Consider the following 225,497-nt stretch of genomic DNA (forward strand, 5'->3'; position numbering starts at 1 on the left):
TGGCGATCTGCAACATCGAGGACAAACGAGCCCGCGAGCGGGCCAAGGAACGCGGGAAGCCCGCCGCGCAGCGCAAGGCCAAGCCCCGCCTGGTCGAGGGCCAGGTCGTGACCAACTGGAAGCAGGCCCTGGGCCAGCTCGCGATCGCCTACCCCGACCGCATCAACCCCTACCTGTAAGCGAAATCAACAACAAGGGATCGATCACTTACACAGAAATCTTGACAAGCTCACTGGCCGCGACGCAATCCCGCTCCACCACTCTGCGAGACCTGATCCAGATCGCCGAGGAGGGCACCGACGACCTCGCCCGCCGCGGCGGCCAACCCCGGCAACGCAGCCTCGACGCGGTATTGGCCTGGAGCCTGGACTGCTTGCCCCCACCGCGTCGCGCCTCACTGCTGGCGCTCTCCATCCTGCCCGGCCGCTTCGACCTCGAGATGGCCATCACCATTCTCGACGCCGTCGACGGTTGTGAAACCCACGCCGTTCGCCACCTGGCACAAGCCAGTCTGATCGACCTCGACGGCGAGAGCTACCGGATCCTCGACACCATCCGCCACGCTGCCCGGCGCCACCTGGCCAACGACCCCGACCTCGCGGCCGCCGCCCGACTCGGCCTCCGCGCCTGGGCACAACAACTGGCAGCCGCCCTGTACCGGGAGCAGCGGCGATTCGACGACATCCCACTCGACCGGGTCCTGGCACTGGAGACGGCGCTCGAGCAGGCCATGGACGACGGCGCGAGCGGGCTCGGAAAGGTGTGGGAGCTGGTGAGCCTGATTGCCCACTGTGGAGAGCCCAGCGTCCGCATAGTTGATCTCGCGAACCGGCTCATGTCCGGGCCCCTTCCAGCCGATGCAGATGACGACTTGGGCTTCGCCGGTGCCATCAACCTCCTCCTTCACGTCGGCGCTGTCGCGGTGGCGGACGATCGGCTAGAGGCCATCTGCGCCGCTGCCGACGGACATGGTGTGAGTCCCGGCTCCGGCTATCTGCACTTCAACCTCGCGTTCCACTACGGTCGGCGGGGCGATCTGCGCGCCGCCCGCAGGCACGCTGATGCTTACCTGCCGTTCGCTGCCAGTCCCGCTGCCGACGCCACCGACAGACGGATGGTCCATCATCTGCACGGCATGATCGCTCAAGCGGCCGGGGAGCCCGAGGAGGCCCTACGCCACGCCGAGCGGGCCCTCATCGATGCACGGGAATCGGACAGCAACATGGACTTCGACGTCGCTTTGGTAACCGTGGCAGAGGTTCTGCTCGATCTGAGCCGACCGGAAGAAGCGTTGCCACTCGCCCTAGAAGCTCTTCGCATGATCGTCCCGCCCGGCCCGTTGCGGCGTTTCAAACTCGCTCAAGTAGCGCGGGCGCATGCACAGCTCGGGAACACCGAAGCCGCGCATGCAACCGCCCGCGAGGTCGAAGCCGAGCTGCTCGCCTCGGGCCGCCCTCGTGAGCGAATCCAAGCCGAGCTCGCGGAGCTGCGCCGCAAAGTGCCCGCCCTGGCGGCGGCGCCCGCAACCCAGACCGAGGCCTGAGGCCACCAGTCCGATTGGCCCAGAACGGCACGGTCGGACGCAATTGCCGCCCTCGGGCTCGCGGAGCTGCACGCTACTGGCACCCCTCGGTGCGGGTACCACTGCCGGGAGTCGCGTCCGTCAGGTCAACCAAGAGCCTCAGTCAGGCGTCGTACGACCAGTGGCTCCATGAGGGGCTTGATGCGGCTGTTCCTGGCGATCGTGATCGTTGCCTGCCTGACAGGTGCGCGGCCTCAGGGGCGAAGGAGAGACGATGCGACGAGACACGATCGCCCTGCTGAGCACGGCCGCCGTCGTACCACTCCTTGCGGCCTGCGGGTCCAACGGCGGCGACGTGACCAGCGACCCTGCGGCCAGCGAGACCACCATCACGCAGAGGTCCACCTCGGGCGCCTCGGGCACCACCTGGCCCGCGGACAACTACTACCGCGGTCCCCGTCAATTCACCCCGGAGAACGGCGGCGACGTCGACGACGTCTACGTCGTCGGTACGTTCGAGGGCTACACCCAAGTGCTCGACGGGATCGATGGCGCCCCCGCACCGTTCCGAGTCTTCGCGCTCACCAATCCCTCGCGGCTGGTGGTCGACGTCGTCGACGAAAGCGCTGACTGACCCTGCTGGCTCCACGAGTGCGATCATCGCCGCATGGGGTCCTGCGGGTCGCTCGTGACGGCACTGGTGGTGTGCGTGGCAGTCCTGCCCACGGCCTGCAGCGCGCCGTCCTCCACACCTGGACCCGACGCCGGGCCGAGCGGCGCAGTATCGAGCGCGTCCACGCCAACGGCCGAGCCCGCGTCGCCGGGGTGGGCGTCGGAGGTGACCGCGCGGACCCGTCAAGTCATCCGGACGGTGTCCAGTGATCGCTGGTGCGCGCGGATCTACTGCACCGCCACGCAGGCATGGGAACGACGTCGAGGCACCTGGGTGATGGTGCGGGAGTTCGGGTCCACGATCGGGCCCCGTGGCTGGGGCAAGCGGCGCCAGGACGACGGCCGCACCCCTGTCGGGGTGTACCGGATCAAGGTCACCTTCTCGACGACGCCCGGAAACCCCGGCAGGATGCCCTGGCGCCGCCGGCTGCCCACCTCGACCGTCACCGACGAGGTCGGCCCGCTCTACAACACCTGGATCGAGGAGCCCGGACGCACCGACGGTGACCGCCCGTCCATGCGGTGGGGTTTCGTCGTCGACTACAACCGCGTCCGGCTGCGCCCTGGCGTGGGGCCCGCCCCCGTGCCGGACGCAGGCAGCGGGATCTTCTACCACACCTCGCGGCCGCGCCATCGGTGGGAGCCGAGCGAGGGGTGCACCCGGCTGGAGGATCCGAGCGACATGCGCTGGCTGCTGAAGTGGTTGCGGCCAGAAGCCCGTCCCCGCGTGGTCCAGAACCTCTGAGCCCATCAACTCCCGAGCATTCCCGACAAGACCGGGAAAGTCTCCCGTGCGAACGGGAGACGCTGCCCATGCGCCGGCGACCAGGACGGTCAACCCTGACTGAGGGGAGGAAACCACGCGGACAACCGTTCGCAGGAGCAAGAGGAGTACGCCATGCGCAGCACCCAACGACTCAGCCGACGCGTCCTCGCGGCCGTCCTCGGCGCCCTGTCCGTCAGCGCGATCCTGGTCCCGGGGTCGGCAGCGCCGGCAGCGGCGGAGCCGACAACACCGCCGCCGTTCTGTGCCGGGGCCAAGGACCTGGCCGTCGACGTCACGCAGGACGTCCGAGACCAGCCGCTGCTGCCGGCCAGGGACGGTCACATGTGGGCGCGCTTCAACTACACCCAGCACCTGCGGATCTGGCAGGTCGGTGACCGCCAGTACTGCGTCCGCAAGGACTACGAGGGGACCTGGGAGAGCGTCGCCGGCCTCAGCCCGGGCCTCACCGGCACCATCCCCGATGGGCTGACCGGGACGTTCCACGGCTCCGAGTACTGGCAGTGGACGGGCAGGCTCGCCCCCGTCGCCCCGACCACGGGTCATCTCGGCGAGGTCGACGCCGACTGCACCGACATTGACGTGTGCGCCGACGACAGCTACCTCATCGTCACGAAGTACTACTTCTCCCAAGGCACCCAGCACTGCGTGACAGTGCGCGCGAACATCGAGGTCGACGGAGGTGAGCACGGCCACCTCAGCCTCACCTACAACCGAGGTCGCAAGGTCAGCGGCACCGGCGACATCACCAGCTGAGCCTGGTTGCCTCCCTCCGCTCGGCTCACCCGCCGGTGGGAGAGACCTGCAGTGCCACCCACGCGTCGACCCGCACCTGCGGGTCGTCGAGGGAGGCGCCGAGCAGCGACTCGAGGTGCTCGACCCGGTTGCGCACCGTGTTGCGGTGCACGCCGAGCTCGGCGGCCGTCTCCCCGCGGGACCCGTGGTGCCGGAGGAACGCGGCGAGCGTCTCGAGGAGTACGGCGTCGTCGGCGAGCGGGGCGAGGAACGAGCGGGCGAAAGCGGCGGCGCGGTCGGCGCCGAGCAGGCCGACGACGCCGGTGTCGGCGAGGTCGTCCCAGCTGCGGACCGGGGTCGCCCGGCTGGCCGCGGCGAGGGCGTGCCCGGCGGTCTCCTGGCTGGTCGAGCTCTCCTCGACGGGTACGGCGCGGCCGACGCCCACCTGGAACCCGCGGTCGGCGAGCTGCTGGGCGAGCCCTGCGGCGGACCGGCCGCTGCTGACGACGGTGAGCTCGCCGTCCAGTACAGCGGCGAGGAGCCGCTCGTCCTCGAGCATCACGAGCGCGTCCTCGACGACTTCGGCGGCGCCCCGCGCGCGGAGCAGCCGGACCTCGCGAGGGAGCCGCGGCCCGGTGCCGGCGGCGGTGCTCGCCGCCCCTAGCACGATCCGAGCCGTGCGGACGTCGTCGGCGAGGAGCAGCTCGACCGCGCGGGCGCGGAGCTCGCGGTCGGTCGTCCGGCGCTCGCGTCGCCGCTCCATGCCCAGGCCGAGCAAGGAAACGGCGGTCGTGATCGCGACCCGGTCGACGTCGCTCGCCCGACCGGGGACGAGGACGGCGAGCCACGCCTCGGGCCGCGACCGCACGCCCAGCGGCCGGACGACGGTCGTGCCGGACGGGCCGGATGAGCTGGCCGCCGCACGGAGGCCCTGCCGGTGGATCCGCTCGACCTCGGTGCGCACGACGGCGAGGTCCAGGTCGTCGACCCGGGGGCCGAACGGGCCGACCACGGGCACGCCGTCCCGGGTCACGGTCGCCGCCGCGCCGTCGACGAGCGCGCCGAGGCGTCGTACGACGGCCGCGGCGTCCTCGACCTCGAGCGCGGCCTGGGTCAGGATCCGCTGTGCGTCCATCGACCGGCGCGCGACGTTCTCGCGCTCGGCGTCGAGCAGGCCGGCGGTCGCGCGTGAGATCCCCACGAAGGTCGTCGGGCGCGGGACCTCGAACAGGTTGAGGCCGACCTCGCGGCAGGCGCGCACCAGCAGCTTCGGCGGCTGCTCGTGGGTCAGGCCCACGGCGAGCCCGAGCCCGGCCACACCGGCACCGGCGAGGCGCTCGACGTACCGATGCCACTCCGAGCGCCAGCCCTTCGTCTCCAGCCCGGTCATGAGCAGCACCTCGCCGCCCTCGAGGTAGGGCGTCGGGTCGACCAGCTCGCTCGTCGCCACCCACCGGATCTCGGCGTCCGCGGTGGCCAGGTGGACCGCCACGAGCGCGAGGTCCCGCTCGGCGAGCAGGTCCGCCATCGTCACCATGGGGGCAGTCTCGCACAAGCGAGGAAGACAGATTGTGCAGAGCCGACATGGCGTCGCCGACCCGCGACTCCTACCGTCGAAGGATCCAGCACCGCCGGACAGGAGCACGCCATGACCGCCACCACGACCGACCTCGAGACCGCCGCGCCCGCCGTGGGCGGACCGCAGCTCCCGCAGGAGCGCCGCCTCGTGACCGAGATCCCCGGTCCGCGGTCGCGCGAGCTCGCCGCGCGCAAGGACGCAGCGGTCAGCAGCGCCGTGGGCACGATGCTGCCGATCTACACGGTGGCCGCCGGGGGCGGCGTGGTCGTCGACGTCGACGGCAACTCGCTCATCGACCTCGGCTCGGGCATCGCGGTGACCACCGTGGGCAACAGCAACCCCCGGGTGGCGGAGGCGGTCGCCGCGCAGGCCGCGGCCTTCACCCACACCTGCTTCATGGTGACGCCGTACGACGGCTACGTCCGGGTCGCCGAGGCCCTCAACCGACTGACCCCCGGCGACCACGAGAAGCGCACCGCGCTCTTCAACTCCGGCGCCGAGGCGGTCGAGAACGCCGTCAAGATCGCCCGGTCCCACACCGGCCGCCAGGCCGTCGTGGCGTTCGACCACGGCTACCACGGCCGCACCAACCTCACGATGGCGCTGACCGCGAAGAACATGCCCTACAAGCACGGCTTCGGCCCGTTCGCGCCCGAGGTCTACCGCGCCCCGATGTCCTACCCGTTCCGCGACGGCGTCGACGGGGTCGACGGCCCGGCCGCCGCCCGCCGGGCCATCGACGTCATCGAGAAGCAGGTCGGCGCCACCAACCTGGCCGCCGTGGTGATCGAGCCGATCCAGGGTGAGGGCGGCTTCGTCGTACCGGCTCCGGGGTTCCTCCCCGCCCTCGCCGAGTGGTGCCGCGCCAACGGAGTCGTCTTCGTCGCCGACGAGGTGCAGACCGGATTCGCCCGCACCGGCGACCTCTTCGCCTGCGACGACGAGGGCGTCGTGCCCGACCTGATCGTCACCGCCAAGGGCATCGCCGGCGGCCTCCCGCTCGCCGCCGTCACCGGCCGCGCCGAGATCATGGACGCCCCGCACGCCGGCGGCCTCGGTGGGACGTACGGCGGCAACCCGCTCGCCTGCGCCGCAGCGCTGGCCGTGATCGAGACCATCGAGACCGACGGCCTGGTCGACCGCGCCCGGCAGATCGGCGCCATGATGACCGAGCGGCTCGGCGCGCTCCAGGCGCGCGACCCGCGGGTCGGCGACCTTCGGGGCCGCGGCGCGATGATCGCCGTCGAGCTGGTCGAGCCCGGCACCACCGAGCCGGACGCCGCCCTCGCGCAGCGCGTCGCCGCCGCCGCGCACGCGCAGGGCCTGGTGGTGCTCACCTGCGGCACCTGGGGCAACGTGCTGCGGTTCCTGCCGCCCCTCTCCATCCCCGACCACCTGCTGACCGAGGCGCTCGACGTCCTCGACGGCATCTTCGAGACGAGCTGACGATGACCGAAACCATCGACCTGCAGGACCAGATCGCCGGGCTCGACCCCAAGCACGGCATCCACGTGGACGGCCGCGGCATCGGTGCCACACAGACCTTCGCCGTGCAGGACCCGGCGACGCTCGACGTGATCGCCGAGGTCGCCGACGCCGGGCCGGCCGAGGCGACCGCCGCGGTCGACGCCGCCGCCCGCGCGCTGCCCGCCTGGGCCGCGGAGACCCCGCGTGCTCGCGCCGAGGTGCTGCGCCGCGCGTTCGACGCGCTCGTCGCCGAGACCGACCTGCTCGCGGCGCTCATCGTCGCCGAGAACGGCAAGTCCCAGGCCGACGCCCGGGCCGAGGTCGCCTACGCGGCGGAGTTCTTCCGCTGGTACTCCGAGGAGGCCGTCCGCAGCGAGGGTGACTACGCCGTCGCGCCCGCCAGCGGCACCCGCACCCTGGTCACGCACCGGCCGGTCGGGGTGGCCGCCCTGGTCACGCCGTGGAACTTCCCGGCTGCGATGGCGACCCGCAAGATCGCCCCGGCGCTGGCGGCGGGCTGCACCGTCGTGCTCAAGCCCGCAGCCGAGACGCCGCTGACCGCGATCGCGATCACCCGGATCCTCAAGGACGCAGGCGTGCCGGACGGCGTCGTCAACCTGGTCCCGACGACCGACGCCCCCGGCGTGGTCACCACCTGGCTCGAGGACGCCCGGGTCCGCAAGGTCTCCTTCACCGGCTCGACCGGCGTCGGCCGCGCCCTCCTCCACCAGGCGGCGGACCGGGTCCTCAATGCGAGCATGGAGCTCGGCGGCGACGCGGCGTTCGTCGTCACCGCCGACGCCGATGTCGAGGCAGCCGTCGCCGGCGCGATGATCGCGAAGTTCCGCGGTGGCGGGCAGGCCTGCACCGCGGCCAACCGGTTCTACGTGCACGCCGATGTGGCCGAGGAATTCGTCCAGCTGTTCGGCGCCGCGGTCGAGGCGCTCCAGGTCGGCCCCGGCGCCGACGAGAAGTCGCAGATCGGGCCCCTCATCAGCGCCCGGGCCGTCGACGGCGTCCGCGCGCTGGTCGACGAGGCGGTCGCCGCGGGCGCCACCGTCGCCCACCAGGGCGGCACGCCCGACGAGGGCTGGTTCTTCCCGCCGACGGTGCTCACCGACGTCGCCCCGGACTCGCCGATCCTCGGCCAGGAGATCTTCGGCCCGGTCGCGCCGATCGTCGTCTGGGACGACGAGGAGCAGATGCTTCACCAGGTCAACGACACCGAGTTCGGGCTGGCGTCGTACGTCTATGCCGGCCGGCTCCAGGACGCGCTCAAGATCGCCGAGCGGATCGACGCCGGCATGGTCGGCATCAACCGCGGCATCGTCTCGGACCCGGCGGCCCCGTTCGGCGGCTTCAAGCAGAGCGGCCTCGGCCGCGAGGGCGCCCGGGACGGGATCCGCGAGTTCCAGGAGACCCAGTACTACAGCGTGGACTGGTCGTGACTGCCCGCAAGCGGGTCGTCGTCGTCGGGGGCGGGTACGCCGGCCTCACCGCCGCGCGGCGGATGCTCAAGCGTGGCCGCGACCTCGAGGTCACGGTGGTCAACCCCCACGGCTACATGACCTACCAGCCGCTGCTGCCCGAGGTCGCCGCCGGCACGGTCCAGCCGAGCCACGTGGTCGTCCCCCTCCGCTCGGCGGTGCCGGGCGCCCGGGTGCTCAGCGCGGCGCTGACGTCGATGGACCCCGAAGCGAAGGTCGCGGTCGCGACGGCCGCCGACGGCACCGCACACCGGTTGGAGTACGACGAGCTGGTGCTCGCCGTCGGAGCGGTCACCCGGATCCTCCCCGTGCCCGGCCTCGTCGAGCACGCGATCGGGTTCCGGACCGTCGAGGAGGCGCTCCACCTCGGCAACCGGGTGCTCGCCCGGATCGAGCTCGCCGCGTCCTCCACGTCGCCGGAGGTCCGGCGCCGCGCGCTGACCTTCGTGGTCGTCGGCGCGGGCTATGCCGGCGTCGAGGCCCTCGCCGAGCTGCAGGACATGGCGCGCCGGACGCTCCACCGCTACCCCGGCCTGTCGATCGAGGACACCCGCTGGGTGCTCGTCGAGGCGGGGCCGCGGATCCTCGGCCAGCTGCCCGAACGGCTCGCGACGTACGCCGCCGCCAACCTCATCGGGCGCGGCGTCGAGGTGCGGACCGCGACCACGGTCAGCGAGGTCGAACCCGACCGCGTCACCCTCGGCACCGGCGAGGTGATCCCCGCCGACACCGTCGTCTGGACCGCCGGCGTCGTCGCCAACCCGGTCCTGCGGCGGCTCGGCCTCCCGTGCGACCCGGCCGGCCGGGTTGTCACCGACGCGTCCCTGCGCGTCCTCCCGGGCGTGTGGGCGCTCGGCGACTGCGCCGCCGTACCCGACCTCGTCACCGGCGGCCTGTGCCCGCCGACGGCGCAGCACGCCGTCCGCCAGGCCGTGCGGGTCGCGGACAACATCCGCGGCCGGGAGCGGGAGTACCGCCACCGCGACGCCGGCGCGGTCGCCTCCCTCGGCCTGCGCAAGGGCGTCGCCGAGCTGTACGGCGTGCCGCTGCGCGGCGTGCTCGCCTGGTGGGTGCACCGGCTCTACCACGGCAGTCGGCTGCCTTGCGCCCGTCGTCGGCTGCTCGTGAACCTGGTCTGGCTGCTGGGCTCCCGCGGCCGCGACCCGGTCGCCCTGCACGCGCTCGAGTCGCCGCGCACCCCGCTCCGAGAGGCGCACGCCGCCCAGCGCGCGAGCTGAGCGGAGGCGAGCGCGTGACCAGGCTGCCCACCCGTTCGCCCTGGTTCCGCGTGGAGCGGGTCACGGACGACCTCATCCGGATCGACGAACCCCACGTCCACGAGCTGCTGCGCGCGAACATCTGGCAGGTGCGGGGCCGGGAGCGCGACCTCGTGGTCGATGCCGGCCTGGGGGTCGCGTCGTTGCGTGGGCACGTCCCTGCCCTCTTCGAGAGGGATCCGGTCCTGGTCCTCACCCATCGCCACCTCGACCACGTCGGATCCGCCCACGAGTTCGGCGACCGCCGGATGCATCCGGCGACGGAGGTCGACGGGACTCCGGCCAGCCTGCGCGGGCCCGAGGTCGCGGCGCTGCTCGGCCTGGAGTGGCCCGACGCGCCGGACCTGCTCATCAACGGCGTGCCGTCGGAGACCTTCGAGGTCGACGACTACGCGATCCCGCCGGCTCCGGCGACCGCCGTCCTTAGCGACGGCGACACGATCGACCTCGGCGACCGCCAGCTCCGCGTCCTGCATCTCCCGGGCCACACGCCCGGCTGCCTCTGCCTGTTCGACGAGCACAGCGGCGCGCTCTTCAGCGGCGACGTCGTGTACGACGACGTGCTGCTCGACGAGCTGCCGGAGTCGGATATCCCGGCCTACTTCGACAGCATGCGCCGGCTCCGGTCGCTGCCCGTCGAGGTCGTCTATCCGGGCCATGGCGACCCGTTCGACGGCGACCGGCTCGGCGAGCTGGTCGACGCCTATGTGGCGGCGCGGTCGCGGAACCGCTCTTCGTAAAAGGTGGCTCTGGTGACCTATCCGTGGGTCGGGCTCGGGTTGGTGTCGGCGGCCGCGCGGTAGCCGACCGTCTCCCACGGAAATCGGTGTGCTCCCACGGACCTCGGTGTGCTTGCGGGGTGCTGTGACCAGTCAGAGCGGCGAGGTGGTGGACCTATCGCCGAGGGAGTGCCCTTTGCCTCTGACTAACCGGGCGGTCGTCGCCAGCCTTTCGGTCGCCACCACCCGCGACCCGTCACCGGTACGCGCCAGCTCCGCTGGATGACCCACGGATAGGTCACACAAGAGCCAAAAAAGTCGTGTGACCCCCTTCACAGGGCGCGCCATCCATGCCTAATCTGAACCCGACTTTGAACGCCATTCAAAAAATGGAGGAGCCGACATGGCCCACCACACCCGCCTCGCTGCGACGGCCGTCGCCGCCGCCCTGACCGCGAGCCTGCTGGCCGCGTGCGCCGGGAGCGACGCCAGCAACGGCTCCGGCGAGCCCGTCGCCGGCGGCACCCTCAACGTGCTCCGCGCGAACCCGTTCGAGGGGTTCGAGGGCGACAAGCAGACCCTCAACTCGTCGTACCAGATCTCGCAGGCCGTCATCGAGCCGCTGATCCGGATCGGCGAGGACGGCGAGTCGCTCGCGCCCGGGCTGGCGTCCTCCTGGAGGTACACGAAGGGCGGCACCCGGCTCGCGATCGAGCTGGACCCCGACGCCAACTTCAGCGACGGCTCTCCCGTCACCGCCGACGACGTCGCGTTCTCCATCGAGACCTGGAAGGCCGGGCCCAATTACGGCGCCTCGTTCGGCAGCATCGAGGAGATCGAGGTCGTCGACGAGAAGTCGCTCGTCCTCCACCTCTCGGTGCCCGACACCGCGCTCGTCGCCTTCCTCGCCTGGGGCAACGCCGGCGTGATGCCGGAGGACTTCGGCGGCCGCTCGGCCGAGGAGTACTACCAGGACCCGATCGGCGCCGGCGCCTTCACCGTCGACAGCTGGAGCGCCAACGGCGAGGTCGTCCTCGAGAAGAACGACGACTACTACCTGGAGGATCGCCCGTACGTCGACGAGGTCGTCAGCACGTTCGCGAGCGACCCGAACTCGGTGACCCTGCAGCTGCAGTCCGGAGAGGCCGACATGGCCGACGAGATCCTGCCCGTGACCGCGGCGACGCTGCCCGAGGGCTTCGCCTTCCAGGGTCCGGAGCACCTCACGCCAGTGCTGGTCATGAACACGAAGGAGGCCGCGCTCGCCGACGCCGACGTCCGCCGGGCGATCGGCTACGCCATCGACTACGAGGCGATCGCCGACGGCGCGCTCAAGGCCTACGGGTCGGCGCCCGAGGGCAGCCTGCCGACGAACCTCGAGAACTGGGCTCCGCCGAGCGAGCCGTACTTCAGCCGCGACCTCGACCGCGCCGAGGAGCTGCTCGCGGGCGCCGAGGCACCCGACGAGCTCGACCTGATCTACCCGAACGACGCCAGCTCCAGCGTGATGGCGCAGGTGATCCAGGAGAACCTCGGCGAGATCGGGATCGAGGTCGAGCTGACGTCGGCCGACGCCGGTACGGCGTACGGCGCGATGTCCTCCGGTGACTTCGACCTGGTGATCTTCTCCAACAACGCGATCACGACGGACGCGTCCGACCCGGCCTGGTACATCGTCGCGACGAACACCATGTTCAGCGGCTACCTGACCGACGAGGCGATCTCGATCCTGACCGACTACGCGTCGACGTCCGACCCGGCCGCGAAGGAGGCGGCGATCACCGAGCTCCAGGACCTGTGGAGCACGGAGGCGCCGTACATCGCGCTCGCGCACACTCCCGCCCTCGAGGGCATCCGGGACGTCGTCCACGACGCGCACGTGACCCCGTGGGGCGTCTACTACTTCGACACGATCTGGAAGAGCCAGTGAGCAGCGGCCGCTTCGCCTTCGTCCTCCGGCGGCTGCTCAGCCTCGCGCCGCTGCTGCTGGGGATCCTGCTCCTGGCGATGCTGCTGCTGAGCCTGGCACCGGGAGATCCCGCCCGGCAGGTCGCGGGGCCGCGGGCGCCGCAGTCGGAGGTCGACGCCGTCGCCACCGAGCTCGGCCTCGACCGCCCGGTCTGGGAGCGCTACGTCCGGTACGTCGGACAGGTGCTCGGCGGCGACCTCGGGACCTCGTTCAAGACCGGCCAGGCGGTCGGCGGCCAGGTCGTCGAGCAGCTGCCGATCACCCTGTCGGTGGCCGCGCTCGGCGTGCTGTTCGCGCTCCTCGTGACGGTCCCGCTGGCAGTCGCCGCGGCTCGCCGCCCCGACGGCCTCATGGACCACCTGATCCGGCTCCTCGCCGTCTTCGGCATCGGGCTGCCGACGTTCTGGGTGGCGATCATGGCGATCCGTATGGTCGCCCTGCCCACCGGCTGGTTCCCCGTCGCCGGCACCGGAGAGGGAACCGGGGACTTCCTCCGGGCGCTGGTGCTGCCGTCGAGCGTCGTCGCGGTCAGCATCCTGGCCCCGATGGTGCGCAGCCTCCGAGCCACGATGATGGAGCTCGAGGACGCCGAGTTCGTGCTGGCCGCGCGGACCCTGGGCTTCGGCGGCTTGTCCCTGCTGCGCCAGTTCCAGCTTCGCAACGCGGTTCCGTCGCTGATCACGGTGACCGCCGCCCAGGCCGGCTACGCCCTGTTCGGGACGGTCGTCGTCGAGGTCGCGTTCGGTCTGCCCGGGCTCGGCCAGGGCCTGGTCGTCGCTTCGAGCACCCAGGACTTCCCGCTCGTGCAGGGCTACGTGATCGTCTTCGCGGTCCTCGTCGTCCTGCTCTACCTCGTCTCCGACATCGTCAACGCCGTCGTCGACCCTCGCGTGAGGATCACCGCATGAGCATCATCAGCAGCACCGCCAGTCCGCTAGGAGCGATCGCCGGCGCCACGGAGCCCACGCGGCCGCGCGGTCGCTGGAGCGGCCGGATCAAGCTCGTCGTCGGCCTGCTGATCGTCGGGACGTACGTCGTGCTCGCGCTCCTGGCCCCGTGGCTGACGTCGCACGACCCCACGGACCAGGACATCCTCAACGCGCTCCAGCCGCCCTCGCCCGAGCACCCCCTCGGCACCGACGAAGCGGGGCGCGACGAGCTGGCACGCCTGCTCTACGGGGCCCGGATCGACCTGCCGATCGCGTTCCTGGTGACCGTCCTGCCGTGCCTGCTCGGCACCGCGCTCGGTGTCGTGTGCGGCTACCTCGGTGGCTGGTTCGACGCCATGGTGATGCGGGTCAGCGACCTGCTCCAGGCGTTCCCGACCTACATCCTGATGATCGTGCTGGTCTTCAGCCTCGGGCACGGCGTCCGCTCGCTGCTCATCGCGTTCACCGTGGTCGGCTGGGTGGTCTACGCCCGGCTGGTCCGCACGGAGGTGCTGCGCATCCGCGAGGCCGGCTACATCACGGCGGCGGTGACGGCGGGCTTCCGGACGCCACGGATCATCGTCCGGCACGTCCTGCCCAACACGCTCCGGCAGACGCTGATCTACCTCACCTCCGACCTGGTGTTCGCGGTGACGGCATTGGCCGCGTTCTCGTTCCTGGGCTTCGGCATCCAGCAGCCGACGCCGGAGTGGGGTGCGATGACCGCCGCCGCGCAGCCCTACATGACCACCAACATGTCCCTCACCGTGCTGCCCGGTCTGGTGATCACCGTGCTCGCGCTCGGCTTCGCCCTCCTCGGTGACGGGCTTCAGGACAGGAGGGGCGCGCGATGAGCACGGACGACCTGACACCCACGGCTGTGTTGTCGGTGGAGGACCTGACCCTGCTCCGCGACGATGGCGTGACGCTCGTCGAGGACCTGTCGTTCGAGCTGTCGGCAGGTGCCACGCTCGGCATCGTCGGCGAGTCGGGGAGCGGCAAGAGCCTGACCCTGCGCTCGGTGATGCGGATCCTCCCCGAGTGCGTCGAGCGCCGCGGCGCGATCCGCTGCGAGGCGCGCACGGCGATGATCTTCCAGGAGCCCGCGACGGCGCTCAACCCGACCATGCGGGTCGGTGACCTGGTCGCCCGGACCTGGCGACGCCACCACCCCGGCTGCTCCGCCAAAGAGGCGCGCGCCGCTGCGGCCGACCTCTTCGAACGGGTCGGGATCGACGACGCCGTACGACGGCTGCGCGCGTGGCCGCACGAGCTCTCCGGCGGCATGCGCCAGCGGGTGATGATCGCCGCGGCACTGGCGACCGACCCCGACGTGCTCCTCTGCGACGAGCCGACCACGGCCCTGGACGTGCGGGTGCAGGCGCAGATCCTGCAGCTGCTGCGCGACCTGGTCGCCGAACGCGGCATGGCGATGGTGTTCGTGAGCCACGACCTCGCCGTCGTCGCCAGCGTGTGCTCGCAGATCATGGTCATGCGCAACGGCCGGCTCGTCGAGGCCGGCCCGCTCGACCACGTCCTCGCCGCGCCCGAGGCGCAGTACACCCGCGACCTGCTGGCAGCGAACCTCGCCCGCCGCCTCGCCGACCGAGAAGGAGTCCTCCGATGAGCCCCCTGCTCGAGATCGACCACGTCACCGTCACGTTCGGGGGCCCGAGCCTGCTCGACCGCGTGCTGCGCCGCGAGGCGGCGCCGCTGGTGGCCGTCGACGACGTCAGCCTGTCGGTTCCAGCCGGGGGAGCGGTCGGGATCGTCGGGGAGTCCGGCTCCGGGAAGTCCACGCTGATGCGCACCGTGCTCGGCCTGCACGCTCCCGACGCGGGCGAGATCCGCTTCCGCGGCGCGCCGCTTCGTCCGAAGCGGGACCTCGCGACCCGCCGCGCCATGCAGATGGTCTTCCAGGACCCTGGCACCACCCTCAACCCGGCGCTGACCGTCGGCGCGACCCTCGAGGAGCTGCTCCGGGTGCACCAGGTGGTCCCCGCGGCGCAGGTCGACAGCCGGGTGAAGCAGCTGCTCGACCTGGTCCACCTGCCCAGCGCGGTCCGCGAGGCCCGGCCGGCGCGGCTCTCCGGTGGCCAGAAGCAACGGGTGGCGATCGCGCGGGCGCTCGCCCTCGAGCCGGAGCTGATCGTCGCCGACGAGGCCACCAGCGCGCTCGACGTCGTCGTCCAGGCGTCGGTCCTCGACCTGCTCGCGGAGCTCCGCAGCACCACCCAGGTGACCCTCGTGTGCATCAGCCACGACCTCGACCTGGTGCGCTACCTGTGCGACACCGCCGTCGTGATGCGCCGCGGCCGGGTCGTCGAGCAGGGCGACGTGGGCGCGCTGTTCGCCGTACCGAGCGACCCCTACACCGCCGAGCTGATCGCCGCCGCGCCCTCGCTGGCCCGCACAACAGAACAGGACCTCGTATGACGACCAAGCGTCAATCGCGCCGTGCCGAGATCGCGAGGGCCGCGATCCGGCCCCTCAGCGCGCAAGGCGTCAACAACGTGCGCCTCTCCGACCTCGGCGAGAGCCTGGGGATGACCGGCGCGCACCTCCTCTACTACTTCGAGAGCAAGAACGACCTGTTCATGACCGCGCTGCGGATCGTCGAGCAGGACCTCCGCGACCACGTGCTGCGGGCGTTCGACGGCATGGAGTCCGCCCGCGAGCGCTGGGAGTGGGTGCTCGACACCGGCGCCCCCGCCGGCCTCGACGACAGCGGCCTGCTGATGTGGCTGGAGGCCTGGGCCGGTGCCGTCCACGAGAAGGACGTGCTCGAGCTGATCTCCGAGCTGGAGACCGAGTGGCAGGGCCTGCTCCGCGACACCTTGACGTACGGCGTCGACCGCGGCGAGCTGCCCGACGACATCGACCTCGACCTGATCGTGGAGGGCGTCTCCGCGCTGCTCGACGGCCTGACCATCCGCGTGGTCGTCGGCTACCGGCCGGTCGACCACGAGGTCGCGATGCGGATCGTCCGGCAGTTCGTCGGCCCGCTGCTGCCCTGGCGCGACGGCGGTGCGAAGTGAGTACGACGCCGCAGTGGCGGATGCCGGCCGAGAGCGAGCCGCACGAGCGTGCCTGGATGGCATGGCCGTCGGCGTCGTACACCCTCGGTGAGTCGGCCTCCGAGGCCGAGGAGGCCTGGGTCGCCTGGGCCGCGGTGGCCAACGCGATCTCCGAGCACGAGCCGATCAGCGTGCTGGTCGACCCCTCCGGCCGGGACCAGGCCCGGAGGCGGCTGTCGAGCGCGGTCGAGCAGGTCGACGCCCGGCTGGACGACGCCTGGTACCGCGACATCGGGCCCACCTTCGTCGTCGGCGCCGACCCCAGCAACCAGCACCGGCTCGGCGCGGTCAACTGGGTCTTCAACGGCTGGGGCCAGCAGGAGTGGGCCACCTGGGAGCACGACGCCCGGGCCAGCGGGGTCGCGACCGAGCACAGCGGCGCCGTACGGATCGACTCCCCGATGGTCAACGAGGGGGGCGGCATCCACACCGACGGGCTCGGCACGTTCCTCGTCACCGAGACCGTGCAGCTCGACCCGGACCGCAACCCGGGCTGGACCAAGGCCGACGTCGAGGCCGAGCTGGTTCGCACGGTCGGCGCCCGCAAGGTGATCTGGCTGCCCCGCGGCCTGACCCGGGACTCGGAGCGGTTCGGCACCCGCGGGCACGTCGACATCATCGCGACGTTCACCGAGCCCGGCCGGCTGCTCGTCCACGACCAGCGCGACGGGAGCCACCCGGACGTCGCCGTGACCGCCGAGGTCGTGGACCTGCTGTCGCGCGAGACCGACGCCGACGGCCGCCCGCTCGAGGTGGTCCGGCTGCCGGCTCCCAAGACCCTCGTCGACGACGCGGGCTGGGTCGACTACAGCTACGTCAACCACTTCGTGCTCAACGGCGCCGTGGTGGCGTGCTCGTTCGACGACCCGGTCGACGCCGAGGCCCGCGACGTGATCGCCGACGCCTACCCGGGCCGGTCGATCGTCACCGTAGACGCCCGGGCGCTCTTCGCCCGTGGCGGCGGCGTCCACTGCATCACCCAGCAACAGCCGGCGGTCCCAAGCCCCACCAGCAATCCAGGAGGTACCCCATGAAGACCCTCGTCGCCGACTCCCAGCCATCCCTGGCGCGGGTCACCGATCCCGACCGCACGCCCCTCACCGCCGGGCTCGTCCAGACCCGCTGGCACGACGACCCGGACGAGCACGTGGCCGTGCTCGAGGACGGCGTCCGCTCGGCTGCCGACGCCGGCGCCGAGGTCGTGTTCCTGCCGGAGCTCACCCTGCTGCGCTATCCCGCCGACGTCCGCGCCGGCGATCGCCCGGTCGAGCAGGCGGAGCCGCTCGAGGACGGCCCGACCTTCGCGCTCGCGGCCCGCGCGGCCAAGGAGAACGGCGTCTTCGTGCACGCCTCGCTCTACGAGCGGGAGGAGCCTGAGGACACTGACACGGACACAGACACCGACGACGGGCGCGGCTACAACACGGCGATCATGGTGTCGCCCGACGGTGAGCTGGTCGGGCGCACCCGCAAGCTGCACATCCCGATCTCCGCCGGCTACTACGAGGACACCTACTTCCGTCCCGGGCCGGCCGCGTCGCCGTACCCGGTGATCGACCTGCCCCTGCCGTCGGCGCCCAGGATCGGCCTGCCGACCTGCTGGGACGAGTGGTTCCCCGAGGTCGCCCGTGCCTACTCGCTGGGCGGTGCCGAGGTGCTCGCCTACCCGACGGCGATCGGCTCCGAGCCGGACCACCCGGACTTCGACACCCAGCCGCTGTGGCGGCACGTCATCGTCGGCAACGGCATCACCAGCGGGCTCTTCATGGTCGTCCCCAACCGCTGGGGGAGCGAGGGCGTGATCACGTTCTACGGGTCGTCGTTCATCAGCGACCCCTACGGCCGGGTGCTCGTCGAGGCGCCACGCGAGGGTGACGTCGCCCTCGTCGCCACCCTCGACCTCGCCCAGCGCCGCGACTGGCTCGACCTGTTCCCGTTCCTCACGACCCGCCGGCCCGACACCTACGACGCCCTCGTCCGACCCGTTCAGCCCTGACCCACCTTGAAGGAGGAGCAGTGACCACCCCCACCCCGCCCTACGCCCTGGTCCGCCCGCCCGCGGCGACCCTGGCCGACGGCATCGTCACGTTCATCGAGCGCGAGCCCGTCGACGTCGAGCGCGCCCGCGAGCAGTGGCGCGGCTACGTCGCCGCGCTGGAGGCCGCCGGCTGGCCGACGGTCGAGGTCGAGGGCGACGACACGCTCCCGGACTCGGTCTTCGTCGAGGACGCCGTCGTCATGTTCGGCGACCTCGCCGTCATCACCAACCCCCGGCAGCCCGCCCGCAACCCCGAGACCGCCGGGGCGGAGAAGAAGGTCCGCGAGTTCGGCCTCGAGACCACGACGATCACCGACGGCCACCTGGACGGCGGCGACGTGCTCAAGGTCGGCCGGCAGGTCTACGTCGGCCTCACCGGTACGACGGACGCCGACGCCGTTGCCCAGCTGGCCGCGATCCTGGAGCCGCGCGGCTGGACCGTCACCGTCGTGCCCGTGACCAAGGCGCTCCACCTCAAGAGCGCGATCACCGCGCTGCCCGACCGCACGGTCATCGGCTACGGGCCGGTCGTCGACGACCCGTCCCTCTTCCCCTCGTACCTCGAGGTGCCCGAGGAGCCGGGCGCGCACGTCGTGGTGCTCGACGACCACACGGTGCTGATGAGCTCGCGGGCGCCGAGGTCGGCCGAGATGTTCCGGGCGCGGGGCCTCGACGTGGTGACCGTCGACATCGCGGAGTACGAGAAGCTCGAGGGCTGCGTCACCTGCCTCAGCGTGAGGGTCCGGCCATGAGCCGCCTCTTCGTAGCGCGGCAGGTCCACACCCTCGACCCCGCCGTTCCGGCTGCGACCGGCGTCCTCGTCGAGGGCGGACGCGTGGTCGCCGTCGGTGCCGCCTCCGACCTGCTCGACGCCACGCGCGACGTCGTCGACCTCGGCGACGCCGTGGTGACGCCCGGGCTCGTCGACGGGCACGCCCACCCGGTCGCGGGCCTCGAGCTCACGGACGGCGTCGACCTCACCGACGCGCTCGACCTCGACGCCGTACGGGCACTCCTGGCGGAGCAGCGCGACCGGCTGGAGCCCGGCGCCTGGCTCAAGGGCTGGGGCCTCAACCCGGTCGTGTTCGGTGGCCGGGCGCCGACCGCCGCCGACCTCGGGCCGGCGTTCACGGGGATCCCCGGCTACGTCCAGATCTACGACGGGCACGCGTCGATCGCGTCCCACGAGGCGCTGGCGCTGGCCGGCATCGACGGTCCCATCACGTTCGCCTCGAGCTCGCGGGTCGACCTCGACGCTGAGGGCCGGCCGACCGGCTACCTGATCGAGGCCGACGCCTGCGAGGTCCTCGAGAAGGTGATCACGCCGCTGACCATCGCCGAGCAGGTCGACCGGCTCCGCGCGCTGCTGGGCGGCATGGCGGCGGTCGGCTACACCGGGCTGCACGCGATGGACTTCCGCGACCCGGCGCTCGAGCTGGTCACCCTGCTCGAGCAGGATGGCGAGCTGCCGCTGCGGATGGGCTTCAACCCGATGCTGATGCCGGAGGACGCCGGCCCGGACGCCGTACTCGCCCTGCAGGGCCGGCACGGCCGGCGGTGGCGGGTCGAGGGCGTCAAGCTGATGGTCGACGGCACGATCGACCACGGCACCGGCTGGCTGGAGTACGCCGACACGCACGGCGAGGGCCTCGACGCGCTGTGGCGGGACTTCGACCGGTTCCGCGATGCGGTGACCACCCTGCACCGCGCCGGCGTGAACTGCGCCGTGCACGCGATCGGCGACCGCGGCGTGCGTCAGGTCTTGGAGCTCTTCGTCGCCCTCCGGGAGGAGCACGGTCCGCTCGCCCGGCACCGGATCGAGCACATCGAGACGATCCCCGACGACGTGGTGAAGATGTTCGGGACGGGTGCCGCGGCCGCCAGCATGCAGCCGCTGCACTGCACGTGCTTCAACAACGCCGACCGCTCGGACTCCTGGTCCCAGCGGCTCGGCGACGGCCGGGTCGACAACGGCTTCCGGTGGAGCGACATCCGCTCGGTCGGCGGCGTGATGGCGCTCGGCTCGGACTGGCCGATCGCGCCGTACGACCCGCGCTGGATCATGGCCGACGCCCGGCTGCGGCGCCGGTTCGACCGTCCCGAGGCGGAGCCGATCCACCCGGAGCAGGCGCTCGACGCGCGCCAGGTGCTCGAGGGCTTCACCAGCCATGCGGCGCTCGCCTCGGGCGAGGAGGACCACCGCGGCCGGATCGCTCCTGGCTTCGACGCCGACTTCACGATCTTCGGCGCCGACCCGCTCGAGATCGACCCGGAGGCACTGGCGACGGTCGAGGTCCGCGGCACGGTCGTGGCGGGGGAGCAGATCGTCGGCTGACCGGGGATGATGAGGGGATGGACAGCTCCGCTGTTGGCTCCGACGCAGCCGCCGAGGCCGATCCGCCGCACGTCGGTGGCCATCCCGACGAGCCCCACGACGAGAGCTTCAACGACCGGCTGAACTGGCTGCGGGCCGGCGTGCTCGGCGCCAACGACGGGATCGTGTCGGTGGCCGGGGTCGTGCTCGGTGTCGCCGGCGCGACCACCGACCGGACCGCGATCATGATCGCCGGTGTGGCTGGCCTCGTGGCCGGCGCGATGAGCATGGCGGCGGGCGAGTACGTCTCGGTCAGCACCCAGCGCGACTCCGAGGAGGCGCTGCTGGCCAAGGAGCGGCGCGAGCTGAGGGAGGATCCCGACGACGAGCTGGCCGAGCTGGCCGGGCTCTACGTCGAGAAGGGGCTCGACGCCGACCTCGCGCTCCAGGTCGCCCGGCAGCTCACCGAGAAGGACGCCCTCGGGGCTCACGCCGAGGTGGAGCTCGGCATCGACCCCGACGACCTGACCAGCCCCTGGAACGCGGCGCTCGCCTCGATGGTGGCGTTCACGATCGGCGCCCTGCTGCCGCTGCTGACGATCCTGCTCGTGACCCCCGACCTCCGGGTGGCGGTCACCATCGGCGCGGTGACGGCCGCGCTCGCCCTCACCGGGTGGGCCAGTGCCCGCTTCGGCTACGGCTCCGTCCGGCGCGCGGTGCTGCGCAACATGCTCGGCGGACTGCTCGCGATGGTGGTCACCCACCTGATCGGCCAGGCCCTCGGGACCCAAGTCTGATGGGGGTCTGATGGGCACCCGACTCTTCGCGGCGATCGTGCCGCCGGCGGACGCCGTCGAGCACCTCGACACGTTCCTGGAGCCGCGCCGGGAGGCTTCACGCCAGGATTCCGGTCTGAGGTGGACCCTGGCCGAGCAGCTCCACCTCACCCTGGCCTTCATGCCGAGCGTCCCCGACCACCTCGTCGACGAGTACGGCGACCGGCTCGCCGACCGGCTGGCCCCGACCCCGGTCCCCGTGCTCCGCCTGGCCGGCCCGGTCGTGTTCCCGAACGCGGCCGCGACCCGGGTGCTCGCGGTCAGCGCGGTGCCCGAGAGCGAGGGGGCGGACGTCGTACTCCAACGGATGGCGGGGCGCGCCCGCAACGCCGCCGTCACCGTCGGCGCCGAGGTCGACGGCCAGCGGTTCCGGCCGCACCTGACGATCGCGCGGCTGCGCCGGCCCGCCGACACCACCAACTGGGTGCGGCTGCTGGAGACCTACACCGGCCCCGAGTGGCCGGTCCTCGAGGTCGCCGTCATCGCCTCCCACCTCGGGCAGGGACCGGGCGGCCGCCCCCGCTACGAGACCATCGCCACGATCCCCCTCGGCCAGTAACCCCCGAGTCGGCGCGTCTTCGGTCTGGTACGACGCCGAGTCGGCGCGTCTTCGATCTAGTACGACGCCGAGTCGGCGCGTTCTGAGAAGCGCCGACTCGCGGCCGCAGGAACCCGAAGACGCGCCGACTCGCGGCCGCAGCAACCCGAAGACGCGCCGACTCGCGGAACTGAGCGCGGCTGGGCCACACTGGCCGCGCCATGCTGCTCCTCGTCCTCGACCTGCTCGGGATCGCCGTGTTCGCCGTGTCCGGCGCGCTGGTCGCGGTCCGGCAGCGCCTCGACATCATCGGGGTGCTGGTGCTCGCGACGGTCACCGGCCTCGGGGGTGGCTGGATCCGCGACGTGCTGATCGGCGACACGCCGCCGGCCTCGCTGGAGGACTGGCGCTACCTGCTGGTCCCGGTCGCGGCCGGTCTGCTGGCGTTCTGGTTCCACCCGGCGATCGAGCGGATGGACCGGCTGGTGATCGTCTTCGACGCGTTCGGGCTCGGCCTGTTCGGGGTGGCGGGGGCGCTCAAGGCCGCCGAGCACGGCCTGGGCCCGATCCCGGCCGCGATCCTCGGCATGGTCACCTGCATCGGCGGCGGTCTGCTCCGCGACGTCCTCGCGGGCCAGGTGCCGGTCGTGCTGTCGAGCGGCGAGCTCTACGCGATCCCGGCTCTGGCCGGGTCCGCCGTCGCCGCCATCGGCTTCGAGCTCGGCGCGCCGACCGCCGCGGTCGCCCTGCCCGCGGCGGCCCTCATCACCGGCTGGCGCCTGCTCGCGATCAGCCGAGGCTGGCGGGCGCCGGTGCCGGGCGTGCGACGTACCTGATCGTCCTACCTGTCGGTCAGTCCGGCAGGTTGTGGATGATCTCGTCGACCTTGACCTTGGCGTCGCCGAAGAGCATCCGGCTGTTGTCGCGGAAGAACAGCGGGTTCTGGACGCCGGCGTAGCCGGTGGCCATCGAGCGCTTGAAGACGATCACCTCGGAGGCGTTCCAGACCTCGAGGACCGGCATGCCGGCGATCGGGCTGGTCGGGTCCTCCGCGGCGGCCGGGTTGACGGTGTCGTTGGCGCCGATGACGAGGACGACGTCGGTGCTGGGGAAGTCGTCGTTGATCTCGTCCATCTCGAGCACGATGTCGTAGGGGACCTTGGCCTCGGCCAGCAGCACGTTCATGTGGCCGGGCAGCCGCCCGGCGACCGGGTGGATGCCGAACCGTACGTCGACGCCCCGCTCCCGCAGCTTCGCGGTGAGCTCGGCGACCGGGTACTGCGCCTGGGCCACGGCCATGCCGTAGCCGGGCGTGATGATGACCGAGCGGGCGTCGGCCAGCAGGTCGGCGGCGTCGACGGACTGGATCTCCTTGTGCTCGCCGTAGTCCGTGTCGCCCGACGAGGGCGCCTCGATGCCGAAGCCGCCCGCGATGACCGAGATGAACGAGCGGTTCATCGCCTGGCACATGATGTAGCTCAGGTAGGCACCCGAGGAGCCGACGAGCGCACCGGTGACGATGAGCAGGTCGTTCTCGAGCAGGAAGCCGGACGCGGCCGCGGCCCATCCCGAGTAGCTGTTGAGCATCGACACCACGACCGGCATGTCGCCGCCGCCGATGGACGCGACCAGGTGCCAGCCCAGGGCGAGGGCGACGAGCGTGACCAGGACCAGCAGCCACAGCTGGGGGTCGATGACGAACCACACGGTCAGGCCCGCGAACGCTGCGAGCGCGCCGAGGTTGATGTAGTTCTTGCCCGGCAGCACCAGCGGTGCGGACTTCATCCGCGCGGAGAGCTTGAGGAACGCCACGATCGAGCCGGTGAAGGTCACTGCACCGATGAAGACGCCGATGAAGACCTCGGCGCTGTGGACGCCGAGCAGGTCCTGCGCGGCGAGCACGTCGGCGTGGTGGCTGCCGGGGTCGTCCTCGACCTCGAGGTAGCCGTTCCAGCCGACGAGTACGGCGGCCAGACCCACGAAGCTGTGCAGCAGCGCGATCAGCTCGGGCATGCCGGTCATCTCGACCACGCGGGAGCGCCAGAGGCCGATGACGGCACCGATGGCCATCGCTGCGACCAGCAGCACGATCGGCAGCACGTCCATCTCGTCGTCGAGCGCGACCGTGATGGTGGCGACGAGGGCGATGGCCATGCCGAAGATGCCGAAGGTGTTGCCCACCTTGGCCGTCTCGTGGTGCGACAGGCCGGCGAGGGCGAGGATGAAGAGCAGAGCGGCGACGATGTAGGCCGCGGTCGACGCGGTCCCGATCGAGACCAGCATCGGCGAGATCAGCTGGGTCAGGAGAGGCGAGGTCATCTAGGTCAGTCCCTTGCTATCTGGCCGTCACGACCGGGTGAACAGTCCGAGCATGCGGCGGGTCACCGCAAAGCCACCGAACACGTTGATGCTGGCGAGCAGCGTCGCGACGAACGCGATCAGCATGATCGGCGTGCTTTCCTCGCCGAGCTGCAGGAGCGCGCCGACCACGATGATCCCGGAGATCGCGTTGGTCACCGACATCAGCGGCGTGTGCAGCGCGTGGTGCACGTTGCCGATGACGTAGTAGCCGATCACGATCGCCAGCGCGAAGACCGTGAGCCGCTCCTGGAGCGGCGGCGGGGAGATCGAGATCAGCCCGAAGAGCACGAGCGCCGCGATGCCGACGATCGTCATCCGGCCGCGCGCGGTGAGCTTGGCCTTCTCCTCCTTCATCCCCGCGGGATGGGTGTCCACGACCTTCGGGGTCGCCGAGACCTGGACCGCGGGCGGCGGCCACATCGACTCGCCGTCGCGGACGACGGTGATGCCGCGCTGGACGACGTCGTCCATGTCCAGCGTGAGCATGCCGTCCTTCTCGGGCGTCAGCAGCTTCATCAGGTTGACGATGTTGGTGCCGTAGAGCTGAGAGGTCTGCGCCGGCAGCCGGCCGGCGAGGTCCGTGTAGCCGAGGATCGTCACGCCGTGCTCGGTCACCACCCGCTGGTCGGCCTCGGTGCCGGCGCAGTTGCCGCCGTTGGCCGCGGCCATGTCCACGATCACGGCGCCGGGCTTCATGCCGGCCACGGTGTCCTCGTGGATCAGCTTCGGCGCCGGGCGACCGGGGATCAGCGCGGTGGTGATGACGATGTCGGCGTTGCGCGCCTCCTCGTCGTACATCCCGGCGGTGGCCGCCTCCTGCTCCGCGGTCATCTCCCTGGCGTAGCCGTCGGTGCTGACCTCGCTCTCGAAGTCGACCTCGACGAACTGGCCGCCCAGTGACTCGACCTGCTCGGCCACCTCGGGCCGTACGTCGAACACCCGCACGATCGCGCCCATGGCGCTCGCGGCACCGACCGCTGCCAGGCCGGCGACGCCGGCTCCCACCACGAACACCCGGGCGGGCGGCATCTTGCCGGCGGCGGTGACCTGGCCGGTGAACATCCGGCCGAACTCGTGGGCGGCCTCGACGACGGCGCGGTAGCCCGCGACGTTGGCCATCGACGACAGCACGTCCATCGACTGGGCCCGCGAGATCCGCGGGACGGCGTCCATCGCGAGGGCGGTCACGCCCTGGGCGACGAGCTGCTCGACCAGCTCCGGGCTCCGCGCGGGGGCCATCATCGAGATGATCGTCGCGCCGGCCCGCAGCCGGCCGATCTCGTCGGCGGTCGGGGCGTTGACCTTGACCACGACGTCGGCGGCCCAGACGTCGTCGGCACTGCCGACCGTCACGCCGGCCTCCGCGAAGGCCTCGTCGGCCTGGTCCGCGTGGGCGCCCGCACCCGACTCGACGACGACGTCGTAACCGAGCCCTTGGAGCTGGTTGGCGGTCTTCGCGGTCGCCGCGACGAGCGTCTCGCCTGTCTTCGACTCGCGGGGGATTCCGATCAGCATCACTGCCTCGCTTCCGGCTGGGGTTCCGGGGATCCAGCGCAGGTCAACCTACAAGGCCCGGGCCCCGGGCACGGAGGGTTGTCCGGAAACCAGCCGAATGGCGGATGCCGGGCAGCCGTCGCTGTGACCGCCGCCACAGATTCTCGGGCTGCAACAGCGTGCAACCCTCGCCGACTGCCGGCGCGCGGCGCTCTCATGAGGCACCCGCTCCGGGCATCTGCCGGAGCCCGAGGAAAGCGGCCGCACCATGTCCCGCACGCTGAACCGATCAAGCTGGTGGACCTTCGGGATCCTCAATGTCGTCGTGGTCCTCGCGATCACCTTCGCCGGCTGGTACCTGCTCGCAGATCCATCGACGAGCCCGCTCGACGTCTACCCGCTGCCCTTCAACGCCGCTCTCTTCTGGGCCCTGCTGTTCGTCGTGTGGTCCGGCTTCAACCTGGAGCTCTTCGGGTTCGCCTCGCTCCCACAACCCCGGCGCGGCCTGACGGTCGCCGCCGCGGCGATCGTATTCGGGATCGCGATGACCTGGCTGCTCTCCGAGGGCCTCGGCGCCGTCAATCCCGACTTCGCTGCCGCGCGGGAAGGCGGCCTCGGCTACTTCACCGGTGCCCTCTTCGTGCTCTTCGGCTTCTCGACCTACGTGATGGCGGTCGTCAACTGGGACCACTGGCCGTGGCGCGACCTCGGCCTCGGCCAGCCGCAGGTCGGTTGGAGCGAGATCGCGTTCCTCATGCTGCCGACGATCCTGCTCTACGTGGTCCTGGGGCTGCCGACGCTCTCGCTGGCCTCGCCACCCGGGTCGGCGCTCCTGGACCTCGACACCCTCCTGGGTTGGTACTACTCGCTGGTCGTCGCGATCGTGCTCACCGGGGTGCTCTGGGAGAACTGGCCGTGGCGCCTCGCCGGCTCCCGCGCCCGGACCGCGGCGGCCTCCGTGGTCGGCACCCTCGTGCTCGGGACAGCCCTCTACTTCGCGCTCCTCGCCACCAGCAAGGCGCTGCTGGGCGGCGAGAACACGCGGCTCCTCGGGGACGCGATCCACCAGTTCCCGGCGCAGCTGGGGGTCTGCTGGGTCGCCTGGATGATCGTGTGGGCCAACGCCTTCGGCAACAAGCCGACCCACCTCGGAGGTCCGGTCAACCTGCTGGTCCGCGGTCTCGCCACCTTCGGCCTCGCCGCGGCGACGTTCGTCGCCTACTACTTCCTCGCCGCGGAGCACCTGCTGCACGAACCGCCGGTCGTCGGCCCGATCGCCGGCAACGCGCTCGGGTTCATGGACTGGTTCGCACTGGTCGCGCTGCTCTACATCGTCGGCTTCGAGTCCTTCGGCCTGCCGAAGCCCGCTGAGGCCACGAAGGCGGCCGAACCGGTCGCCGACCCTGCCGTCCACCCCTGACAACCCCACGAGAACGGACAAGCGAATGAAGGCAGCACGATTCCACGGTCGCGGCGACATCCGGATCGACGACGTCCCCGAGCCGGCGACGCGCCCGGGCACGGTGAAGGTCGAGGTCGAGTGGTGCGGCATCTGCGGCACCGACCTGCACGAGTACCTCGACGGGCCGATCTTCGCTCCCACGGCCGACGAACCGCATCCCCTCACCGGCGAGAGCGTCCCGATCACGCTGGGCCACGAGTTCGCCGGCTCGGTCGTCGAGCTGGGCGCGGGTGTCACCGACCTCCGGGTCGGTGACCGCGTGGTCGTCGAGCCCTACCTGGTCTGCGGTCGCTGCGACGCCTGCACCCAGGGGCGGTACAACGTGTGCGCCAGCCTCGGCTTCATCGGATTGAGCGGCGCCGGCGGTGGCTTCAGCCAGTACGTCGTCGCCGAGCGCCGATGGATCCACCCGCTCGGCGAGCTCGCGACCGACGTCGGCGCGCTCGTCGAGCCGCTGGCCGTCGCCTATCACGCGGTGCGGCTCGCGCACACCAAACCGGGAGACACTGCCCTGGTGTTCGGCGCCGGGCCGATCGGCCTGGTCACCACCGCGGCGCTGCGGGCCGTCGGCGTCGAGCAGGTCCTGGTGGTGGAGCCGGCAGCTGTGCGCAAGCAGAAGGCACCGGGAGCGGGGGCGGACCACGTCATCGATCCCACCCAGGCCGACGTGGTGGACGCGGTCATGGAGCTCACTTCCGGACGCGGAGCCGATGTGTCCTTCGAGTGTGCCGGCATCGACGCCGTACTGGCGTCCGCGATCCGTGCGACCCGGGTCGGCGGCACCGTCGTCAACGTCGCCATCTGGGGCCACGAGGCGTCCGTCGCGATGAACGACCTCGTGTTCCGCGAGGTCAACGTCGTCGGGAGCCTCGCCTACTGCGACGACCATCCCGCCACCATCCGCATGATCCAGGAGGGCAAGGTCGAGCCGCACCAGTTCATCACCGGCCGGATCGGCGTCGACGACATCGTGAAGCAGGGCTTCGAAGAGCTGATCGACAACAAGGAGGAGAACGTCAAGATCCTGGTGACCCCGACCTGATCCGCTGCTCAGCCGACGAGGCTCGAGCAGCTGCTCCGTCAGCCCACCACGCCGTACAGCCGGTCACCGGCGTCGCCCAGGCCGGGGACGATGTAGCCCTTCTCGTTGAGGCGCTCGTCCATGGCCGCGGTGACGACCGTGACGGGGACGTCGAGCCCGGTGAGCTCCTGCTCCAGCCGGGCGCAGCCCTCGGGTGCGGCGAGCAGGCACACGGCCGTGATGTGGTCGGCGCCGCGGTCGGTGAGGAACCGGATCGCCGCCGCCAGCGTGCCTCCCGTCGCAAGCATCGGGTCCAGCACGTAGCACTGGCGACCGCTGAGGTCGTCGGGCAGGCGCTCGGCGTACGTCGACGCCTCGAGCGTCTCCTCGTTGCGCACCATGCCCAGGAAGCCCACCTCGGCGGTGGGCAGCAGCCGCATCATCCCGTCGAGCATGCCGAGGCCGGCCCGCAGGATCGGTACGACGAGCGGGCGGGGTGCGGCGAGCTTGGTGCCGGTCGTCGGGGCGACCGGGGTGACGATGTCGCACGCCTCGACCCGGACGTCGCGCGTCGCCTCGTAGGCGAGCAGCGTGACCAGCTCGTCGGCGAGGCTCCGGAACGTCGGTGAGGCGGTCGTCTCGTCGCGGAGAACGGTCAGCTTGTGGGCCACCAGCGGGTGGTCGACGACGAGGGTGCGCATGGCCTGAACCCTAGGCCCAGACCTCATGCTCTGGCCTGATGCCGCGGTTGGTGTCACCCTTGTGACGTGACCGCGTCGGATGCTGTCGACTTCGCCCTGGCCGCCTACCGCGAGGAAGGCGTGTGGCAGGTCGCCGAGCTGACCCACGACCATGTGGAGGATGTGGAGACACTCGCCTCCGCCCTGCGTCGCTTCCCGGGCGACCACGGCGCGGTCGGACTGGTCGCGATCGACGAGGACTTCTTCGTCGTCGTGCGGGTCGCCGGCCAGAACACCCGGGTCCTCCTCTCCGACGTGACCGCGGCCGCGGAGTGGGAGCTGGCCGCGTCGGCGGTGGAGTTCCTGCACCTGCCGATGCCCGAGGACGAGGACGAGCCGGAGGCCGCCGGCGACCTCGACCTGCTCGGCGACCTCGGCTTGCACGCGATGGACCTCGCGGTGCTGCTCGACGACTACGACCTCTACCCCGACGAGCTGCTCTCCGACGTGGCCCGGCGGCTCGGGTTCGGCGAGCTCTTCGACGACGCGATCGGTCTCACCTCGGCGTGACCGCGTCCGACGCATGGCGGCAGCCGATGCTCGCCGCCCTGGCGGAGGCGCGCGCCGCCCTGGCGACGAGCGACGTCCCGATCGGCGCCGTCGTCGTCGACGCCGCCGGGTTCGTGGTCGGCACCGGGCGCAACGTGCGCGAGGCGGATGCCGACCCGACGGGGCACGCCGAGCTGGTCGCGCTCCGGGCCGCCGCCCGCGACCGGGGGGAGTGGCGGCTCGACGGGTGCACCCTCGTCGTGACGCTCGAGCCGTGCACGATGTGCGCCGGCGCCGCCGTGCTCTCCCGCGTGGACCGGGTCGTCTTCGGTGCCTGGGACCCGAAGGCCGGCGCGGTCGGCTCGCTCTGGGACGTGGTCCGCGACCGCCGCCTCAACCACCGGCCCGAGGTCGTGGCGGGCGTGCTCGCGGAAGAGTCGGCGGCGCTGCTCGAGGAGTTCTTCGCCGGCCAGCGATGAGTACGGCGCCGCGGGCTGGTCTCGTCGGCATGGACACGATCGACTTCGCCCCTGCCACCACGACCCTCCGGGAGCTGGTGGCGTGCGTGACCGACGAGCAGCTGACCGCGCCGACGCCGTGCACCGACTACACCGTCGGCGACCTGGTCGACCACATCGGCGGGCTGGCGGCGGCGTTCGCGGGCGCCGCCCGGAAGGAGCCGGTGCCGGGGTCGGAGCAGGGCGGCAGCGGAGACGCCTCCCGGCTCGAGCCCGGCTGGCGCGAGCGGATCGACCGCAGCCTGGCCGACCTGGCCGAGGCGTGGCGCGACCCGGCGGCGTACGAGGGGGACACCCAGGCCGGCGGGGTCCACCTGCCCGGCGCGATCGCGGCCTCCGTCGCGCTCAACGAGGTCGTCGTCCACGGGTGGGACCTGGCGACCGGGCTCGGGCGGCCGTTCACCGCCCGCGACGAGGACGTCGCGGCCTGCATGGCGTTCGCCGAGCCGTTCTCCACGCCGGAGAGCGCGGCCGACCGTGGCGACGCGTTCGGGCCGGTCGTGCCGGTGCCGGACGACGCGCCCGCCCTGGAGCGGCTGCTCGGGATGATGGGCCGCAAGCCCTGACGACTGCCCGCGGCGGTCCGGAGGACTGCCTCCCCAGCCCTAGCATGTCGCCATGACGGAGCCACTCCCGCGCGGCGCGGCAGCGCGGAACCCCAGCATGGCTGACGTGGCGCAGCGTGCCGGCGTCTCGCACCAGACCGTCTCGCGGGTCCTGAACGACTCGCCGCTCGTCAAGGACGCCACCAGGGAGCGGGTCCTGGCAGCGATCCAGGAGCTCGGCTACCGCCGCAACAACGCAGCGCGGATGCTCGCCACCAACCGGTCGGGCCGGATCGGCATGATCTCGGCCCATCTCGCCCTCCACGGCCCGAGCATGATCGCCGCAGCGGTCCAGGCTGCCGGCCACGAGGCCGGCTACCAGGTCTCCGTCATCGGCCTGCTCGAGATCTCCGAGGTCTCCCTCCGGGACGCGGTCGAGCGGCTGCTGGACCAAGCCGTGGAGGCGATCGTCGTCGCTGTCGCGCACCGCGACGCGGTCCACCTGGTGCGCGGCCTCTCGCTGCCGATCCCGGTGGTCCTGGTCCAGGGGGTGCGACCCGGCGAGCCGATGGCCGCGGGCATCGACCAGCACGCGGGGGCGTTGCTCGCGACCGAGCACCTGCTGGACCTCGGGCACCGCGGCGTCGCCCACGTCAGCGGGCCGCTCGACTGGATCGAGGCCACGCAGCGTCGCCTCGGCTGGCGCGAGGCGCACGAGGCCCGCGACCTGCTGCCGGGTCCCGAGGTCGAGGGGGACTGGTCGGCCGCCAGCGGGTACGACGCCGGCCTGCGCATCGGGCACCACGACGAGGTCACGGCCGTGTTCGTCGCCAACGACGCGATGGCGCTCGGCGTGCTCAGGGCGCTGCACGAGTGCGGGCGCCGGGTGCCCGAGGACGTCAGCGTGGTGGGGTTCGACAACGTGCCCGAGGCGGCGTACTACTGGCCCGCCCTCTCCTCGGTGGACCAGCAGTTCTCCGACCTCGGTCGGCAGGCGGTGGACCTGACCGTTCGCGCGTTGGCGGGCGAGGACGAGCCGGAGGCCGCGCTGCTCCGGCCCGAGCTCGTCGTCCGGGCCTCGAGCGCCGCGCCGCGCCGCTGATCGGTGCTGCGATGTTAACGTTCACAACGTGCTCACCCACGCTGGAGTCCTGGTCGTCGGCGAGGCTCCCGGCCCGGAGCTGCACGTGCTGCCCCTCGGCGCCACGGTCCACCGGATCCTCGTCACCGGCGGCGACGGCGTCCGCCGGGACGTCTGCCTCGGCCTTCCTGGTCCGGCCGAGCAGCTCGCGTCGACCGACTACATCGGCGGCACGATCGGCCGCTACGCGAACCGGATCGCCGGCGGCCGGTTCGTGCTCGACGGCGAGGACGTCCCGGTAGCGACGCACGATCGCGGCAACCATCTCCACGGAGGCCCGGACGGGTTCGACCGCAGGACGTGGGACGTGGTCGCACACGACGCCGGTCGCGTTCGACTGCGGCTGGTGAGCCCGGACGGGGACCAGGGGTTCCCCGGCGAGCTGACGGCGGAGGCGCAGTTCTCGGTGACGGCCGACGCCGTCGAGCTGGAGCTCTCGGCGGTGACGACCCGGCCGACGGTGGTGAACCTGACCAGCCACGCCTACTTCAACCTCGCGGGTCCGGGCGTCATCGACGACCACCTGCTGGAGGTGCCGGCCGCTCGCTACACCCCGGTCGACGAGACCGGCATCCCGCTCGGTGACCACGCGCCCGTCGCCGGGACGCCCTTCGACCTGCGGGAGCCGACCCGCATCGGCGACGTCGTACGCGCGGCGCACCCGCAGCTCGTCCGGGCGCGCGGCGTCGACCACAACTTCGTCGTCGACGGCGCCGGCTGGCGTCGGATGGCGGCGCTCGTCGCGCCGCGGACGGCGACCCGGATGGAGGTCTGGTCGGACCAGCCGGGCCTGCAGGTCTACACCGGCAACTTCCTCGACGGCGCGACGACGTCACGCGGCGGCGGGCTGCTCCGCCAGGGCGACGGCATCGCGCTCGAGCCGCAGCTGGCTCCGGACTCCCCCAACCGTGCCGGCTGGCCGTCGGCGGTGCTCCGCCCGGGGGAGACCTACCGGGCGCGGATGGCCTGGCAATTTCATGCCTCGGGCTGAGACCCTCAGAGTGAACGTTCACATTTTCTTCGCCGGGGTCTTGACGCGACCGAATGTTAGCGCTCACACTCACTGCTCAGTGACACTCGTCACAGGGCCGCGACGCCCGAGGATGTGGAGGAAAATCGTGGTGAAGAAGACTTTGACCGCCGCCAGTGCGCTCCTCGTGGGCGTGACTGCGCTGGCCGGGTGCGGGGACTCCGATGCGAGCGGCGGGGACGGCAAGATCGTGATGGGGTTCGCCCAGGTCGGTGCCGAGAGCGGCTGGCGGACGGCGAACACCGAGTCGATCAAGCAGTCGGCGGAGGACGCGGGCTTCGAGCTCAAGTTCTCGGACGCGCAGGGCAAGCAGGAGAACCAGATCAAGGCGATCCGGTCCTTCATCCAGCAGAAGGTGGACGTGATCGCGTTCAGCCCGGTCGTCGAGACCGGCTGGGACGCCGTCCTGCAGGAGGCCAAGCGCGCCGGCATCCCGGTGATCCTCACCGACCGGGCCGTCGACAGCGAGGACACGTCGCTCTACGAGACCTTCCTCGGCTCGGACTTCGTGCTCGAGGGCGAGAAGGCCGGCGAGTGGCTGGTCGAGAACGCTGCCGAGTCCGACGTCGACGGGGACGGCGACATCAACGTCGTCCAGCTCGAGGGTACGACGGGCGCGGCTCCTGCGATCGACCGTGCGGAGGGCTTCGCCAGCGCCATCGAGGCGGACCCGTCGATCGAGGTCACCGCGTCCCAGACCGGCGACTTCACCCGTGACGGCGGCAAGCAGGTCATGGAGTCGTTCCTGAACTCCGAGGACGGGATCGACGTCGTGTTCGCGCACAACGACGACATGGGGCTCGGTGCGATCGAGGCGATCGAGGCCGCCGGTCTCGAGCCCGGCGTCGATGTCAAGATCATCACCGTCGACGCCGTGCGCGACGGGATGGCAGCGCTCGCCGAGGGCAAGATCAACTTCATCGTCGAGTGCAACCCGCTGCTCGGTGACCAGCTGATGGACCTGGCAGAGCAGGTCCTCGACGGCGAGGAGGTCCCCGAGCGCGTCGTGACCGAGGAGACCACCTTCACCCAGGAGCAGGCCGCAGAGGTCCTTCCCGACCGGAAGTACTGACCGCCGCCACGGGAGTCGCCGTCCGCGGCGACATACCCCCGAAGCGCCGCGCGCCCGGCGTCACCCTCGCCGGGCGCGCGGACCCACCCAGGAGGATCGATGACCCACACCCAGGAGCGCGGGGTGACCGAGCTGCCGAACGACCGACGACCGGTGGTCGAGATGCGTGACGTCTCGATCGCGTTCGGCAACGTGCAGGCGCTCGACCGGGTGTCGATGCGGCTCCTCCCGGGCGAGATCCACGCGCTGATGGGGGAGAACGGCGCCGGCAAGTCGACCCTGATCAAGGCGCTGACCGGAGTCTACTCGATCGACACCGGCCGGATCGTCGTCGGCGGCGAGGAGCACGAGTTCGCGACGCCGGCCGCGGCGCAGGCCGCCGGGATCAGCACGGTCTACCAGGAGGTCAACCTGGTCCCGAACCTGACCGTCGCCGAGAACATGCTGCTCGGCCGCGAGCCGCGCCGCTTCGGCGGCATCAACATGGGCGCGATGAACCGCCGCGCCCGCGCGACGCTCGAGCGGCTCGGCCTGGACATCAACCCCGGCTCGCTGCTCGGTCATCATCCGATCGCGGTCCAGCAGCTGGTGGCGATCGCGCGCGCCGTCGATGTCGACGCGCGGGTCGTGATCCTGGACGAGCCCACCTCGAGCCTCGACGCCGAAGAGGTCCAGAAGCTGTTCGACGTGATGCGCCGGCTCCGTGAGCACGGGGTCGCGGTCCTCTTCGTCTCCCACTTCCTCGACCAGGTCTACGAGATCGCCGACCGGATGACCATTCTCCGCAACGGCCGCCTCGTCGAGGAGCGGATGGTCGCGGAGACCAGCCAGCTCGAGCTGGTCCGGTTGATGATCGGTCGCGAGCTGGAGGTCCTGGACCGGCTGGACCGCGACCACGGTCGAGCCGCGCCGAACAGCGCGACCCCCGTCCTCACGGCCGTCGGGCTGGGCCGGAAGGGGTCACTGGAAGCAACCGACCTGACCCTCTTCGAGGGCGAGGTCGTCGGCATCGCCGGTCTCCTCGGCTCGGGACGCACCGAGCTCGCCCGGCTGCTCTTCGGCGCCGACACCGCCGACCACGGAGGCCTCGAGGTGCGGAGCACCCGCCGCCGACTGCGCAGTCCCCGGCACGCCATCGACCGCAAGATCGCGTTCTCCAGCGAGGACCGGAAGGCCGAAGGAGTGATCGGCGACCTCACCGTGGCCGACAACATGCTGCTCGCGCTGCAGGCGTCACGCGGGTGGCTGCGGCCGATCCCGTCGGCGACGAGGGCCAAGCTCGTGCGCGAGTACATCCAGGCCCTGGACATCCGGCCGACCGACCCGAACGCGCTGATGCGCAACCTCTCCGGCGGCAACCAGCAGAAGGTGCTGCTCGCCCGGTGGCTGATCACCGAGCCCGACGTACTCATCCTCGACGAGCCGACGCGCGGCATCGACATCGGCGCCAAGGCCCAGATCCAGACGATGGTCGCCGACCTTGCCGCCAAGGGGATGTCGGTGCTGTTCATCTCCGCGGAGCTCGAGGAGGTCCTGCGGCTGAGCCACCGGGTCGTGGTCATGCGCGACCGGCGCAAGATCCGGGAGCTCGCCAACGAAGACGTGAGCGTCGGCGACCTCCTGGAGATCATCGCGGGCGAGACCCGCCAGACCGAGCTGGAGGGACCGGCATGACGGACACTCTCGACCGGGCCCCGGCCCCCGAGGAGCAGGCCCCGCGACCCGGTCCGGTCTCACGGCTGCTCGGACACCAGCTGCTGTGGCCTGTCGTGGCCATCGTCGTGATGCTGGTCATCGACGTCATCGCCGTCCCGTCGTTCCTCGACCTGCGCGTCCAGGACGGGCACCTCTACGGCAACCCCGTCGACATCGTGCGCAACAGCGCGCCGGTCATGCTCGTGGCTCTCGGCATGACGCTGGTCATCGCTACCCGCGGGATCGACCTGTCCGTCGGTGCCGTGGCTGCCATCGCCGCGGCCGTGGCGTGCACGCGGATCGTCGAGTCCGCCGACGAGGGCGCCGCGTCCGCCGCGATCCTCGCGTGCACGACCGCCCTGGCGGCCTGCGTCCTGCTCGGCGTGTGGAACGGGTTCCTGGTCTCGGTCGTCGGCATCCAGCCGATCATCGCGACGCTGGTGCTGATGGTCGCCGGACGGGGCCTGGCGATGCTGGTCACCGACGGCCAGATCACGACGCCGAGCAACGACGCGTTCAGCGGACTCGCCACCGGTTTCGTCCTCGGGCTCCCGATCGCCTTCCTCATCGCGCTCGGCATGGTCGTGCTGACGGCCGTGCTGACCCGCCGGACCGCCCTGGGCATGCTGATCGAGGCGGTCGGCATCAATCCCGACGCCAGCAGGCTGGCAGGGGTCCGGGCCCGCACGATCACCTGGACGGTCTACGTCTTCGCCGCGGTCTGCGCCGGCATGGCCGGTCTGATCATCGCGGCCAACACCAACTCCGTGAACGCCAACAGCCTCGGCCTGTGGATCGAGCTGGACGCGATCCTGGCGGTGGTCATCGGAGGCACGGCGCTGACCGGGGGCCGGTTCTCCCTCGCCGGCACGGTCGTCGGTGCGCTCCTGATCTCCACGCTCGTCCGCACGATCCCCAGCATCGGGATCCCGTCGGAGGCCAACTACCTGTTCAAGGCGTTCGTCGTGATCCTCGTCTGCCTGCTCCAGTCACCCCGAGCCCGCGCCGCCCTCCGCGTCCGCGGGCGTCGCGCCGCATCGTCGAAGGCGGTCGCAGCATGAGCGCCACGACCGTTCCGAACCCCACGACGTGGGACCGCGTGCGCACCTACTCGCCCGCGAGCCGCTATCTCCCCGTGGTCGCGACCTTCGCGCTGTTCATCGGCATGTTCGGCTTCGGCGGCATCAGCTACCAGGGATTCTTCGACTGGCAGGTGTTCCTGAGCCTGCTGCTCGACAACTCCTTCCTCATCGTGCTCGCCGTCGGCATGACCTTCGTGATCCTGAGCGGCGGCATCGACCTGTCCGTGGGTTCGGTGGTCGCGCTGTCCACGATGATCGCCGCGAAGACGATGGAGATGGGCTGGTCGCCGTACCTCTCGATGGCGACCGTGCTGCTCGTCGGCACCCTGCTGGGCACGCTCATGGGGGTGCTGGTCCACTACCTCGACATCGAGCCGTTCATCGCGACGCTGGCAGGTCTCTTCCTCGCCCGCGGGCTCACCTACCTGATCAGTAAGAACTCGATCCCGATCACCGACGAGACCTTCGTCGAGCTGGCCTTCGCCTCGATCACGCTCCCCGGCGGGTACTACACCACCTGGACCGTCGTCATCGCGCTCGCGACGGTGGTCGTCGCGGCGTACGTCCTGGCCAGGACCCGGTTCGGCCGCACGGTGTACGCCGTCGGCGGCAACGAGGCATCGGCGATGCTGATGGGCCTCCGGGTCGCGGTGGTGAAGGTCGGCGTCTACGCGATCAGCGGCTTCTGCGCCGCGCTCGGCGGGCTGCTCTTCGCTCTCTACACGCTGTCGGGCTACAGCCTGCACGCAGTCGGCATGGAGCTCGACGCGATCGCCGCCGTGGTCATCGGCGGGACGCTCCTCACCGGTGGCCGCGGGTTCGTGGTCGGCTCGCTGCTCGGCGTGCTCGTGCTCGGCACGATCCAGACCTTCATCTCGTTCGACGGCACGCTCAACTCCTGGTGGACCCGCATCGCGATCGGCGTGCTGCTGCTGGTCTTCGTGGTCGTCCAGCGGCTGATGACCAGGCGGCAGTCGTGACAGAGCTGCGCCGGACGCCGGTGATGGCCGACGTCGCGCGGCTCGCGGGCGTCTCCCACCAGACGGTCTCCCGGGTCGTCAACGGGCAGACCAACCTGCGGCCCGCGACCCGGGAGCGGGTCCTGGAGGCCATCCGCCAGCTGGGGTACCGGCCCAACACCGCAGCGCGGAGCCTGGTCAGCGGTCGGTCCGGGACGATCGGCGTGATCGGCTCCAAGAGCGGGTTCTGGGGTCCCAGCACGGTCCACCGCACCATCCAGGCGGCGGGCCGGGAAGCCGGCTACTTCGTGACCTCGGCCAACCTGCAGAGCCTGACCCGGGCCGAGTTCACCGACGCGATGAACCACCTGCGCGACCAGCACGTCGAGGGGATCGTCCTCATCGCCGCGACCGACGACGCCGTCGAGGCGGCCCGGACGCAGGTCGACCAGGGCGTGCCGGTCGTGGTCGTCGAGGGCGACGAGGCGACGGCGTCCTGGACGGTCGGCGTCGACCAGGTCGCCGGCGCCGAGCTCGGCACCCGCCACCTCATCGAGCTCGGTCACCAGGACGTGCTCCACCTCGCCGGACCGACCTCGTGGACCGAGGCCCGGGCGCGGCTGCGCGGCTACCGGAACGCGATGTACAGCGCCGGCCTGCGACCCTCGCGCCACCTCGAGGGCGACTGGTCGGCACGCAGCGGCTACGAGGCGGGCCAGCGGATCGCCGCCCGCGACGACGTCACCGCCGTCTTCTGCGCGAACGACCAGATGGCGCTCGGCCTGCTGCTGTCCCTGTCCGAGGCGGGGCGCTCGGTGCCGGAGGACATCAGCGTCGTCGGCTTCGACGACATCCCCGAGGCGGCGTACCTGATCCCACCGCTCACCACCGTCCGCCAGGACTTCACCGCCGTCGGCCACCGCGCGATCGAGATCCTCCGCGCCGCGATCGCCGGCGAACCCACCCCAGAGCGGTTGATCAGCCCCGAGCTGGTCGTCCGGTCAACCACTGTCCCACCGCGAGAAGGAGCCCCGTCCTGATGGAGGAGCAGTACGTCGTCGGCGTCGACTTCGGCACGCTGTCGGGCCGGGCCGTGGTGGTGAGGGTGCACGACGGCGCCGAGCTCGGCTCGGCCGTCCACCCCTACCGCCACGGCGTCGTCGAGGACCGGTTGCCGCGGTCCGGCAGGCAGCTGCCGCCGGAGTGGGCGCTCCAGGTGCCCGACGACTACCGCGACGTGCTGCGGATCGCGGTGCCCGCCGCCGTCGCCGCTGCCGGCGTCGATCCCGCGCACGTGATCGGGGTCGCGACCGACTTCACGGCCTGCACGATGGTCCCGACCCTGGCCGACGGCACGCCCCTGTGCGAGCTCGACGACCTGCGCGACCGGCCGCACGCCTACGTGAAGCTGTGGAAGCACCACGCCGCCCAGCCGCACGCCGACCGGATCAACGCCCTCGCAGCCGAGCGAGCCGAGTCGTGGCTGCCGCGGTACGGCGGGCTGATCTCCTCGGAGTGGGAGCTCGCCAAGGGACTCGAGCTGTTCGAGGAGGACCGCGAGGTCTACGACCGGATGCAGCGGTGGGTGGAGGCTGCCGACTGGACCGTGTGGCAGCTGTGCGGCAGCTACGTCCGCAACGCCTGCACGGCGGGCTACAAGGGGGTCCTCCAGGACGGCGCCTACCCGTCGGTGGAGTTCCTCGAGGCGCTGGCGCCCGGGTTCGGCGGCTTCGTGGCGGACAAGCTCGACCAGCCGATCGGACAGCTCGGCGACGTTGCGGGCGGCCTCACCGCCGAGGCGGCCTCATGGACCGGGCTGCCGGAGGGGATCGCGGTCGCCGTCGGAAACGTCGACGCGCACGTGACCGCCCCCGCCGCGCAGGCGGTCGGCCCCGGTCAGATGGTCGCCATCATGGGCACCTCCACCTGCCACGTCATGAGCGCCGAGGTGCTGCGCGAGGTCCCCGGCATGTGCGGGGTGGTCGACGGCGGGATCGTGGCCGGCGCCTGGGGCTACGAGGCCGGGCAGAGCGGGGTGGGCGACATCTTCGGGTGGTTCACCGAGACGTCGGTGCCGCCGTCGTACGTCGCCGCGGCGGCCGCCGCGGGCGAGGACGTCCACCAGCACCTGACCCGGCTCGCGGCCGCTCAGGAGGTCGGCGAGCACGGCCTGGTCGCCCTCGACTGGCACAGCGGCAACCGGTCGGTGCTGGTCGACCACGAGCTCTCGGGCCTGGTCGTGGGGCTGACGCTGGCGACCCGGCCGGAGGACGTCTACCGGGCCCTGCTCGAAGCCACCGCGTTCGGCACCCGGGTGATCGTGGAGACGTTCCGCGACAGCGGGGTCCCGGTCGAGGAGCTCGTCGTCGCGGGTGGGCTGGCCAAGAACGAGCTGCTCATGCAGGTCTACGCCGACGTGACCCGGATGCCGCTCTCGGTGATCGACTCGCAGCAGGGACCGGCCCTCGGGTCGGCGATCCACGCAGCCGTTGCCGCCGGCGCCTACCCGGACGTGCCCACCGCGGCGAAGTCCATGGGCAAGGTGCGGCGCGGGGTCTACCAGCCCGACGAGTCACGAGCACTGGCGTACGACGAGCTGTACGCCGTCTACCTCTCCCTGCACGACCACTTCGGCCGGGCCACGACCACCATGCGCGGCCTGAAGGCGATCCGCCGCCGCGCCGTCGCGCGCCGGCTCGACGCGACGGGAGGGAGTGCGTCGTGACCGTCGTCAGCGATGTGCGGGAGACCATCGCCGCCCTGAGGCGCGAGGTCTGCGCCCTGCACGAGCAGCTCACCCGCTACCAGCTCGTCGTCTGGACCGCGGGCAACGTGTCCGCCCGGGTCCCCGGCCACGACCTGCTGGTGATCAAGCCGAGCGGGGTCGACTACGACGCGCTCACCGCCGAGAGCATGGTGGTGTGCGACCTGCACGGCCGGGTCGTCGAGGGCGAGCACGCTCCGTCGTCCGACACCGAGGCGCAGGCCTACGTCTACCGGCACCTCGCCGGCGTCGGCGGCGTGGTGCACACGCACTCGCCGTACTCCGTCGCCTGGGCCGCCCGCGGGGAGCCCATCCCGTGCGTGACGACGATGTGCGCCGACGAGTTCGGCGGGGAGATCCCGATCGGCCCGTTCGCCGTCATCGGCGACGACTCCATCGGCCGCGGCATCGTCGACACGCTCCGCCACAGCCGGTCGCCCGCGGTGCTGATGCGCAACCACGGCGTCTTCACCGTCGGCCCCACCGCCAAGGCGGCGGTGAAGGCGGCCGTGATGTGCGAGGACGTCGCCCGCTCGGTGCACCTCGCCCGCCAGCTCGGCGAGCCGGTGCCGATCGAGCAGCACCACGTCGACGCCCTCTACGACCGATACCAGAACGTCTACGGCCAGCGCTGAAAGGGACCCATGTCTGACAACTCGCCCGAGGTGTGGTTCCTGACCGGGAGCCAGTCGCTCTACGGACCGGAGACGCTCGACCAGGTCGCCGCTCAGTCGCAGGACATCGCGGCCCGGCTCGCTGCCTCCGGCGACCTGCCGGTCGACGTCGTCTGGAAGCCGGTGCTGCTCGACGCCGACGCGATCCACCGCCAGATCCTCGAGGCCAACAGCGCGCCCGAGTGCGTCGGCGTGATCGCGTGGATGCACACCTTCTCGCCGGCGAAGATGTGGATCGCGGGGCTCGACGCCCTGCAGCAGCCGCTGCTCCACCTCCACACCCAGGCGGGCATGGAGCTGCCGTGGTCGACCATCGACATGGACTTCATGAACCTCAACCAGGCCGCCCACGGCGACCGCGAGTTCGGCTACATCCAGGCCCGGCTCGGGATCGCGCGGAAGACCGTCGCCGGCCACGTCAACAGCCCCGTCGTGCGACAGCGGATCGCCGACTGGTGCCGGGCGGCGCTCGGCCGGGCCGACCTGCGCGGCCTGCGGCTGGCGCGGTTCGGCGACAACATGCGCGACGTCGCCGTCACGGAGGGCGACAAGGTGGAGGCCCAGCTGCGGTTCGGCGTCTCGGTCAACACGTACGGCGTCAACGACCTGGTCGCCGTCGTCGACGACATCGGCGAGGAGGAGATCGACAAGCTCGTCGCCGAGTACGCCGACCTCTTCCGGGTCGTCCCGGAGCTCCTGCCCGGCGGCGAGCGGCACGACGCCCTCCGCTACGGCGCCCGGATCGAGGCGGGGCTGGGGACCTTCCTCGAGGACGGCGGGTTCCACGCGTTCACCACGAACTTCGAGGACCTCGGCGGGCTGCGCCAGCTGCCGGGGCTCGCCGTCCAGCGGCTGATGGCCGACGGCTACGGGTTCGGCGGCGAGGGCGACTGGAAGACGTCGGTGCTGCTGCGGGCGACGAAGGTGATGGCCGCCGGGCTGCCGGGCGGCACGTCCTTCATGGAGGACTACACATACCACCTGGTCCCCGGCGAGGAGAAGATCCTCGGCGCGCACATGCTCGAGGTCTGCCCGTCGATCACGAGCAGCAGGCCGTCGCTGGAGATCCACCCGCTCGCGATCGGCGGCCGCGAGGACCCGGTGCGGCTGCGCTTCACCGCGGACCCGGGCGCGGGCGTGGTCGCCGGGCTGTCGGACCTGGGGGACCGGTTCCGGCTCACGGTCAACGAGGTCGACCTGGTCGAGCCCGACGCGCCTCTCCCCGAGCTTCCGGTGGCGTGTGCGGTGTGGGAGCCCCGGCCGACCCTGGCGACGTCGGCCGAGGCCTGGCTGATGGCCGGCGCGCCCCACCACACCGTGCTGTCGACCGCCGTCGGGGTCGACGTGCTCAGCGACTTCGCCGAGATGACCGCGACCGAGATCGCGGTCATCGACGCCGACACCAGGCCGCGCACGTTCCAGCGCGAGCTCCGCTGGAGCGCGGCCTACCACCGGCTCGCCGGGGGGATCTGAACGACGTGGAGCAGCGCACCCTCGGGCGGACCGGCCGCGACGTCTCGGTGATCGGGCTCGGCACCTGGCAGCTCGGCGCCGACTGGGGCGAGGTCACCGAGGAGGCGGCGCGGACAGTGCTGGAGGCCTCGGCGGAGGCGGGCGTCACGTTCTACGACACCGCCGACGTCTATGGGGACGGCCGGAGCGAGCAGATCCTGCGCCGGTTCCTCGCCGATCATGCGGACGCGGGTCTCACCGTGGCCACCAAGATGGGCCGACGGATGGAGCAGGTGCCCGCCAACTACCGGCCCGACCACTTCCGCGCATGGATCGACCGTTCGCGACGCAACCTCGGCATGGACCAGCTCCACCTGGTGCAGCTGCACTGTCCGCCGTCCGCGGTGATCGACGACGACGCGACCTACGACGCCCTGGACGCGCTGGTCGAGGAGGGCTCGATCGCGGCGTACGGCGTCAGCGTCGAGACCGTCGGCCAGGCGTTGAGCGCGATCGCCCGGCCGCAGGTCGCCTCCGTCCAGGTCATCCTCAACGCATTCCGCCTGAAGCCGCTCGAGCAGGTCCTCCCCTCCGCAGCCGAGGCCGGCGTCGGCATCATCGCCCGGGTGCCGCTGGCCTCTGGTCTCCTGTCCGGCAGGTACGACCGCACGACGACTTTCGCAGCGGACGACCATCGCAGCTACAACCGCGACGGCAGCGCCTTCGACGTGGGAGAGACGTTCTCCGGCGTCGACTTCGAGACCGGGATCGCTGCCGCCGACGAGTTCGCCGGTCTGGTGCGCGCGCACCTGCCTGCCGAGGTCACCACCGCCCAGGCCGCCCTGGCCTGGGTCGCCCAGCAGCCCGGCGTCAGCACGGTGATCCCCGGTGCTCGCAACCCCGCGCAGGCGCGGTCGAACGCCGCCGCTGCAGGGGTCGGACCGCTCCCCGAGGGGCTCCGCGACGGCGTCCGCCGGATCTATGAGGAGCGGATCCGCGCGTCGGTCCACGACCGCTGGTAGGAGTCAGACCACTGCGTCGTCCATCAGTCGCGAACGGATGAGGAACCGCACGCCGTACGGCGCCTCGAGCGAGAAGCCCGCGCCACGTCCCTCGACGACGTCGATGGTGAGGTGGGTGTGCGACCAGTACGCGAACTGCGACCGCGACATCCACACCGGCACGGGCCGCTCGAGGCCGATGTCGAGGTCGCCGAGGTGGATGTCCGCGTCGCCGAGCAGGAAGTCGCCTTCCGGGTAGCACATCGGCGAGGACCCGTCGCAGCAGCCGCCGGACTGGTGGAACATGACCGGGCCGACTGCGCCGACGAGGCGGCGGAGCAGTTCCGCCGCCTCGTCGGAGACCGCGACCCGGGAGGGTGAGTGGGTCATCGGCTCAGAAGAACCCGAGCGCGTTGGCGTCGTACGACACCAGCAGGTTCTTGGTCTGCTGGTAGTGGTCGAGCATCATCTTGTGGTTCTCGCGTCCGATGCCGGACTGCTTGTAGCCGCCGAAGGCCGCCGCCGCGGGGTAGGCGTGGTAGCAGTTGGTCCAGACCCGGCCGGCCTGGATCTCCTTGCCCGCGCGGAACGCCTGCGAGCCGTCGCGCGACCAGACGCCGGCGCCGAGGCCGTAGAGCGTGTCGTTGGCGATCTTGAGCGCGTCCGCCTCGTCGTCGAAGCCGGTGAGGGAGACCACCGGGCCGAAGATCTCCTCCTGGAAGATCCGCATCGAGTTGTCGCCCTCGAAGATGGTCGGGGTGACGTAGTAGCCCTCGGCGAGGTCGCCCTCGAGGACGTTGCGCTCGCCGCCGGTGAGCAGCTTCGCTCCCTCGCGGGTGCCGATGTCGATGTAGGACAGGATCTTCTGCAGCTGGTCGTTGGAGGCCTGCGCACCGATCATCGTGGTGTCGTCGAGCGGGTTGCCCTGCTTGATCTGCTCGGTCCGCCGCACCGCGTCGTGGACGAAGTCGGAGTAGATGCTGCGCTGGACGAGCGCGCGACTCGGGCAGGTGCAGACCTCGCCCTGGTTGAGGGCGAACATCGCGAAGCCCTCGAGCGCCTTGTCGTAGAACGCGTCGCGCTCCTGCGCCACGGACTCGAAGAAGATGTTCGGGCTCTTGCCGCCGAGCTCGAGGGTGACCGGGATGATGTTCTGGCTGGCGTACTGCATGATCAGCCGGCCGGTCGTCGTCTCACCGGTGAACGCGACCTTCGCGATCCGGCTGCTCGAGGCGAGCGGCTTGCCGGCCTCGACGCCGAACCCGTTGACGACGTTGAGCACGCCGGCCGGCAGCAGGTCGCCGACCAGCTCGATCAGCTTGAGGATCGACCACGGGGTCTGCTCCGCAGGCTTGAGCACGACGCAGTTGCCCGCCGCGAGCGCAGGCGCGAGCTTCCACACGGCCATCAGGATCGGGAAGTTCCACGGGATGATCTGGCCGACGACGCCGAGCGGCTCGTGGAAGTGGTAGGCGACGGTGTTCGCGTCGATCTCGCCGATCGAGCCCTCCTGGGCGCGGAGCGCTCCCGCGAAGTAGCGGAAGTGGTCGACAGCGAGAGGCAGGTCCGCGGCGAGGGTCTCGCGGACCGGCTTGCCGTTCTCCCAGGTCTCCGCGACCGCGAGCTCCGGGAGGTGCTGCTCCATCCGGTCGGCGATCTTGTTGAGGATGTTGGCGCGTTCCGTGGCCGACGTCTTGCCCCACGTGGGGAAGGCGGCGTGGGCGGCGTCCAGGGCGGCGTCGATGTCCTCGGCGGTGCCGCGGGCGATCTCGGTGAAGGGCTTGCCGTTCACCGGCGAGATGTTCGCGAAGTAGTCGCCCTTGACCGGGTCGACCCACTCGCCGCCGATGTAGTGGCCGTAGCGGCTGTCGACGGAGACGAGCGAGTCCGGCTGGCCGGGTGCTGCGTAGACGGTCATGAGGTGCTCCCTAGAGATGGCGGGTGTGACGGTCACCACACGTTAGGAAGCAGCACGTTGCGCGGACGTTGCGCTGCCGATGCGCCGTCGAGCTAGCCGAGCTCGCGGTCGAGGCGGGCGATCTGACCGTCGACCAGGGCGCGCATGGGTGAGGCGGCGGACACCACCATTCGCTGGGACTGCCACATCTCGTAGTCGTCGCGCCCCCAGCCGGACCGGGTCCACGCCGACATCAGGTCGGGGGCGCCGGACCGCAGCAGGGCGTGGCGCAGGGAGGACTCGAGCTCTTCCCGGATCCGTACGACGCCCGGCGCGGTCGAGCGCGGCAGCACCGGTCCGTCGTACCCCCTCATCGCGGAGCGGAGGTCTCCGGCCGCGAGCTGCGCGCCGACGGCGAGCCAGTCACCTGTGACCGGAGCGGTCAGTCGGTAGGGCCGGGACGCGAGCAGGTCGTCGCCGAGCAGGCCGCGGAGCCGGTTCAGCTCGGCGCGGAGGGTCGAGGACCCGCCGTCCTCCTCGTAGAGGAGCACCGCGAGCTCGTCACCGCTCAGCCCGGTCGGCGCCGCGGCGAGCAGCGCGACGATCTCGCTGTGGCGGCGCGACAGCCGGAACTGCCCGAGCCGGTCGCGGCCGTCGGCGATGCGCACCAGGGCCTCGTTGCGGCCGAGCAGCTCGAGCACGACCTGCAGCCCCGAGGCCTGCGGCGGGGCGTCCGGACGCGGCAGGTGGCGGGCGAGCTCGGCCTCGGCGAGCCGGGCGGCGGCCCGCACCATCGCCATCGTCTGGGGTACGACGAGCTCGTCGCCACCGGTCACGTCGAGCACGCCGAGCAGCTGGCTGGTGCCGGGGTCGTGGATCGGCGTCGCGGCGCAGCTCCACGAGCGGACGCTCGAGCGGAAGTGCTCGTCGCGGGTCACGGTGGCCTCGCGCCCGGTCGCCAGGGCGAGGCCGGGCGCGTTGGTGCCGGCGACGCGCTCGTCCCAGTTGCTGCCCTCGACGAAGCCGATCCGCTCCGCCTGGCGCCGGGACTCCGAGCTCCCGCAGATCCAGAGCAGGTTGCCGTCGGCGTCGGCGAGCGCCATCACCGCGCCGCACGCCCGCACCTCGCGCCCGAGCACGTCGTCGAGCAGCGGGTAGATCCGCGCCAGCGGGTGCGCCTCCCGCCGGCCGCGGAGGTCCGAGTCGTCGAGCGCGATCGGGGCGTCCTGCTGCCCGATGTCGACGCCGGCGGCGGCCGAGCGCTCCCAGGACGCCACGACCTCGGCCCGCATCGGGGCCAGGCGCGGATCCTCGGTCATGATCCCAGTAGACATCGGCGTCCCACAGACGTGCATCGTTTCGGGTGACGACCGTCGCTCGCCAGACGTTGCAACCACGTTGCATCCGGCCCGGTGCTCGATTTCAACGACACCTTCCCCCTCCGGTAACCTTCCCCGCGGTGGCGTGTCCGAGCGGCCGAAGGTGCATCACTCGAAATGATGTGTGGGGCAACCCACCGTGGGTTCAAATCCCACCGCCACCGCCACGGGAAGCTGGGATTTTCTCCAGTTCCCGAAACCCCGTCCAGGGTTCACCTGGGCGGGGTTTCTCGTTCCGTGGCCGGGTCGGCCGGCTCTACAGGTGGCCGTCGGGGTGGATGCTGCGGGTCTCGGCGCGCTGGTAGCGGCGCGGCAGCCAGTCGGCCGGGTAGATCTTGGGCAGCGCCTTCGCGATGGCCAGGACGACGTACATGACGGTGTTGACCGCGACGAACGCCCCCAGCGCGGCGTAGAGGTGGGAGTGCAGGAACGACTCCGGGAGCAGGATCCCGAGCGGGGACAGGAAGGCGGTCATGTCACGACCCCGTCCCTATGCTGCGCTGTGGCTGGACCACGTGGCCCCACGAGGCGCCCCGGCCGGCCCAGATGTCGAGGACGCCCTTGACGTAGACGACGTCGAGGAACATCGCGTACAGCAGCTCGGGCAGGAGCAGGGCCGCGAGCAGCCGCGCGCGCCAGCCGCCGTCCCAGACGCTCACGATCCGCTCGAGCGTGAACAGGCCGCCCAGGCCGAGCCAGAAGGGGAACCACACCCAGCTGTCGAACGACACGGCCATGAGCACCATCAAAGGTCAGGTACGTCGCCAGCGCGATGACGCCGTACCCGATGCCGAGCTGCTGCGCCCAGTAGCGGAGGGTCTGCGGCCGGAACCCGTAGGCGCCGAGGTTCTCCAGTGCGCCGCGTTGCCAGCGGAGCCGCTGCACCCACAGGCTCCGCCAGGTCGGCATCAGCTCGGTCACCACCGTGCATTCGGAGGGTGAGATCACGAGCGCGCCGAGGGTCTTCAGCGCCAGGGTGATCTCGTTGTCCTCGGTCAGCACCTCGGTGTCGTAGACGTCGCCGGGCACGCCGGGAAGCGTCGAGTCGCGCTCCTCCGCGACCCAGCGCAGCGCCCGCGACCGGAACACGGTCGCCGTTCCGGTCAGGACGAACACCCGCCCGCGCCGCCGGCGCAGGTCACGGGCGTACCGCGTGTACTCGTTGCGCTGGAACTGGCCGAGCAGGCCATGGCCCTCCTCGCCGTGGAAGAGGCCACCGATCGCCATCAGCGCCCGGTCGTCGCTCATCCTGCGGACCGCGGACTCGAGGAACCCGTCGTCGAGCACCGTGTCGGCGTCCATCACCATCACCAGGTCGTTGTCGCCCAGCAGCGGCAGGAGGCCGTAGAGGACCTGGTTGAGAGCACCCGCCTTCTTCCGGTAGTTGCCGATGGTCTCGAAGACCTCGATCCCGAGGCTCCGGGCGATGTCGGCCGTACCGTCCGTGCAGTTGTCCGCCACGACGATCACCCGCTCGGGACGGTGGGACTGCTCGAGCAGGGAGACCAGGGTGGCTCTCAGGCCGCGCTCCTCGTTGTGGGCGGGGATGAGGACCGTGAGGGTGACCGGACCGGCGTAGACACCGCGGGTCGCTGCCATCACGAGCTTCGGCGCGAGCGGCCGGGACAGGTGATCGGCACTGCGCCGGTCCCGGGTGGAGACCCGCCGCTCGAGCACCGCGACGCCGGCCGCGAGGACCAGGGCGAGGACCGCAGCCAGGGCGATCATCCGGGCGGACGGCACGGCGGTGTCGTAGAACACGTCCCACGCACCGACGACGGCGCGCGACGGCCGGGTGTCGACCACGTCGGTGGTCCATGACAGCGACCCCCACAGCAGCGCGGCGCCGAGCGCCGCGGTGCCGAGGATCAGCAGTCCGACCGCACGTTGCAAATCCCTCATCCTCATCCCCTCCGGGTCGAACGTAGGGGTGGCGGGCGGCGGCTCGCGCCGATTTCCGGCCCGAATAGTCCGATCGAGCCAGCAGATCGGGCCGATAGGCCCCCTTCCGGGACGTTCCGCTGCATCGCCGCAGCGCTGTTCCTACGCTGGGTCCTCCGAAGGAGGCAGGGATGCAGGCGGAGGACGCCGCGAGGTTCGACCACGAGGAACGGCTGAGGCTGGTCATCGAGGCGGTTCCGAACGCCATGATCATGGTCAACGACCGGGGCCGGATCGTGCTCGTGAACTCCGAGGCGGAGCGGGCGTTCGGGTACAGCCGCGCCGAGCTGTTGTCGATGCGCGTCGAGCAGCTCCTGCCCCACCAGTTCCGAAGGTCGCACGAGGGCTATCGCGCGGAGTTCTTCGCCACCCCGGACCGGCGTGGCATGGGGCTCGGTCGCGAGCTCTTCGGCCTCCGCAAGGACGGCACCGAGATGCCGATCGAGATCGGCCTCAACCCGATCACCATGGGCGACGAGCAGTTCGTGCTCGCGGCCGTCATCGACATCACCGAGCGGCTCCGGGGACAGGCAGCGGCAGACGCAGCTCGCGACCACCAGCTCCGTCGGTCGATCCTCGACACGATTCCCTTCAGCATCATCGCCACCGATGCCGGTGGCCGGATCCTCACCGCCAACCCGGCCGCGTTGTCGCTGCTCGGCTACCGGTCGGAGGAGCTGATCGGGTCGTGGCTCACCAAGATCGACGCCGAGCCGCGGGAACGGTCCGCGGACGGCTCGCCGTCGTTCGCCGATGCGGTCGGCGCCGAGGTCGAGTGGACGTACCGACGCAAGGACGGGCGCCTGATCCCCGTCAACGAGGCCGTCGTGGACCTCCGTGGTGACGATGCCGGCCAGACCGGGTTCCTGTTGGTCGCGTACGACATCACCAAGCGCATCGAGGGCCGGGCGCGGGTGCAGTTCATGGCCAACCACGACGCGCTGACGAGCCTGCCCAACCGGGCCATGCTGATGAGGCACCTGGACGAGACGATCGCCAAGGCTGCGGGCAATGGCACCGGGGTGGCGCTGCTGCTCCTCGACCTGGACCACTTCAAGCGGGTCAACGACTCGCTCGGTCACCACGTCGGCGACGAGCTGCTCCTCGAGGTGTCGGAACGGCTGCTGGGGTGGATCCGGAGAGGCGACCTCGTCGCTCGCCTCGGCGGCGATGAGTTCGTGGTCGTGTTCGGCGGGATCGGCGCGCGCGACGACGTGACCGAGAGGCTCGACGAGCTGCAGACCGCGCTCGGCCCGGTGGTGGTGCAGGGGTACGAGCTGGTGGTGACGGCGAGCACCGGAGGCGCGGTCTACCCGCACGACGGGACCACCGCGTCCCAGCTCCTCAAGCACGCGGATGTGGCGATGTACCGGGCCAAGGCCGCGGGCCGCAACAACGCCCAGTGGTTCGAGCCGACCATGCTGGAGGACATCAACGACAAGCTCTCGCTGTCCGCCCGGCTGCGGCAGGCGCTCGTGGCCCGTGAGCTGTCGACGGTGTACCAGCCGCAGATCGACCTCCGGACCGGGATGCTCGTCGGGTTCGAGGCTCTCGCCCGGTGGTGGGCCCCTGACATCGGCTCGGTCTCGCCCGAGCGGTTCATCCCGGTGGCCGAGGACAGTGGCCTGATCCAGGAGCTCGGGGGCTGGGTGCTGAGGAAGGCCTGCGCCGACATCGCCGAGCTGCAGCACGAGCTCGGCAGAACGCTGCGCCTGGCCGTGAACGTCTCTCCCCGCCAGCTGCGGGGCACCTCCTGGCTCGACGAGGTCCTGGCTGCGCTCGCCGAGTCGGGTCTCGAACCGGGCCAGCTCGAGCTGGAGATCACCGAGGGCCTCCTCATCGACGACCACGGTGACGCGGTGGACCTGCTCGACCGGATGCGCGACCACGGCGTACGGATCGTGGTCGACGACTTCGGGCGCGGCTACTCCAGCCTCGCCTACCTGACCCGCTTCCCGATCGACAAGATCAAGATCGACAAGTCCTTCGTCCACCAGATCGAGTCCGTCGACGCCGGTGCCGCCATCGTCGACGCGATCATCGTGATGGCGCACGCCCTGGGCCTGGCCGTCGTCGCCGAAGGGGTCGAGACGACGGAGCAGCGCCGCTACCTGAGCGCGCGTGAATGTGACGAGGTGCAGGGATATCTGTACAGCCACGGCCTACCGCGGGACGAGGTGGCGGCTGCGGTCCGCAGGATCGAGGCCGGCGAGGACGTCGGGGTCTCCTAGGCCGGCGCGAGGGCGACCTGGCGCACGGTCTCCGCGATGTTCATGCTCATGCCCTTCTCGACGTAGCGGAGCGCGCCCGCGGCCACCGCTCGGTCGGCCATCATGGCGTCGTCGAAGCCGGACAGCACGATCACCCTGGCGCGGGGGGCGGCCTGCTGGATCCCCGCCAGCGCGGTGAGGCCGTCGAGCCGCGGCAGGGCGAGGTCGAGCACGACGACGTCCGGCTGCAGCGCGGCCGTTCGTTCCACTGCTTCGACTCCGTCGGCGGCCTCGCCGACCACCTGATGGCCGCCGGCCTCGATCTGCGCGCACAACAGCTCGCGCACCTGGGCGTGGTCGTCGACGACGAGGACCCGCACCGGCCGTTCCCGGGTCTGCGCGGCCGGTCGCTCGGGGAGCGCCGAGTCCAACGAGGAAGGCGTGCTGCGCATCAGGTCACCGGGTACCAGCGGGGTGCCGTCCGGGTTGACGAGCAGGTTGTTCATCATGGTGCGGGCGGCACTCAGCACCATCTCGAGGTTCGCGGCGGCGCCGGCGCGGTCGCCGGTCTCCATGCACATGACGGCAACGGTCAGGCCCTGCACCAGGTTGTCGTTGATCTCGAGGGACTGCCGGCGGCGCACCTGGGCCTCCCGGAGGTTGGCGACCAGCTCCTCCCGCGCCCGCTCGGCAAGCATCCGCTCGGTGATGTCGAGGCACGTTCCGCGCATCCGCACGGGCGTGCCCTGGTCGTCGGTGATGACCTCGCCGTTCGACGAGAGGTAGCGCACCTCGCCGTCCGGCCGGACGATGCGCTCGACCATCTGGTAGCCGCCGCCGGTCTGGTAGGCGCGCTGGTGGATCTGCTCGATACGCTCCCGGTCCTCGGGGTGGACCATCGAAAGGAAGCGAGCGTACGTCGGGTTGAACGACTGTGGCTCGTACCCGTAGATCCGGTAGAGCTGGTCGGACCAGGAGTTGGTGTCGCTCGCGATCTCCCAGTCGTAGTCGCCCATCGACGCCAGCTGTTGGGCGCTGTCCACGCGGGCCCGGAGATCCGCCAGGGCCGCCTCCGCCTGCTCGAGCGCCGCCGTGAGCGACTCCTCATCGCGGTGGTTCATGTCAGTGCCTTTCGGTGCTGGCGAGGACGGGGATCGCCGCTCGCGTCGTCGTGATGGGTTCGGAGGACGGGGACTGCCACGGCGGAAGCCGGAACTCGACGGCGATGCCGGGGCCGGAGCGGCGGGACCGAGCGGTGATGTCGCCGCCGTGGCGCTCGACGATGCGGCGGCAGATGCTGAGGCCGAGCCCGGTGCCCGGGTAGGCGTCGCCGTGCGCCCGGGTGAACTCGTCGAAGATCGCGTCGTGGCTTCCGACCGGCAGGCCGATCCCGCGGTCGGCGACGGACACCCACACCATGCCGTCCCAGTGGCAGCGGCCGGTCACCTCGACCTGCGGCCGCTCCCCCGGGGCGACGTACTTGAGCGCGTTGCCGATGAGGTTGTCGAGCAGGCCCCGCAACAGGGGCGCGTCACCGGCGACCGGCGGGATGGCCTCCACCCGGATGACGTCCGCCTGACCTCGGGACTCAGCGATCTCGACCGCCAGCACGGCCAGGTCGACCCGCCCCTCGGCCACCTTGCCGTCGCGAGCGATGGCGTCGGCCAGCAGGCCGGCCACGAGGTGGCGCATCTGCCCGGTGGATGCCTGGATCCGTCGCAACATCTCGAGCTCTCGGGCCCGCTGCGCCGAGTTCTGCGGCGTCGCCGCGAGCTGCGTGTCCAGCAGCCCGGCCCAGCCGTCGATGACCATCAACGGCTGTTGGAGGTCATGGGCCGCTCGTCGGGCAAACGCCTCCAGGTCGCGTTGGCGCTGGGCGAGCTCGGCGCTCAGGCCGATGCTCTGCTGTCGTCCGGAGGAGAGGAACAGGCCGATCATGATGGTCATGCCGGCGAACAGCTGGGCCAGCAGCGCGTTGCCGGTCGCCGAGTCCGCCTCCGTGAACAGCCCGTGGCCGGTCAGGGTGAGCCAGATGATCGCGAGCCCGCCGAGGACCGCATGCAAGGACACGACGAGCGGTGGGAACCGCAGGCCCGCCCAGACCGTGATCGCGGGGAGGAGGAAGGCGAACGGGAGACCCGTGCCGTAGTCGAGTCCGGCGATGCTCACCGTCGCAGCGATCGCGGTGAGGGCCTCGAGCGCCCGGCTGCCGGACGGCGTCTTGGGGCTGGGTCGGTTGGTCAGCCGGTGGACGAGCAGCAGGCCGGTCGTGCCCACGGCGAGCACTCCGCACACGTTGCGGCCCCACCACGTCAGCGCCGAGGCGGGGGAGAACGTCGCGCCCGCCAGCTCAAGCCCGGCGAAGCCGAGCAGGGTCCCGAGAAGGCAGCCGAGTGCGGCGGCGCCGAGGAACCGCAGGAGACTGCCGGGTGTCTCGAGGGGCGGCCGGCCGCCACGGCGCCCGAGCTCGGGGCACCAGCGCCGCACCAGGAACACGACGAGTGCGACCTGGGCGAGGTTGGCCGCGATGGGCACCGCGATCAGGTCTGCCGGCCCGGAGCGGGTGGCAACGTTGACGGCGAGCGTCGCGGCGGTGACCAGGACCGCGCTGACGACCGCGGTCGTACGGCGGGTGAGGGTCAGGAACCACAGCACCGCCACGCCCGTCGCGGGCCAGACCAGCGACATCGAGCGGTCGTCGACCGCTGTGGCCCGGCCGATCAGCGCAGCTGCGACGTACAACGCCGTCGCGACCGCGATCCCCAACACCGTGTGCTGGCGCACCTTCTCCATCTCGTTCCCCTCCTCGACCGAAGGTAGGGCGATCGAGACGCCCGGGGAGCCGGAATCGACTGCGATTAGTCACTCCGGGTGAGCAAGTCGAACCGAACGGCTCGTTCATGGCGTCGGTCTCTCCGGCGCCATCAGGCAACCTCACCTGCTCCCGCGCGTCTTCACCTGTACGGACAAGGACGCAGGGTGAAGGAGACAGCGTCATGGGACGAGCACGACAGGTAGGAATGGGCGCGGTGATCGCGCTCGGGCTGGGACTGGCAGCGCCGGCGTGGGCGGCCGACGAGCCGACGCAGGGTGACGACCTCATCGAAGGGACGCACCAGCGGGACCGGATCGACGCCCTGGGCGGCGACGACAGGATCTACGGCTACCGCGGCGACGACGAGCTCCGCGGCGGGCCGGGGGATGACAAGGTCATGGGCGGCCGCGGCAGCGACCTGCTCCTCGGTGGGGACGGTCGCGACTCGATCGTGGGTGGTCCCCGGGGCGACTCCCTCTACGGGCACGCCGGGGCCGACGTCCTCCGGGCCGGGGCGTACTACGACATCATCGTGCCCGGCAACGGCCCCGACGAGGTCCACGCCGGTCCGGACGATGACGAGATCTACGTCTCCAACGACGGCCAGCCGGACGTGATCTTCTGCGACGGAGGATTCGACTGGGTCGAGATCAGCCTCCGGTGGCACCAGCGCCGCGACCCGCTCGACCGGTACGTCGACTGCGAGTCGGTCTACGTCGACCGCGACGGCGTGCCGAGCTGACGGTTGCGGACGTCAGAAGTCAGTTGTCCCGGATCCGGTCCAGGTAGCCCTGGCGTGCGGCGGTGTCCACGTCGTCCAGGAAGACGTCGTCGGCGCCGAGCTTGGCGGCGAGGCCCTCGGCGACGCGACGTGGGACGAACTTCATCGCCGTAACCATCCCGCCGGCGACCTTGGTCACGCGCACGAACGGCTTCGGCTTGGCGATCAGCTCGGCGGTGGCGCGGGCGATCTCCTCCGGCTCGGCGTTGCGGATTCCCTTGGCGCCTTCCGTGCCCGCCACCAGCTCGGTGTTGGTGAACGTCGGCCGCACGGTGGAGACCCGGATCCCGGTCTTGCGGTACTCGAGCCGCACCGCCTCGGTGAACCCGATCACCGCGTGCTTGGTGCCGCAGTACGTCGCCAGCCCCGGTACGGCGAGCTCGCCCGCCAGGGACGCGGTGTTGATGATGTGGCCGCGGTCGCGCGGCAGCATCCGCTCGAGCGCCTGCTTCGTGCCGTAGATGACGCCGAGGAGGTTGATCTCGACCTGGCGCCGGGTGACCGCGTCCTGCTCCTCGTGGGTGTGGCCGGTCGGCATGATGCCGGCGTTGTTGACCAGGACGTCGAGCTCGCCGACCTCGGACTCGACGAGGTCGAGGAACGCACGGAACGACGAGGGATCGGTGACGTCGAGGCGGGCGTAGGTCTCGATGCCGAGCTCGAGCGCTGCCTCCTTGAGCCGGACCTCGTCGATGTCGCCGATCGCGACCCGACAGCCCTGGTCGAGCAGCTCCCGGGCGGTCGCATAGCCGATGCCGCGGGCGCCGCCGGTGATCGCGACGACCTTGCCGGCGAGGTCGCTCATCAGCTGCTGATCTTCCGGCCCAGCCCGAGCCGCTGCTTGAGCCCGCGCCCGGACACGGCGCGCAGCACCACGTTGGCGATCGCCGTACGGCGGTTCGAGTAGGGGTACCAGGCCAGCTCGTTGGCCATGGTCGGGATCCGTGGGGCAGTCACCGCCTGGACCTTGCAGTACTTGTGCATCCCGTACTTGCCGCCCAGCCGGGCGCCGACGCCCGACTCCTTCCAGCCGTTGTGGGGGAGTCCGGCGGCAAACAGGTTGCTGAACGCGTCGTTGATGTTGACCGCACCGGCGTCGAGCCGGCGGGCGACCTGCTGGCCGCGCGCGACGTCGCCGGTCCAGACCGTGGCCGAGAGGCCGTACGGCGAGTCGTTGGCCATGCGCACGGCCTCGTCCTCGTCGGCCACCTTCATCACCGGGATGGTCGGGCCGAACGTCTCCTCGGTGATGCAGGTCATCGAGTGGTCGACATCGACCAGCACGGTCGGGGCGAAGAAGTTGCCCTTCGCGCCACGCTTTCCGCCGGTGAGGACGCGCGCGCCGGCCGCGACCGCCTCGTTCACGTGGCGCTCGGCGATGGCGACCTGGTTGGCGGTCACCATGGCGCCGACGTCGTTGCCCTTCGCGACGCCCTGCGAGAGACCCTGCACCTTCGCCGTGAGCCGCTCGACGAACTCGTCGTAGACCGGCTCCTCGACGTACACGCGCTCGATGGAGATGCAGACCTGGCCGGAGTTGAACAGGCCGCCCCAGGCGATGCCGTTGACGGTGCGGTCGAGGTCGGCGTCGGCGAGCACGATCGCGGGGTCCTTGCCGCCGAGTTCGAGGCTGTAGGGCTTGAGCAGCTCCGCGCAGCGGACGCCGATCTTGCGGCCGGTCGCGGTGGAGCCGGTGAACTGCACGTAGTCGGCCGCGTCGACGACGGCAGCGCCGGTCTCGCCGAGCCCGGTGACGTTGGCGATCACCGCGGGTGCGCCCATCTCGTGCCAGCCCTCGATCATCCGGCCGCAGGCCAGCGGGGTCTCCTCCGACGACTTCGACAAGATGGCGCAGCCGGCCGCGAGTGCGGGCGCGGCATCCATCAGGAAGAGCGTGATCGGGAAGTTCCACGGGGTGATCAGGCCGACCACCGGGTGCGGTGAGAACACCTTGGTGAGCTTCTTCGGCATGCTCAGGGGGCCGGTCGGCTTGACCTTCTCGTCGGCCATGTACTCCGCGGCGTGGTCGGCGTAGTAGCTGATGAACTCGCACGACGCCATCACCTCGAGGGCAGCGTCGTTGCGGACCTTGCCGGTCTCCGAGATGAGCAGGTCGATGAGCTCCTCGGAGTGGCCGAGGATCCAGTCGCGCCAACGCCGAAGCCACTGGGCACGGCCGTCCGGGCCGAGCTTCTCCCAGCCGACCTGGGCCATCCGCAGCTCGGCGGCCGCCGCGTTGACCGCGGTGGCGTCAGTGACCGGGACAGTGCCGACGAGACTCCCGTCGGCGGGGTTGCGGACCTCGAGTACGGCGGGGGTGGTGTCGACGCTCACGAGCGGCTCCTTGTGGTGCACCGGGCTGGATCATCTCCGATGGTGCTCGATGCAGCCGAGGCGGTGGAAGGGTGGATCCGGCCAAGAGCAACGTCATCGACTGTGCATGGCGCACAATCGGCAGATGGACGAGCACGAAGCAGCCGTGGCGGCGTGGATCCGGTCGTTCGCCGTCGAGACCCTGGCGTCGGACGAGACCGACCGGGTGGTGCGGCTGCTCAACGAGCAGATCGCCGAGCAGGTCGCCGTGATCGGCCGCGACCCCGACCTGCGGGCCGCCCTCGACGCGAGCACCCGCGCCCAGCTGCGGTCCTTCGTGACCCACCTGGTCAATCCCGGCGAGCTCCGGCCGCCGGAGGAGGCCTTCGTCCTGGCGCGCGAGTTCGCCGCGCGCGGCGTCGAGATGGCCTCGCTCCTCGAGGTCTACCGCTCCGGGCAGCAGGCGGCGCTGGCCTACGTGACCGCCGTGGCCCGGGACGCCGACCTGAATCCGGAGCTGGTCTCCGGCGCGCTGATCACGGTGTGGAGCCAGGCGATCGAGTGGTTCTCCCACTCGGTCGAGCAGCTGATCGGGGCGTACGGCGAGGAGCGCGAGCGCTGGCTGCGCAGCGCCCTCACCCGGCGGACCCAGCTGGTGGCGACGATCCTCGCCGGCGACCGGGTGGACGTCGGCGAGGCGGAGCGCGCCCTCGGCCACTCGCTCCGGCGGCAGCAGACCGCGGTGGTGCTGTGGGAGGAGGCGCCGCGGGCCGAGGGTGACCCGGTCGCGCGGCTGGAGGCCGAGGCCGTCCGGCTCGCCGCTCGGTTCGGGGCGGCGCGACCGCTCGTCGTACCGTCCGGTCCGGCCGAGGTCTGGGCGTGGCTGGCCAGCGACCTGCCGCCGGACGCCGATGACGTGCGCGCGGCCGAGGTGCCCGCGGGGGTCCGGGTCGCCGTCGGCGTGACCGCTCCCGGGCTGGACGGCTTCCGCGACTCGCACCGCGAGGCCGTGGCCGCGCGCGACCTCGCGGACGTGCTGCCCGCGTCGCTCGTCGCCTACGCCGACGTCGAGGTCGTCTCCCTCCTGTCCCGGGACCGGGCGGCCGTGGCCGCGTTCGTACGACGCGAGCTCGGTGCCCTGGGCGCGGACGACGACGCGGCGGCCCGGCTCCGTGAGACCGTCCTCGCCTACCTCGAGGCCGGCATGGACGGCGCGGCCGCGCGGCTGGCGATCCACCGCAACACGGTCCGCTACCGGCTGCGCCAGGCCGAGGACCTGCTCGGCCGGCCGGTCACCGAGCGGCGGCGGGAGCTGGAGCTGGCGCTGTTGTGCGCGTCCGCCCGGGTGTGACCCAGGTCGTCCGTGGCCTGGGTCACATTCGCTCGATGACAAAGCAAGCGACCCTGTAAACATCTACCGTGTACAACCTGTACAGCTAACTTTGGGCAGCGTTGCCCGTGAGGCGGTAAGTGGATGCTGGCGTACGAGCGGTTCGGAACTGGTGAGCCCCTGGTCCTGGTCCACGGGATCAGTCACCGGCGGCAGGCCTGGTACCCGGTGGCGGAGCAGCTTGCCGAGCAGCGCGAGGTGATCCTGTTCGACCTCCCCGGCCACGGTGAGTCCCCGGACCTGGTCCGCGACGGCCGGCCGGTCAAGGACGTCCTCCAGCAGGAGCTCATCGCGCTCCTCAGCGAGCTCGACCTCGACCGCCCGCACATCGCCGGCAACTCGCTCGGCGGCCGGATCGCCCTCGAGGCGGCGGTCGACGGGCTGGTCAGCAGCGCGACCGGGCTCTCCCCGGCCGGGTTCTGGAAGGGCAACCTCGACTTCGCCTACATCCGCGCCCACTTCGCCGTACTCCTCGCCGCTGCGCGGCTGACCCAGCCGCTGGCGCCGTCGCTCGCCCGGTCCGGCGTGGCGCGCAAGCTGATGCTCGGGTCGCTGATGACCCACGGCGAGAACCTCGACCGCGACCGCGTCGTCGGCGACCTCAACAGCATGATCGCCGCGCGGCACGCGCTGAAGACGATCATCGCCGGTGGCTACCCGTTCGACGGTGAGCTCCCGGCCGACATCCCGGTCACGATCGCCTGGGGCACCAAGGACCGGCTGCTGCTGCCCTACCAGGCCGAGCGCGCTCGCAGGCAGCTTCCCAACGCCGAGCACCTCTGGCTCGAGGGCAGCGGCCACGTGCCGATGTCCGACGACGTCGAGGGCGTCGTCGACGTACTGCTGCGCGGCTCCTCGCAGGGCCTGCGGTCCAGCGTCGCCGACGTTGCCTGATCGGAGATCAGACATGACCGACACCCATGACTTCGACGTGCTCATCGTCGGCGCCGGCCTGTCCGGCATCGGCGCCGCGTGCCACCTGGTGCGCGAGAAGACGGGCAAGTCGTTCGCGATCCTCGAGCGCCGCGCGGCCGTCGGCGGCACCTGGGACCTCTTCACCTACCCGGGCATCCGCTCCGACTCGGACATGCTCACGTTCGGCTTCAACTTCCGGCCCTGGAACGACACCTTGGTGCTGGCCGACGGCCCGAGCATCAAGCAGTACGTCGCCGAGACGGCCGAGGAGTACGGCGTCGCCGACCACATCCGGTTCGGCCGGCGGGTCGTCCGTGCGAGCTGGTCCTCCGCGGCTGGCTGCTGGACGGTCGAGGTCGACTCGCAGCAACCGGGCGGTGCGCGCGAGACCTACACCAGCCGGTTCCTGATCGGCGCCACCGGCTACTACAACTACGACGAGGGCCACCGCCCGGTCTTCCCCGGCGAGGAGACCTTTCGAGCAGCGGGCGGGCAGGTCGTGCACCCGCAGTTCTGGCCCGAGGACCTCGACTACGCCGGCAAGCGCATCGTCATCATCGGCAGCGGCGCGACCGCGATCACCCTGGTGCCGGCGATGGCGACCGGCGACGGCGCGGCCGGTCACGTCACGATGCTGCAGCGCTCGCCCACCTACATCATGCCGGTGCCCGAGACCGACCCCGTGGCCTCGCCGCTGGCCAGGCTCCGGGTGCCTCCCGGGGTGATCTACCGGAGCGGTCGGCTGCGCAACATCGTCCTCCAGCAGGCGGTCTACAAGCTGTGCCGCGCGCAACCGGCGCTCGCCCGCCGGGTGCTCCTCGCCGCCGTCCGGGCCCAGGTCGGGAAGCACGTCGACATGCGGCACTTCACGCCGTCGTACAACCCGTGGGACGAGCGGCTCTGCGTCGTGCCCAACGGCGACCTGTTCCGCGTGCTGCGGCGCGGCGAGGCGTCGATCGCGACCGACCACATCGACACCTTCACCGAGACCGGCATCCGCTTGAGGTCCGGCGAGGAGCTGCCGGCCGACATCGTCGTCAGCGCCACCGGCCTGCAGATCCAGCTCGCCGGCGGCGCGGAGCTGGAGGTCGACGGCGTGCCGGTCGAGACCCGCGAGCGGATGCTCTACAAGGGCGTCCTGATGGACGGTGTCCCGAACTCGATGTTCGTCATCGGCTACACCAACGCCTCCTGGACGCTGAAGGCCGACCTCGCCAGCGAGTACTTCTGCCGGCTCATCAAGCACATGGACGCGCACGGTCACGACCAGGTGCTCCCCGTCGCCGACGACGCCGACCGCTCGGACGTCTCGGTGATGGGTGACTCGATGCGCTCGGGCTACATCCAGCGCGGCGACGCCGTGATGCCGCGCCAGGGCAAGCGGATGCCGTGGCAGATCCGCAACGACTACTTCCGCGACGCACCGGTGCTGCGCCGCGGCGCCATCGAGGACCCCGTCCTCCGGTTCAGCGCCACCCCCGCCACCGTCGACGAGCAGACCGCGGCCCCGGCCGCGGCTGTCTGAGAGGAGTCCTTTTCATGTCTGCTGTGCAGAGCTACGAGGAGAAGCTGGCCACCCTGAGCGAGGGCTCGGTCCGGCTGTCCTTCAACGCGTTCAAGGACATCCCGTGGGACGACCCGGCGTACGCCATCGTCCCCGACGACGAGCGGTGGATCCTGCCGACCGTCGACCCGTTGGGTGGTCACGAGTGGTACCGCTCGCTGCCACGCGATCGCCAGATCGAGATCGGCATGGCCCGGATGGCCAACATCTGCAAGGTCGGCTGGCAGTTCGAGAACGTGCTGATCAAGGGCGTCATGGAGTACCTCATGGACGTGCCCAACGGCTCCCCGGAGTTCCGGTACCTCATGCACGAGGTGACCGAGGAGACCCACCACATCCAGATGTTCCAGGAGTTCGTCAACCGCACGGGCGCCGACATCCCCGGCGCGGCCGGCTGGTTCCGGGTGGTCCAGTCCGTGCTGCCGGTCTTCGGCCGGCTGCTCCCCGAGATCTTCTTCACCGGCATCCTCGCCGGCGAGGAGCCGATCGACCACCTGCAGAAGGCGATCCTGCGCACCGGCGGCGACCTGCACCGCTCATCGTGCGGATCATGCAGATCCACGTGGCCGAGGAGGCGCGGCACATCTCCTTCGCCCACGAGTTCCTCGCCCGCAAGGCGCCGACGCTCAACCCGGTCCGCAAGGCGCTGCTGTCCGTCGCCTACCCGATCGTGATGCGGGTCCTGTGCGACGTCATCGCCACGCCCACGAACCAGTTCATCAAGCAGTACGACATCCCCAAGGAGGTCATCAAGGACCTCTACTGGGACGCCCCGGAGTCGGAGAAGCTGCTGCGCGACCTGTTCGCCGACGTCCGCGTCCTCGCCCACGAGGCCGGCCTGATGAACCGCGTCTCGACGGTGCTGTGGAAGCGGCTCCGCATCGACGGCCGCCCGGCCCGCTACCGCAGCGAGCCGGCGCCGAAGGCCGCCTAGGACCACCGTGCCGTACGTCGTCACCCAGTCCTGTTGCAGTGACGCCGCCTGCGTCCTCGCCTGCCCGGTCAACGCCATCCACCCGGCGCCCGGTGAGCCCGGCTTCGCCGAGGCGGAGATGCTGTACGTCGACCCCGTCACCTGCGTCGACTGCGGCGCCTGTGCCACGGCCTGTCCCGTCGACGCGTTGCAGCCGCACACGAAGCTGACCGACCAGCAGCTGCCGTTCGTCGAGATCAACGCCGGCTACTACCGGGACCACCCGCACGCGGACCGGACCCCGCTCGCCCTCGTCCCGAAGCACCGCGCCTCGCGCACCGAGGGGCTGCGGGTGGCCGTTGTCGGAGCCGGCCCGGCCGGCATGTACGCCGCCGACGAGCTGCTCAAGCTCCCCGGCGTCGAGGTCGACGTCTTCGACCGGCTGCCGACGCCGCACGGCCTCGCCCGGTACGGCGTCGCCCCCGACCACCCGAAGACGAAGCAGGTCATCGAGCTGTTCTCGCAGATCGAGAGGGAGCCGGGCTTCCGCTACCGGCTCAACGTCGAGGCGGGCACCGATGTGAGCGTCGACGAGCTGCGGTCGTCGTACCACGCGGTCATCTACGCCGTCGGCGCGGCGACCGACCGCCGGCTCGGGGTGCCCGGCGAAGACCTGCCCGGCAGTGTCTCGGCGACCGTGCTCGTCGCCTGGTACAACGGCCATCCCGACGCCGACGACAACGACTACCCGCTCGCGAGCGAGCGCGCGGTGGTGGTCGGCAACGGCAACGTCGCGCTCGACGTCGCCCGGATCCTCACCAGCGACCCTGACCGGCTCGCCACGACCGACATCTCCGACCGCGCCCTGCTGGCGCTGCGCGACAGCTCGATCCGCGAGGTCGTGCTGCTCGGCCGCCGTGGTCCCGCCGACGCGGCGTTCACGCTGCCAGAGCTGATCGGCCTGTCGAACCTCGACGACATCGACGTCGCGGTCGAGGGTGAGGTCGCGGTGACGTCCGCCAAGACCCAGATCCTCGCCGAGCTCGCCGCCCGCACCCCCGCCCCCGGCCGCCGTCGGATCGTGCTCCGCTTCCACGCCGCTCCGGTGCGGATGCTGGGTGACGATCAGGTCGAGGGGATCGAGGTGGTCCGCACGGAGGTCGTCGACGGCCGTGCCGTGCCGACCGGCGAGACCGAGCAGATCGAGGCCGGCCTGGTGCTCCGCGCGATCGGCTACCGGGCGCGCCCGGTGTCGGGCCTGCCGTTCGACGAGGACCGCGCGCTGGTCCCCAACGATGGCGGCCGGGTCGAGCCTGGTCTGTACGTCGGCGGCTGGATCAAGCGCGGCGCCACCGGCTTCCTCGGCACCAACAAGTCGTGCTCCAAGGAGACCGTCGACCGGCTGCTCGACGACCTGGACGCCGGGCTGCTGACGGCGCCGACGTCCGTCGTACCGCCGTTCGAGTACGAGCTGGACCACCGCGGCTGGCTCGCGATCGACCGGGCCGAGCGTGCTCTCGGAGAGGTGGCCGGGCGGCCGCGGGTGAAGCTGACGGACCGCCCTGCCCTGCGTGAGGCCGCCGTACCGGCCGTCCGTCGCAACGCGGGACGGGCCCGGGTCAGAGCAGGGCGCTGACGCGGGTCCGGCGGGTGAGCCGGATCCCGAGGCCGGTGGCCTGGCTCTGCAGGACCGCCCAGACCGACTCGGTGAGCAGCTCGGCGAGCACGTCGACCGGCGCGCGGTCGGCGGGGTTGCTGTGGACCCACCGGTTGACGGCACCGTCGATCAGGCCGACGACGCCGTAGGCCACCGGATCGGTGAGGGCCGCGTCGACGCCTGCCCGCGCGGCCGCCTCCCGGAGCAGCTGGTTGACGTGCTGGGCGACGGCCGACCGGCTGCCGGTGGCGGACCGGGAACCTTCCGCCGCGCGGGTGATCGCGCCGGTGCCGAGGAAGTGGTGGAGGAGCGGGTGGGCGGCCACCCATTCCACGTACGTCGTCACGGCGTCGGTCAGCGCGGAGTGGGCGGTCGAGCCCGGGTCGAGCTTCGGAAGCGCCACCGCCACCAGCCGCGTGAAGATCTCGGCCCTGAGCTGCGCCTCGAGGTCGTCCCGGTCGCGGAAGATCCGATAGACCACCGACCTCGGCACGCCCGCGGCGTGGGCGATGTCGCGCACGGACACTCCGTGGCCGACCTCGTCGACCAGGTCGACCGCGGCCGCGAGGATCCGCTCGCGCCGCTCCGCCGTGTGCTCGTCCCAACGCGTCGCGCGGCCGTCGAGCAGCTGCTCGTCGGTCGAGGTCGGGACGGAGGCCATCGCACCAAGATAGCCGCTCGGACCCCTTGACTGGACACCTTGTCCAACATAGTTTTCCGGACATCAGAGTTCCTTGGACATCTTGTCCAAGGTAGGTCCCGCAACGGTCGGAGGCAGCAGTCGTGAGTGGCAAGGTGTTCGTCGTCGGAGTCGGCATGACGAAGTTCGAGAAGCCCGGCTCCCGGGAGTGGGACTACCCCGACATGGCCCGCGAAGCGGGCACCAAGGCGCTCGAGGACGCCGGCATCGACTACCGCGAGATCGAGCAGGCGTACGTCGGCTACGTCTACGGCGAGTCGACCTCGGGGCAGCGCGCCCTCTACGAGCTCGGCATGACCGGCCTGCCGATCGTCAACGTCAACAACAACTGCTCCACCGGCTCGACGGCGCTGTTCCTGGCGGCCCAGGCCGTGCGCAGCGGCAGCGCCGCCTGCGCCCTCGCACTCGGCTTCGAGAAGATGCAGCCCGGCTCGCTCGGGTCCACGTTCGACGACCGTGAGCAGCCGATGCTGCGCCACCTGCTGGCCCTCGCCGAGCTCCAGGAGTTCGCGCTGCCGCCGGCGCCGTACATGTTCGGCGCCGCCGGCAAGGAGCACATGGAGCGCTACGGCACCACCGCCAAGCAGTTCGCGAGGATCGGCGTGAAGAACCACCGGCACTCGGTCAACAACCCCTACGCGCAGTTCCAGGACGAGTACACGCTCGAGGAGGTCCTGGCCGCGAAGACGATCTACGGCCCGCTGACCAAGCTGCAGTGCTCGCCGACCTCCGACGGGTCGGCCGCGGTCATCCTCGCCGGCGAGGACTTCGTGGACCGCCACGGCCTCGGCGACCAGGCCGTCGAGCTGGTCGGCCAGGCCATGGTCACCGACATGAACAGCACCTTCGACGACAAGTCCGCGATCTCGCTGGTCGGCGCCGACATGACCCGCAAGGCCGCCGAGAAGGTCTACGTGCAGGCCGGGATCACCGCCGACGACGTCGACGTCATCGAGCTGCACGACTGCTTCTCGACCAACGAGCTCCTCACCTACGAGGCGCTCGGCCTCTGTGGCGAGGGCGAGGGCGGCAAGCTCGTCGACAACGACGAGACGACGTACGGCGGCCGCTGGGTCGTCAACCCGTCCGGCGGCCTGATCTCGAAGGGCCACCCGCTCGGCGCCACCGGTCTCGCCCAGTGCAGCGAGCTCACCTGGCAGCTGCGCGGCACGGCCGACGCCCGGCAGGTCGCCTCGGCCGCCACCAAGGACGGCGTCGCGCTCCAGCACAACATCGGCCTCGGCGGCGCGGTCGTCGTCTCGGCCTACCGCCCCGCCAACCGTTGACCTTCCGTCCCACCACCAACACCTCAGGAGAACCCGTGGCTACCGTTTCCGTGTCCAAGCACATCAACACCTCGGTCGAGAAGGGCTGGGCGAAGCTGCTCGACCTGCCCACCTGGGAGGAGTGGCTGACGCTCCACGTCAGCTGGAAGGGCGACCTCCCGACCACGGTCGAGGAGGGCACCCGGCTGACCGAGGTCGTGTCCGTCATGGGCATGGCCAACAAGATCGAGTGGACCGTCGAGGAGCTCGACGAGCAGAGTCGGGTCAAGATCTCCGGCCAGGGCATGGCGGCCGTGAAGGTCTCGATCGACTTCAGCATCAAACCCGACGGCGAGGGCTCCGAGGTCGCGATCGAGGCGTCCTTCACCGGCGCCATGATCGTCGGCCCGATCGGCCTGGCGGTCGGCAAGGCCGCCCAGAAGGACATCGACGAGTCCCTCGAGAAGTTCGCCGCGCTGGTCGGCTGACCGGCCGCGGAGGAGACACCGCCATGACCCTCACCCCGGTGGAGTTCGACGCCGCGCCGCTCGGCGCCTGGACCGACGAGGAGCGCTTCGACGTCACCGCCGAGCGGATCGCCGAGTACGCCGCAGCGACCAACGACCCGATCGAGCGGCACCTCAGTGGTGCCGTCGCGCCCCCGGTCTTCGCGGTCGTGCCGGTGTTCTTCTCGATGGCCCCGGCTGCCCTGTCCGTCGCCCCCGTGGAGCTGCTGATGAAGCTGGTCCACGGGGAGCAGGACTTCCACTTCCACCGGCCGATCGTGCCCGGCGACCAGCTGGTGGTCCGGGCCAGGCCGATCGGCTTCGCCAGTCTCCGCACCGGCTCGACGGTCACCATCCATGCCGAGACCCGGAGCGCGGACGGAGAGCCGGTCAACGACCAGTACCTCACCGCGTTCTTCCGCGGCGTGACGGCCGGCGCCACCGTCGGCGACCAGGCGCCCGGCCACCAGTACGACGCGGCGCTGCGCGCCGAGGCGCCGGTCGCGAAGGTGACCCAGCACGTCGACGCCGACCAGACCTTCCGCTACTCGCCGGCGTCGGGCGACCCGATGCCGATCCACCTCGACGACGAGATCGCGCGGATGGCCGGACTGCCGGGCATCATCAACCACGGCCTCTGCACGATGGCCTTCACCTCCTGGGCGGCGCTCACCGAGCTCGCCGACGGCGAGGTCGAGCGGCTGCGCCGGTTCGCGGTCCGGTTCGCCAAGCCGGTCCTGCCCGACCAGGACATCGCCACCACGTTCTGGGCCGACGGGGCGTCGACGTACCACTTCGAGACCACCGTCGGCGACGACGCCGTCATCCGCGACGGCCTCGCCGTCATCATCGACTGAAGGAGCACGACCCATGGGAAGCCTGGACGGACGCCTGCAGGGACGAACGGCGATCATCACCGGTGCCGGTCGCGGCATCGGGCGGGAGCACGCCCTCCTCTTCGCCCGCGAGGGCGCCAAGGTCGTCGTCAACGACCTCGGCGGCGCCAACGACGGCACCGGCTCCGACGCCGGCCCCGCGCAGGAGGTCGTCGACGAGATCGTCGCCGCCGGCGGTGAGGCCGTCGCCAACACCGACAACGTCGCGAGCTGGGACGGCGCCGGTCGCCTCGTCCAGCAGGCAGTCGACACCTTTGGCGGGCTCGACGTGCTCGTCAACAACGCCGGCATCCTCCGCGACGCGTTCCTCCCGAACATGGAGGAGAGCCAGTGGGACGCGGTGATCGCGGTCCACCTCAAGGGTCACGCCGCGCCGCTTCACCACGCGGCGGCGTACTGGAAGGCGCAGACCAAGGCCGGCGCCACCGTCGACGCAGCGGTGATCAACACGGCTTCGGCGTCGGGCACGTTCATGCCGAACGCCGGCCAGGCCAACTACGGCGCGGCCAAGGCCGGCATCGCCGCGCTGACGCTGGTCGCCGCCGACGAGCTGGAGCGGTACGGCGTCCGTGTCAACGCGATCGCGCCGATCGCCCGCACCCGCCTCACGCTGGCGACCCCCGGCATGGGGGCGCTCTTCGCGGCCGAGGTGCCGGAGGGCGAGTTCGACGCGTTCGCCCCGGCCAACATCTCGCCGCTGGTCGCCTACCTCGCCGGCGCCGACTGCAAGCTGACCGGCAAGGTCTACGCCGTCCAGGGCGGTGGGATCTCCGAGCTGGCCGGCTGGCACGACGTCAGCACCATCGAGACCGACGGGCCGTGGACCGTCGACATCCTCCGCGACCGGCTCGGCTGAGGCGCGCGATGACCCGGACGCCGTACGACCTCGGCATCGGCCTGACCGACGAGCACACCGCGCTCGCGGACGCGGTCCGCTCGTTCGCGGAGAGCGCCATCACGACCGACCTGGTCCGCAAGGACATCGACGCCCGCAGCGCCGACAGGCGCCCCGCGTTCTGGCCGGCGCTCGTCGAGCAGGACCTGCTCGGCCTCCACGTGCCCGAGCAGTACGGCGGCGCCGGGGGCGGTCTGCTGACCCTCGCCGTCGCGCTCGAGGCGCTGGGCCGGACGGCCGCGCCGGGCCCGTTCGTCCCGACCGTGCTCGCCGCGGCGTTCCTGTCCGCCGCGGACTGCAAGGCCGCCATCGACCTGCTGCCCGGTCTCCAGGCCGGCACCCTGACGGCCGCTGTCGCCCTGACGCTGCCCGCGGACCCGGCCGACGCAGCTGCGAGCCAGGAGGTGACCGGCACCTACGACGCCGTCCTCGGTGCCGAGCACGCCGACGTCGTCCTGCTGCCCGTGCTGCTCGACGGCGAGGTCCGCTGGGTGGCCGTCGACGCCGCGGACCTGGCGATCAAGGCGCAGGACAGCATCGACGTCGTTCGGGGCTCCGCTCGCGTGGTGGCCGACGGAGTCACCCTGTCCGCCGACCGGGTGCTGGGCACGCTCGACGCGACCCGGGCCCGGTCCATCGCGACCGTCGTGCTCGGCGCCGAGGCGGTCGGCGTCATCTCGTGGTGCGTGAGCACCGCGGCCGAGTACGCCAAGACCCGCGTCCAGTTCGGCCGTCCGATCGGCCAGTTCCAGGGCGTGAAGCACAAGTGCGCGCGGATGGCGATCGCGCTGGAGCAGGCGCGGGCGGTGATCTGGGACGCCGCGAGCGCGCTCGACAAGAGCGATGCGACGGCCGACTTCGCAGCCGACGTCGCCGCGCTCGTCGTACCCGAGGCGGCCGTCGAGGTCGCCCAGGACTGCATCCAGGTCCACGGCGGCATCGGGTTCACCTGGGAGCACGACGCGCACCTCTACTACCGGCGGGCGCTCTCGCTGCGCGCCCTCTTCGGCTCGCGCGAGGAGCGGTCGGCACGGGTCGCCGACCAGGCCATGACCGGCGTGGGCCGGGCGCTCGAGCTGGAGCTGCCCGACGAGGCCGAGGCGATCCGGGAGTCGGTCCGGGCCGAGCTCGCCGGGCTGCAGGGCCTCGACGAGGAGGAGCTGATGACCCGGCTCGGCGACGGGGGCTGGGTGCAGCCGCACCTGCCCACGCCGTACGGGCGCGGCGCCGGTCCGCTCGAGCAGATCGTGATCTCCCAGGAGCTGGCCGCCGCCGGCATCACGCTCCCGCAGCTGCTGATGGGTGGCTGGGCGGTGCAGGCGCTCGTCGGCTACGGCACCGAGCAGCAGAAGCAGGACCTGGTCGTCCCCCACGCTGCGCGGGCAGGTCGTGTGGTGCCAGCTGTTCAGCGAGCCGGGCGCCGGCTCGGACCTCGCGTCGATCTCGACCAAGGCGGTCAGGGTCGAGGGCGGGTGGCGGGTCACCGGCCAGAAGGTGTGGACGACGGTCGCCCAGTTCTCCGACTGGGCGATGCTGATCGCACGCACCGACACCGAGAAGCCGAAGCACGAGGGCATCACCTACTTCGTCCTGGACATGAAGTCCCCGGGCGTGGCGGTGCGGCCGCTGCGGGAGATGACCGGGTCCGCGCTCTTCAACGAGGTCTTCCTCGACGACGTGTTCATCCCCGACGAGCTGGTCGTCGGCGAGGTCGACGGGGGCTGGAAGGTCGCCCGGGCGACGCTCGCCGGCGAGCGGGTCGCGCTGAGCCAGAAGATGGACGCCTACGCCAGCGACAAGGACCTGCTCCGGTTCGCGAGGAGCCGCGAGCTGACACCGGTCGGCCGCCACGAGCTCGGCGTGCTGGTCGCCGAGAGCCAGGCCATCGACCTGATCAGCGCCCGGATCGTGCTCAAGCAGCTGTCCGGCGCCGACGTCAGCACCACCTCCAGCGTCGGCAAGCTGCTGGGCATGGGGATGGGCCAGAAGATCGCCGAGTACGTCGTCGCCCAGCTCGGCGCCGCGGGTGTCGTCAGCATCCCCGGGCAGCCCTCGGACCACGCGATGGAGCAGCTGATCGCCGGGCGCGCGACGACGATCTACGGCGGCACCACCGAGGTCCAGCTCAACGTGATCGGCGAGCGGATGCTCGGTCTTCCCCGGGACGCTGTCACGGGGCTGCGCGCGGCGGGGGCGGCCGAATAACGGCTCGGACACCCGGGATGCCCGCGGCGCGCCGCGGTGAGAGTGCTGCGGGTCATGCCGGACTAGAGTTCTGGGCATGCCGCACGTCCCTCGCGTCCCCGGCCTCGACGGCCGGCAGCTGCGCTGGGCCGACCACAACGAGGAGCGGCGGCTGCACGTCCTCGAGGCGGCCATCGCGCTGATCGAGGAGCAGCCGCTCGGCAGTGAGCTGCGGGTCCAGCAGATCGCCGAGCGCGCCGGCTTGGTGCGCACCGTCGTCTACCGCCTGTTCAGCAACCGCGCCGACCTGAACCGCGCGGTCCAGGTGCACATCGTCGGCATGATCCGCGAGCGGCTCGACTCGACGATGGTGCTGTCCGGCAGCATCGAGCAGATCGTCCACGGCGTGGTCGGCGGCTACGTCGAATGGGTCGCCGAGCATCCCCACCTCCACGAGATGGCCCAGCGGGCCCTCGGTGACGGCGAGCCCGGCGAGCTCGACCGCGTGACCGACCAGCTGGGCTCGGACATCTCGGCGCTCTTCCAGGCCGGCGCCACGCTGCTCGGCGAGGAGCTGGACGAGGACCAGCTGAACACCCTCGACCTGCTCGTGGTCGGCCTGATCGGGCAGGTCCGGGGAAGCGTCAACCAGTGGGTACGACGCCCCGAGCGCACCCTCACCCCGCGCGCCCTGACCGCGATGCTCAGCCGCTGGATCTGGTACCAGATCGACGGCCAGGCGCGGGAGATCGGTGTCGAGCTCGACCCCACGGTCCCCGTCGACAGCTTCTCTGGATCGTCCTAGCTCTCGAAGGAAGCGGGATTGCCCGCCGTCGTGGGTTGCGGCACTTGGTCGCGCGCCAGGGCGGGCGCGGCGAGGCCTGGGGTGCTCGCTGGGTGGCGGCCGGGGCATGCCGATATCCCCGCCGGTGGAACCAGGTGGCGGGGGTGCGGGGCTCGGTGGCTACTCGTCGGGTGGGTCGGCCGGGTCGGTCGGCGGCTGGGACGGCTGGGTGGTGCCGGGTCGGGTGTGAGGTCGTAGGTGCCGGTGGGGTCGACCAGGTACAGGCCGCTGGGCAGGGTCCACAGGTAGGTGCCGGGTGAGAGGGTCCGGCAGGTCGCGAGTCCTGAGGTCTTGTACCGGTGGTGGCCTCGGCACTTCGGGTTCAGGTTGCATCGACAGGTTGGTCCGCCCTGGGTGTGGGGGACGTTGTGGTCGAGGTCGCAGCGTTCGGCTGGCCTGGTGCAGTAGGGGTAGGTGCAGTGGTGGTCGGCCAGGGTGACTTGGCGGCGGATCCGGTCGGGGATCTCGTAGGAGTCGACCGGCTGGTGGCCGTTGAGGTCGATCACCGGCCGCACCAGCACGCTGGTGCCCGGCGTGCCCATCCACTCCTTGACCTGCTCCGGGCTGATCGGGGTGCGGGTGTTGGCGAACCGCCCGACCGCGCCGTCGGCCGTGTGGCCGCCGGTGTCGTTGAGGTGGACGATCAGCTCGACCCTGCGGCCGGGCACGGTGCGGGTGATCTCCCCGGTCTCGGGGTCGACGATCTGGAGGTCGAGGGCGAGGTCGTGGCGGGCGATCTCCCCGAGCGCGGTCGCGCGGCGCACATCGAGGGAGTCCTCACAGCCGAGCTGGCCGAGCAGCTTCGCGCGGCGGGCGACCGCGGCTTCGAGGTCGAGGGCGTCGGCGATGTCGAGGGTGGCGGTGACCTCCGCGGTGCCGTCGAACCCAGCGTGGTCGAGGTCGATGTCGACGTGCCGGGTCTCCTGAGCGTCGCGCCGCTTCTCCTCGGCCGCTTGCGGGGTCGAACCTGACCAGGGCCTCCTCGACCAGCCGGTCGATCTGCGCCCAGGAGACCCCGTGGGCGATGGGTGCGAGCTGCCGGTCCACGTACCCCGCGGCTTGTTCGGGGAGGGTGCGGGTGGTGTCGGCGATCCGCAGTGCCTTCCACACCGGAACCCGGCCCTCCAGCACCCGGTCCCAGGTCTTGGGGAGCCGGTAGGCCAGCTCCACGACCTGACCCACGTAGGAGCGGCCGGAGTCCAGCGACCGGCCCAACAGGGCGGAGAGCTCCATCACCGCGAAGTCGGAGATCAACGGCGCGCCGGGGCCGGCGACCGGAAGCCCGGTGTCCAGACCCCGCTCGGTGATCGTGCACGTATCCGCCCCGTCGGCGACGACGTGCTCGCCCGCCCACTCAGCGATCCGACGAACCTCGCTGATCTGGCAGTCGATCAGGACTGCGCGGTTGTCCCGGATGCCGGCCAACAGCTCCCGGGATCGCGAGACCGGGACACCCGGGTCGGCCTCGTCCGCCACCGGGGCGGAGAGGTCGAAGAGGGGTGCGGTCCCGAGATCCATACTGAACATTCAACACCGGAGCACCGACACTTCAAAATGAAACACAGCGGCCTGTGGACAAGCTCCCCACCATCCAGCCAGGTGGGCGAAGGGTTGGCTCGCTGCCTTGGGTTCGAGGCTCGGCGCTGGCGCGCCTCGCACCTCAACCAGAGGGCCGCGCCTTGGCAAGCTCGGCGGACGTCAGCTCGGCGGGCGTCAGTTCTTGCCGGCGGTGGCCGCGCCAGGCCCGAGGCACACGGCGACGAGCTGGCCGGGGCGCTCGTTGTTGAACACGGCCCAGCCGTGGTCGAACGAGACGACGCGGGTCTGACCGGCCTCGTCGCGGATGACTGCGGTGGTGGGGATCACGTCCGGGTCGAAGCCGGTGGTGGAGCAGTTGTTGTGCTCGAGCAGCCGGCTGGTGGCCTCGTCCTCGACCGAGAGTCCGATCTGCGCGGCGGGAGGTTGCGGCGCGGTGAGCATGCTGACCGTGCCGAGTCCGACCAGCAGGGTGAGGGCAGCGGCGGTGAGCGCCGCACGGAGTGATGTGACAACCGTGCGGAGCCAGTGAACACGTGTGGCGGACAACGCCATCCCCCTTCCTCAGGGGAGCACCTACAGATTCAGCGTCGGGACCGGTCACGGCCCGTACCGCGACCTGTGATCCTTCGACGCCCCCTCAACGACCAGAACCGCGTCGGGTCACGAGGCGACCCGTGTGACCTGCGCGCGGAAAACCCAGGCAGGATGGGAGTCATGACCTGGTTCGACTCCCCGGCGCAGGCCGCCGACCGGCTGACCAAGGCGGGCTATCTCGCCGACGCAGCGACCGCTACGACCGCGTTCCTGGCCGGCGCGCTGGAGAAGCCGCTGCTCCTGGAGGGCCCGGCGGGTGTCGGCAAGACCGAGCTGGCCAAGGCGGTCGCCCGCGCCACGGGCGCGGGGCTGGTGCGGCTGCAGTGCTACGAGGGGCTCGACGAGGCGCGGGCGCTCTACGAGTGGAACTACAAGAAGCAGCTGCTCCGGATCCAGGCGCAGACCGGGGCGTCCGACGGTGTCGACTGGGACCAGACCCACGACGACATCTTCACCGAGGAGTTCCTCCTCACCCGGCCGCTGCTGACCGCCATCCGGCGCGACGAGCCCACCGTGCTGCTCATCGACGAGGTCGACAAGACCGACATCGAGGTCGAGGGGCTGCTGCTCGAGGTGCTGTCGGACTTCCAGGTCACCATCCCCGAGCTCGGGACGGTGGCGGCGACGCGCCGGCCGTACGTCGTCCTCACCTCGAACGCCAGCCGAGAGCTCTCGGAGGCGGTCAAGCGGCGCTGTCTCTACCTCCACCTCGACTATCCCGACGCCCAGCGTGAGCGCGAGATCCTGCAGGCGCAGGTGCCCGATCTCGACGACAAGATCGCCGAGCAGCTGGTCGCGACGGTCGGCCGGCTGCGCGAGCTGGAGCTCAAGAAGGCGCCCTCGATCGCGGAGTCCGTCGACTGGGCCCGGACGCTGATCGCGCTCGAGATCCGCGACCTCGACGAGAAGGCGATCGCCGAGACCCTCGGCGCCGTCCTCAAGCACAACTCGGACCAGGCCCGCGCCATCAAGGAGCTCCGGCTGGTCTCGACGACCTCGACCACCGGGCGTCGGAAATGACCTCGGGCCTGCTCGACCGGCACCTCTCCTTCATCGAGGCGCTCCGCGGCGCCGGCCTGTCGGTCTCCCTCGCGGAGGACCTCGACTCGGTCGCCGCGCTCGGTGCCGTCGGCTGGGGGGAGCGGGAGCACGTCCGCGACGTGCTCGCCGCGACGCTGGTCAAGAAGCAGGCCCAGCGCACGACCTTCGACGCGCTCTTCGACGTCTACTTCCCCGCGCTCGTCGGCGACGGTGTCCGGGCAGGCTCGACCGCCGAAGGGGGCGACGAAGCGGCGGAGAGCGCGGACGCGCCGGGTGTCCGCGACAACGCGGCGGCCCTCCAGGCGTTCCGTGACCAGCTCGCCGAAGCGCTCGAGAGCAACGACCAGCAGCGCCTGCGCCAGCTCGCGGCGCAGATGGTCGGCACCTTCGGGGCCATGCCCGGGCGCGGACCCGGCCTGTCGTCGTGGTCGGCCTACACCGCGCTGCAGCGGGTCGCGCCGCAGGAGCTGATCGACCGGATCGTGGCCGGTCTGCTCGGCGAGGCCGGCGACGAAGCCCGCGAGACTGAGGTACGACGCCTCGCCAACCGCCGGGTCGGTGCCTTCACGACCATGGTCGAGGACGACGCCCGCCGCCGGATCGCGGAGGAGAAGGGACCCGACCACGTCGCCGACGTCGCGATCCGCCCGAGCATCGACAAGCTCGCGTTCACCGCGGCGCGTCGTACCGACCTGGACGAGATGCGCCGCCAGATCTTCCCGCTCGCCCGCCGGCTCGCCACCCGGCTGACCAAGGAGCACCACGCCCACCGCCGAGGCGCACTCGACTTCCGCCGTACCGTCCGGGCCTCGATCGCGACCGGCGGCGTGCCGCTGACCACCCACCACCGCCCCAAGCGGCCGCACCGCACCGACCTGGTCGTGCTCTGCGACGTCAGCGGCTCGGTGGCCAACTTCGCCCAGTTCACGCTGCTCTTCGTGTTCGCGCTGCGCGAGGTCTTCCAGAGCATGCGCGCGTTCACGTTCATCGACCACGTGCACGAGGTGACCGAGCACCTGCAGCCCGGCTCCGACCCCGTGGAGGTGCTCGAGAAGCTCGCTGCCGCCAGCAGCCACGCCGCGCTCTGGGGACGCACCAACTACGGGCGGGCGTTCGCGAAGTTCGAGGAGCAGCACCTCGACGCGCTCGGGCCGAAGACCACCCTGCTGATCCTCGGCGACGCCCGCAGCAACTACAGCGACCTCGAGGACGCCACCCTGCGCCGGCTGGCCGGGGCGGTACGACGGTCGTACTGGCTCAATCCCGAGCCCGAGAGCAGCTGGGGTGCCGGCGACTCCGCCGCGCGCACCTATCGCGAGATCGTGTCGATGGTGGAGTGCCGCAACCTGACCCAGCTCCAGGAGTTCGTGCACGACCTGGCCCTGTGACGCCGGCCGGCCCACACCTGGATTTCCGGCGTCTGGTAAAGAATTGTTCGAATACCGGTCTGGCGGCCCGAGGGTCGCCTTAGCCTGAAGTGGTCGTCGTTGCTCGGACAGCCCGAGCAAGACCCCCGACGAGTCGATCCGTGCAGAATCGTCCGCGCTGATCCTGCACGAGGAGGTTCGAGGGATGCACAACTCGTTCGTGCGCGGCGAGAGTCCGTCCGCTTCGGACGGCCGACCGGCAGCCCTGGCCGATGTCGCCTGGCTCGACAAGCTGCGCAGCGCCGTCGAAGGTGATCCGGACCCCAACCACCGGGCCGCGCACGCCGCCACCCTTGCGCTGATCGACCGCAGCGATCGCGCGGCCGAGGGCAGCTATGCCGAGGGTTGGCCGCGCTTCCTGGAGGCAGCCGGCCGACTGATCGGTCAGGACGGGTGGGGGATCCCCGTCGGTGTCCTGGCCAACATGATCGGGGTCGTGCACTTCGCCGAGCACACGGACTTCATCATCGCGAGTCGGCTGTCCAAGCGCTACGGCCATCGCAAGGTCGCCTCGGTTCAGAACACCGTCTACGAGCTCCTCGGCACGGGACCGGAGCAGCCCGTCGCCACCCGCTGGGTGACGACGCTCGCGAGATCCGAGCGGGTCATCGAGAGCCTGGTGGGTGCCGGGATGGACCGGGCCGCGGCCGGCGAAGTGGCGGAGCAGTGCTACCAGGCCTGTTTCTGGCTGGTCATGGCCGGCGTCGATCCGGCAGCGCCCGGTCCCATCCTCACCACCGTCGAGGACGCCGTGCGCACGTGGGACCACGGCGGGCTCGCGGCATGGCGCGGCCAGGTCGCGATCATCGCGTCGAACCCCTGGGCGCCCTACGGAGCTCAGCTCAGGGAGCTGGCGGTCGCCGCCGACCGGCCGGCGGTGGTCCACGCCATCGACGAGGCGGTGAAGGTCTACCGGACCCGGTTCGAGCGCCGCGAGCGGGAGCTGGTCGCCCGCGAGATCCGCCGGCTGGTGGCGGTCAGCGGACTCAGCCAGCGCGAGTTCGCGGCGATGGCCGGGACGTCGGCGTCGCGGCTCTCGACGTACGTCAACGGGCTGGTCACACCCTCGGCGACGATGATGGTGCGGATCCGAAGAGTCTCCGAGTTCGTGCAGAAGCGGAGCGCGGACGGGGTCGTCTAACGCCCGAGGGTGCCGTCGAGCCGGTCCAGGGCCGTCTCGATGTCGGCCGCCGTCCCGGCGAAGCTGAACCGCAGGTAGCGGCCGCCGTCCACGGTGTCGAAGTCGATGCCGCTCGCCACCGCGACGCCGGTGCGGGCCAGCAGCTGGCGCGCGAACGTCATCGAGTCGTCGGTCAGGTGGCCGACGTCGGCGTAGGCGTAGAACGCGCCGTCCGCCGGCGCGAGCCGGTCGACGCCGAGCCGCTGGAGACCGGCGAGCAGCAGCTCCCGGTTGTCGGCGTAGCGCCGGACGTGACCGTCCAGCTCGTCGTACGACGCGGTGTCGAACGCGGCCAGTGCCGCTCGCTGCGCGAGGACCGGCGGGCAGATGCTGAAGTTGCCGGTGAGGACGTCGACCGCGCGCAGCAGCCGCGCCGGCGCGAGCATCCAGCCGAGCCGCCAGCCCGTCATCGAGAAGTACTTCGAGAACGAGCCGAACACGACGGCCTCGCGGCTGGTCTCCCAGGCACAGCGCGCCAGCCTCGGGTCGGCGTACTCGATGCCGTGGTAGATCTCGTCGGAGACCAGCTGCACGCCCGACGACTCGCACCAGCGGGCGATCGCCGCCAGCTCGTCGGGCAGCAGCATGGTGCCGGTCGGGTTCGCCGGGCTCGCGACGACCAGGCCGGCGAACGGCGCGGCGGCATGGAGCTCCGCGAGCTGGTCGACGGTCGGCTGGAACCGGGTGTCCGGGCCGGTCTCGATCTCGACCACCTCGCAGCCGAGGGCGGCCAGCACGTTGCGGTAGCAGGGGTAGCCCGGCCGCGCGATCGCCACCCGGTCCCCGGCGTCGAAGGCGGCCAGGAACGCGAGCAGGAAGCCGCCGCTCGAGCCGGTCGTCACCACCACGTCGTCCGCGGACACGTCGACGCCGTAGCGGCGGCGGTGGTGGTCGGCGATGGCGGCGCGCAGCTCGACGATCCCCGTCGCGGGCGTGTAGCCGAGCGGGTCGCCCGAGCCGAGCAGCCGCACCGCCTCGGCGTTCACCGGCCCGGGGGCACCGGTGCTCGGCTGGCCGGCCAGCAGGTTGACCAGGTCGCCGTGGGTGCGCTGCCGCTCCGCCGAGAGGGCGAGCAGGTCCATCACGTGGAAGGGCGGCACGTTCGCGCGCTGTGCGGCGGCCAGGCGGGAGGTCACGTGCCCCATCCTGTCAGCGGACCGTGTCGGCCACCCTCGCTGCCCGTGCGGCGTGTACGCCGGCGCGACGGCCGAAGAACGAGCCCTCGCCGAGCTGGGTGCCGGAGCAGTAGCCGGCACCGTCCTGGGCGATGTTGGAGGCGCACGCGCCGGCCGCATAGAGGCCGGGGACGACCGACCCGTCGCCCCGGCGCACCTCGCCGTCGACCGTCGTCGCCATCCCGCCCAGCGTGAAGCCGGCGTAGATCGCGGTGCCGAGAGTGAGATCGTAGACGCCCCACGGGCCGTTGGTCTGCGGGGCCAGCCAGTCGGGGTGCTTGTGGAAGTCGGGGTCCTCCCCGCGGGCCGCGTGCTCGTTGTAGCGCGCCATCGTCGCGACCAGCGACCCGGTGGGCAGCTCGAGCGCGGCCTCCATCTCCTCGACCGTCTCGTAGCCGTCCTTGAGCGGGACCAGCGGCATCCGCTGCTCCTCCATGTGGTCGCTGTCCGCGATCAGGTACGCCGTCGCGTCCGGCTGGCGCAGCACGAAGTACGACGTCCGCGCGTGGTAGCTGTCCTCGGCGACGAACCGCTCCCCGAGCTTGTTGACGATCAGGCCCTTCACCAGGGACGACGGCGGGTAGAACGGCGCGGTGATGAACGGCTCGTCCATGTTCTCCAGGGCCGCGCCGACCGACTGGCCGAGCCGGATCCCGAGTCCGTCGTCGTAGGTCCCGCCGAGCGCGAAGAGCTTGCGGGTCAGCGCGGGCGTGTAGGCCTCGAGCATGTCGCGGTTCATCACGTAGCCACCGGCCGCGATGACCACGGCCGCTGCGAGCACGACCCCGCTCTCGTCGTACCGCTTCCAGGCGACGCCGGCGACCGCGCCGTCGTCGGTGACCACGAGGTTCGTCGCGCCGGTCTCGTAGCGGACCTCGACGCCGGCGTCCTCGACCTTCGTGCGGAGCAGGTCCATCACGATCTTGGTGCCCTCGGTGTCACCCGGCACCGGGACCTTGTGGCCGCGCGGCGCCGGCGGGATCTCGTCCCGGAACGGCCAGACCTTCTCGTTGCCGGTGAACATCAGCCCCTCGGTGCCGGGCTGGATCACGGCCTTCCCGGGGAAGTAGGACCGCTCGAACTGGAAGCCCAGCGACTCGAGCCAGTCGAAGTGCTCGACCGAGGCCTCGCAGTAGGCGCGGATCTTCTCCTCGTCGGGGTCCTTGGTGCTGGCGACCAGGTAGCGCACCATCGCGTCGACCGAGTCCTCCTGGCCGGTCGCCTGCTGCACCGCCGTCCCGCCACCGAGGTAGAAGTGGCCGCCCGACATCGACGAGGTGCCGCCGTGCACGGCCGCCTTCTCCAGGAGCAGCACCCGGGCGCCGGCGCGCGCGGCCTCGAGGGCGGCGCAACCGCCGGCGATGCCGAAGCCGACCACGACCACGTCGTAGCTCTCGGCGTCGGAGGGGACGTCGCGCGCGGCGATCGTGGCAGGGACCGCCAGGCCAGCAGGCTCACTCATGGGTCAAATGTAGAACACGTTCCAGTTTGAGGCGACCCGTGCGCCGCCTCGCGGACGGATGCAGACCGATAGACTGCGGACCCGCGCCCCGACGACTAGCCGAGGTGACATGAACGTCGACCAGCTCGACACCTTCCTGCTGGTGGGCTCCGCCGTCACCCTGCTGGCGGTCCTCGCGGTGCGCGTCTCGTCCCGCGCGGGCCTGCCGAGCCTCCTCATCTACCTGCTGATGGGGGTCCTGCTCGGCGAGCAGTTCATCGGCATCCCGTTCGAGGACGCCGAGCTTGCGCACGCCCTCGGCTTCGGTGCGCTCGCGATCATCCTGGCCGAAGGTGGTCTCACCACGAACTGGCGCGAGACCCGAGGGTCGGTTCGGTTCGGCATGGCACTCGCGACGGTCGGCGTGACGGTCTCGGTCGCAGTGGTCGCGCTCGGCGCGCACTACCTGCTCGGCATGCCGTGGGAGCTCGCCGTACTGCTGGGTGCGGTGACGTCGCCGACCGACGCCGCCGCCGTGTTCTCGGTGATCCGGGTGGTGCCGCTGCCGCGTCGGATCACCGGCGCCCTCGAGGCGGAGTCCGGGTTCAACGACGCGCCCACGGTCGTCCTGGTCACCTTGATCTCCAGCGGCGCCGCGGCCGAGCACGGCCCGTTCGCCCTCGCCGGGATCATCGTCTTCGAGCTCGTCGCCGGTGTCCTGATCGGCCTGGGTGCCGGCTTCGGCGGCGCGTGGATCATGCGCCGGGTCGCGCTGCCGGCGTCCGGCCTGTACCCGATCGCCGTGCTCTGCCTGGCGATGCTCGGGTACGGCGCCGCCGCCGCCGTGCACGCGAGCGGCTTCGCCGCGGTGTACGTCGCCGCCCTGGTGCTCGGCAACGCCGCGCTACCGCACCGGTCGGTCACCCGGTCCTTCTCGGAGGGCCTCGCCTGGCTCGCCCAGATCGGCCTGTTCATCATGCTCGGCCTGCTGCTCTCGCCGGGCCGGATCTCGTGGGAGACGATCGGGATGGCGCTCGGCGCCGGCGCCGTACTGACGCTGCTGGCGCGGCCGCTGTCGGTGCTGGTGAGCTCGCTCGCGCAGCGGATGACGTGGGGCGAGCTCTCGTTCATCTCGTGGGCAGGGCTGCGCGGTGCGGTGCCGATCGTGCTCGCGACGATCCCGCTCGCGGCGGAGGTCGACCAGGCCACCCTGCTCTTCGACATCGTCTTCGTGCTGGTCGTCCTCGACACCCTGCTGACCGGGCCGACCCTGCCGTGGGCAGCCAAGACGCTGCGGGTCGCCCGCCGGTCGGAGCCGCGCGACATCGAGCTCGAGGCGGCGCCGCTCGACCGGGTCGCGGCCGACATGCTGCAGGTCGCGATCAGCCCGCGCTCCCGGCTGCACGGGGTCGAGATCGGCGAGCTCCGGCTGCCGCCGGGCGCGTCGGTCGCGCTGATCGTCCGCGACGAGCAGACCCTCGTGCCCGAGCGCAGGACGGTGCTGCGCCACGGCGACAACCTGCTCGTGGTGACCCCGCGCAAGCTGCGGGACGCGACCGAGGAGCGGCTGCGACAGGTGAGCGCCGGGGGCCGGCTGGCCCAGTGGCTCGGCACCGATGCGGAGGGCGGCGACCGGACCCGATGAGCTCGGTCCGGGGGCGCGCCGAACAGAAGTTTGTCAGCCGCCGCGCGGCGTGAGATTGTGAGATCCGACCGGCATTGACACGCCGTTGTAAATTTCGGTCGAACCTGTCGTCTGGGCTCCACCTTCGACAGGCAGGGAGTCGCGACGCTCCAATCGCGACAGCCCGAGGGGGATCAAGGATCATCAACACACTTTTTACGACCACAATGCTCGGGCGCATCGACGCCCTGCGCGGGCAACGTCCCGAGTTTGCCCGTTTGCTGAACGCGATGCAGGGCGACCCCGACCAGGGTCATGCCCCGCTGCACGCTGCCGTGCTGTCGTGCTTCGAGCGGATCGACCGGCTCGAGTCGGGGCACTACGCGGCTTCCTGGCGTCGGTTGGCAGGCGTGCTCGCCGGCCTTCCCTACACGCCCGAGGGCGCGTTCAAGGCCGCCGTGCTCACCAATATGCTCTGCGTGATCGGGCTCGGCGACGCCGAGGACTACGAGCACACCGCGACCCTCGTCCGCCGGTTCGGCCACCAACAGGTCGCGCAGGTGCAGAACGAGCTCGAGGACCTGCTCAAGGCCGGTCCGGACCTCCCGCTCACGACCGCGGCCTGCAACGAGCTCGCGCGCACCGCCCACATCGAGCGGACGCTGATCCGCGCCGGCCAGTCCGAGCAGGACGCCGGCGCGATGGCAGCCAAGTGCTACAGCGCGGCGTTCTGGCTGCTGATGGCCGACATCGATCCCAACGACCCGGCCCCGATGCCTCGGGACGCCGAGGACCTCGCCCAGATCGTCGCCTCGCGCGGCGTCGGCGAGTGGCGGCGGGTGATGGCGATCATCGCGGCGAACCCGTGGGGCCCGGAGGTCACGCGCCTCACGGAGCTGGCGGTCGAGGCCGACCTGCCGGCGCCGGCGTCCGCGCTGCAGTGGTGCGCGAAGGTCTACCGCAAACGGTTCGAGGAGGCCGAGCGGCTCGAGGTCGCCAAGGAGATCCGGCGCCTGGTCGCGATCAGCGGCTGCAGCCAGCGCCAGTTCGCCCAGTACATCGGCACCTCGCCGTCCCGGCTCTCGACGTACGTCAACGGCCTGGTCACGCCCTCTGCCGCGATGATGCTCCGGATCAGCCGGTCAGCGTCGGCCCTGGCCCAGGGTGCCACCTGGTCCGGCGGCCTCCACTGAGCTGAACTGAACCATCAGAGCGTGGGCGGGCTGCAGACGGTGGTGTCCGTCTTCGCCTCGACGCCCTTCTTGCCGTCCTTGATGCCGGGGAAGCCCTCGCCGACGACGACGGTGATCCCGGGCTCGGCCGTCGCCTGCTCGATGATCTGGGTGCCGGGACCGAGGTAGGACTTGAGCAGCGCGGCAGCGGGACCGTCGGGGTCTTCGGTCCAGATCACGGCGCCGCTCTCGCTGGTCTCGGCGGCAGTGTTGCCCCGCGACCCCTCCGCGAAGCCCTTCCGCACCAGGGCGTCCATCGTCTCGCCCGCAAGACCGTCCGTGTTGCTGGCGTTGAGCACGTTCACGACCACGTTGCCGGGAGTGATCCGGTCACCGGCGGCCACCGGGGAGTCGAGGCACGCCGGCTGCTCCTCGGCCTCCGGGAACGGCTCGGTCACCGAGGACCACGCCCAGACGGTGCCGATGACGAACAGCACCGCGAGCACGGCCAGGGTCACCGCCGAGCGGGTGCGCGCGCTGGTGTCCACGGGACTCAGTCTTCCACCCTGATCACACGGGCGTGCAGGACGCTCCGCTGCTGGAGCGCCGCCCGCAGGGCGCGGTGCAGCCCGTCCTCGAGGTAGAGCTCGCCCTTCCAGAGCACGACGTGGGCGAAGAGGTCGCCGAAGAAGGTGGAGTCCTCGTCGAGCAGCGCCGCCAGCTGGAGCGTGTCCTTCGTCGTGACCAGCTCGTCGAGGCGCACCTGGCGCGGCGGCACCGAGGCCCATTCCCGGGAGCCGAGGCCGTGCTCGGGGTAGGGACGGCCGCTCCCGACCCGCTTGAAGATCACGATCCGTGAGTCTAGGAGACGGGTCGTGACCGGCCCCGGGGTGACGTCAGGCGGTCCAGCGCACCGCGTCGTCGACGAAGTCGGCGAGGGCGTGGACGCCGCGCAGGTCGGCTCGCTCCTCCATCAGCCGGGTGAGGCTCTGGGCGTGGCGGCTGCGGAGGACGGCGCGGCGCTCGAGGCTGCGGTCGACGGTGTCGGCCGGGTCGTTCGAGGCGATGCGACGGCCCGCGCTCTGGGTCTCAGAAGAGGTCGTCTCGTTCATGTCGTCAAGAGTGCCCACCGAAATGCGCGTTTCAACGAACCGCCGGTTACAACCTGGTGTCCGGGGCCGTGATCGTCATTACATTCATGGAATGACCGATCGCTGGTGCCGCCTGCGCCTGGCGGGACGGACGTCACAGCCACCGGGGGTTGGCGGTAGGGAGGCGCAACCCGCATACTCGATCTAAAGTAGAACATGTTCTAGATCTGATGGGGGTCGGGTGTACGACTTCGAAGGCGAGAAGGCTGCTGCGAGCGCAGGAGGCAGCGGGCCGCACCGCGCCCTGATGTTCCTCGAGCTGCCTCGGGTCGTGGGCGAGCTCGCCGCCTCCCATGCGGTCGACCTGGTCGCGCCGCGCCGGCCGAGCGGTGCCGGTCGGCCGGTGCTGGTGCTCCCGGGGTTCCACGCGACCGACGGCATGACCGGTCGGCTGCGCAGCCACCTCAAGCGGCACGACTTCCGCGTGCACGGATGGGGTCAGGGCGCCAACATCGGGCTCACCGACCGGCTGATCGACGGGATGGTCGAGCGCTTCGAAGGCATCCGCAAGGAGTACGACGAGCCCGTCAGCCTCGTGGGATGGAGCTTCGGCGGCGTACTCGCGCGGTGGCTCGCCCACACCTATCCGGGCGACGTCCGCCAGGTCGTCTGCCTCGGCTCCCCGTGGCGGGCCGACGGCGAGCGGACCCGAGCGACGGGGATGTTCGAGCGGTCCCGCCGCAAGCACGGGATCTCCGACCGGGCCCGACCGATGGTCGACCTGCTGCGGGGACCGTTGCCGGTGCCGTGCACCGCGGTCTTCTCCAAGACCGACGGCATCGTGCCGTGGCGTGGTTGCGCGGTCGACGTGTCCGCGATCCCGCCGGCCGAGAACGTGGTCGTGCCGAGCAGCCACGTCGGCATGGTCGCCAACCCGCTGGTCCTCGACGTGGTCGTCGACCGGCTCTGCCAGGACCCGGACGACTGGCACGATTTCTCGTGGCGCGGCGCGCTGGCACGCAAGTGGGTCGGAGCGTCATGACCGACCTCCTCGGCGAGCGCGACCCGGCGTACATCGCCAAGGTCCTGCCCCTGCTGAAGCTGGCCATGAAGGGCTACTTCCGGTCCGAGGTGCGGGACATCGACCGGGTGCCGGACGGCGGTGCGCTGATGGTCGGCAACCACTCGGGCGGGCTGATGGCGATGGACGTGCCGATCATCGCGGTGGCGTTCGCCGACACGTTCGGGCCCGACCGGCCGCTGTACTGCCTGGCGCACGACATGCTGTTCACCGGCGTGGCCGGCCCGTTCTTCCGCAAGTTCGGGTTCGTGCCGGCAGACCGGGCGAGCGCCGGCGAGGTGCTGTCGGCGGGCGCGGTCACGATCGTGTTCCCGGGGGGCGACTACGACACGTTCCGCCCGACGCTCAAGGCGAACGTGATCGACTTCGCCGGGCGGACGGGCTACGTCCGGACCGCCCTGGCGGCCGGCGTCCCGATCGTGCCGGTGGTGTCGATCGGCGGGCAGGAGGCGCAGTTCCACCTCACCCGTGGCGAGTGGCTCGGCCGGCTGTCGCCGCTGCGGAAGGTGATGCGGACAGACCTGCTGCCGTTGACGATCGGCTTCCCCTTCGGCCTGGTGCCGGCGGGCGCGGGCAACATCCCCCTGCCGACCAAGATCGTCACCCAGGTGCTCGACCCGATCGACATCCAGGCCGAGTTCGGGCCGGACCCGGACGTCGCGGAGGTCGACGAGGTGGTCCGGTCGCGGATGCAGGAGGCGCTGGACCGGCTGGCGCGTGAGCGAAGGTTCCCGGTGCTGGGATGACCACGGCGAAGGGAAGGGCGACGGGGCTGCGCACCCAGCTGTGGGCCACCGGCCACCTGCTCCGCAGCCGGATGATCGGTCCGATGCGCCCGGACCGCTACGTCGGGATGGCGCGGATCCTGCGCCGCTACGGCCCGCACGCCACGACCGGCTTCGCCCTCGCCGCCAACCGTCGCCCCGACGGCATCGGCCTGATCGACGAGCGCGGCTCGTTGACCTGGCAGGAGATCCAGGAGCGCGCCGACGCGCTCGCGGTCGGGCTTGCCACCCTGGCCGACGGCCCGCCGACCTCGGTCGCGATCCTCTGCCGCAACCACCGGGGGTTCGTCGACGCCTTCCTGGCGGCAGGCCGGCTGGGTGTGCCCGCACTGCTGCTCAACACCGGCTTCTCCGGGCCGCAGCTCGCCGACGTGCTCGAGCGCGAGCACGCCACGCTCATCGTGTACGACGAGGAGTTCGCCGGACTGGTCGCCGACGCGCGGGCCCGGATCGAGGGCCTGACCGAGGTCCTGAGCTGGGTCGACGACGAGACCGCGACCCGTGAGCAACCGCCTGCGGAGCTGCTGATCGACGCGCACCGCGGCGAGCGGCCGCCGCCCACCCGCCCGGGTCGCGTAGTGCTCCTGACGTCAGGCACCACCGGCACGCCCAAGGGCGCCACCCGCAGCGGTGGCGGGCCGGAGGAGCTCGCGGCGATGCTGGAGCGGATCCCGTGGCACGGCGGGGAGACCGTCGTCGTCGCGGCGCCGACCTTCCACGCGTGGGGCTTCGGGCAGCTCGTGATCGGCGCGACGATGGCCTGCACGATCGTGCTGCGCCGGAGGTTCGACCCCGAGGCGACGCTGGCGATGGCCGACGAGCACCGGGCGACCGGCATCGCGATGGTGCCGGTCATGCTCGAGCGGATCATGGAGCTGCCGGCCGAGGTGCTCGACCGTTATGCGCTGGACAGCGTCCGCTTCGTCACGTGCAGCGGGTCGCGGATGCGGGGCGAAGCGGTCGTCGCGTTCATGGACCGGTTCGGCGACAAGGTCTACAACAGCTACAACGCCACGGAGGCCGGGCAGATCAGCGTGGCCGCGCCTGCCGACCTGCGGCACGCGTCCGACACGGCGGGCCGGCCGGTCACCGGCACCACGCTGCGGCTGGTCGACGACGACGGCAACGACGTGCCGGTCGGCGAGGTCGGCAGGATCCTGGTCCGCGGCGCCTCGGAGTTCGACGGCTACACCGCCGGCGACACGAAGGCGTCGCTCGACGGGTTCATGGTGTCCGGCGACGTCGGCCGGATGGATGCGGACGGGCGGCTCTACGTCGTCGGCCGCGACGACGACATGATCGTGTCGGGTGGCGAGAACGTCTACCCGGTCGAGGTCGAGCGCGCCATCGGCGAGCTGTCCGACGTCCGCGAGGTCGTGGTGGTCGGCGTGGACGACGAGAAGTACGGGCAGCGCCTGGCGGCGTACGTCGTACCGGCGCGGACGGAGGCCGTCAGCCCCGACGACGTGCGCGCCCATGTGAAGAGCAGGCTGGCCGGCTACAAGGTGCCCCGCGACGTCGTACTCCTCGACGAGCTGCCGCGGAACGCGTCGGGCAAGGTGGTCGTGCGCGACCTGCCGGGGGTGGGTTCCTGATGGTGAAGCGGATGAGCGGAGCCGACGCGAGCTTCCTCTACCTGGAGACGCCGTCGGTCCACATGCACACGCTCAAGATCGTGGTGGTCGAGCACCACCGCGACCTCACGTACGACAACCTCGTGGCGGGCACGCTCGCACGGCTGCGGAGGATGCCGGCGCTCCGCAGGCGGATCGTGCCGGTCCCGTTCGCCCTCAACCACCCGCTGATCGTGACCCAGCCGAGGATCGACCCGGAGCGCCACTTCTATCGGCACGACCTCGGCGGCAGCGCGACGTTGCGGGATGCGGAGCGGGAGATCGGCCGGATCGCCGGCCGGCCGCTCGACCACGACGTCCCGCTGTGGGAGATCCACGTCATCGAGGGTCTCGCCGGTGGGCGGCGGGTCGTCGTGGGCAAGATCCACCACGCCCTCGCTGACGGCAACGCCGCCAACGCGATGCTCGCCAACCTCACCGACATCCGCTCCGCCGAGATGGCCACGCCGATGCTGCGCGACACCGACGACGACACGACCGTCCCGTCGCGCGGGCGCCTGGCGGTCGAGGCGGTGCGCGATGCCATCGTCCAGATCGCGGTGCTGCCCCGCCTGCTGCTCACCACCGTGCGGGGAATGACGTCGATGCTCCGGTACCGGCGGAGGAACGTGACCGGCGTGCCGCTGCCGATCGCCAACGCCCCGCGGGTGTCGTTCAACGGACCGCTGACGCCCCGGCGCAGCTTCGCCACCGTCACGCTGCCGCTGGCCGACCTCAGGGAGGTACGCCGGGAGCACGGCGTCACGCTCAACGACGTCGTGCTCGCCGTGACCGCCGGGGCGTTGCGCCGGTGGATGGACCTGCACGGTGAGCGGCCGTCGGTCTCCCTGACCGCAGGTGTGCCCGTCGGGCTCGACGCGGCCGGCAGCGGTCCCCGACTTCTCGGCAACAGGGTGTCGAACCTGTTCACCACGCTGGCGACCGATGTCGACGACCCGGTCGAGCGGCTGCAGCGGATCTCCCGCACGGCGAAGCACGCCAAGGAGATGAACCGGCGGCTGGGGAGCGAGATGCTCGCCGACTGGAACCAGTTCGCGCCGCCGTCGGTCATCGCGCTGGGCACCAGGCTCTACAGCCGGTTCCGGGCGGCGCGCTTCCACCCGGCCGCCTTCAGCGCCATCGTCTCCAACGTGCCCGGTCCCCGGGAGCTGATCAGCATCGGTGGCGCGCGGCTGTCCGACATCTTCAGCGTCGGCCCGCTCGTCGACGGGATCGGGCTCAACGTCACCGTCTGGTCGTACGTCGACCGGATGAACTTCTCGCTCCTCGCCTGCCCGGACCTGTTGCCGGACGTCGAGGTGCTCGCGTCGTACTTCCCCCCGGCCCTGGCGGAGCTGCTCGCCGAGCCCGAGCCCGGCGAGTCGGTCCGGTCCGATCCGGACGAGGGCGAGCACGACCACGGAGACCAGGAGTCAGCATGACGTTCGAGACCATCGGCCGGCACTCAGCCCGGGCCGGTCGCAGCGCCACGCGCGTCGGTGGACGGCTGGTCGTGCGTGGCTTGCGCCGGCTCGCGGACGGCGCCACGCCCGACGTACCGGTGCCGCCGCCGGCGCGACCCGTCGACCTGCCGGGCCGCGGGACGACGCACGTCCTCGACCTGCCGGGGCCCACACCCGACGCGCCGGTCCTGCTTCTGATGCACGGGATCGCGACCACCGGTCCGCTCACCTGGTTCTCGGTGCTGGACGACCTGAGCCGGCGCTACCGGGTGGTGACGTTCGACCAGCGCTGGCACGGCCGCGGGATCCTCTCGGAGAAGTTCACCCTCGATGACTGCGCCGACGATGCCGTCGCGGTGCTCGACGCGCTGGGCATCGAGCGGGCGGTCGTCGTCGGCTACTCGATGGGCGGGGCGAGCGCGCAGGTCCTGTGGCACCGGCACCCCGACCGGGTCGCGGGGCTGGTGCTGTGCTCGACCTCGGCCCGGTGGCAGGGCCACCTGGGGGAGCGGGTCTTCTTCCTGATGCTGCGGATGGCCAACGAGGGCCTGCTCTCGGTCGCCGCCGACAAGGTGCAGGCGCATGCCTCGGCCCTGCCGCCGCTGGGCGACGAGGCGGCGGCCGACGCGGACCTCCGTGCCTGGTGCATGGCCGAGCTGCGGTCGACCAGCCTCTGGTCGCTGCCCGTGGTGATGGCCGAGCTCGGGCGGTTCGACGCGACCGGCTGGATCGGCGACGTCACGGTGCCGACGGGCGTCCTGATCACGGCCAGGGACCGCGCGATCCCCACCGAGCGGCAGCGCCAGCTGGCGGCGCGGATCCCGGGAGCGATCGTGCGGTACTCCCCGGGCGGTCACGCGTCCCTCGTGTTCGACATCCCGCGCTGGAAGCCCGTCTTCCTCGAGGTGGTCGACGAGGTCGTCGACGCCGTCGCCGAGCGGCCGGCCCGCGGAGTCGTCAGCGGGTGATCGCAGCGGCGGCCCGGATGCCGCTGCGGAGCGCGCCCTCCATGGTTCCTGAGTGCGGCCCGGCGGTGAACTCGCCGGCGAGCGCCAGCGGTCCGGCGGCATGCTGGAGCAGGCGGGCGGCGTCGGGCGAACGGCCGGCGAGGACGTAGGAGTAGCCGCCGCGGCTCCACGGGTCGGTCTCCCAGTCGGTCAGCAAGGCCTGCTCGCCGACGAGGTCGAGGTCCGGGCGGAGCGCACCCAGCGCCGTGAGCCAAGTCTCGGGCCCGTCGGCGACCGCGAGCCACTCGCGGGCGCCCGCCCCGCCCCCGAAGCAGGTGACCGCCCTGGCTCCGGCGTCGCCGGCCGGGTCCAGGGAGTTCCACGCCCACCAGGCGAAGCGCGGGTGCTGGACCCCGTCCGGGCGGGCCCGGTTGGTCGTCGGGACCGACAGCTTCACCGCGGTCCCGGTCGCCAGGCCCTCGAGGCCGGTCTGCCACGGGTCGGGGAAGCCCGGCTCCCATGCCAGGTCGTCCAGCAGCGCCAGCGGTACGGCGACCACGGCCCGGTCGACCACCAGCGACTCGCGGTCGGTCGTCAGCACCACGTGGCCGCCGTCGATCGCAACGCCGTCGACCGGCGTCCGGAGCCGGACCCGGTCGCCGAGCCCGACGGCGAGCGCCTCGGCGATCCGCTGGTTGCCACCGACCACGCGGGCAGCCGCATCGATCCGGGCCCCGTCGGCGCGCGCGACGTGGAAGCGCGCGCTTGCCGAGTGGGGGTCACCGGCGGCCGACGTCGCGATCCGGAGGAAGGCGGGGTCGCCGCCGTACCTCTCGCCGAGCGCGGCCACGAACGCCGCCGTTACCGTCGTGTCGTCCTCGGGGATCTGTCCCGCGACCTCAGCCAGGGTGTGCTCGAGCTCCTCGATCGTCGGCACCGTGCCGTCGACCCGCCGGCGGTGGAAGCGGATGCCGTGCGGCGCCAGCGGGAGCCCGAGGTCCGCGCAGAACCGGCGGGTCGTCTGCTGCTCGGCCTCGATCCACTCACCGCCCCGTTCGACCACCACGCCGTTCGGCAGGGCCGTCGACCAGGTGCGGCCGCCCACCCGGTCCCGTGCCTCGAGCACCACCACGTCGTGGTGGCGGTGCAGGATCGACGCGCACGCCAGACCGGCCAGTCCCGCACCCACCACGCCGATCCGCATGCACGCAGCATGCCCGATCTGTCCTGCATGATCAGCCCGTGGCTGTCTTCGGGTGGATCGTTCTCGCGCTGGTGTTCGTCGACGAGCTGCTCGCGATGGCGGCGTTCGGCGTGTGGGGCTGGCAGCAGGACCCGCGCTGGCTCCTCGTCTGGATGCTCCCGATCGCCGCGATGCTCGTGTGGTTCTTCTTCGCCTCTCCGCGGGCGCGGTACGGCGGCGCTGTCGTCCGGCCGGCCGCCAAGGTCATCGTCTTCGGCTTGGCGACGCTCGCCCTCTGGGACGCCGACCACGAGACCTGGGCCGTGATGTTCTTCGCCTTCTCGGTCGTCGTCAACGGCCTCGCCCTCCTCCCCAGCATCCGGGTCCTCGTCGAGTCCGAGTAGCTGCCCGCCCGCCGCGTGTGAGGAGGTGGCGCATGCTGCCCCGCGTCGGCCCGGTCCCGAGCCACGAGCTGTTCGTGGGACTCGGAGCACGGTGATCGGAGCCGCCCTGGTGATGATCATCCTGGGCGGCATCTGCGCCGGGTTCATCTACCTGCTGAGCCAGTCGCACGCCTAGCTCTCGAGGCGTCAGACGTTGCGCCGGTACTGCCCGCCCACCTCGAAGAACGCCTCGGTGACCTGGCCGAGCGAGCACACCCGCGCCGCGTCCATGAGTACGGCGAACACGTTCTCGCCGCTCGTCGCCGCCTCCTTGAGCCGGGCGATGGCCGCTTCCGCATCCTCGGCGTGCGCGGAGCGGAACCGCTCGACCCGCTCGAGCTGCGACTGCTTCTCCTCCGACGTGGCGCGCGCCAGCTCGATGTGGTCGGGCGTGCCGTCGTCGGCGCCGGGGCTGCGGAACGTGTTGACGCCGATGATCGGCAGCGAGCCGTCGTGCTTGCGGTGCTCGTAGAGCATCGACTCGTCCTGGATCCGGCCGCGCTGGTAGCCGGTCTCCATCGCGCCGAGCACCCCGCCCCGCTCGGAGATCCGGTCGAACTCGGCGAGGACCGCCTCCTCCACCAGGTCGGTGAGCTGGTCGACGATGAACGAGCCCTGCATCGGGTTCTCGTTCATGGCCAGGCCCCACTCGCGGTTGATGATCATCTGGATCGCCAGCGCGCGGCGTACGGACTCGTCGGTGGGGGTGGTGACGGCCTCGTCGTAGGCGTTGGTGTGCAGCGAGTTGGCGTTGTCGTAGATCGCGCACAGCGCCTGCAGCGTGGTGCGGATGTCGTTGAACGCCATCTCCTGGGCGTGCAGCGAGCGACCCGACGTCTGCACGTGGTACTTCAGCCGCTGCGAGCGCTCGTTGGCGCCGTACCGCTCCTTCATCGCGACCGCCCAGATCCGGCGGGCGACCCGGCCGATCACGGTGTACTCCGGGTCCATGCCGTTGGAGAAGAAGAACGACAGGTTCGGCGCGAAGTCGTCGATGTCCATGCCGCGGGCGAGGTAGGACTCGACGTAGGTGAAGCCGTTGGCGAGCGTGAAGGCCAGCTGGCTGATGGGGTTCGCCCCGGCCTCGGCGATGTGGTAGCCGGAGATGGAGACCGAGTAGAAGTTCCGGACCTCGTGCTCGATGAACCACTCCTGGATGTCCGCCATGCACCGCAGCGAGAACTCGGTGGAGAACAGGCAGGTGTTCTGGCCCTGGTCCTCCTTGAGGATGTCGGCCTGCACCGTGCCGCGGACGTTGCGGAGCGCCTCGGCCGGCTCGATGCCCTTCTCGCGGGCCTGGTCGATGACCGTGTTGAGGAAGAACGCCAGCACGGTCGGCGCCGGCCCGTTGATCGTCATCGACACCGACGTCGTGGGCGAGCCGAGGTCGAAGCCGTCGTACAGCGCCTTCATGTCGTCGAGGGTCGCGACGCTCACGCCGGAGGTGCCGATCTTGCCGTAGACGTCGGGCCGCTCCGCGGGGTCGCGGCCGTAGAGCGTCACCGAGTCGAACGCGGTCGACAGCCGGGTCGCCGGCTGGTCCTCGGCGAGCAGCTTGAAGCGACGGTTGGTGCGGAACGGGTCGCCCTCGCCCGCGAACATCCGCGCCGGGTCCTCGTTCTCCCGCTTGAACGGGAAGACGCCGGCGGTGAAGGGGAAGCGGCCGGGCAGGTTCTCACGGCGCCAGAACCGCACCAGCTCGCCGTGGTCCTCATAGGTGGGTACGGCGACGCGGGGCACCCGGGTGCCGGACAGGGACTCGCGGCCGGCGTCGCCGGCGTACTTCTCGACCACCGCGGGCCATTCGGCGAGCTGGGACTGCACGTCCTCCGGCAGCTCCCGCTTCGCCCGCTCCGCGAGCTCCTTCGCCTCGGGCACCTCGTCGGCCACCACGGCGAAGCGCTGGGCGCGCCGCGCGCCGGCGACGAGCGCCTCGGTCTCGGCGTGGTAGTCGCGCAACGACTCGGCGATCTCGGCGAGGTAGCGCACCCGGTCGCCGGGCAGCACCTGCTGGATCCGCGTCGACGTCTTGCCGGCGACCGGCGCGAGCACGCCCGCGTCGACCGCGAGCCCGTGCTCGGCCAGGAGCCCGCGCAGGAACTGGTAGAGCGCGGTGACCCCGTCGTCGTCGAACGTCGCGGCCGACGTGCCGAAGACCGGCATGTCGTCGGGCTGCTGGCCGAACGCCTCCCGGTTGCGCACGAGCTGGCGGGCGACCTCGCGCTGCGCGTCCCTGGCGCCCCGGCGCTCGAACTTGTTGATCGCCACGGCGTCGGCGAAGTCGAGCATGTCGATCTTCTCGAGCTGGGAGGCGGCGCCGTACTCCGGCGTCATGACGTAGAGGCTGGTGTCGACGAACGGGACGACCGCCGCGTCGCCCTGGCCGATGCCGGGCGTCTCGACGATCACCAGGTCGAAGCCGGCGGCCTTGGTCGCGGCGATGACGTCGGCGAGGTGCTCCGGCAGCTCGTGGGCGCCGCGGGTGGCCAGGCTCCGGAAGAACACCCGGTCCCGGTCGAGCCCGGGCCCGTCGAGGTCGAGGCTGTTCATCCGGATCCGGTCGCCGAGGAGCGCCCCGCCACCCTTGCGCCGGGTCGGGTCGACGGCGAGTACGGCGACCCGCACCTTGTCGTACTGGTCCATCCGCAGGCGGCGTACGAGCTCGTCGGTCAGCGAGCTCTTGCCGCTGCCGCCGGTGCCCGTGATGCCGAGCACCGGGACCAACCTGTCGGTCGAGCCCGTCGAGACCTGCCGCAGCTTCTCGAGCGCGTCGTCGCCGACGGCACCGGTCTCGATGCCGGTGATCATCCGGGCCAGCGCCGTACGCCGCCCGGACAGGACGTCCTCGACGCTCACGTCGCGCAGCGACCACAGGTCGTGGTCGCAGTCGCGGACGATGGAGTTGATCATCCCCGGCAGGCCCATCCGCTGGCCGTCCTCGGGGGAGAAGATGGTGACGCCCGAGGCGCGGAGCCGCTCGATCTCGTCGTGGACGATCACGCCGCCACCGCCGCCGACGACCTTGACGTGGCCGGCGCCGTGGGCGCGCAGCTGCTCGACGAGGTACTCGAAGTACTCGACGTGGCCGCCCTGGTACGACGACACCGCCACGCACTGGACGTCCTCCTCCAGCGCCGTCTCGACGATCTCGGCGACCGACCGGTTGTGCCCGAGGTGGATCACCTCGCAGCCTTGGCTCTGGAAGATCCGGCGCATGATGTTGATCGCGGCGTCGTGCCCGTCGAACAGGCTCGACGCGGTCACCAACCGGATCGGATGGCTCGGCTTGTGCAGGGGCTTGCGGACCACGGTCACCTCAACTAGTTGGACGTCCTAGGAAAATAGTAGGACATCCAAGTAGTTACCCCAAATCCGGGTGTGGTCCAGTGCGGTAGTCCCTGACCTTTCCGTCGTCGCCGGGGTCGATTCACGACAGAAAAGTCAGGGACTACCGCGAAATTCGGCCTGCAGCGCATCGGCGAGGGCGTCGGAGGTCCGCTCGACCATCGCCAGGACGCCGTGGAAGCCGTCGTCGCCGCCGAAGTAGGGGTCGGGGACCTCGGCGCCGGGGTCGACCGGGTCGAAGTCGCCGAACAGGCGGACCCGGTCGGGCTCAAGGTCGCCGTCCGCGAGGGCGTGCAGGTCGTGGAGGTTCTGGCGGTCCATCGCCAGCAGCAGGTCGCAGTCGGTGAGCCAGGACGGCTGTACCTGCTGCGCGCGGTGCGCCGACGCCAGGTCGATGGGGTAGCCCTCGGTGGCGAGGAGGGCGGCCGCCCGCCGGTCCATCGGGCCCCCGACGTGCCAGTCGCCGGTGCCCGAGCTGACCACGGTCACCCGGTCGTGGAGACCGGCTGCGGCGATCCGGTCGGTCAGCACGACGTCGGCCATGGGGGAGCGGCAGATGTTGCCGAGGCAGACCAGGGCGATCCGGTAGCGCCCCGGCGTGCGGGGCGAGGGGAGCGTGGGCACTACGCGGCCTTCTCGTCCTTCTCGTCGACGCCGACGAGGGCATCGAGGATCCAGGTGGTGACGCTGATGATGATCGCGCCGCCGACCGCGGGCCAGAAGCCCTCGACGTGGAAGCCGATGTCGAACAGGTCGGCGACCCAGCCGGTCAGCATCAGCAGCAGCGCGTTGAGCACCAGCAGGAACAGCCCGAGCGTGAGCAGGATGAACGGGAACGACAGGATCACCAGGACCGGCTTCACGAACGCCGTGACCAGGCTGAGGATCAACGCCACGCCGAGCAGCGGCAGCAGCTTCTCCTCCAGCTCCGGCTGGCCCTGACGCGGCCCGTTGAACCAGATGTCGTCCATCACCTGGGCGGCGAGGGCGAGGGCGACGCTGGTGATCGCCCAGCGAGCGAGGAACGCGACCATGCCGCCAGTGTTGCAGGGCGTCAGGTGAGGGCGAGCGCCTCGACGATCTCGTCGGCCGCGTCGTCGATGTGCCGGCGCAGGAACTCGTGGGCCCCGTCGAGGTCGCCGTCCTCGAGGAGCCGGACCAAGGGCTCGTGCGACTCCGCCTGGTCGTGCGCGTTGCGGCGCACCCGGTCGACCTGGGCGAGCGCGAGCTTCAGCTCGTCCATCAGGCTCTCGGCCATCTGGACCAGCCGCGGGCTGCCGGTGAGCTCGACCAGGGAGACGTGGAAGGCGAGGTGCCGCTCGTTGAGCTCCTCGTACGACGCCCGCCCGCTCCGGACCGCGCTCGTGTAGGCGTCCAAGGTCAGGCGGACCCGCTTCCGGGTCTCGTCGGAAGCCGTGGGCCAGGCCCGGACGCCGGCGCCCTCGAGCACCCAGCGCGCCGCGCAGACGTCGCGCACGGAGTCGGCGCGCGGGGTGGCGACGCTGACGCCGCGGTTGGGCTCGCGGGTCGCGAGGCCTTCGGCGACCAGCGCCATCAGGGCCTCACGGACGGTCGGACGGGAGACGCCGAGGGACTCCGCGAGCGCGAGCTCCCGCAGCGGCGTCCCGCTCTCGACCTCGCCCTCGAACACCGCCCGGCGCAGCTCGGCGGTCACGCGCTCGACGGTCGAGGCGTGCTCGACGCTGAGTGAGTCGAACGTGGGGTGGGTGGTCGGCATGCCGCCCATTGTCGCGCACCTGGGAGAAGCCGCTATGCTGTCTCATTGTCAGATTGTCTGACAATCATTCGCTGGTGAAGGGAGCTGGGAGATGACGCTGGACTGGGGTCGCCACTACGCGATGGTCGAGCCGTCGCAGTTTCGGGTCGAGTACGCCATCAACCCGTTCATGAACCCCGATGTCCAGCCCGACCCCTCACGGGCGTCGGCCCAGTGGCACATGCTGGTCGAGACCCTGCGCGCCGCCGGTTCGACGGTCGACGTGATCCCTGGCCGTCCCGACAGCCCCGACATGGTCTACGCGATGAACCTCGGCCTGGTCGTGCTCCGGCCGGAGTGGGAGGGCACCGGCCGCCGGTCGGTCGTCATGTCCCACATGCGCTTCCCGCAGCGTCGCAACGAGACCCCGAGCGCGCAGCGCTGGTTCGAGACGCAGGGGTTCGCGACGTCGTACGTCGGACGCGACGGCGTCGGTGCCCACTTCGAGGCCGGCGACGCCTTCCCGTTCGGCGGCGAGCTGGTCGTCGGCGTGGGCCCGCGCAGCGACGAGCTCGCGCTCAAGCACCTCGCGGCCGACCTCGGCGTGACCGTGCGCGGCGTGCGGATCACGCACCCCGGGATGTACCACCTCGACCTTGCGTTCTGCCCGCTCGACGAGCGCCGCGCCATCGTCTGCCCCGACGCCCTCGACCCTGCGTCGGCCGACGCGCTGCTGGCGCTGGTGCCCGAGCCGCTGGTGATCACCGAGCTGGAGGCGATCGGCACCCTCTGCGCCAACTCCGTCGTCGTCGGCCGCACCATCGTCATGCCGGGCTGCCCCCCGCGGGTGCGCGCGCAGCTCGAGGAGTGGGGCTTCGAGATCGTGCTCGTCGACGTGTCGGAGTTCCACCTCGGCGGCGGCTCGGTGCGCTGCCTCACCAACCCTCTCGACATCACGCTCGGTCGCGAGCTGGAGCCGGTGACCGGTGGCCGGGTGGTCGCACCGCCGAACGAGGACTGGTCCGCGGCCTAGGCATAGGGTCGCAGACATGGTCGAACCGCTGCCGCACGTGCGGGAGATCCCGCCGTACGTCCCGGGCAAGCCGCCGGTGGCGCGCGCCGGGCTGACGACGTACAAGCTGTCGTCGAACGAGAATCCCTACCCACCACTGCCGAGCGTGCGGGCCACGGCCGAGCAGGCGGTGACGGCGATGAACCGCTACCCCGACATGGGCTGCTCCGCGCTCTACGACGCGCTCGCCACCAAGCACGGGGTCGGCACCGACCAGCTGGCCGCCGGCACCGGCTCGGTCGCGCTGATCTATCACCTGCTCTCGGCCTACTGCGGTCCCGGCGACGAGGTGGTGCACGCCTGGCGCTCGTTCGAGGCGTACCCGATCGCGATCACCGCCGCCGGGGCGACCGGGGTGAAGGTGCCGGTCACCGCGGACGGCCGCCACGACCTGCCGGCGATGGCCGCGGCGACCACCGAGCGCACCAAGGTGGTCCTGCTGTGCACGCCCAACAACCCGACCGGGCCGGCGCTCACCCACGCCGAGACCACGGCTTTCATCGCCGGCGTGCCCGCCGACGTCCTGGTCGTCGTCGACGAGGCGTACGTCGAGTTCGTGCGGATGGCAGACCCGGTCGACGGGCTGGCGCTGCTCAGGGACCACCCCAACGTCGTCCTGCTGCGCACCTTCTCCAAGGCCTACGGGCTGGCGGGGCTCCGGGTCGGCTACGCCGTCGCAGCGCCGGAGGTGGCGACCGCGCTGCGGGCCGTCGCGCTGCCGTTCGGGGTCTCGTCCGTCGCCCAGGCTGCTGCGGTCGCGTCCCTGGCGGCGGAGGACGAGCTGCTGGCGCGCGTGGACGCGCTCGTCGTGGAGCGGGACCGGCTGGTGGCCGGGATCGCTGCCGTGGGGTGGACGGTCCCCGAGCCACAGGGCAACTTCGTGTGGTTCGACCTGCCGCAGACCGACGCTTTCGCCGCCGCCGCGGGGGAGGCGGGACTCGCGGTGCGGCCCTTCGCCGGCGAGGGCGTGCGGGTCAGCGTGGGGGAGCCGGAGGCGACCGACCGTTTGGTCGAGGTCCTCCGGGGAATGAAGCGACCGACCTGACCGTCGACCCCGGGGCATCCGGGTGGCTACGGTTGGGCAATCCAAGATCGATGCCTCGAGGAGTACCGGTGCCCGGAGAGACCCCCAACCAGCCCGGCTGGTACCCCGACAGCAACGGCGCGATGCGCTGGTTCGACGGCTCGTCGTGGACCGACCACGTGCAGCCCGGCACCGGCGCTGCCGACGTCACGCAGATCAAGCCGGCCGGGCCCACGCCGACGGCCCAGTTTCCCGCGCAGTCCGGCCAGCCCGGCAGCTGGCAGGGCGGACAGCCCTCCGGGCGGCCGCCGAGCACGCCGCCCCAGGGCACGCCGTACGGCGCCGTACCGCAGCCCGGCCAGTACGGCGGCGCCGGTGGTCCTGGTGGCCCGGGCTTCCCGCCGCCGTCCTCCCGGGGCGGCAACAAGGGCCTGCTGATCATCCTCGCCGTGGTCGGCGCCATCGTGCTGATCGCGGTGCTCGCCGTCGGCTCGTGGGCGATCTTCCTGCGCGACAGCGACAGCGACAGTGGCAATGACGACGGCGGTGGTGGTGGCGACGACAGCTCGCTGCCCGACGAGAAGCCCGAGGAGGTCGTCGAGGCGTTCTTCCAGGCTGTCCGGGACGGCGACTGCGAGGCCGCCCTCGACCTCTTCACCGAGGACTTCCAGGAGCGGGAGGACGCCAACTGCGAGGACGAAGAGGACTTCATGGACGAAGGCTTCGATGCCGACATCGGTGAGTCCACGATCGACGAGGAAGCCGAGACCGCCGTCGTCCCCGTCACCCTGAACGACGACGAGGTCGATCTGGGCTTCGACCTCGACTTCGGGCTGGTCGTCGTCGACGGCGAATGGAAGATCGACACGGTCGACGAGCCGGGCAGCACCGATGACCCCACGGCGACCGATTCGGCGACCGCGGAGACCGTGACGCCGCCGTCCGACTTCTCCACCGACTCGCCCGACTTCCCCACGAACACGGCGGACTTCCCGACCGACCCCTCCGAGCTGGAGACCTATCTGTCGGAGTACTTCGAGGACTTCTCCGAGTACTTCACCACCACGCCGTAACGACATCGTCATGCTCGCTCCCTAGGCTCGCGGCATGACGGTCAAGGTCGCGCTGGAGCACCGTACGACGTACGACTTCGCGCGGCCGGTAGCGGTGGGTCCGCACGTCGTCCGGCTCCGGCCCGCCCCGCACTGCCGGACGCCGATCGAGGCGTACTCGCTGAAGGTCGCGCCCGCCGGGCACTTCGTGAACTGGCAGCAGGACCCGTTCGGCAACTGGCTGGCGCGGCTGGTCTTCCCGGAGAAGGTCACGACCCTCGACATCACGGTCGGGCTCGTGGCCGACCTGATGGTGATCAACCCGTTCGACTTCTTCATCGAGGAGCACGCCGAGCGGTTCCCCTTCGACTACGAGCCCCAGCTCGCGGCCGACCTGGCGCCGTACCTCCGGCCGGTCGACGACGCGACCGCTGCCGCGGCCTGGCGGGAGCGGCTGCCGGCGCTGCCCGCCGACGGCGTGCCGACCGTCCAGTTCCTCGCCGACCTCAACTCCGCGGTGCACCGCGACGTCGACTACTCCGTGCGGATGGAACCCGGCGTGCAGACGCCGGACGAGACCCTGCGGGTCGGCATCGGCTCGTGCCGGGACAGCGCCTGGCTGCTGGTGAGCCTGCTGCGGCAGTACGGCCTGGCGGCGCGGTTCGTGTCCGGCTACCTGGTGCAGCTGGCGCCGGACGAGTTCGCGACCCAGGGTCTCGACGGCCCGACCGGGCCGAAGGCGGACTTCACGGACCTGCACGCCTGGACCGAGGTCTACGTGCCCGGCGCCGGGTGGGTCGGCATGGACCCGACCAGCGCACTGTTCGCCGGCGAGGGGCACATCCCGCTGTCGGCGACGCCGCACCCGAGCTCGGCCGCGCCGATCACGGGCGCGACCGAGCCGGTCGAGGTGACCTTCCGCTTCCACAACGAGGTGCGCCGGGTGCACGAGGACCCGCGGGTCACGGCGCCGTACTCCTCCCACCAGTGGCAGGCGATCGACGCCCTCGGCGAGGCCGTCGACGAGCGCCTCGCGAAGGGCGACGTCCGGCTGACGATGGGGGGCGAGCCGACGTTCGTCTCGCTCGAGGACGCGTCCACGCCGGAGTGGAGCACCGAGGCCGACGGCCCCGAGAAGCGGCGGCTCGCGGCCGACCTTGCCGCGCGGCTCCGGGAGCGGTACGGCGCCGGCGGGGTGGTCCATCACGGACAGGGGAAGTGGTATCCGGGTGAGCCGCTGCCGAGGTGGAGCATCTCGCTCCAGTGGCGCACCGACGGCACGCCCCTGTGGGACGACCCGGCGTTGCTCGCGGACCCGTGGGACACGTCGAGCCGACTCGGCGCCGAGACCCTCGCCCGGCGGACGACCGCGCTGCTGGGGCTGCCGGACGAGCAGCTGCTGCCCGCCTACGAGGACCCGTTCGCTGCGCTGGCCGACCACGTGCGGACGCCGGCCGGCGAACCGCCCGAGGGTCGCGAGGACGCCTCGCTCGCGCTGGTCGCGAAGCTCGACGCCGACGTCGTCACGCCGACCGGCTGGGTGCTCCCGCTCACGACGGGCGAGACCGGGTGGACGAGCCCGGCCTGGCGGTTCCGGCGCGGCCGGCTGGTCCTGACGCCGGGCACCAGCGCCGTCGGTCTCCGACTGCCGCTCGACTCGATCGCGTGGACGGACCCGGAGGCCCCCGCGCAGCCGTCGTACCTCGAAGCGGCCCCCAACGACCGGCCGGCCGACTCCTCGCTGCCGACCGTGACGCTCGCCGATCCCGAGGAGTCCGACCGGACCGCGCTGGCGTTCGAGGAGCGCGACGGCAAGGTGTTCGTGTTCCTGCCGCCGACGACGCGGCTCAGCGACTACGCGGACCTGCTCCACCTGGTCGAGGTCGCGGCGCGTGACACCGGCTGCCCGGTCGTGCTCGAGGGCTACCCACCGCCGCCGGACCCGGCGCTGGCCTCGCTGTCGGTGACGCCCGACCCCGGCGTGATCGAGGTCAACGTGCAGCCGACTTCGACCTGGGCCGAGCAGCGCGACCTGATGACGGCGCTCTACACCGACGCCCGGCAGGTGAAGCTGACCACCGAGAAGTTCGACCTCGACGGTCTGCACACCGGGACGGGCGGCGGCAACCATCTGACCCTCGGTGGCCGGCAGCCGATCGACAGCCCGCTGCTGCGGCGCCCCGACCTGCTGGTGAGCCTGGTCGCGTACTGGCAGCGCCACCCCTCGCTCTCGTACCTGTTCTCGGGCCGGTTCATCGGGCCGACCAGCCAGGCCCCGCGCTTCGACGAGGGCCGTCCCGAGGCGGTCTTCGAGATGGAGATCGCGATCCAGGAGGTACGACGACTCGCAGGAGCGGGAGGCGAGCCGCGACCTTGGCTCGTGGACCGGGCCTTGCGGCACCTGTTGACCGACCTGACCGGCAACACGCACCGGGCCGAGTTCTGCATCGACAAGCTCTACAGCCCCGACTCCTCCCGCGGGCGGCTCGGCCTGCTGGAGCTGCGCGGGTTCGAGATGCCGCCGCACCCCGAGCTCGCCCTCACCCAGGCGCTGCTGGTGCGGAGCCTGGTCGCGATGTTCTGGGAGCGCCCCGACGACGGCGGCCTGGTCCGCTGGGGCACCCGGCTGCACGAGGACAACCTGTTGCCGCACGGCGCGGTCGCCGACATCCAGCAGGTGGTGGCGGACCTCAACGCGTTCGGGATCCCGTTCGACGCGGCGTGGCTGGACCCGTTCGTCGAGTTCCGCTTCCCGCGGATCGGGTCGGTGTCCTTCGGCGACGAGTCCGGCCGGCAGATCCACCTGGAGCTGCGCCAGGGCGTCGAGCCGTGGCACGTGCTGGGGGAGGAGGCGGCCGGAGGCGGCACCGCGCGGTACGTCGACTCGTCCGTCGAGCGGATCCAGGTCGCGGTCGCCGGGCTCGATCCCCAGCGCCACGTCGTCACCTGCCAGGGCGTCCCGGTGCCGCTCACGCCGACGCACGCGGGCGACGGCTCGTACGGCGGCGTCCGCTACAAGGCGTGGCAGCCCTGGTCGGCGCTCCACCCCAGCATCGCGGTGCACTCCCCGCTGACCTTCGACGTGGTCGACGTCGAGGCAGGCGTGAGCATCGGCGGCGCGACGTACCACGTGGTCCACCCGGGCGGCCGCACCTACGACCACCCGCCGGTCAACGCCAACGAGGCGGAGGCGCGGCGCGCGTCCCGGTTCGAGGGTGGCCGGCACACCGCGGGCCGGATCGACGTCGCGCGGATGCGGGCCGCCGGCGCCGCTGCCGCGAGCCCCGACTACCCGCGCACCCTCGACCTGCGGCGGGTGCCGCCGTCAGAGCGGTTGGCCGACTGAGCCCTCCGGGGGCTCGCCGGTGCCGGGCTGCGGGCCGTACCGCTCCTCGTAGTCGGCCGGCTTCCGCAGGCCGAGGTCGCTGGTGTACTTGAGCAGCTGGTTGTCCGGGCCGAGCACGATCAGGTCGGCCAGCGCGCCCTCGCGGCCCTGCCAGAGGATGGCGATCGCCCGGTCGAGCACCTCGAGCGCCCGCTCGGGAGCGGCGACGACGATCTCGCCGCCGTAGTTGTTCGTGCGCGCGAAGCCCTCGACAAAGCGGATCTTCACCTTCGTCACGCCGTCGAGATCGGCGATCTCGGCGTACAGGTCGTCGTCCGGCACCGGGTCGTAGCTGGCCTTCGGGTCGTCCCCGCCGGGCCGGCAGCCGGTCATCAACGCGAACGCGATGGCGAGGGCGAGCACACCACCGGTCCAACGCATCGGTGGCCTCACTCCCCGTCCGGCTTGATCTCGTAGTACGTGCTGTCGCCGTTGCCCCCGAAGAATACGGCGTTCTCGCGACGCCACCGCTCGAGCTCCTCCGCGCTCGACCCGTCGAGGTCGGCACCGAGGTCGTCGTAGTAGTCGGTGTGGGCCGCACCGACGTCGGGCGGGACGCCCTCGGTGGCGAGGGAGTCGGTGACCGTGACCCAGTGCGAGATGTCGGGGTTGTCCCGCCCGTCCAGCTTGGGTACGACGTCCTCGTCGTACTCCAGCGACAGCACGGACACGTCCTCGGGGATGTCGAACCGCGCGATCGGCGACCCCGCCGTGTAGACGCTGGTGATGTTGTAGCTCTCCTGGTACTCGGGGTTGCTCGCGATCGCGGCGGCGGTGATGCCGCCCTGGCTGTGCCCGCCGATCATCACCGGCGGCAGGCCGTCGTCGCCCGGCTGGTAGCCGTCGGCCGCCATCGCCTGGCGCAGCGCCTCCACGACGAGCTCCTGGGTCTGGGTGTGCTCGCCGGCCTCCAGCAACAGGTTGGACGTGAGGTCGACCGGGTTGTCCCCGCGGACGGCGGCCCACTCCTGGGTGCCGGGGACCTGGACGATGTAGCCCACGACGTTGCCCTCGTCGTCGTACTTGCGGACGACGCCGACGCGGGCGTCCTCGGTGCTGACCTGGCCCTGCAGGGTCAGCAGGTCGCCGAGGAAGGTCTCCTCGGTGAGCCTGCCGTCGAGACCGATCGGCTTGTCCTCGGACACCTCGACCTTGAACTCGCCGTCGTCCTGGAACGCGCCGAACAGGTTGCCGAGGGCGATCAGGCCGGCGATCTGGTTCTCGTAGTCCAGCGAGGGCCAGTTGCCGCCGGTGAGCAGGGTGAGCGTCCCCGGTGGGACGAAGGGCAGCAGGGCCTCGATCCGGAAGGCGAGGCCCTGGAGGGTGCCCCCGGCCGTCCGGGTGATCAGCTCCTGCAGCCACGGCTCCGAGAACGCCGTCTCGTTGAGCTCGGCGATGAGCCGGTCCTTGTCGCCGCTGGCGAAGGCTGCCACGAGATCGGGGTTCTTGGCCGCGGCGACCAGCAGCGCGCCGGCCAGGATCTCGGGCCCGGCCACGAACGCGAGGACGTCGATGCCGGCGTCGATCAGGTCGGCAGCCACCTTCTGGGTCGCGTCGACCAGGTCGTAGCCCTCGGCGGCGAGCCGCCAGAGCCGTGCGGACACCTCCATCCGGAGTGCCATCGCCCCGGGGCCGGTCGGGCTGAGCGAGGTCGTGGTGAGCTTGCCCTCGAGCGCGGCCACCTCGCCCGGCGCCAGCACGATCGCCTGCGCGAGGTCGCCGCTGAGGAGCAGGCCCCCGACGGTCTGCGCGGCGTCGGTGAGGTCGTCGCCGGCACCGTCGATGTAGCCGGCGTAGCCGCGGATGTCATCGGTCTTGGCCTCGAGGCTGCCGCTGCCCCCGCTGAGCTGGAGGTCCTCGTCGCCCATCAGGCACTCCTCGCGGCACGGGCGGCGGCCGTGTAGGCGCCGGCGTAGACCGCCACCAGGTCGTTGCCGATCTGGCTGCGGGACCGGAGCTGGTGGCGCACCCGCCCGCCGCGCACGCTCGTGTGCGCCCACCCGAGCTCGCACTGCAACCAGGTCGCGTGGAGCGTCGGCCGGCCGACCCGCTGCAACGAGAGGGTGACCGTCGCGCGGACCTGCTCGGCCAGCGAGATCAACAGGGGCGGCACCTCGTCCCAGCCGTTGAGCTCGGCGACGCCGGCGAGCAGCGCCGCGTCGTGCTCGGCAACGGCACGGGCGAGCGCCCGCGCGTCGGTCGCCGCCATCGACACGACGGGGGCGTCACGGCGGTCCTCGTCGCGCGGCCCGGTCAGGTCGGTCCGGGGCGGGTCCGGCGGGAACAGGCGCAGCGTCTCCGCGACCAGCCGGTCGGGGGTGAACGCCCGCAGCTGGACGCTCTCCGGCACGGTGACCGGCCCGTCGCCGATGGGTTCCGGCACCGTCCGGCTCGGCACCAACGCGCGGATCACGGCTGCTCCGGCGGCCGCGTCGGCGGCGATCGCCGCGAGGAGGCCGTAGCCCGAGCCGTCGGCCACCGTCGCGGACACCACCGCACGGAACGGTTGGGGGGAAGTGAGCAGGCCGACCGCCTGGGACAGCTCCGGCGCGGGCTCAGCGGACGAGGGTTCACCGGGCCGGGCCGGCATCGGTCGCAGGGCCGCCGGGAGCTGGTCGGCGGCGCCGGCCAGTGCCCGCCAGTCGGGTTCGGACAGCGTCGCGCTCAGGCCACCGGGGTGGCGCTCGAAGGCCGTCGTCATATCAGCGGGAGCGCGTCCGAGAGTGCGCCGCCGAGGTCTTCCAGCAATTCCTTGCCCTTCGCTCCCATGTCCTTCAGCACGTTCTCGACGGCCTGGACGCCGTCGTGCACGCCGTCGGCGACCGCCTCGGCCGCCTCCCGCGCCGTCTCGATCCCGGCGTCGAGCAGCAGGCCGACCAGCCGCTGGCGCTCCTCGAGCGTGTTGGCGAGGTCGTCGAAGTCGGCCGCGAGCTCGTCGAGCCGGACCACCACGTCCTCGACCGCGGACACGTCGTCCCGGAGCCGTGCGCGATAGCTGCTCGCCGCGTTGCTGGACCAGTGCACCTCGTCGAGGTGGTTGTCCATCGACGTCGCCCGGGTGGACAGCGTGTCGGCGCGGGTGCGCAGCCGTGTCGCCAGTCGCCGGAGGTCGTCCGGGTCGCCCCCGATAGCCATGAACCGCAGCCTGTCCGGCGCAGCCCCTCGCGAAACCACACCGTGCGAGGATTTCGGCTGTGCCGGTCCTGAAGGAGTACGTCGCCGCGCTCTCCCAGCCGACGCTGGGCACCGAGGCGACCCGGTACGACGAGGTGGTCGCGCCCGACGGCGTCCTCCGGCCGCCGTGGAAGCGGCTGGCTGCCGTCGCGTCCGGCATCGGCGCGGGTGAGCTGAGCCGGGTCGACGAGCAGATCGTCCGCTTCCTCGCCGACGACGGCGTCACCTACTCCCGGCCGGGCGAGCGCCCCACCGCGTGGCGGCTCGACCCGGTTCCGCTGGTGGTCGACGCCGGGTCGTGGCGCGAGGTCGAGGTCGGGCTGGCCCAGCGTGCCGAGCTGCTCAACGCGCTCCTCGTCGACCTGTACGGCGAGCGCACCCTCCTCCGGGACGGGATCGTGCCGGCGGCGGCCGTGCTCGCGCACCCCGGCTTCACCCGGATCATGGCCTACGGGTCGCGCAACGACCCGCGCCCGCTGGTGACGACCGCGACCGACCTCGGCCGCGACGCGACCGGTGCCTGGCGGGTCCTCGGCGACCGGGCCCAGGCGCCGTCCGGCCTCGGCTACGCCCTGGAGAACCGCAAGGTGCTGAGCCGGGTCCTGCCCGAGCTCTACCGGGAGGCCGACCTGCACCGGATGGCGCCGTACCTCTGGGCGTTCCGCTCCGCCCTCCTCCAGTCCGCCCACGGCGAGCTGCCCGACCCGCGGGTGGTGGTGCTGACGCCGGGCACCCACTCGGAGACGGCGTACGACCAGGCGGCGCTCGCGTCGAACCTGGGCTTCCCGCTGGTCCAGGGCAGCGACCTCACCGTGCGCGACGGCTGGGTGCTGATGAAGGCGCTCGGCCGGCTCGAGCGCGTCGACGTGATCCTGCGCCGGGTCGACGCCGCGTGGAGCGACCCGCTCGAGCTCCGCGGCGACTCGCAGCTCGGGGTGGCCGGGCTCGCCGAGGCGGTACGACGCAGCCGGGTGCGGGTGGTCAACGGGCTCGGCGCCGGGGTGCTGGAGAACCCCGCCCTCCTCGCCTACGCGCCGGCCGTGTGCGAGCACCTGCTGGGTGAGTCGCTCCGGCTGCCGACGGTGCCGACCTGGTGGTGCGGCGACCCCGACGCGCTCGCCCACGTGCTCGACCGCCTCGACTCGCTGGCCGTGCGCTCGATCGAGGGCGGACCCCCGCTCGACGGGCGGCCCGAGATCCTGCGCCGCCGGATCCTCGCCGCCCCGCACCGGTTCGTCGCCCAGGAGCGGCTCCCGCTGTCGCAGGCCCCGACCTGGACCGGCGGGCGGACGACCGGTCAGGCAGCACCCCGGCCGGTGAGCGTGCGGGCGTTCACGGTCCGCTACGGGTCGTCGTACCGGACCTTGCTCGGCGGCCTCGGCAACGTCCTCCAGGACGGGCGCACCGTCGCCAGCAAGGACGTCTGGGTGCTCAAGGCCGAGACCGGCGAGCCGGACCAGGGACTGGCCGAGGTGATGCCGGTCAGCAGCGGCCGGTCGCTGCCCGCCACCGTGCCGCGGGTGCTGGAGGACATGTTCTGGGTCGGCCGGTACGCCGAACGCGCCGAGGACCTGCTGCGGCTGCTGCTCGCCGCGCACGTGCTCGTCGAGGACTACCGCAGCCGGCCGCGCACCAGCGGCGGCCTCAGCCTCGAGGTGATCACCGGCCTGATCGGCCGGCTGTCCGGGCGGGCGTCGGACGACTACGACGAGGAATTCCGCTCGCTGCTCCTCGACCCCGAGCGGCCGGGGTCCGTGGCCCAGTCGCTCGAGGCGCTGCGGGACGCCCTGTCCGGGGTGCGCGACCAGTGGTCGTCGGACGTGTGGCGGATCTTCGGCGTCGTCGACCGCGCGCAGTCGACCCTGGTCGGCAGTCCCGGCAGCCACCAGATGGCCGAGTCGGCCGGCCGGATGCTCACCGGGGTGCTGTCGCTCGCAGGCGTGACGGCCAACATGATCCGCGATCCCGGCTGGCACATGATCAGCGTCGGCCGCTACCTCGAGCGTGGTCAGCAGGTGCGCCACCTGCTGGTCGCGCTCACCGAGCGGCACGGGCTCGACGTCGACCGCGAGGTGCTCGCCGCCGTGCTCGCCGCCGCCGAGAGCTCGGTGACCCACCGGCGCCGCTACCGCGACTACGTGCGGCCCGCCGGCGTGCTCGACCTGCTGCTCAAGGACCCGGAGAACCCGCGCTCGCTGGGGTTCAGCGTCGCCCGTGCCACCGAGCACCTCGCCGCACTGCCGGCGTCGACCGGGTCGACCCGACCCGAGCGGCTGCTCGCCGCACTGACGACCGAGGTGGAGGAGACCGACGTCGCGGTCCTGGTGGCGATCGGTGGCGCCGACCGCCCCAACCTGCGGTCCTTCCTCGACACCGCCGGCGCCCAGCTCGACCGGCTCGCGGAGGCCGTCGCAGACCTGCACTTCGCGACCGGCCCGGCCCCCCGCCGGTTCGGGTCGCTTCCGACGCTGGAGCCGGTCCCGTGAGGTACCGCGTGGAGCACCGCACCACCTACACCTACGACGACGACGTCACCGACAGTCTCGGCATCGCCTACCTGGTGCCGCGCCAGCTGCCCTGGCAGCAGGTCACCGACTACCGGGTCGCGGTGACGCCGACGCCGGGCGACACCGCGAGCGACGAGGACTTCTACGGCAACCACCTCACCTACTTCCAGGTGATCGAGCCGCACCGCGAGCTCGCCATCGTCGGGTCCGGCGAGGTCGACGTGGTCGCCCCGCTCGTCGACGCCCGGCGCCTGGACCAGCCCTGGGACGCCGTACTCCCGCTGCGGCAGCCGGGCCTGCCCGGTGCCTGGCTGGCCACCGACCTGGTGCTGCCGAGCCCGGCCGTGCCGACGTACCCCGGTGCGAAGGAGTACGCCGCCCACTCCCTGCTCCCCGGCCGTCCCGTCGGCGAGGCCGTCACCGACCTGATGCACCGGATCCACGCCGACTTCGAGTACGACGCCACCGCCACCACCGTGACCTCGACGGTGCCGGAGATCCTCGCCAAGCGTGCCGGCGTGTGCCAGGACTTCGCGCACTTCACGCTCTCCTGCCTGCGCTCCCACGGCCTCGCGGCGCGCTACGTGAGCGGCTACCTGGCCACCGAGCCGCCGCCCGGCAAGGAGCGGGTCGTCGGCGCCGACGCGTCGCACGCCTGGGCGGCCGTCTGGCTCGGCGACGAGGAGTGGCTGGCGTTCGACCCGACCAACGACCAGTGGCAGAACGACCGCTACGTCACCGTCGCCTGGGGCCGCGACTACGGCGACGTGCCGCCGGTCAAGGGTGTGATCTTCACCGAGGCACGGCACTCCAAGCTGGACGTGTCGGTCGACGTGGCGCCGCTCTGATCCCGTCCATCCGGAGGAATTCGGGCGATTCGGTGGACAGACCCCGACCCGCTCAAACAGGCTGGTGCCATGAGCCAGCCCCCGTACGGTGCCCCGCCCCCGCAGCCCGGCCAGCCGCAGCCCTACCCGGGGCAGCCGGCTCCGCAGGGCTACCCGCAGCAGCCCGGCTACCCGCCGCAGCCGGGTCCCGGCCAGGCGCCGGCGTACCTCCAGGGCGGCGCGCCGGCGGCTGCGCCCGGCGGTGGCGGCTACGGCCCCGCGCTGCCGCCCCCGCCGCCGAGCCAGAAGCGCACCATCGGCCTGCTGATGGGTCTGCTCACCACGTTGGTGCTGATCGCCTTCGTCGTCGTGGTGCTGCTCGTCGGGCTCTCGGACTGAGCTCTGCACCTGAGGTGCCATCCTTCGTCCGGTGAGGTCCTTCCGCTGCCAGGTCTGTGACAGCCAGCTCTTCTTCGAGAACTCGGTGTGCGTGTCGTGCGGCAGCGCCCTCGGGTTCTCGCGGACGGAGCGGACGCTCGTGCCGGTCGACGAGACGGGGCAGTACGTCGACCGGGCCGGCCTGGTCTGGCACGTGTGTCGCAACCTCAACCTCTCCGGCTGCACCTGGCTGGCGCCGCTCGAGGGCGGACAGTGCGCGGCGTGTGACCTGACCCGGACCCGGCCGGCGGACGCCGACCTGGAGGGGATCGCGCAGTTCGCCGAGGCCGAGGCGGCCAAGCGACACCTGCTCGTCGAGCTCGACAGCCGCGGCTTCGCCGTCGACGGGCTGGTGTTCGACATGCTCTCCAGCAGCGGCGACGGCTCCAACGGGGTCGTCATCGGGCACGCGGACGGCGTGATCACGATCGACCTCGCGGAGACGGACGACGCGCGACGGGAGCGGATCAGGCAGGACCTCGGCGAGCCCTACCGGACGATGCTCGGCCACCTGCGCCACGAGGTCGGCCACTTCGTCCAGCTGCGGCTGGTCACCGGCGGCGAGCGGCTGGAGCAGTACCGGGCGCTGTTCGGCGACGAGACCGCGGACTACCAGGCCGCGATCGACCGGCACTACGCCGAGGGGGCGCCGGAGGGGTGGGCGGCGTCGTACATCTCGACCTACGCGACCATGCACCCCTTCGAGGACTTCGCGGAGACGTTCGCCCACTACCTGCACATCGCCGACACCTGCGAGACCGCGGCCGAGCAGGGCCTGATCACCGTCGCGCCGTCGGGCTTCGGCAGCTTCCCCGACCTGGTGCGCGGCGTCTGGATCCCGCTGTCGATCGCGCTCAACCAGATCAACCGGAGCATGGGCAAGGAAGACCTCTACCCGTTCGTGATCCCCGAGCCGGTCCTGGACAAGCTCGACTTTGTCGCCCGCCTGGCGTTTGCCGACACCACCGCCATGCAATGATTCCGGCCATTGCTGCCCGCTGATCTCACGGGCCGACACCAACTTTCCAGGAGCGCACGATGTCCGACCCGAACCAGCCCTCGACCCCTCCGGGGTGGTACCCCGACGGCCAGGGTGGCCAGCGCTGGTGGGACGGCACCCAGTGGACCGAGCACACCCAGCCGCCCGCCGGTGGCGCACCGGCCGCGCCTGCGGCCCCGGCCGCCCCGTCGGCTCCGGCCGCGCCGTCGGCTCCCAGCGCCCCCGGCGCCGACCTGCCGACCCAGGTCGCGCCCAACCGCGCGGCCGGCTACGGCCAGCCCGGCGCGCAGCAGCCGGGTGCCCCGCAGCAGCCCCAGCAGCCGCAGCAGCCGCCGCAGGGCGTCTACGGTGCGCCCGCGGGCGGCTACGGCCAGCCCGCCGGGCAGCCCGGGTACGGGCAGCAGCAGCCCTTCGGTGCGGGCCGCGCCGGCGGCAGCAGCTCCGGCGGCGGCAAGGGCAAGCTGATCGCGATCATCGGCGGCGGCATCGGCGCCCTGCTGCTCGTGATCATCCTGCTGGTGGTCCTGTTCAAGGTGATCGGCGGCGGCAGCCCCGAGGACGTCGCGAAGGACTACCTGGGGGCGCGGTTCGAGGGCGACTACAGCAAGGAGTGTGAGCTCCTCTCCAAGGACGCGCAGAAGGAGTTCCTCGAGTTCAACGATGCCGACGACTGCGACGAGTACGCCGAGAACTCCGAGGACAACGAAGAGGAGTTCGCCGAGGACTACGAGGACGAGTACGGCGAGTCCTTCGACGACATCCGGGGCGACGTCGACTACGAGGTCGAGATCACCGAGCTCAAGGAGAAGGGCGACGACGAGGCCGTCGCCGAGTACAAGGAGACCTTCGAGTACACCGGTGACAACGACGACGTCCTCGAGGACTTCTTCGACGGTGAAGAGAAGAACACCGATGAGGGCTCGATCAAGCTGGTCAAGGAAGACGGCGACTGGAAGGTCGACGAGGAGTAGGCGAGCGGGGACGCAGCACCGCTCATGACCAGACTCGGGCTGGCGGCCCTCGCGGTCGTCCTTGCAACGGTGCTGGTGCCGTTGGGCATCACCTCGACCTGGCTGTCGCTGCGGGTCGACAGCACCGAGGCGTACGTCGACACCGTCGCGCCGCTCGCCGACGACCCTGAGCTGCGCGACGCGCTCGCCGACGAGGTGGCCGGCGCCGCCGTCGCCGCCCTTGTCGGCAACGTGCCGGCCGCGCTGCTGCCCGACTCGCTGGACACCGCCGTGCGGGCGGCGACCCAGCGGGTGGTCGACAACGACGGCTTCCCCGAGTTCTGGCGCAAGGCCAACGCCGACGCGCACCGGGAGTTCCTCGCGATCGTCCACGACCGCGACAAGGGCGTGGTCGCCGACGGCTACGTCTTCATCGATATCGGGCCCTTGCTCGACGACGTTCTCGCGGACTTCGTCGCCGAGCTGCCCGGCGGCAGCAACATCGACCTGCCGCCCCAGTCCCTGCTGGTGCCGGTGGTCCCGGAGTCCAGGCTGGAGCAGGCTCGCGGCGCCTACCAGGCGCTGGACTTCCTGGCGGTCTGGGTGCCGCTCGGTTGGGCGGCGCTGGTGGCCTTCGCTGTCATCGTCGCCCACGGCGTCCGCGGGCGGCTGCGCACCGGAGCGGCCTGCGCGATCGGCGTCGCGATCGGCGGGGCCCTGGTCCTCCTGCTCACGCAACCCGTCACCGATGCCGTGGTCGAACAGGTCGATGCCGAGAAGCAGGACCTGGCGCGGCTCGTCGTCGAGGTCGTGGTCTCCAGCCTCGACAGCTCCGCACTGACGGCGGTGATCGGCGGGCTGGTGATCGGTGCCGGGCTCCTGGTCGGCTCGTTCCTGCCGGGACGGTCTCGGCAGTTCTGACCGCCGACCGCCCGGTCCGCGAGTAACCTCCCGCTCGTGAGCAACCAGTACCCCGGCCCTCCCCAGCAGCCCACGACGCCGCCCGGTTACCTGCAGCAGCAGCCGCCGACGCCGTACGGCGCTCCCGGAGGGGGCGGTGGCTACCCGCCCCAGCCGTTCGGAGCACCACCGACCGGCGGCGGTGGCGGCAAGAAGATCGCGCTCATCGTCGGTCTGGTCGTGGCCGCCGTCGTCCTGCTCGTCGTCGGTGCCTCCGTCCTGCTCTACCTGCTCGCCGATGACGACGACTCCGATCCCCGGCCGAAGGTCACCCGGACCGTCACCGTCGACCCGACCGACGGCACCACCGGCGGCACGCCGCCGACGAGCGACGGGACGACCACGACCACCGACACCGGTGAGGGCCCGCCGCCCGAGAACGCCGAGATCATCGCCCGGGCCTACCTCAACTCGCTGGTCATGAGCGACTGCCTGGCGGTCCAGGGGCTGTCGACGCCGGAGTGGTTCGAGAGCGAGTACGGCGACCAGAGCGGCTGCGAGGAGGCCGGTGGCAACCAGGAGATGGCGACCGTCGAGTACGCGTTCGGGGAGACCGTCGAGAACGGTGACGGCAGCGTCAGCGTGGAGGCGACTGTCTCCGACTCGACCGACACCAGCGGCACGGAGTACACCGCCACCTGGACGCTCGTCCCGAGCCCCGACAACACCAGCTGGCTGGTCGACTCCTTCGCGCTGGCCGACGCCTGAGCGATGGGGGCCGGGCACGGGCACGGCCACGCCGCCTCACGAGCGGAGGACCGGAAGCGCCTGCGCTGGGTGCTCCTCGTCACCGGCACGGTGCTGGTCGTCGAGCTGGTCGGCGCCTGGCTCACCGGCTCGCTCGCGTTGCTCGCCGACGCGGGGCACATGGCGACCGACGCGGGCGCCGTCGTACTCGCGCTGGGAGCGTCGTACGTCGCGTCCCGGCCCGGTGGATCCCGGTCGACCTTCGGCTACCACCGCGTCGAGATCGTCGCCGCCCTCCTCAACGCGGTGGTGCTGCTGGGGGTCTGCGGCTACCTGGGCTGGTCGGGCGTCGCCCGGCTGACCGATCCGCCGGAGGTGAACGGGCCCGGGCTGGTCGGCTTCGCCGTGGTCGGCCTGATCGCCAACGCGGCGTCCCTGGTGCTGCTGTCCGGGGGTGACAGCTCCTCGCTGAACCTGCGCGGCGCGATCAACGAGGTCTTCGCCGACATGCTCGGATCGGTGCTGGCGGTCGCGGCGGGCGTGGTGATCTGGGTGGCCGACTGGCAGCAGGCGGACCCGATCGCCTCGCTCCTGATCGCGGCCATGATCCTGCCGCGGGCGGTGCTGCTGATCCGGGACTCCGGGCGGGTGCTGCTCGAGATGGCGCCCCCCGACCTCGACCTCGACGACGTACGCCACCACCTGGCCCACGCGCCGGGCGTGGTCGGTGTGCACGACCTCCACGCCTGGACGATCACCAGTGGCATGACCAGCCTCTCCGCCCACGTGACGGTGCGGGACGACGTGCTCGAGGAGCAGGGGGTCGGGGCGGTGCTCGACGCGCTCGGCGACTGCGTCGCGACCCATTTCGGCGTCCGCCACACCACGTTCCAGGTCGAGCCGGAATCCCATGAGGAGCACGAGGACCTCGGCGAGATGCACTAGCGGGAGGCACTAGTGGGACGTCCGATTATCGGATGTCCACACTGATTGGTCGGCGCCGAAAGCACCGGCTAGCGTGTGCGCCGCTACGATTGTGGCCTCGCTCACACGGCCGCACCACCCCGCGGTCGGTGAACGGGAACGACCGGCAACCCGGCACGGCGGAGACCCCGCGGTCCGGCGACACCAAGGAGTGTTCGTGACGCAAAGAGACACTGGATTCGGGCCCGACCTCAGCGAGGTTTTCGGGCCGAAGCACGAGGACGGCGGGCCCGAGCTGATCCAGCTCCTCACCCCCGAGGGAGTGCGCGTCCAGCACCCCGAGTTCGATCTCGACTTCTCCGCCGAGGAGCTGCGCGGCTTCTACCGCGACATGGTGCTCGTCCGCCGGATCGACGTCGAGGCCACCGCGCTCCAGCGGCACGGTGAGCTCGGGATCTGGGCCCAGCTGCTCGGTCAGGAGGCCGCGCAGATCGGCGCCGGCCGGGCCGTGCTCCCGCAGGACTTCGTGTTCCCGACGTACCGCGAGCACGGCGTCGCCTACTGCCGCGGGCTCGACCCGCTGAAGCTGCTCGGGCTCTTCCGCGGGGTCGACCACGGCGACTGGAACCCGTCCGACTACAACTTCAACCTCTACACGATCGTGATCGGCGCCCAGACGCTGCACGCGACCGGCTACGCGATGGGCATGCAGCGCGACGGCGTCGTCGGCACCGGCGACCCCGAACGCGACAGCGCCGTACTGGCGCACTTCGGGGACGGGGCGAGCAGCCAGGGCGACGTCAACGAGGCGTTCATCTTCGCCGCCTCCTACAACGCGCCGGTCGTGTTCTTCTGCCAGAACAACCAGTGGGCGATCTCGGAGCCGATCGAGCGGCAGAGCCGGATCCCGCTCTACCAGCGGGCGCTCGGCTTCGGCTTCCCCGGGCTCCGGGTCGACGGCAACGACGTGCTCGCGACGTACGCCGTCACCAAGGCCGCGCTCCAGCGCGCCCGTGACGGCCAGGGGCCGACGTTCATCGAGGCCTACACCTACCGGATGGGCGCGCACACCACGACCGACGACCCCACCCGCTACCGCCTCTCCGAGGACCTGGAGAACTGGAAGCTCAAGGACCCGATCGCGCGGCTCGAGGTCTACCTCAAGCGCAACGGGCTCGCCGAGGAGGCCTTCTTCAGCGACCTCGCCGCCGAGGCCGACGAGCTGGGTCACACCCTGCGCGAGGGCTGCAAGGCGATGCCGGATCCACGACCGCTCGACATCTTCGACCGGGTCTATGCCGAGACCACGCCCGAGCTGGAGGCGCAGCGCGACGGCTACGCCGCCTACCTCGCGACGTTCGAGGGAGCGCACTCATGAGCACCAAGATCACGCTCGCCCAGGGGCTCAACCGCGGCCTGCGCAAGGCGATGGAGGCGGACGACAAGGTCCTGCTGATGGGTGAGGACGTCGGCAAGCTCGGCGGCGTCTTCCGGATCACCGACGGCCTGCAGAAGGACTTCGGCGAGGACCGGGTCATCGACTCGCCGCTCGCCGAGTCCGGCATCGTCGGTACGGCGGTCGGCATGGCGATGCGCGGCTACCGGCCGGTGGTGGAGATCCAGTTCGACGGGTTCGTCTACCCCGCCTACGACCAGATCGTCTGCCAGGTCGCCAAGCTGCACTTCCGCAGCCAGGGGCGGGTCAAGATGCCGATGGTCATCCGGATCCCGTTCGGCGGCGGCATCGGCGCGGTCGAGCACCACTCGGAGTCGCCGGAGGCGCAGTTCGCGCACACCCCCGGCCTCAAGGTGGTCGCCTGCTCGAACCCGGTCGACGGCTACTGGATGATCCAGCAGGCGATCGCCCACGACGACCCGGTGATCTTCCTCGAGCCGAAGCGGCAGTACCACGCGCAGAAGGCCGAGCTCGACGACACCCTCGAGCCGATGCCGCTGTTCGAGTCCCGGCTGGTCCGCCCGGGCAGCGACGCGACGCTGCTCTCCTACGGGCCGACCGTCAAGACCTGCCTCAACGCTGCCGAGGCGGCCGCGGGAGAGGGCAAGTCGCTCGAGGTGATCGACCTGCGCACGTTGTCCCCGCTGGACATGGGTCCGGTCTACGAGTCCGTACGTCGGACCGGCCGCGCGGTCGTCGTGCACGAGGCCCACGTCAACCTGGGACTCGGTGCCGAGCTGGCCGCGCGGATCACCGAGGAGTGCTTCTACTCCCTGGAGGCGCCCGTGCTCCGCGTGGGCGGCTTCGACACGCCCTACCCCGCGTCGCGGCTCGAGGAGGACTGGCTCCCTGACCTCGACCGGGTCCTCGACGCCGTCGACCGCAGTCTGGAGATCTGACCGTGCCCGAGTACCTGCTGCCCGATGTCGGTGAAGGCCTGACCGAGGCCGAGATCGTGACCTGGAAGGTCAAGGTCGGCGACCAGGTCGCCATCAACGACGTCGTCGTCGAGATCGAGACCGCGAAGTCGCTGGTCGAGCTGCCGTCCCCCTACGCCGGTGAGGTGACCGCGATCCTCGTCGCCGAGGGAGAGACGGTGCCGGTCGGTACGCCGATCATCGCCATCGGGGCCGCTGCGCCGGCGGGCGGTGCGAGCGGTCCGTCCGGGTCGGGCGCGATGGACATCGACATGTCCAACCCGGCGGCGAGCGGCGGCGGCGAGGGCGAGTCCCTGGTCGGCCGGATGAAGGCCGACCGTGGTCCCCAGCGCCGGGCGCGACGCCCGCTCGTCGAGGCCGCGGGGGAGCGGACCGCGCGCGCGGACGTCCACGACGTGTTCAACCAGAACGTCACCGACCAGCACAGCAAGGTCGCGCAGCTGGTCTCCACCGTGCTGGGTGATGCCGAGGAGCAGTCCCTCGCGGCAGGTGGCCCGACGGCACCGCCGACCGCCCCGGCGCCCGTTGCGGGAGAGACCGCCACGGCCGGCGTCCGGACACTGGCCAAGCCGCCGGTGCGCAAGCTGGCGAAGGACCTGGGAGTCGACCTTCGGTCGCTCTCGCCGAGCGGCCCGGGTGGCACCGTGAGCCGGGCCGACGTCGAGGCCGCCGCCGGCTCGGTGGTGACGCCCGCCGAGCCTGTCGAGGCGTCTACGTCCGCCGGGCCTGTCCAGGCGTCGGGCCAGCGTGAGACCCGCGAGCCCATCAAGGGCGTGCGGAAGATGATGGCGGCCGCGATGACGGAGTCGGCGTTCACCGCGCCCCACGTCACCGAGTGGGTCACCATCGACGCCACCGCGACCCTGGACTTCGTCGCGCGGCTCAAGGAGCGGCGCGAGTTCAAGGGCGTGAAGGTCTCTCCGCTGCTGGTCTTCGCACGTGCGGTGACCCTGGCGATGCGACGCACCCCGATGATCAACTCGACGTGGGACGAGGCGGCCGGCGAGGTCGTGGTCAAGCACTACGTCAACCTCGGCATCGCAGCAGCCACGCCGCGCGGTCTCGTCGTACCCAACGTCAAGGACGCGCACGCCCTCGACCTCGTCGACCTGGCACGGGAGCTCGAGGCGCTCACGGCGACGGCCCGCGAGGGGCGGACGCAGCCGGCCGACATGGCAGGCGGGACCTTCACCATCACCAACGTCGGTGTGTTCGGCGTCGATGCCGGCACGCCGATCATCAACCCCGGTGAGTCCGCGATCCTCTGCATGGGGGCGATCAAGTCGAAGCCGTGGGTCGTGGGGGACCAGGTGGTGCCCCGCCAGGTGACGACGCTGGCGCTCTCGTTCGACCACCGGCACATCGACGGCGCGACGGGTTCGCAGTTCCTCGCCGACGTCGCGGACATCGTGGCCGACCCGGCGACGGCGCTGCTGTTCTGACGGAGGTTGTGGAACCCGATTGGCTAGGTGCCTGCCCGGCGGGGTAGGAACAGTCCGTGACGACGCCAACCGGGCCCATGGAGGGATTCCCGGAGCCGGGTGAGCGGATCGGTCCCTACGAGATCGTCCGCCAGCTCGGCATGGGCGGGATGGGCGTGGTCTTCGAGGCCGTCGACACGGTGCTGAAGCGGCGGGTGGCGCTCAAGATCATCTCGCCGTACCTCGCCGACGACCCGGCGTTCCGGGTGCGGTTCACCCAGGAGGCCCAGGCGCAGGCGTCGCTCGACTCGCCGCACGTCGTCCAGGTGTTCGCCCACGGGGAGGCCGACGGCGCGCTCTACATCGCCTCACAGCTGATCCCGGACGGCGACCTCGGCAACATGATCCAGGCGTCGGGCGCGCCGCCGCCGCGGATCGCGCTCGACCTGCTCGCCCAGATCGCCACGGGCCTCTCCGACGCGCACGCGATGGGGCTCGTGCACCGCGACATCAAGCCTGCGAACGTGCTGCTGCGGATCCGTGGCGAGGAGGTGTCGGCGTACCTCGCGGACTTCGGCATCGCGCGCCGCACCGACGTCGACCCGGCGCTCAGCCAGACCCTGACCACCCAGGGGTTCGTGGTCGGGACGCCGAGCTACATGGCGCCGGAGCTCCACACCGGGGGCGCGCCGGGTGCGCAGACGGACGTCTACTCGCTCGGCTGCCTGCTCTGGGCGGCACTCGTCGGCCGGTCGCCGTACTCCGGCACGACGGACTACCAGCTGGTCGCCGCGCACGTGTCCGCCCCGGTCCCGCAGCTCGCGGCCGCCGGGCCGTTCGAGCGCGAGGTCAACCGGATCCTGCGGACCGCGCTGGCCAAGAGACCGGCCGACCGCTACCCGTCGGCGGCCGCCCTGCGCGACGACCTTCGCCGGGTGCTGCGATCGTTCCCCGCGCCGGTCCGGGTCCAGCAGGGCACCGGCCTCGAGCCGCCCGCTCCCACGCAGGCGCCGGCATCGACCCATGCGCCGGCTCCGCTGTACGGCACTCCCGTCCCGTCGCCGGGACCGAGCCGTTCCCGCACCCCGCTGCTGGCCGCGCTGGCGCTGGTGGCGGTGCTCGTCATCGTGGGTGGAGCCATCGGCGCGGTCTTCGCGCTCCGCGGCGACGATGGTGGCGGAGGTGGCGGTGGTGGCGGCCCGTCGTCGGACACGACCAACGAGAACGGGCTGACCGCGGAGGAGCAGGAAGCCGCCGACAACATCGCGGCGGCGTTCACCGAGGACGACGACTTCGAGCCCGCCGAGGCCGCGTGCATCTCCCGCGAGCTGGTCGAGCGCTCCGGCATCGAGGGGCTGCAGCAGAAGGGCGTCATCGACGAGGACCTGACGTTCATCGCCGACGACGCCGGCGGGTCGCCCGATCCCGAGTTCCTCAAGGACATCATCGCCGTGAGCGTGACGTGCGTGTTCGAGACGGTCAGCTTCGGCAGCACCCCGAGCCAGAGCTGAGGCGCCGCCCGCTGGTTGAGGTGCGAGGAGTACGGCGGTCCAGGCACCCGGCGAGCCACTTGTGGTCCACAGGCCAGCTTGACGAACCGCCTGTCCACAGGCGGGTTCCGCGCGTTTCGATGTGTCGGTGGTCGGATGTTGAATGTTCAGTATGGATCTCGGGACCGCACCCCTCTTCGACCTCACCGCCACCCCGGCGGACGAGGCCGCCGAGCCCGCGCCGGTCTCGCGTTCGCAGGAGCTACTGGCCGAGATCCGTGACGACCAGACCGCGATCACCGAGCACGAGATCTCCAAGATCCGTCGGATCGCCGAGTGGGCGGGCGAGCATGTGGTGGCCGAAGAAGGGGACGCTTCGACGATCACCGAGCGCGGTCTGGACACCGGGCTCCCGGTCGCCGGACCCGGCGCCCCGTTGATCAGCGACTTCGCGGTGATGGAGCTCTCCGCCCTCGTCGGTCGGTCGTTGGACTCCGGCCGCTCCTATGTGGGGCAGGTCGTCGAGCTGGCCTACCGGCTCCCCAGGACCTGGGCCCGGGTGCTGGAGGGCCGGGTGCCGGTGTGGAAGGCACTCCGGTTCGCCGAGTCCACCCGCACCCTGCCCGCCGATGCCGCTGGGTTCGTGGACCGGCAGCTCGCGCCCATCGCCCATGTGGTTTCCTGGGCGCAGATCGACCGGCTGGTCGAGGAGGCCCTGGTCCGCTACGACCCGCAAGCGGCCGAGGAGAAGCGCACGGCGGCCCAAGAGACGCGGCACGTCGACATCGACCTCGACCAGGCTGGGTTCGACGGCACCGTCGAGGTCACCGCCACCCTCGACGTCGCCGATGCCCTGGACCTCGAAGCCGCGGTCGCCCGCCGGGCGAAGCTGCTCGGCCAGCTCGGCTGTGAGGAGTCGTTGGACGTGCGCCGGTCGGTCGCTCTCGGGGAGATCGCCCGCCAGGATCTCGCCCTCGCCCTCGACCTCGAGGTCGTCGACCCCGAGACCGGGGAGATCACCCGGACCGTCCCCGGCTGCAGGGTCGAGCTGATCGTCCACCTCAACGACAACGGCGGCCACACGGCCGATGGCGCGGTCGGCCGGTTCGCCAACACCCGCACCCCGATCTCACCGGAGCAGGTCAAGCAGTGGATGGGCACCCCGGGCACCAGCGTGCTGGTGCGACCGGTGATCGACCTCAACGGCCAGGCCCGCCGAGCGCTGCGACCTCGACCACAACGTGCCCCACACCCAGGGCGGACCAACATGTCGGTGCAACCTCAACCCGAAGTGCCGAGGCCACCACCGGTACAAGACCTCAGGCCTCGCAACCTGCCGGGTCCTCTCACCCGGCACCTACCTGTGGACCCTGCCCAGCGGCCTGTACCTGGTCGACCCCACCGGCACCTACGACCTCACACCCCGACCCGGCACCACCCAGCCGACCGAGCCGCCGACCGACCCGGCCGACCCGGCCGACCCACCCGACGAGTAGCCACCGAGCCCCGACACCCCGCCTCGGCGGGGCTAATGGCGCGCTCAAGGGTGGGTTTCGAGGCTCCTCGCGAGCGCTCGTCGCGCCGCAACCCCGGACGGCGCGGCCACGTCCTCGACCGCCGCTCAGCCGTCGGCGAGCCGGATCAGGCCGGCGACGGTGGCGACGTACAGCGTGCCGTCCGGACCGAGGTAGATCGCCGCGTAGTGGTTGTTCCACTGGATGCCGGTCCCGGTCAGCCTGCTCCAGGCGACGCGGCCGGTGCGGATGTCGATGGCGGTGAGGTACCACGCGTCGATCAGGTCGGAGCGGACCGGCTTGGTGTAGGCGTAGACCAGCCCGTTGCCGAGCGACGCCTTCGCGACCGACGTCGGCGCGATCACGTCGTTGTTGGTCCAGGCGACCCGGCACCCGTCGCGCTCGATGAGGACCCGCGCCAGGCCTGGCGTCGTCGACTGTCCCAGCATCGTCGCCTGTACGCCGGTGTAGCCGTAGTTGTTCTCGATGATCAGTGAGTTGCCGGCAGCCACCAGGCTGTTCTCGGTCGCGCTCGCGCCCTCGGTCAGCACCGGCACCTGGCAGTGGAGCCGGTCGGTGACGCCGCTGCGCCGGTCGTAGACGATGACCTGGCTGCGGGGCTCGGCGTTGTCCGCGATGGCGATCCACCGGCGGCCGATGAGGGTGGGGGAGGTGCCCGAGCCCTGCGAGAGGGTGCCGGGCTTGACCTTCGTGCCGCGGTCGTAGGCGATCCGCCAGGTCACCCGCGGCTGGCCGGTCGCGTCGGCGTCGAGGCGGTACGTCGCGTGGGTGGTGACGGCGTACATGCCGCCGGTCTCGTCGCTGGAGACCGAGTTGAAGATGCCCTCGCCGGTCGGCAGCGCAAGGACCCCGACCTGGCCGGTGGCGCGGTCGAGGGTGCCGACGACGCCCTGCTGGCTGAACCACCACAGCCGGCCGGACCAGTCGACGCCGGTGGCCACCAGGCAGTCGTCGTCGGAGAGGTACGACGCCATCGGCCAGTCGCGCACCCGGGAGAGGGTCCCGTCCGCGCCGACCGCGATCTCGGCGATCCCGGCGTCGGTCGTGGTCGCGAACGCGTGGTCGTGCGGGTCGAGGAAGAAGTAGGTGCCGCCGCAGATGTCGGTGAGCGGGTTGGCGCCACTGGTGAGGTCGCGCTGCGAGACCTGCAGCTCGTCGACCGGGTTGAGGGTGACCGGGTCGACGACCATCATCGTGAAGCCCTCGAGACCGCCGCAGAGGCCGACCAGCCGGCCGTGGGAGTCGAACGCGATCGTCGCGCACTCACGGATGCCGTAGCTGCGCGACCTGATCCCGAGGTCGTGACCGAGCGGCCCGCTGACGTCGTACGCATCGGTGCTGTAGGCGTCGTTGTGCATGCTGCTCGTGCCGTTGGCCGACAGGTACGGGTGCTGCGGCACGTCCGGGGCCGGGAGCGGCCGCGGGGTGGCCTCGGTGCCGACGAACCTCGGCACCAGCAGGTCGGTCGGCAGCGACGGGATCGGCAGTCCCGGCACGGCCGGGATCGGCGGGAGCGCCGGGTCGTCCGCAGCGACGGGCGCCGAGGGTCCGGTGCCGAGGACGAGAGCGAGAGCGGCGGCCGAGATCCGCACCAGGGAGCGAAGGCGCACGCGCCGAGTGTAGAACCTGTTCTACCTCGACGTCACTGCTTCGGTCTCAGTCCCGGGGCGGGGTGGTCTCGTTCAGCAGCCAGGCGTCGAAGAACGCGGTGAGCTCCTCGCCGGTCCGGTCCTCGATCCAGGTGAGGTACTCCTCGCGGTCGGCGGTGTCGTTCTCCTGCTCCGCCGGCCAGTCGCGCAGCAGCGCGAAGAACTCGTCGTCACCGAGCTGCTGCCGCAGCTCGTGCCACATCAGGGCGGGACCGAAGTAGATGTTGCCCGAGCCGAAGTTGGTCGGGTCGTAGTCACCCGGCGGACCGGCGTACTGCCGCTCCTGGCCCTCGAACAGCGCCCACTGGTCCATCTTCTGGTCGATGGTGATGCCCTCGTCCTCGGCCTCCCACATGCCCTGGAGGTACATCGCCATGCCCTCGTTCATCCACACGTCGCTCCAGTCGGCGGGCGTGACGGTGTCGCCGTACCAGTGGTGCGCGAGCTCGTGCACGACGACCGCCCGCGACGTGGAGTACTCCGTCGCGCCGAGCGTGACCATGGTCTGGGTCTCCATCCCGCTCTCGCCGTCGTAGATGAGGATCCCGAACGTGTCGAAGGGATAGGGCCCGAGGTACTGCTCCAGCCAGTCGATCGCCTCCGGGGCGTACTCCGTCTCGCCGATCGCCTCCGGGTCGTCGGTGGGACCCCAGATGGTGACCGGCACGCCGCTGTCGGACTCGAGCTCGGTCGGCGTGTAGTCGGCGAACGCCACGGTCACGAGGTACGACGACGCCGGCTCGGCGAGGTGCCACGTCGTGGTCCGCAGCCCGTCGGCGTCGGCGGTGTCGGTCAGCTCGCCGTTGGCGATGCCGGTCCACGGCTCGGGCACCGACAGCGTGAAGTCGTAGAAAGCCTTGTCGGCGGGCTGGTCGTTGGCGGCGTACCAGGTGAACGCGCCGTACGGCTCCTGGATGGTCCACACCTCGTGCTCCGGCGTCACGTGCCAGCCGACGCCGAGCCGGAAGTCGGACCGCTGGGTCGGCGCGGCGTACGGCTCCGGCGTGCCGGAGTAGGACATCTCCAGGACGTACTCCTGGTCGGCCTCGACCGGGTGCTGGACCACGAGGTCCTTGTCGGCGCGGTCGTAGGTCGCGTCCTCGCCGTCGACCGTGAGCGTGTCGATCGTGAGCACGTCGTCGAAGTCGAGCTGGAACTGGTCGGCGGCCGACGTCGCGCGGAACGTCAGCCGCTGGGAGGCCTCGAGGGTGTCGGTCTCCGGCGTCCAGGCCAGCGCCAGGTCGTAGTGGAGCGCGTCGACGAGCGGATCGCCGACCTGCGGGTAGACCGAGTCCTCCCGCGTCCGGTTGACCGCCTCTGCGACGTCGTCGGGGGCGTCGGTGCCGGGGCTCTCGGGGCTGGCGGACCCGCTCGGCGGGGGCGTCGCCGGCCGGTGGTCGTCGCCGTCGTCCTCGTCCTCACCGCAGCCGTTCAGGCCCATGACGAGGACGGTTGCGGTCAGGGCGAGGCGGGAGCGGCGGCGGGGCATCGCAACATCATGCCCAAAAGCCGTATCCGAAACGGCTGTCCGCCGTTATCAGAATGCGTTATCCGTATCGGGGGAGACGATACGATCCGGACACTGCACAGCGGTCTCTCGGAGGGAGGGCCGCTGTCTTCTGCCTTGAAGGAGCTCCAGTTATGAACCGTCTTGCCCTAGGGGGGGCACTGCTGGCCATGGTCAGCAGCGTCATCTTGCTTCCGGCCGGCCCCGGCCATGCCGCGCCCGTCGTGCCTGACCAGGCCGCTGCTGCCGCACCACGCCCCACCAACTTCGGCCTCCACGCGATGGGATACGGGACCCTGATCAAGGGTGGCGACATCCCGGTCTCCTCGGGTGCTACCGGCTTCGCGCACATCGCCTGCACGACGCTCGCGGGCCTCGACCGGTCCAACGGCTTGGCCAACGTCGACCTTCCCGGCCTCGGCGAGATCGACACGTTGACCACGAGGGTCAAGACGATCAAGCGGGGCCCGAGGGTCACCTCCGTCTCGCACCACGCCCTCGCCGGCATCACGCTGGTCGAGACGGAACTCGGCAGCCTCTCGCTCGGCGCTGTCGAGTCGACCGCTCGGGTCTGGCACAACGCGACCGGCTTCCACTCGGCGGTCCACACCAACGTCGCCGGCATCGTGCTGACCCCTCCGGGCGGCGAACCCGAGGTGATCGCGATCCCGTCTCCGGGTGAGCCGGTCGAGATCCCGGGCCTGCTCCGGATCACGCTCGGTGAGACCAAGGTCGACAAGCGGGCGCACTCGATCTTCGCGCGCGCCCAGGGCCTGCTCGTCGAGATCCTCCCGACCAACACCAAGGTGAAGGTCGCCCTGTCGCGTGCTCGGATGACTGACGACGTCATCAACTCGCTCATGAGCGGCTACGCGGCCGGCCTCAAGGGCAAGGTCCTGAACGTCGAAGACGACACGATCGTCACCATCGGCCGCACGCCCACCAAGCCCCTCCCCTGCGAGGGCACGGGCGGCGTGGTCAAGCAGACCAAGACGGTCGACATCAACGTCCCGTCCGCGGTCTCCGTCGGCGCCGCACAGGCCAAGGTCTTCGGTGTGCAGGCCGGTCGTCGCCGGGCCCGTGCGTGGACCCAGGGCTCGATCGCCGAGGTCAACCTCGGAGGTGGCCAGCTCGTCATCGAGGGCATCGTGGCTCGCGCCAACGTCATCCGGCGGCCGGGCAAGCTGGTCCGCAACAGCAACGGGACGAAGTTCGTGTCGATCACCGCCGACGGTGAGCCTCATGAGATCCCGGACTCCGGCACGCTCGAGATCCCGGGTCTTGCGAAGCTCGAGTTCGGGGTGGAGACCCTGATCCGTGGCGGCATCGAGGTGATCGCGCTTCGGATCACCCTGCTCGACGGTGTCGGTGCAGTGATCGACCTCGGCGTCGCTCGCACTCAGGTGAAGAAGGCCATCCTCTGACGCCCGTCAGCTGAACGCACGAAGGCCGCTCCCGGAAGGGGGCGGCCTTCGGCGTTCCTGAGCGAGGATTTAACCGGGTCACTTGACCTACATGCCGTCGCCTCGCACGATGTGCGTCGTTGAGGTTGTGGCGGCGGTCACGACGACCGCCTCAGACGCAGCATCAGGGCAGGGGACCGGCGTGGAGCGCAAGCAGTCGATGCGGATCGGACTGGCAGCGGTGGCCGCGGCCGCGGTGGTCGCGACGGCGATGTCGGTGCCGGGTGGCGGCAGTGGCCGCGCCCTCGACCTGGCCGCGGCGGCCGAGGCCGACAAGAGCGCGCTCGGCGTGCCCCACGAGGACCCGCCCGGCACGCCTCCGCACCGCCACGACGACCCGCGCACCAAGAACCTGATCTCCCGGGCCGGCTTCGAGGAGGGGACGGTCGACCCGACCACCGCCGAGCAGCGGCGGGCCGCGGCGTCGTACGTCGAGCGCGAGCGAGCGCTGCGCGACCCCATCCTGAAGCCGGTGTCGGTCTACCCGGAGCACGCCGACGTGCCGGAGACCCGGTTCGCGATGGCCGGCGCCTGCTACACGCTGCAGGCACCGTCGGGGGCCTACGTCGTCCGGAGCGGCACGGAGGTCAGCCTCGCGCCGGTCGCGGCCACGGACGCGGCGCCGTTCTACTTCAAGGCGACCCGCCTCGGCGGCTACCTGCTGCACACCAGCGACGGCGTGCTCGCCAGCCGCAACGGCGTCGTCGAGGTCGTCGCCGAGCCGAGCCCCGCCGCGGACTGGACGGTCAGCCGCAACAGCGTGGGCCGGTTCGGCTTCCGCTCGCTGGCCGGGGACGCCCTCGCCGCATCCGGTGACGACCTGGTGGGCGGCGACCGGGTGTCGGCGTACCGGCTGCGGCTCGCGACCGACGGCTGTGCGGCCTATCCCGAGGCCGACATCGGCATCACCGGCGACCCGTACGGCGGGACGAGCTCCTTCCAGGAGGTCCGCGGGTACGTCGACGCGCACACCCACGGCATGGCGTTCGAGTTCCTCGGCGGCAGGGTGCACTGCGGTCGGCCGTGGCACCAGTACGGCGCGCCGTACGCCCTGGTCGACTGCCCGGACCACACCCTGACCCAGGGCAACGGCGCGATCCTCGAGTCCTTCCTGTCCGGTGAGCTCTCCCACGACCCGGTCGGCTGGCCGACCTTCAAGGACTGGCCCGCGCCGGAGTCCCTGACCCACGAGGGCACCTACTGGCGGTGGCTCGAGCGGGCCTGGCGCGGCGGGCAGCGGCTGTTCGTGAACCTGCTGGTCGAGAACAACAAGCTCTGCCAGCTCTACCCGCTCAAGCGCAACTCCTGCGACGACATGGACTCGATCCGCCTGCAGGCGCGCGACATGTACGAGATGCAGGACTACATCGACGCCCAGTTCGGTGGCCCGGGTCAGGGCTTCTACCGGATCGTGCGGACGCCGTTCGAGGCGCGCCAGGTCATCAACGCCGGGAAGATGGCCGTGGTGATGGGCATCGAGACCAGCATCCCGTTCGGGTGCACGGTCAAGATCGTCCTCGGCCGTGACCAACCCGCGTGCGACGAGGCCGAGATCGACGCCAACCTGGCCGAGATGCACACGCTCGGCGTCCGGCAGATGGAGCTGGTCAACAAGTTCGACAACGCGCTGTCCGGTGTCGCGGGCGACGAGGGCGAGGTCGGGCTGTTCGTCAACTCGGCCAACTTCCTCGAGACGGCGACGTTCTGGCAGATGGAGCACTGCGAGCCGGCCGACGGCGTCAGCCACGACAAGAACCAGACCACGCTGCCGACCCTGCCCGAGCAGGACGCGATCTTCGGGGCGATCTTCTCGCTCTTCGGTGGCGCGATCGCGCTGCCGCAGCTGCCGGTCTACCCGCCGCCCGCCCACTGCAACAAGCGTGGGCTGACCGACCTCGGCGAGCACCTGATCCGTTCCCTCGCCGAGCGGCACATGATCTTCGACCCCGATCACATGAGCGTGAAGGCGCGGCAGTCGTCGATGGACCTCATCGAGGAGCTGGACTACCCCGGCGTGATCTCGAGCCACTCGTGGTCGACGCCCGACACCTACCCGCGGATCTACCGGGCCGGCGGGTTCATCACGCCGTACGCCGGTGACTCGACGGGGTTCGTCGAGAAGTGGCGACGCCACATCGAGTGGGCGGACCCCCGCTACTACTGGGGCATCGGGTTCGGCGCGGACATCAACGGCCTCGGCGCGCAGGGCAGTCCGCGAGGTGCGGACGTGCCCAACCCGGTCAGATACCCGTTCACGGGGCTGGGTGGGGTCGAGGTCGACAAGCAGCGCGCCGGCGAGCGGGTGTGGGACATCAACGTCGACGGCGTCGCGCAGTACGGCCTGTATCCCGACTGGGTCCAGGACCTCGGGATGGTCGCCGACGCGCAGCAGGGTGACGGCGACCTGATCCGCGACGACATGGCGCGCGGCACCGAGGCCTACCTCCAGATGTGGGAGCGCGCGACCGGCATCGCGCCGGACTCGTGCCGCAACGCCGGCCTGCGGAAGCCCGTCGCCAAGGTCGAGAGCGTGATCGAGCCCGGGCTGACGACCGTCCAGGTCATGCGCCGGGTCGGACAGCCGTTCCGCCGCCTCGGCCGGTGGTACGGCGTGTGCGCGAAGACCGCCGACGACCCGAGGGTGATGGTGAACATCGAGTTCGACGCGACAGGGAGGGTCATCCGGGTGCAGACTCCGTAGTCCTGGGAGTGCCCCGCGGCGCTGCCCGGGGGCTGATACCCACGCGAGTGAGGTGATCCTCACGCCGACAGCCAGGTTACTTGCGGGTAAGATCCACGCCTTGGGCGGCTCGCCCCGGATCTGACCAACGGATGCGCGATTCCGTAGTCTGACCCCGATTTCCCCAAGCTTTGGAGTGACGACGTTGGACGGAATGACCCTCACGCTCATCGTTGGCTTGCTGCTCAACGCGATCATCCTGCCGCTGGCGGCCAAGCGGGTGTGGTTCCTCTACCGGCTGGTCTCCCACGGTCAGCCGGCGCCGGAGCGCCTCGAGAACATCACCAAGCGGACCGCAGGCGCCATCGGCGGCCAGCTGCGTGAGGTGCTCGGCCAGCGACGGCTGCTGAAGTGGACGATCCCCGGCATCGCGCACTCCTTTGTGATGTACGCGTTCCTGATCCTCGGGACCGTCTACGTCGAGGCGTACGGCGTACTGCTCTCGCGCAACCCCGACTGGCACTTCCTCGGCATCGGCACCTGGGGCCCGCTGGGCTTCCTGCAGGACCTGATCGCGGTGCTGTGCCTGGTCGGTCTGGTCACCTTCTACTTCATCCGGGTGCGCAACCAGCCCGAGAAGATGGGCCGCAAGTCCCGGTTCTCCGGCTCACACCTGGGCGGCGCGTACCTCGTGCTGTTCATGATCTTCAACGTCATCTGGACGATGTTCCTGTTCCGCGGCGCGGTCGCGGCACGGGTGATCCACGAGGGCACCGACGACGGCTACGGCAAGGCGGCGTTCGTCTCCTTCCTGCTCGGCAAGGTCCTGCCCGACAGCACCTTCCTGATCGGCCTCGGCCTGATCCTGCACATCGGCATCATGCTGGTGTTCCTCATCGACGTGCTCCACTCCAAGCACCTCCACATCTTCGTGGCGCCGCTGAACGTCATGTTCAAGCGTCCCGACGCGGCCTCGTTCGGCGACAGCGAGAACAAGACCTCGGTCGCGCTCGGCGCCGTGAAGCCGATGATGAACGAGGGCAAGCCGGTCACGCTCGACGACGTCGACGACCTCGACGAGGACGCCACGCTCGGCATCGGCAGCATCAACGACTTCTCCTGGAAGGGCGTTCTCGACTTCGCGTCCTGTACCGAGTGTGGCCGCTGTCAGTCGCAGTGCCCGGCGTGGAACACCGAGAAGCCGCTCTCTCCGAAGATGCTGATCATGAACCTGCGGGACCACGCGTTCGCCGCGGCGCCGTACAACCTGGCTGCCGAGGACAAGCGCGCCGGTCTCGACCCGGCCGTGATCGCCGAGGCGGAGCGGCCCCTGGTGGGCGAGACCGAGGGCGTCGCGTGGGAGCCCGAGGGCGGCGCGATCATCGACACCGACGTGCTGTGGTCGTGCACGAACTGTGGTGCGTGCGTCAACCAGTGCCCCGTCGACATCGAGCACGTCGACCACATCACCGACATGCGCCGCTACCAGGTGCTCGTCGAGTCGAACTTCCCGTCCGAGCTCAACGGCCTCTTCCGTGGTCTCGAGAACAACGGCAACCCGTGGAACATGTCGCCGCGGGGCCGGATGGACTGGGCCAAGGACCTGCCGTTCGACGTGAAGGTCGTCGGCGAGACGATCGAGTCGCTCGACGAGGTCGACTGGCTGTTCTGGGTCGGCTGCGCGGGTGCCTACGAGGACCGCGCCAAGAAGACCACGCGGGCCGTCGCCGAGCTGCTCGACCTGGCCGACGTCTCCTTCGGTGTCCTCGGCAACGGCGAGACCTGCACCGGTGACTCCGCCCGACGGGCCGGCAACGAGTTCGTGTTCCAGGGCCTCGCCCAGCAGAACATCGAGACGCTCAAGGAGGCGAAGGCCAAGCAGGTCGTCTCCACGTGTCCGCACTGCATGAACACGCTCAAGAACGAGTACAAGGAGCTCGGCATCGAGCTCGAGGTCATCCACCACACGCAGCTGCTCAACCGGCTGGTCCGTGAGGGCAAGCTGACCCCGGTCGGGACCGGCGACGGCGCCCACCAGCGCAAGATCACCTACCACGACCCGTGCTTCCTCGGTCGCCACAACCAGGTCTACACGCCCCCGCGGGAGCTGCTGCAGATCATGCCGGGCGCCGAGGTCACGGAGATGGAGCGCAGCGGCGAGAAGTCCTTCTGCTGCGGTGCCGGTGGTGCGCGGATGTGGATGGAAGAGACCATCGGCGAGCGGATCAACGTCAACCGGACCAACGAGGCCGTCGAGACCGGCGCGGACCAGATCGCGGTGGGCTGCCCGTTCTGCCGGGTCATGCTCGCCGACGGTCTGACCGAGGCCCAGGACAACGGCAGCGCCCGGGCGGAGGTCGAGGTCCTCGACGTCGCGCAGATGCTGCTCGCGTCGGTGAAGGGCGAGGTCGCCACCAAGCTCAAGCCGGGCGAGGGTGTGAAGGTCGGCGCCACCGCCAAGAAGGCGGACACGTCGGCCGAGCCCGTCGAGGCCGCGGCTGCCGCGCCTGCGGCCGCCGGGTCGTCGCTCTTCGACGCCCCCGCCGAGGCGCCGGCTGCGAAGGCCGAGCCGGCCGGGGGGTCGTTGTTCGACGAGGCGCCGGCTGCGAAGGCCGAGCCGGCCGGGGGGTCGTTGTTCGACGAGGCGCCGGCTGCGAAGGCCGAGCCGGCCGGGGGGTCGTTGTTCGACGAGGCGCCGGCTGCTCCTGCTGAGCCGGCTGCCAAGGCCGAGCCGGCGAAGCCGGCCTCCGGCGGGTCGCTGTTCGACGAGGGTGGTTCGCTCTTCGACACGCCTGCCGAGGCCGCGCCTGCGGCGCCGGCCGAGGCGAAGTCCGAGCCGAAGGCGCAGCCGGCGTCGGCGAAGGCCGCGCCGGCCTCGGGCGGGTTCGACACCGGTGGGTCGCTCTTCGATGCTGTCGACTCCGCTCCGGCGGAGGAGAAGCCGGCCGCCGCTGAGCCGGCGCCGGCCGCGAAGGCGGAGCCCGCTGAGGCTCCGGCTGCCGAGGAGGCACCTGCTCAGGCCGACCTGAGTGGCTCGCTGTTCGACATCGTCGACTCGGCTCCGGCCCCGACCGCAGAACCTCCGATGTGGGACCCGTCGGCCGAGGATCCCACTGCGAAGAAGGCTCCTGCCGCGAAGGAGGAGCCCGCCGCTGAGGAGGAGCCTGCCGCGGAGGAGGAGCCTGCTGCTGAGGAGAAGAAGCCCGCAGCGCCGGCACCCGCCGCCCCGGCATCGTCGGGCGAGAAGAACGAGCCTCGCACGGATGCCAACATCAACGAGGCTGGATCGCTCTTCGACCTCTGACCAGCCTCTGAGCACTGGGTCGTGTGCCTGAGAACCCCGATATCGGCGGTCTCAGGCACACGACTGCTTTTCGGGTCGGTCAGCGCCCCCGGCCGGGCCGCACCAGTCCGTGGTCGAAGGCGAACACGACGGCGGCGGCGCGGTCCCGCAGGTCCAGCTTGGCGAAGATGTGCCCGATGTGGGTCTTGACCGTGCCCTCGCCGAGCACCAGCTCCGCGGCGATCTCGGCGTTGCTGAGCCCTTGCCCGATCAGCGCCAGCACCTCCCGCTCGCGCGGGGTGAGCAGGTCGGTCTCGGGTCCGGGGAGCACGGGCGACGGTCCGTCGCGATAGGCGGACAGCACCCGCCCTGTGACCGCCGGGTCGAGCCACGACCCGCCCTCGGCCACGGTCCGTACCGCTCGCTGGAGGTCCTCGGCAGGCACGCCCTTGAGCAGGAACCCCGCCGCGCCCGCGCGCAGCGCGCCGGCGAGGATCTCCTCGTCCTCGAAGGTCGTGAGGACGAGTACCGGCGGTGCCGCGGGGCTGTCCCGCAGCAGGGCGGTCGCGGCGACGCCGTCGACTCCCGGCATCCGCACGTCCATCACGACCACGTCGGGCGAGAGCTCGGCGACGGCTTCGACCACTCCGGCGCCGCTGGCGAGCTCGCCGACGATCTCGAAGCCGAACCGGGCACGGAGGATGCCCCGCAGCCCGGTGCGCACCAGCTCCTGGTCGTCGACGAGCAGCACCTTCACGACATCGGTCACCGGGGCATCCTCGCCCTCACGGTCCAGCCCTCGTCGTGCGGACCCGCGACGAGCTCGCCCCCGACCGCACTCGCCCGCTCCTGCATGCCGCGGATGCCCATCCCGGCGCCGGCACCAGGCCTCGGCACGCCCCCGTTGCGCACGACGATGGTGACGACGCCGCCGCTGTCGCCTCCGGCGACCGTGACCGGCTCGCCCGGGGCGTGCTTCGTGGCGTTGGTGAGCGCCTCCTGCACGATCCGGTAGGCCGCGAGTCCCCGGGCCGGCCCGAGCGTGGTGAGGCCGCCGTCGAGGTCCAGGTCCACCTCGACACCCGCCCGGCGGAACGACTCGACGAGCGCGGGGATGTCGGCGGCGCCGGGCATCGGGGCCGTCTCGCCGGAGGCATCGGTCCGCATCAGGCCGACCGTCGCCCGTACCTCCTCGAGGCTGGTCCGAGCGAGCCGCTCCGCCTCCTCGAGCGCCTGCCGCGCCTCGTCGGGATCCTCGTCGAGCGCGAGCCGGGCGCTGCTGATGTGGAGCAGCGAGACGGTCAGGGCGTGCCCGATGACGTCGTGCACCTCGCCCGCGATCCTGCTCCGCTCCTCCGCCCGGCTGCGCTCGGCCAGCTGGTGCTGCGCCGCTTCGAGCTGTACGACGGTCTCCCGCAGCCGGTGCGCGAACACGCACGCGACGAGGGTGAACGCCGTACCGACGACCCACGCCGTCCACCCCGGCTCGTCCCGCTGCTGGAGCCACTCGGCAGCGATCCCGAGTCCGAGTGCGCCGCCGGTGACGACCGTGACCGGGAGCGCCGAGGTGAGGGCGACCCAGCCGGCGATGACGCAGAAGCCCATCCAGGCCAGGTTCGCCGAGTTGCCGTGCCCGAGCACGACCAGCCCGGCGGCAGTGGCGAGCAGCGCGATCGCGAGCGGCCACGAGACCAGTCCCCGCCAGGCGACCAGCGCGGCGAGACCCGCGATCGCGGCGGTGACCGTGAGTCCGAGCGGAAGTGCGCGGTCGCCCATGAGCGCGCCGACCGCGGCGAACAGCGCGAGCATCACCGGAGCGATGACTCGCGCTGGTCGGTCCGTCATGACCACGAGGTTAGAGCCCCCTGCCCGCTACAGAGCCGTCCGGCGCGCGGCCAGCGTGGTTGCGACGACGGCGATCGCGAAGGTGGCGAGCAGCGGTCCGGTCCCGTTGCCGATCCCGAGCCACGGCTCCCGGATCGCGTCGTTGGCGAGGGCCAGCGGCAGTCGCTCGGAGATCTCGCGCAACGGCTCCGACATCACCGCCGGGGGCGGACCGCCGACGCCGAGCAGGAACGACGGGAAGAAGAGCATCAGGCCGACGGCTTGCGCGGCGCGGGCGGACGGCAGCAGGGTGCCGAGCAGGACGCCGATGCTGATGAACGCGACCGACGCCACGACGATGCCTGCGGCGACCCGCGCCGGGTCCTCGACGTCCGGGAGGCCGTAGACGGGCGCGGCGACCGCCAGCAGCAGCGGCCCGGCGATGGCGATCGCCCCGAGCCCCATCGCGAGCTCCGCAAGGGAGAACGACCAGCGCGGGAAGCCCGATGCCGCGAACCGGCGCAGCACCCCGCGCTCGCGGTAGGTCGCGATGTGCACCGGCAGCATGATCAGGCCGGTGGCGCCGATGACGACGGTGAAGTACGACGCGACGTACCAGTGCGACGGGTTCACCGGGAACACCTCGTCCGGCTCGGTGCCGAACGAGCCGCCGATGATGAGCATCGAGACGATCGGGAACGCGAGCACGAAGGTCAGCGTGAGCGGGTCCCGGGTCAGCAGCCGCAGCTCGGCCGCGAGCAGGCGGCGGGTGACGGAGCGGCGGCGGGGCTGCTCCGCCTCGGAGGTGGCGACAGCGGCGGGACGGGTGGCGGCGACGGTCATCATGCGGCCCTTCCGGGAGTGGAGTCGAGGAGGGTGAGCAGGGCCGACTCGAGGTCGGGTACGTCGACGCGCAGGTCGGCCGGGATCGAGCGCCCGGTGCCGACCAGCCACGCGCCGACATGGGCGATCGCCGTACGGTCGCCGCGAACGGCGACCTGGCCGCGGTCCCGCGTCACGCCGGCAACCCCCGGCAGGCGGTTGAGGGCCTGGAGGGCATCGGCAGTGCCGTGGGTCTCGTGACGGTCGCCAGACCGACCTCCTCGACCATCGAGGGCGTCGGCCAGGGCGAACCGGACGACCACCTCGCGGGCGTGCCGGGCGACCAGCTCGGCGGGAGTGCCCTGGTCGAGGACCTGGCCGTCGCTCATCGCGACCACCCGCTCGCAGAGCGCCTCGGCCTCGTCGAGCTCGTGGGTGACGAGGAGGACGGTGGTGCCGGCGTCGCGCAGCTGCGCCACGGCCGACCACACCTCGCGGCGCGCCGCGGGGTCGAGCCCCTGGGTCAGCTCGTCGAGGATCACCAGCCGGGCCCGGTTGAGCAGAGCCAGCACGAGGAACAGCCGCTGCCGCTCGCCACCGCTCAGTCCGGCGTACGGCGACCGCCGCTTGCCGGCGAGCCCGAACTGCTCGAGCAGCGCGCCCGTGTCGGTGGCTTGCGGGCCGGCGAAGAGGGTGACGGCCTCGGCGACGCGGAGCCGGTCCGGCAACCCGGAGCTCTGCAGCTGGCTGCCGATCTGCGGCCGGAGCCGGTCCGCGTCGTGGAAGGGGTCGAGGCCGAGCACCCGGATCTCGCCGGCGTCGGGGCGGCGCAGGCCCTGGAGGCACTCGACGGTCGTGGTCTTGCCGGCACCGTTGGCGCCGATCAGGCCGAGCACCTCGCCGGCCTGCACCTCGAGGTCGAGGCGATCGACGACGGTGCGGCCGCCGTACGACTTGGTGAGGCCGCGGACGGTGACGACCGGGTCGACGGGCTCGAAGGGGTGGAGGTCAGTGATGGTCATGCGTCCATCTCATCCGCCGCGACCCGACCTCCACATCGACCGGGAGGCAGAACCCCACCTCTGTCTGCGGACAGACACGGCCCTGCCGGAACCGCCCGGAAGTCGTATCGTCGGCCCATGGACAGCGACCGGACCGCCCCGTTGTGGGACGAGGCGCTGCGTCGGTTGCGTGCTGAGTCTGCGGTGTCGGTCGGGTTCGGTGGCGCTGTCGAAGGCACGACCGTGCGGATCCGCCACCTCGCCGGGGCGCGCACCGAGCTGCTGCGTGGGCTGCCCATCATGGCGGGGCGTGGGCTCGGCGGCCGCGCTTGGCGCGAGGTGCGGACGCTCGGCGTGGACGACTACCGGTCGGCCACCGACATCTCCCACCACTACGACCGGCCGGTCGCCGCCGAGGGGTTGCGCGCCGTGGTGGCCGCGCCCGTCGTCGCGGCCGGAACGGTCCGAGGCGTGCTGTACGCCGGCGTGCGCGAGGCGATCCACCACGGGGATCGACTCCTGGACGCGGTCACCAGGTCGAGCCGGTGGCTGGCCGGCGAGCTCGCTGTCGAGGCCGAGGTGGAGCGACGCACCGCAGTGCGCACGGCGCGCCTGCAACGACTCGAGGCGGCTGCGGGCGAGCAGCTGCGGCTCGCGCACGCCGGGCTGCGGGAGCTCTACGGCACCGTCGCCGACCCCGAGGTCAAGCGCCGCCTCGGTGACCTGCTCGAGACCTTGACGCCCGGCACCCCTGACGCACCGGTGCTGAGCCGTCGCGAGCTCGACGTGCTCACCCAGGTCGCCACGGGAGCGACGTACGGCGAGGTGGCGGCGCGCCTGGGCCTGACCGCCTCCACGGTGAAGTCCTACATGCGCGACGTGCTGGTCCGGCTCGACGCACACTCCCGCCACGAAGCGGTCGTGGTCGCGAGGCGCCGCGGGCTCATCCCCTGACCCCCCATCGGGGGGTGGGCACCCGGCCGGGGCCGGAGCACCATGGAGGGGTGACAGAGTCCTACGCAACCGGCGAGACCACGACGCCCCTGCTCGACGAGACCATCGGCGCGCGCCTGGAGCGCACGGTCGCAGCCCGGCCCGACGGCGAGGCGCTGGTCGAGGTCGCCACGGGGCGGCGCTGGACGTGGCGGGAGCTCAACCACGTCGTCGACGAGATCGCGCGGGGGCTGATCGCCTACGGGATCGAGGCAGGCGACCGGGTCGGGATCTGGGCGCCGAACTGCGCGGAGTGGACGATCGTGCAGTTCGCGACCGCGAAGATCGGCGCCGTCCTGGTGAACATCAACCCGGCCTATCGCACGCACGAGCTCGGCTACGCGCTGAACCAGTCGGGTGTGCGGTTGCTGCTCGCAGCCAGCAGCTTCAAGACCAGTGACTACCGCGCGATGGTCGAGGAGACCGCGTCGGACTGTCCGGCCCTCGAGCGGACGATCTACGTCGACACCGACGACTGGGAGGTGCTCGTCACTGCCGGACAGGAGATGGCAGCGGATGTCGTCGACCGCCGCGCCCATACCTGAGCCCGGCCGACCCGATCAACATCCAGTACACGTCGGGCACCACGGGCTTCCCCAAGGGCGCGACGCTCAGCCACCGCAACATCCTCAACAACGGGTTCTTCGTGACCGAGCTGATCGGCTTCACCGAAGCGGACCGGCTCTGCATCCCGGTGCCCTTCTACCACTGCTTCGGCATGGTGATGGGCAACCTCGGCTGCGTCACCCACGGCGCAACCATGGTGATCCCGGCGCCCGGCTTCGACCCGGCGATCACCCTGCAGACCATCCAGGACGAGCGCTGCACCGGGGTCTACGGCGTGCCGACGATGTTCATCGCCATGCAGAACCACCCCGACTTCGCGTCGTACGACCTGTCCTCGCTGCGCACCGGGATCATGGCCGGCGCCGTCTGCCCGGTCGAGGTGATGAAGCGGTGCGTCAACGACATGCACATGACCGAGGTGTCCATCGCCTACGGCATGACCGAGACGTCGCCGGTGTCCTGCCAGACCCGCAGCGACGACGACCTCGAGCGGCGTACGGCGACGATCGGGCGGGCAGCACCGCACGTCGAGATCAAGATCGTGGACCCGGTGACCGGCGAGACCGTCGAGCGCGGGGAGACCGGGGAGTTCTGCACCCGCGGCTACTCGGTGATGCTCGGCTACTGGCAGGAGGAGGAGAAGACCGCCGAGGCGATCGATGCCGAGGGCTGGATGCACACCGGCGACCTTGCCGTGATGCGTGAGGACGGCTACTGCAACATCGTCGGCCGGATCAAGGACATGGTGATCCGCGGCGGCGAGAACATCTACCCCCGCGAGATCGAGGAGTTCCTCTACGGGCACCCCGACATCGAGGACGTCCAGGTGATCGGTGTCCCGGACGAGAAGTACGGCGAGGAGCTCTGCGCCTGGGTCAAGCTGCGTGCGGGCGCCCAGCCGCTCGACGCCGACGCGGTGCAAGAGTTCGCGACCGGGAAGCTCGCCCACTACAAGATCCCCCGCTACGTGATGGTGGTCGACGAGTTCCCGATGACCGTGACCGGCAAGGTCCGCAAGGTGCAGATGCGGGAGGAGTCGGCGAAGGCACTCGGGCTCGCCTGAATCTGGCGCGACGTCGGCTGGCGCCGTCCGGTAGGAATGGCGCGTGGACTCCATCTCCGGCCTCGCCGACGAATACCAGCAGTTCCGCTACCGCCAGAACCCGATGTGGGCGCACATGACGGGGGAGTACTCCGTCGCCGGCACCTACACCGACGTGAGCGCCGCCGGCGAGGAGGCAGCGGTTGCCGAGGCGCGGGAGTTCGCCGCCCGGGCGGAGGCGATCGCCGACGACGGGCTCGACGAGCAGGAACGGCTGTCGCGGTCGATGCTGGTCTGGGACGCGACGTCGACGGCCGAGCTCGGCGCCCTGCGCTCGGCGGAGTACGGCGCCAACCCGATCTTCGGGGCGCAGGCCTCGCTCGGGATGTTCCTGCCGAAGCTGTCGATCCCCACCCCTGAGGTGGCGGACGCGATGGTCGACAAGCTGCGCGGCGTCGCGTCCTACTTCACCGACCTCGCCGACCGGCACCGCGACGGCGTCGCCGCCGGCCGCACGCCGGCCGCGTTCGCGGCCGCCGACACGATCCAGCAGCTCGACGAGTGGCTCACCTCCCCGGTGGGCGAGGACCGGCTGCTCCGGATCGCGGCCACGCCGGACGGAGTCGACCGCGACGCCCTGGTCGCCCAGCTGCAGAAGGTGGTCGAGGACGAGGTCCGGCCGGCGTTGGCGACGTACCGGGCGGTGCTCTTCGACGATGTGATGCCCTCCGCCCGCGCGGACGAGAAGGTCGGCCTGCTGCACGTGCCCGGAGGTGAGGAGGCCTACGCGACGCTCACCCGCTACTACACGACCACCGACCTGACGCCGCAGGAGATCCACGAGATCGGGCTCGAGCAGGTGGCCGAGCTGGAGCGCCAGTACGCCGAGCTCGGGCCCGCCGTCGTCGGTACGGACGACGTGCCGGCGATCCTCGCGGCACTGCGCGACGACCCGGCGCTGCACCACACCGATGCCGACGACATCGTGGAGGCGTCGAAGGCCGCGATGGTCAAGGCGCGCGGCGTGATGGGGGACTGGTTCGGCCGGCTTCCGCAGTCGGACTGCGAGGTGGAGCCGACCACGAGCGGCGCGATCGCGTACTACTTCCGGCCCGCCATGGACGGCAGCCGGGGCGGCGTCTTCTTCATGAACGTGTCCGACCCCGAGGGGTGGGGGCGCTACGAGATCGAGTCCACGTCGTACCACGAGGGCATCCCGGGGCACCATCTCCAGATCGCGATCGCCCAGGAGCTCGACGACATCCCGGACTTCCGCAAGACCGCCTTCGTGACCGCCTACAGCGAGGGCTGGGGCCTCTACAGCGAGCGGCTCGCCGACGAGATGGGCCTCTACGGCTCCGCGCTGGACCGGATGGGCATGCTCGCCGCCGACTCGATGCGTGCCTGCCGGCTCGTCGTCGACACCGGCCTGCACGCCCTCGGCTGGACCCGCCAGCAGGCGATCGAATACCTGCTCGCGAACTCGGAGAAGTCGGTGGGCCACGCCACCGCCGAGATCGACCGGTACGCCGTCACGCCCGGCCAGGCGCTCTCCTACATGATCGGCCGGCTCGAGATCCTCCGGATCCGCGAGGCCGCGCAGCAGCGGCAGGGCGACCGGTTCGACATCAAGGCCTTCCACGACGCGGTGCTCGAGTCGGGTGCCCTGCCGCTGTCGGTGCTGTCCGACCACGTGGCACGCCGCCTCGCCAAACTAACCGGTTAGTTAGCGGAACCGGACGCGGGGGCTCGCCGGTCTCTAGGGTGACCCGGAGACCAGGAGCCCGCCGCCAACATGGACTTCACGACGTACGTCGCTGAGCGCCGCACCCGCCTCGTGCGGACCGCGGTGCTGCTGGGCTGTCCGCGGGCGGACGCGGAGGACATCGTCCAGGCGGCGTTGTTGAAGTGCTACGGCTCGTGGCGGCGGGTCGCTCGTGCCGACCATCCCGATGCCTATGTGCACCGGGTGCTGGTCGCCACGCTCGCCGACGCCCGTGCCCGGCGCTGGAACGGCGAGCTGCCGACCGAGACCCTGCCCGACGAGGCGCAGGCAAACGACGCCGATCACCCTGACCGGCCTGCCCGAGCCGAGGTCCCGCCGCTGGCCGGTGCTCGCCGCAGCCGCCGCGGTGGTGCTCGCGATCGGCGCGGGGATCCTCGTCGCCCAGCAGCTCGGCGACGACCCCCAGCCGGCGCCGCCGCCCGCGAACACCGACCGGGAGCCCAGTCGCGCTGCTCCAAGCCCGGGGCGTCACCGTCGAGGTAGTTCGCGTGGACCGCTGCGACCAGCCGCGGGGCTACGTGCTCAGCACAGAACCCAGCGCGGGCACGCGCCTCGAGTCCGGTGAGGACGTGTTCGTGAGGGTCACGGGCGGCCCGCCGCCGGCCGCGCGGTGCGTGGAGCCGACGGGCACGTGGCAGCAGGTGTTCGACCTCGTCCGGTTCGCGCGCGGCCTTGGCCCGACGCCTGATCTTGCCGGGGACGTCGCGCTCTCTGTCGGTGAGGACAGCCCCGTTCGCCTTTCGCCCGCCGAGGCGGAGGATCCGGACAACTGGGTCATCTGCGGCGACGACCAGTGCCACTCCGCCCTGGCGGCTCTCGAGGAGACCCTGACTGCACCGCGGCGGTTCCTCGCCGTGGACGAGGGCTCCCCTCGGCTGTGCCGGTTCGCCGAGGCACCGGGCGACCAGGCGCTGAGCGAACACGGTCCGTCCTACGTCTACGGCGACGAGCCGACCGATGGAGTCTTCTGCCCACCGCTGCCCGTCCTCCAGGTCGGGTGGACGGGGGACTGGCGGATTGCCAGCATCCGGCTACGACCTCCTCACGCTGACTGGAGCCGACGCCGCGAGCAACGAGGGTTGGCGTCTTCCCTGCCCGCGCTTCATGTCGGCACCCTGCCCCGAGTCCGCCGTGCAGATCCTCCGACGATACGAGGGCACGACGGTGCGGGTGCCGCTGCCGACCCGTTCGTGCTTCCACGGCAAGGGGCGGGTGTCGGCGGACCTCGCAACTCTGGCGCCGAACCATCTCGTGCGCGTCGATCGCCCCGGCACCAGGCCCTGCCGCGACACCTCGCTGATCGAGCTCTTGTGCCCGCGCCCGACAGTAGTGACGCCATCTGACGCCAAAGATGGCTTGACATGACGTCACCATGACGTCATCATGGTGCGCATGGACATCACCCCGTACGTCGACAGCCTGCGGCGCGATCTGCTCGCAGCTGCCGAGAGCGCGGGCGAGGAGGCGCGGCAGACCGCCGAGCGCCTCGGCTACGCCCTCGACCCGTCCGCCCGGCTCGCCCTGATGGAGGCGATCAGCCAGGCCGCCTCCGAGATCACCGCAGCGATGCCGGCCGGCAGCGTCGACGTACGGCTCGACGGCCGCGACCTCGACTTCGTCGTCCAGGCCCCGCCAGCCACCGCTCCCGCCCCGCCGCTTCCCCCTCCGCCGCCCGCCCCGCCGGCCCCCGGCGACGTCGAGGAGGGACTGGCGCGGATCACGCTGCGGATCCCCGACTCGGTGAAGACCAAGGCCGAGGACGCCGCGGCCGCCGCCGGTCAGTCCCTCAACACCTGGCTGGTCAACCTGGTGCGCTCAGCGACCAGCGACCGCGCCATCCATGTCGACGTGGACCTGTCCAGCCTGCCCTTCGGTGGCGACTTCCCGTTCGGCGGGAAGCGCGGCAACCGGCGCGTCACAGGCTGGCTCTGACCTCCCCTCCCTTCGACCCAGGAGCAACCTCATGACCGACTTCACCTTCGACACCCCCGAACCCGTCCAGCTCTACGTCGAGAACGGCAGCGGCGGCATCGATGTCACCGCCGCCGACGTCGCCCAGACCGAGGTGCGGATCGAGGGCAAGCACGCCGACCAGGTCCAGGTCGTCCACGACCGCGGCCATGTGAGCGTGATCGCCCCGAAGACCCGCGGGCTCTTCGGCGACCAGAAGCTCGACATGGACATCGTGGTGCCGACCGACAGCTCCGTCGTCGCGAAGAGCGGCAGCGCCGATGTCCGGGTCTCGGGCCAGGTCGCGGCCGTCAAGGTCAAGTCCGGCTCCGGAGACGTCAGCCTCGAGCGCGTGACGGGCTCGGGCTCGATCGACACCGGCTCCGGCGACGTCGCCCTGGTCGAGGCCGCCGGCGAGCTGCGGGTGCGCAGCGGGTCGGGCGACATCGCCGCCGAGATCCTTGCGGCCGCCACCTCGATCTCGACCGGATCCGGTGACATCCGGGTGGAGCGCGCTGCCGGTCCGGTCGTGGTCAAGACCGGCTCCGGCGACCTCGACATCGCCCACGCCGAGGCCGACGTGACGATGACGACCGGCTCCGGCGACACCCTCATCCGGCAGGCCTCACGCGGCCGGATCACCAGCAAGGGCGCCTCCGGCGACGTCCGGATCGGCGTACCCGTCGGCACTCCCGTGTGGACCGACATCAGCACCGTGACCGGCACCGTCAGCTCCGGGTTGGAGGGGGTCGGCGAGCCCGAGCCGGGCGCCGACTTCGTCGAGGTCCGCGCCAACACCGTGTCCGGTGACGTCCACCTCGTCCCCGCCTGAGCAAGCCCGATCAGGCAGCCGCCACTGTCGGTGGCGAATGCTTGAGTAGGACTGACGACCACGAGTCCCGCGAGAGGAGGAACCGACGATGATCGAACCGACGACAGAGCTCCGCGTGCGTCAGGAGATCGCCGAGCGGATCGCCCGAGCCGACCGACGCAGGGTCGCCGCCCGGACCAGGGCCAGCCGCCGCGCCCGGCGCGCGGGCCTCGACTCGCTCTGACCGATCCCGCGGATGTCCCGACAATCCGGGCCGCGCTCATGGCAAGGTCTGCCCAGGTCTGATAACCCGGTGTCTGCGACGCAGCGGATCGATAACCGCGCACCTGACGTGTCGTTGAACACGGGAACCGAGGGAGCTCCCGGTGATCGGCGACGACGCGTCGGCGCCGCGCTAGGAGCGCATGGCGACGCCCTCGCGCCAGTAGCCCATGAACGCGACCTGGCCGCGGTCGATGTCGAGCTCGTTGACGAGCCGGCGGCGCAGGCCGGTGACGATCCTCGACTCGCCGGCGATCCAGGCGTAGAGCCCGGCGTGCGGAGTGTCGGAGACGGGCACCTGCGTGGCCTCGGCGACCTCCTCGCCGGACGAGGAGTAGACCGGGGTCTCCCACAGGTCAGGGTCGATCTCGTCGTCGCCCACCTGCGGCGCGGGCTCGGCGCTGCCGGTCAGCCAGGCGATGACCGCGGCGTGCAGGCTGGCGCCGCGGGGGGCGTCGCCGCGCGGGATCCAGGTCAGCTCGATGCCGGCGGGGGCGGCGACGTCGCGCTGGATGTCGCCCGCGGCCGGCACCTCCACGAAGGCGGCGCCGATGGCGTCGGCGGGCAGGTCGCGCAGGATGCCGCGGATCGCCGGTACGGCGGTCTCGTCGCCCACGAGGAGCAGCCGGCTCGCCGCACCGGGGGACCACTCGATGCCGCCGAAGTCGTGGCCACGCCGTGGCGCCAGCACGATCAGCCGTTCACCGGGCTGCGCCCGCAGCGCCCACTCGTTGCCCGGGCCGCTGCGCTTGTCGAGGTTGGGCTCGCCCGGCTCGTGCACGACGATGTCGACCACGATCCGGGTCCCGGCCCCCGAGCCGACCAGGTCCCGGATCGTGTACGTGCGCATGGAGCCGCGCTCCTCCTCGGGGAGCTGCATCCAGCTCTCCCACCAGGAGTCGTCCATGTCGACGAACGACGGCAGGTTGCCCGCCGCGTTGGGGAAGACGATCTTCATCCGCTGGTCGTACAGCGGTCCGGAGGTGCCGCACTCGGCGAGCCCGGGACCGGCGAGCTCGATCCGCACGAACGACGGGGAGACGCGTTCGACGCTGTGCACCTCGACCTCGTCGAGGATCATCGGCAGGCTGGCGACGTACGCGTTCTTGGTGACGGTCACGAAAGTTAGGTTAGCCTAACTTTCAAGGGAGGTCAGATCTGGGTGCGGTGGAAGTTCTGGTACGACCGCGACGGCGTCGGGCCGCGCTGCCCCTGGTAGCGGGACCCGTACTTCGCCGACCCGTAGGGGTGCTCCGACGCCGACGAGAGCCGGAAGAAGCAGAACTGGCCGATCTTCATGCCCGGGTAGAGCTTGATCGGCAGCGTCGCGACGTTGGCGAGCTCGAGGGTGACGTGGCCGGAGAAGCCGGGGTCGACGAAGCCGGCGGTCGCGTGCGTCAGCAGGCCGAGCCGGCCGAGCGAGGACTTGCCCTCCACCCGCGCGGCGATGTCGTCGGGCAGCGAGACGACCTCGTACGTCGACCCGAGCACGAACTCACCCGGGTGCAGGATGAACGCGTCGTCGCCCTCCGGCTCGACGATCCGGGTCAGGTCCGACTGGTCGGCGGCCGGGTCGATGTGGGGGTACTTGTGGTTCTCGAACACCCGGAAGAACCGGTCGAGCCGGACGTCGATCGAGGACGGCTGCAACATCGCCGGGTCCCAGGGGTCCATCGCCACCCGTCCCTGGTCGATCTCGGTCAGGATGTCGCGGTCGCTCAGCAGCACGCACGGCACCCTACCGGGGTCGGATCCGCAGCCGCCGGGGTGAAGGGCACAATCGATGCATGACCTTCCAGCGGTACGTCGCCCTCGGCGACTCCTTCACCGAAGGCGTCGGTGACATCGACCCGACGCGGCCCAACGGCTGTCGCGGCTGGGCCGACCGGGTCGCCGAGGCGCTGGCGCTGCAGTCGCCGGACTTCGGCTACGCGAACCTCGCGATCCGTGGCCGCAAGCTGCCCGCGATCATCGACGAGCAGGTCGGCCCGGCGATCGACCTGGCGCCGGACCTGGTCTCCATCCACGGCGGAGGCAACGACGTGCTGCGGCCGAAGGTCGACGTCGACGCGCTGGCGGCGACGTACGACGAAGCCGTCGGGCGGCTGGCCGCCACCGGCGCCCGGGTCGTGATGTTCACGGTCGCGGACCCCGGGATGAACCCGGTGATGAAGCTGATCCGCGGCCGGACCGCGATCTTCAACGAATGGGTGCGCGAGATCGCTGAGAAGCACGACGCGACCCTCGTCGACTGCTGGCGGATGCGCGACTGGAAGGTCGCAGAGGTCATGGACGCCGACCGGCTGCACCTCAACCCGGTCGGGCACCAGGCGATCGCGATCGCCGTCCTCGACCGGCTCGGTGTCGAGCACGACCTGGAGCCGCTCGCCGTACCCGAGCTGCCGATCCTCGCCCGCCGCGCGCAGCGCCAGGCCGACCTCGAGTGGGCCCGCTCGCACCTCGCCCCCTGGGTGGGCCGCCGGATCACCGGCCGGTCCTCGGGCGACGGGGTGGAGCCGAAGCGTCCCGGCCTGAGCCCGATCGGGTAGCATTCGGCGTCGCGCGGGTCACCGCGCATGCGGGCGTAGCTCAGTTGGTAGAGCGCGACCTTCCCAAGGTCGATGTCGCGAGTTCGAGTCTCGTCGCCCGCTCCGATGACCTACGGTCCGATACATGAGGGCCGATCCATGAGGGCCGCCGCTCGCCGTACCTCCGCCGCCGCGCTCGCCGGCTGCCTCGCGGTCGCCCTCACCTCCTGTGGCGGGGACCCGAGGACCGAGGAGGGTGCGGCGGACACGGTCGAGGCGTACCTCGAGGAGTTCGCCGACGGTGACGGCGCCGGCGCGTGCGACCTCATGACCGAGGACTACGCCGAGGAGTTCGTCGACGACTGGAACGAGAGCGGGTTCGGCGCGGACGAGGAGGCCGAGGACTGCGCGGACGCCGTCGAGGCCAGCCTGGCCCTCGCCGAGGGCCTCGGCGAGGCGGACTTCGACACCACCGACATCACGGCCGAGGTCGACGGCGACCGCGCGACCGCGACCGTCGAGTACGAGGACGGCGACAGCGACGACGAGAGCTACGACCTCGTCTACGACGACGGCGACTGGCTGATCGACGGCCAGGAGGAGGTGGCGGCCGAGCAGTAGGCCGGCGACTACCCTGCGGGGCGTGGAGTTCACCGGTTTCCCCGTCGCCGCGCTCGACTTCTACGACGACCTCGAGGTCGACAACACGAAGTCGTTCTGGGACGCCCACAAGGCGGTGTACGACGAGCAGGTCAAGGCGCCGATGGTGGCGCTGACCGACGCGCTGGCGCAGGAGTTCGGCGATGCCAAGGTGTTCCGCCCGTACCGCGACGTGCGGTTCGCGAAGGACAAGACGCCGTACAAGACCCATCAGGGCGCGTTCGTCGGCGTGGCCCCGGCGACGGGCTGGTACGTCGAGGTGTCGGCGGCCGGTGTGCGGATCGGCGGCGGGACCTACCTCGCGGACGGATCCGACCTGGCCCTGATCCGCGAGGGCATGGCCGAGGAGAAGTCCGGCAAGCGGCTCCAGCGGATCCTGAGCGGGCTCGAGCGGGGCGGCTTCGAGATCGCCGGCGACCGGCTGAAGACGGCGCCCCGCGGCTACGACAAGGACCACCCGCGGATCGAGCTGCTGCGCCACAAGTCCCTGCTCGGCATGAAGAAGTACGGCTTCGAGCCGTTCGTCCACACCGAGGAGCTGCTGGTTCGAGTGCGCGAGGACTGGCGCAAGCTGCGGCCCCTGGTCAGCTGGATGGCCGAGCAGATCACCTGATCGCTACTCCTCGAACCAGACCCCGCTCGAGGCGATCGTGATCAGGTCGTCGACGCTGATCGCCGGCGCGTCCATCACGGGCGGGACGTCCTCGCTGCCGTCGGGGTTCTTGGACCGCGCGACGTTGTAGGACTGGAGACTGATGGCGTAGCCGTGGTTCCAGACCGTGACACCGATCGTGCGCACCGGGGAGTCCTGGGTGGAGGTCAGCACCTCCAGTCCGTCCACGACGGAGCACACGGGTTGCGGAAGGCTCTCGTTGGCCTGCTCGGCGTTGGCGAACTCCCGGCAGGTGGCGAGGGAGTCGGCGCGGGCGATCGTGAACGTGGTGAGCGTGCCGTCGTACCGGAAATGGACCAACCGCTCGTCGGCAGTGTCGACGAGCGGGAAGTCCGCGTTCTCCAAGGGCTCGCTGATGGGCCCGGGCGGCAGGAACGTGCCGATGATCGTCGGCGCCTCCCTGGCCGAGACGGTGGTGGGTCGGTCGGGTTCCTTCGGCTGGGGGCGGGGCAGCTCGACCGTCTTGGTCTCGACCGACTGGGTGTCGTCGGCGAAGCCGGGCTCGGTGCGCGGCTTCCCGCCGTCGCCGGACATCAGCAGGCTGGTCCCGATCGTGAGTACGACGACGGCTGCCGCGACCGCGACGGCGGAGCCGACCCGGCGGCGGCGCAGCCGGGTGCGGCCGCGCGCCGTGCCGTCGGCCACCAGCCGGTCGACCTCGGGCACGAGGTCGCCCGTGGCGCGCTCGAGCAACGCGGTGAGGTCGCGTTCGTTCATCGGGTGGTCCTCTCTCGCATCCGCGCCAGGGCGCGCATGCTGCGGTTCTTCACGGCACCGGGTGAGACCCCGAGGATGCGCGCGACCTCGTCGACCGGCAGGTCGTCCAGGTAGCGCAGCACCACGACCGCTCGGTCCATCGGCGACAGCGCGGTCAGCGCGTCGTCGAGGTCGAGGCGGAGGGTCGTCCGCTCAGCCGGGTCGGCTGCGGCACCCTCCGGGAGGTCGGCGTACGGCATCTCGGTGCTGCTGCGCCTGCGTCGGCTGCTGATGAAGGTGCGGGTCAGCGTCACCTGCGCGTAGGCAGCGGGGTTCTCCAGTGCCGGCCCGAGCCGGCGGTGCATCCGCACGTAGACCTTCGCCAGGGTCTCCTGGACCAGGTCCTCCGCCTCCGCCCGGTGACCGCACAGCAGCCACGCCGCGCGGAAGAGGTGAGGGGTCCGCGCACGGGCGAACTCCTCGAAGGCGTCGTGCGACACGGGGTCGATCATCTCTCTCCTGGGTCGTCCCTCGTCGGGATTGACACCAGTACGACGCGCGACCCGCCCGTCAGGTCACATCAGGGCTTCGTGAAGCTCGCCATCGTCCGGTCCGGCTCCCAGAACGCCTTCATCGACTGCACCCGGCCGTCGTCGTCGACGATGTAGACCATGATCAGGTCCGTGACGGTGTAGCTGCCGTCCGGGAACGACGTCTTGATCCGGCCGATGTTGGCGCAGGTGTTGCTCTCGGGGTTCGCGAACGAGTCGTTGATCTCGAACTCGAACGTCTCGATCGGAGCGATCGCCTTCTCCCAGAAGGCGGAGATGCCGGCGTGGCCGCGGTGGCCGGTGCCCTCGGGGTCGAACATCGACCGGCCGACCGGGTCCTCGAGCACGCAGTCCTCGGCATAGACCGTGAACCACTCCGCCAGGTCGCCCTTCGCGACGGCTGAGTAGGAGCGCTGCGACGCGGCGCGGGCCGGATGCGGGTCGTTGGGCGCGTTCCAGACGATGGCGTCGGAGGTGATCATGGGGCGATCGTACGACGGAAACTAGAACTTGTTCTAGTGATGAGCGTCGCAGAGCGCCTTCCGCCCCAGGTCACGCGGCCGTCGGGAGTCGTTCACAAGCCGGTCAGGTCGGTGCCCCACCCTGCCGGTATGGCGAAGAAGCGGAAGGTGTTCCTGCACGTCGGGATGCCCGGTGCCGGAGACATCATCGAGGCGGCGCTCGTGCACCACCGGACGGCGCTCGTCGAGCTCGGCGTCGACGTACCGGCACGGTCGGCGGACGAGACGTTCCTGTCGACAGTCGAGATCCTGCGCGAGCACAAGGCCTGGGGCTTCGCGCGCAAGGAGGTCGAGGGCAACTGGGCGAACCTGAGCCGGCGGGTGTGGAAGGGCAAGCAGACCGCGGTGCTCAGCCTGCCGCTGATGGCGACGGCGAGCCGGCCGGAGATCGACCTGCTTCTCGACGCGCTGGCCGGGCTGCAGGTCAACGTCGTACTCACCGCAGGTCCTGACGACGACCTCGACGAGGTCACCGCCCGCTGGGGCGCAGCCGTCCGCAAGCCCGAGCGGCTGCACGTCGTACGACTCGAGGAACCCACGCCGAAGCGCGCCTGGAAGGCCTTCGGCAAGGTGGCCGGCTTCGGTACGGCGTCGCTGGGGCTCGACGACGTCCCTGACCCCGTCGGCGCCCGCTCGATCGGCTCGCTCGACGAGGCGCGTCGCGAGATCGAGCGCCTCGCCCGCCGCAACCAGACCCTCGAGCGCTGGCGCGACGAGAGCGACCGCAAGCGGAAGCGGCTGAAGAAGAGGCTCGGCGACGTCGCCTGAGCCCGGGCCCCTACCGGCCTCTGCCAGGGCCTTAGTGGGCCTTCCAGGCGTCCTCGTCGGCGGTGCGCTTGGTCACAGCGGCCGGGAGGTCGGCGTCGGCGAGCTGCTGGATCGAGACCTCCTCGAAGACCTCGCGCAGCGAGCTCCGGGCGGCGATCCAGACGTGCTGGAGCACGTCGGCCGACTCGTTGTAGGTGACCGCCTCCGGCCGGAGGCCGTAGACCGAGACCAGCGGGCCGTCGACCGCCCGGATCACGTCGGCGACGGAGACCTCGGCCGCGGGCCGGCCCATCCGCCAGCCGCCTGACTGGCCGCGCTGCGACATCACGACGCCGGCGCGGCGCAGGTCGGCCAGGATCGCCTGGAGGAAGCCGTGCGGGATGTCCTGGAGACGCCCCAGCTCCTCGGCGCTGACCGCGGGCCCGTCCGCGCGTCCCGCCATCTCGATCAGGGCGCGGAGCGCGTAGTCGGACTTGGCGGAAACTCGCATGGGTCCAGTGTCTCAGATTTGTCGATCGAATCACTTCACATGGGTCCGTGCTTGCCCAGAGCAAGCACCCGCCGTATTATTAAGTTACTCGCGAGTAGCCCTGATGGCTGCTCGCTCGCCTCCTGTTATCAGCGAAGAAACGGTGGGACCGTGAGCCACTACAAGAGCAACCTGCGCGACATCCACTTCAACCTGTTCGAGCTCCTCGGGCGCCAGGACATCCTGGGCGCCGGGCCGTTCGAGGAGATGGACGTCGACACCGCCAAGGAGATCCTGGCCGAGGTCGACCGGATCAGCCGCGAGGACCTCGCTGCGTCCTTCGAGGACGGCGACCGGAACCCGCCGGTGTTCGACCCGAAGACCAACACTGCGCCGGTCCCCGAGTCGTTCAAGAAGAGCTACGACGCCTGGATGGAGGCCGGCTTCTGGAGCCTCGGCCTTCCCGCCGAGATCGGCGGCACCGAGGCGCCGTCGTCGCTCGTGTGGGCGACCGCTGAGCTCATCCTCGGCGCGAACACCCCGGTGTGGATGTACGGCGCCGGACCGTTCTTCGGCAAGGTCGTCTTCGAGAACGGCACCGAGCGCGACAAGAAGATCGCCGAGTTCATGGTCGAGCGGCAGTGGGGCGCCACCATGGTGCTCACCGAGCCCGACGCGGGCTCCGACGTGGGTGCCGGGACGTCGTACGCCACTCCTAACGACGACGGCTCCTGGAACATCACCGGCGTCAAGCGCTTCATCACCAGCGCCGAGTCGCAGCTCCAGGAGAACATCATGCACCTGGTGCTGGCCCGCCCGAAGGGCGTCGACGGCGTCGGTGGGCCGGGCACGAAGGGCCTGTCGCTCTTCCTGGTGCCGAAGTACCACTTCGACCACGAGACCGGTGAGCTGACCGGCGAGCGCAACGGTGCCTACGTCACCAACGTCGAGCACAAGATGGGCATCAAGGTGTCCAACACCTGCGAGGTCACGTTCGGCGACCCGCAGATCGGCGGCGGCGAGCCCGCGAAGGGCTGGCTGCTCGGCGAGGTCCACGACGGCATCGCCCAGATGTTCGACGTCATCGAGAACGCCCGGATGATGGTCGGCACCAAGGCCATCTCGACCCTGTCGACCGGCTACCTCAACGCGCTCGAGTACGCCAAGGAGCGCGTCCAGGGCCCCGACCTCACCCAGGCCGCCGACAAGACGGCGCCGAAGGTGACGATCACCCACCACCCCGACGTACGCCGGTCGCTGATGACGCAGAAGGCGTACGCCGAGGGCATGCGCTCGCTGGTCCTCTACACCGCGTCCGTCCAGGACCGGGTCCAGCTCGCCGAGCCCGGCAGCGACGAGTACAAGTCCGCTGCCGCGCTCAACGACCTGCTGCTCCCGATCGTGAAGGGCTACGGCTCGGAGCGTTCGTGGACGCTGCTCGGCACCGAGTCGCTGCAGACCCTCGGTGGCTCCGGCTTCCTGCAGGAGTACCCGATCGAGCAGTACGTCCGGGACGCCAAGATCGACACCCTCTACGAGGGCACCACGGCGATCCAGGGCATGGACTTCTTCTTCCGCAAGATCGTCAAGGACGGCGGTCAGGCCCTCGGCTCCGTCGCCAACGAGATCAAGGGCTTCGTCGAGGACGAGGCCGGCAACGCGCAGCTGAAGAACGAGCGCGCCCTGCTCGCCAAGGCGCTCGAGGACGCCAACTCGCTGGTCGGCCACCTGGTCAACGACCTGATGAGCGCCGACGTCAGCTCCGGTGGCGACCTGCGCAACATCTACAAGGTCGGCCTCAACACCAGCCGGCTGCTGATGACGCTCGGCGACGTCGTCGTCGCGTGGCTGCTGCTCCGCAGCGCCGAGGTGGCCCTGGCCGCCCTCGCCGGCGACGCGGGCAGCGACAAGGCGTTCTACGAGGGCAAGGTGGCGGCCGCGCAGTTCTTCGTCACCGAGGTGCTCCCGAAGATCAGCGCCGAGGTCGCGATCGCCCAGGCGACCGACCTCGCGATCATGGACCTCGACGAGGCCGCGTTCTGATCGGCTGAACACGCTGCGTTCTGAGCCGGCCCACCCCTGAGGGTGGGTCGGCTCAGGCGTTCCAGGGCTGCGCGCCGAGAGTCGACGTACCTCCTGTCCCAGGCGTCACACCGCCCAGGGAAAACTGGCACTTCTCGGCCGTTGCAACGCCCGATAAGTGCAGGAATCCCCGGTCCGCCGGTGATTCCTGCGCCGCCTCACCGAAGCTGCCCCCGAGCAGCCTCGTGCACCGCGGCGGTGAGCCGCCCGAGGGCGGGGGAGTCGAGGCGCCAGCGCTGCCAGTAGAGAGGTACGTCGACCCGGTTCAGCTGGTCGCGGCCGGGCAGCCGGACGAGGCGGCCGGCGTCGAGGTCGGGCAGCAGTTGCGGCTCGGGCACCAGGCACCACCCGAGCCCGCGGCGGGCGGCCTCGTGGAAGTCGGTCGAGGTCGGCACCTGGTGGATGGTCCGCGGTGTGACGCCGCGGGCAGCGAGCACGTCGTGCTGCAACGTGTCCTTCTCGTTGAAGACCAGCACCGGCATCCGCTCCCAGTCCATGCCCCGCCCCCGGCGCCACCGCTCGACGAACGCGGGCGTCGCGGCCGCGCCGTACCGCAGCACGCCGACGGGCTCGACCGCGCATCCCTGGACGGGTGTCGGCTCGCTGGTCACGGCGGCGAGCACGTCGCCGCTGCGGAGCAGACCGGCGGAGTACGCCTGGTCCTCGACCCGGAGCCGTAGTGCGACTCCATCCCAGCCGGCCGCGGTGGACAGCACCTCGCGGAACCAGGTCGCGAGCGAGTCCGCGTTGACGGCCACCGGGAGGCTGACGACGTGCTCGGCGTCGTCGACCTCGAGCCGGGCCTCGTCGTACAGGAGCCGGGTCTGCCGGCCCAGCCGGACGTACGCCTCGCCCGCCGGCGTCGGCCGGCACGGCGTCGTCCGGCTGACCAGCACCTGCCCGGCGATGGTCTCGAGAGCCCGGATCCGCTGGCTGATCGCGCTCGCGGTCACGTGGAGCACCCGGGCGGCCGACTCGAACGAGCCGTGCTCGGCGATGGCGACCAGCGCTTCGAGCTGGGCGGGCTGCGGCGTCATGAAGCAACGCTAATGGATCCGCAGAAACATCCGCTGGTCTGAACCACGATCGCTCCCTACCTTCGACACGTGACTACCGCTGCGGCCGCCGGCCTGCTCACCGGGCTGTCCCTGATCGTCGCGATCGGGGCACAGAACGCGTTCGTGCTGCGCCAGGGCCTCGCCCGGCAGTACGTCGGACCGGTGGTCGCCGTCTGCGCCGCCTCTGACGCGGTCCTCATCGTCGCCGGCGTCTCGGGCATCGGCTCGATCGTCGCGCACGCTGGCTGGGCGCTGGAGGTGGTTCGCTGGCTCGGCGTCGCGTTCCTCGCGGCGTACGGCGTCCTCTCGCTCCGTCGCGCGCGCCGCCCCGAGACCCTCGAGGCCGCCCGCGCGGGCGCGTCCTCCCGGAAGGCGGCGGTCGGCCGCGCGCTCGCGCTCACCTACCTGAACCCGCATGTCTACCTCGACACCGTGCTGCTCGTCGGCTCGATCGCCAACCAGCACGGCGACGGCGGCCGCTGGTGGTTCGCCGCCGGCGCGGTCGCCGGGAGCGTGCTGTGGTTCACCGGCCTCGGGTACGGCGCCGGCGGGGGTCAGCGACTTCTCGCGACCCCCCGTGCGTGGCAGGTGCTCGACGTCCTGATCGGACTGACGATGCTCGCAATCGCCCTCATGCTCGCCCTCAGTTGATCTAGAGTCCGGCGCGTGCCGCGCTGCCTCCGCCCCGCCGTCGGAGCGCTCCTGCTCGCGGTGCTGTGGACGGCGGCGCCGGCCGCTGCGGCGCCGTACCCCGACCCGATCCTCACCACCGAGCGGTCCGGCGACCCGAGCGTCGTCGAGACCCGGAACGGCCGGGTCCTGGTGACGACCGGGCCCCTGGTCCGTCGAGCCCGCTGGGACCCGGGGGAGGGCTGGCGATGGATCCGCCCGGCCCTCCGGCGACTGCCGCGCTGGGCGGTCGAGGACGACGTTTGGGCCGACGACCTCGCCAAGATCAAGGGCCGGTGGGTGCTCTACTACGCCGCCCGGGTCAAGGGTCTCGGCAAGGGGCGCCGGTGCATCGGGGTGGCGACGGCGCCGACGGCGTACGGCGCCTTCCGGCCCGTCGACGAACGGCCGCTGGTCTGCCACCGCCGGGCGAAGACGCCCGTCGCGTGGGACACGGTGCCGAACGCGCCGGGCCTGCCGCGCCGGGGCGCCATCGACCCGTCGTACTTCGTCGACCGTCCGGCAGGGCGGGGGCAGGTGCCGACGCCGTACCTCCTCTACAAGACCGACGGTGTCCCGTCGTCGATCCGGATGCTCCCGCTCGGGCCCAACGGGCTCGCTCCGGCGGCCGGCGCGACCAGCAGCGAGCTGGTGCGTGCCGACTGGGTGATGGAGAACCCGGTCGTGCTGCAGCGGGGCGGCTTCTACCACCTGTTCACCTCCGAGGACAGCTGGGCGAAGTGCAGCTATCGCACGGTCTGGCGCCGGTCGACCGGCCTCGCGACCTGGCCCACCCGCCCGCGCCGGGTGCTGCTGTCGCGGGCCACGACGGACGGGCTGTGCGGGCCGGGCGGGGCCGACGTCATCGAGGTCGGCGGCCGGCCGCAGTTGTACTTCCACGGCTGGGTGCGCGACGGTACGACGATCCCGCCCACCCCTCCGTTCGTCGCCGGCGGTCGCGGCCCGCGCGCTCATCGAGTGCTCTACGGCGCGCTGCTGCGGTTCGTCGACGACGTTCCGACCGTGGCCCGGTACCTGACGCACTGAGACGCCCCGGGACCGGATCTGAGGCGTCGTTACGATCGCGGGCATGAGCGATGCCGAGCGGTTGGCGACGTACGTCGAGACCTGGTGGCAGGCGATCGGTGACTTCACCGCCCTGCTCGACTCCCTCCCGGAGGAGGCGTGGGCGCTGCCCACGGACCTCGCCGGCTGGGACGTGAAGGCGGTCGCGTCCCACACCGCCCACCTGGAGAGCCTGCTGGCCGGCGGGCCGGACGAGCAGGCCGACATCGGGGAGCCGCCCCACGTGAGGGGGCCGATGGGCCAGTTCACCGAGATCGGTGTCGTCACCCGGCGCGACCGCACTCCCGCCTCGATCGTCGAGGAGATCAGGGCGGTGACGACGGCCCGGCACGAGAGCCTCCTCGCCAATCCGCCGACGGACCCCGCGGCTCCGGCGCCCGGCCTCTTCGGACTCATCGGATGGAACCAGCAGACCCTGCTCCGCAACCGGCCGCTCGACGTCTGGATGCACGAGCAGGACGTACGCCGGGCCGTGGGACTGCCCGGCGGGATGGACAACGCGCCGGCGCAGCACACGGCCGACTACCTCAGCGAGGCGTTCGGGTTCGTGGTCGGCAAGAAGGTGGGCCCGCCCGCCGGCACCACCGCCGTGCTGGCGGTCGAGGGCAGCCCGGTCGTGGCCGTCGAGGTCGACGAGTCCGGCCGGGGTCGGCGGTTGGCCGAGGTGCCGACCGAGCCCACCGTCCGGCTGTCGGTGGACCGTGCGTCGTTCATCGTCCTAGCCGGCGGCCGCCGCGCCGCCGCGCCCGGTGCAGTGACGATCGAGGGCGACGCCGAGCTCGGTGCGGCGATCGTCGCGAAGATGGGGACCACCCCGTGACGGCGACGGCGACCTGGGACGTCGAGCGGATGCCCGACCAGACCGGCCGGACCATCGTGGTGACCGGCCCGACGATGGGCGGTCTCGGTCACTACACAGCGCTGGAGCTGGCCCGCAGGGGAGCGCGGGTCGTGCTCGCGGGTCGCACGCCGGCCAAGATCGACGCCACGGTTGCCGCCATCCGGGAGGAGGTGCCGGACGCCGAGCTGGAGACGCTGCAGGTGGACCTCGCCAGCCTCGACTCGGTGCGGCACGCGGGCGCGGCGGCCGCCCGGTTCGGGCCGATCGACGTGCTCGTCAACAACGCGGGCGTGATGGCGCCGCCGTACTCCCGGACGGAGGACGGCCTCGAGCTGCAGATGGCCACCAACCACTTCGGCCCGTTCCTGTTCACCGGCCTGCTGCTGCCGCAGCTGGTCGCGAGCGGCGACGGCCGGGTCGTGTCGGTCTCCTCGCTGATGCACACCACCGCCCGCCGTGCGCCGCTGGACGATCCGAAGAACCAGAGCGGTCGCTACTTCCGGTGGCCCGTCTACGGCCAGACCAAGCTCGCCAACCTGCTCTTCACCAGTGAGCTCGACCGGCGCCTGCGAGCGGCGGACGAGCCGGTGACCGCCCTCGCCGCCCATCCCGGCTTCGCCGGCACCCACCTGGCCGCGAACGGCCAGTACGGCAGGGCCAGCGGCGGGATCGCCAGCATCCTCGACGCCACCGTGAAGGCGGTCTCGCAGTCAGCGGCTGCCGGCGCCTGGCCGACCCTGATGGCCGTGACGGACGACCTGCCCGGCAACACGTACGTCGGTCCGAGCGGATTCCGGCAGATGGCCGGGGCGCCGCGGATCGTCGGCCGCAGCCGGCTCGCCCGGGACGAGGTGGCCGCGCGCCGGCTGTGGGAGCTGAGCGAGGAGACCGTCGGGCTGCAGTACCCGTGATTTCGTAGCCGCGTGCCCCGCGCCCGCAATACAGTGGACGGCCATGACGCTGCAGGCCCGCCTCGCGGAGCTGATCACTGCACGGGGCGCGGAGGTGCTCGCCGATCCCGGTGAGTTCCGCGCTGCGCTGGACGACTACCTGACGGACGAGGAGATCAGCCCCGGCGACCGCAACGTCCTGGTCGACGCGGTTCGCCTCGACGCCGTACGGCGGCTGCTCGGGCTGCTCGACCAGGGCAGCGACCCGCGCGCCGCCATCAACGAGGCCGGGCTGGCGCTCGCCCGGGAGCGTGGCTCCGACGATCCCCGCCGGTCGCTGCGCGCGACCGCGCTGCTGGGGTACGCGGTCGGCCGGATCGACGAGGACGTGGTGCGCTCCTTCGAGTTCACCCGCGCGCCGGCCCGGCCGACCCCTCCGCCGTACGTGCCGGATCCAGCCAGCGGTGTGGTGCCGCCCACCCGCGTGGTCCCACCGACACCTCCGCCGACGTCCGCGCCGGCCGCTGCTGCTCCAGCGCCTGCTTCTTGGCCTGTTCCAGCAGCTGCGCCCGGGTCGGGAGGCCGGCGACGGATGCCGATCGTGATCGGCGCCGCCGCGGTCGCTGTGCTGCTGGTCGCCGGACTCGCGGTGTGGTGGTTCGCCCTCCGAGGCGAGACCCCCGAGGAGGGCCTCGAGGAGTGGTTCTCGGCCGGCAGCTGCGAGGAGGCGGCCGATCGGATGACCGGATCCATCAAGCAGATGCTCGAGGACCAGATCGACGACGAGGGCGGGATATGCGCGGCGTTCACCGACTACTCAATCGAGTACGACGTGGTCAGCGTCGACGAGAACGGCGACCGGGCGACCGTCAAGATCGAAGGCACCGAGTACTACGACGGCACCGATGAGACCGTGCCCGACGAGGAGGAGTTCTCCGCGACCTTCGACCTTCGCCGCATCGACGGCGAGTGGCTGGTCTCCGACATCCACTGGCCCGACGACGAGTAGTAGACGTCAGCGCTCAACTCAGGCGATGCCGGTGTTTGCCGACAGCGATCACTGCATCACGACTCGGCTAGTCGTGCCCGTGACCTGTCGTGCCCGTGACACTCCCAGGGTCGCGTCGTGGACAGACGCTGGGCCGCTTCGTTCGTACGGTGACATCACGGTTGAACAAGCAACCGCACCCGACACCCAAGGACAGACCAATGTCTCGTATGCACAGGCGGATCGCCACCGTTGGCCTCTTGATCGCCACCTTCGTCGGCGCCGGGAGCGTCCTCACCGCCACCCCCGCGTCGGCGACGTCGAACTCCTTCAAGCCAGACATCTGCGGAGACTTCTGCAAGTAGGACTGAGCGGGCGCAACGGAGGTTGCTGAGCCGGACCGGTTGACCGGCGTCGTACCCCGGCCGCGTCCGGCGCATCGGCGATACGATGCGAGCCGTGGCGTCTGACGACCCACCAGAGGTCAGCCGAATCCTCCCGGGTGGGGGAAGCGCGTCTTGGGTGCGGCCCGCCCTCTGGGTCTTGCACCTGGCGCTCCCGATGCTGGCGTTGTGGCTGCTGATCGGGCGGCCGTCATCCGACGTTCGCTGGGAGCATCACCACGCCCACTTCGGCCTCGTCGTGGCCACGGCGGTCGTCAACGTCGGGCTCGGGCTCCTCATCATCCGGGCGGCGAGCCGGCGGCACGACGCCCGCCTGTTCCTGGTGGCTCTCGGCTTCCTGGTGGCGGCGGGCTTCCTCGGTCTTCACGCGCTGGCCACCCCCGGTGTCTTTCTCGAGAAGAACGCCGGATTCCAGGTGGCCACGCCGGTCGGGCTGTTCCTCGCCGCCGTGCTCGCCGCCGCGTCATCCATCGAGTACGGCGACAAGAGCGCGGCGACCCTCTTCCGCCTGCGCGTGCCGTTGCTCGGGCTGGCCGGAGCGGTCCTGCTCGGGTGGGCGGTGTGGTCGTTGGGCGGATTTGCCCCGCTGGACCGGCCGATCACGCCCGAGGAGAGCGAGGGCCCGCTGCTCGTCACGGCGTACGCCGGCGCGGCCCTCTACGGGGGCGCGGCGATCCGCTACTACCTCGTCTACCGCCGACGCCCGGCCGTGATGCTGATCAGCATCATCACCGCGTTCGTCATCCTCGCCGAGGCGATGTTCTCTGTCGCGTACGGCCGCAGCTGGCGCGCCTCGTGGTGGGAATGGCACGTTCTGATGACGGTCGCGTTCGCGTACGTCGCCTACAGCGCATACGTGCAGTACCGACGGGAGGGCTCGCCCCTGGGGCTGTTCCACGGCGTCGCGCTGTCCCGCACCGTCGAGCAGATCCGACAGGACCATGCGGCCGCGCTCGACGAGCTCGCCACGGCGATGCGTCGTCACGCCGAGGGTCAGCAGGACCGGGAGCTCGCACGCGTAGCCGCCGGGATCGCCAAGCGCTTCGACCTGACCGAGCGCCAGCTCGAGGTCCTCGAGCGCGGCGCGGACGCGCTGGCCCTCGAGCAGACCCAACGGAGACGGCTGGGCGCGCTGGTCCGCGTCGGTCGCCAGGCCATGGTCATCAGCAAGGAGGACGACCTCCTGACGCGAGCGATGGCCATCTGTGCGGAGGCCTTCGCGCCCGACCGGCTGGCGCTGCGCCTGGTCAGCGAAGTCGATCTCGACGAACCGCTGGCCGGGGCGGCACTCCGTTCACTCGAGGCAGCTGAGGGCGACGAGGGGCGTCGCTACGTCGTACCGCTGGACGTCAAGGGTCATGCCGCCGGGATACTCGAGGCGACCCGTGACCACGGCGCTTTCAGCGAGTCCGACCGATCGCTCCTGCGGTCGCTGGCCAGCCAGTTGTCGATCGTCCTCGAGAACGCGCGGCTCTACCACCAGCTCGACGGGCTGTTCCGCACCTACATGTCACCGGACGTCGCCACCGCGCTGCTCGCAGATCCCGACCAGGCAGGTCTTGGCGGGTCCGAACGGGAGGTCAGCGTGCTGATGGCCGATCTCCGCGGGTTCACCCCCTTCGCGGAGATGTCCACGCCCGAGCAGGTCGTCGCCATGCTCAACGCGTACTACGGCGCGATCGTCCCGGTGATCCTTGACGAGGGCGGGACTCTGGTGCAGTTCGTCGGCGACGCGGTGATGGCAGTGTTCAATGCGCCGACGCGTCAGCCCGACCACGCCCGTCGGGCGGCGCGCGCCGGCCTGAGGATGCAGGAGGCCACAGCGCAGGTCGCGGCCGGACGCGCCGAGTGGCCGCGCTTCCGGGTCGGTGTCAACAGCGGGCCCGCTCTGGTCGGCAACGTGGGCAGCGTCGAGTTCCGCAACTTCGCGTGCATCGGGGACACCACGAACCTGGCCGCCCGCTTGGAAGGGCTGGCCGAGCCGGGTCAGGTGGTCATCGGCCCCACCACCCGCTTGCTGCTCGACGAGCTCGCGGACGTCACGTCGCTCGGGCCAGTGACGGTCAAGGGCAAGCGGGACCCGCTGGAGGCGTTCGTGCTTCGCAGGCTGCGGAGCTGAGGAACTGCGGGCGCGGGATGTCGACGGACTGGCGGCCCTTGTTCGACCTGCTCGTGCCCCAAGAGCGGCGTGAGCTGCTCGCGTCGGGTCAGCGAAGGCGGTTCGCGCGCAAGGAGGTCATCTTCCACGAGGGCGACCCTGGCGGGACCATCCACCTCATCCAGTCCGGCCACGTCGCCGTACGGATCCATACCCCGCTCGGTGACGTCGCGACCCTGGCGATCCTCGGCCCCGGACGGACCTGCGGCGAGCTGGCACTGCTGGATCCGGATGCCCGGCACTCGGCGAGCTGCATCGCAATCGAAGCCACCGAGACCTGGTTGCTGCACCGGGAGCAGGTGAACCGGCTCCGTCGCGCGTACCCGGCCATCGACCGGTTCGCGATGCAGCTCATGGCCGCCTACGTACGGAGACTCTCGGAGCAGCTCGTGCAGGCGCTCTACCTCTCCGCCGATCAACGGGTGGCAGCGCGGGTCCTCGACCTCGCTGAGACGTACGGCGAGGGCCGCGACATCCCCGTCACGCAGGAGGATGTCGCGACCCTTGCCGGCACCTCGAGGGCGACGGTCAACCGCGTCCTCGGCGAGCTCGAGGCGGCCGGCGCACTCGCCGTGTCGCGTCGGCGCATCGCTGTGCTGGACCGGGCTCTCGTGGCCCGCGCTGCCCGTTGATCTGGTCCCGGGCCCTTCGAGCTCATCTGAAACTGTCGCGACGTTGACAGTTCTTCCGTGGCGCTGGCGACAGACCTCAAGCACGTCTTGCCGCACGCTCGACGCACAACGGTCCACCTCGAAACCAAGAAGGAAAATCAGATGCGCAGGATCAAGCAGGCAGTGGCAGTGGTGCTCATGCTCGGCACGTCGATGGCGGGCGTGGCCGTCCTGGCTTCCCCCGCGGACGCGGCCCTGAAGCCGTGCTACCCGAACTGCCCGTGGTGACATACCGCTAAGACGTGCCCGCAGCGCTCGCGTGTGGCCGCGAGGGCGCGCTCTCGGATGCCTCCTCGCGAGAGACGAAGGCGCGGCGGAGCAAAACGCCCGTCGGTCCCAGCGTCAGCGACCCCGCGGGCCGTACTCCGGCTGCAGCTTGTTGAACGCTGCGTCCCGCGCCGCCTTGGTGTTGCGGGCGGCGAGCAGGAAGGCCTGCTCGAGGCGCTCCCGGGCGAAGGTACGACGCGACGAGCCGTGGTAGCTGTCGTTGAACAGCCGCTTCGCGGCCGCCAGGGCGTCGGGCGACTTGGTCGACAGGTCGGCGGCCATCCGCCGGGCGCCGGCGAGCGGGTCGTTGTCGAGCTTCGTGACCAGGCCGAGCTCGGCGGCGCGGCTGCCGTCGAAGACCTCGGCGGTCATCGTCAGCAGCTTGGCCTGGTCGATGCCGACCAGCTCGGAGAGGCTGCGGATGCCGGACATGTCGGGGATCAGGCCCCACTTGCCCTCGAGCACCGACCAGCGCGAGTCCGGGGTCGCGATCCGGAAGTCCGCGGCGAGCGCGATCTGCAGGCCGCCGCCGAGGCAGTGGCCGTGGACGGCGGCGATCACCGGCACCGGCACGCGGCGCCACGCCCAGCACGCCTCCTGGAAGAGGTTGGTGCCGCGCCACGGCAGCGGCACGAACGCCTTCGCGATCCCGGCGGGGTTCCGCATCACGCTGGCGAAGTCGAGGCCGGCGCAGAAGGCGTCGCCCTCGCCGGAGATGATGACCGCCCGCAGGTCCTTGTTCTTGCGGAGCTCGTGCGCGGTCGACGCCAGCTCCCTGAGGATGTCCAGCGTCAGCGCGTTGAGCTTGTCGGGCCGGTCCAGCCGCACGTGGGCGACGCCGTCGACGATCTCGCAGGTCACGTTGCTCATGCCGCCGATACTACCCGCAGGTAACTTAGGGTCTCTCGCTGCGCCCCGCGACCGGTCGCTCGGGCTACTCCACCACCGGCCAGACCGCTCTTCCGCCGATCCAGGTCGACACGACTTCGGCGGCGCCGATCGCCGCTGGGTCCTGGAAGGGATCCGTGTCCAGCACGACCAGGTCGGCGTCGTACCGGGAGCCACCCGGCCGGCGCGGTCGAGGCCGTTGATCCACGCCGAGCCGGACGTGCTTCGCCACCAGGTGCATCGCTCCCTCCTGGAGCGTCCCGATCGGAGCGCCGGATGCATCGCGGTCCAGATGGCCGACGTACGTGGCGACGTTACGTAGTTCCACTGACGCCAGGGACGTCGCGCCAGCAGCACTCTGGGCGCATGAGCACCACAGACTGCGACGTACTGGTCGTCGGCGCCGGACCGACCGGCCTCACCCTCGCCATCCAGGTGTTCGGCTCCGAAACCCTCGGCTCCGAAACCATAGGGGCGACCCCTAGGGTGCCCGGCGCTGATCTCTCGGAGTCTGGAGGCATCGAAGAAGCCGCTTCCCGTCCCAGGAGATCAACGTCATGAAGCTCAGCACCAAGATCGCCGCCGTGGCCGCTGCCGTCGTCGCGGGTCCGCTCATCACCGGCGTCGCCATGGCCGGCACCCCGAGCGCCGACGGCACGATCACCGCCTGCGTCAAGACCGACGGTTCCCCGCGCATCATCGACGCCGAGGCCGGGGCGGTCTGCCCCACGGGCGAGCGACAGGTCAGCTGGTCGTCCGGCTGGCGCGTCAAGGGCACGTACGACGGCACGAAGACCTACGCCGTCGGTGACGTCGTCCTCGTGATGCGGCCGTGCCAGCCCAGCGCCTCCGCGCCGCTGCCGACGACCTACGTCAAGGTCGCGCTCGGCGGGGAAGACACCACCTACGGCAAGTGCCCGAACTGGAACAGCTCGTGGCGGCCCCTCACGGCGGCGCCCGCCTTCAACCAGCTGCCCGGCCCGGTGTCGCTGCGGGTGAAGACCACCGACAGCGGCCTCCGGAGCGTCCCGGGTCAGAAGTACGAGGTCACCTCGTTCAACTACTCCGGCATCGTGTGGCTGTTCGTCCCGCACACGGACACGGCGGGCTGCGCCGCGTCCGCTACCGCGGTGAGCGATGCCCCGGTGACGGTCACCCGCGGCACGGCCTACTACAAGAACTGGATCTACTTCAACGTGAAGAACGCCAACGGCAGCTACGCGCACGTCCCGCTCGACGTGATCCTCGACTGCCCCTTGACGACCGCCTGAGGCCGGGGGCCGGAGGGAGACCGCCGTGAAGACCACCGTTGTCCTCGCTGCCGGAGCACTGTTCCTGAGCGTCGCTGCGGGGAGCACCGTCGTTGCCCTGGGCTCTGACGAGCCGACCTCCTCGACCGGGTCTCGGCCGGTCTCCGTGCAGTCGACGAATCGAACCCCCTCGCGGGCAGAGGAGCCGCCCGCGACGCAGGGCCACCGGACCGCGACGCAGGGCCACCGGACCGGACGGAAGGACCGGGATGACCGCGAGGAGCCGAAGGAATCACCGTCGCCGCGGCGGCGTGAGACTGCTCCCGAGGAGGTGCCGCCGGCGGCGCTCGAACCGGGTGCTCCGCTCCCGGAGGCCGGGCCCGCGGCCCCGCCGTCCCCGGTGGTGCCCCCGCTCGCACCCGGTGAGCCGCTGCCTCCGGACCCCGCCGGGCGAGCGCCTACGGGCGATCCGGTCAGCCCGCCGACGCCACCGACTCGCTGAGCACGCCGCTGAGGTCACGTCGCGACGACAACCCCAGCTTGCGAGCGAGGCGGCGCCGGTCCGTGCCGTAAAACGGGGCCGGGCGCCGCACAGCCGCAGCTCCGCCCTGACCAGCGCCGTCTTGCCGATGCCCTCGGGTCCGGTGATCACACAGCTGCCCTCGCACCTCAACCAGCGGCGGCGCACCTCAACCGGCGGCGGCGCGGATCACGCAGCCGGGACGTACTCCTGCCTGGCCTTGCGCTCCAGCAGCTTGAGCATCGTGCGGCGCTTGCGCTTGTCGGCGGTGGAGATCTTGTAGAGCGCGACCAGCTGCTGCGGCAGGTTCTTGGCGTTGGTGGTGGCGAGCCAGCCGTTGGGCAGCGACAGCCGGAAGACCTTGTGCCACGCCGAGTAGACCTGGGGGACCAGGGGGCGCATGCAGTAGTTGAGGTCGTACTTCTCGAAGAGCTCCTGCACCTTCGGGGCGACCTCGGCGTACCGGTTGCTCGGCAGGTCCGGGAAGAGGTGGTGCTCGATCTGGTGCGAGAGGTTGCCGGTCATGATGTGCATCGCCTTGGAGCCGGAGATGTTGGCCGAGCCGAGCATCTGCCGGACGTACCACTCGCCGCGGGTCTCGTTGGCCGGGATCGAGGCCTTCTCGAAGGTCTCGACGCCCTCGGGGAAGTGGCCGCACATGATGACCGAGTGCGACCACAGGTTGCGGGCCAGGTTGGCGATGGCGTTGGCCGCCAGGGTGGGCACGAAGGACCCGGTGGGCAGCGAGAGCAGCGGGTGGACGACGTAGTCCTTGGTCGCCTGCTTGCGGATCTTGGCGAGGGTCGCCTTGGCGTTGGCCTTGAACGACTCAGGCCGCTTGTCCTTGGGCATCGAGAGGTGGCGGCCGAGCTCGAGGTCGTACGCCGCGATGCCGTACTCGAACAGGCAGGCGTTGATGAAGTTCCACATCGGCTGACCGAGGTGGAACGGGTGCCAGCGCTGCTCCTCGTCGACGCGCATGATGCCGTAGCCGAGGTCGTTGTCCTTGCCCACGATGTTGGTGTGCGCGTGGTGGACCTGGTTGTGCGAGTGCTTCCAGGCGTCCGAGGGCGTCGCGTTGTCCCACTCCCAGGTGGTGGAGTGGATCTTCGGGTCGCGCATCCAGTCCCACTGGCCGTGCATGACGTTGTGGCCGATCTCCATGTTCTCCAGGATCTTGGCCACGGAGAGGCCGACGGTGCCGGCGACGAAGGCGGGCGGGAAGACGCTGCCGAGCAGGACAGCACGGCTGCCGAGCTCCAGGTAGCGCTGGGTCTTGATCATCCGACGGATGTACGCCGCGTCGGACTCGCCACGGCTGTCGATGATCTCCTGGCGGATCTCGTCGAGGCGCTGGCCGATCGCCTCGATGTCCTCGGGGGTGAGGTGGGCGATCGGGTTCTCGGACTTCTTGGTGATGGTCGTCATGGGGATCCTTTCGGTTTGCCTTGGTCTCGGGGCTCGGCCGCGGGGCGGCCTCGCACCTCAACCAGTGGCGGTCGGAGGAGCGGGGGAGGAGGTCAGTGGTCGAGGTGGCAGTCGCCGGCAGCGGCGGTGATGCAGGTCTGGATCTTCACGCCGCCGGGGGCGGTCTCGCCCGGGACGGCGACGGTGATCTCGCCGTTGCGGAGGTCGCGCACGGCGCCCTCCTTCATCGGCAGCACGCAGCCCATGCAGATGCCCATCCGGCAGCCGCTGGGCATCAGGACGCCGGCCGCTTCGGCGGCGTCGAGGATCGGGGTAGCGCCGTCGGCCTCGACCACGGTGCCGTCGACGAACGCGACCGTGCCGCCCTCGCCGGCGTCGGTCAGGAGAGTGGGACGGAACCGCTCGGTGTTGAGGGAGAGGCCGCGCTCGTCGTACCACTGCTCGAGGGCGTCGAGGAGGCCGCTCGGACCGCAGGCGTACGCCGCCCGCGTGCCGATGTCGGGCACCAGCGCCTCGAGGCGGGCCAGGTCGAGCAGCCCGTCGCGGTCGTCGAAGTGCTCGAGGAGGCGGAGGTGCCCGGCCGCGGCGTGCGCGCGGAGCTCGTCCTTGAAGATCGAGTGCGGCTCGGCCTGGTTGACGTGGACGAGCGTGATGTCGATGTCGGGCCGCTGGGCCTTGGAGAACAGGTTGCGCAGCATGCCGATGACCGGGGTGATGCCCGACCCGGCGGTGACGAGCAGCAGCTGCCGGGGGATCGGCTGCGGCAGCACGAAGTCGCCCGCGGCCTGCTGGAGGTGGACCATCTGGCCGGGGCGGGCCCGGTGGACCAGGTGGTTGGAGACGACCCCGTCCGGGATCGCCTTGACGGTGATGCTGATGTTGCCGTCGGGGCGGGGGCCGTGGGTCAGCGAGTAGCAGCGCCACAACCGGACGCCGTCGACGTCGACGCCGACCTGGAGGTACTGGCCCGGCTCGTGGCCGACCCAGTCGCGGCCGGGCTTGATCACGATCGTCGCCGCGTCGGCCGTCTCGGGTTCCACCGACACGATCCGGCCGCGCAGGTCGGTGCCCGAGCGCAGCGGGTGGAAGTTGTCGAGGACGTCGTCGAGGGTCAGGGGGGTCACCGCAGCCTCGGCCACGGCGCGGAGGCGGCGGCGGAGGCCGCCCTGGCTGCTCCGGACGAGGAAGGGGGTGGAAAGGCTTGTCGAACTCACAACACCTACAGTTCCTGATCCGGGCGGTAGAGTCATGACTGCTCACGGTGAATCTGAGGGCACTTTTCATCCCTAGCGAACAAAGAGGTCCCCGATGGCGCGCCGATCCGCCGCTCCGGAGCTGGAGCTGCCGCCGGAAGTGACGGTCGCCATGCGCGCCGCGCTCCCCGTCGTCGCCGACGACGTCGTCGCCGCGGTCATCGAGGAGGTGCCCAGCTACACCGACGCGTTCAGCGGGCCGATGGGCGAGACCATCCGCTCGGCCGTGCGGCTCGCGCTCGGCGGCTTCCTCTCGTTGGTGTCCGAGGAGCGCGGCTCCGGCACGCGGACACCGACCGCGCCGGCCATCGAGGGTGCCTACCAGCTCGGCCGCGGTGAGGCCCGCAGCGGCCGCACCTCCGAGGCGCTGCTGTCGGCGTACCGGATCGGCGCCCAGGTCGCCTGGCAGCGGCTCGCGGCGGTCGCCCTCGACAGCGGCGTGGACGCGACGACGATGGCCGCGTTCGCGCAGGCCGTCTGGGCCTACATCGACGAGCTCTCCGCCACCAGCGCCGCCGGCCACGGGGACGAGTCGGCCACGGCCGGCCGGGTGAAGCAGCGGCTGCTGGACCGGATCGGCCAGCACCTCCTGACCGGCGCTCCCGAGAAGACCGTCGTGGCTGCAGCGGAGCGCGCCGAGTGGTCACCGCCGGTCACGCTCACCGCCGTGATCGTGCCCGAGGCGCAGGTGGGGTCGGTGCTGCAGCTGGTCCACACGCAGACGCTGCAGGTGTCCGACCTGCCGGAGCTCGAGGCGGCCGCGCTGCTGCTGGTGCCCGACGTGCACGGGCGGCGGCGCGCGTCGCTGCTGCGGGCGGTGGAGGGTCGCCGGTGCTGGGTGGGGCCGGCGCGACCGTGGCTGGAGGCGCGGACGTCGTACGACCGGGCCCGGAGGGCCCAGGAGCGTGGCCTCGGCGACGACACCGAGGCGCACCTGCCGGAGCTGGTGTTGACCGCCGACCCCGCTGCGCTCGCCGACCTGCGGGCCGCCGTGCTCGCGCCGCTGGACGACCTGCGGCCGGCCAGCGCGGCCAAGCTCGCCGAGACGCTCCGGGCCTGGCTGCTCCACCAGGGTCGGCGCGACGACGTCGCCGCCGCCCTCTTCGTGCACCCGCAGACCGTGCGCTACCGGATGGCGCAGCTGCGGGAGCTCTTCGGCGACCGGCTCGAGGACCCGGAGACGGTGCTCGCGCTCACCATCGCCCTGGGCGTCGAACCGGACCCTGTGGATTAGCGGACGGCCCCCGAAGGAGAAGGGCTACGGTTCCGGCATGCGCCGTGGCCCTGCCGCCCTTCTCCTCACCCTGGTGCTCGCCGCGACGTCCGCGCTGGCGAGTACGACGGCCGCGGCCGGTCCGTCTCGGGCGCCGGCCCCCATGGCGGCCGAGATCGACATCACCCCGCCGACGTTGGAGTGGGGCGAGTGCGCCTTCTACGACGCGCCGGCCGAGTGCGCCACCGCGGAGCTGCCGCTCGACTACGACGACCCGACCGGCCCGACGACGCCGATCACGGTGCTGCGGGTGCCGGCGCGCGGCGACCGGATCGGCACCCTCTTCGTGAACCCGGGTGGCCCGGGTGCCTCCGCGACGGGCTTCGCCGCGGAGGCGGGGCGGCTGATCGGCCCGGGTGTCTCGCGGCGCTTCGACGTCGTGGGCATCGACCCTCGCGGCGTCGGCTTCAGCGGCGCCGCCTGGTGCCGCGTGTCCAACGACGCGTGGAGCGGCTTCGGCTACCCGGTCACCCGGCCGGAGACGCGGCGCCGGATCCGGGCCGACCGCCTGACCAACGCGGGCTGCGCCGAGCGCCGGTCGGTGATCATCGACCACATGTCCTCGGCCGACGTCGCCCGCGACATGGACGTGATCCGCCAGGCCCTCGGCGAGGAGCAGGTCAGCTACTACGGCGTCTCCTACGGCAGCCTGCTCGGCCAGACCTATGCGGCGATGTTCCCGGACCGGGTGCGGGCGATGATCGTCGACGGTGTCCTGGACCCGGTCGAGTGGACCAGCGGACACGACCCCGGACTGCCGATGACCTACCGCCTCCGGAGCGGCCGGGGATCCTACGAGGCGATCACCAGCGTGCTCAACGAGTGCGACCGGGTCGGGCGGGCGCGGTGCGTGCTCGCGGGGCACGCCAACGAGACCTGGCGCCGGCTGGTGCGCGCCGCGCGGACCGGCGAGCTCAGGGTCGGGCGCGACCGGGTGACGGTCCAGGACCTCGTCAACAACGCGCTCAGCGCGCTCTACTCGGCGGACTCGATCAGGTACCTGATCGACTACCTCGCCCACGCAGCCCGGCGCGACGACACCCCGGCGCGGACGGGTGCGACGGACGGCGCGGACCGGGCCTGGGCCGAGCTCGAGCGGATCCGTGCCGAGCGCGAGGCGGTCGGGCCGTTCGGCATCGATCGCGCCGCCGCACCCCTCGCTACGACCCTCGGAGCACAGCGCGGGACGCACCGGGCCTATCTCGCCTTCGAGTCGGTCGTCTGCGGCGACGCGGTGAACCCGCACCGGCCGTTCCGCTGGGCGGGCACCAGCCGGCTGGCCGACCGGACGCAGCCCTGGTTCGGCCGACTGTGGACCTGGTACTCGTCGGTCTGCGCGCGCTGGGAGGGGCGCTCGGGCCAGGACGCGTTCCGCGGACCGTGGGCGACGGTGACGTCGTACCCCTTGCTCGTCGTCGGCAACGCCTACGACCCCGCGACGCCGATCAGCGGAGCCCGCGCCGCCAACCGGCTGTTCGCCGGCTCCGTCCTGCTGATGCTCAACGGGTGGGGGCACGGGGCGCTGGGCAACGGTGACTGCATCCGGAACCGGATGGCTGCCTACCTGATCGATCGCACGCTTCCCGCGCCCAGCACCGTCTGCCAGGCCGCGGTCCGGCCCTTCCCGGGCTGACTGAACCGACCCGGGTCAGCCCCGGTGAGCGACCCGTCCGGCGACCAGGGTGAGGGCGACGTTCGGGCCGACGGCGGTGAGCGGGTCGTCGTCGAGCACGACCAGGTCGCCCGGTGAACCGGGCCGTACGGCGACGTGGCCGCCGACCGAGGCGGCCAGCGCCTCGCGCCGGGTGATGGCCTGCTCGGCGTGCCAGGCGGGGCGGTCGTCGCCGGTACGGCGCGCGGCGGCGTCGATCGCCAGCCACGGGTCGAGCGGCGAGACCGGCGCGTCGGAGCCGAGGCTGACGGTCACGCCGGCGTCGAGGAGCCAGCGGTAGGCGAAGCAGCGATCGGTGCGGTCCGGCCAGATCTGCTCGGTCAGGTCGCGGTCGTCGACCAGGTGGTGCGGCTGGACGCTGGCGCGCAGGCCGAGCCGCTTGAGCCGCGGTACGTCGTCGCGGGCGACCAGCTGCACGTGCTCGACCGAACCGCGGGCGCCGGTGCGCTCGTACGCCGTCAGCGCGGCGTCGACCGCCGCGTCACCGATCGCGTGGGTCGCGACGGCGAGCCCGGCGTCGTGCGCGAGCGCTAGCAGGTCGGTGAGCTCGGCGGAGTCGAGGTTGGGGGCGCCGGCGGGGTGGTCGGGGTCGGCGCCGGTGACGTAGGGGTGCTGGCACCAGGCGGTGGCGGTGTTGAGCGAGCCGTCGCTGATCACCTTCAGCGGCCCCATCGTCAATCGGTCCTCGCCGGGGTGGAGCGGGTCGCCGGTGCGCAGCCCCTCGGCGAGCACCGAGCCCAGCTGGTCGGCGTAGACGGCGACCTCGACCCGCAGCAGGTCGCAACCCTCCGTCCAGCGGTCCCGCCACGCCTGCACGGCACCGGTGAACTCGAAGTCGACCAGGCCGACGACCCCCATCGCGGCGGCGTCGTCGAGGGTCCTGCGGTAGGAGACCGGGTCGTCGCCGACGTCGGTGAGCGCAGTGAGCCGCTCGTAGGCCGCGAACCACTCGGTCTCGGCGACCATCCCCTCCCGCGGTGGCAGGTCGAGCGCCGCCTGGGCGGCCCGGTTGAGCCACGCGTGGTGGGCGTCGCCCGCGATGAGGACGACCGGGGTGACCCCGGAGACGTCGTCGAGGTCCGTGGTCGTCGGCTCGCGGGTCCAGGTGCCCGGTCGGTGGCCCCAGCCGATCACCGGTCGGCCCGGCTGCTCGGCGACCTTGGCCGCGACCAGGCGGACCGCCTCGTCGGGCGACTGCAGGCCGCTCGTGTCCAGCCGTCCCCGCGCGAGCGTCCACTGCCCGAGGTGGACGTGGGTGTCCCACAGTCCCGGCATCAACCAGCGGCCGGCGGCGTCGTACTCCTCCACGCCCGGAGGGCGCCGGATCGCGGGGCCGACCTCGGTGACGACACCGTGCTCGATGAGGACGTCGACCGGGGAGTCGGCGACGTCCGCAACGAGCGGCACGAGGCGCGCGTTGCGGATGAGGATGTCGGTCACGCGGGCAACCGTACGGCGCACGGGGTGATGAACCTGCAATCCCCCCGAACGCCCCGACTCGGCGAGAAGGAAGCAGATCAGCCCTGCTGCAGGGCGGCGATCGCGTCGGCGATGGCGAGGGTGCGCTCGGCCGACTCGACGTGGAGGTTCTCGACCATCCGGCCGTTGTAGGTGACGACGCCGCTGCCCTTCCCGTCCTCCCACGCCTGGATCAGCCCGCGCGCGTCCTCGATAGCCTGCTCGGAGGGCGCGAAGCCCTCGTTGGCGCCCTCGACCTGGCCGGGGTGGATCAGGGTCTTGCCGTCGAACCCCATCTGGCGGCCCTGCTCGACCTCGGCGAGGAAGCCCTCGAGGTTCTTCACGTCGTTGTAGACGCCGTCGATGATGACGATGCCGGCGGCGCGGGCGGCCAGCAGGGCGAGCCCGAGGCCGGTGATCACGGGCTGGCGGCCGGGGACGTGCTCGGCGTACAGCTCCTTGACCAGGTCGTTGGTGCCCATCACGAAGCCGGTGAGCCGCTCCGAGGCCTGCGCGATCGACAGCGCGTTGAGCATGGCGATCGGGGTCTCCACCATCGCCCACAGCTTGGTGTGCTCGGGCGCGCCGGCCGCGCCGAGGGCGTCGACGAGCTCGTAGACCTCCTCGGCGGAGTTGACCTTGGGCACGAGTACGACGTCCGGGCCGGCCGCCGCTGCCGCCTTGATGTCGTCGTCGTGCCACTCGGTGCCGATCCCGTTGACGCGGATGATCAGCTCACGGCGGCCGTACTCGCCGGACTGCACCGCCGCGGCCGCGGCCTCGCGTGCGGACGGCTTGGCGTCGGGGGCGACGGCGTCCTCGAGGTCGAAGATGATCGCGTCGGCGGCGATCGTCTTGGCCTTCTCCAGCGCCCGCTCGTTGGAGCTGGGCATGTAGAGGACGGATCGCAGGGGCTTGAACTCGGTCATGGCTCAGGCCTCCACGGTCTCGATGGCGTCGTACTGGGCTTTCAGGTCGGGGTCGATCTCGGCCAGCTTCTCGGCAAGCTCGACGAGCACGAGGCACTGCTTGAGGGAGGCGTCGTCCTCCATCTTGCCGTCGATCATGACGGCGCCGGTGCCGTCGCCCATGGCGGCGACGACGCGGCGCGCGTGGGCGATGTCCTCGACGCTGGGGGAGAAGACCCGGTTGGCGATGGCGATCTGCTTGGGGTGCAGCGACCAGGTGCCGACGCAGCCGAGCAGGAAGGCGTTGCGGAACTGGTCCTCGCACGCCACGACGTCGGCGATGTCGCCGAACGGCCCGTAGTACGGGTAGATGCCGTGCGTGGCGCAGGCGTCGACCATCTTGGCGATCGTGTAGTGCCACAGGTCCTGCTGGAAGATCGCACGCTGGGCGTCGATCCGCGAGACGCCCAGCTCGTCCTTGGGCGGGTCCTGCCGGACCAGGTAGCCCGGGTGGCCGCCACCGACGCGCGTGGTCTTCATCTTGCGGTCCGCAGCGAGGTCGGCCGGGCCGAGCGAGAGGCCCTGCATCCGCGGCGACGCGCCGCAGATCTCCTCGACGTTGGCCACGCCACGGGCGGTCTCGAGGATCGCGTGCACCAGGATCGGCTTGGTGATCCCGGCCTTCGCCTCGAGCTGGGCGAGCAGGCGGTCGACGTAGTGGATGTCCTCGGCGCCCTGCACCTTCGGCACCATGATCACGTCGAGCTTGTCGCCGATGGCGGGCACCAGCGTGGTCAGGTCGTCGAGCACCCAGGGGCTGTCGAGCGCGTTGATGCGCGTCCACAGCTGGGTCGGTCCGAAGTCAGTGTTCTGCGCGATCTTCACCAGCCCCTCGCGGGCGGCGACCTTGTTGTCGGCCTTGACCGCGTCCTCGAGGTTCCCGAGCAGCACGTCGACGGTGCCGATCATCCCGGGGATCTTGGCGGCCATCTTCTCGTTCGACGGGTCGAAGAAGTGGATGGCGCGGCTCGGGCGGGCCGGGATCTCGCGGAGCGGGGCCGGGGCGCCGACGGCGAGCGGGCGGAAGAAGTCCTTAGGGCTCTTGTGACTCACGTTCCGACAACTTACCGGCGGGTCGCCCACGCCCGGTATGACGGATGTCTCGCCGAGACGGGACCGCGCCTCCCGCCGTACCCTCGCGACATGGCCCCCGAGGAGGTCGACCCGCACGCCCGGGCGCTGGTCGGGCGAGACTCCGAGCTGGCGACGATCCTGGACGTCGCCGAGGCGGGATCTGCGTGGACGGCGGTTGTGGCCGGCCCGGCGGGCATTGGCAAGACGGCGTTGTGGGAGGCGGCGAAGGGCGCGCTCCCCGCCCCGGCCTGGCTGCTGCAGACGCGGTCCCGCGACACCGAGACCAGGCTCGCCTTCGCCGGGCTGACCGATCTGCTCGACCCCGTGCCCGACGCGGTCATCGACGACCTGCCCGGACCGCAACGCGACGCTCTGGCCGCGGCCATCCTCCGCGCCGGCGCGGGAGAACCGGGTGTCGACAGCCGCGCGGTCGCGACCGGTCTTCGCAACCTGTTCGCACGGCTCGCCGAGCGCGGCAGCGTGGTCCTCGCGCTCGACGACGTGCAGTGGCTCGACCAGGCCTCCCGGGAGGCGCTCGAGTTCGCCGTGCACCGCTGCCCGGTGGGCCTGCTGGTCGCCGTCCGCGACCCGGCCGGCCCGGTGCCGGTCGCTGCGGCCTCCACGGTGCCCGTCACCCGGGTCGACCTGGGGCCGCTGAGCGTCGCCGCACTCCACCACCTGGTCCTGGGGGCGACGGGGCGGCCGCTCACCCGCCCGGCCCTGGTCCGGGTCGCGGAGGCGTCGGGCGGCAACCCACTGTTCGCGATCGAGCTCGCCCGGGCGCTGCCCAGGCTCCCGACCTCGCTGACCTCGGCCCTCGCGGAGCGGGTCGCGCAGCTGTCGGCCGACGCGCAGCGCACCGTCCTCGCGGTGGCGCTCGCGGCCGCACCGACGGTTGCCCTGTTGCGCGCGGCCGACTGCCATGCGGGGATAGACGAGGCCGAGGCGGCCGGCCTGCTGCGCGTCGCGACCGGTCGGGTCGAGCTGCACCACCCGCTGGTCGGTCCGGCCGCCGTGGACCGGTCGCCGGCGCCCGTCGTACGCGCGGTGCACGCGGCTCTCGCGCGGGCGCTGGCCGACGACGAGGAACGGGCGGCCCGGCACCTGGCGCTGGCGTCGACCGAGCCCGACGACGCGGTGGCCGCGGCACTCGATCGCGCAGTCGAGGCGACGAGGTCCCGGGGCGCCGCCTTCGCGGCCGCCGACCTTGCGCGGCTCGCCGTGGAGCACTCGGCCGGCGGCGATCCTGACCTGCTGCTGCGCAGGACCCTCGCCCTCGCCGGGCTCACCTTCGAGGAGGGCGACGCCGCCGAGGCCGAGCGCCTGTTCCGCTCCGTGCGGGAGGCTGCGGGCGCGCCCGACCTCCGGGCCACCGCGGCGCTCGAGCTCGCGGAGATCCTCTGGAAGCGCGGCGAGATCGATGAGTGCGTCGAGGCAGCCCGCTGGGCGGCCGCAGCCGGTGCCGGCCCCGAGGTCACGGCTCGCGCGCACCTCACTCTGGTCGCGCTGGGGGACGACCGCGAGGCCAACACGCAGCGTGCGATGGAGGTCCTCGACGCCGCGGGGGTCGACGACCCGCTGCTGCGGAGCTGGGCTGAGTTCGCAGTGCTCGACAACGAGTTCGGAGCGGGCCGCGGGCTCGACGTACCGGCCCTCGAAGCGGCCCTCGCCGCCGAGCGCACGGGACGCGCCTGGCGCAGCGACGACCAGGTGGCGACCTGCCGGCCCGCCCTGCTGAAGTACGCCGACCACGCGGCCGCCGCGCGCGCCGCGCTGGACCAGCTGCGCGAACGCGCGGAGGCCGAGGGCAACGTGGGGCAGCTGATCTACGTCGTCCGCCACTACCCGACCCTGCTGCTACGGATGGGCGAGCTCGCCGCGGCGGAGGCAGCCACCGAGGAGCACCTGGACCTCGCGACGACGACCGGCCAGACCAACCACCTCTGGCAGGCCCAGGAGAACCGCGGCTGGGTCGCGCTGCACGCGGGCCGCATCGGCGAGGCCGTCGAGGTGGTCGCGACGCTGCCCTCGGTGCTGCAGTCCGACACCTACGCCGAGCGCGCCTACCGGGCCCTGGCCGGAGCGCTGGCAGTCGTGCAGGGCGATGCCGAGGCCGCGGCCCGCCACCTCGACGCGTGGTGGCAGGCGTGCCTGGAGCTCGGCGACGACCCCGGGGTGAGCCGGGGACACGGCGACTACGCCGAGGCGCTCGTCGCCGTCGAGAGGTACGACGACTGCCGCGTCTTCCTCGACGTCGCTGATGCTGCTGCACGGAGGGCCGGGCGGGTGTCCGTGCACGCGCTGGTCGCCCGTGGCCGGGCGATGCTCGCTGCCCGGCTCGGCGAGCTGGACGAGGCGCTGACCTGGGTCGAGGCGGCGGTGCGCCTGGACGACGAGGTGCCGATCGCGCTCGAGGGCGCCCGCCACCGGCTGCTCGAGGGCCGGCTGCACCGCCGGCGGAAGGAGAAGCTGCTGGCGCGCGAGTCGCTGGAGCAGGCGCTCGCCGGGTTCGAGGCCGTCGGTGCGGCGTGGTGGGCCGAGCGGGCACGAGCGGAGCTCGCGAGGGTCAACATCCGGCCGGCCGCTCCGACCACCCTCACCGCGAGCGAGCAGCGGATCGCGGAGCTGGCCGCGGGCGGGTTGACCACCCGCCAGATCGCGGAGGCGGCGTTCGTCAGTCCCAAGACGGTCGAGGCCAACCTCACCCGGATCTACCGCAAGCTGGGGATCCGGTCGCGCGCCGAGCTGGTGGCACGACTGCCCCATGTCGAGGGGACTCCCTGATTCGGACCGGCCCGGTCCGCCGTACGTTCCGAGGATCGACACCATCCGCGAGCACCAGGTCTTCCTCGTCGAGCGCTACCAGCCGGGCGCGACGCTCGCCGACGTACGGGCGAGCGTCGCGCGGCTGGACGCGCTGCGGTCCCAGCACGGCACCGTCCGGCACGTCTCGTCCACGCTGGTGCCGCGGGAGGAGGCGGTCTTCGCGCTGTTCGTCGCCGACAGTGTCGATGCTGTGATCCGGCTCAACCGGGCGGCCGGGCTGCAGGTCGACCGCGTCGTCACCGGGGTGTATCTGACCGCCGGCGCCCATGTCGAGGGTGTTCCCTGATTCCTGCGTGGGGCGGGGTTCCTAGCGTCGGAGCAGCACCCACGAAGAGCTCCCCCTGAAGGAACGATCACCATGTCCTACGTCCGCGGCGTCCTCCTGTCCGGCCGGTTCCGCTCCTGGCGCGACCTCCACGGCATGGGCGGGGAGGACCAGCGCAACACGCTGATCACCGAGCTCGCGGCGCGGACCGCCGAGTCGGTCGGCGCGCTCCGGGCACGCAACAACCTCGACCTGTCCGGCGCCGGAGCGGTGTTAGTCCTGCTCCGCACGGCCGGCATCCGCGACGAGGCCGCGCTGCGGACCATGACCGTCGACGACCAGCGCAACACTCTCATCACCGAGCTGGCGGCGATCACCGACCTCGGCAACCTCCAGGGCCTGACCAACCTCGAGCTGGTCCGGCTCGCCCTCCGCGGCAGCGGCGGCGTCCGGGGCGTCCTCCTCGCCGGTGGGTTCCTCGGTTGGCGGGCACTCAACGCGACCTCCGCCGACGACCAGCGCAACACCCTGATCGCCAACCTGGTGCACCTGTGCCGGCAGGAAGGCGGCTTCTTCCAGGGCATGGACGACGCAACGTTGGCTGGTTGTGGGGCGATCAGCGTCCTGCTCCGGGACGCCGGGATCAGGGACGCGGCCACGCTGGCGGGCCTGACTGCCGACGAGCAGCGGAACATCCTGATCGTCGAGATCGACGCGTTCACGAAGCAGGGCCAGGAGCTGCAGCGATTCAACAATGCCGACCTGGTGCGGATCGCCCTCGGCGACGACTTCCTGCTCCGGACCTCGCTCGACATCGACCTCGACGGGCCGGACCCCGAGCTGTTCCTCCCGCCCCTCGTCCTGAGGTACCGCGGGCTGCGGTGCTTCGGGGAGACCGACTGGGACGGCGACGACACGCCCACCGAGGACGAGCCCTACCTCGGCATCATCGCCATCGCGCCCAGCGGTACCACCGACGTCACCACCCGCATCTACACCGGCTTCGACTCCGGCGAGGTCGAAGCGGACCTGCTCGAGCTCTACCGCGGCGAGGCCCGCGGCGTGGGACTGACCCTCGCGCTCTTCGAGCACGACTTCTCCGATCCCGCCGCCATGGAGCGTCTCGTCAAGCAGGTCGCCGAGAAGGCCGGTCCGCTCCTGGGCGGCGCGTTGGCCGCTGTGCCCGCGGTCGGCTCCTTCCTGGCCGCGGCATTCGAGGCGGCGTGGGCCGAGTACGGCGACGACATCGTCCGCTGGCTCAACGACACGTTCGACTTCGGCGACGACCTGATCGGCACCACCAGCCTGTACCTGTCGGCCCGCCAGCTGCGGGAGCTCGCCTCTGCGCCCTGGCAGGAACAGGCGGGCCTCCAGTTCAAGGTCGACTCGCCGCTGATCTCGGGGGACGGCGCGTCGTACAAGGCCGTCTTCGACGTCGTCATCCCTGAGTGAGCACGCCATGACAACGACACAGCAGCAGCCCGAACCGTCCGTCTCGCGCCGCCGGATCCTCGGCCGGCTCAGCGTGGCAGCCGTCGGCGGCGGTGCGATGGTCGCCACCGGCGTCGTCGGCGGCGGGCGCGCCTCCGCGGTGGACGGTGACTCCCTCGAGGTCGGCAGGGACAACGGCGCCGAGAGCCCGACCCTCCTCTACCAGCACGGAACCTCGGGATTCGAGGTGCGGGCCACCACGGAGGACGACGCCTGGGCGTTCCTCGGGAACGGGTCGGCTATCGGCGTCTCGGGCTTCACCCACCAGCGGGCCTCGGGGGTCAAGGCTGGCGTCTACGGTGGCGTCTTCGAGGACAGCGCCCCTGGCACCGGGGTGTTGGGCGTCGGTCCGACGAACAGCCCGAACGGCATCGGTGTTGAGGGCCTGGGATACGGCGGGACCGGCGTCCGTGGCTGGGCCGACGGTTTCGGCAACGGAGTGCTCGGCGAGGCCGGCACCGGTGCCGGCGTGCGGGGTCAGACGACCTCGATCGCGGGCAACGGCGTGTGGGGGAGCGCCCCGAGCGGCGGCGTGGGCGTGCGGGGCTCGGTGCCCAGCGGTGGGCACGGCGTCCTCGGACGCGCCGGGACCGGCTTCGGGGTGAAGGGCGAGGCCACCCACATCTCCGGCATCGGTGTCGGTGGTGTGGGCGCCGACGGCGGCGTCGCCGTCCGAGGCACCGTCCCGAACCAGGGTTACGGCGTCCGCGGTGTCGCCGGCTCCGGCTTCGGCGTCCTTGGCGAGGTGACCACCGGTGTCGCCGGCTCCGGGGAGTCCTCGAACAACGGCTGGGGCGTGCGCGGCAACGCGCTCAACGGCGGCTGGGGTGTCCAGGGGATCTCCGACTCCTCGATCGGGGTGCGGGGCGACTCGACCGGCGGGCTCGGGGTCCGGGGCGAGTCCCAGACCGACGTCGGCGTCTACGGGAGGTCGACCAACCACACCGGGGTGACCGGCTACGGCGGCATCTTCGGGGTCGTGGGTCAGTGCGACGCCGGCGGTACGGCGGTCACCGGGACGTCGAGCAACGGCGGTGTCGGTGTGCGCGGGGCCAGCCAGCCGACCGGGTACGGCGTGCGGGGTGAGTCGGAGTCGGGCTTCGGCGTCCGTGGCGACGCGGTGACCGGGATCGGGGTGTCCGGCATCTCGACCAAGAGCGTCGGAGTCTCCGGCGCGGGCCGGACCGGCGGTGAGTTCAAGGGCAGCCGGGCAGCGGTGCGCCTGGTGCCGACGACGACCTCCGGGCCGCCGACGACCAGTGCCCACCGGCGCGGGGAGCTGATCTGTGACAACAACGGCCAGTTCTGGGGCTGCGCCAGCGACGGCACGCCCGGGACCTGGGTCCGGCTGGGCTGAGAAGAGGATCTGATGAGCAACCACGAAGCAACCCCGTCACGGCGTCGGCTCCTCGGCCAGCTGAGCGCGGCAGCGGTCGGCGGCAGCGCACTGGCCGCGACCGGCCTGGTCGGTGGCGGCCGCGCTGGCGCATCGACGGGCGACAACCTCGTCGCCGGTCGCACGGTGACCTCGAGCGAGCTCACGGCTCTCCATGCGATCGACGGCTCCGGGTTCGAGGCAGTCGCGAGGAAGGACTCGTTCGGTCTGCACGGGATCACCCACTACATCGGCCTCTGGGGCGAGAGTGGCAAGGACCTCGTCTTCGTCGGTGAGACCACGAGAGGTGAGCACGTCGGCGTCTGGGGTCAGACCCACAACACCTGTAACCACGACAAGATCGGCGTCCGCGGCGAGGTCGTGGGTGGCGGCGGCACCGGTGTGGAGGGCATCTCGGCGCCCTTCGGCTACGGCGTCCGGGGCTTCAGCGGGCGCGGTTTCGGCGTGCGGGGAGAGGTGACGAACGCCGAGGGCATCGGTGTCTCGGGTTCCGGGCCGGGCGTGGGCGTGAAGGGCGAGGGCGAGACCGGTGTGCTGGGCGTGGGTACCGCCGGACAGACCGGCGTGCGCGGCACGACGCCCACCAACGGTTGGGGTGTCTGGGGCTCGTCGGAAACGGGGCACGGAGTGCACGGCGACGCCGGCAGCGGTGGGGTCGGCGTCTTCGGTCGGGCGCAGCCGAACGGCTACGGCGTGAGCGGGGAGTCGGCCGCCGGGTTCGGCGTGCACGGCCAGGCCTCGACCGGCATCGGGGTCTCCGGCAACTCGTCGAACAACGGCTGGGGGGTGAGGGGCACGGCAGCCAACGGCGGTTGGGGGGTCCAGGGCATCTCCGACACGTCGATCGGCGTCCGGGGCGACTCGACGGGCGGCACCGGCGTCCGGGGTGAGTCCCAGACGGAGACCGGTGTCTACGGCCGCTCGATCAACCACACCGGGGTGACCGGCTACGGCGGCATCTTCGGGGTCGTGGGCCAGTGCGACGCCGGCGGTACGGCGGTCACCGGGACGTCGAGCAACGGCGGTGTCGGCGTGCGCGGGGCGAGCCTGCCCACCGGGTACGGCGTCCGTGGCGAGTCGGAGTCGGGCTTCGGCGTCCGTGGCGACGCCGTGACCGGCATCGGGGTGTCCGGCGTCTCGACCAAGAGCGTCGGAGTCTCGGGACAGGGGCGCTGGGGTGGTCAGTTCCAAGGCAGCCGGGCGGCGATCCGGCTGGTGCCGACCTCGTCCGCCGGAGCGCCCACCGTGAGCAACCACCTGCAGGGCGAGCTCGTCTGCGACAAGGACGGGGGGCTCTGGTTCTGCAAGGCCAGCGGCACCCCCGGGACGTGGGTCCAGATCGCCTGAGGCACCGCGCGAGCGCGCCGGACCGGGGCCGACGCAGTCGTCAGATTGCGCGGCCCGATCGAGGCGGACGGTGAGATCGGGAATCCCGCGTGGGTTGCGGTGGCGATCGCGGCCGTTCTCCTGACCATCATGGTTCTCCGTTCGACCTCGGACCGACAAGACCCCCTGATTCTTCGACCGCAGCCCGCTCGGATCATCGGAGCCGGGCCCCTAGTTAGCGCCACGAGGTACCCCATTAGGGACGACGACACAGCCGGTGCGAGGCTCCTACCATGAGCCGGTGAACGCCCAGCCGATCGAGCGCACGGTGCTGTGCCCGGTGCTCGTTGAGCGCGAGCGGGAGACCGCCGAGCTGGACCGCCTGCTCGCCCGCGCCCGCAGCGGACGCGGCGGTGTGGCGTTCCTGGTGGGCGAGGCCGGAGCGGGAAAGAGCCGGCTCGCCCGCGACGCCGCCGCGAGCGCGACCGGCAGCGGGATGACGGTGGTGGCCGGTCGCGGCCTGCCTGGTCCGACACCGTCGCCGTACCGGCCGCTCATCGAGGCCTTCGCGGCTCCCTTCCGCGATGGCACCCTGCTCGTCGACCGAGACCTGGCGGCCGTGCGCGCGCGTCTCGGACGTCTGCTTCCGGACTGGGCCGGCACGCCGGAGACAGCGCCGGGGTTGGATGCGAGCGAGTCGCCCCTCGTGCTGGCCGAGGCGGTTGCCCGGCTCCTGCGCTGGCTGGGCCGCGAGGACGGCTGCCTGCTGCTGCTCGAGGACCTCCACTGGGCCGATGTCGAGACGCTCGACATCGTCGACTACCTCGCCGACGCCGTGGTCGACCTGCCGGTGCTGCTGATCGTCACCCTGCGGCCCGAGCAGCGCGTGCGGGATCGCCTGGCGCGATGGAGGCGTGACCCGGACAGCACCGTGCTCGCGCTCGAGCCACTGAGTGAGGACGGGGTACGACGCGCGGTTGCCGCGTGCCTCGACACCGATGCGCCGCCGCCGGATGTCGTCGCATGTGTCGCGGTCAACAGCGATGGCAACCCGTTCCTGGTCGAGGAGCTGCTCGCGGGCCTCATCACCTCTCGTCGGTTGGCGCTCGACGAGGGGACCTGGGCGGTCACGGGGGACCTGCGGCCGTCCGTGCCCTTCGACTTCGCCGCATCGCTGCAGCCGCGTCTCGACGCGCTGGACCCGACGGCGCGCACGGTGCTGGGTGCGGCTGCGCTGCTCGGCCGGCGGTTCGAGTGGGAGCTGCTCGCGGCTGTCGCGGAGGTGGACGAGGACACGGTGTTCACCACCATGCGGAAGGCGATGCGCGAACAGGTGGTCGACGCCGACGGCGACGGCTTCCAGTTCCGCCACGCGCTCACCCGCGAGGCGGTCGTGGAGGACCTGCTCCCGCCGGAGCGCAGGCGGCTCGCCGAGCGCGCGTGGCCGGCCGTGGAGCGTGCGCACCCGGGTCTTCCGGGCAGGTGGTGCCAGCTCGCCGCCGACCTGGCTGAGGCCGCCGGGGCTCCGACCGTTGCGGCCGAGCGGCTCCTCCGTTCGGCGCGCGAGGCCCTGGCGCGCGGAGCGTTGGCCGGCGCAGAAGGAATCGCCCGCAGAGCGCACACGCTGGTCACGCAGGGCGACGCGGACGCTGAGCTCGTCGACGCGATCGACCGGACGCTCCTCGAGGTCCTGGCGTTGTCAGGGAAGGTCGACGCCGCGCTGGCGATCGGTGAACCGCTTGTCGACCGCCTGGCATCCGGCGGCGACGAGCAGGCGGCACAGCGGGTGGCGGTACGCACCGTCCTCGCCCGCGCCCTGGTCACCGCCGGCGACCATGCCAGGGCCGCCGGGTTCGTCCGCACCGCCGCGCAGACCGTCGATGAGGCCGGCCTCGGGCCCGCGGCGGGCGCCCCGGTCGAGGCCGTCGGCGCCTTGGTAGCGCTCGAGCTGGGTCACCGACAGGACGCGGTCTCGCGGGCCAGTGCCGCAGCCGACGCCGCGGCAGCCGCGCAGCAGCCGGCAGTCGAGTGCGAGGCGCGGCTGGTGCGAGGGCGAGCACTCCGCAATGCAGACGACGAGGCCGCACTCGAGGAGTTCGACCACGCGGCCCGGGTGGCCGCCGCGGCCGGGCTCATGGCCTGGGAGCTGCGGGCGCGCCAGGAGCGTGCGCTGTTGCAGGCGTACGGGTTCGGCGACCAGACCGGCCTGCTCGAGACGCGCGAGCTCGCCGTCCAGTCCGGTGCCCTGGTGACGGTGGCCGTCATGGACCTCGCCCTCAGCGAGATCGCCCTGGCGTCCTGGGACGCCGGCCGGGCCGTCGACCACGGCCGTCGTTGCGTCGCCGCCAGCGAGCGCTTCGGCCTGGCCACCGGACCGGTCGCAGCGCTGTGGGAGGCCGGGGGGCACGCACTCGCGGAGGACCTGGATGCCATGGAGGCGGCGTTGGCGCGGGCTCTGGCGCCCGACCCGGCGGACCCTCGGATCCTCGGAGACGTGTGGGGGAAGGTGCGCGCCGTCCGCTCGATGGTGCTCGATGACGGGGCACAGCTTCGCCGCGACCTCGACGAGATGATGACGTGGGTGCGGATCGCCCCGATCACGACCTCGGTGTTCGAGAGCCGCTTCCTGTGGGCGGCGATCCACGCCGCGGAGGACGACGACGGCGGACAGGCAGCACGTGCCGAGCTGCTCGAGGCCACCCACCTGGCCGGGTGGTCGGTCTACGTCCGCGCCGTGCTGGACGTCGATGCGATCGTGGCCGGCCGCCGCGGCGACCGCGACCGTGCCGCGGAGCTCGCGGAGCGCAGCCTGGCCATGAGCGTGGCACGGCCGGACATCGCGAGCGGCTACTACGCGCGGATCATCCTCGCCGAGGCAGCGGTCCGCGACGGGTGGGGCGACGCGGTCCCGTGGTTGCGGGCGGCGGAGGCGTACTTCGCCACCCGCGGCTACGACCGCGTCGCCCGCCGCTGCCGCGTGCTGCTCGGGCAGGCAGGCGCACCGGCTCCGCGTCCTGGACGTGGCGCCACGCCCGTCCCGGAGCGACTGCGGGCGCTCGGCGTGACGAGCCGCGAAGCCGAGGTCCTGGCTCTCGTCGCGGAGGGCCTGAGCAACCGTGAGGTCGCCGATCGCTTGTTCCTGTCGCCCCGGACCGTCGAGCACCACATCAGCCGACTGCTGGGCCGGACCGGCGTGGAGAGCCGCGCCGACCTGGCCCGGTTGACCACGTCCGAGTCGTGAGTAGCGTGCACGGGGAACCGCCAGAAAGGGGCACCGTGACGACCTCCGACGACCTTGAGCGCGCCGTACGTGCTGCGGCGGCCGTGCTCGCCCGCGTCGAGCCAGGACAGCTCGACGACCCGACGCCGTGCACGGCTTGGCCGGTCCGCGAGCTGATCAACCATCTCGTGGGCGGCAGCTTCTTCTTCGCCGCCGCCATCGAGACCGGGACGTTCGCCGGCGACGGCCCACCCCCGCCGGACTTCGCGTCGGGCGACTTCGTGGGTGCCTACGCCGACGGCGCCGCGAAGCTGTCCGCCGCACTGCGGGCGCCGGATGCGCCGCCGCAGCACGTCAGCGTCCCGTTCGGGGAGTTCTCGGGCACCGACTTCCTCGGGATCGCGACGATCGACACTCTCACCCACGCGTGGGACCTCGCCAGGGCCACCGGGCAGTCGACCGACCTCGACCCGGACCTCGCCACCCGCGTGCTGGCCTCAGCGCGGGACCTCGTCCCGGACGCGTGGCGCGGCGACGATCCGGCGCCGTTCCGGCCGGAGCAGCCAGCACCTGACGGCGCGACGGCCGCCGACCGGCTAGCAGCGTCCCTCGGCCGCTCGGTCTAGCGGGATCGCCTGCGGACGCGCCACCGACGGCGCCGCGGCTGCGGAGCCACGGCCGCCGGCCTCGCCGTACGACGCGCTGCGCGGCGTGCCCGCCACGCCGCGACCGTCTGGTCGACGTCGCGCGGCATCGTGATCAGCGGCGGCCCGTCGACCGGGGTGTAGCGCGCCCGGATCACGCGGGCGTTGAACTCCTCGACGGCCGTGCGGACCTCGTCCTCGGTGGCCAGCCGGTCGATCAGCCCGTCGAGCTCGGCGTCGTCCTTGCGCAGCTGCAGCGCCGGCGGCAGTACGACGACCTGCTCCCGCTCGATGAGCTTCTTCACCCACCAGTCCGGGTCGTGCTCGGCGCCGAGACCCTCGATGGGCTTGCCCGCGCCGGGCAGGTTGTCGAAGTCGCCGCGCTCCATGGCCCGTCGGATCTGGATGTCGACCCAGGTCTGCTGCTGCTCGATCCGGGCACGGGCGGCCGCCCGTTCGGCGTCACGGTCGACGGGCGGCGGCAGCTCCTCGGAGGCGCTCATGACGCCCTCCAAGATATCCGGCGGTCAGGAGCGCAGGAACGCCGCGACCCTGGGCGCCAGCTCAGCGGCGCTGGTGACCAGCCCGAGGTGGCCGTCGGAGAAGACGTGCAGGGTCGCGTTCGGCAGCAGCCGCTGCATGATCCGCGCGTTGGCCAGCGGGATGAGCGGGTCGTCGTCGCCGGCCAGGATCAGCGTCGGCTGCCGGACGAACGGCAGCGCCGGCAGGCTGGACCAGCCGACCCCGGCGAGCAGCTGGAACAGGTAGCCACGGCGGGAGCCGACCCGGGAGTGGTCGTGCATCAGCCGCTTCACCAGGTCGGGACGCTCCCGCACCTGACCGCCGTAGAGCTCGGCGGCGACCGTGACGGCGTAACCGGCATCGCGGTAGCGCCGCGGCGTCACCATCTTGCTCAGGACCCGCGGCGACGCCGGCACCATGAGCGACCCGGTGCCCGTGCTCACCAGCACCACCCGACGACAGCGCCGCGGGTGCTGGAAGGCGAGCTGCTGCGCGAGGCCGCCGCCCCACGAGATGCCGAGGACGTCGTACGTCGCGAAGCCGAGCGCCGTCATCATCCGCCCGACGAACATCGCGAGCAGCGCGAAGCTGTACGGCGTCTTCGGGTCCGGCGAGCCACCCACGCCCGGCACGTCGAAGCGAACCACGGTGATCCGCTCGTCGAGCTCGTCGACGAACGGCTGGAGCAGGTCGAGGCTCGCGCCGATGCCGTTGCACAGCAGCAGCGGCGGCCCCGGCTCCGTGCCCGGACGCACCGACACCCGGACGTCATGACCGAGGACGGTGACCTGCCGCAGCTCGGTCGTCACTTGTCGAACACGTAGGTGCCGGGGGCGTCAGCGAGCGGTTGGAGCCGCACCGACCCGAGCTCCTTCGGCGCCGGCACCAGGTCACCGCAGCGCTCGTTCAGCCACGGGACGACGTCCGCCCACCAGGTGCCCTGGTGGGTCTCGGCACCCTTGAGCCAGGTCTTCGGGTCGAGAGTGGTGTCGTCGTTGGTGTGGAAGGTCGCCTTCGGGTTGCCCGGCGGGTTCACCAGAGCGGCGATGTGGCCACTGGTCGACAGCACGAACCGCGACGTCCCGCCGAGCAGCTGGGTCGTCCGGTAGCAGTTCTCCCACGGCGTGATGTGGTCGGCGATGCCGGCCGCGATGTAGGAGTCCACGGTGACCTTGCCGAGGTCGATCGGCACCCCCATCACGGAGACCTCGTCCGGCCGGACCAGCGAGTTCGCGACCGCCATGTCGACGAAGTCGGCGTGCAGGCCGGCCGTCATCCGGGTGGTGTCCGCGTTCCAGAAGAGGATGTCGAACGCCGGCGGCCGCTTGCCGAGCAGGTAGTTGTTGACCCAGTAGTTCCAGATCAGGTCGCTCGGGCGGAGCCAGGCGAACACCTCGGCGAGCGCGCGTCCGTCGAGGAACCCCTTCCGTGCCGACTGCGCCTTGGCCAGCGCGGCCAGGCGCGGGTCGGACAGCGCCGAGACGGTGCCGGCGTCGTGGTTGTCGATGACCGTGACGGCGAGGCAGAGCGCCGCCAGCCGGTCCTGGCGGCCGATCCCGGCGAGGTACGCCGCGGTGATGCTCGCGAGGATGCCGCCGGAGCAGATCCCGCCGAGCGCGGTGCGGTCGCTGCCGGTGATCTCCTCGACCGCGTCGAGCGCATCCAGGATCGCTCGGACGTAGGTGTCGAAGTTCCACTCCGCGTGCCGGGCGTCCGGGTTGCGCCAGGAGATGCAGAACATCTGCCTGCCGTTCCGGACGCTGAACTCGATCAGGCTCCGCTCTGGTGCCAGGTCGACGGCGTAGAACTTGTTGATGGTCGGCGGCACCAGGAGGACCGGCACCTCGTAGACCTCGTCGGCCTGCGGTGCGTACTGGATCAGCTCCAGCACGTCGTTGCGGAACACCACCGACCCCGGCGTCGCCGCGATGTTCTCGCCCAGCGTGAAGCCGGAGGTGTCGACCATCTCGGGCACCCGCGGCGAGGATGCGAGGTCCTTGACCAGCTGCCTGCCGCCGCGGACCAGGCTGAGGCCGGCGGTGTCGATGACGGCCTTCGCCGACGCGGGGTTGACGAGGGGGACGTTGCTGGGCGAGACGGCCTCGACGATGTTCTCCACGAGGAACCGGACCCGCTTGCGGTCCCGGGGGTCGAGGTCGGCGTCCGCGATCAGCTCCTCCGCCGTCTGCCCGCCGGCGAGGTAGAGCTGGACCAGCCGCTTGAGCAACGGGTTGTCGTTCCAGGCGACGTCGCCGAAGCGCCGGTCGCCGCGGCGCGGCGAGACCTCCGACGTACCGGCGACGATCCGGCCGGCCTCGGCGCCCAGCGCCACCAGCCGCCGGGCGGTGCCGCGCGGCTGCCGGGCAAGCGACAGCGCCCACCGGGCCGTGGACATGTCGGGGGCGAACCGGCGCAGCGGCCCGAGCGCCGCGTCGACGAGGAGCACGTCCAGCGGGGCGGCGGAGTCGGCGAGGCTCTGGTCCTGGTCGCTCATGCCCGGCTCGCCTCGGTGGCGGGAGCGGAGATCTCGCGCTTGAGGATCTTGCCGGTGGGGCCCTTCGGCAGCGCGTCGACGAACCAGACGACGCGCGGATACTTGTACGGCGCCACCTGGTCCTTCACGAACGCGCGGATCTCCTCCTCGGTCGCCGTCGCTCCGTCGCGGAGGGCGACCGCGGCCGCGACCTCCTCGCCGAGCTCCGGGTGCGGGATGCCGATGACGGCCGCCTCGGCGACCGCGGGGTGCTCGTAGAGGACCTCCTCGACCTCGCGGGGGTAGATGTTGAAGCCGCCGCGGATCACCAGGTCCTTCACCCGGTCGACGACGTAGAAGAAGCCGTCCTCGTCGGTGCGTCCCATGTCACCGGTGCGGAACCAGCCGTCGGCCGAGAGCACGTCGGCGGTGGCCTCCGGCTTGCGCCAGTAGCCCCTCATCACGTTGTGGCCCCGGATCGCGATCTCGCCCACCTCGCCGACCGGCAGCGCGGTGCCGTCGGGGTTGATGACCTGCATCTCGACCCCCGTCACCGGCGTGCCGATCGAGCCGGGCTTGCGCTCGCGGTCGGGCTTGTTGAAGGACGCGACGGGGGAGGTCTCCGACAGGCCGTAGCCCTCGAGGATCGGGCAGCCGAACCGCTCCTCGAACCGGTGCAGCACCTCGACCGGGAGCGCGGCGCCGCCCGACACGCAGACCCGGAGGTTCGGCAGGTCCGGGGCGTCGGTGAGGCCGAGCAGCGCGGCGTACATCGTCGGGACGCCGGCGAAGACCGTGGCGCCGTACGTCGCGAGCTGCTCGGCGGCCGCCGCCGCGTCGAACCGCGGCAGCAGGAGCAGCGTCGCGCCCGTCGACAGCGCGGTGTTGAGGGTGCAGGTCTGGCCGAAGGAGTGGAAGAGGGGGAGCCCGCCGAAGACGACGTCGTCCGCGGTCAGCTGCAGCAGGTCGGACTGGGTGACCTCGACGTTGCGGGCCAGGTTGACGTGGGTGAGCTCGGCGCCCTTCGGCTGGCCCGTGGTGCCCGACGTGTAGAGGAGGACAGCGGTGTCGTCCGCGTCGCGGTCGACGATGCCGTCGACCGGTTCGTGCTGGGCGACGAGCTCACCGAAGGTCGCCGGGGCGACGGTGACGACCGTGACGCCGGAGGTGCGCTCGGCGCCTTCCTGCGCCTCGGCGGCGGCTCCCTCCCACGCGAAGATCAGACGGGCGCCGGAGTCGGCGAGGTAGTAGGAGACCTCGCGCGCCTTGAGCAGCGGGTTCATCGGTACGACGACGCCGCCCGCGCGCAGGATGCCGTAGTAGACCGCAGCGAACTGGGGGAGGTTGGGCATCATCACGGCGACCCGGTCGCCGGGCTCGAAGCCGTGGGCGGCCAGCAGGCCGGCGACGCGCGCGCTGGCGTCGGCGACGTCGCCGTAGCTCACGGTGAGCTCGCCGAACCGCAGGGCCACGGCGTCGGGCTGGCGCTGGGCGGTGTCGAGGAAGAGCTGGGAGAGATTCATCGTGTTCCTTGCTGGGGTGGCGGGGACAGCTCCACTCTCGGGGCTCACCGGCCCCGGGCGCTTCGGCCGGACGCACCGACTTCTGCCCGCCCCGCTGTGCACACGCACAATCGGCGCTACGGTGACCGGCGTGCGGGAACGTGAGGTCGCCCCCGAGGTGCGGTCCCTGAGTCGGCGGCTGCTGCCGGACGCCGAGGGCCTCGGCACCCGGATGGCGGAGCGGATCTGCGCGGAGATCCCGGTCTACGCCGAGGGCGAGCTGCTGACCTTCGACCAGCTCGCCGACTCGTGCGCGCACAACATCCGCTACATCCTCGGCATCCTCGCCGGAGACCCGTCGACGAGCCTCGACACCCCCCGCGCGACCGGCGCGGCGCGGGCGGGTCAGGGCGTGCCGTACGACGCCGTGCTCCAGGCGTTCCGGATCGGCGGCCGCTACATCTGGGAGCTGCTCGTCGAGCACGCGCCGCCCGACGAGCACGACGTGCTCCTGCTGGCCGCCGCGGACGTCTGGTCCGTCAGTGACGACCTGTCGGACCACGTCACCGATGCCTACCGCCGGGCCCTCGCGGACCGGGCCCGACGGGATGGTCAGATGCGGGCGGTCCTGGTGGGCGCCCTGCTCGACGGGGACGAGGCGCCGGAGTACGTGTTCGAGGCGGCGCGTGTGCTCAACCTCGACGGCGCGCGGGACTTCGTCGTGGTGTCGGCCGAGTCCCCGGAGTCGGGCGCCGAGGGCCTGGTCGACGTCGAGCGGAAGCTGAGACGGTCGAACGTCGCGTCGGCCTGGCGTCTCGACCACCATCACCACGACGGCGTGGTCGCGCTGCACTTCGGGTTCGGCGTGGAGCACCTCGTCGAGGCGCTCACCGAGCTCGCGACGGGTCGGGTGGGTGTCAGCGCCCTGCTCGGCCGGCTCGAACGGGCCAGCGAGGGTCGCCGGCAGGCCCGGGTCGCCTGCACGGCGGTCACCCCGGGGAGCACCGGGATCCTCCGGTACGACGCGAACCCGCTGTCGGTGCTGCTCGCCAGCAGCTCCGAGTCGGCCCGGTCGCTGGTGGACGGCGTGCTGGCGCCCGTGCTGGAGCTGCCCGAGGACGACCGGGAGGTGGTGCTCGCGACCGCGCGCGCCTGGCTCGCGGCCGGCGGGTCGACGTCGACCGCCGCCCGCCACCTCCACGTGCACCGCAACACGGTCCGCTACCGGCTGCGCCGGCTGGAGGAGCTGACCGGCCGCGACCTCGCCACGCCGGTCGACGCCGCCGAGCTGCACGTCGCGCTCGAGTGTGTCCGGATCCTCGGGCTCGGCTGAGCGGCGTTACAGGGAGACGTCCGCGCGGCGATCGTCGTACGGCGACCGCCGGCCGCTCGAGCGCGAGAACTGCTCGACGTACAACCGGGCGTAGAGGCCCTCGGGGTCGGCCAGCAGCTGGTCGTGGGTGCCCTGCTGGACGACCCGGCCGTCGGCGAGCCCGAAGATGACGTCGGCGGACTGGATCGTGGAGAGCCGGTGCGCGATCGCGATCGTGGTGCGCGACCGGGTGGCCCGCTCCAGCGCCTCCTGGACCAGCCGCTCCGTCTCCGTGTCGAGGGCCGACGTCGCCTCGTCGAGGATCAGGATCGGCGGGTCCTTGAGCAGCACCCGCGCGATCGCCAGCCGCTGCTTCTCGCCGCCGGAGAGCCGGTAGCCCCGCTCGCCGGTGATCGTCTCGTAGCCCTCGGGGAAGCTCATGATCCGGTCGTGGATGTTGGCGTCGCGCGCTGCCTGCTCGATGGCCTCGGCAGACGCGCCCGGGCACGCGTAGGCGATGTTGTCGCGGATCGTGCCGTGGAAGAGGTACGGCTCCTGGGTGACCATCCCGACCGCGTCGGCGAGCGAGGAGAGGGTCAGGTCACGGACGTCGTGGCCGTCGATCAGGACGGCGCCCTCGGTGACGTCGTAGAACCGGGGGACCAGGTAGGTGCAGGTGGTCTTGCCCGACCCGGACGGGCCGACGATCGCCGCCAGCTGGCCCGGTTCGACGACGATCGAGACGTCCTCCAGTGCCCATCCGCTGCTCTCCGGCCTCTCCTCGTCCGACTCGATCCGGACGCCGGTGTCGCCGAACCGGTCCCGGGTGACGGTGCCGGACAGCTCGCGCGGCTCGGGGTAGCGGAACCACACGCCGCGCATCTCGACCTGGCCGCGCATGGAGTCGTGGTCGAGCGCGACGGCGCCGGGGCGCTCGGTGATCGCAGGCTCGAGGTCGAGGTACTCGAAGATCCGGCGGAACAGCGCCAGGGACGTCTGGACGTCGAGACTGACCCGCATCAGCTGCAGCAGGGGCATCTGGAGCCGGCCCTGCAGCGTCGTGAAGGCGACCAGGGTGCCGGCCGTGAGCGTGTCCGCGCTGATGACCGACGACCCGGTGATGATCCAGCCGGCGACCAGGTAGATCAGGGCGGGCGTGATCGCGAAGAACGTCTGCACCACCGCGAAGAAGGTGCGCCCCGTCATCGCCTGCTCGACCTGGAGGCGGGTCTGCCGCCGGTTTGCCTCGCGGTAGCGCTCGACCTCCTGCGGCGACCGGTTGAAGACCTTGGCGAGCAGGATCCCGGAGACGCTGAGGGCCTCCTCGGTGATCGCCGTCATCTCCGACAGCGACTCCTGGGTGTGGCGGGCGAGCCGCTGTCGGCGCCGGCCGACCCGCAGCTGCAGCCACACGAACAGCGGCATCAGGATGAGCGTGAGGATGGTGAGCTGCCACGACAGCAGGATCATCGCGATCAGCGCGGCGGTCACCGTCACCGAGTTCTGCACGATCGTCGTCGCGGTGTCGGTGAGCACGGTGCGGACACCGGCGACGTCGTTGGCCAGCCGGCTCTGGATCGCCCCGGTCTTGGTGGCGGTGAAGAACGCCAGCTCCATCTTCTGCAGGTGCTCGAACAGGTCGCCCCGCAGGTCGGCCATCGCCGAGTTGCCGACCGTGGAGGTCAGCCAGTTCTGCCCGATACCGATGAAGGCGGTGACGATCGGGATGACGCACATGCCGGCCACCAGCCAGCCCAGCAACCCCAGGTCGGGCGGGCTGCCGTCGAGCGGGAACAGGGCGTTGTCGAAGACCGCCCGGACCAGGAACGGCACGATCGACGTCAGTGCCGCCGAGGCCAGCACGGCGACGAGGACCAGCACGATCTGGCGCCGGTAGGGACGGAGCAGCTCGGCGACGCGCGGGATCACCGGGTCCCGTCGCTGGAGGTCGTCCGGCGACAGGTGGTTGACGACGGGGCTGGGTCTCATCGGGGGTCTTCGTCGGTCGAGCTTGTGGAGTCCCAGCCTGCGCCGTACCGCCCTCGGTGCGCGACCTCGTTCCACGGCGTACGGCGGCGCCGGCTGGCCGACCCCGCAGCGCCGGTCTCGCGTGGGGCGGGGTGGCCGATGGTGATCGCCCCGATCGGGTGGGGATCACCGGCGTCGGGCAGGCCGAGCGCGCGTCGTACCTCCACCTCCCGGTCGGGCACGATCCCGAAGAAGCACGACCCCAGCCCGGCGTCGGTGACCGTCTGCAGGATCAGCAGCGACGCCATCGCGGTGTCGAGGTCCCAGAACGGCATCGACCAGCGCCGTAGCTGCCTTCCAGTGACGGAGTCCGTCCAGCCTTTGTCCGGCTCGGCGTACCGCTCCAGGTAGGCACCCTTCACGCTGCACGGCACCACCACGACCGGCGCCCGCATCATCCCGGCCAGCCAGCGGTCCGGGTCGTCGACGTTGTCGGTCGACGCGGTCCAGAAGCGCCGTACGTCCTCCGGACGATCGAGGACGACGAACGCCCACCCCTGCGAGAACCCCGCGCTCGGCGCCCGGGTCGCGTGCTCGAGCGCCCGCTCCACCACCGCCGGGTCTACCGGCTCGTCGGTGTAGCTGCGCACCATCCGGCGGCGGCGTACGACCTCGGAGAACTCCACGTCGCCTCCTCCGCATAGTCCCTGACGAATCTGTCGTGAATTGGGCCGATCAACGACAGGAACGTCAGGGACTATCCCACCTCACGCCGGTCAGCGCGTTCCGCCCGACCCCGATCTAAGGCACTTGCCCGATGTGAGTGCCTACCTCAGGCGACGAATCTTGCTCATGTCGTCGAGAGAACCTCAGGAGCACACCATGATTCCCTACCTCATCCAGTCCGAGATGGAATACCGCAAGGAGCGGACCCGCAAGGGCATTGCCGCACAGCGCGGCAGCCGCTCGCGCTCGTCCTGGCTCCGCCGGATGGCCGCCGCGGACAAGTCCATCTGAGATGGCCGGGTCCAACCGCCACCAGAGTCGACCGCCGGGCAGCCGCCCGGCGGTCGCTCGCATTTCCCCGAGGAACCGCCGTCCCCGATGACGCACACCGAAATCAGCGGGCCGATGTCGGCGCTGGGCACCATGATCGAGCCCGTGGCAGTGCACACCAGTCGCACCCTCGTGGGGCGCGACGCCGAGCTCGAGCAACTGTGTGACCTGCTGGGCATCCGGGAGCTGCGGGACCGCCCCGGCGTCGTCCTGCTCAGTGGCGACGCCGGAGTCGGCAAGACCCGGCTGCTGATCGAGCTGCGCGACCGGGCCCAGGCCGAGGGCTGGCGGGTCGTCGCCGGCCACTGCCTCGACTTCGGCGAGAGTGCGCTGCCCTACCTGCCGTTCAGCGAGCTGCTCGGCCGCTTCGACACCGAGGTGGCCGACGTCGTCGAGCAGGTCTCGACGCTGCATCCTGCGATCGCCCGGCTGCAGCCCGGGCGCCGGGTCCGGGCGGCTGCCGAGGGGTCCGGCGACGGCGAGCGCGGCGCCGACCGTGGCGAGCTGTTCGACGCCGTGCACGCGCTGATCGACGCCGCGGCAACAGAGGCGCCGCTCCTCCTCGTCATCGAGGACACGCACTGGGCCGACCAGTCGACCCGCGACCTGCTCGGCTTCCTCTTCACCCGGTCGTTCACGAACCCGGTTGCCCTGGTGGCGTCGTACCGCTCCGACGACCTGCACCGCCGCCACCCCCTCCGCCGCCAGGTCGCGGAGTGGTCCCGCCTCCAGACGGTCGACCGGCTCGCCCTCTCGCCCCTGTCCGACGACGCGGTGCGCGAGCTGATCGACGAGCTGGCGCCCGAGCGGCTGGGGGAGCGCGAGCTCGCCGGGATCATCGGCCGCGCCGAGGGCAACGCGTTCTTCGTCGAGGAGCTGGTCGCGTCGGGCGCCGGCGCCTGGGTGCCCGACGACCTGGCCGACCTGCTCCTGGTGCGGCTGGACCGGCTCTCCGACGAGGCGCGCCAGGTGGTGCGGATCGCGAGCGTCGCCGGCCGCAAGGTCACCCACAGCCTGCTCGAGGCGGCCGCCGACCTGCCCGCCGCCGACCTCGACGCCGGCATCCGGCAGGCCGTCGAGATGAACGTCCTCGTCGCCGGCACCAAGACCTACTCGTTCCGGCACGCGCTCCTCGGGGAGGCCGTCTACGACGACCTGCTGCCGGGCGAGCGCGTCCGGTTGCACGGTCAGTACGTCGCTGCGCTCGCGGCCGGCGCGGGTCGCGGCACCGCCGCCGAGATGGCGCGCCACGCGCGCCGGGCGATGGACTTCGACCGGGCCGTGACCGCCGGCATCGAGGCGGGCGACGAGGCGGTGTCCGTCGGAGGCCCGGACGAGGCGGCCCGCCACTACGAGCACGCCCTCGAGCTGCTCGAGGACGCAGAGCGCGCGGAGCGGCTCGGGATCGACGTCTCCAAGGTCGTCGTGTGGGCGGCCGACGCCCACAGCGCGGCCGGCGACAGCCAGCGCGCCGCCAGCCTCCTCGCCGAGCACCTCGAACGACTCCCCGCCGACGCGCCCGACACCGCACGGGCCCGGCTGCTCAGCAACTACGCGCTCTCCCTGTGCATCATCGAGACGACGCTCGACCCGATCGACATCACCAACCAGGCCGTCGCACTCGTCCCGGCCGGCGAGAGCCCCCTGCGGGCGAAGGTGCTCGCGACCCACGCCCGGGTGCTCGCCGGCACGAACCGGCTCGAGGAGGCCGAGAACGCCGCCACCGAGGCGCTCGCCCTCGCCGAGCGGCTTCGGATGCCGGTCCTCGCCTCCGAGATCGTCACGACCATGGGGAGCCTCCGGTTCAAGCGCGGTGACGGCAGCGACAGCGGCGCCGTACGGGCCGCCCTCCAGGACGCCGTCGCCCGGGCGGCCGAGGCCGGAGCGACGTCGGCCGAGCTGCGGGCCCTCTTCCTGCTCGGTCGCTCACACCAGGAGGCGGCGGACTGGGACGAGGCGGCGCGCTGGTTCGCGGCCGCCGTCGACCGCGGCGTCGCGGTCGGCCTGCCCTGGGCGCCGTACTCCATCGAGGCGCGGTGGCAGCTCGGCTGGGTCCGCTACGCCCAGGGAGAGTGGGACGCCGCTCTCGAGCTCGTGTCGATCGCCGACGACGAGGGCGGCCCGATCATCCCGCGGGCGATCATCGAGGCGACCCGCCAGGCGATCCTCTCCGCCCGCGGCAACGACGTGAGCGCCGCCCTCCGCCGGCTGCGCAAGGTCTGGTCCGACGAGGGCGGGGTCGCCGTGTTCTCGGCCGGCATCGAGATCGAGGCGGCGGGCCACGCGGGTGATGCCGGCGCCGCCATCGGTGCGTACGACGACGTCGTGGCGGTGCTGTCGCGGATCTGGACCGAGCACTTCGCCGCCCGGGTGCGGCTGGCCGCGCAGACCATCGGCGCCATTGCGTGCGCGCTGCCCTCGGCGAGCTCGGTGGAGCGGGTGTCCCTGCTCGAGCGGGCCGCCGTCCTCCGGGCCGACGGAGACCTCGTCGCCGAACGGTTCACGGCGAGTCACGCTGCGTGGGGCCCCGAGGGACGCGCCTGGGTGCTCCGGCTGGCCGCCGAGCACCTCAGGGTGCGGTGGCTCAGTGGCGTCGACGCGCCCGAGCGTGACGAGCTCCTGGCGGCGTGGGCCGCCACCGTCGAGGCGTTCGAGGAGCTCGGCAGCGTCCCCGAGCTGGCGCGCGCCCGGACGACGTACGCCGGCATCCTGCGGCTGCTCGGCGACACCGCGGCCGCCCGCGAGCAGGGCGACCTGGCGCGCGAGACTGCCCACCGGCTGGGAGCCGCCGTACTCCTCGAGGAGCTGCGGGCCTCCGGCAGCGCGCCGGTGCGCGCCACCTCGACCGACAAGCAGCGGCTCACCGCGCGCGAGCGCGAGATCCTGGCGCTGGTCGCCGATGGTCGGAGCAACGGCGAGATCGGCCGCCAGCTCTTCATCAGCACCAAGACCGTGAGCGTCCACGTGTCCAACATCCTCGGCAAGCTCGGTGCTGCCGGCCGCACCGAGGCCGCCGCCATCGCCCGCCGCGACGGCCTGCTGTCTTGAATTGCGCGAGCGTGTCGCGGTCGACGCGGCCAGGGGTGGCGGTGGCCTGGCGTCCAGAGGCGGGAAGATCCGACCACGGTAGGAACCGCGAGGACCGCCGTCGGCGTACCGTCGACCCGTGACCGCAGAGCTGACCGACGACGCCGGGATCGACACGCGTCCGTTGACGATGAAGCGCTTCGAGGGCAGCACCCTGATCGGGGGCCCGAACCAGCCGCGGATCTCCCGGGGCGCCCTGCCTCCCGGTCCGCGCTGGCCGGCGCTGGTGCAGACGGTGGCGCTGATGAGGTTCCGGCACCAGTTCCACCCCTACCTCCACCGCAAGTACGGCGAGGCCTACACCGTCCGGCTGATCCCGGGCTCGCGGCCGCTGGTGCTCTTCACGAACCCTGAGGTCACCAAGGAGATCTTCGCGGGCGATCCCGCGGTCTTCCATGCCGGCAAGGGCAATGCGGTCCTCGGCCCGATCATGGGCGAGCACTCGCTGCTGCTCCAGGACGGCGCCGAGCACCACCGGGCCCGCAAGCTGCTGATGCCCGCGTTCCTCGGGCACGCGCTGCGCGGCTACCAGTCGATGGTCGCGGACGTCGCCGCCGAGGCGGTCGGCACCTGGTCCGACGGTGAGGAGTTCGAGTCCCTCGACCGGATGAACGCGCTGACCCTCGACGTGATCCTGCGCGTCGTCTTCGGGGTCACCGACGAGCGGAGGCTCACCGAGCTCCGTCCGCGGGTGACCGCGACGGTCGACATCAACCCGGCGATCCTGCTCGGCTGGGCGTACCCGCGGCTGCAGCGGTTCGGACCGTGGCGGCGCACGATCGACAACCAGATCGAGCTCGACCGCCAGATCTACGCCGAGATCGGCGAGCGCCGCGCCGCGACGGACGTGACGGACCGCAAGGACGTGCTTTCCCGGTTGATGGCCGCCGGCGACGACACCGACCGCCTCGACGACACCGAGCTGCGCGACCAGCTCGTCACGCTGCTGCTCGCCGGGCACGAGACGACGGCCAGCGCGCTCTCGTGGGCGCTCTACGAGCTCGGCCGCGACCCGGAGCTGCTGGCCCGGACCCAGCGGGCCGCCGATGCCGATGACCCGGAGGGCCAGGCGTGGCTCGAGGCGGTGCTCAAGGAGTCGATGCGGCTGCACCCGATCATCCCGATGGTGGTGCGCACCCTCCAGAAGCCGGCCCGCGTCGGCGGCCACGACCTGCCCGCCGGCACCACCGTCGGTCCCTCGATCGTGATGAGCCACCAGCAGGAGCGGAACTTCCCCGACCCCGACGCCTTCCGCCCCGAGCGATTCCTCCCGAAGCTGTCCGGCGCCGAGGCGCCCTCGCTGCACGTGTGGATCCCGTTCGGCGGTGGGGTCCGCCGCTGCATCGGTGCCGGCTTCTCGCTGATGGAGGGCGCCGAGGTTCTCCGCCAGGTCCTCAGCCGCTACGACGTCACCTCGGTCCAGGACGACGTCCCGCGGGTCCGCAACATCACCAGCGTGCCGCGGAAGGGTGCCCGGATCCGGGTCAAGCGCCGGGGTTGATCGGGCGCAGGCCTTCCTGCTGGTGGCGCGCCGTCGTTGGTTGCGGCGCGTCCCGTCGGCGTCGGCTCCTGGTGGTTGAGGTGCGACGAGCGCAGCGAGGAGCTCTCGAAACCACTCCTGGTGCATGCCGATATCCCCGCCGGTGCAACTCAGTGGCGGGGTGGCGGGGCTCGGTGGCTACTCGTCGAGCGGGTCGGCCGGGTCGACCGGCTCGGACGGCTGAGACGGCTGGGTGGTGCCGGGTCGGGGTGTGAGGTCGTAGGTGCCGGTGGGGTCGACCAGGTACAGGCCGCTGGGCAGGGTCCACAGGTAGGTGCCGGGTGAGAGAACTCGGCAGGTCGCGAGTCCTGAGGTCTTGTACCGGTGGTGGCCTCGGCACTTCGGGTTCAGGTTGCACCGACAGGTTGGTCCGCCCTGGGCGTGGGGGGCGTTGTGGTCGAGGTCGCAGCGTTCGGCTGGTCTGGTGCAGTAGGGGTAGGTGCAGTGGTGGTCGGCCAGGGTGACTTGGCGGCGGATCCGGTCGGGGATCTCGTAGGAGTCGACCGGCTGGTGGCCGTTGAGGTCGATCACCGGCCGCACCAGCACGCTGGTGCCCGGGGTGCCCATCCACTCCTTGACCTGCTCCGGGCTGATCGGGGTGCGGGTGTTGGCGAACCGGCCGACCGCGCCGTCGGCCGTGTGGCCGCCGGTGTCGTTGAGGTGGACGATCAGCTCGACCCTGCGGCCGGGGACGGTGCGGGTGATCTCCCCGGTGTCGGGGTCGACGATCTGGAGGTCGAGGGCGAGGTCGTGGCGGGCGATCTCCCCGAGCGCGGTCGCGCGGCGGACGTCGAGGGAGTCCTCGCAGCCGAGCTGGCCGAGCAGATTGGCGCGGCGGGCGACCGCGGCTTCGAGGTCGAGGGCGTCGGCGATGTCGAGGGTGGCGGTGACCTCCGCGGTGCCGTCGAACCCGACCCGGTCGAGATCGATGTCGACGTGCCGGGTCTCTTGGGCCTCCGTGCGCTTCTCCTCGGCCGCTTGCGGGTCGTAGCGGACCAGGGCTTCCTCGACCAGCCGGTCGATCTGCGCCCAGCTGACGCCGCGGGCGATGGGTGCGAGCTGCCGGTCCACGAACGCCGCGGCATCGGCGGGCAGGGTGCGGGTGGACTCCGCGATCCGCAGTGCCTTCCACACCGGCACCCGGCCGTCGAGGACCCGGTCCCAGGTCTTGGGGAGCCGGTAGGCCAGCTCGACGACCTGACCCACATACGCACGACCGGAGTCCAGGGACCGGCCCAACAGGGCGGAGAGCTCCATCACCGCGAAGTCCGAGATCAACGGGGCACCGGGTCCGGCGACCGGGAGCCCGGTGTCCAGACCCCGCTCGGTGATCGTCGAAGCCTCCGCCCCCTCGGCCACGACGTGCTCGCCGGCCCACTCGGCGATTTCACGAAGCAGGCCGATCTCGTGGTCGGCAATCGCCGCACGGCGGCCGCGAATCGCCGTCAACAGCTCCTGCGAACGCGTCACCGGCGCGCCCTCGACGGCCTCGTCCGCCACCGGGGCGGAGAGGCCGAAGAGGGGCGCGGTCCCGAGATCCATACTGAACATTCAACACGGGACCACCGACGCATCGAAACGCTCAGAACCTGCCTGTGGATGGGCGAAACGCCATGGGACGCCTGTGGACGATTGGTGGGCTCCGCCCTTGGGTTCGAGGCTCGGCGCTAGCGCACCTCGCACCTCAACCAGAGGGCGCACCTCAACCAGCGGGCGCACCTCAACCAGCGGGCGTCGTACGCCTCGACAAGCAAGGCGGGCAGCGGGCGCCTCGACACCCGGACCGGCCCGGCCTAGGAAGCCAGGCGCGGCAGTACGTCGACGGTGCCCGCGACGTCCTCGAACAGGTCGCAATAGGTGAGGTAGTCCTCGCGGGCGACGGTGCAGGTGAGGGTCACGCCGAGGCCGTCGACCTGCCACGCCCACTGGTCGCACAGGACGTCGACGGCGCCGAACCGGTGGGCGAACCGGTGGTAGGCGACGCGCTGGTCACCGAGGTCGAACTCGTCGGCGTCCTCGAGCGCGAAGTCGACCAGCTGGGCGCGCAGGTCGAGGAGCGCCTGCCCTCGCCAGGTCATCAGGTCGAGGTCGACCGGCGAGCACCGGAGCACGATCTCGGGGCTGACGCCGCTGGCTGGCACCGTGCGTGGTCGGGCAGCGAGGACGATGCCGTGCCCGGGGTTGCGACGGGTGTGCCAGGTGCGCGGGACGGTCAGGGTGACGTCGTTCTCGGTGATCATGTGAGTACTCCCTCGACGGCGGTGGGGCTGGGCGTGGGCGGCGGCTCGGGCAGGTGCGCCCAGGGCAGCGGAAGCGCGGCGGAGTGCAGCACGTACGGCACGTACGTGGCCGAGTGCAGGGTCGGGCCTGCCGGTCCGGCGTCGGCGTGGACGGGCTCGAGCGGTGCCACCGGCTCCGGCTCCGGCACCGGCTCTTGCTTCGGGCCGTACGGCGACGACGCGGGCTCGATGGGTGCGAACGGAGCGGCCGTGACCGGCGGATGGGGTTCCCGCTGCGCATCGGCGGGCTCGCGGTCCCGGGTGTCGGTGTCCGACGGCATCTCCGCCGGGCCCGCAGTCGGGTAGGGAAACGGGTCGGAGGTCGGCGCCAACGGCCCGGTGGTGAGGTCCTGCACCGCCTGCCACCAGTCCGACCTGGCCGCCTCCGCCTCGGCGTGCGCCCGGGTCGCTGTGGCTTCCAGGCGCTGGAACGGCAGGTTGACCGTCGTGCCCGCCACCGGCACCGACTCGACCCGCTCCTCCGGCGTGATCGTGAAGCCCTGCGCCATCGCGTCGTCCCGGACGCCGGCCAGCGTCCGTCGTACGGCGGCGATCCGGGCGGCGTAGTCGTCGAGGGCGACGGCCAGGCCGCCCGTGTCGTCGGCAACGCCCCGGCTGTCGGCTCCGAGCGTGGCCGACGCGTCGCGATAGCTCCGCGCAGCCAGCCCGCCGAAGTCCTCGCGAGGCAGGGCGCCCTGGCCGTCGAGGAAGTCGGCCGCCCGCCGGGCAGCGCGCGCGACCGACCGGAGCGTCTCGGCGGCGTCGTGGCACGGGGCAGGGTCGTCCGGCAGCGCGACGCTGAAGTACCAGCCCACCGGTCACCGCCACTGGGTTCCGGACAGGATCACGAAGGTCAGGCTGACCCGGTCGTCGATCGCCTCCGCCTCCCGTGCGAAGGCCTGCAGGCTGCGGCCGTTCGAGCCGATGCGCGACGCGAGTCGGTGCACCCGCCGCTGGAGCCGCTCGAGCGCCGCAGCGTCGTCGACCTCGGTCGGGCCGAACGTGGTCACAGCGCCCGCATCGCGCAGGTCCGCCGCCCGGTCCTCGGCGGTGCGGCCGGCGCGGGTGAGGGCGACCGGGTCGAGGTTGAACGTCATGCCCGGCAGCCTGCGCTGTCCGGGAGTACGGCGAAACCCGGCCGGTCTGCGGCTGTGGATGACCGCCTGCGGAGGGGGTGCCTACTCCTCGGTCGAGCTCGTCGAGCTCGTCGGCGAGGGCTCGTCGGTCGACGCCAGCTCGCCCGATTCGTCGCCGCTGATCAGCCACGCGCCATCGATCTGGGTGAGCTCGTAGGTCTCCGTCTCGTCCGGGTCGGAGGCGAGGGTGACGTCGACCGTCGCGGTGGTGTCGCCGGTGAGCTCGCCGGCCACCCCGGTGACGACCAGCAGCTCCTCGGGCTTCCCGACGATCGTGAACACCTCGACGATCTCGGCGAGCAGGCCCGGGCAGTCGGACACCTGCTTGCCGAAGTCGTTGTCGTTCCAGGTCTCGACCGAGCTCCGGACGTAGTCCCGCGTCCACCGCGCGCAGGCGGCGTCGTACTCCCCGGCCGCGAACTCCTCGTAGAAGGCGGTGACGACACCCTCTGCGAGTGCGACCGGAGCGGTCTCCACGGTGGCGGAGCGCTCGGTCGACCCGGCGGAGTCGGACGTGTCCGAAGGGCCGTCGTCATCGCTGCACGCGGTCAGCACGAGAGCGGCTGCGGCGAGGCTGGCGAGCACGGACGCGCGCAGGATCCCCATGCCAGAGGTGTACCAGAGGTCGATCAGAACGCCGCGCGCACCTGTTCCTCGGTGAGGCCGTAGTCGGCGAGGTCGTAGCGGTGCGACGGGCGGGCCTGACCGGTGCGCGACTCGGCGTCGATCCGGGCGACCTCGGCGCGCGCCGCGTCGCTCCACTCGATCCCGAACGCGTCGTAGATGCCGGCGACGGTGCCGACCGGATCAGCCACGAACCCGCGGTAGTCGACATCGACGAACTGGGCGGCGTCGTACCGCTGCCGGGCCTCGGTGAACCGCTGCCACGACCGCTCGAGCATGCCGAGCTGGGTCCGACCGATCGTCTCGCCGACGAACGTGGTCGACGTCCCCGCCGTGGCCTCTGCCGACAGCGAGCAGGCGGAGGCGATGGAGGTGACCGGGTCGCGGCGGGTGCAGACGATGAGCGCGTCCGGGTAGACCTTCATCAGGGCGTCGAGGGCGACCAGGTGCGAGGGGTTCTTGAGCACCCACCGCTTCTCCTGGTCGTGCAGGCCGATCAGCTGCAGGTTGCGGCGGTGCCGCTCGTAGGCGTCGGTCCAGTCCTGGTCGGCGAGCCACTTCGAGTAGCGCGGGACGTTGGCCAGGGACTCGTACGAGATCGACTTGCCGGTCTGGCGGAGCAGCCGCCAGCACTCCTCCGGCGAGGTGGCGTCCATGTAGTGGATCCCCATGAACTCGGGGTTCGTCACATGGTGCTGCCGGAACGCGTCCTGCATCGCGTTGAAGATCGGGTCCGACTCCCAGGTCTCCCGCGGAGGCCGCGGCTGGGGGAACTCCGTCAGCCACAGCTCCAGGCCCTGGTGGCCGGGGTCGGCGCAGAGCAGCCGGTGCAGCGCGGTGGTGCCGGTACGGGGGAGGCCGACCACGAAGATCGGGCGGTCGATCGGGACCTCGGCGTGCTGCGGGAACTCCGCGAACCTGGCCTCGGTCATCAGCCGCCCCACCAGCGCGCTCTTCACCTGCGCCCGGTGGAAGTAGTTGCCGACCGGCGTCAGCCCCGCCTCCGGCGACGCCAGGTCCTCGACCAGCAGCCGCAATCCCTCTTCGTGCGCGGTGCCGCCGAAGTCGGTCAGCCCGGTCGTCCGTACGGCGGCCGCGGCGATGTCGTCGTACGACCCGACGTCGGGCCGCTGGCGCGGTTCGCTCATACGTGGAACTCGCCGCAGTCGACGTTGAGCATCACGCCGGTGACCGCGGACGCGAGGTCGCTGGCGAGGAACAGCGCGGCATTGGCAACCTCGTCGGGCGTGGCGAGACGCTTGAGGTCGGTGGGCTCGGCCTTCTCCGCGTAGACCTCCTCGTGGGTGCGCCCGGTCTCCTGCGCGATCCAGTCGAAGTAGGCCTTGTTGACGTCCTCGTAGATGTACGACGGCGCGACGCTGTTGACCCGGATCCCGCGCGGACCGAGCTCGGTCGCGAGTGATGAGGCGAGGTGCTCGAGGGTGCCCTTGGACAGCTTGTAGCCGGAGTACTCCGGCTGGCTGCTGTAGACCACGCAGGAGTTGAGCATGATGATCGACCCCTTGCTCTCCGCGAGGGCGTCGGCGAAGAGGGCGGACAGCCGCAGCGGTGCGAAGACGTTGGTCTCCTGCGCCGCCCGCAGCCCGTCGAGCTCGAGGGTGGTGATCGGATCCATCGGCGGGATGCCGAACGCGTTGTTGATGAGGCAGTCGACGCGGCCGAACTCCTCGAGCGTCGCGTCCACCAGGCGCCGCCGCGAGTCCTCGTCGGTGATGTCGGTCGGTACGACGAGCGCGCGCCGCCCGTGCTCGCGCACGAGCGCCGCCATCTTCTCGAGGCGGCGCTCGGTGCGGCTGACGAGCACCAGGTCGGCGCCCATCAGTGCGGCCTGCTCGCCGAGCGCCCGGCCGAGGCCGGGCCCGACGCCGGAGAGGACGATGACCTTGTCAGTCAGGAGGGGGATCACCGGGCCAGACTAGAACGTGTTCCAGTTTTGCGCCAGCGGATCCCGCGCTCCGGTCAGCGCGGCAGGTGCGCCAGGATCTCGTCGACCATCTGCTCGAACAGCCGGACCTGGATCGACAGGTGCCCCTCGCCCTGCTCGAGGTGCGGCACCACGCCGGGGATGTGCGCGGCCAGCCACTCGCCGTGGTGGAAGGGCACCATCAGGTCCGCGCTGCCCTGCCACAGGTACGTCGGCACCCGGATCTCCTCGAGCTCGAACCCCCACTCCTTCGTGAACGCGAGGTCGTCGTCGCACCAGCCGTAGAGCTCCTGGACGCCACCCTGGAGGTTGCGGATGATGTCCTCCCCGACCTCGCTGGAGAGCACCGCCCGGTCGACGTCGGGAAGCAGGTTGTCGAGGGTCCGGATCACTCCTTCGGCGTCGGCCCCGAGGATCCCCGCTCGCTCCTTCTGCAGGAACGGCATGACCGCCGCCTCACCCTGGAGCGCCAGTGTGAACTCCTCGACGTTGTCGGGTCCCATGCCGTCGAGGAAGTCAGGCTGGCCGACGTACGGCTTCACGGAGCAGACGGCAAGGACGGCGAGGACCCGGTCGGGCAGGCCGGCGCCGGTCGCGAGCGCGTGCGGGCCGCCGCCCGACTGGCCGCCGGTGAGGAACCGGTCGGCGCCGAGGTGGTCGGCGATCGCGGCCATGTCGGCCGCGACGTCCGCGACCGTGCGCCCCTCGTTCCGGGTCGAGCCGGCAGCGCCGGCGCGGCTGTAGCTCGCGTAGCGCACGCCCCGGCTGTGGAGGATCCGCTGCTTCTCGCGGCCCTGGTAGCTACACCCGGGAGTGCCGTGGTGCCAGATGATCAAGGTGCCGTCCGCCGGCCCGCTGACCTGGACGTCGAGGACCCGGCCGTCCGGCAGGTCGAGTGCGATGCGCTCCGTCATGCCGGGAGGATCGCACACCGGCACGGCGGGAATAGGGACCAACGAGCCGCGTTGCAGCAACGTGTGAGCACCCCTCGGATCACCCTCAACGACAGCACGTCCATCCCGCAGTACGGCCTCGGTGTGTGGCAGGTGCCCGCCGCCGAGACGGAGCGCGTCGTCGCCGATGCGCTCGAGCTCGGCTACCGCCACGTCGACACCGCCCAGATGTACGGCAACGAGGAGGGGGTCGGCGCGGCCATCGCGGGCTCCGGGCTCGCCCGCGAGGACCTCTACGTCACGACCAAGCTCAACAACAACAACCACGAGAAGGCGGCCGCACGCGAGTCGCTCAAGGTCTCCCTCGACAAGCTCGGCCTCGAGAAGGTCGACCTGTTCCTGATCCACTGGCCGCTGCCCACGCAGTACGGCGGCGACTTCGTCTCCACGTGGGAGGCGCTGGTCGAGCTCCGCGCGGAGGGCCTCGCCACCTCCGTCGGCGTCTCCAACTTCCAGCCCGACCACCTCGACCGGATCGTGGCGGCCACCGGCGTGGTGCCCGCGGTCAACCAGGTCGAGGTCCACCCCTACTTCGGCAACGAGGCCGTTCGTGAGGCGACGACCCGGCACGGCGCGCACGTCCAGGCCTGGTCCCCGCTGGGCCAGGGCGGTGGCGAGCTCACCGACCCCGTCGTCACCGGCGTCGCGGACGCGCACGGCAAGACCCCTGCGCAGGTCCTCCTCCGCTGGGCGCTCGACCGCGGCGACATCGTGTTCCCGAAGTCGCTGCGCAAGGAGCGGCTGGCCGAGAACCTCGACGTCTTCGACTTCGCCCTCAGTGCCGACGAGATCGCGGCGCTCGCCGCGCTCGACAAGGGCGAGGCCGGTCGTCAGGGCCCGAACCCCGAGGTCTTCGACTGGATCCCGCGCTGACCCTCAGCTGATCATCCGGCGGGCCACGGCCCGCTGGCGCGCGGTGATCCGGGCGGAGTACTCCTCGTCGGTGAGCGGAGTGAGCCCGGGGAGCATCGCTGGTACGTCGGCGAGCTTGACGACCTCGACCGTCGGCCCGTCGGCCGCGGTGAGGGCGCGCTCGAGGCGCTGCCAGCGCAGCATGATCGGGCCGGTGCGGTGGCCGGTGGTCTCCAGCCAGTTGGCGATGGGCGCGCCGCGGAGCGGCGGCCGCTCGGAGATGACGAACCGCATCACGCCGTCGTCCTGGGTGTAGGCCTGCGCCTTGGTCAGCGAGGTCTGGTGCGTCTCGTAGTCGGTCGACGCGTACCAGTCCGACCCGATCTGGATCGCCTGGTAGGTGCAGTCGTCGCACCGCGGCACCGAGACGATCATCGCCTCGTCCTCGGCCAGCTCGTAGTGGCCGATCGAGGAGAACTGCGAGGCCAGGCCGCCCGGGGTCGATGCCGGGACGGTCAGGGTGTTGACCGGCTCCTTGTACTGGAAGAACTGGGGGAAGGCGAACCAGGTCTGGATCGAGCCGATCAGCGACCGGGCGGCGACGTCGTACTTCTTCTGCAGGAGCTCGCGGGTCAGCGGCTTCCGCGGCCGGCCAAGGGTGTCGGGGCGCTCGATGGTGAGCGTGCCGCGCTCCTCGCGCTCCCAGTCGTTGAAGACCTCGCGCACGATCATCGTCTTCGCGCCCGGCTCGGCGACGTAGGTGAACTCGAAGGTCCCGCCGGGGGCGATCTCGAGCTCGCGGTCGTCGAAGGCCAGCAGGCTGGTGGCCGCGCTGGTGGCGGTGTAGGCGCCGCCCATCACCTGGAACGACAGGTCGGCGGACGTGCCACGACGGCCGCGTACGACGTACTCGACCCCCTCGCGGAGGTAGGCGTTGAAGTAGACCGCGTCCGGGTTGTCGAGTCCCTGCCGTGAGAACTGGTGGGTCGGGTTCACGAACAACGGCTGCTCGAGGTCGTAGTCGAACGCCGTCTGCAACGCCATCCGGATCCGGCCGCTGAGGTACTCATAGCCCTCGAGCCGGTCCGCCTCGGTCTTGATGAACGGCGCGTTCGCGATCAGCTCCTCGGCCTCCGCGATCGCGTCGGCGAGCACCTTGGTCAGGCCGTAGGCCTCGCTCATGCCGCCCTCCTCATGACTGAGTCTTGGCGATGACGTTCTCGGCGTACTGCTCGAGGTGCTTGATCTTCGTCTCCAGCGGCTCGGTGTCGGGACCCTTGATGTAGGGGATCCGGAAGCCGACGATGCAGTCGGTCACGCCCTTGTCCTCGAGCCGCTTCACGCCGTCGGGGGAGTAGGCGTCGTAGGAGATGACGTGGACCTCGAAGTCCTCCCGGGTGTCTCCTTCCTCCCTGCGGATCTCTGCGAGCCGCGTGAGCAGCCGGTCGAGCTCCTCGCCGTCACCGCCGGCGTGCATCCACCCGTCGCCCTTGCGCACGGCGCGCCGCAGCGCGGCGTCGGAGTGGCCGCCGACGAGCAGCGGGATCTTCTTCGTAGGGGCCGGGCACTGCTGCAGCGGCTCGATGTCGAAGAACTCTCCGTGGTAGCCGAAGAACGTCGGCTCCTCGCCCGGCTGAGTGAGGCCCTTCAGGATGTCCATGCACTCGTCCATCCGCTTGCCACGCCTCTCCCACGGGACGCCGAGCGCCGCGAAGTCCTCGGGCCACGGCGACAGGCCCACGCCGAGCCCGAGCCGGTTGCCGGACAGGAACGCGAGCGACGAGGCCTGCTTGGCCACGAGGACGGGCGGCCGTACCGGCAGCTTGAGGACGAACGGCGTGAGCCGCAGCGTCTCGGTCACCGCGAACAGGTGCGCGCACAGGATGAAGGTCTCGATGAACTCCTTGCCGAGCAGGAACTCGCGGTCGCCCGTGTCGGTGTAGGGGTACTTCGAGTCGGACTCCTGCGGGTAGATCAGGCTGTCCGCGATCGTCATCGACGTGTAGCCCGCGGCCTCACACGCCTGGGCCAGTGGGGCGTAGTACGCGGCCTGGGTCATGCCCTCGGCAAAGGAGAAACGCATGGGCCCACACTAGAACGTGTTCTAGAAATCTGCCAGAGTGGGCGGATGCCGAAGGAGAAGCCCAACGGGCTCGACTCGCCCGTCACCGCGAAGGTCATCAAGCTCATGGCCCGCGCCCACGTGCCGGTCTACCGCCTCACGAACGGTCGGATCGGCAGCAAGTGGCGGATCGGCGCCGGCTGGAAGAAGCCGGTGCCGGTGCTGCTGCTCGACCATGTCGGGCGGAAGAGCGGCACGGAGTTCACGACCCCGCTGCTCTACCTCGAGGACGGCGACCGGCTGGTGATCGTGGCCTCGCAGGGCGGCCTGCCCAAGAACCCGCAGTGGTTCCACAACCTGATGGCCAACCCCGACACCGCGGTCGCGCTCAAGGGGGAGCGGCGCCGGGAGGTGCGCGCCCGCGAGGCGACGCCCGAGGAGCGCGCCGCCCTCTGGCCGCGGCTGGTCGACCTCTACGCCGACTTCGAGAACTACCAGGCGTGGACCGACCGGGAGATCCCCGTCGTGATCCTCGACCCGCGCTGAGAGGGTGAGGGCATGGACCCCATCGACGTGGCCGAGCTGAGCGACCGGACCCAGATCAACGACGCCCTGATCCGCTACACGATCGCGGTCGACACCGGCGAGTGGGACCGGCTGGACAGCGTGTTCACGCCGGACGCGCAGATCGACTACACCGAGTCCGGCGGGATCGCTGCGGCGTTCCCGGAGGTCAAGCCCTGGCTCGCCGAGAACCTCCCTGCCTTCTCGAAGAAGCGGATGCACACGCTCGGCCAGGTGGCGATCTCGTTCGCCAACACGCGCGACGAGGCCCGGGTGACGGCGTACTTCCACAACCCGATGCTCATCAGCGACGGCTCCGGGGGCGAGCGCCTGGTGGAGGTCGGCGGTCTCTACCACCACACGTTCACCCGCACCGAGGCCGGCTGGCGGTCGCGGCGGCTGCACGAGCAGGTCGTATGGACCCGAGGGTTCTGAGGCACGGATTTCGCCACGGTTGGGCCGGTCCGTGACAATGGCGCGGTGAGCGACGAGCAGGAGAAGCCCGACAACCCGGTGGTGTCCGGTCTCGTCGCGCTGCTCGCGGTGTCGCTCGCGGTGGGGCTGGTGCTGGGCGGCGTCGCCCTCGTCGGCACCCGCATCCTCGGCATCGGCGGCGACTCCTCGGGGTCCGCCGACTCCACCGAGCTCGAGTCCGCGGTCATCCCGAAGCCCTCGAAGACGGCCGCCAACGGCCCCCAGCTCACGCTGGCGACGGAGGACACCGAGGAGACCGAGGACACCGAGACCGCGGAGACCGAGGCCACCGAGTCCGAGACCGCGAAGTCCGAGAAGGCCATCACGCTGCAGGCGGGGCAGACCGCGGTCGGCAACTTCGAGCGCATCGACCTCTCCGGGATCTACCCCGGTGGGGAGGGCGCGATCCTCCAGGTGCAGCGGTTGGAGGGCGGCCAGTGGGTCGACTTCAACGCGACCCTCTCGGTGAGCAACGAGACGTTCAACACCTACGTGCAGTCCGCGCAGACCGGCGTCAACAAGTTCCGGGTGGTCGACAGCGCCACCGGCGACTCGTCCAACGCGGTCACCGTCACCGTCGGCTGAGCCTGCTGGGGTGTCGCGGGGGCCGCGTCGCCGTACGGTGGGTCCATGGCGCGGCCGCGACGGTACGACGTACTCCGGCTGCTCGTCGCGTCCAGCCTGATCCTCGTCGCCGGCTGCACCGCTGAAGACGACGACCCGGTGCAGGGCGGCAGCTCGCCGGCCGCCGGACCGCCGAGCCCCAGCGGGATGATCGCCACCTCGCCGGACGACCTGGCCGTGGTCGGCCACGCCACCCGGCCCCAGCTCCGGCTGACCCGACGGGCGGCCGACCGGCTCCTCGAGGGGCAGGTCCGGCGCTGGCGGGGGCTGCGGGTGCTGGTCGGCGGGGAGGGCGACGACGCGGAGCGGGCGGTGCGCGCGGTCGAGCGTGACCCGCGCACGATCGCGGTGGTTCCGCTCGACGCGGTCGTGCCGACCGTGGTGACCGCGATGGTCGCCGGGGTCGACCCGGTCCGCGACCACCCGGACGCGGTGACCGTGACCATCACCGGTGACCTGATGCTGGTGCGCGGCGTACCCGACCCGGTGGCGGCGCTGGCGCCGATGCGCGGGCTCCTGCGGAGCGCCGACCTGACGGTCGGCAACCTCGAGAGCACGCTGTCGACCAACGGGGAGCCGACCCAGGGCGGCGACTCCTTCGGCGGCAGCCCGGCGCTCGTGCCGATCCTCCGCGGGGCCGGCTTCGACGCGCTCTCGCTCGCCAACAACCACGCCGGGGACTACGGCACGACCGCACTCGTCGAGACCGTCGCGACGTTGGCGTCGAGCCCGGTCGTCCCGTTCGGTGCCGGCCCGACGGTCCGCGAGGCGAGCCGACCGGCCGTCCTCGAGGCGGGCGGCACGCGGTTCGCCTTCGTCGGCTTCAACGCCATCGGTGAGACGCCGATGGCGACGTCGGAAGGCCCCGGCGCGCTGTCGGTGCGGATGCCGCCGCGGACCGGGCCGCTGGTGCGCGCCGACCTGGCGCGGGTCACCCGGATCGTCAGTCAGGCCGGGGAGGACGCCGACGCGGTCGTCGTACTCCCGCACTGGGGCACTCAGTACACCCACACGCCCGAGCCGATCCAGCGCGAGGTGGCCCGCGAGCTGGTTGCGGCCGGCGCCGACCTCGTCGCCGGCGGCCACCCGCACTGGGTGCAGGGGGTCGACGCCGTCGACGGGGTCCCGGTGCTGCACTCGCTCGGCAACTTCGTCTTCGACATGAGGTCGCCGGTGCAGACGCTCGAGGGTGTCGTGCTCGAGACGACCTGGTGGGACGGCGAGCTGAAGGCGTTCCGGCTGGTGCCCTACGCGATGGACCCCGCGGACTTCGCCCCGCGTGAGGTCGCAGGCGAGCGGGCGGCCGACGTCCTCGGCGACGTCTGGAGCGCCTCCACCGGCCCGTTCAGAGCCAGCTGACCACCACCCGCGCCGCCCGCTCGAGCTGGCGCGGGTCGACCACGGGGACCACGTCCCCCGGCGAGTGGTAGCCGGCGTACGGCGTGCTCCCGAGCCGGACGCCGGGCAGGCCGTCCCGCACGAACGACCAGTGGTCGCTCGAGCGCTGGCCGCTCTCGACGACGTACGGCGCTCCTGCCCGCTCCGCGGCGGCGACCAGCTCGTCGCGCAGCGGGTCGGCGTCCTCAGCGCTGCCGATCACCACGGCGTCGCCGACGCCGACCCGGTCCAGCGACACCATCCCGCGCAGTGACCGGCGCTGCTCGGGGGTGAGCTGGTCGACGTACGCCCGCGAGCCGTAGTGGTGGTCATCGTCCGTCGGCCCGCGCGGCTCCTCGGCCCCGAACGCGATCAGCACCACCGGCAGCCGGGTACGGCGCCAGGTGACGGCCTGCGCCACCGCGAGCAGGACGCCGATCCCCGACGCGTTGTCCTCCGCGCCCGGCGACTGCGGCACGGTGTCGAGGTGCGCGCCGACCGCGAGCCACGGAGCTCCCGCGCGGACGTCGCCCCGGTGGGCGATGACGTTGAGCGAGTCGCCCGCGTCCACCGGCTCGCCCCACGACAGCCCGCCCGGCACCGGGAACCGCTGGCGGTCGACCTGCCAGCCGAGCCGCCCGAACCGCGCGGTCACCCAGTCCGCGGCCCGGAAGTACGACGGCGCCGTGCCCGGCCGCGGTCCGATCACGCCTGCGAGGTGGCGGACCGCTGCCATCGCGGGCGCGGTCCGCGCGTCGTCCGGGCGGACCCGCCGGCAACCCGCGAGGGTCCCGGCGGCCGCCGCGGCCGCGCCGCCGACGAGCTCGCGACGCCCGAGCCGGGGCCGATCCGCCATCCGTCGAGCCTGCCACGCAACCGATCCGGGGCGACAGCCCTCTGAACTGGGTGGAAGGCAAACCAACAGCCGAGGGCCGGACGAGGTGGAGAATGACGGTCACCATGGGACGTCGAGCCAGGGCCGACGAGTTCACGGCGTACGCCGGACAGGCGCAGCAGCGGTTGTTCCGGCAGGCCGTGCTCCTCACCGGCGAGGCCGAGTCCGCACGTGACCTGGTCCAGGCGACGCTGGTCAAGCTGTACGTCGCCTGGCCGCGGATCGACACTCCGGGGGCCTATGCCCAGCGGACGATGGTCCGGACGTTCCTCGACGGCCGGCGGAAGGAGCGCCGCGAGGCGGAGCTCCATCGGCCGATCGACCCGGGTCGGGCCGAGCCCGACCCGGCCCAGGCGCTCACCGTGCGGCAGGCCATCGCGGCCCTGCCGCCGCGGATGCGGGCCGTGGTGGTGCTCCGCTACTGGGAGGACCTGACCGTCGACCAGACCGCGGCTGCTCTCGGCTGCAGCAGCGGCAACGTCAAGTCCACCGCGAGCCGCGGCCTCGACCGGCTGCGGGACCTGCTCGGGGATGCCTTCGCCGAACGCACATCCACACCTGCAGCGGAGGAACTGTCATGAGCATCCCGACCGACGAACTGCGCGCGCGTCTCGCGCGCGAGCTGGACGAGCTCGGCCCCGGGCCCGACCTGGTGCCGGAGGCGGCGTCCCGGGGTGCCACCTCGCTGCGGCGCCGCCGGGCGATGGGTGGTGCGGCCCTGGCCGTCGCGGCCGTGGTGGGAGGCGCGGTTGCGACCGGCGTGCTCGCCGCAGGCGACGAGGCCTCCCCGACGGACGAGGACCTGAAGGTCGCCGACACGACGAGCGCGGCCCCCGCCTGGGACCCGCTGGCCGACGGGCACGTGACGGAGCAGGAGTGGGAGCGGGCGGTCGCCGAGGCGCTGAGCGCCGCGCTGCCGGCGCGGTACGGCGAGGTCCGGCCGATCGAGTCCGACTTCGACGTCCAGATGTTCGGCACCTCCGGGGGCAGCCCGCAGCTCCAGCTCGACCTCGGTGTCTCGGGCTGGCACCGGTCGGAGCACCCGGTGCGCTACCAGGCCCACTCCTGTGCCGCGATCGACGCCGCACGAGAGCTCCATTCCTGCAGCGACCTGGAGTACGGCGACGGCTGGTTCGCGGTCGTGGAGACCGGCCTGATGCCGCCCGGCAACGCGGGTCCGTTCGAGGAGGGCGAGCGGATCACCATCCCCGAGCACGATCCGGACAACATCCCGGATGACTGGTCGTTCGGCACCGAGCTGCACGTGATGAACGCGGACGTGTCCGCCCGCCTCGGCTTCAGCGAGCTCGGATGGGACGAGCTGTCCGGCAACGACCTGCCCGGCATCACCGACGAGGAGATGCTCGCGGTCGCCCAGGACCCGGCCTTCCTCGAGCTGGTCCGGGTCGGCGTCCAGTGGTGGTACGACCAGCCGCCGCCGGAGCCGCTCGAGATCGATGGCGAGATCGTCCCGACGCTCACCGGGAAGGGCCAGCAGGTCCCGCCGAGGTTCCCCTCCTGAGCGGGAACAACCCCGCCTGTTCCTGCCGTTGCACCCTGTGTCAGACTTGAGTCAACAAGACTCAACTAACTTGCCTGGATCCCCGATATCGAACGCCGGGTCCAGGGTCTCGCACAGAGCAACAGAGGAGCAACACCATGGCACGTGCTGTCGGCATCGACCTCGGGACGACCAACAGCGTCGTCGCGGTCCTGGAGGGCGGCGAGCCCACCGTGATCCCGAACGCAGAAGGAGCGCGGACGACGCCGTCGGTCGTCGCTTTCGCGAAGAACGGCGAGGTCCTCGTCGGGGAGGTCGCCAAGCGGCAGGCCGTCACCAACGTCGACCGCACCATCCGCTCGGTCAAGCGCCACATGGGTGAGTCGTGGACGACCGAGATCGACGACAAGAAGTTCACGCCGCAGCAGATCAGCGCGTTCATCCTGCAGAAGCTGAAGCGCGACGCAGAGGCCTACCTCGGCGAGACCGTCACGAACGCGGTCATCACCGTGCCGGCGTACTTCTCCGACGCGCAGCGCCAGGCGACCAAGGAGGCCGGCGAGATCGCGGGCCTGAAGGTCGACCGGATCGTCAACGAGCCGACCGCGGCCGCGCTGGCCTACGGCCTCGACAAGGGCGAGGACCAGACGATCCTCGTGTTCGACCTCGGTGGCGGCACGTTCGACGTGTCCCTGCTGGAGATCGGCGAGGGCGTCGTCGAGGTGAAGGCCACCAGCGGTGACAACCACCTCGGTGGCGACGACTGGGACAACCGGGTCGTCGAGTGGATGGTCAAGAAGTTCAAGGACAACAACGGCGTCGACCTCGCGGCCGACAAGATCGCCGCGCAGCGCCTCCAGGAGGCCGCCGAGAAGGCGAAGATCGAGCTGTCCTCCTCGAGCGAGACCACGATCCACCTGCCCTACATCACCCACGGCGAGAACGGCCCGCTGCACTTCGAGGAGCGGCTCACCCGCGCGGAGTTCCAGAAGCTCACCGCCGACCTGCTCGACCGCACGAAGAAGCCCTTCCAGTCGGTGCTCAAGGACGCCGGCGTGCCGATCTCCAAGATCGACCACGTCGTCCTCGTCGGTGGGTCCACCCGGATGCCGGCCGTGACCGAGGTCGTCAAGGAGCTGCTCGGCGGCAAGGAGCCCAACAAGGGCGTCAACCCGGACGAGGTCGTCGCCGTCGGCGCCGCCCTGCAGGCGGGTGTCCTGGCCGGCGAGGTCAAGGACGTGCTGCTGCTCGACGTCACCCCGCTCAGCCTCGGCATCGAGACGAAGGGCGGCGTGATGACCACCCTCATCGAGCGCAACACCACGATCCCGACCAAGCGGAGCGAGATCTTCACGACCGCCGACGACAACCAGCCGTCGGTGGAGATCAAGGTCGCCCAGGGCGAGCGCCAGATGTGGGCGCAGAACCAGCCGCTCGGCAACTTCGAGCTGACCGGCCTCCCGCCGGCGCCGCGTGGCGTGCCGAAGATCGAGGTCACCTTCGACATCGACGCCAACGGCATCGTCCACGTCTCCGCGAAGGACCAGGCGTCCGGTCGCGAGCAGTCGATGACCATCTCCGGCGGCAGCGCGCTGTCGAAGGACGACATCGACCGGATGGTCCGCGAGGCGGAGCAGTACGCCGAGGAGGACGCGCAGCGTCGCGCCGTCGTCGAGGTCCGCAACCAGGGCGACCAGCTCGTCTACACGACCGAGAAGTTCCTCGCCGACAACGGCGACAAGATCCCGGACGACGTCAAGACCGAGGTCAGCGCCGACCTGGAGGAGCTCAAGAAGGTCCTCGAGAACGCCGAGGCGACCGTCGACGAGCTCAACGCCGCGATCTCCAAGCTCGGTGAGTCCAGCCAGAAGATGGGTGCCGCAATGTACGCCGCCGCCGAGGCGGACGCCGCAGCGGCCGGTGGCAGCACGGGCGCGACGGGCGAGGCCGACGACGACGTCGTCGAGGCCGAGATCGTCGACGAGGAGCCCGGCTCCGAGGACGACGCCAAGTGACCGACGACCAGGTCACGTCGGCGGACGACACCCCCGAGGAGGAGCCGCAGGAGACGGTGGCTCCTCCTCCGGAGGAGGTCGAGGACACGCCTGCTCCGGCTCCCTCCGGCTTCGGCGTGGAGGCCGCTGAGATGGCGGCCGAGTCCGAGGTCGAGGTCAGTGCCGAGGCCGATGAGCTGGCGGTGACGAAGATGGCGCTCGAGGAGCGCACGCTCGACCTCCAGCGGCTCCAGGCCGAGTACCTCAACTACAAGCGCCGCGTCGACCGGGACCGGGAGCTGGTGCGCGAGAACGCGACGTACGCCGCGCTCACGCCGATCATCGACGTCCTCGACACCATCGACCGGGCCCGCGAGCACGAGCCGCTCGAGGGCGGGCTCAAGGCCGTGGCCGAGCAGCTCGACCGCGTGGTCACCGGCCTGGGGCTGGTGAAGTTCGGCGCCGTCGGCGAGGCGTTCGACCCGACGATCCACGAGGCCCTGTCGCACATCGGCACCGACCCTGAGGTCGAGGTGACGACGTGCAAGGTCGTGGCCAAGTCGGGCTACAAGATCGGCGACCGGGTCGTGCGCGCCGCGCAGGTCCTGGTGGTCGATCCCGCGGGAGAGTGATCAGCGGGGGATGAGTGCAGGAGTGAAGGAGGTGTGCGATGAGTGACACGGACGGCATCCGTTCGGACTGGGCGACCAAGGACTTCTACAAGGAGCTGGGCGTCGCCAAGACCGCGTCCACGGACGAGATCAAGAAGGCCTACCGCAAGCTCGCGCGCGCCAACCACCCGGACTCGCACCCCGACGACGCCGCCAAGCACGAGAAGTTCAAGTCGGTCGCCGAGGCCTACGACGTCATCGGCGACCCGGAGAAGCGCAAGAAGTACGACCAGGCCCGCGACCTGTTCGCGTCCGGTCGGGGCTTCCCGGCCGGGGGAAGCGGGTTCTCGGGCGGCGTCAACATCGACGACCTGCTGCGCGACCGCGCGGGCGGGGGTGGCGGCTTCGGCGACCTCTTCGGCGACTTCATCGGCTTCGGCGGCGGCGGCGGTCGGCGGCAGCAGCCACGCCCGGCGCGCGGCGCCGACCTCGAGACGTCGACGACCATCAGCTTCGCCGACGCACTCGAGGGCATGACCGTCTCGTTGCCGATCGCCTCCGACACGGCGTGTGCGACGTGCTCCGGCACCGGCGGCAAGCCCGGCACCAGCCCGCACCGTTGCCCGACGTGCGACGGCACCGGGTTCGTGGTGGCCTCCGTCGGCGGGGCGTTCTCCATGAACGAGACCTGCCCGGCCTGCGGCGGTCGCCAGCTCGTCTACGACGAGGCCTGCCCGACCTGCCACGGCACCGGTCGCGGCCGCTCCGCCCGCACCATCCGGGCGAAGATCCCGGCCGGTGTGAAGGACGGCCAGCGGATCCGGCTGCGGGGGAAGGGCGCGCCGGGGGAGCGTGGTGGCCCCGCCGGCGACCTCTACGTCGCGGTGAAGGTGACGCCCGACCGGGTCTTCGGGCGCAAGGGCGAGAACCTCACCATCGACGTACCCATCTCGTTCACCGAGGCCACGCTCGGGGCGACCGTGAAGGTGCCGACGATGGGCGGCCCGGCGGTCACGCTCAAGATCCCGCCCGGCACGCCCAACGGGCGCACCTTCCGGGTGCGCGGCAAGGGCGCGCCGAAGAAGGACGGCGCTCGCGGCGACCTGCTCGCGACGGTCGAGGTCCAGGTCCCCGCGCACCTCAGCGACGAGGCCCGGCAGGCGCTGGAGGCGTACGCCGCCGCCACCGCCGACACGCCTCTGCGGGCGGGGCTCTTCGAGCAGGTCGAGGGCTGATCGACCATGCCGACCCGCCGTCTACCGGGTGCTGAGCCACCGCCTCCCGAGGCGGCTGTCTTCGTCATCAGCGTCGCCGCCGAGCTCAGCGGTCTGCACCCCCAGACCCTGCGCACCTACGAGCGGATGGGCCTGATCACGCCCGGCCGCACGCCCGGCGGGGGTCGGCGCTACTCCTACCGCGACATCGAGCACCTGCGGGTCATCGCCGAGCTCACCAGCTCCGGCATCGGCATCGAGGGCGTACGACGGATCCTCGAGCTCGAGTCCGCCGTCGCCACCCTCCGGGGCCACCGCGACGAGCTCCTCGCCGAGCTCGAGGCCACCCGTGAGGCGCTCCGCCAGGCGCTCGCCGCGAGGCCGGCGTCGGACAAGCTCCCCGCCCTGCGTCCCCCGACCCCCTCCCAGTCCATCGTCGTCTGGCGCCGCAACCACTGACGCCCCGCGAAGTGTCAAGGTTGGTCGCGCGAAGTGTCGATCTGGGTTGCTCGAGATGACACCCGCGCTGACCCCTCGACCGACCAAGAGTGACACTTCGGCCGACCAACCTTGACACTTCGGCGGGGGCGCGATTTATCTGCGACAGTCCGTTGCGCGGATGCGGGTGCCGGGCGCCACGGCAGGCACTACCCTCAGGGCACTCGGTGAACGTTCGGGTTACTACATGGGGTGACTCGATCGGCGGACAGGGGTGCGTATGGATGCAGTGCTGCAGTTTTTCGAGGACTGGGCCAGCGGTAAGCTCACCGGCACCCACGGCGTCGACTGGTTCGCATTCATCTCGATCCCGTTCTTCACCGGCACCATCGGCTGGCTGATCAACTGGTCCGGCCTGTGGATGCTCTTCAGCCCGGTCAGGTTCTACGGCTTCAAGGTGCCGGGGCTCCGTGAGGTCGCGACCGTGATCCCGCGGAAGCTCCAAGAGGTGCCCGGCATCCCGTTCGGTCGCGTCGGCTGGCAGGGCATCGTCCCGGCGCGCGCGGCCAAGATGGGCAGCATCGCCGTCGACAAGGTCATCGCGAAGCTCGGCACGCCGGCCGAGTTCTATGCGCAGCTGGAGCCCGACGAGATCGCCGCGCACATCGTCAGCGTCTTCGAGCCGGACCTGCCGGACATCGTCGACCAGGTGATGATGAGCGAGCACCCGAAGCTGTGGCGGGACCTGCCCGCGCCGGTGAAGGCAGGCGTCATCGCGCGGGTCCAGGCCCAGCTCCCCGGTGTCGTCACGACGATCACCGACGAGATCGGTGTGCACATCGACCAGCTGCTCGACCCGAAGATCATGGTCATCGACCACTTCCGGAAGAACCCGGACCTGGTCGTCCGGGTGTTCAAGGACGTCGGTCAGCGCGAGCTCAACATGATGGTGCTCTTCGGTTTCATCTTCGGCTTCCTGCTCGGTATCCCGGTCGCGATCGTCGACCAGACCTGGCACATCTGGTGGCTGCTGCCGCTGCTCGGCGTGATCGTCGGATGGGTCACCAACGCGCTCGGCATGTGGCTGATCTTCGAGCCGCCGGAGCCCAAGCGGATCCTCGGCATCAAGATGCAGGGCCTCTTCCTGCGCCGCCAGGACGAGTGCGCCGAGGTCTACGCCGGGATCATCGCCGACGACGTGATCACGCTGGAGCGGATCGGCGACTTCCTGATGGACGGTCCGCGTGGCGACCGCACCCGCCAGATGATCGCCACCGCGATGCGACCGGCGATCGACAAGGCAGCCGGCCCGCTCCGCGGCGCGGCTCGGGTCGTCGTGGGCGCCGAGAAGTTCGACAACATCCGCGAGTCCTTCGCGATGGAGGCCGTGGGTCGCACGATCACGCCGTTCCGCGACCCCGTCTTCAGCAAGAGACAGTCGGAGAAGATCAAGGTCCTGATCGCACGGCGCACCAAGGAGCTGCCGCCCCGGGACTTCGTCGAGATGATGCGCTCGGCGATCAAGGAGGACGAGTGGATGCTCTACGCCCACGGCGCGATCATGGGCGCCGCCGGAGGGATCATCCACCTTGGGCTCTTCAACTGGGGCTGGATCCCCGGCTTCCCCCCGTGATCACGAGAGACGATGCTGAGTGACGATGACTGAGAACCTCGACAAGGACGGACTCCCCAACCTGCCGGCGCCGACGGGCAACGGGCAGGTCGTCGACTCCCTGCCGGGCCTGGCACGGGTTGCCGCCACGGCTGCGATCAACACGACCGGCTGGGGCCTGCGGACGACCGCCCGGAACTGGCGCCGGGTCGGCCGTGCGGCGACCAACCGCGACGAGGCTGTGGCGCTGATCCGCGAGGTCGGCTCGGTCGTCGGGACCGTCGGCGACATCGCGCGCCAGGTGGCCGACGGCGTGCCGGTCGGCACCGCCCTCCTCCGGGCCGGCGAGTCGCTGGGCGGCGTCGTACCGGGGCCGACGTCGCGGCCGTCGTCGAGCGACAACGGTAGGGTCGTCGGCGGTCAGGTGACCGCAGTGCGGGCGACGTCGCTGCGGGAGCGCGGCCAGGAGCTGCTCGAGAAGTCGCGCGACGTGTGGGCGACCGACGACCGGCACCCCGCCTTCGACCGGATCCTCGACGAGATGGCGCCCGACGAGGCACGGATCCTGGTGATGCTCCTCAAGAACGGCCCGCAGGCCAGCGTCGACGTGCGGACCGGCGGGCCGGTCGGCATGGTCAGCAGCCAGCTCATCGCCCCCGGTCTCAACATGGTCGGGGCCCGCGCGGGCCTGCGCTACCTCGACCAGGTGCCGTCGTACCTCAACAACCTGTACCGGCTCGGCCTGATCTGGTTCTCCCGCGAGCCGCTGCGCGACCACCTCGAGTACCAGGTGCTCGAGGCGCAGCCGGACGTGCTCGAGGCGATGCACTCGGTGAAGTTCGTCAAGGTCGTCCGGCGCAGCATCCACCTCACGCCGTTCGGCGAGGAGTTCGTGCGGTCGGCCCTGGTCGACGAGCAGCTCGCGCAGAGCCCGGCGCTCCCTGAGCACGGCACGCCCCCGGAGATCGAATCGGACTAGTGGCAGGGTGTGCCCCGTGCGCATCGTGCTCCTGGGTGACAGTCATCTCGCCTACGCCCAGCCCTACCTGCGGATGCTCGGCGACCGGGTGCTGAACGCTGCGGTCGGTGGCTCGACGGTCGACGACCTGCCCACCCAGGCGGCGGTCGCGCAGCTCGGCGCCGACGACGTCGTCGTGGTGTCGGTCGGCACCAACGACGCCGCCTTCGGCGGGCTCGCGGCCGCCGACTTCGGCAGCCGCGCGGCTGCTCTCCTCGCCTTGCTCCCGGTGCGCGGGCGCGTCGTGATGACCACTCCGGGCGTCGACCGGGACCGGGTCGTCGGCCTGCCGGGGCACGTCGAGGTGATCATGCAGGCGTACGGCGACGCGCTCGCTGCCGCGGCCGAGCAGACCGGGAGCGCGGTCGTCGACACCCCTGCGGTGCTCGCCCCGCTCGGGTCGCGCGCGTTCGTCGACGACGGCGTCCACCTCACCGAGGACGCCTACCACCTGCTGCTGCCCACGCTCCGCGAGGTCGTCGGCGAGCTGGCCGGAGAGTCCCAGAGCTGAGTGGAGCTCGCCCGGTCACCCGGGCGGCCGAGGCTTCACCAGACCGCACTCGTAGGCCGCGACGATCGCCTCGCCGCGGGTCTCGACACCCAGCTTCGTGAGGACCCGCGCCACGTGCGTCTTGACCGTGGCTTCGCCCAGGAACAGCGCGGAGGCGATCGCCCGGTTGGACCGGCCCTGCGCCACGAGACGCAGCACCTCGAGCTCGCGCGCGGTGAGTGTGTCGAGGTCGGCGGGAGGTGCGGAAGCCTCGGGCGGCACAGCGGACGCGATCAGCGAACGGGAGACGGCGGGATCGAGAACGGTGGCTCCCTGGGCGGCGCCACGGACCGCGGCGAGGATCCGCGCCTCGGGGGCGTCCTTCAGCAGGTAGCCGGTCGCACCGGCGGCCAGCGCGGACTGGACCTCGAGGTCGGCGTGGAAGGTCGTGACGACGAGCACCGCGGGGGGCGGCTCCAGGACCGTCATGAGTCTTCGGGTGGCCTCCGTGCCGTCGATCCGTGGCATCCGGAGGTCCATCAGCACGACGTCCGGCTTCTCGCGGCGGACGACCTCGACCGCCTCGACGCCGTCGGCGGCTTCCGCGACGACGTCGATGTCCGGCTCCGCGGTGAGGATCAGCCGCAGTCCACTGCGGATCAGCCGTTCATCATCGGCGATGACGACGCGGATCATGCCGGCTGGCCCTCGAACGGCAGTACGGCGTGGATGGCGAACCGACCGGCGTCGTCGACGCCGATGTCCAGGGAGCCACCGGTGAGACGGACCCGCTCGCGCAGCCCGGCCAGCCCTCGTCCGGTGCCGACCGTGCCCGGGGCCGAAGCGGACCCGACGGCCGAGTCGACCCGCACGTCGATGCCGCCCGGCAGGTAGTGCACGACGACGCGCGCGGGCGACTTGTCACCGTGCCGCAGGGCGTTGGTCAGCGCTTCCTGCACGACGCGGTACGCCGACACGTCGATGCTCGCGACCCGAAGCGACGGTTGTCCGGTGACTTCGAGCTCGACCGGCAGGCCGGCGGCTCGCACCCTCTCGACCAGGGCGCCGAGCTCTGCGGGGCCGGACCGGACGGTCTCGGGAGCGGCGCCGTCGCCTGGATCGTCGAGCAGCGCGAGCATCCGGCGCAGCTCGTTGATCGCCTCCGTGCCTGTCGCCTCGATGGCGTCGAGTGCGCGTCGTACCTCCTCGGGGTCGCTGTCGATCCAGCGGCGGCCGCCGCGGGCCTGCACGACGATGACCGTCACTGCATGGGCGACCACGTCGTGCAGCTCCCGCGCGATGCGACGGCGCTCGGCGAGCGCGTGGCCTCGCGTTCACTGGCGTCCCTGAGCCGCTCGGACTCGGCCGCCGCGAGCTGGGCCATCTCCGTACGACGGTCGCGCTCGTGGATGCCGCGCCCCACGGCCCAGGCGAGCACCGCCCACATGCTGTTGACGACGACGGAGCCCAGGTCGTAGTCCATCAGCAGGCTCCGGATCGCGCCGGCGGCGACGAGGATCGCCAGGGCGACGACGGCAGGACGGATGGTGGCGTACGCAGCGACGGCGTAGGCCGCCACCAGCAGTGCGAGCGCCTGGATCAGGCTCTCCGCCTGCCCGCGGTCGATCACCGGGTACGTCGCGAACAGCAGCGCGGTGAGCACCGCAGTCGGCAGCGGCGCAATCCGACGAGCCACGAGACCCGCGCACATCAGCAGGGTGACGACGAGCGGAAGGGCCGGCGCCTCGGCCAGCTCCTCCACGCGGACGACCTCGACCACACCGAGCAGCCCGAGACAGCCGGGCACGAGTGCGTCCGACATCCGTGGCAGCCGGGAGGAATCCACGTCTCGACGATAGGGCCGCGCGGGGCGCCGTACATCCGCAATCCGGTGGACTCGTGGATCCGCAGTCAGCCGTTGTGGGGAGGCCGAATGGGTCCTTCGCCGGACGACGACACCCGCGCGGCTTCCTAGCGTCGTCCGCATCATCACCACGACCTGGAGGTAGTCATGACCACGACCACACTGCGACACCGTGCCGCGCTCGCCGGCCTCGTCCTCGGATCCCTTCTCCTGACCGTCGACGACCTCGTCAAGCCCGAGGGCGGCGACGGCGCCAAGGGCATGGCTGAGGCGGTGGCGGAGGCGCCGACCGCGTGGCTCGTCGGCTGGACCCTGACGATGCTCGGCGCGGCCGTCCTGCTCCCAGGGATCGGCGCTCTCAGCGGCCGGGTCGGGAAGCGAGGCGCTGGACTCACCACGGCCGGCATCGTGCTGATGGGCGCCGGCCTGATCGGAACCGCGGCACTCGCTGCCAGCAACCTGGTCCTCGAGCCGGTGGTGGGGGGCGACGCCGCGTCGGCGATCCCGACCATCGAGCGCATGAACGAGAGCGCAGCGCTGCTCGTCGTCTTCCTGCTCTACCTGCCGGGTCGCTTCCTCGGCCTTCCGCTGCTCATCGGTGGGCTCGTCCGGGCGGGCCTGGCCCCGATGTGGACGGTCGTCGCCGGGGTCGGCTCGGTGCTCGTCGGCTTCGTCGGGTCCGCGATCGTTCCCGAGGCCGACGCCGTGTCCTCGGTGCTCATGCTGCTGGCCTTCGGCGGCGTCCTCACCCACCGCCCGGCGGCCGTTCGCGACGATGCGACGGTTCGTGCGCAGGTTTCGCAAACTTGAGTGGAACAGACTCAACTTTGCCGACGTTGGAAAGGGTGGACGTCCGGCCCGTGATCCCTGGGGGATGCGGCCCGAGGCCGGACGCGCCACGATCAGACCAACCGACGTCCGGAGGAGAGCCACCACATGAGCCAGTTCGGGGCCGACAAGTTCACCACTCGCAGCCGGGAGGCGATCGAGGCAGCCCAGCTCGCCGCGACCACCGCCGGCAACAGCAGCACCGAGCCGATCCACCTGCTCGTCGCGCTGCTGCTCCAGGAGGGTGGCACGGCAGCCTCGATGATCGCCAAGGCCGGGGCCGACCCGTCCGCCCTCGTGAGCGCCGCTGTCGCCCAGCGCGACGCGCTGCCGTCGGCCAGTGGGACGACCGTGCAGCAGCCGGCCGGCTCGGCCGCGCTCACCCGGGTGCTGGCGCAGGCGCTCGACCTCGCCACGTCGATGAAGGACGAGTACGTCGCGACCGAGCACCTGCTGATCGGCCTCGCGACCGTCGAGAGCAGCGCCAAGAAGGTGCTGACCGACGCCGGGCTGACCGAGGCCGGACTGCGTGACGTGCTGAGCGCCGTGCGCGGCAACCGCCGCGTCACCTCGCAGGAGGCGGAGTCGACGTACGAGGCGCTGGAGAAGTACTCCGTCGACCTCACCGCCGCCGCCGAGGAGGGCCGCCTGGACCCGGTCATCGGCCGGGACTCGGAGATCCGTCGCGTGGTCCAGGTGCTGTCGCGCCGTACCAAGAACAACCCGGTGCTCATCGGCGAGCCCGGCGTCGGCAAGACCGCCGTCGTGGAGGGACTCGCCCAGCGGGTCGTCGCGGGCGACGTGCCGGACTCACTGAAGGGCCGCCGCGTCCTGAGCCTCGACCTGGCGGCGATGGTTGCGGGTGCGAAGTACCGCGGCGAGTTCGAGGAGCGGCTCAAGGCCGTGCTCGAGGAGATCAAGGACGCCGGCGGGCAGGTCATCACGTTCATCGACGAGCTGCACACCGTCGTCGGCGCGGGCGCCGGCGGCGACTCCGCGATGGACGCCGGAAACATGCTCAAGCCGATGCTGGCGCGCGGTGAGCTGCACATGATCGGCGCGACGACGCTCGACGAGTACCGCGAGCGGGTCGAGAAGGACCCCGCCCTGGAGCGCCGTTTCCAGCAGGTCTTCGTCGGCGAGCCGTCGGTCGAGGACACCATCCAGATCCTGCGCGGCATCCAGGAGAAGTACGAGGCGCACCACGGCGTGCGGATCACCGACGCCGCGCTGGTGGCCGCCGCGACCCTCAGCGACCGCTACATCACGGGCCGCAACCTGCCGGACAAGGCGATCGACCTCGTCGACGAGGCAGCCAGCCGGCTGCGGATGGAGATCGAGTCCTCCCCGGAGGAGATCGACCAGCTCCGCCGGCAGGTCGACCGGATGAAGATGGAGGAGTTCGCGCTCGCCAAGGAGAGCGACGACGCCTCCGTCGAGCGCCTCGAGGCCCTGCGCGCCGACCTCGCCGACAAGGAGGAGTCGCTGCGCGCGCTCGAGGCCCGCTGGGAGCGGGAGAAGGCCTCGCTCGAGGGCGAGGGCGAGCTGCGCCGCCAGCTCGACCAGCTGCGGGTCGAGGCCGACCGCTACTACCGCGCGGGCGATCTCGCGAAGGCCGGCGAGTACCTCAACGGCCGGATCCCCGAGATGGAGCGGCGGATCGCGGAGTCCGAGGCCGCGGAGAAGGCGGACATTGACGACAAGCTGGTCGGCGAGGAGGTCGGGGCCGAGCAGGTCGCCGAGGTGGTCGAGGCCTGGACCGGCATCCCGACCGGGCGGATGCTGCAGGGCGAGACCGCCAAGCTGCTCGAGATGGAGTCGGTCATCGGCAGCCGGCTGATCGGCCAGGCCGACGCGGTGCGCGCGGTCAGCGACGCCGTACGGCGGGCGCGCGCCGGGATCGCGGACCCCGACCGGCCGACCGGGTCGTTCCTCTTCCTCGGCCCGACCGGTGTCGGCAAGACCGAGCTCGCCAAGTCGCTCGCGGACTTCCTGTTCGACGACGAGCGCGCGATCGTCCGGATCGACATGAGCGAGTACTCCGAGAAGCACGCGGTAGCGCGCCTGGTCGGTGCGCCTCCGGGCTACGTCGGCTACGAGGAGGGCGGCCAGCTGACCGAGGCGGTACGGCGCAGGCCGTACTCCGTCGTACTCCTCGACGAGGTGGAGAAGGCCCACCACGAGGTCTTCGACATCCTGCTGCAGGTGCTCGACGACGGCCGGCTGACCGACGGCCAGGGCCGCACGGTCGACTTCCGCAACACGATCCTGATCCTCACCTCCAACCTCGGGTCGCACTACCTCGTCGACCCGACGCTCGACCCCGAGAAGCAGAAGGAGTCGGTGCTCGCCCTGGTCCGGCAGCACTTCAAGCCGGAGTTCCTCAACCGGCTCGACGAGATCGTCACCTTCGACGCGCTGTCGAAGGCGGACCTGGAGCAGATCGTCGACATCCAGCTTCGCCACCTCGAGGGCCGGCTCGCCGTACGACGGATCACCCTCGAGGTCACCGACACGGCCAAGGAGTGGCTGGCCGAGGCGGGCTACGACCCGGCGTACGGCGCCCGCCCGCTCCGTCGCCTGATCCAGACCGCGATCGGCGACCAGCTCGCCAAGGCGATCCTCGCCGGGACGGTCACCGACGGCGGCACGGTCGTCGTGGACCGGACCGAGCAGGGCCTCGAGCTCAAGGTCGGGTGACGGGGCTGACCGGCTGGTCCCGCGTGGGGGTGCGTCTGGTCCAATGGAGACATGTCCGAGAAGGCGCCCCGTCCGGGGCAAGCCACGTTTGCCGCCTGGCTGATCATCGGGGGATCGGTGGTCCTGGTGCTCACGGCGTGGCAGCGGATCTCGACCCTCCACACCCTCGAGGTGCAGGAGGAGCTCCGGCGCGTGCTGTCCGAGCCACCGCTCTCGGGCAGCGGCCTCGGCCTGAGCGGACTGAAGACCACGATCCGGATCATGTGCATGGTCGCGGCAGCCGCGGCGACGGCCTCGGCGATCCTCGGGTGGCACGCGCTGCGCCGCTCGACGAGCGCGCGGCTCGCGCTCACCCTGCTGGCGCCCGTCGTGCTCATCGGCGGGTTCGCCACTGCGGGGGTCTTCGCGCCGCTGGTCGTCGCCGGTGTGGTCATGCTGTGGCTGCGACCGACCCGCGACTGGTTCGCGGGCCGGCCGTGGGTCCCCGCGCGGCCGGGCCTGACGCCGCGTCGGGTCGATCCGTTCGCGCCGCAGGCGAACCCCCCCGAGGAGAGGCACGGCGCCGCGCCCACGGCGCCGGACGCGGCTCCCACCCCGCCACCGGCATCGTCCGTGCCAGCCGCACCCACCTCCGGCGGGCCCGGCCCGTTCGCCGGTGCGTACGGCGCCCCGCTGCCGCCGCCCGCGCCGACAGGGTCGCCCGACTCTCTCCGCGCGAAGCGTCCGGGCGCCCTGGTCGCCGCCTGCGTGATCGTGTGGGCCTCGTGCACGCTCGTCTCCGGCGTCATGGTGCTGTTCTCACTGATCATGGCCGTCGCGCGGGACGAGTTCTTCGCCGAGCTGGAGCGCCAGCAGCCCGACTTCAACATGCAGGGGATGACCGAGGCCGAGCTGGCGGCGGGGACCTACGTCATGACCGCCGGCGTCGTCCTCTGGAGCGCTGCCGCGATGGTGCTGGCCGTGCTGGCGTTCCGGCGGATGGCCTGGGCGCGGATCGCGCTGGCGGTCTTGACCGGCGGCGCGGTCGTGATCCTGCTCGGCGCGACGCTGCTCAGCCCGTTCGTCAGCGTCCTGCTGGTGGCGGCCGGGGTGACGCTCTGGTTGCTGCTCCGGTCCGACGTCACCGCCTGGTTCAAGAGGTAGCCGCCGGCGGCTGCGCACCCGCGGATCGGTGCGCCACA

General features: G+C 71.5%; 210 protein-coding genes, 2 tRNA genes and 2 pseudogenes. 142 read left to right on the plus strand and 72 right to left on the minus strand.

The annotated features are described in order from the left end of the window. From D0Z08_RS08830 to D0Z08_RS08850, 5 genes and pseudogenes are all read left to right on the plus strand, one after another. Positions 1–179 (plus strand): annotated as a pseudogene (locus tag D0Z08_RS08830) (IS256 family transposase); the annotation flags it as partial. 41 nt (positions 180–220) lie between these two features. Beyond that, positions 221–1,543, plus strand: coding sequence for a tetratricopeptide repeat protein (locus D0Z08_RS08835; RefSeq protein WP_118924768.1), 1,323 nt, complete (start codon positions 221–223; stop codon positions 1,541–1,543). 253 nt (positions 1,544–1,796) lie between these two features. Continuing rightward, positions 1,797–2,156: an AMIN-like domain-containing (lipo)protein gene (locus D0Z08_RS08840; protein ID WP_118924770.1), complete on the plus strand. Its 360-nt coding sequence runs from the start codon at positions 1,797–1,799 to the stop codon at positions 2,154–2,156. Positions 2,157–2,360: 204 nt separating this feature from the next. Continuing rightward, complete coding sequence (locus tag D0Z08_RS08845) at positions 2,361–2,939, plus strand: L,D-transpeptidase family protein (protein ID WP_245993808.1); 579 nt, start codon at positions 2,361–2,363, stop codon at positions 2,937–2,939. Between the two features lie 153 nt (positions 2,940–3,092). Beyond that, the gene (locus tag D0Z08_RS08850; protein ID WP_118924774.1) at positions 3,093–3,734 is read left to right on the plus strand and encodes a hypothetical protein; all 642 of its coding nucleotides are present in this window, start codon (positions 3,093–3,095) and stop codon (positions 3,732–3,734) included. Between the two features lie 25 nt (positions 3,735–3,759). Here the strand turns inward: D0Z08_RS08850 and D0Z08_RS08855 are convergent, their stop codons facing one another. Beyond that, a complete protein-coding gene (locus D0Z08_RS08855; RefSeq protein WP_118924776.1) occupies positions 3,760–5,250 on the minus strand; it encodes a PucR family transcriptional regulator in 1,491 nt (496 codons plus the stop codon). 111 nt (positions 5,251–5,361) lie between these two features. Between D0Z08_RS08855 and gabT the strand changes: the two genes are divergently transcribed. The 17 genes from gabT to D0Z08_RS08940 all read left to right on the plus strand — a co-directional run bounded on the left by gabT (position 5,362) and on the right by D0Z08_RS08940 (position 22,779). Beyond that, a complete protein-coding gene (gene gabT / locus D0Z08_RS08860; protein WP_118924778.1) occupies positions 5,362–6,738 on the plus strand; it encodes a 4-aminobutyrate--2-oxoglutarate transaminase in 1,377 nt (458 codons plus the stop codon). Positions 6,739–6,740: 2 nt separating this feature from the next. After that, complete coding sequence (locus D0Z08_RS08865; protein WP_118924780.1) at positions 6,741–8,207, plus strand: NAD-dependent succinate-semialdehyde dehydrogenase; 1,467 nt, start codon at positions 6,741–6,743, stop codon at positions 8,205–8,207. Then, the gene (locus D0Z08_RS08870) at positions 8,204–9,484 is read left to right on the plus strand and encodes an NAD(P)/FAD-dependent oxidoreductase (RefSeq protein WP_118924782.1); all 1,281 of its coding nucleotides are present in this window, start codon (positions 8,204–8,206) and stop codon (positions 9,482–9,484) included. Before D0Z08_RS08865 ends, D0Z08_RS08870 begins: the two co-directional genes overlap by 4 nt. 14 nt (positions 9,485–9,498) lie before the next feature. Then, positions 9,499–10,263 carry an MBL fold metallo-hydrolase gene (locus D0Z08_RS08875; RefSeq protein WP_220454116.1) on the plus strand — a complete coding sequence of 255 codons (765 nt, stop codon included), beginning with the start codon at positions 9,499–9,501 and terminating at the stop codon, positions 10,261–10,263. Positions 10,264–10,645: 382 nt separating this feature from the next. Further along, positions 10,646–12,172, plus strand: a complete 1,527-nt coding sequence (locus tag D0Z08_RS08880) for an ABC transporter substrate-binding protein (RefSeq protein WP_118924786.1) — start codon at positions 10,646–10,648, stop codon at positions 12,170–12,172. Beyond that, complete coding sequence (locus D0Z08_RS08885) at positions 12,169–13,119, plus strand: ABC transporter permease (protein ID WP_118924788.1); 951 nt, start codon at positions 12,169–12,171, stop codon at positions 13,117–13,119. Before D0Z08_RS08880 ends, D0Z08_RS08885 begins: the two co-directional genes overlap by 4 nt. Next, positions 13,116–13,994 carry an ABC transporter permease gene (locus D0Z08_RS08890; protein ID WP_118924790.1) on the plus strand — a complete coding sequence of 293 codons (879 nt, stop codon included), beginning with the start codon at positions 13,116–13,118 and terminating at the stop codon, positions 13,992–13,994. The genes D0Z08_RS08885 and D0Z08_RS08890 overlap by 4 nt, the downstream gene beginning before the upstream one ends. Then, positions 13,991–14,767 (plus strand): ABC transporter ATP-binding protein, encoded by a 777-nt coding sequence (locus D0Z08_RS08895; protein ID WP_118924792.1) that lies wholly within the window; start codon positions 13,991–13,993, stop codon positions 14,765–14,767. The genes D0Z08_RS08890 and D0Z08_RS08895 overlap by 4 nt, the downstream gene beginning before the upstream one ends. Beyond that, entirely contained in the window at positions 14,764–15,576 is an 813-nt protein-coding gene (locus D0Z08_RS08900) for an ABC transporter ATP-binding protein (RefSeq protein WP_118924794.1), read from the plus strand. The genes D0Z08_RS08895 and D0Z08_RS08900 overlap by 4 nt, the downstream gene beginning before the upstream one ends. Further along, complete coding sequence (locus tag D0Z08_RS08905) at positions 15,573–16,178, plus strand: TetR/AcrR family transcriptional regulator (protein WP_118924796.1); 606 nt, start codon at positions 15,573–15,575, stop codon at positions 16,176–16,178. Before D0Z08_RS08900 ends, D0Z08_RS08905 begins: the two co-directional genes overlap by 4 nt. Further along, positions 16,175–17,251 carry an agmatine deiminase family protein gene (locus tag D0Z08_RS08910; protein WP_245993811.1) on the plus strand — a complete coding sequence of 359 codons (1,077 nt, stop codon included), beginning with the start codon at positions 16,175–16,177 and terminating at the stop codon, positions 17,249–17,251. Before D0Z08_RS08905 ends, D0Z08_RS08910 begins: the two co-directional genes overlap by 4 nt. Next, positions 17,248–18,213: a nitrilase-related carbon-nitrogen hydrolase gene (locus tag D0Z08_RS08915; protein WP_118924800.1), complete on the plus strand. Its 966-nt coding sequence runs from the start codon at positions 17,248–17,250 to the stop codon at positions 18,211–18,213. Before D0Z08_RS08910 ends, D0Z08_RS08915 begins: the two co-directional genes overlap by 4 nt. 20 nt (positions 18,214–18,233) lie before the next feature. Beyond that, positions 18,234–19,007: a dimethylargininase gene (ddaH, locus tag D0Z08_RS08920; protein WP_118924802.1), complete on the plus strand. Its 774-nt coding sequence runs from the start codon at positions 18,234–18,236 to the stop codon at positions 19,005–19,007. Beyond that, positions 19,004–20,590, plus strand: coding sequence for an amidohydrolase (locus D0Z08_RS08925; protein ID WP_118924804.1), 1,587 nt, complete (start codon positions 19,004–19,006; stop codon positions 20,588–20,590). The genes ddaH and D0Z08_RS08925 overlap by 4 nt, the downstream gene beginning before the upstream one ends. A gap of 17 nt (positions 20,591–20,607) precedes the next feature. After that, the gene (locus D0Z08_RS08930) at positions 20,608–21,366 is read left to right on the plus strand and encodes a VIT1/CCC1 transporter family protein (RefSeq protein ID WP_118924806.1); all 759 of its coding nucleotides are present in this window, start codon (positions 20,608–20,610) and stop codon (positions 21,364–21,366) included. Positions 21,367–21,376: 10 nt separating this feature from the next. Beyond that, complete coding sequence (thpR, locus tag D0Z08_RS08935) at positions 21,377–21,964, plus strand: RNA 2',3'-cyclic phosphodiesterase (protein ID WP_118924808.1); 588 nt, start codon at positions 21,377–21,379, stop codon at positions 21,962–21,964. 200 nt (positions 21,965–22,164) lie between these two features. Beyond that, positions 22,165–22,779, plus strand: a complete 615-nt coding sequence (locus D0Z08_RS08940) for a trimeric intracellular cation channel family protein (protein ID WP_118924810.1) — start codon at positions 22,165–22,167, stop codon at positions 22,777–22,779. Between the two features lie 16 nt (positions 22,780–22,795). On the opposite strand, the gene pntB is transcribed toward D0Z08_RS08940, so the two are convergent. Then, positions 22,796–24,226: a Re/Si-specific NAD(P)(+) transhydrogenase subunit beta gene (gene pntB, locus D0Z08_RS08945; protein ID WP_118925089.1), complete on the minus strand. Its 1,431-nt coding sequence runs from the start codon at positions 24,224–24,226 to the stop codon at positions 22,796–22,798. A 63-nt stretch (positions 24,227–24,289) separates the two neighbouring features. Next, positions 24,290–25,819: a Re/Si-specific NAD(P)(+) transhydrogenase subunit alpha gene (locus D0Z08_RS08950; RefSeq protein ID WP_118924812.1), complete on the minus strand. Its 1,530-nt coding sequence runs from the start codon at positions 25,817–25,819 to the stop codon at positions 24,290–24,292. Between the two features lie 247 nt (positions 25,820–26,066). Here D0Z08_RS08950 and D0Z08_RS08955 point away from each other — a divergent pair, with 247 nt between their 5' ends. Together D0Z08_RS08955 and D0Z08_RS08960 are read left to right on the plus strand one after the other, a co-directional pair. Next, complete coding sequence (locus D0Z08_RS08955) at positions 26,067–27,218, plus strand: hypothetical protein (protein WP_118924813.1); 1,152 nt, start codon at positions 26,067–26,069, stop codon at positions 27,216–27,218. Between the two features lie 25 nt (positions 27,219–27,243). After that, on the plus strand, positions 27,244–28,302 hold the full coding sequence (locus tag D0Z08_RS08960; protein ID WP_118924815.1) for a 2,3-butanediol dehydrogenase: 1,059 nt from the start codon (positions 27,244–27,246) through the stop codon (positions 28,300–28,302). Positions 28,303–28,340: 38 nt separating this feature from the next. Here the strand turns inward: D0Z08_RS08960 and upp are convergent, their stop codons facing one another. Continuing rightward, the gene (upp, locus tag D0Z08_RS08965) at positions 28,341–28,982 is read right to left on the minus strand and encodes a uracil phosphoribosyltransferase (RefSeq protein WP_118924817.1); all 642 of its coding nucleotides are present in this window, start codon (positions 28,980–28,982) and stop codon (positions 28,341–28,343) included. A gap of 66 nt (positions 28,983–29,048) precedes the next feature. Here upp and D0Z08_RS08970 point away from each other — a divergent pair, with 66 nt between their 5' ends. From D0Z08_RS08970 to D0Z08_RS09035, 14 genes are all read left to right on the plus strand, one after another. Continuing rightward, on the plus strand, positions 29,049–29,531 hold the full coding sequence (locus D0Z08_RS08970; RefSeq protein ID WP_118924819.1) for a tRNA adenosine deaminase-associated protein: 483 nt from the start codon (positions 29,049–29,051) through the stop codon (positions 29,529–29,531). Between the two features lie 26 nt (positions 29,532–29,557). Then, the gene (locus D0Z08_RS08975) at positions 29,558–29,989 is read left to right on the plus strand and encodes a nucleoside deaminase (RefSeq protein WP_118925090.1); all 432 of its coding nucleotides are present in this window, start codon (positions 29,558–29,560) and stop codon (positions 29,987–29,989) included. Positions 29,990–30,018: 29 nt separating this feature from the next. Further along, complete coding sequence (locus D0Z08_RS08980) at positions 30,019–30,594, plus strand: TIGR03086 family metal-binding protein (protein ID WP_118924820.1); 576 nt, start codon at positions 30,019–30,021, stop codon at positions 30,592–30,594. A gap of 52 nt (positions 30,595–30,646) precedes the next feature. Continuing rightward, positions 30,647–31,675: a LacI family DNA-binding transcriptional regulator gene (locus D0Z08_RS08985; protein WP_118924822.1), complete on the plus strand. Its 1,029-nt coding sequence runs from the start codon at positions 30,647–30,649 to the stop codon at positions 31,673–31,675. A 28-nt stretch (positions 31,676–31,703) separates the two neighbouring features. Next, on the plus strand, positions 31,704–32,705 hold the full coding sequence (locus D0Z08_RS08990) for an aldose epimerase family protein (RefSeq protein WP_220454118.1): 1,002 nt from the start codon (positions 31,704–31,706) through the stop codon (positions 32,703–32,705). A gap of 130 nt (positions 32,706–32,835) precedes the next feature. After that, positions 32,836–33,816 (plus strand): ABC transporter substrate-binding protein, encoded by a 981-nt coding sequence (locus D0Z08_RS08995; RefSeq protein ID WP_220454119.1) that lies wholly within the window; start codon positions 32,836–32,838, stop codon positions 33,814–33,816. 99 nt (positions 33,817–33,915) lie between these two features. Next, the gene (locus D0Z08_RS09000; RefSeq protein WP_118924826.1) at positions 33,916–35,490 is read left to right on the plus strand and encodes a sugar ABC transporter ATP-binding protein; all 1,575 of its coding nucleotides are present in this window, start codon (positions 33,916–33,918) and stop codon (positions 35,488–35,490) included. Continuing rightward, positions 35,487–36,572 (plus strand): ABC transporter permease, encoded by a 1,086-nt coding sequence (locus tag D0Z08_RS09005; protein ID WP_182481239.1) that lies wholly within the window; start codon positions 35,487–35,489, stop codon positions 36,570–36,572. Before D0Z08_RS09000 ends, D0Z08_RS09005 begins: the two co-directional genes overlap by 4 nt. After that, positions 36,569–37,573, plus strand: coding sequence for a galactofuranose ABC transporter, permease protein YjfF (gene yjfF, locus D0Z08_RS09010; protein WP_118924828.1), 1,005 nt, complete (start codon positions 36,569–36,571; stop codon positions 37,571–37,573). Before D0Z08_RS09005 ends, yjfF begins: the two co-directional genes overlap by 4 nt. Beyond that, the gene (locus D0Z08_RS09015; RefSeq protein ID WP_220454120.1) at positions 37,570–38,592 is read left to right on the plus strand and encodes a LacI family DNA-binding transcriptional regulator; all 1,023 of its coding nucleotides are present in this window, start codon (positions 37,570–37,572) and stop codon (positions 38,590–38,592) included. The genes yjfF and D0Z08_RS09015 overlap by 4 nt, the downstream gene beginning before the upstream one ends. Next, a complete protein-coding gene (gene araB, locus D0Z08_RS09020) occupies positions 38,592–40,277 on the plus strand; it encodes a ribulokinase (protein WP_118924830.1) in 1,686 nt (561 codons plus the stop codon). Before D0Z08_RS09015 ends, araB begins: the two co-directional genes overlap by 1 nt. After that, positions 40,274–40,951, plus strand: a complete 678-nt coding sequence (locus D0Z08_RS09025) for an L-ribulose-5-phosphate 4-epimerase (RefSeq protein ID WP_118924832.1) — start codon at positions 40,274–40,276, stop codon at positions 40,949–40,951. Before araB ends, D0Z08_RS09025 begins: the two co-directional genes overlap by 4 nt. A gap of 9 nt (positions 40,952–40,960) precedes the next feature. Then, on the plus strand, positions 40,961–42,463 hold the full coding sequence (gene araA / locus D0Z08_RS09030) for an L-arabinose isomerase (RefSeq protein ID WP_118924834.1): 1,503 nt from the start codon (positions 40,961–40,963) through the stop codon (positions 42,461–42,463). A gap of 5 nt (positions 42,464–42,468) precedes the next feature. Beyond that, positions 42,469–43,464 carry an aldo/keto reductase gene (locus tag D0Z08_RS09035; protein ID WP_118924836.1) on the plus strand — a complete coding sequence of 332 codons (996 nt, stop codon included), beginning with the start codon at positions 42,469–42,471 and terminating at the stop codon, positions 43,462–43,464. 3 nt (positions 43,465–43,467) lie between these two features. Here D0Z08_RS09035 and D0Z08_RS09040 read toward each other — a convergent pair whose 3' ends face one another. From D0Z08_RS09040 to D0Z08_RS09050, 3 genes are all read right to left on the minus strand, one after another. Next, complete coding sequence (locus D0Z08_RS09040) at positions 43,468–43,833, minus strand: DUF779 domain-containing protein (RefSeq protein ID WP_118924838.1); 366 nt, start codon at positions 43,831–43,833, stop codon at positions 43,468–43,470. A 4-nt stretch (positions 43,834–43,837) separates the two neighbouring features. Next, positions 43,838–45,361 (minus strand): acetaldehyde dehydrogenase ExaC, encoded by a 1,524-nt coding sequence (gene exaC / locus D0Z08_RS09045; protein WP_118924840.1) that lies wholly within the window; start codon positions 45,359–45,361, stop codon positions 43,838–43,840. 92 nt (positions 45,362–45,453) lie between these two features. Beyond that, entirely contained in the window at positions 45,454–46,659 is a 1,206-nt protein-coding gene (locus D0Z08_RS09050; RefSeq protein ID WP_118924842.1) for a GAF domain-containing protein, read from the minus strand. Between the two features lie 139 nt (positions 46,660–46,798). Between D0Z08_RS09050 and D0Z08_RS09055 the strand changes: the two genes are divergently transcribed. Next, a tRNA-Ser gene (locus D0Z08_RS09055) sits at positions 46,799–46,886 on the plus strand. Between the two features lie 89 nt (positions 46,887–46,975). On the opposite strand, the gene D0Z08_RS09060 is transcribed toward D0Z08_RS09055, so the two are convergent. Continuing rightward, positions 46,976–47,194 (minus strand): hypothetical protein, encoded by a 219-nt coding sequence (locus D0Z08_RS09060; RefSeq protein WP_118924844.1) that lies wholly within the window; start codon positions 47,192–47,194, stop codon positions 46,976–46,978. Further along, a complete protein-coding gene (locus tag D0Z08_RS09065) occupies positions 47,191–48,621 on the minus strand; it encodes a glycosyltransferase family 2 protein (protein ID WP_220454121.1) in 1,431 nt (476 codons plus the stop codon). Before D0Z08_RS09065 ends, D0Z08_RS09060 begins: the two co-directional genes overlap by 4 nt. Positions 48,622–48,791: 170 nt before the next feature. Between D0Z08_RS09065 and D0Z08_RS09070 the strand changes: the two genes are divergently transcribed. Beyond that, positions 48,792–50,891, plus strand: coding sequence for a putative bifunctional diguanylate cyclase/phosphodiesterase (locus D0Z08_RS09070; protein ID WP_118924845.1), 2,100 nt, complete (start codon positions 48,792–48,794; stop codon positions 50,889–50,891). Here D0Z08_RS09070 and D0Z08_RS09075 read toward each other — a convergent pair. Together D0Z08_RS09075 and D0Z08_RS09080 are read right to left on the minus strand one after the other, a co-directional pair. Beyond that, on the minus strand, positions 50,888–51,991 hold the full coding sequence (locus tag D0Z08_RS09075) for a response regulator (RefSeq protein WP_118924847.1): 1,104 nt from the start codon (positions 51,989–51,991) through the stop codon (positions 50,888–50,890). The genes D0Z08_RS09070 and D0Z08_RS09075 overlap by 4 nt on opposite strands. A 1-nt stretch (position 51,992) precedes the next feature. Then, positions 51,993–53,663, minus strand: a complete 1,671-nt coding sequence (locus tag D0Z08_RS09080) for an ATP-binding protein (protein ID WP_118924849.1) — start codon at positions 53,661–53,663, stop codon at positions 51,993–51,995. Positions 53,664–53,866: 203 nt separating this feature from the next. On the opposite strand from D0Z08_RS09080, the gene D0Z08_RS09085 reads away from it, so the two are divergent. Next, positions 53,867–54,427 carry a calcium-binding protein gene (locus D0Z08_RS09085; protein ID WP_182481240.1) on the plus strand — a complete coding sequence of 187 codons (561 nt, stop codon included), beginning with the start codon at positions 53,867–53,869 and terminating at the stop codon, positions 54,425–54,427. A 19-nt stretch (positions 54,428–54,446) separates the two neighbouring features. Here D0Z08_RS09085 and D0Z08_RS09090 read toward each other — a convergent pair whose 3' ends face one another. Then, positions 54,447–55,271, minus strand: a complete 825-nt coding sequence (locus tag D0Z08_RS09090) for an SDR family oxidoreductase (RefSeq protein WP_118924853.1) — start codon at positions 55,269–55,271, stop codon at positions 54,447–54,449. Then, positions 55,271–56,800, minus strand: a complete 1,530-nt coding sequence (locus D0Z08_RS09095) for an aldehyde dehydrogenase family protein (RefSeq protein WP_118925094.1) — start codon at positions 56,798–56,800, stop codon at positions 55,271–55,273. The genes D0Z08_RS09090 and D0Z08_RS09095 overlap by 1 nt, the downstream gene beginning before the upstream one ends. Before the next feature lie 124 nt (positions 56,801–56,924). Here D0Z08_RS09095 and D0Z08_RS09100 point away from each other — a divergent pair, with 124 nt between their 5' ends. The 6 genes from D0Z08_RS09100 to D0Z08_RS09120 all read left to right on the plus strand — a co-directional run bounded on the left by D0Z08_RS09100 (position 56,925) and on the right by D0Z08_RS09120 (position 63,197). Continuing rightward, on the plus strand, positions 56,925–58,130 hold the full coding sequence (locus D0Z08_RS09100) for a PucR family transcriptional regulator (protein WP_147381374.1): 1,206 nt from the start codon (positions 56,925–56,927) through the stop codon (positions 58,128–58,130). 123 nt (positions 58,131–58,253) lie between these two features. Further along, positions 58,254–59,063, plus strand: a complete 810-nt coding sequence (locus D0Z08_RS09105) for an alpha/beta fold hydrolase (RefSeq protein ID WP_118924857.1) — start codon at positions 58,254–58,256, stop codon at positions 59,061–59,063. 13 nt (positions 59,064–59,076) lie between these two features. After that, positions 59,077–60,609: a flavin-containing monooxygenase gene (locus D0Z08_RS09110; protein ID WP_118924859.1), complete on the plus strand. Its 1,533-nt coding sequence runs from the start codon at positions 59,077–59,079 to the stop codon at positions 60,607–60,609. A gap of 14 nt (positions 60,610–60,623) precedes the next feature. Then, positions 60,624–61,322: an AurF N-oxygenase family protein gene (locus D0Z08_RS09115; RefSeq protein WP_281271713.1), complete on the plus strand. Its 699-nt coding sequence runs from the start codon at positions 60,624–60,626 to the stop codon at positions 61,320–61,322. Then, entirely contained in the window at positions 61,205–61,582 is a 378-nt protein-coding gene (locus D0Z08_RS33360; RefSeq protein WP_281271719.1) for a diiron oxygenase, read from the plus strand. Before D0Z08_RS09115 ends, D0Z08_RS33360 begins: the two co-directional genes overlap by 118 nt. A 7-nt stretch (positions 61,583–61,589) precedes the next feature. After that, a complete protein-coding gene (locus D0Z08_RS09120; RefSeq protein ID WP_118924861.1) occupies positions 61,590–63,197 on the plus strand; it encodes an FAD-dependent oxidoreductase in 1,608 nt (535 codons plus the stop codon). Here the strand turns inward: D0Z08_RS09120 and D0Z08_RS09125 are convergent. Beyond that, positions 63,181–63,879 (minus strand): TetR/AcrR family transcriptional regulator, encoded by a 699-nt coding sequence (locus D0Z08_RS09125; protein WP_118924863.1) that lies wholly within the window; start codon positions 63,877–63,879, stop codon positions 63,181–63,183. The two genes, D0Z08_RS09120 and D0Z08_RS09125, sit on opposite strands and share 17 nt — an antisense overlap. Positions 63,880–64,001: 122 nt before the next feature. On the opposite strand from D0Z08_RS09125, the gene D0Z08_RS09130 reads away from it, so the two are divergent. The 7 genes and pseudogenes from D0Z08_RS09130 (at position 64,002) to D0Z08_RS09155 (ending at position 70,469) form a co-directional block, all read left to right on the plus strand. Continuing rightward, positions 64,002–65,204 (plus strand): lipid-transfer protein, encoded by a 1,203-nt coding sequence (locus tag D0Z08_RS09130; RefSeq protein WP_118924865.1) that lies wholly within the window; start codon positions 64,002–64,004, stop codon positions 65,202–65,204. A gap of 35 nt (positions 65,205–65,239) precedes the next feature. Then, positions 65,240–65,671, plus strand: coding sequence for a type II toxin-antitoxin system Rv0910 family toxin (locus D0Z08_RS09135; protein WP_118924867.1), 432 nt, complete (start codon positions 65,240–65,242; stop codon positions 65,669–65,671). Positions 65,672–65,694: 23 nt separating this feature from the next. Beyond that, positions 65,695–66,546, plus strand: coding sequence for a MaoC/PaaZ C-terminal domain-containing protein (locus D0Z08_RS09140; RefSeq protein ID WP_118924869.1), 852 nt, complete (start codon positions 65,695–65,697; stop codon positions 66,544–66,546). Between the two features lie 13 nt (positions 66,547–66,559). After that, positions 66,560–67,441, plus strand: coding sequence for an SDR family oxidoreductase (locus D0Z08_RS09145; RefSeq protein ID WP_118924871.1), 882 nt, complete (start codon positions 66,560–66,562; stop codon positions 67,439–67,441). Between the two features lie 8 nt (positions 67,442–67,449). Further along, positions 67,450–68,796, plus strand: a pseudogene (locus tag D0Z08_RS32920) (acyl-CoA dehydrogenase family protein); the annotation flags it as partial. A gap of 73 nt (positions 68,797–68,869) precedes the next feature. Next, on the plus strand, positions 68,870–69,685 hold the full coding sequence (locus tag D0Z08_RS32925) for an acyl-CoA dehydrogenase family protein (RefSeq protein WP_245993813.1): 816 nt from the start codon (positions 68,870–68,872) through the stop codon (positions 69,683–69,685). Between the two features lie 76 nt (positions 69,686–69,761). Then, positions 69,762–70,469 (plus strand): TetR/AcrR family transcriptional regulator, encoded by a 708-nt coding sequence (locus tag D0Z08_RS09155; protein WP_118924873.1) that lies wholly within the window; start codon positions 69,762–69,764, stop codon positions 70,467–70,469. Here the strand turns inward: D0Z08_RS09155 and D0Z08_RS09160 are convergent. The 3 genes from D0Z08_RS09160 to D0Z08_RS09170 all read right to left on the minus strand — a co-directional run bounded on the left by D0Z08_RS09160 (position 70,466) and on the right by D0Z08_RS09170 (position 72,599). Further along, positions 70,466–71,272, minus strand: coding sequence for an HNH endonuclease signature motif containing protein (locus D0Z08_RS09160; RefSeq protein ID WP_118924875.1), 807 nt, complete (start codon positions 71,270–71,272; stop codon positions 70,466–70,468). The genes D0Z08_RS09155 and D0Z08_RS09160 overlap by 4 nt on opposite strands. Before the next feature lie 13 nt (positions 71,273–71,285). After that, a complete protein-coding gene (locus D0Z08_RS09165) occupies positions 71,286–72,026 on the minus strand; it encodes a hypothetical protein (protein WP_118924877.1) in 741 nt (246 codons plus the stop codon). Positions 72,027–72,221: 195 nt separating this feature from the next. Next, a complete protein-coding gene (locus tag D0Z08_RS09170; RefSeq protein ID WP_118924878.1) occupies positions 72,222–72,599 on the minus strand; it encodes a hypothetical protein in 378 nt (125 codons plus the stop codon). Between the two features lie 162 nt (positions 72,600–72,761). Here D0Z08_RS09170 and D0Z08_RS09175 point away from each other — a divergent pair, with 162 nt between their 5' ends. The 3 genes from D0Z08_RS09175 to D0Z08_RS09185 all read left to right on the plus strand — a co-directional run bounded on the left by D0Z08_RS09175 (position 72,762) and on the right by D0Z08_RS09185 (position 76,250). Continuing rightward, positions 72,762–73,661 carry an AAA family ATPase gene (locus D0Z08_RS09175; protein ID WP_245993815.1) on the plus strand — a complete coding sequence of 300 codons (900 nt, stop codon included), beginning with the start codon at positions 72,762–72,764 and terminating at the stop codon, positions 73,659–73,661. Then, entirely contained in the window at positions 73,658–75,070 is a 1,413-nt protein-coding gene (locus D0Z08_RS09180) for a vWA domain-containing protein (protein WP_118924882.1), read from the plus strand. Before D0Z08_RS09175 ends, D0Z08_RS09180 begins: the two co-directional genes overlap by 4 nt. A gap of 184 nt (positions 75,071–75,254) precedes the next feature. Next, on the plus strand, positions 75,255–76,250 hold the full coding sequence (locus D0Z08_RS09185; protein WP_118924884.1) for a helix-turn-helix domain-containing protein: 996 nt from the start codon (positions 75,255–75,257) through the stop codon (positions 76,248–76,250). Here the strand turns inward: D0Z08_RS09185 and D0Z08_RS09190 are convergent. Then, positions 76,247–77,434 (minus strand): pyridoxal phosphate-dependent aminotransferase, encoded by a 1,188-nt coding sequence (locus tag D0Z08_RS09190; RefSeq protein WP_118924886.1) that lies wholly within the window; start codon positions 77,432–77,434, stop codon positions 76,247–76,249. The two genes, D0Z08_RS09185 and D0Z08_RS09190, sit on opposite strands and share 4 nt — an antisense overlap. A gap of 4 nt (positions 77,435–77,438) precedes the next feature. Beyond that, a complete protein-coding gene (locus D0Z08_RS09195) occupies positions 77,439–78,926 on the minus strand; it encodes an FAD-binding protein (protein ID WP_118924888.1) in 1,488 nt (495 codons plus the stop codon). A gap of 109 nt (positions 78,927–79,035) precedes the next feature. Here D0Z08_RS09195 and D0Z08_RS09200 point away from each other — a divergent pair, with 109 nt between their 5' ends. Next, positions 79,036–80,550: a potassium/proton antiporter gene (locus tag D0Z08_RS09200; RefSeq protein WP_118924890.1), complete on the plus strand. Its 1,515-nt coding sequence runs from the start codon at positions 79,036–79,038 to the stop codon at positions 80,548–80,550. A gap of 206 nt (positions 80,551–80,756) precedes the next feature. Continuing rightward, positions 80,757–81,722: a helix-turn-helix domain-containing protein gene (locus D0Z08_RS09205; protein ID WP_118924892.1), complete on the plus strand. Its 966-nt coding sequence runs from the start codon at positions 80,757–80,759 to the stop codon at positions 81,720–81,722. Between the two features lie 14 nt (positions 81,723–81,736). Here D0Z08_RS09205 and D0Z08_RS09210 read toward each other — a convergent pair whose 3' ends face one another. From D0Z08_RS09210 to D0Z08_RS09215, 3 genes are read right to left on the minus strand one after another with little or no spacing between them, the layout of a single operon-like run. Further along, a complete protein-coding gene (locus tag D0Z08_RS09210; protein WP_182481241.1) occupies positions 81,737–82,249 on the minus strand; it encodes a LytR C-terminal domain-containing protein in 513 nt (170 codons plus the stop codon). 5 nt (positions 82,250–82,254) lie between these two features. Continuing rightward, entirely contained in the window at positions 82,255–82,551 is a 297-nt protein-coding gene (locus D0Z08_RS32040; RefSeq protein ID WP_182481242.1) for a type II toxin-antitoxin system VapB family antitoxin, read from the minus strand. A gap of 46 nt (positions 82,552–82,597) precedes the next feature. After that, positions 82,598–82,813 (minus strand): hypothetical protein, encoded by a 216-nt coding sequence (locus D0Z08_RS09215; RefSeq protein WP_118924896.1) that lies wholly within the window; start codon positions 82,811–82,813, stop codon positions 82,598–82,600. 220 nt (positions 82,814–83,033) lie between these two features. Here D0Z08_RS09215 and D0Z08_RS09220 point away from each other — a divergent pair, with 220 nt between their 5' ends. Genes D0Z08_RS09220 through D0Z08_RS09240 form a run of 5 tightly spaced genes read left to right on the plus strand, consistent with a single transcriptional unit; the run spans position 83,034 to position 88,702 of the window. Continuing rightward, entirely contained in the window at positions 83,034–83,834 is an 801-nt protein-coding gene (locus D0Z08_RS09220; RefSeq protein WP_118924898.1) for an esterase/lipase family protein, read from the plus strand. Further along, positions 83,831–84,619, plus strand: coding sequence for a lysophospholipid acyltransferase family protein (locus tag D0Z08_RS09225; protein WP_118925095.1), 789 nt, complete (start codon positions 83,831–83,833; stop codon positions 84,617–84,619). Before D0Z08_RS09220 ends, D0Z08_RS09225 begins: the two co-directional genes overlap by 4 nt. Beyond that, a complete protein-coding gene (locus tag D0Z08_RS09230) occupies positions 84,616–86,253 on the plus strand; it encodes an AMP-binding protein (protein ID WP_118924899.1) in 1,638 nt (545 codons plus the stop codon). Before D0Z08_RS09225 ends, D0Z08_RS09230 begins: the two co-directional genes overlap by 4 nt. Positions 86,254–86,264: 11 nt before the next feature. Beyond that, positions 86,265–87,713: a WS/DGAT/MGAT family O-acyltransferase gene (locus D0Z08_RS09235; RefSeq protein WP_182481243.1), complete on the plus strand. Its 1,449-nt coding sequence runs from the start codon at positions 86,265–86,267 to the stop codon at positions 87,711–87,713. Continuing rightward, the gene (locus tag D0Z08_RS09240; RefSeq protein ID WP_118924903.1) at positions 87,710–88,702 is read left to right on the plus strand and encodes an alpha/beta fold hydrolase; all 993 of its coding nucleotides are present in this window, start codon (positions 87,710–87,712) and stop codon (positions 88,700–88,702) included. The genes D0Z08_RS09235 and D0Z08_RS09240 overlap by 4 nt, the downstream gene beginning before the upstream one ends. Here D0Z08_RS09240 and D0Z08_RS09245 read toward each other — a convergent pair. Next, positions 88,692–89,885 carry a flavin monoamine oxidase family protein gene (locus D0Z08_RS09245; RefSeq protein WP_118924905.1) on the minus strand — a complete coding sequence of 398 codons (1,194 nt, stop codon included), beginning with the start codon at positions 89,883–89,885 and terminating at the stop codon, positions 88,692–88,694. The two genes, D0Z08_RS09240 and D0Z08_RS09245, sit on opposite strands and share 11 nt — an antisense overlap. Before the next feature lie 38 nt (positions 89,886–89,923). Between D0Z08_RS09245 and D0Z08_RS09250 the strand changes: the two genes are divergently transcribed. Next, complete coding sequence (locus D0Z08_RS09250; RefSeq protein ID WP_118924907.1) at positions 89,924–90,268, plus strand: YrdB family protein; 345 nt, start codon at positions 89,924–89,926, stop codon at positions 90,266–90,268. Positions 90,269–90,454: 186 nt separating this feature from the next. Here the strand turns inward: D0Z08_RS09250 and icmF are convergent, their stop codons facing one another. The 4 genes from icmF to D0Z08_RS09270 form a co-directional block, all read right to left on the minus strand. Continuing rightward, complete coding sequence (icmF, locus tag D0Z08_RS09255) at positions 90,455–93,616, minus strand: fused isobutyryl-CoA mutase/GTPase IcmF (RefSeq protein ID WP_220454124.1); 3,162 nt, start codon at positions 93,614–93,616, stop codon at positions 90,455–90,457. A 132-nt stretch (positions 93,617–93,748) separates the two neighbouring features. Continuing rightward, on the minus strand, positions 93,749–94,276 hold the full coding sequence (locus D0Z08_RS09260) for a low molecular weight protein-tyrosine-phosphatase (protein WP_245993818.1): 528 nt from the start codon (positions 94,274–94,276) through the stop codon (positions 93,749–93,751). Further along, the gene (locus D0Z08_RS09265; protein WP_118924909.1) at positions 94,276–94,686 is read right to left on the minus strand and encodes a phage holin family protein; all 411 of its coding nucleotides are present in this window, start codon (positions 94,684–94,686) and stop codon (positions 94,276–94,278) included. The genes D0Z08_RS09260 and D0Z08_RS09265 overlap by 1 nt, the downstream gene beginning before the upstream one ends. 20 nt (positions 94,687–94,706) lie before the next feature. Beyond that, positions 94,707–95,390, minus strand: coding sequence for a GntR family transcriptional regulator (locus tag D0Z08_RS09270; protein WP_118925098.1), 684 nt, complete (start codon positions 95,388–95,390; stop codon positions 94,707–94,709). A gap of 91 nt (positions 95,391–95,481) precedes the next feature. Between D0Z08_RS09270 and D0Z08_RS09275 the strand changes: the two genes are divergently transcribed. The 4 genes from D0Z08_RS09275 (at position 95,482) to D0Z08_RS09290 (ending at position 101,863) form a co-directional block, all read left to right on the plus strand. Further along, positions 95,482–96,402: a dimethylarginine dimethylaminohydrolase family protein gene (locus D0Z08_RS09275; RefSeq protein ID WP_118924911.1), complete on the plus strand. Its 921-nt coding sequence runs from the start codon at positions 95,482–95,484 to the stop codon at positions 96,400–96,402. 16 nt (positions 96,403–96,418) lie between these two features. Next, the gene (gene hisC, locus D0Z08_RS09280; protein ID WP_118924913.1) at positions 96,419–97,486 is read left to right on the plus strand and encodes a histidinol-phosphate transaminase; all 1,068 of its coding nucleotides are present in this window, start codon (positions 96,419–96,421) and stop codon (positions 97,484–97,486) included. A 68-nt stretch (positions 97,487–97,554) separates the two neighbouring features. Further along, complete coding sequence (locus tag D0Z08_RS09285) at positions 97,555–98,538, plus strand: DUF2510 domain-containing protein (RefSeq protein ID WP_182481244.1); 984 nt, start codon at positions 97,555–97,557, stop codon at positions 98,536–98,538. Between the two features lie 34 nt (positions 98,539–98,572). Beyond that, positions 98,573–101,863 (plus strand): transglutaminase family protein, encoded by a 3,291-nt coding sequence (locus D0Z08_RS09290; protein WP_118924917.1) that lies wholly within the window; start codon positions 98,573–98,575, stop codon positions 101,861–101,863. On the opposite strand, the gene D0Z08_RS09295 is transcribed toward D0Z08_RS09290, so the two are convergent. Genes D0Z08_RS09295 through D0Z08_RS09310 form a run of 4 tightly spaced genes read right to left on the minus strand, consistent with a single transcriptional unit; the run spans position 101,843 to position 105,037 of the window. Then, positions 101,843–102,283 (minus strand): hypothetical protein, encoded by a 441-nt coding sequence (locus D0Z08_RS09295; protein WP_118924919.1) that lies wholly within the window; start codon positions 102,281–102,283, stop codon positions 101,843–101,845. The genes D0Z08_RS09290 and D0Z08_RS09295 overlap by 21 nt on opposite strands. A gap of 8 nt (positions 102,284–102,291) precedes the next feature. Further along, positions 102,292–103,770, minus strand: a complete 1,479-nt coding sequence (locus tag D0Z08_RS09300) for a hypothetical protein (protein ID WP_118924921.1) — start codon at positions 103,768–103,770, stop codon at positions 102,292–102,294. Continuing rightward, positions 103,770–104,603, minus strand: coding sequence for a hypothetical protein (locus tag D0Z08_RS09305; RefSeq protein WP_118924923.1), 834 nt, complete (start codon positions 104,601–104,603; stop codon positions 103,770–103,772). Before D0Z08_RS09305 ends, D0Z08_RS09300 begins: the two co-directional genes overlap by 1 nt. After that, a complete protein-coding gene (locus D0Z08_RS09310) occupies positions 104,600–105,037 on the minus strand; it encodes a hypothetical protein (RefSeq protein WP_118924925.1) in 438 nt (145 codons plus the stop codon). The genes D0Z08_RS09305 and D0Z08_RS09310 overlap by 4 nt, the downstream gene beginning before the upstream one ends. Positions 105,038–105,096: 59 nt before the next feature. Between D0Z08_RS09310 and D0Z08_RS09315 the strand changes: the two genes are divergently transcribed. The 12 genes from D0Z08_RS09315 to D0Z08_RS09375 all read left to right on the plus strand — a co-directional run bounded on the left by D0Z08_RS09315 (position 105,097) and on the right by D0Z08_RS09375 (position 118,695). After that, positions 105,097–107,562 carry a circularly permuted type 2 ATP-grasp protein gene (locus tag D0Z08_RS09315; RefSeq protein ID WP_118924927.1) on the plus strand — a complete coding sequence of 822 codons (2,466 nt, stop codon included), beginning with the start codon at positions 105,097–105,099 and terminating at the stop codon, positions 107,560–107,562. Continuing rightward, the gene (locus tag D0Z08_RS09320) at positions 107,559–108,431 is read left to right on the plus strand and encodes a transglutaminase family protein (RefSeq protein WP_118924929.1); all 873 of its coding nucleotides are present in this window, start codon (positions 107,559–107,561) and stop codon (positions 108,429–108,431) included. The genes D0Z08_RS09315 and D0Z08_RS09320 overlap by 4 nt, the downstream gene beginning before the upstream one ends. Positions 108,432–108,500: 69 nt before the next feature. Next, positions 108,501–108,809, plus strand: coding sequence for a hypothetical protein (locus tag D0Z08_RS09325; RefSeq protein ID WP_118924930.1), 309 nt, complete (start codon positions 108,501–108,503; stop codon positions 108,807–108,809). A gap of 31 nt (positions 108,810–108,840) precedes the next feature. After that, positions 108,841–109,827, plus strand: coding sequence for a zinc-binding metallopeptidase family protein (locus D0Z08_RS09330; RefSeq protein ID WP_118924932.1), 987 nt, complete (start codon positions 108,841–108,843; stop codon positions 109,825–109,827). A gap of 59 nt (positions 109,828–109,886) precedes the next feature. After that, a complete protein-coding gene (locus D0Z08_RS32045) occupies positions 109,887–110,819 on the plus strand; it encodes a DUF2510 domain-containing protein (protein WP_182481245.1) in 933 nt (310 codons plus the stop codon). A gap of 24 nt (positions 110,820–110,843) precedes the next feature. Next, positions 110,844–111,719: a hypothetical protein gene (locus D0Z08_RS09345; protein WP_118924934.1), complete on the plus strand. Its 876-nt coding sequence runs from the start codon at positions 110,844–110,846 to the stop codon at positions 111,717–111,719. A gap of 36 nt (positions 111,720–111,755) precedes the next feature. Beyond that, the gene (locus D0Z08_RS09350) at positions 111,756–112,466 is read left to right on the plus strand and encodes a hypothetical protein (RefSeq protein ID WP_118924936.1); all 711 of its coding nucleotides are present in this window, start codon (positions 111,756–111,758) and stop codon (positions 112,464–112,466) included. A 3-nt stretch (positions 112,467–112,469) separates the two neighbouring features. Beyond that, positions 112,470–113,390, plus strand: coding sequence for a cation diffusion facilitator family transporter (locus tag D0Z08_RS09355; RefSeq protein ID WP_118924938.1), 921 nt, complete (start codon positions 112,470–112,472; stop codon positions 113,388–113,390). Between the two features lie 196 nt (positions 113,391–113,586). After that, entirely contained in the window at positions 113,587–114,747 is a 1,161-nt protein-coding gene (pdhA, locus tag D0Z08_RS09360; RefSeq protein ID WP_425454047.1) for a pyruvate dehydrogenase (acetyl-transferring) E1 component subunit alpha, read from the plus strand. Then, complete coding sequence (locus D0Z08_RS09365) at positions 114,744–115,724, plus strand: alpha-ketoacid dehydrogenase subunit beta (RefSeq protein WP_118924942.1); 981 nt, start codon at positions 114,744–114,746, stop codon at positions 115,722–115,724. The genes pdhA and D0Z08_RS09365 overlap by 4 nt, the downstream gene beginning before the upstream one ends. 2 nt (positions 115,725–115,726) lie before the next feature. Beyond that, complete coding sequence (locus D0Z08_RS09370) at positions 115,727–117,205, plus strand: dihydrolipoamide acetyltransferase family protein (RefSeq protein ID WP_220454125.1); 1,479 nt, start codon at positions 115,727–115,729, stop codon at positions 117,203–117,205. A gap of 56 nt (positions 117,206–117,261) precedes the next feature. Further along, positions 117,262–118,695: a serine/threonine-protein kinase gene (locus D0Z08_RS09375; protein WP_147381377.1), complete on the plus strand. Its 1,434-nt coding sequence runs from the start codon at positions 117,262–117,264 to the stop codon at positions 118,693–118,695. Positions 118,696–118,936: 241 nt separating this feature from the next. Here D0Z08_RS09375 and D0Z08_RS09380 read toward each other — a convergent pair whose 3' ends face one another. After that, on the minus strand, positions 118,937–119,734 hold the full coding sequence (locus tag D0Z08_RS09380; RefSeq protein WP_118924947.1) for a hypothetical protein: 798 nt from the start codon (positions 119,732–119,734) through the stop codon (positions 118,937–118,939). Positions 119,735–119,915: 181 nt separating this feature from the next. Between D0Z08_RS09380 and D0Z08_RS09385 the strand changes: the two genes are divergently transcribed. After that, positions 119,916–120,170 carry a hypothetical protein gene (locus D0Z08_RS09385; protein ID WP_118924949.1) on the plus strand — a complete coding sequence of 85 codons (255 nt, stop codon included), beginning with the start codon at positions 119,916–119,918 and terminating at the stop codon, positions 120,168–120,170. A gap of 125 nt (positions 120,171–120,295) precedes the next feature. Here D0Z08_RS09385 and D0Z08_RS09390 read toward each other — a convergent pair whose 3' ends face one another. Beyond that, positions 120,296–121,819: a hypothetical protein gene (locus D0Z08_RS09390; protein WP_147381378.1), complete on the minus strand. Its 1,524-nt coding sequence runs from the start codon at positions 121,817–121,819 to the stop codon at positions 120,296–120,298. 46 nt (positions 121,820–121,865) lie between these two features. Beyond that, a complete protein-coding gene (locus tag D0Z08_RS09395; protein WP_118924953.1) occupies positions 121,866–123,347 on the minus strand; it encodes a M1 family metallopeptidase in 1,482 nt (493 codons plus the stop codon). A 152-nt stretch (positions 123,348–123,499) separates the two neighbouring features. Between D0Z08_RS09395 and D0Z08_RS09400 the strand changes: the two genes are divergently transcribed. From D0Z08_RS09400 to D0Z08_RS09410, 3 genes are all read left to right on the plus strand, one after another. Next, positions 123,500–124,789 carry a choice-of-anchor P family protein gene (locus tag D0Z08_RS09400; protein WP_147381379.1) on the plus strand — a complete coding sequence of 430 codons (1,290 nt, stop codon included), beginning with the start codon at positions 123,500–123,502 and terminating at the stop codon, positions 124,787–124,789. Between the two features lie 181 nt (positions 124,790–124,970). Continuing rightward, the gene (locus D0Z08_RS09405; RefSeq protein WP_118924957.1) at positions 124,971–127,529 is read left to right on the plus strand and encodes a hypothetical protein; all 2,559 of its coding nucleotides are present in this window, start codon (positions 124,971–124,973) and stop codon (positions 127,527–127,529) included. Between the two features lie 193 nt (positions 127,530–127,722). Then, entirely contained in the window at positions 127,723–130,812 is a 3,090-nt protein-coding gene (locus D0Z08_RS09410; RefSeq protein ID WP_182481246.1) for a (Fe-S)-binding protein, read from the plus strand. A gap of 79 nt (positions 130,813–130,891) precedes the next feature. Here the strand turns inward: D0Z08_RS09410 and D0Z08_RS09415 are convergent, their stop codons facing one another. From D0Z08_RS09415 to D0Z08_RS09430, 4 genes are read right to left on the minus strand one after another with little or no spacing between them, the layout of a single operon-like run. Continuing rightward, a complete protein-coding gene (locus D0Z08_RS09415; protein ID WP_118924961.1) occupies positions 130,892–131,560 on the minus strand; it encodes a response regulator transcription factor in 669 nt (222 codons plus the stop codon). Next, the gene (locus D0Z08_RS09420) at positions 131,557–132,636 is read right to left on the minus strand and encodes a sensor histidine kinase (protein WP_147381380.1); all 1,080 of its coding nucleotides are present in this window, start codon (positions 132,634–132,636) and stop codon (positions 131,557–131,559) included. Before D0Z08_RS09420 ends, D0Z08_RS09415 begins: the two co-directional genes overlap by 4 nt. Positions 132,637–132,663: 27 nt before the next feature. Beyond that, positions 132,664–133,461 (minus strand): ABC transporter permease, encoded by a 798-nt coding sequence (locus D0Z08_RS09425; RefSeq protein WP_118924965.1) that lies wholly within the window; start codon positions 133,459–133,461, stop codon positions 132,664–132,666. Beyond that, entirely contained in the window at positions 133,458–134,459 is a 1,002-nt protein-coding gene (locus D0Z08_RS09430; protein WP_182481247.1) for an ABC transporter ATP-binding protein, read from the minus strand. Before D0Z08_RS09430 ends, D0Z08_RS09425 begins: the two co-directional genes overlap by 4 nt. Positions 134,460–134,576: 117 nt before the next feature. Between D0Z08_RS09430 and D0Z08_RS09435 the strand changes: the two genes are divergently transcribed. The 9 genes from D0Z08_RS09435 to D0Z08_RS33375 all read left to right on the plus strand — a co-directional run bounded on the left by D0Z08_RS09435 (position 134,577) and on the right by D0Z08_RS33375 (position 141,831). Then, positions 134,577–135,392, plus strand: coding sequence for a helix-turn-helix transcriptional regulator (locus D0Z08_RS09435; protein ID WP_118924967.1), 816 nt, complete (start codon positions 134,577–134,579; stop codon positions 135,390–135,392). 50 nt (positions 135,393–135,442) lie between these two features. Further along, positions 135,443–135,976, plus strand: coding sequence for an AMP-binding protein (locus D0Z08_RS33365; protein WP_281271714.1), 534 nt, complete (start codon positions 135,443–135,445; stop codon positions 135,974–135,976). A 20-nt stretch (positions 135,977–135,996) separates the two neighbouring features. Beyond that, positions 135,997–137,061, plus strand: coding sequence for an AMP-binding protein (locus D0Z08_RS33370; RefSeq protein WP_281271720.1), 1,065 nt, complete (start codon positions 135,997–135,999; stop codon positions 137,059–137,061). A 43-nt stretch (positions 137,062–137,104) separates the two neighbouring features. After that, positions 137,105–138,766, plus strand: coding sequence for a DUF885 domain-containing protein (locus D0Z08_RS09445; RefSeq protein WP_118924969.1), 1,662 nt, complete (start codon positions 137,105–137,107; stop codon positions 138,764–138,766). Between the two features lie 69 nt (positions 138,767–138,835). Further along, positions 138,836–139,309, plus strand: coding sequence for a sigma factor (locus D0Z08_RS09450; RefSeq protein WP_118924971.1), 474 nt, complete (start codon positions 138,836–138,838; stop codon positions 139,307–139,309). A gap of 5 nt (positions 139,310–139,314) precedes the next feature. After that, a complete protein-coding gene (locus D0Z08_RS33710; protein WP_425454048.1) occupies positions 139,315–140,169 on the plus strand; it encodes a hypothetical protein in 855 nt (284 codons plus the stop codon). 49 nt (positions 140,170–140,218) lie between these two features. Further along, positions 140,219–140,758 carry a pilus assembly protein HicB gene (locus D0Z08_RS09460; protein ID WP_118925099.1) on the plus strand — a complete coding sequence of 180 codons (540 nt, stop codon included), beginning with the start codon at positions 140,219–140,221 and terminating at the stop codon, positions 140,756–140,758. 31 nt (positions 140,759–140,789) lie between these two features. Further along, on the plus strand, positions 140,790–141,608 hold the full coding sequence (locus tag D0Z08_RS09465; protein WP_182481248.1) for a DUF4097 family beta strand repeat-containing protein: 819 nt from the start codon (positions 140,790–140,792) through the stop codon (positions 141,606–141,608). 88 nt (positions 141,609–141,696) lie between these two features. Then, positions 141,697–141,831, plus strand: coding sequence for a hypothetical protein (locus D0Z08_RS33375; protein ID WP_281271715.1), 135 nt, complete (start codon positions 141,697–141,699; stop codon positions 141,829–141,831). Between the two features lie 171 nt (positions 141,832–142,002). Here D0Z08_RS33375 and D0Z08_RS09470 read toward each other — a convergent pair whose 3' ends face one another. Beyond that, a complete protein-coding gene (locus D0Z08_RS09470) occupies positions 142,003–142,989 on the minus strand; it encodes a siderophore-interacting protein (RefSeq protein ID WP_245993821.1) in 987 nt (328 codons plus the stop codon). Between the two features lie 32 nt (positions 142,990–143,021). After that, positions 143,022–143,597: a dCTP deaminase gene (gene dcd, locus D0Z08_RS09475; RefSeq protein WP_118924977.1), complete on the minus strand. Its 576-nt coding sequence runs from the start codon at positions 143,595–143,597 to the stop codon at positions 143,022–143,024. Between the two features lie 59 nt (positions 143,598–143,656). On the opposite strand from dcd, the gene D0Z08_RS09480 reads away from it, so the two are divergent. From D0Z08_RS09480 to D0Z08_RS09495, 4 genes are all read left to right on the plus strand, one after another. Continuing rightward, positions 143,657–144,418, plus strand: coding sequence for an SGNH/GDSL hydrolase family protein (locus D0Z08_RS09480; RefSeq protein WP_118924979.1), 762 nt, complete (start codon positions 143,657–143,659; stop codon positions 144,416–144,418). A 29-nt stretch (positions 144,419–144,447) separates the two neighbouring features. Continuing rightward, positions 144,448–144,520, plus strand: a tRNA-Gly gene (locus D0Z08_RS09485). A gap of 36 nt (positions 144,521–144,556) precedes the next feature. Continuing rightward, positions 144,557–145,018, plus strand: coding sequence for a DUF4878 domain-containing protein (locus tag D0Z08_RS09490; protein ID WP_182481249.1), 462 nt, complete (start codon positions 144,557–144,559; stop codon positions 145,016–145,018). Positions 145,019–145,040: 22 nt separating this feature from the next. Beyond that, positions 145,041–145,670 carry a DUF2461 domain-containing protein gene (locus tag D0Z08_RS09495; protein WP_118924983.1) on the plus strand — a complete coding sequence of 210 codons (630 nt, stop codon included), beginning with the start codon at positions 145,041–145,043 and terminating at the stop codon, positions 145,668–145,670. 3 nt (positions 145,671–145,673) lie between these two features. Here the strand turns inward: D0Z08_RS09495 and D0Z08_RS09500 are convergent, their stop codons facing one another. The 3 genes from D0Z08_RS09500 to D0Z08_RS09510 form a co-directional block, all read right to left on the minus strand. Beyond that, the gene (locus D0Z08_RS09500) at positions 145,674–146,447 is read right to left on the minus strand and encodes a hypothetical protein (RefSeq protein ID WP_118924985.1); all 774 of its coding nucleotides are present in this window, start codon (positions 146,445–146,447) and stop codon (positions 145,674–145,676) included. Then, complete coding sequence (locus D0Z08_RS09505) at positions 146,444–146,938, minus strand: SigE family RNA polymerase sigma factor (protein WP_118924987.1); 495 nt, start codon at positions 146,936–146,938, stop codon at positions 146,444–146,446. Before D0Z08_RS09505 ends, D0Z08_RS09500 begins: the two co-directional genes overlap by 4 nt. Before the next feature lie 68 nt (positions 146,939–147,006). Next, positions 147,007–147,459 (minus strand): nuclear transport factor 2 family protein, encoded by a 453-nt coding sequence (locus D0Z08_RS09510; protein WP_118924989.1) that lies wholly within the window; start codon positions 147,457–147,459, stop codon positions 147,007–147,009. A 129-nt stretch (positions 147,460–147,588) separates the two neighbouring features. Here D0Z08_RS09510 and D0Z08_RS09515 point away from each other — a divergent pair, with 129 nt between their 5' ends. Further along, the gene (locus tag D0Z08_RS09515) at positions 147,589–148,266 is read left to right on the plus strand and encodes a hypothetical protein (RefSeq protein ID WP_118924991.1); all 678 of its coding nucleotides are present in this window, start codon (positions 147,589–147,591) and stop codon (positions 148,264–148,266) included. A 31-nt stretch (positions 148,267–148,297) separates the two neighbouring features. Here D0Z08_RS09515 and D0Z08_RS09520 read toward each other — a convergent pair whose 3' ends face one another. Continuing rightward, a complete protein-coding gene (locus D0Z08_RS09520; protein WP_118924993.1) occupies positions 148,298–148,756 on the minus strand; it encodes an RrF2 family transcriptional regulator in 459 nt (152 codons plus the stop codon). Between the two features lie 150 nt (positions 148,757–148,906). On the opposite strand from D0Z08_RS09520, the gene D0Z08_RS09525 reads away from it, so the two are divergent. Then, positions 148,907–150,778, plus strand: coding sequence for an acyl-CoA dehydrogenase (locus D0Z08_RS09525; RefSeq protein ID WP_118924995.1), 1,872 nt, complete (start codon positions 148,907–148,909; stop codon positions 150,776–150,778). A gap of 197 nt (positions 150,779–150,975) precedes the next feature. On the opposite strand, the gene D0Z08_RS09530 is transcribed toward D0Z08_RS09525, so the two are convergent. Beyond that, a complete protein-coding gene (locus D0Z08_RS09530) occupies positions 150,976–151,854 on the minus strand; it encodes a LysR family transcriptional regulator ArgP (protein WP_118924997.1) in 879 nt (292 codons plus the stop codon). 69 nt (positions 151,855–151,923) lie between these two features. On the opposite strand from D0Z08_RS09530, the gene D0Z08_RS09535 reads away from it, so the two are divergent. From D0Z08_RS09535 to D0Z08_RS33380, 9 genes are all read left to right on the plus strand, one after another. Next, positions 151,924–152,526: a LysE/ArgO family amino acid transporter gene (locus D0Z08_RS09535; protein WP_118924999.1), complete on the plus strand. Its 603-nt coding sequence runs from the start codon at positions 151,924–151,926 to the stop codon at positions 152,524–152,526. Positions 152,527–152,541: 15 nt separating this feature from the next. Continuing rightward, entirely contained in the window at positions 152,542–153,591 is a 1,050-nt protein-coding gene (locus D0Z08_RS09540; RefSeq protein WP_118925001.1) for a family 43 glycosylhydrolase, read from the plus strand. A gap of 43 nt (positions 153,592–153,634) precedes the next feature. Next, the gene (locus tag D0Z08_RS09545) at positions 153,635–154,450 is read left to right on the plus strand and encodes a maleylpyruvate isomerase family mycothiol-dependent enzyme (RefSeq protein WP_118925003.1); all 816 of its coding nucleotides are present in this window, start codon (positions 153,635–153,637) and stop codon (positions 154,448–154,450) included. Further along, positions 154,447–155,382, plus strand: a complete 936-nt coding sequence (locus tag D0Z08_RS09550) for an oxidoreductase (protein ID WP_245993823.1) — start codon at positions 154,447–154,449, stop codon at positions 155,380–155,382. Before D0Z08_RS09545 ends, D0Z08_RS09550 begins: the two co-directional genes overlap by 4 nt. A 43-nt stretch (positions 155,383–155,425) precedes the next feature. Beyond that, complete coding sequence (locus tag D0Z08_RS09555; RefSeq protein WP_118925005.1) at positions 155,426–156,370, plus strand: hypothetical protein; 945 nt, start codon at positions 155,426–155,428, stop codon at positions 156,368–156,370. Between the two features lie 200 nt (positions 156,371–156,570). After that, a complete protein-coding gene (locus tag D0Z08_RS32050) occupies positions 156,571–156,714 on the plus strand; it encodes a hypothetical protein (RefSeq protein WP_182481250.1) in 144 nt (47 codons plus the stop codon). A gap of 94 nt (positions 156,715–156,808) precedes the next feature. Further along, the gene (locus tag D0Z08_RS09560) at positions 156,809–158,872 is read left to right on the plus strand and encodes an adenylate/guanylate cyclase domain-containing protein (protein WP_147381381.1); all 2,064 of its coding nucleotides are present in this window, start codon (positions 156,809–156,811) and stop codon (positions 158,870–158,872) included. 17 nt (positions 158,873–158,889) lie between these two features. Beyond that, positions 158,890–159,543 (plus strand): Crp/Fnr family transcriptional regulator, encoded by a 654-nt coding sequence (locus D0Z08_RS09565; protein ID WP_118925008.1) that lies wholly within the window; start codon positions 158,890–158,892, stop codon positions 159,541–159,543. A 141-nt stretch (positions 159,544–159,684) separates the two neighbouring features. Then, on the plus strand, positions 159,685–159,810 hold the full coding sequence (locus D0Z08_RS33380) for a hypothetical protein (RefSeq protein WP_281271716.1): 126 nt from the start codon (positions 159,685–159,687) through the stop codon (positions 159,808–159,810). 114 nt (positions 159,811–159,924) lie between these two features. Here the strand turns inward: D0Z08_RS33380 and D0Z08_RS09570 are convergent, their stop codons facing one another. Both D0Z08_RS09570 and D0Z08_RS09575 read right to left on the minus strand, forming a co-directional pair. Then, positions 159,925–160,719: a crotonase/enoyl-CoA hydratase family protein gene (locus tag D0Z08_RS09570; protein ID WP_118925009.1), complete on the minus strand. Its 795-nt coding sequence runs from the start codon at positions 160,717–160,719 to the stop codon at positions 159,925–159,927. Between the two features lie 64 nt (positions 160,720–160,783). After that, a complete protein-coding gene (locus D0Z08_RS09575; protein WP_147381382.1) occupies positions 160,784–161,065 on the minus strand; it encodes a hypothetical protein in 282 nt (93 codons plus the stop codon). Between the two features lie 38 nt (positions 161,066–161,103). Here D0Z08_RS09575 and D0Z08_RS31645 point away from each other — a divergent pair, with 38 nt between their 5' ends. Genes D0Z08_RS31645 through D0Z08_RS31650 form a run of 3 tightly spaced genes read left to right on the plus strand, consistent with a single transcriptional unit; the run spans position 161,104 to position 162,489 of the window. Next, positions 161,104–161,298 carry a hypothetical protein gene (locus D0Z08_RS31645; protein WP_147381383.1) on the plus strand — a complete coding sequence of 65 codons (195 nt, stop codon included), beginning with the start codon at positions 161,104–161,106 and terminating at the stop codon, positions 161,296–161,298. Next, positions 161,295–162,008 (plus strand): hypothetical protein, encoded by a 714-nt coding sequence (locus D0Z08_RS09580; RefSeq protein ID WP_118925011.1) that lies wholly within the window; start codon positions 161,295–161,297, stop codon positions 162,006–162,008. Before D0Z08_RS31645 ends, D0Z08_RS09580 begins: the two co-directional genes overlap by 4 nt. Before the next feature lie 25 nt (positions 162,009–162,033). After that, positions 162,034–162,489 carry a hypothetical protein gene (locus D0Z08_RS31650; RefSeq protein ID WP_147381384.1) on the plus strand — a complete coding sequence of 152 codons (456 nt, stop codon included), beginning with the start codon at positions 162,034–162,036 and terminating at the stop codon, positions 162,487–162,489. A gap of 207 nt (positions 162,490–162,696) precedes the next feature. Here the strand turns inward: D0Z08_RS31650 and D0Z08_RS09585 are convergent, their stop codons facing one another. Together D0Z08_RS09585 and D0Z08_RS09590 are read right to left on the minus strand one after the other, a co-directional pair. Next, positions 162,697–163,935, minus strand: coding sequence for a fatty acid desaturase family protein (locus D0Z08_RS09585; protein ID WP_118925012.1), 1,239 nt, complete (start codon positions 163,933–163,935; stop codon positions 162,697–162,699). 92 nt (positions 163,936–164,027) lie between these two features. Further along, positions 164,028–165,149 carry a ferredoxin reductase gene (locus D0Z08_RS09590; protein WP_245993826.1) on the minus strand — a complete coding sequence of 374 codons (1,122 nt, stop codon included), beginning with the start codon at positions 165,147–165,149 and terminating at the stop codon, positions 164,028–164,030. A gap of 94 nt (positions 165,150–165,243) precedes the next feature. Between D0Z08_RS09590 and D0Z08_RS09595 the strand changes: the two genes are divergently transcribed. Next, positions 165,244–166,422, plus strand: coding sequence for a PucR family transcriptional regulator (locus tag D0Z08_RS09595; protein ID WP_118925014.1), 1,179 nt, complete (start codon positions 165,244–165,246; stop codon positions 166,420–166,422). A 37-nt stretch (positions 166,423–166,459) separates the two neighbouring features. Next, the gene (locus D0Z08_RS09600; RefSeq protein ID WP_118925015.1) at positions 166,460–168,094 is read left to right on the plus strand and encodes an alpha/beta hydrolase; all 1,635 of its coding nucleotides are present in this window, start codon (positions 166,460–166,462) and stop codon (positions 168,092–168,094) included. Between the two features lie 15 nt (positions 168,095–168,109). On the opposite strand, the gene D0Z08_RS09605 is transcribed toward D0Z08_RS09600, so the two are convergent. The 3 genes from D0Z08_RS09605 to D0Z08_RS09615 all read right to left on the minus strand — a co-directional run bounded on the left by D0Z08_RS09605 (position 168,110) and on the right by D0Z08_RS09615 (position 171,612). Then, entirely contained in the window at positions 168,110–169,573 is a 1,464-nt protein-coding gene (locus tag D0Z08_RS09605; RefSeq protein WP_118925016.1) for an amidohydrolase, read from the minus strand. A 77-nt stretch (positions 169,574–169,650) separates the two neighbouring features. Then, a complete protein-coding gene (locus D0Z08_RS09610; RefSeq protein ID WP_118925017.1) occupies positions 169,651–170,520 on the minus strand; it encodes an HpcH/HpaI aldolase/citrate lyase family protein in 870 nt (289 codons plus the stop codon). 3 nt (positions 170,521–170,523) lie between these two features. After that, positions 170,524–171,612 carry an HpcH/HpaI aldolase/citrate lyase family protein gene (locus tag D0Z08_RS09615; protein WP_118925018.1) on the minus strand — a complete coding sequence of 363 codons (1,089 nt, stop codon included), beginning with the start codon at positions 171,610–171,612 and terminating at the stop codon, positions 170,524–170,526. 90 nt (positions 171,613–171,702) lie between these two features. Between D0Z08_RS09615 and D0Z08_RS09620 the strand changes: the two genes are divergently transcribed. The 7 genes from D0Z08_RS09620 to D0Z08_RS09650 all read left to right on the plus strand — a co-directional run bounded on the left by D0Z08_RS09620 (position 171,703) and on the right by D0Z08_RS09650 (position 182,783). Continuing rightward, positions 171,703–174,417, plus strand: coding sequence for an AAA family ATPase (locus D0Z08_RS09620; protein WP_118925019.1), 2,715 nt, complete (start codon positions 171,703–171,705; stop codon positions 174,415–174,417). After that, positions 174,398–174,745 carry a nickel-binding protein gene (locus tag D0Z08_RS09625; RefSeq protein WP_118925020.1) on the plus strand — a complete coding sequence of 116 codons (348 nt, stop codon included), beginning with the start codon at positions 174,398–174,400 and terminating at the stop codon, positions 174,743–174,745. Before D0Z08_RS09620 ends, D0Z08_RS09625 begins: the two co-directional genes overlap by 20 nt. Before the next feature lie 72 nt (positions 174,746–174,817). Next, the gene (locus D0Z08_RS09630; RefSeq protein ID WP_118925021.1) at positions 174,818–176,176 is read left to right on the plus strand and encodes a hypothetical protein; all 1,359 of its coding nucleotides are present in this window, start codon (positions 174,818–174,820) and stop codon (positions 176,174–176,176) included. A 7-nt stretch (positions 176,177–176,183) separates the two neighbouring features. Further along, positions 176,184–177,572: a hypothetical protein gene (locus D0Z08_RS09635; protein WP_118925022.1), complete on the plus strand. Its 1,389-nt coding sequence runs from the start codon at positions 176,184–176,186 to the stop codon at positions 177,570–177,572. A gap of 12 nt (positions 177,573–177,584) precedes the next feature. After that, on the plus strand, positions 177,585–178,958 hold the full coding sequence (locus D0Z08_RS09640; protein WP_118925023.1) for a hypothetical protein: 1,374 nt from the start codon (positions 177,585–177,587) through the stop codon (positions 178,956–178,958). A 280-nt stretch (positions 178,959–179,238) separates the two neighbouring features. After that, positions 179,239–182,178, plus strand: coding sequence for a helix-turn-helix transcriptional regulator (locus D0Z08_RS09645; protein ID WP_182481251.1), 2,940 nt, complete (start codon positions 179,239–179,241; stop codon positions 182,176–182,178). 35 nt (positions 182,179–182,213) lie between these two features. Further along, positions 182,214–182,783, plus strand: a complete 570-nt coding sequence (locus D0Z08_RS09650) for a TIGR03086 family metal-binding protein (protein ID WP_182481252.1) — start codon at positions 182,214–182,216, stop codon at positions 182,781–182,783. On the opposite strand, the gene D0Z08_RS09655 is transcribed toward D0Z08_RS09650, so the two are convergent. The 4 genes from D0Z08_RS09655 to D0Z08_RS09670 are packed head-to-tail and all read right to left on the minus strand — an operon-like array spanning position 182,780 to position 187,319. Then, complete coding sequence (locus tag D0Z08_RS09655) at positions 182,780–183,304, minus strand: DnaJ family domain-containing protein (RefSeq protein ID WP_118925026.1); 525 nt, start codon at positions 183,302–183,304, stop codon at positions 182,780–182,782. The genes D0Z08_RS09650 and D0Z08_RS09655 overlap by 4 nt on opposite strands. 24 nt (positions 183,305–183,328) lie before the next feature. Beyond that, positions 183,329–184,132, minus strand: a complete 804-nt coding sequence (gene phaZ / locus D0Z08_RS09660) for a poly(3-hydroxyalkanoate) depolymerase (RefSeq protein ID WP_118925027.1) — start codon at positions 184,130–184,132, stop codon at positions 183,329–183,331. Then, positions 184,129–185,817 (minus strand): PHA/PHB synthase family protein, encoded by a 1,689-nt coding sequence (locus tag D0Z08_RS09665; RefSeq protein ID WP_118925028.1) that lies wholly within the window; start codon positions 185,815–185,817, stop codon positions 184,129–184,131. Before D0Z08_RS09665 ends, phaZ begins: the two co-directional genes overlap by 4 nt. Then, complete coding sequence (locus tag D0Z08_RS09670; protein ID WP_118925029.1) at positions 185,814–187,319, minus strand: long-chain-fatty-acid--CoA ligase; 1,506 nt, start codon at positions 187,317–187,319, stop codon at positions 185,814–185,816. The genes D0Z08_RS09665 and D0Z08_RS09670 overlap by 4 nt, the downstream gene beginning before the upstream one ends. Before the next feature lie 130 nt (positions 187,320–187,449). Here D0Z08_RS09670 and D0Z08_RS09675 point away from each other — a divergent pair, with 130 nt between their 5' ends. Beyond that, positions 187,450–188,631 (plus strand): PucR family transcriptional regulator, encoded by a 1,182-nt coding sequence (locus D0Z08_RS09675; protein ID WP_118925030.1) that lies wholly within the window; start codon positions 187,450–187,452, stop codon positions 188,629–188,631. 6 nt (positions 188,632–188,637) lie between these two features. Here D0Z08_RS09675 and D0Z08_RS09680 read toward each other — a convergent pair whose 3' ends face one another. Both D0Z08_RS09680 and D0Z08_RS09685 read right to left on the minus strand, forming a co-directional pair. Next, positions 188,638–190,599 carry an ABC transporter ATP-binding protein gene (locus D0Z08_RS09680; protein ID WP_118925031.1) on the minus strand — a complete coding sequence of 654 codons (1,962 nt, stop codon included), beginning with the start codon at positions 190,597–190,599 and terminating at the stop codon, positions 188,638–188,640. Beyond that, positions 190,596–191,264, minus strand: a complete 669-nt coding sequence (locus D0Z08_RS09685) for a nitroreductase family protein (protein WP_118925032.1) — start codon at positions 191,262–191,264, stop codon at positions 190,596–190,598. Before D0Z08_RS09685 ends, D0Z08_RS09680 begins: the two co-directional genes overlap by 4 nt. Before the next feature lie 196 nt (positions 191,265–191,460). Between D0Z08_RS09685 and D0Z08_RS33385 the strand changes: the two genes are divergently transcribed. The 3 genes from D0Z08_RS33385 (at position 191,461) to D0Z08_RS09695 (ending at position 196,222) form a co-directional block, all read left to right on the plus strand. After that, the gene (locus D0Z08_RS33385; RefSeq protein ID WP_281271717.1) at positions 191,461–191,595 is read left to right on the plus strand and encodes a hypothetical protein; all 135 of its coding nucleotides are present in this window, start codon (positions 191,461–191,463) and stop codon (positions 191,593–191,595) included. Positions 191,596–191,682: 87 nt separating this feature from the next. Next, on the plus strand, positions 191,683–194,682 hold the full coding sequence (locus D0Z08_RS09690) for a helix-turn-helix transcriptional regulator (RefSeq protein WP_118925033.1): 3,000 nt from the start codon (positions 191,683–191,685) through the stop codon (positions 194,680–194,682). Positions 194,683–194,800: 118 nt separating this feature from the next. Continuing rightward, the gene (locus D0Z08_RS09695; protein ID WP_245993828.1) at positions 194,801–196,222 is read left to right on the plus strand and encodes a cytochrome P450; all 1,422 of its coding nucleotides are present in this window, start codon (positions 194,801–194,803) and stop codon (positions 196,220–196,222) included. A 177-nt stretch (positions 196,223–196,399) separates the two neighbouring features. Here D0Z08_RS09695 and D0Z08_RS09700 read toward each other — a convergent pair whose 3' ends face one another. From D0Z08_RS09700 to D0Z08_RS09735, 8 genes are all read right to left on the minus strand, one after another. Next, a complete protein-coding gene (locus D0Z08_RS09700) occupies positions 196,400–197,803 on the minus strand; it encodes an HNH endonuclease signature motif containing protein (RefSeq protein ID WP_118925034.1) in 1,404 nt (467 codons plus the stop codon). Positions 197,804–198,054: 251 nt separating this feature from the next. After that, on the minus strand, positions 198,055–198,501 hold the full coding sequence (locus D0Z08_RS09705; RefSeq protein WP_118925035.1) for a hypothetical protein: 447 nt from the start codon (positions 198,499–198,501) through the stop codon (positions 198,055–198,057). Beyond that, a complete protein-coding gene (locus tag D0Z08_RS09710) occupies positions 198,498–199,355 on the minus strand; it encodes a hypothetical protein (protein WP_118925036.1) in 858 nt (285 codons plus the stop codon). Before D0Z08_RS09710 ends, D0Z08_RS09705 begins: the two co-directional genes overlap by 4 nt. A 3-nt stretch (positions 199,356–199,358) precedes the next feature. After that, positions 199,359–199,637, minus strand: coding sequence for a hypothetical protein (locus D0Z08_RS09715; protein WP_118925037.1), 279 nt, complete (start codon positions 199,635–199,637; stop codon positions 199,359–199,361). A gap of 81 nt (positions 199,638–199,718) precedes the next feature. Then, entirely contained in the window at positions 199,719–200,282 is a 564-nt protein-coding gene (locus D0Z08_RS09720; protein WP_118925038.1) for a hypothetical protein, read from the minus strand. Between the two features lie 23 nt (positions 200,283–200,305). Further along, positions 200,306–201,448 (minus strand): sulfotransferase family protein, encoded by a 1,143-nt coding sequence (locus tag D0Z08_RS09725; RefSeq protein ID WP_118925039.1) that lies wholly within the window; start codon positions 201,446–201,448, stop codon positions 200,306–200,308. Next, positions 201,445–202,227, minus strand: a complete 783-nt coding sequence (locus D0Z08_RS09730; RefSeq protein ID WP_118925040.1) for an SDR family oxidoreductase — start codon at positions 202,225–202,227, stop codon at positions 201,445–201,447. Before D0Z08_RS09730 ends, D0Z08_RS09725 begins: the two co-directional genes overlap by 4 nt. Positions 202,228–202,280: 53 nt before the next feature. After that, a complete protein-coding gene (locus D0Z08_RS09735; RefSeq protein ID WP_118925041.1) occupies positions 202,281–203,159 on the minus strand; it encodes an alpha/beta fold hydrolase in 879 nt (292 codons plus the stop codon). 63 nt (positions 203,160–203,222) lie between these two features. Between D0Z08_RS09735 and D0Z08_RS09740 the strand changes: the two genes are divergently transcribed. Further along, positions 203,223–204,071, plus strand: a complete 849-nt coding sequence (locus D0Z08_RS09740; RefSeq protein WP_118925042.1) for an aldo/keto reductase — start codon at positions 203,223–203,225, stop codon at positions 204,069–204,071. 3 nt (positions 204,072–204,074) lie between these two features. Here D0Z08_RS09740 and D0Z08_RS09745 read toward each other — a convergent pair whose 3' ends face one another. Continuing rightward, positions 204,075–205,232, minus strand: coding sequence for a hypothetical protein (locus tag D0Z08_RS09745; RefSeq protein ID WP_118925043.1), 1,158 nt, complete (start codon positions 205,230–205,232; stop codon positions 204,075–204,077). A gap of 10 nt (positions 205,233–205,242) precedes the next feature. Next, the gene (locus D0Z08_RS09750) at positions 205,243–206,133 is read right to left on the minus strand and encodes a TIGR03619 family F420-dependent LLM class oxidoreductase (RefSeq protein WP_118925044.1); all 891 of its coding nucleotides are present in this window, start codon (positions 206,131–206,133) and stop codon (positions 205,243–205,245) included. Between the two features lie 45 nt (positions 206,134–206,178). On the opposite strand from D0Z08_RS09750, the gene D0Z08_RS09755 reads away from it, so the two are divergent. From D0Z08_RS09755 to D0Z08_RS09770, 4 genes are read left to right on the plus strand one after another with little or no spacing between them, the layout of a single operon-like run. Beyond that, complete coding sequence (locus tag D0Z08_RS09755; protein ID WP_118925045.1) at positions 206,179–206,658, plus strand: nitroreductase family deazaflavin-dependent oxidoreductase; 480 nt, start codon at positions 206,179–206,181, stop codon at positions 206,656–206,658. Positions 206,659–206,670: 12 nt separating this feature from the next. Then, positions 206,671–207,111: a nuclear transport factor 2 family protein gene (locus D0Z08_RS09760; protein ID WP_118925046.1), complete on the plus strand. Its 441-nt coding sequence runs from the start codon at positions 206,671–206,673 to the stop codon at positions 207,109–207,111. A 45-nt stretch (positions 207,112–207,156) separates the two neighbouring features. Continuing rightward, complete coding sequence (locus D0Z08_RS09765; protein WP_118925047.1) at positions 207,157–207,735, plus strand: hypothetical protein; 579 nt, start codon at positions 207,157–207,159, stop codon at positions 207,733–207,735. Between the two features lie 45 nt (positions 207,736–207,780). Beyond that, on the plus strand, positions 207,781–209,133 hold the full coding sequence (locus tag D0Z08_RS09770) for a CapA family protein (protein WP_118925048.1): 1,353 nt from the start codon (positions 207,781–207,783) through the stop codon (positions 209,131–209,133). On the opposite strand, the gene D0Z08_RS09775 is transcribed toward D0Z08_RS09770, so the two are convergent. Then, on the minus strand, positions 209,120–210,007 hold the full coding sequence (locus tag D0Z08_RS09775) for a M28 family metallopeptidase (RefSeq protein ID WP_118925049.1): 888 nt from the start codon (positions 210,005–210,007) through the stop codon (positions 209,120–209,122). The genes D0Z08_RS09770 and D0Z08_RS09775 overlap by 14 nt on opposite strands. A gap of 92 nt (positions 210,008–210,099) precedes the next feature. Between D0Z08_RS09775 and D0Z08_RS09780 the strand changes: the two genes are divergently transcribed. From D0Z08_RS09780 to D0Z08_RS09820, 9 genes are all read left to right on the plus strand, one after another. Further along, the gene (locus tag D0Z08_RS09780) at positions 210,100–210,627 is read left to right on the plus strand and encodes a SigE family RNA polymerase sigma factor (protein WP_245993830.1); all 528 of its coding nucleotides are present in this window, start codon (positions 210,100–210,102) and stop codon (positions 210,625–210,627) included. Continuing rightward, entirely contained in the window at positions 210,624–211,568 is a 945-nt protein-coding gene (locus D0Z08_RS09785) for a hypothetical protein (protein ID WP_118925050.1), read from the plus strand. Before D0Z08_RS09780 ends, D0Z08_RS09785 begins: the two co-directional genes overlap by 4 nt. A 137-nt stretch (positions 211,569–211,705) precedes the next feature. Beyond that, positions 211,706–213,562, plus strand: coding sequence for a molecular chaperone DnaK (dnaK, locus tag D0Z08_RS09790; protein WP_118925051.1), 1,857 nt, complete (start codon positions 211,706–211,708; stop codon positions 213,560–213,562). Then, positions 213,559–214,173: a nucleotide exchange factor GrpE gene (gene grpE / locus D0Z08_RS09795; protein ID WP_245993832.1), complete on the plus strand. Its 615-nt coding sequence runs from the start codon at positions 213,559–213,561 to the stop codon at positions 214,171–214,173. Before dnaK ends, grpE begins: the two co-directional genes overlap by 4 nt. Positions 214,174–214,211: 38 nt before the next feature. Beyond that, positions 214,212–215,387 (plus strand): molecular chaperone DnaJ, encoded by a 1,176-nt coding sequence (gene dnaJ / locus D0Z08_RS09800; RefSeq protein WP_118925052.1) that lies wholly within the window; start codon positions 214,212–214,214, stop codon positions 215,385–215,387. Positions 215,388–215,393: 6 nt separating this feature from the next. Continuing rightward, positions 215,394–215,825: a heat shock protein transcriptional repressor HspR gene (locus D0Z08_RS09805; RefSeq protein WP_118925053.1), complete on the plus strand. Its 432-nt coding sequence runs from the start codon at positions 215,394–215,396 to the stop codon at positions 215,823–215,825. Between the two features lie 259 nt (positions 215,826–216,084). Next, positions 216,085–217,437 carry a DUF445 domain-containing protein gene (locus D0Z08_RS09810; RefSeq protein ID WP_118925054.1) on the plus strand — a complete coding sequence of 451 codons (1,353 nt, stop codon included), beginning with the start codon at positions 216,085–216,087 and terminating at the stop codon, positions 217,435–217,437. A 25-nt stretch (positions 217,438–217,462) separates the two neighbouring features. Next, a complete protein-coding gene (locus D0Z08_RS32620) occupies positions 217,463–218,395 on the plus strand; it encodes an Abi-alpha family protein (RefSeq protein WP_147381385.1) in 933 nt (310 codons plus the stop codon). Between the two features lie 16 nt (positions 218,396–218,411). After that, on the plus strand, positions 218,412–218,945 hold the full coding sequence (locus D0Z08_RS09820; RefSeq protein WP_118925056.1) for an SGNH/GDSL hydrolase family protein: 534 nt from the start codon (positions 218,412–218,414) through the stop codon (positions 218,943–218,945). A 15-nt stretch (positions 218,946–218,960) separates the two neighbouring features. On the opposite strand, the gene D0Z08_RS09825 is transcribed toward D0Z08_RS09820, so the two are convergent. From D0Z08_RS09825 to D0Z08_RS09835, 3 genes are read right to left on the minus strand one after another with little or no spacing between them, the layout of a single operon-like run. After that, positions 218,961–219,620, minus strand: a complete 660-nt coding sequence (locus tag D0Z08_RS09825; RefSeq protein WP_118925057.1) for a response regulator — start codon at positions 219,618–219,620, stop codon at positions 218,961–218,963. Beyond that, complete coding sequence (locus tag D0Z08_RS09830) at positions 219,617–220,204, minus strand: sensor histidine kinase (protein ID WP_118925058.1); 588 nt, start codon at positions 220,202–220,204, stop codon at positions 219,617–219,619. The genes D0Z08_RS09825 and D0Z08_RS09830 overlap by 4 nt, the downstream gene beginning before the upstream one ends. Continuing rightward, positions 220,186–220,770, minus strand: coding sequence for a DUF7134 domain-containing protein (locus D0Z08_RS09835; protein WP_147381386.1), 585 nt, complete (start codon positions 220,768–220,770; stop codon positions 220,186–220,188). Before D0Z08_RS09835 ends, D0Z08_RS09830 begins: the two co-directional genes overlap by 19 nt. A gap of 165 nt (positions 220,771–220,935) precedes the next feature. Here D0Z08_RS09835 and D0Z08_RS09840 point away from each other — a divergent pair, with 165 nt between their 5' ends. From D0Z08_RS09840 to D0Z08_RS09850, 3 genes are all read left to right on the plus strand, one after another. Then, positions 220,936–221,598 carry a hypothetical protein gene (locus tag D0Z08_RS09840; RefSeq protein WP_118925060.1) on the plus strand — a complete coding sequence of 221 codons (663 nt, stop codon included), beginning with the start codon at positions 220,936–220,938 and terminating at the stop codon, positions 221,596–221,598. 126 nt (positions 221,599–221,724) lie between these two features. Beyond that, positions 221,725–224,316, plus strand: a complete 2,592-nt coding sequence (gene clpB, locus D0Z08_RS09845; protein ID WP_118925061.1) for an ATP-dependent chaperone ClpB — start codon at positions 221,725–221,727, stop codon at positions 224,314–224,316. A 51-nt stretch (positions 224,317–224,367) separates the two neighbouring features. After that, the gene (locus D0Z08_RS09850; protein ID WP_118925062.1) at positions 224,368–225,459 is read left to right on the plus strand and encodes a hypothetical protein; all 1,092 of its coding nucleotides are present in this window, start codon (positions 224,368–224,370) and stop codon (positions 225,457–225,459) included. Positions 225,460–225,497 lie beyond the last annotated feature (38 nt).

This window comes from Nocardioides immobilis (assembly GCF_003515065.1).
Taxonomy (GTDB): Bacteria; Actinomycetota; Actinomycetes; order Propionibacteriales; family Nocardioidaceae; genus Nocardioides; species Nocardioides immobilis.

Excerpts from the sequence above, each read along its gene's own strand:
- D0Z08_RS08840 (WP_118924770.1), top strand. The coding sequence starts at position 1,797 with ATGCGACGAGACACGATCGCCCTGCTGAGCACGGCCGCCGTCGTACCA.
- D0Z08_RS08850 (WP_118924774.1), top strand. The coding sequence starts at position 3,093 with ATGCGCAGCACCCAACGACTCAGCCGACGCGTCCTCGCGGCCGTCCTC.
- D0Z08_RS08855 (WP_118924776.1), bottom strand. The coding sequence starts at position 5,250 with ATGGTGACGATGGCGGACCTGCTCGCCGAGCGGGACCTCGCGCTCGTG.
- gabT (WP_118924778.1), top strand. The coding sequence starts at position 5,362 with ATGACCGCCACCACGACCGACCTCGAGACCGCCGCGCCCGCCGTGGGC.
- D0Z08_RS08865 (WP_118924780.1), top strand. The coding sequence starts at position 6,741 with ATGACCGAAACCATCGACCTGCAGGACCAGATCGCCGGGCTCGACCCC.
- D0Z08_RS08880 (WP_118924786.1), top strand. The coding sequence starts at position 10,646 with ATGGCCCACCACACCCGCCTCGCTGCGACGGCCGTCGCCGCCGCCCTG.
- D0Z08_RS08890 (WP_118924790.1), top strand. The coding sequence starts at position 13,116 with ATGAGCATCATCAGCAGCACCGCCAGTCCGCTAGGAGCGATCGCCGGC.
- D0Z08_RS08895 (WP_118924792.1), top strand. The coding sequence starts at position 13,991 with ATGAGCACGGACGACCTGACACCCACGGCTGTGTTGTCGGTGGAGGAC.
- D0Z08_RS08900 (WP_118924794.1), top strand. The coding sequence starts at position 14,764 with ATGAGCCCCCTGCTCGAGATCGACCACGTCACCGTCACGTTCGGGGGC.
- D0Z08_RS08905 (WP_118924796.1), top strand. The coding sequence starts at position 15,573 with ATGACGACCAAGCGTCAATCGCGCCGTGCCGAGATCGCGAGGGCCGCG.
- D0Z08_RS08915 (WP_118924800.1), top strand. The coding sequence starts at position 17,248 with ATGAAGACCCTCGTCGCCGACTCCCAGCCATCCCTGGCGCGGGTCACC.
- D0Z08_RS08925 (WP_118924804.1), top strand. The coding sequence starts at position 19,004 with ATGAGCCGCCTCTTCGTAGCGCGGCAGGTCCACACCCTCGACCCCGCC.
- D0Z08_RS08930 (WP_118924806.1), top strand. The coding sequence starts at position 20,608 with ATGGACAGCTCCGCTGTTGGCTCCGACGCAGCCGCCGAGGCCGATCCG.
- thpR (WP_118924808.1), top strand. The coding sequence starts at position 21,377 with ATGGGCACCCGACTCTTCGCGGCGATCGTGCCGCCGGCGGACGCCGTC.
- D0Z08_RS08940 (WP_118924810.1), top strand. The coding sequence starts at position 22,165 with ATGCTGCTCCTCGTCCTCGACCTGCTCGGGATCGCCGTGTTCGCCGTG.
- pntB (WP_118925089.1), bottom strand. The coding sequence starts at position 24,226 with ATGCTGGTCTCGATCGGGACCGCGTCGACCGCGGCCTACATCGTCGCC.
- D0Z08_RS08950 (WP_118924812.1), bottom strand. The coding sequence starts at position 25,819 with ATGCTGATCGGAATCCCCCGCGAGTCGAAGACAGGCGAGACGCTCGTC.
- D0Z08_RS08955 (WP_118924813.1), top strand. The coding sequence starts at position 26,067 with ATGTCCCGCACGCTGAACCGATCAAGCTGGTGGACCTTCGGGATCCTC.
- D0Z08_RS08960 (WP_118924815.1), top strand. The coding sequence starts at position 27,244 with ATGAAGGCAGCACGATTCCACGGTCGCGGCGACATCCGGATCGACGAC.
- upp (WP_118924817.1), bottom strand. The coding sequence starts at position 28,982 with ATGCGCACCCTCGTCGTCGACCACCCGCTGGTGGCCCACAAGCTGACC.
- D0Z08_RS08975 (WP_118925090.1), top strand. The coding sequence starts at position 29,558 with ATGCTCGCCGCCCTGGCGGAGGCGCGCGCCGCCCTGGCGACGAGCGAC.
- D0Z08_RS08980 (WP_118924820.1), top strand. The coding sequence starts at position 30,019 with ATGGACACGATCGACTTCGCCCCTGCCACCACGACCCTCCGGGAGCTG.
- D0Z08_RS08985 (WP_118924822.1), top strand. The coding sequence starts at position 30,647 with ATGACGGAGCCACTCCCGCGCGGCGCGGCAGCGCGGAACCCCAGCATG.
- D0Z08_RS09000 (WP_118924826.1), top strand. The coding sequence starts at position 33,916 with ATGACCCACACCCAGGAGCGCGGGGTGACCGAGCTGCCGAACGACCGA.
- D0Z08_RS09005 (WP_182481239.1), top strand. The coding sequence starts at position 35,487 with ATGACGGACACTCTCGACCGGGCCCCGGCCCCCGAGGAGCAGGCCCCG.
- yjfF (WP_118924828.1), top strand. The coding sequence starts at position 36,569 with ATGAGCGCCACGACCGTTCCGAACCCCACGACGTGGGACCGCGTGCGC.
- araB (WP_118924830.1), top strand. The coding sequence starts at position 38,592 with ATGGAGGAGCAGTACGTCGTCGGCGTCGACTTCGGCACGCTGTCGGGC.
- araA (WP_118924834.1), top strand. The coding sequence starts at position 40,961 with ATGTCTGACAACTCGCCCGAGGTGTGGTTCCTGACCGGGAGCCAGTCG.
- D0Z08_RS09040 (WP_118924838.1), bottom strand. The coding sequence starts at position 43,833 with ATGACCCACTCACCCTCCCGGGTCGCGGTCTCCGACGAGGCGGCGGAA.
- exaC (WP_118924840.1), bottom strand. The coding sequence starts at position 45,361 with ATGACCGTCTACGCAGCACCCGGCCAGCCGGACTCGCTCGTCTCCGTC.
- D0Z08_RS09050 (WP_118924842.1), bottom strand. The coding sequence starts at position 46,659 with ATGACCGAGGATCCGCGCCTGGCCCCGATGCGGGCCGAGGTCGTGGCG.
- D0Z08_RS09060 (WP_118924844.1), bottom strand. The coding sequence starts at position 47,194 with ATGACCGCCTTCCTGTCCCCGCTCGGGATCCTGCTCCCGGAGTCGTTC.
- D0Z08_RS09065 (WP_220454121.1), bottom strand. The coding sequence starts at position 48,621 with ATGAGGGATTTGCAACGTGCGGTCGGACTGCTGATCCTCGGCACCGCG.
- D0Z08_RS09070 (WP_118924845.1), top strand. The coding sequence starts at position 48,792 with ATGCAGGCGGAGGACGCCGCGAGGTTCGACCACGAGGAACGGCTGAGG.
- D0Z08_RS09075 (WP_118924847.1), bottom strand. The coding sequence starts at position 51,991 with ATGAACCACCGCGATGAGGAGTCGCTCACGGCGGCGCTCGAGCAGGCG.
- D0Z08_RS09080 (WP_118924849.1), bottom strand. The coding sequence starts at position 53,663 with ATGGAGAAGGTGCGCCAGCACACGGTGTTGGGGATCGCGGTCGCGACG.
- D0Z08_RS09085 (WP_182481240.1), top strand. The coding sequence starts at position 53,867 with ATGGGACGAGCACGACAGGTAGGAATGGGCGCGGTGATCGCGCTCGGG.
- D0Z08_RS09090 (WP_118924853.1), bottom strand. The coding sequence starts at position 55,271 with ATGAGCGACCTCGCCGGCAAGGTCGTCGCGATCACCGGCGGCGCCCGC.
- D0Z08_RS09100 (WP_147381374.1), top strand. The coding sequence starts at position 56,925 with ATGGACGAGCACGAAGCAGCCGTGGCGGCGTGGATCCGGTCGTTCGCC.
- D0Z08_RS09105 (WP_118924857.1), top strand. The coding sequence starts at position 58,254 with ATGCTGGCGTACGAGCGGTTCGGAACTGGTGAGCCCCTGGTCCTGGTC.
- D0Z08_RS09110 (WP_118924859.1), top strand. The coding sequence starts at position 59,077 with ATGACCGACACCCATGACTTCGACGTGCTCATCGTCGGCGCCGGCCTG.
- D0Z08_RS09115 (WP_281271713.1), top strand. The coding sequence starts at position 60,624 with ATGTCTGCTGTGCAGAGCTACGAGGAGAAGCTGGCCACCCTGAGCGAG.
- D0Z08_RS09125 (WP_118924863.1), bottom strand. The coding sequence starts at position 63,879 with ATGGCCTCCGTCCCGACCTCGACCGACGAGCAGCTGCTCGACGGCCGC.
- D0Z08_RS09140 (WP_118924869.1), top strand. The coding sequence starts at position 65,695 with ATGACCCTCACCCCGGTGGAGTTCGACGCCGCGCCGCTCGGCGCCTGG.
- D0Z08_RS09145 (WP_118924871.1), top strand. The coding sequence starts at position 66,560 with ATGGGAAGCCTGGACGGACGCCTGCAGGGACGAACGGCGATCATCACC.
- D0Z08_RS09155 (WP_118924873.1), top strand. The coding sequence starts at position 69,762 with ATGCCGCACGTCCCTCGCGTCCCCGGCCTCGACGGCCGGCAGCTGCGC.
- D0Z08_RS09165 (WP_118924877.1), bottom strand. The coding sequence starts at position 72,026 with ATGGATCTCGGGACCGCACCCCTCTTCGACCTCTCCGCCCCGGTGGCG.
- D0Z08_RS09170 (WP_118924878.1), bottom strand. The coding sequence starts at position 72,599 with ATGGCGTTGTCCGCCACACGTGTTCACTGGCTCCGCACGGTTGTCACA.
- D0Z08_RS09175 (WP_245993815.1), top strand. The coding sequence starts at position 72,762 with ATGACCTGGTTCGACTCCCCGGCGCAGGCCGCCGACCGGCTGACCAAG.
- D0Z08_RS09180 (WP_118924882.1), top strand. The coding sequence starts at position 73,658 with ATGACCTCGGGCCTGCTCGACCGGCACCTCTCCTTCATCGAGGCGCTC.
- D0Z08_RS09185 (WP_118924884.1), top strand. The coding sequence starts at position 75,255 with ATGCACAACTCGTTCGTGCGCGGCGAGAGTCCGTCCGCTTCGGACGGC.
- D0Z08_RS09190 (WP_118924886.1), bottom strand. The coding sequence starts at position 77,434 with ATGGGGCACGTGACCTCCCGCCTGGCCGCCGCACAGCGCGCGAACGTG.
- D0Z08_RS09195 (WP_118924888.1), bottom strand. The coding sequence starts at position 78,926 with ATGAGTGAGCCTGCTGGCCTGGCGGTCCCTGCCACGATCGCCGCGCGC.
- D0Z08_RS09200 (WP_118924890.1), top strand. The coding sequence starts at position 79,036 with ATGAACGTCGACCAGCTCGACACCTTCCTGCTGGTGGGCTCCGCCGTC.
- D0Z08_RS09205 (WP_118924892.1), top strand. The coding sequence starts at position 80,757 with ATGCTCGGGCGCATCGACGCCCTGCGCGGGCAACGTCCCGAGTTTGCC.
- D0Z08_RS09215 (WP_118924896.1), bottom strand. The coding sequence starts at position 82,813 with ATGAACGAGACGACCTCTTCTGAGACCCAGAGCGCGGGCCGTCGCATC.
- D0Z08_RS09225 (WP_118925095.1), top strand. The coding sequence starts at position 83,831 with ATGACCGACCTCCTCGGCGAGCGCGACCCGGCGTACATCGCCAAGGTC.
- D0Z08_RS09230 (WP_118924899.1), top strand. The coding sequence starts at position 84,616 with ATGACCACGGCGAAGGGAAGGGCGACGGGGCTGCGCACCCAGCTGTGG.
- D0Z08_RS09235 (WP_182481243.1), top strand. The coding sequence starts at position 86,265 with ATGAGCGGAGCCGACGCGAGCTTCCTCTACCTGGAGACGCCGTCGGTC.
- D0Z08_RS09240 (WP_118924903.1), top strand. The coding sequence starts at position 87,710 with ATGACGTTCGAGACCATCGGCCGGCACTCAGCCCGGGCCGGTCGCAGC.
- D0Z08_RS09245 (WP_118924905.1), bottom strand. The coding sequence starts at position 89,885 with ATGCGGATCGGCGTGGTGGGTGCGGGACTGGCCGGTCTGGCGTGCGCG.
- D0Z08_RS09265 (WP_118924909.1), bottom strand. The coding sequence starts at position 94,686 with ATGGTCGCGTTCCTCGCTCGCTGGGCGATCACCAGCGTCGCCCTCGCC.
- D0Z08_RS09270 (WP_118925098.1), bottom strand. The coding sequence starts at position 95,390 with ATGCCGACCACCCACCCCACGTTCGACTCACTCAGCGTCGAGCACGCC.
- D0Z08_RS09275 (WP_118924911.1), top strand. The coding sequence starts at position 95,482 with ATGACGCTGGACTGGGGTCGCCACTACGCGATGGTCGAGCCGTCGCAG.
- hisC (WP_118924913.1), top strand. The coding sequence starts at position 96,419 with ATGGTCGAACCGCTGCCGCACGTGCGGGAGATCCCGCCGTACGTCCCG.
- D0Z08_RS09290 (WP_118924917.1), top strand. The coding sequence starts at position 98,573 with ATGACGGTCAAGGTCGCGCTGGAGCACCGTACGACGTACGACTTCGCG.
- D0Z08_RS09295 (WP_118924919.1), bottom strand. The coding sequence starts at position 102,283 with ATGCGTTGGACCGGTGGTGTGCTCGCCCTCGCCATCGCGTTCGCGTTG.
- D0Z08_RS09300 (WP_118924921.1), bottom strand. The coding sequence starts at position 103,770 with ATGGGCGACGAGGACCTCCAGCTCAGCGGGGGCAGCGGCAGCCTCGAG.
- D0Z08_RS09305 (WP_118924923.1), bottom strand. The coding sequence starts at position 104,603 with ATGACGACGGCCTTCGAGCGCCACCCCGGTGGCCTGAGCGCGACGCTG.
- D0Z08_RS09310 (WP_118924925.1), bottom strand. The coding sequence starts at position 105,037 with ATGGCTATCGGGGGCGACCCGGACGACCTCCGGCGACTGGCGACACGG.
- D0Z08_RS09325 (WP_118924930.1), top strand. The coding sequence starts at position 108,501 with ATGAGCCAGCCCCCGTACGGTGCCCCGCCCCCGCAGCCCGGCCAGCCG.
- D0Z08_RS32045 (WP_182481245.1), top strand. The coding sequence starts at position 109,887 with ATGTCCGACCCGAACCAGCCCTCGACCCCTCCGGGGTGGTACCCCGAC.
- D0Z08_RS09345 (WP_118924934.1), top strand. The coding sequence starts at position 110,844 with ATGACCAGACTCGGGCTGGCGGCCCTCGCGGTCGTCCTTGCAACGGTG.
- D0Z08_RS09355 (WP_118924938.1), top strand. The coding sequence starts at position 112,470 with ATGGGGGCCGGGCACGGGCACGGCCACGCCGCCTCACGAGCGGAGGAC.
- D0Z08_RS09365 (WP_118924942.1), top strand. The coding sequence starts at position 114,744 with ATGAGCACCAAGATCACGCTCGCCCAGGGGCTCAACCGCGGCCTGCGC.
- D0Z08_RS09395 (WP_118924953.1), bottom strand. The coding sequence starts at position 123,347 with ATGCCCCGCCGCCGCTCCCGCCTCGCCCTGACCGCAACCGTCCTCGTC.
- D0Z08_RS09400 (WP_147381379.1), top strand. The coding sequence starts at position 123,500 with ATGAACCGTCTTGCCCTAGGGGGGGCACTGCTGGCCATGGTCAGCAGC.
- D0Z08_RS09410 (WP_182481246.1), top strand. The coding sequence starts at position 127,723 with ATGACCCTCACGCTCATCGTTGGCTTGCTGCTCAACGCGATCATCCTG.
- D0Z08_RS09420 (WP_147381380.1), bottom strand. The coding sequence starts at position 132,636 with ATGACGGACCGACCAGCGCGAGTCATCGCTCCGGTGATGCTCGCGCTG.
- D0Z08_RS09425 (WP_118924965.1), bottom strand. The coding sequence starts at position 133,461 with ATGATGACCGTCGCCGCCACCCGTCCCGCCGCTGTCGCCACCTCCGAG.
- D0Z08_RS09430 (WP_182481247.1), bottom strand. The coding sequence starts at position 134,459 with ATGACCATCACTGACCTCCACCCCTTCGAGCCCGTCGACCCGGTCGTC.
- D0Z08_RS09435 (WP_118924967.1), top strand. The coding sequence starts at position 134,577 with ATGGACAGCGACCGGACCGCCCCGTTGTGGGACGAGGCGCTGCGTCGG.
- D0Z08_RS09450 (WP_118924971.1), top strand. The coding sequence starts at position 138,836 with ATGGACTTCACGACGTACGTCGCTGAGCGCCGCACCCGCCTCGTGCGG.
- D0Z08_RS09460 (WP_118925099.1), top strand. The coding sequence starts at position 140,219 with ATGGACATCACCCCGTACGTCGACAGCCTGCGGCGCGATCTGCTCGCA.
- D0Z08_RS09465 (WP_182481248.1), top strand. The coding sequence starts at position 140,790 with ATGACCGACTTCACCTTCGACACCCCCGAACCCGTCCAGCTCTACGTC.
- D0Z08_RS33375 (WP_281271715.1), top strand. The coding sequence starts at position 141,697 with ATGATCGAACCGACGACAGAGCTCCGCGTGCGTCAGGAGATCGCCGAG.
- D0Z08_RS09480 (WP_118924979.1), top strand. The coding sequence starts at position 143,657 with ATGACCTTCCAGCGGTACGTCGCCCTCGGCGACTCCTTCACCGAAGGC.
- D0Z08_RS09490 (WP_182481249.1), top strand. The coding sequence starts at position 144,557 with ATGAGGGCCGCCGCTCGCCGTACCTCCGCCGCCGCGCTCGCCGGCTGC.
- D0Z08_RS09500 (WP_118924985.1), bottom strand. The coding sequence starts at position 146,447 with ATGAACGAACGCGACCTCACCGCGTTGCTCGAGCGCGCCACGGGCGAC.
- D0Z08_RS09505 (WP_118924987.1), bottom strand. The coding sequence starts at position 146,938 with ATGATCGACCCCGTGTCGCACGACGCCTTCGAGGAGTTCGCCCGTGCG.
- D0Z08_RS09510 (WP_118924989.1), bottom strand. The coding sequence starts at position 147,459 with ATGATCACCTCCGACGCCATCGTCTGGAACGCGCCCAACGACCCGCAT.
- D0Z08_RS09515 (WP_118924991.1), top strand. The coding sequence starts at position 147,589 with ATGGCGAAGAAGCGGAAGGTGTTCCTGCACGTCGGGATGCCCGGTGCC.
- D0Z08_RS09520 (WP_118924993.1), bottom strand. The coding sequence starts at position 148,756 with ATGCGAGTTTCCGCCAAGTCCGACTACGCGCTCCGCGCCCTGATCGAG.
- D0Z08_RS09530 (WP_118924997.1), bottom strand. The coding sequence starts at position 151,854 with ATGACGCCGCAGCCCGCCCAGCTCGAAGCGCTGGTCGCCATCGCCGAG.
- D0Z08_RS09545 (WP_118925003.1), top strand. The coding sequence starts at position 153,635 with ATGAGCGATGCCGAGCGGTTGGCGACGTACGTCGAGACCTGGTGGCAG.
- D0Z08_RS09555 (WP_118925005.1), top strand. The coding sequence starts at position 155,426 with ATGACGCTGCAGGCCCGCCTCGCGGAGCTGATCACTGCACGGGGCGCG.
- D0Z08_RS32050 (WP_182481250.1), top strand. The coding sequence starts at position 156,571 with ATGTCTCGTATGCACAGGCGGATCGCCACCGTTGGCCTCTTGATCGCC.
- D0Z08_RS09565 (WP_118925008.1), top strand. The coding sequence starts at position 158,890 with ATGTCGACGGACTGGCGGCCCTTGTTCGACCTGCTCGTGCCCCAAGAG.
- D0Z08_RS33380 (WP_281271716.1), top strand. The coding sequence starts at position 159,685 with ATGCGCAGGATCAAGCAGGCAGTGGCAGTGGTGCTCATGCTCGGCACG.
- D0Z08_RS09570 (WP_118925009.1), bottom strand. The coding sequence starts at position 160,719 with ATGAGCAACGTGACCTGCGAGATCGTCGACGGCGTCGCCCACGTGCGG.
- D0Z08_RS31645 (WP_147381383.1), top strand. The coding sequence starts at position 161,104 with ATGAGCACCACAGACTGCGACGTACTGGTCGTCGGCGCCGGACCGACC.
- D0Z08_RS09580 (WP_118925011.1), top strand. The coding sequence starts at position 161,295 with ATGAAGCTCAGCACCAAGATCGCCGCCGTGGCCGCTGCCGTCGTCGCG.
- D0Z08_RS09585 (WP_118925012.1), bottom strand. The coding sequence starts at position 163,935 with ATGACGACCATCACCAAGAAGTCCGAGAACCCGATCGCCCACCTCACC.
- D0Z08_RS09595 (WP_118925014.1), top strand. The coding sequence starts at position 165,244 with ATGGCGCGCCGATCCGCCGCTCCGGAGCTGGAGCTGCCGCCGGAAGTG.
- D0Z08_RS09600 (WP_118925015.1), top strand. The coding sequence starts at position 166,460 with ATGCGCCGTGGCCCTGCCGCCCTTCTCCTCACCCTGGTGCTCGCCGCG.
- D0Z08_RS09610 (WP_118925017.1), bottom strand. The coding sequence starts at position 170,520 with ATGACCGAGTTCAAGCCCCTGCGATCCGTCCTCTACATGCCCAGCTCC.
- D0Z08_RS09620 (WP_118925019.1), top strand. The coding sequence starts at position 171,703 with ATGGCCCCCGAGGAGGTCGACCCGCACGCCCGGGCGCTGGTCGGGCGA.
- D0Z08_RS09625 (WP_118925020.1), top strand. The coding sequence starts at position 174,398 with ATGTCGAGGGGACTCCCTGATTCGGACCGGCCCGGTCCGCCGTACGTT.
- D0Z08_RS09630 (WP_118925021.1), top strand. The coding sequence starts at position 174,818 with ATGTCCTACGTCCGCGGCGTCCTCCTGTCCGGCCGGTTCCGCTCCTGG.
- D0Z08_RS09635 (WP_118925022.1), top strand. The coding sequence starts at position 176,184 with ATGACAACGACACAGCAGCAGCCCGAACCGTCCGTCTCGCGCCGCCGG.
- D0Z08_RS09640 (WP_118925023.1), top strand. The coding sequence starts at position 177,585 with ATGAGCAACCACGAAGCAACCCCGTCACGGCGTCGGCTCCTCGGCCAG.
- D0Z08_RS09655 (WP_118925026.1), bottom strand. The coding sequence starts at position 183,304 with ATGAGCGCCTCCGAGGAGCTGCCGCCGCCCGTCGACCGTGACGCCGAA.
- D0Z08_RS09665 (WP_118925028.1), bottom strand. The coding sequence starts at position 185,817 with ATGAGCGACCAGGACCAGAGCCTCGCCGACTCCGCCGCCCCGCTGGAC.
- D0Z08_RS09670 (WP_118925029.1), bottom strand. The coding sequence starts at position 187,319 with ATGAATCTCTCCCAGCTCTTCCTCGACACCGCCCAGCGCCAGCCCGAC.
- D0Z08_RS09680 (WP_118925031.1), bottom strand. The coding sequence starts at position 190,599 with ATGAGACCCAGCCCCGTCGTCAACCACCTGTCGCCGGACGACCTCCAG.
- D0Z08_RS33385 (WP_281271717.1), top strand. The coding sequence starts at position 191,461 with ATGATTCCCTACCTCATCCAGTCCGAGATGGAATACCGCAAGGAGCGG.
- D0Z08_RS09690 (WP_118925033.1), top strand. The coding sequence starts at position 191,683 with ATGACGCACACCGAAATCAGCGGGCCGATGTCGGCGCTGGGCACCATG.
- D0Z08_RS09700 (WP_118925034.1), bottom strand. The coding sequence starts at position 197,803 with ATGGATCTCGGGACCGCGCCCCTCTTCGGCCTCTCCGCCCCGGTGGCG.
- D0Z08_RS09705 (WP_118925035.1), bottom strand. The coding sequence starts at position 198,501 with ATGATCACCGAGAACGACGTCACCCTGACCGTCCCGCGCACCTGGCAC.
- D0Z08_RS09715 (WP_118925037.1), bottom strand. The coding sequence starts at position 199,637 with ATGACGTTCAACCTCGACCCGGTCGCCCTCACCCGCGCCGGCCGCACC.
- D0Z08_RS09720 (WP_118925038.1), bottom strand. The coding sequence starts at position 200,282 with ATGGGGATCCTGCGCGCGTCCGTGCTCGCCAGCCTCGCCGCAGCCGCT.
- D0Z08_RS09725 (WP_118925039.1), bottom strand. The coding sequence starts at position 201,448 with ATGAGCGAACCGCGCCAGCGGCCCGACGTCGGGTCGTACGACGACATC.
- D0Z08_RS09735 (WP_118925041.1), bottom strand. The coding sequence starts at position 203,159 with ATGACGGAGCGCATCGCACTCGACCTGCCGGACGGCCGGGTCCTCGAC.
- D0Z08_RS09745 (WP_118925043.1), bottom strand. The coding sequence starts at position 205,232 with ATGAGCGAGGCCTACGGCCTGACCAAGGTGCTCGCCGACGCGATCGCG.
- D0Z08_RS09750 (WP_118925044.1), bottom strand. The coding sequence starts at position 206,133 with ATGCGTTTCTCCTTTGCCGAGGGCATGACCCAGGCCGCGTACTACGCC.
- D0Z08_RS09755 (WP_118925045.1), top strand. The coding sequence starts at position 206,179 with ATGCCGAAGGAGAAGCCCAACGGGCTCGACTCGCCCGTCACCGCGAAG.
- D0Z08_RS09760 (WP_118925046.1), top strand. The coding sequence starts at position 206,671 with ATGGACCCCATCGACGTGGCCGAGCTGAGCGACCGGACCCAGATCAAC.
- D0Z08_RS09770 (WP_118925048.1), top strand. The coding sequence starts at position 207,781 with ATGGCGCGGCCGCGACGGTACGACGTACTCCGGCTGCTCGTCGCGTCC.
- D0Z08_RS09775 (WP_118925049.1), bottom strand. The coding sequence starts at position 210,007 with ATGGCGGATCGGCCCCGGCTCGGGCGTCGCGAGCTCGTCGGCGGCGCG.
- D0Z08_RS09780 (WP_245993830.1), top strand. The coding sequence starts at position 210,100 with ATGACGGTCACCATGGGACGTCGAGCCAGGGCCGACGAGTTCACGGCG.
- D0Z08_RS09785 (WP_118925050.1), top strand. The coding sequence starts at position 210,624 with ATGAGCATCCCGACCGACGAACTGCGCGCGCGTCTCGCGCGCGAGCTG.
- dnaK (WP_118925051.1), top strand. The coding sequence starts at position 211,706 with ATGGCACGTGCTGTCGGCATCGACCTCGGGACGACCAACAGCGTCGTC.
- dnaJ (WP_118925052.1), top strand. The coding sequence starts at position 214,212 with ATGAGTGACACGGACGGCATCCGTTCGGACTGGGCGACCAAGGACTTC.
- D0Z08_RS09805 (WP_118925053.1), top strand. The coding sequence starts at position 215,394 with ATGCCGACCCGCCGTCTACCGGGTGCTGAGCCACCGCCTCCCGAGGCG.
- D0Z08_RS09810 (WP_118925054.1), top strand. The coding sequence starts at position 216,085 with ATGGATGCAGTGCTGCAGTTTTTCGAGGACTGGGCCAGCGGTAAGCTC.
- D0Z08_RS32620 (WP_147381385.1), top strand. The coding sequence starts at position 217,463 with ATGACTGAGAACCTCGACAAGGACGGACTCCCCAACCTGCCGGCGCCG.
- D0Z08_RS09825 (WP_118925057.1), bottom strand. The coding sequence starts at position 219,620 with ATGATCCGCGTCGTCATCGCCGATGATGAACGGCTGATCCGCAGTGGA.
- D0Z08_RS09840 (WP_118925060.1), top strand. The coding sequence starts at position 220,936 with ATGACCACGACCACACTGCGACACCGTGCCGCGCTCGCCGGCCTCGTC.
- clpB (WP_118925061.1), top strand. The coding sequence starts at position 221,725 with ATGAGCCAGTTCGGGGCCGACAAGTTCACCACTCGCAGCCGGGAGGCG.
- D0Z08_RS09850 (WP_118925062.1), top strand. The coding sequence starts at position 224,368 with ATGTCCGAGAAGGCGCCCCGTCCGGGGCAAGCCACGTTTGCCGCCTGG.